Origin of the sequence: Curtobacterium sp. PhB78, assembly GCF_003751685.1 — a bacterium.
GTDB lineage: Bacteria > Actinomycetota > Actinomycetes > Actinomycetales > Microbacteriaceae > Curtobacterium.
Window position 1 is genome coordinate 229,738 of record NZ_RKIA01000002.1, and the last position, 227,257, is coordinate 456,994.

The window sequence follows — 227,257 nt, forward strand, 5'->3', positions numbered from 1 at the left end:
ACGCTGCAACCGCCCCGAGGACGTACGTCATCAGCGGCGATAAGTACGGGGACTTTGAGGACAAGCCGGCGGTACGCGACGGACGCGTTCTACGGCCGGAGATCCTTGGTAACAGGGTTACCATCCGCGATCTTGGAATGGTGAACATTGCATTCCGCCGCTGAAAGGTTCGGAGCCTCTTCGGGTGGGCGCGCCTGTCCAGGTCTCGCCTCCCTTGAGCTTGGGCGTAGCCGGATGAGGTCTTCCGCGAAGGCGCTGCTGGTCGAGTCGAGAGCGTCGCCCCCGCAAGCGGAGGGAGGGCTTAATTTGCCTTCGCGTCGCAACCGTGCCTGAAGTAGATCCGTGGCCTCCAGGTTGCGGTAACTATCGTCGATCCAGCGAGCTAGTCGACACCCGTGCCCCAGGTGTTTCCCGTTGGTAGTTGTTGAGGAGGGCAGTCAGACTGTTGAAGCCGACTTCTTCGGCGAAGCATCGATAATCACAACTTCCATCGTATCCGGCTTATTTAGTCCGAGGTCGAGGACCGCCTCTTTCGTCCTCTCGATCTCTCCGGACGTGTATGCAATGACGACGAAGACGGCTGAATCGGTGTCATTCGCCTTCTTGTAGACCTCGACCTGATTCGCCATATTGCGCTTGAGTGAACTGCTTTTTGCAAGTTTGAATTCTATCAGGCTGCTGTCGAGTCCTGCTGAGACTTTGAAATCGACCGGTCCTCGACCATTGTTGACCTCGCGGTTGACGTCGAATCTGGATTTCTGCAGCAAGAGCCCGAAGAACAGCTGAACATCCTGCTCGCTCGATAGGCCCTTGTTGTCGCCTTTGTTTAGTAGGCGCCACCCGTCCTTGTCCTCGATGTAGCGCTTAAACGTTTCGACCGCCTGCCGTGCCTCCTGGGTGGACGTCCAACGCTTCTCGTAAAGATCCGTTTTCTGCGCAATGTCGCGAGCAGCTCTCTGCACCTGATCGCGCAGCAGCATTTGCGTGGAGTCTACCTTCTCGCGGCTCTTGGAGACGGCATCATCGCCGGTGTCTTCCTTGAGCTTGATGTAGCAATCGACCAGTTCGGGGAAGTAGCGCAACGCGAGCAGTCGCGCCTCACGCTGTTCCTTGTCCGACGACGTACTGGTCAGCCGCTGCCCGAGGTAGTTGTTGACGTCGGCCCTGAGTTGGGCGTTCTCCACCGCGTCAAGCACGGTGTCGAACGAGCGCTCCATGTCCGGTCTGTTGATCCACGTGTCGTCCTTGGTGAGGAGATCCACCGGAGTCAGAATGACGAAGTCGCCGTCGGTGAATGGAAGGTCGTAGACTTGAGAGGCCCACGTCTGGGTGATGTAGTTGAACTTGGCCCGCGCGACCGGCACCTTCCGCCGGTCGCCTTCGGCAAGGTGCTTTACCGCGAAATTGCTCGTATAACGCAGCAGGAAATGCTTGATCAGGTTCGTCGTCAAATCCGAGATAGTGTCCCGGCCAACTCCACCGCTGACTAGCGCGAGCTTCTCAACGTGGCTGGAATCGGTAATCGGCTCATTGCCGATGTTACGGAGAAGACCGCCGAGCGCACCATGGAGGGCGACAGCAAACTTCTTGCCGAGGCCGTGACCGGCGTTACCTCCGACGGTGAAACCGAGCCAATTTTGCCGCACCTCGCTGAACGTGTACCAGCTCCTGATGCGGCCGGGGCTCAATGGTTCATGCGCATGGTCCCGCAGGAATCGGAGGTAGTCCACAATCTGCTCGTGCAGCGCGCGGTACTCATCCCTGTCGCTGTTGAATAGTAGGAACGGGTCGATGAACACAGGAAGGTCTGTGACAACGGAGATGTCGAAGGCGCCCCACTCCTCGAGCACCCGCGGGTCGACCCTGAAGCGGTCGCTGAAGTAAATCCCGGCGGGATCAGCTGTCCAAGCCACGCGCTGCTCAGCCACGCTCGACCAATCTTCGTTTCGCCTTGTCGTAAACGTGGTCGACGATTTCGCCTGACATGATCATGGCGACGGCTTGATTGATGACGTTGCGGGGCACGACGAACCACTCGGACGGGTCGTAGTCGCGCCCCTTCCGGTCGATTTGAGTGAGATCGAGGCGAGCGTCGGCGAACACCCGGTGCAGCAAAGCCTCCAACGCCGACGCCTTGACGTTGTACACCCGGTAATCTGCGACGATTTTGACCGGAGCCATCAGATACGTCGGCGACGTCGACGCGCCCTTCAGGCGCTGCTCGACTGTAGTGGTCGAAAAGCCGATCTTGTGCAAGTTCTCGGTGTTCGCGATCAGCGGATCGGCGCTCATCGACTGCAGCACGTAGATGTGTCCGCTCTCGATGTCTGCTTCGAGAATGTCGCTCGCGTCATGCCCTGTGCGTGCAAGCACCTGCCCCTGGGCTTCGTACATACGAGTCTGGAGACTCTTGTCGTACATGGCGGACTCGGTGCCGTTTTCGAACACCAGCCGCAGGCGCTGCTTCTTGCGCGATTCGCCGCCGATCACCAGATCGACCTTCTCGCCGACCTCGGCGACAAAGCACATGACGCCGTTGAGTACGAAGAACACGCCCTCGCGGATCAGGTCCATGCCCGTGAACGGCTTGAGCACGAAGATGCCGTCCCGCAGTTCGGCGTGCTTCGCCTTGAACAGAGGCTCGAACTGCTCGAAATCCTTCGACTTCACGCGCTGGGCCACGGACTCGGCCGACTCGGGGCGCTTGATCACCGGCAGGCCGGACACGTCGAGGATCCCGGAGTCATCGCCCAGCAGCTCGTCGAGATCGTCGCTTTCCAGCAGGTCGTCGATGGATGCCGGCGCTTCAGGTGCTTCCAACAGCCCGAACTCATCGAGGTGCTTGACCGCCTCTGCCTTCGCCTCGTTGGCCAGGAACCCGTCCAGGCGCGCGCCGAGCTTGCGCTCGGCGATGTCGCGCGTCTGCGAGCTGGGAAGCCGTCCCTCGGTCCGCCGGAACTCGACGATCTCCAGGAACGCCCGCTCGAGGCGGTCTGACGAGGTGAGCTTCTTCGGCTTCTCGGGAGCGGTCAGCAGCTCGTCGTCGAGGATGTCGTCGAGGCTCAGCGGCGCTTCGGGCTCGACGGTCTCGTTCTCGTTCATTCGACCACCGTTTCCGTCGCGGCCTTCTCCGCCTCGCGCTGCTGCTTCAGCTTCTGCAGGAACAGCAGCGCTGCCGCCATGCGCTTCTCCGTCGGGTCGTCCGAGCGCAGATCAGGGCGCTTGCCGTTGACCTGCACCCAGGTCTTGATCTTCGGGTACAGCGCCAGTGCTTCCTCCTCGGAGAACTCGATCTTCGTCGACGTGATCGTGTCCTGGATCAGGCGCAGCACCGAGGGCGTGACCGACTTCGACAGCACCTCGAACGCCCGCTGGAACGGGTTCACCGAGTCGATGAGGTTAATGTTCAGCTCATCGATGTTCACGAACTTCTCGGCCATCTTGATGAAGCGCTTGTCGCCGACCTCGCGGACCTCGCCGTTCTTGACCACCGAGTCCACGATGACCTGCTGGCGCACCTCCTCGACCTGCTCCTCGGTCAGGTCCGGGTACTTCTCCCGGATGATCTTCGGGATCAGCACCTTGTTCGTCGTCTCGGCGTCGACGGAGCCCGCGGCGGCCCTGGCGAACGTGTCGTCCTGCAATATCGTCGCCTTCAGGTCGTTCAGGTCAGTCGTGACGATCTGCTTCACGCGGTCGCTCGAGGGCTCCTTGAATCCCTTGATCTTCAGCTCGCCCTTCTTCGCAGGCTCGTCGTCGTCGAACTTCTTCGTCTTGAAGTTGAAGTTCGGAGCGAGTACCTGCTCCATGAGCAGCGAGGCCGTAATCGCCTTCAGCATGTTGTTCACAGACACCTTCACCTCGCCCTGCGAGGCGTCCGGCTCGGCGATCAGGTTCGTGAACTGAGCGTGCGACTTGCCGGGGCTGTCACGAGTCACGCGCCCGATGATCTGGATCACCTCTGTGAGTGACGCCCGGTAGCCGACCGTCAGTGCGTGCTCGGCGAAGGGCCAGTCGAAGCCTTCCTTCGCCATGCCCAGCGCGAGGATGATGTCGACGCCGTCACGCTCCTTCGACGCGGTGTGGGACAGGTAGTGCAGTGTGTCGCCGCGCTTCCGTAGGTCGGTGTCGTCGACGAGGTCCGCGACTCTTAGGAGCTCCCCGGTGTCCGCGCGGCGCACGCTGATGATCCCTGTATCTGGATCCGTCGACTCGACGTGTCCGATCGCGTCGAAAATTCGGCCGACTTCATCGATCTTGTCCTTCGTGGACTCGCCCGAGTTCACGCTCGGGATGTGCACGATGGTCTTCTTGTCGAGTTCGAGTACTTGATCGATCGCGTCCGTGTATCGGCCCTGGTAGAAGTGGTGCCCGATGCCCAGCGAGTGCAAGAACTCGTAGCCGTTGAGCTGATCGTAGTAGTTGAAGGTCACCGGCGTGAACTTCGCCTCGTCTTCGGCGGAGAGCACCGGCACCGAGTCGCCGCGGAAGTACGAACCCGTCATCGCAACGATGTGCGCGTCCGAGGCGTTCATCACGTCGCGCAGTAGCGCACCCAGCCGCGACGTTTCCGTGTCTGCCGACACGTGGTGGAACTCGTCGATGGCCAGTACCGTACCGTTGAACGACCCCGGGGCCAGCTTCTCGAAGGCGAAGCGCAGCGTCGCGTGCGTGCACACGAGCACCGCGTCCGGGCCCTCGAGAAAGTCGATGAATGCGTCGACCTTCCCCGCCGACGAGCCCGCGTCGCACAGGTTGTGCTCGTCCTTGATTTCCCAGTCCGCCCAGAAGCCGTGCTTCGTCAGGGCCGTCGAAGCGAATGATGCGCCGATGGACCGCTCCGGTACCGCGACGATGACCTTCCTGCGGCCCTGGTTGTAGAGCTTGTCGAGTGCCACGAACATCAAGGCGCGCGACTTGCCCGACGCCGGCGGGGCCTTGACGAGCAAGTGCTGGGCATCGCGGTGCTGGAAGACGCGCTGCTGCATCTCGCGCATGCCCAGCGAGTCGGTGTTCACCGACGCCTTCGTCTGCGCGTACGTGACGTCAACGACGTTCACAGGCTTGTTGATCGCTTTCACTTCGCAGTCCTCCGGGACCTCTTCGCCGGGGCCTTCGCGGCCTCCTCAGCAGTCATGCGCTCGTACAGCGCGAACAGATCGGACAGACGTTGCTCGTCCGTCTCATACAGCTTCTTCGAGTAGATCGAGTCGACGAGCGAGTCGATCTCCGCGTGAGCCTCACGCAGGTCCTGCGGCATCTTGTCCGGGTCGTAAAGCTCGGCCAGAGTCTGCTCGCAGTGATACTCGCGGACATCCAGCACGCGCATCGCGGCGATATTGAGCTTCTCCCTGGACTCCTCCGGAAGTAGAGGGACTGGAAAGTTGTTGTAAACAATTGTGTTGGAGTATTGGTAGTCTTCGCGCATACGTCCTGAGACTGCGTTTGTCCACGCCATGTGCATCTTCGAGGTCAAGAGAGCGAACACCCAAGGATCGGCGTCAAGGATCTGAAACGCCTTATTCGAAATGATTTCCTGAGAGCTGATAATTCCCATCGGAATATAATCCCTCCTCTCCGAAGAAATGCTAGGCACTATGATTGACGAGTTGCGGGACGTTCGCTGCTCTCGAAAGCTCCATGCAGTTGCAGCCTTCTTCTGCGTTCCCGCATCCCTGCTATCATGACGAAACTGCGCCGAACGCAGGATGCGCGCATTGACAGCAGGGATGGAGCGAGCAAGGTCGACATCCTTCGGAGTGATCCACAAACACCATCGTTCGGTGTTGGAGATGTACTCACTGCTCCCATATAGCCGGCGGAGAAACGATGTGGCCTCTGGCGCTTCGTCGACCAGTTGCTGTCGTTCGGAAGCATTCATCGTCAGCGCGCCTCCGTCCAGAGGCATGTTGCCGAACATCATGATCGGCATGCCTGCCGCTAGGGGCGATGAGCGACGCAATATGTCGACGGCGGGGGCGTCCGTAAGATAGCCATTGATGTTACCCGCGCGCATTTGCAGGTCATCAGCGTAGATATACCTTGTATCAGCGGACCGATTACGCAGGGAGATCACGACCACCGTCACCCCGGCATTCCGACGAGCGTTGTTCTCCCACTTGAAGGAAGTGTAGGCATACCCGATCTCAAGACCTTGCGCAAAGAGCATGGGGAACAACAGGCCGACATGTTCACCCTGTGCCACGGAGTTCGTGGCAACTAGCGACATCTTCGCGCCGGTATCACGAATATAATCTGCCCCCTTAACGAACCAAAGGGCGATATAGTCCAAGTTCCGAGAGAACGGTCGCTGGCCGAAAACCGCGGTGAAGTCGGACTTTTGCTCTCTCGTTTGTTTACGCGCGCCCGCATACGGCGGGTTGCCAATCACGTAGATCTCCGCCTCTCCGTCGTTCCGGCAGACGTCATTCCAGTCTACCCGCGTCGCGTTGCCCGCCTTTACCTGTCCTGTTTCCTTCAGTGGAATGAGGGGGATCTCGACTCGGAATTTCTCGCGAAATTCCCGATTCATCTGATGCTTTGCGATCCAGAGCGAAAGTATCGCAACCTCGACCGCGAAATCGTCGATCTCGATCCCGTGGAAGTTCTCAATGTTGATCTTTGAGTCGGCCCAGAGGACCTGATGCGACGCGCTCAGCTGAGCGAGCCGTTCGAGGATCGCGTGCTCGAGCTTGCGGAGCTCCTTGTAGGCGATAACGAGGAAGTTGCCCGACCCACAAGCGGGATCGAACACTCTTATCTCCGCGATGCGGTCTAGCAGGCGGACGAGCCGTCGCTCGCTGTCCTGCGCATCGTTGATCTCATCCTTCAGGTGGTCGAGGAACAGCGGCTCGATGGTCTTCAGAATGTTCGGCACCGACGTGTAGTGCTGGCCCAGGTCGCTACGTTTGCCCGGCGTCACGATCGCCTGGAACATGGAGCCGAAGATGTCCGGGTTGATGTCGCGCCAAATCAGGGTTCCCGATGCGATCAGTTCATCGCGGGCCTGCTTTGTGAAACGCGGCACCAGTTGATCGTCCTTCATGGTGAACAGTCGGCCGTTAACGTACGGGAAGTCGACGAGGTGGCTTGGCTTGTCTGCGGGATCCTCGGTGTCCAGGGCTGCGAACAGGTCGGTCAGGAACTCAGCGAGATCCGAGCCGTCGGACTGTGTCTGTGATCCGACCGCGTTCGTGAACTGGTTGTCCGCGAAGATGCCCGTGTCCTCGGCGAAGAAGCAGAACAGCAGGCGGGTGAAGAACACGTTGAGTGAGTGACGCCCGCGCTCGTCGTCGAAGATCCCGGGGTTGGCGTGCAGCAACTCGTCAAACAGCTTGCCCATGCGCCCGGCCGCCTTGACGTCGGCGTGAGACTCGGCAACGTACTGTGCCTTTTCCATGCCGGCCCACGGCAAGAAGAAGGTGAAGTGCTTATCGATCTCCCGAATTGGGAACCCGATCGTTTCGTTCGTCTTAGTGTCGTGGGCGACGACGTCGACGTAGTCGGTTGCGATGACGAAGCGCGTACTGAAACGGACGGCCGCGGGGGACGTCTTCAGTTCCTCGACGACTTGCAGGGGATCGGTGTCGGTCGCCTTAAAATAGACGATGCTCTTCTGAGCCACTTCGGTCGTGGGATCGACGGCCACGTTCAACGAGCCATTGCGTAGTCGAGTGACGTTCCCCTGCGGTTTCCCGTAAGCAAGCAGCAGATCGAAGATGAAATCCCGGTCGTACGTCTCCCGGTTGGCTAGGGGAGCAACACGCTCCTCGACCGCCTTGAGGCTGAGTCTTGCCATGTCTTTGTCCTAATCTGGCGCAGGTGAGACCTCGCCTTACCGCTACATCAATGGTTGCTTCGAGGAAGCGGCGGGTCGGATACATCATAGCGATGGAGACAGCGGTCCAAGGAGGACGGGTCCGAAGAGCCCGCGTGGCCGTAGGACTGAGTCGGTCAGGCGGAGCCTCAGTCCGACCGTGGCGCGCCTCGGACCACTCAGGATCACCCTTCTTTCGGCAGAGGAGGCAACAGGTCCCGCAGGACGTCGTCAAGGAGACGCCGTTTTGTGTACCTCGCCATCAAGTCTATCTGCTTATGCCCGTCGCGACGATACGCGAATCCCGACTCGGAGAGAACGATCACCCCCTCGTTACCTCCGCGGAACAGAACCCACAGGGGTGGAACTTGGGGCCGACCCGACGGCGTTAGTACTGACTGAACGCCCTGGAAATTAAATAGCCAGGACGAATCATGTGGAGTTGAACCCAGCATGCTGTTCCAGGAGATGGCGTGAATTTCATGTCGCTGGTTCACGGTGCTGGTGAGAATCTGGGCGATCAATCGATATGTTAGTGAGCGGGTCGTTGTCGCAGGAGTGGGGCCAACTGCCCACCCGAACTTTGACTCGATTCGATTGACCCAGGCGTGCGGGTTGTCCTCGCCAAAGACCATCGGCCAGGTAGTCCACTGTGCCGGACCGAGACCTTCGACGCCACGGGCGGGATGGAGCGTGACGTGCGCCATACCGCCCGAGTCACGGGGAAGGTCACGACTGACCCGCAATCGCCGAGCATCGTCAGCGTAATCTTGGTCGATCCGCAAGGTTGAGTCCCGTCGGCAGAGTTCGCTGGCGATCCACCATGACTGAGCAACGGTCCAGCGCTTGGCGAGGCGCTGTCGGTTTTCTGGGCTTCCCATCCTCGGACTCTACGACCGCGGACCGCCCTCATGTTGGCACCGCTCCGGCCCATCGAATCGTTCCCGCCGTCGACGCGAATGGCGGACCGCTGGCCGTGGAGCTCAGGTTCGGATGTTCCGCCTCAGCCCGCCACTAAGGGATACCCGGACGAGACTCCTGGTCCTAAATCGAGGCGTATTCCTTCTCGACCGCGTGCCAGAGTTCAGCACGCGCGCTCTCGCAGTCGGAGAGGCGAAGGTGGTCGGGGGCGAGCACGACGAACTCGTGGGGGATGACCCGGCCGGCGCGGTCTTTCCGCTGTTCCGGATCGGGGAATCGCACCGCGAGGGTCTCGGCCCGCTGGGTGAACACGAAGGGCGCTCCATCCGAACCGACGAACGCCGCCTCGTACACCTCGAGCGGATTCGTCAGCCCGCCAGTGCGAAGGAATCGGAATCCCCAAGTTCTCCCTCGGGTGGCCCAGATGAGATTCACTTCGGACTCTCGATGAGGACGTCGTTCTCTACAGCACGGTTGAGATCGAGGCGGAAGCCAAGCAGCACGGCGGTGAGGAAGTCGAGGCGGTCTGCTGCCTTGTCATACGCGTCCTGCAGCTTCTCCGTGCCCTGCTCGATGAGCGGGTCGACGATGAACGGCGCGAGGGCAGGGAGGAGCTTGAGCTTGCCCGGAAGCTTCACGGCGAACGCACTGAGGAACGAGATCGCGGTTCCGGCGTTCTTCATGAGCTCGATTGCGACCTTTCCGCCGCGGTGGAGCGCCTTCGCCCAGCGCAGCTGACGCGAAAGCGGCAGCATCGCCGCGATTGGTAGCATCAGCGGCACCCCGATCTGCTGCCCGAAGTCGATCTTGTTCGGTTCGAACTTCCCGGAGGAGAGCAGAACGAAGTCTTCACCAAGGGAGAACGCTTCCGACTCTTCAGCGAAAGCGGCGAGCTCCTCCCGCAGGAGCGTCATCTCCTGCCCAACCTTCTCCACGAGCAGGTCCCGGAACGCTGTCACATCCAGGCTCGGCAAGAGGTCCGCCTTCGACAGTCCGAAGATCCAGACCCTGGGGAACCGGACGAGTCGCTGCCCATCGGGCAGGAGCTCGTTGCGGACTCGAGACACGTGGGCGATGTAGTTGGTCAGCAGGGCTTTGAGATAACGCTCTTCCTCGCCGGCGTTGTCAACGAGTCGCTGCCCGTCGACGAGCAGCACAGCCACGTCGGACGCGACCAGCCCCCTGAAGGTCTCTGCACGTCGATCGAGTTCTTCCTCGGTCGACGGTTCCTCCTCGAACCATTCACCGGGGTAATCGTGCCACACCAGCCGCAGCTCCTCGGCTGCTGGCTTCTTGCCCTTCGACACAGAATTCGGGCGCTGCTTGACCGAGAACACGTAATTCGCGGCCTAAAACCGGTTCGTGGCCGGGGTTGCGCCGGAGTTTTTCATCCCGAGGTAGTTCTGATGCAGCCGCAGGCCCTGCGTGGTCGTGTCCGCGGTGATCTTGTACAGACTCTTCTTGATGAAGGCTGGCTCTTGTGCAGCGCCGTAGAAAGACGATAGCAACACGGTCTTGCCGCTGCCGGACTCGCCGAACACTGCGATCTGCTGTTCCCGGGCAACCTTCGATGGCTTCATGATGCCAAGCTAGAGGACCATGGGGGAGGCCGCCGCTTGCGATCACCTTGGCTCGACTCGACTAGGTCGTCAGCGAGGCGGGCGCCTGCGCCAGGCCAACGCACCGGCCACGTCAAGAAGCTTCAGCATCGTAAGGAATGCGTCATCCAGGTACTCCTTCGACTGTGCCACCGTGCAACCGTCTTGACCACCTCGGCTGCGCCGAACACCGCGATCGGTCCTGAAGGGCAAGCCAAGGAGTCGACTGATCCTGCAGCAGTCCCCTGGCTCATGGAAGCGCATGGCTCCGACGCTGGGAGCGACATGCTCCGTCCAGCGCAGGCGGAGTGAACCCCGGAGGGCTCCGGTGATTGTCGGGCCGCTTCGTCACGCGTAGTGGGTCTTTCTCTTGTCGGAGGGCAGTCGCTAGCATCCGAGCATGCCAATCCCGACAGTTCCTCACAGCAAGCGCGTAGTTCTCATCTCGTATGACATGCCCTCCGCCGAACACCAGGGCATACGGCAGTTCTTCCGCGGCTACGGCGAGGAAGGGAGCGCTTGGGTGAGCATTCAGGCGTCCACTCGCCTACTGCTGACGCTGGACACCCCGGAGGGCATCAGGAAAGAGATTGAGCACTGGGCGGACGGGCAAACCTTCATCGTTGATGTGACCCACGCTGACTTCTCGGGTATGGGCAAGAAGGCCGTCTGGGAGTGGCTAGACAAGGCGAGAAGCGAGTGCAAGGCCATTGAGCGCCTGCGCGAGCGTGCGAGGCTCGAAAGTGGTCGGCAGCGCCAGGGAGAGATGATCGCGAAGCGCTATGGCTACGACTCGAAGCAGTATGAGGAATGGATAACTCGTGACGAAGAGATCAGCAGTCTCGATCGTCTCCTTGATGACGAGGGAAAGGCGTGACACCGTCGCCAGATACGGCTCCGGGCTCGAGTCACATTCCGACCCTCATCGTCGACAACATCGTCCCGGGCATCATCGTCACCGTGGTCGGAGGCCTAATTCTCACGGCGATCCTGAGCAAGCGTTTCCGCTCGTGGCTGTGGCGCGTCGTCAAGTGGCCCTTCACGATTCGTCTGACGACGACTGAGCGTCTGCGGGCTCGTGAAGAGAAGGGATGGCATCGACGTCAGGGAGAGCTTGACGCGGAGCGCGCCGTTTCGATCGCGCAGCCGCGCTGGAGCATCAGGAAGGTACGCAGCGCCGAGCGCCCCAATGTGTTCGCCATCCTCAACGCAGCAGAGGACGCCGTCGCTAGGAATGTTGAGGTCCTGGCGGACTCCGAGGAGTTTGTCTTCTACGACAGTGCCCGTTTCGAAGACCTCTCTGCAGGCCGTGGGACAGGGTTCGACGGCATGGTCCAGCCGGGTGGTCGCCTCTTGGGCGTGACGTTCAGGATCGTGTGGACTGACGGCAATGATGATCGTCGGCAGCAGGATGTGTTTATGAGCCGAGGGTCAGCGAGAGCCGGCGGCTTCTAGGCGCGATAGAGCCGCCTTGATCGTGCTGGGGTAGTACCTGCCGCTTCCGGTCGAAGTGGGCGTCCGTTCGTCGTGGAGCCCGTTCGCTATGGACGCTAGGACCGGCCGTCGCTGCGCTCGGCCAGGATCCGTTGTCAGCGATGGGATCCATATGAACGGTAAGTCGAGACGTACGCCCTTTTTACGCGCCTCGGCTAGTCCGTCCTTGGTGCGCTGGCCGATCATCTGCCGCTCCCGTTGGCTGACGGACGCCAGGAAGTGACGACCACCCGACCTGTCGGAGTCGCCGTGTCGGTACCAAGGTCGCTCTGACGCCCGAGCCCTGGTTCGAGGCTCTCTCCATCAGCCGAGCGAAGTCGGCCAGGCTCCGGCTGAGACGATCCAGCTTCGAGGCGACCAGTGCGTCGGCCTCACCTGTGAGAGCAGATCGAGGAATCGCATGATGTCAGGTCAGTTGATGTCTTCGCCTGACCGTCCGCCGTCCTCGAGGTACTCAACATCCCAGCCCTGGTGCTGGGCGCGGGAAGCAATTGCTGAGCGTTGCGCCTCGATTCCGTACTCTTGGCTCTGCGTCGAGACGGGCATCCGGCTGGCCAATCCAGGTCTGTCTGGTCTTCATCTAAGTAGGGGTCGGAGGCAGTCCTCGGCGAGGTGCGACTGGCTATTCGCCACCAGTCGTCCCTGGCCATCCTTTATCCAGGGGTTATGCGTGTGGGTCGTAGCGAATGACCCGCTTCGTCTCGTGACGAACTTCGCCCGTCGGTGTCGTGTACGTCAGGAATACTTCGGGGGGTGCCCCGTCGTGACTTGCTTGCTCGAACGAAGGGAACAACCCGATGTACGCCTGCAGGAGCATGTTCCTGCCGGGAGAGAGTTGCGGAATCGTCTGCGCCCCGTGTATCGATCCCGAAGGATCGAAGTCCATTGCCACCGTCAGACGAATCGCCTCCGCCTTGCCGATGTTGCGGACGCGCCACGTGGACGTTTCAGCCGGCACCGGAGGGTCGACCGTGTAGTCGAGGAGTTCTTCGCGAGGTCCGGCTATGACTTCTAACTGAGGAAGGGTCTCCCATTCAAGGGCAGCAATTGCCGCCGATGCTTGCTTGCGTGCGGACTCCGCAGCCTTCTCGGCGATTGCAGTCTGCTTATGGGCGGACTCCGCGAACGACTTCGCTGACTCGGCTTGGCTCTTGGCTGCGTTTGCCTGCTCATTCGCGGCACGAGCGTCAGTTTTCGCGCTCTTGATCTGCACCCAACCAACCACGGCAACGACGATCGACAGCACGAGGCTGATGAGCGCAACAATGAAACCACCGGTGTCGGTCCAGCTCGTTCCGTCACCGGGGCTGGGGTGGGAGGAGGAAGTCGAGGTAGCGGCCAGCAGAACGGAGTCCATCAGGTTCCTTCGGTTAGGCGACGATCAACTCTCGAACGCTACCGGTTGGGACCGGCGCGGCTCACGTGATGATGCGCACTCGGCGTGTCAGCACGTCGTGAGTGTGTTCGGCTCGGCGCTGGCAGCGCCAGCGGGCGGTCGTGTGGCATGCCGCGGTGAAGCACCTGGGGCCTCGATCGTTCCAGGTGAATGCGCTCGCGCGGCCCCGTAGATGGCGCTATCGTCGCGTCGTGATGAACCGCTACGATCAGAGCGATCTGAACATCTATGGTGCCGAGGACGACTTCGAGATGGACGCCATCATGGATGCCAAAGAAAGAGCGGATTTGTCGGCACCGTACAACGCCGCTGAGCCTGTAGGCGATGACTGGACCCGACTCCTTGCAGCAACGAGGACTGCGGCTCGCAGTCTCGCGCGCCCGGATCTGCCGGATGGGCCGGGGGTGTACCTCTGGTCCCGCCGCGGCGCACCGCAGTACGTCGGTACGGCGTCGAGTGTGCAGAAGCGAATCTTCAAGCATCTAGGTGGAGGTGTCAGTCTTGCAAGCTCGTCGTTGCGTCGGAACGTATGTGAACTGCTGTTCCAGATCCCCCCTCACGTCACGGGCAATCCGACTCGGCAGAAGGTGACGGCTGAGCAAGCAACAGCGATTCGAAGCTGGCTGCTCGGCTGCGACGTGTCCTGGCTGCGGACGCGAACCGAGCAGGACGCTGCCGCAATGGAGGGCCGGCTCCGGCGAGCGTTCCGCCCGCCGTTCAACCGGGTGTGAACCTCGTACAGCGGACCGTAAGCAGCTGCGTCGAAGGTCAGCGGGCGACAACCGAATCAACTGATCGCAAGGTAGCGACGCGGTAGCGCCCCTGCGCGACGAGTTCGTGTGGGCGCGGTTCCATGCCCAGGCTACGGCGACCTCGACGCGGTTGGCGGGAGTCCTCGATCGGGCGCTCGCGCTGATCCCAGCCGCGACCGATCTCGCTGAGCGGCGTCAGCGATTCCCAGAGCTCTTCGCCGGTGGCGAGCCGGAGCGTCGCCCACATCGACGCCGAGTGCGAACGCTGATCACCGCACCTCGCGACAACGCCCCGCTGCTCACTGAGCAGCGGGGCCTTGTTCTTCCCGGCTCGCAGGCGACGTTGACTGGTTGACCGGGTAGGGATCCGGCGAGGCGGGCGGTTCGGGTCCGCGCACCGTGTTCGGATCGGAAGGGTGTGAGCCCCCCCAGATCAGCGCCGGCCGGGTGAGCCGGTGCTGTCGAGGATCACGCTACGGAGCAGCACCGCGCCGGCGGAAGAGGCCGCGGCCGCGAATGCGTGAAACCGCACCGATGGGCGGTTGTGGGGCGATGAGGAGCCGGTCGGCGCCGCTTCGTCGTCACTGCCAAACATCCTGTCCACCTCGGTATTTCGGACACGTTGGGTGGCAGTTGGACAAGTTAGCTGGCGGACGACGGGGCCGCGAAGATACACACGCGCCTGATCTGCTCAGCCTCTCGTCACTTCACCCCGCGCCAAGACGTTCCGATAATCACTATTATCGGAACTGAGCCGATTAGGGTCACACTGCTCGGCCGGGGTCGAACTTTGGGTGCCGGAGACTGCCGCTCCCGCTCTCCCGTCTGCCGGGTCCGAGCTTCATGCGAGATTGGCGGGCAGAGTGATGTCAAGCTGCTGAGCCGACCAGCGGAGACAGCCCATTCCACTCACGCGCATCTCGTCCCGGTCTCGGACGACAGATCGACTGATCGAGAGTGCGTACGGTTCGCATGGGCTCTCCTGGGGTCGATGTTGTGTACCGATGCGCACAGATCGTGCGCTCGGAGGCGGATGTACCGCCGATGCTGGAAAATGCGGTCCGCAGGTACCTCTGAAACCCCTGTTCAACCCGGGGATGCTCAGGGGGCGTACCGGCGATGGGTCTTCAGGATTTTCAACTACGGTCCGCAGCCGATGAGCGTGGAAGCCTGTACTTCTCTACCTTGACCTCAAATCAAGAGAGAGATGTACGGGATGTACCGCCTGATCTCAGGAGTCCACACACGCGCATGCGCGCGCACACACGCTTAGGAGTTCTCCGGAAATGGCGGCACCCGCGGTGCATCGGCTCTACTTCCGCGGACTGGTGCGGATCCAGGCGTACCGCCGTCGATTTCAGGCGCGGTGCTCCGACTTCGATCACCGCCCGTCGCACGAGTCGACCTCGCCTCTGAACTGGGCTTTTCGTCACACGTGCCGCGTACCGCATCGGCGGTACGCGTTCGCGGCCCGAACGCATGAGCGCGCCGTGCCACGACCAAACCCCCGAGGAGCAGTGGCTCCCCGGGGGCATCTCGGTAGGTGACGCCGGCACACGCCGGCACTGCGGTCATCCGACCAGGCTGGTGCCCTTCCACTCCTCGAGCAGGTTCGCCACGCGCGGCATGCCGTGCCCTTCGTGCAGCTCGGCGGGCTCGGGCTGCCAGTACTTGATGTCCGGCAGGTCGTTCTTCATCGGCAGCGAGCGGGATGGGCCGTCCTCCAGGCCCAGGTAGTAGTCGTGCGGAGGACGGACGCCTTCGTGCCACACGGGGACCCGGTCGGGCTCACCGATGGGGTCGAAGCCGAACAGTGCCGTGCGACGCTCGATGCCCGCCGCGTGTGCGTCGGTGTTCGACTGCTGCCATGCAGTGTCGTTGAAGATCACGCTCAGGATGAACGAGGCGACGCCGAGGCTCGCGGCAACGATGATGACCGGAAGCATCGTCTTGAAGTGGGGCGGGAACCACGAGATGACCCACCAGACGACTACGAACAGCGCGTCCGCTGCGATCAGCGAGAGGGCGAGGGCATTGAAGACATGGCTCTTCTTTTCGCGGCTGGTCTTGGGGGAGTACTGCTTCGAGGCAAACTGCGCGCGGTCGGTCTCCGTGACGTGCTCCGCGACGTCGTCGCGGAACGCAGCGGCGATGTCGTGCTCACGAGCAGCGAAGCGCTCGGCGAACGCTGCGGCGCCAATCTTCCAGTCGCGGAAGGCGTGACCGTCCGGACCGAACCGCCAGGCGCTGACGGCATTCTGCTCGTCGGACTCGGCCTGCATTCGGGCCGCGCGCGCGTCAGCCTGTTCCTGCATCCATGCCGCTCGCTGTTCGGCGGCTATCTGCTCGTTGTACGCGCGCTGCTGAGCTGCCTGCTGAGCTGCCTGCACATCCCACTGGGCCTGCGCTTCGCGGAACGGGCGGTCGAACTCCTCCCGCTTGCGCCGCTTCTCCGCCTGGTTGGCGAGTTCGGTCTGGCGAGCGATGTTCTTCGCCATGCTGTCGTTCATCGGATCATCGAAAAAGCCCAAGGTGGTGTGTCCTTCCGTGGATGGGGTTCAAGAAACGAATGCCCTGCACACCGCAGAGACTGCGATGCACGGGCCATTCGACGGGGTGGGTCATGTGGTGGCCGCAACGTGGCCATCGGCCTGTCAGCAGTGCGTGGAGCCACCGGAGCCGTTGCCGGTCCAGCAGCCGCCACCGCCGGAGCCGAGGCTGCCGCCGCCCCCGGCCGGCGGGTCCGGGGCAGCAGGTGCGGCCGGCTTCGGAACGGTGTAGGTCGATCCGCCACCGGAGCTGCTCGAACTCGAGCCGCCCGAGTAGCTGGACCCACCGGAGTAGCTGGCGCCGCCGGAGTAGATGGAGCTGGAGCCGCTGCTGTTCGTCCGCGCGGGCGTCTTCGCAGCGGCTGCGGCCGCAGCCTGCGCGGCCGCCGCCTGGCGGGCGGCCTCGGCGGCTGCCTTCGCGGCGGCAGCCTCCTCCTCGGCCTTCTTCTTCGCAGCGGCTGCGGCAGCCTCAGCGGCCTTCTGCGCCTCGATTCGGGCGTTCTCGTCCTTCTGGAAGGTCGCGAAGTCCGTCGTGAGCGCCGTCACCGTTCGGTCGAGGCCGGTCGAGTCGGAAGCGACTTTCTTGGCCTGCTTCGTGATCTTCGTGGCGGTGTCGCGGTCGGTGCACTTGGTCGGGACCTTGATCGCGGAGAGGGTGTTCTTCGCGTAGGTCACGTCCTTGATGAACTCCTTGCCGCCTGGACGTGCAGGCACGGCCTTCACGGCAGGCTTGCCGTCCTTCGCGGCGACCTCCTCGACGGCCTCGGTGGCCGCGAGCATTTGCTCGCCAAAGTCCTCGTTCGCGCGGTTCGCAAGGTCACCGTGGTGGACGCCCTTGGCGTCGATGAAGACGCTGTCGGTCGTCGTGCCGTAGTCGATGAACCAGACGCTCTTCGGCGCGACGAGCGACTTCGCGGTCGCCTGGTCGTAGCCGCAGGCGCCCTTCGAGGGGGCGGCGAAGGCGTTCACGTCGACCGTGAAGCTCTTCCCGTACGGCTCGTCGCTGGAGCTGAAGTTCTTCACGAGGATCGTGTTCGCGTCGACGACCCGGACCACCTGCACGTGACGTGCCTGGGGCTGGGTGGTGACGACGACCGTCGGGACGGTGTCGCTCGTACCGTTGCCCGCGTGCGACGGAGCGGTCCCGGACGTCGAGCAGCCGGTGAGCAGAGCGGTCGTGAGACCTGCGATGGTGGCGATGGTCCCCAGGCGCGCTGAAAGCATGGTGGTTGTTCTCCCCAATATGTTCATCGGGGCCGAAACGACGTAGTCATTCGATGCAGACGTTGCTGTCGTGTTCCCTCGAACCCCCGGGATCACCGTTCCATGGCGGCAGACCCGCAACCAATTCGAACGCGCCCCCAATCCGAGGGGTGGTCGACTTAGCCAACACCCCAGCGTGACGCTCGGTGACTTGTCTTGAACGTCCCGGACAGGCTCTGCTTCTGGGCCGTGCCGCTGCATCGGCGGGGTGCGTAGGGGTGGGCGCGTGCCTTGCCACGTTTGACACGCGGTTCGAACCTGAACTTGTGGCTCCGCAGCCTGCAATTATGGGCGCAATTCTGAATGCCGAGATGATGGGCACGTGCTTACGATGAGACGTGACCACCAAGCGGACACCAGCGTCTAGACAGCGCCCGGGCATGCTGGCGTACGAAGCGTCAGTTGCACTCTCGTCGCCGACATCGTCACTCGGCTCCGCGAACGCCTCGGCGTGAAGCTCATCGCATACATCGGCAACGTGTCAGTTCGACGCGTCCAGTTTCGGCTTGGGCTGACGGCACCCGTTCTTCCAGGGCAGGGAGACGAGCAGCGGCTCCGCACGGCCTACCAGATCGCTGGCACGCTCGGGGAACGCTATTCGAGTGCAACGACCCAGACGTGGTTCCGCGGACGGAACCCGGATCTTCAGTACATCGCGCCAGCGCGGATGCTTCGTGAGCAGGACCCCGACGAGATCGGCGCGCAGCTGCTCGTTGCAGCGTCCTCTTTCGCGTACGCCGGATGAGATCAGCGGTATTCGACGCCACGACCTGCTCGGTGCGGGCTGCGCGGCGGTTGGCCCTGAACACCTGAATGCCGTGCGGACCTCCTGCTGGCTCGAGGAGCCGTTTCCGACAGCCGACTCTGCGCGGCACGTGCACGAGCCCCTAGTGCGTCTGCGGCCGTGAGCGGGCGCTTGGTGGCGGACTCTGTCTCCTTGATGTGGAGCAGCGGGATCCCGAGTTTGTCGCCGAGCTGGCGCAACTTCGTCAGGACGCGCCGAGGGTCCATCTCGTCCCAGCGAGCCGTCTCCGAGTAGCCAGTCTGCGGGAGCTGGTCCGACTCGTACGCCGGCTCGATCCCGAGCTCGTCCCGCCACCAGGACAGAATCGCCTGCTCGAGGTTGTAGGCGTCGTCACCCGTCGCGACGTCGACGGTCCACGCGGTCACCCACCCGAAGCGTCGGTGATCGCTGAGGCGTCGTAGGTTCGGGCTCGCGCAGCCGATCTTCACAGCATGCAGGTCTGCGATGAGGTACAACACCGCGGGGCCGTCGTAGGGGAAGTCGCTGAAGCAGTACCGGCAAATGCCCTTCCCCTGCGCGACGTTCCCCAGCGTTGGCGTCACGACCCTGCCGCAGACGTGCCGCGACGCCCAAGGGCGTCCACTACCCGGGTACGGCTCGACCGGATCCAGGCCTTTCTTGGCCATCATGGCTCGGGCATCGACCTCAGGCATCCGGAGCTGGTCCGCGAGGTCGCTCCGGAAGCACGCTCTGCATCCACGACTCCCGGCCTTGACGTTGGAGTACGTCGGCGACGTCTCTCGTCCACATCGCAGATGTCGGCTGCGCCACGGGGTGTCCACACCGCGGTACGGCTCGAGTGGCTCGAGCCCGGCCGCCCGGAAGAACGCGACCGCTGCATCCTCGCTCAGTCGCTGGGCGACGTGCGCGGCTTCCTGGCCGCACTCCCGGCAGGGCCCCTGACCTGCCGCCACGTTGCCGAGTCTGGGCGTCACGACCCTGCCGCAGACGACGTGCCGCGCGCGCCACGCCTTCGCGGACGACCCTGGCCACGGCTCCAGCGGCTCAAGGCCCCGAGCACGGAACTCGGTCTCTGCACGAGCCGCTGTCCACACCGCCCGGCCAGCCGCTCGTGCGGAGCAGTCACGGCAGGCCGTCCCGTTGGCACGCACCGTGTTCAACGATGGAGTGAGCTCGTCACCGCACTGAGCATGGCGGCTTCGCCATGGCTTGTCGGCGCCCGGGTAGGGCTCCAGCGGCTCGAATCCGGCTGCGCGCATCTCGTCGACCGCAGCGTCTGCCAGCCCCGCTCGCCGCTTGACGCCGCCGGCGAGCGACGCGCAATGCTTGCAGGCGGCGCCCCGCTTCCGAACGTTGCTGTAGTTAGGCGCGATCTCTCGCCCGCACGGCTCATGAACGCACGGCCACGGGACGGCGCTGCCCGGGTACGGGCCGAGCGGGACGCAGCCCGCATCTCGCATGACCCGTTCTGCTTCCGCCGGATCCACTCTTATCCCCACGTCGCGGATGTTAGGGGACGCCGCCGACAAGGCAACGCCGGGAGGAGCTACCAGCCGAGGGAGTCGTGGAGGGCGACCGAGTCGAGCACCATGCCGTCGTCGATCCGAACCTGACGGGCCTGCTGCACCTCGTCGAAGCCCTCAACTGCGTTCCCGGTAACCCGGACCTTGGTCCCCGCGGGGGCGAATCCGAACTTCGGATCTGTGTTGGCAAACGCGAGGATCGCATCGGCGTAGTCGTCCGGGTCGACGACGTACATGAGGCGTGATGGTGTGACCTGCCGCATCATCCGGACGACTCCAGAGACGCTGGTGAACGTGGCAGGTGTCGATGGTTTGAACGGGGAAGCGGTCAGCTCCAGGCCACGCTGCTGCTGCCAGAGCAGGAACAGTGGCGCGAGGATCAGGTCGTTGATCTCGTGCTCGCCAACCCAGAAGCCCTCGCGGGACAGGATCTCGCGGTAGAGCACGCTGTCGGCGTTGCCCAGCTCGTTGGTGAGCGCATGCGGACCTGGGACTTCTACCTGCCTGACGAGGAGGTCGTGACGACCTCTTGGGGACAGCACCTCACGGGCAACCCGCTTAACGGCGCGATGCTCGAGGACCTGGCGCGACGGCCCCAGCCCGGACGGACAGACCTCGAAGTGGCGGTCGCGCTAGCTCGCCTCGCGCATGACGAGTACGAAGCCAACGGCACAAGTGGGACCGCACTACCGAACGAGGACTCGCGACTTCTTCTTCGCACCCTCCGCGCGGTCCTGACGCGGCGAAGCGGAGGCAGCCACCGTCGCCCGGGTGACGGCGTTCACCGTGCGCGCGCCAGACGAGGTCGACGAGATCGTCGAGGCGCTGCAGACCTCCGACGCCCAGGGCTCGTACTCGTCTGTGGTGACGGGCACCGACCCGAACGGCGGGCCGTTCGTCAGCCTCTTCGCCGGCGCCGCCGAAGTCCTCGAGCGCGACGACCTCCTGATCATCGATCGCATCGAGATAGAGACCGGCTTCGATCATCTGCCGCACCTGGTCCCCGCGATCATGACCGCTGTGCAGAACGGGCCCGCAGGGCGGACCGCGGCCTTCGTGCTCGCTGACCCAGCGCAGTGGAACTTCGTGCTGTCCAACGACGAATGCGAGGCCATCAACCTCGCTCCGTGGGCAGAGACCGGCGTGCTCGTCGGCGTCAACGCGGATCGGCATGAGGCGCACGAGCGCGCCACGGACCTGATCGCTTCGCGTACGGCCGAGGACGCACCGACGCCCGGATCCCGCGCGGGCGAGATGTGGGTCAGCGAGATCCTCGACCGCGCAGCTGAAGAGCCGGCCCTCGCCGTGCCGTTCGCGTTGCCGCCGGCGATCCCGGCGAACATCTGGGCTGGCGCACCGGCGGGCCTCCTGCACGTCGACGCCGACCCGGACACCGGCACGCTCACCATCCAGACCGACGATGGAGAGTTCGAGGTCGTCGGTCTCCCCGGCAACGCGCCTCAGCTCGTCGGCGCTGCAGTCGGCAACTCGATCCAGACGCAGGCCTGGCTCCGCGCAGTGCACGAGCGCTGGTGGACGTACCAGCACGCGCTCCAGACCGGGTGCACGAAGTGATCGACCAGTTCCTCGACGGCACGCTCGAGTTCGCGACAGACGACGGCGAACCGCACCTGCACATGTCGAACCTCGAGCTGCAGCGTTCTGCGTCGTCGCTGCCCGGTGAGCTGACCGTCGAGCTGGTACGCGAGGACGCCGAGCCCCTCGTGCTCGGCGTGCGCCTCGACGAGGACGGGATCAAGGAGAACGTCGGCGCGATCATCGTGCACGAGAACGGGCACGTCGAGGCGTTCCTCCACGACGAGTGGCAGCCGTGGCTGCCCGACTACGAGCCGGTGCTGCAGCACCTACTCAGCCTCGGCGTCGAGGAGTTCGTCGTGGGCGTGCTCCACGATGAACTCGATGCTGGTGTGACCGGCGCGATCCTGACCGGCGACGTCGACGGCCACTGACCCGGTCGTCTGCGAAGAGCGACCCCCGCAGCCATCCGGCTGCGGGGGTTCTGTCTTGCTGGTGGTCGCGTGCGGATTGTCAGTAGGCGATGAAGTAGGTCACGTTCGGCGAACCGTTCGTCCCACCCACCGAGCACTCGACATTGGCCTTGCGCTCCGCGCCGAAACCATTAGTGATGTCGGCTTCGAACTTCAGGTAGATCTCGTCCCCCCGTACTTCCTGGGCGAGAAGGCCGATCAGCGTGTGCCCCTTGAACCCGTAAGGGAACTCCTGCTCGCCGTACTGCTGGCAGGCCGTTGAAGCCCATCCGAAGTCGAGCCCCGAGGGCGTCGTGTTCGCGGCCTGAGCCGGCGCTGCTGGTTCTGCGCTCTCGGTCTGCTCGGGTGGCGCGGTCGAGGTCGGCGTCGCTGTCTCCTCGGCCTTCGGTTCGACCTTGAGGGTGACCGTGGCGTCTTTGGCCGCGCGCGTCCCGGCCTTCGGGCTCTGCTCAAGGACCATCCAGTTCGACGCCACCCACACGGACTCGTCGCCAGCATCCCACTTGACCGCGAGACCGGCGTCGGTGATGTTCTTCTTCGCCTTGTCACCCGCCAAGCCGCTGACGTCGGGGACGCTGATCGAAGCAGCCGTGGCAGTTGCGGTGGGTGCAGACGCGTCTGCCTTCGTGTCGCCGTCTCCAAAGACAGAGCCGAGCACGATCGCGACGACCGCCAGTGCAGCGACTGAGCCACCCGCGATCCACACCCAACGCGGCGTGAGCTTCTTTGGCCGACGGAACTGCAGCGTCGTCCGAAGCATGCCCTCGTCCTGGCTGACGAACTCCCATCCTGCGGACTCCCACTTGCTTCGCGACCGGGCCTCCAGGCCGCGAACAGTAGTCACGGACTTTGTCTCATAGCGCGGAGCTGACTCGTCAGGTGTTGTGTTCTCGTCGACCATCGACTGACCCTTCTGCCTCGTCCGCTTCGGGTGCGTGAGGCCCGCTGAGCATAGCGGGAGGTGAAGGGATGCTCAGATCCCCCCCTTCGCGCGCCAGGCACGAGACGTGTGACGCTCAGGATCAGTCGCTGAGGCCGTGGAACTTTTCGCGGTTGAGGATGTCGACCACGTCGACGCGCGTTGTCGACGCAAGTTCCTGGGCGGCGTCTGGCGGCGGTTCACCGCATGTCTCGCTCTCGAGCTACTGAGCATCGGTCATGACCAGCGACCATGAACTCACTATGAAGAAGCTCATCGCACCCCTCGCCGTCGCGACCATCTTGGCGCTGACCGGCTGCAGCGCCGCCGAACAGGCTGGGCCTGCGGTTGACAGCACGGATTCGGCCGTCGCCCAGAGCGCGCCGGCTCCCATCCCGACGCCAGAAGCCGCTCCGGACCTCACCGGCAACTGGAAGCAGAACAACACCAAGAGCTCCGACGGCTGGACGGCCGCCACGATCACGGGCGACACGATCACCGTGAACTTCGTCACCGACAACGGCGACACCACGTCCCTCTTCTGGGTCGGCACGTTCACGCCGCCGAATGACGCGAAAAGCCCCTACACATGGACGTCGACCCGGGACAAGGCCGCGACCGACAGTGCGCTCCTGGGCTCGACGGACGACACGAAGGACTTCGTCCTCGACCAGGGCGAGATCAGCTTCCCAGTCTCCATCAGTGGGACCACGGCGACGGTGCGGATGTCGAAGGTCTGAGCTCCCTTCTCGGAGACCTGAGCCGGGCGGCCGGCCAAGAACAGAACCCCGCAGCCTGCTGGCTGCGGGGATCGGTTCTTCTCGCCCCAGTGTCCGCGGAACTCGTCACCATTTCTTCGCGTCGGTCGCGGCTCTCGGCGTGTGCGAGCAGCAGAGGTCCGTCATCGCATCGATCAGCGACCCCAGGAGTTCACGCGTGCCGCGAAGATCCGAGCCTGGGTCTCGAGCACCGGCGGGAACGTGACGACGACCGTTCCGTCCGTCGTCACGATGGTGAGATACCGATTCGAGGTGTCCTTCGTCGCCCCCGATCCGACGACCGCACCGACCACGGCGCCAGCGCCGCCGGCGAGCAGACCACCGACGAGCGCGCCGCCCACAGTCCGACCGGCTGACGAGCGCTCCGACGACGTGCCGTCGACGGTCGCTGTTGCGCCAGCCATCGCCCACCGCGACGCCCCGTGCGCGAGGTTGCGGCCTTCGAAGTAGTAGCCCTGGGAGTTCCCGGCCGGCGCGACGAGTCGCCGTTGCGGACGGTCTCGACGCATCTGCGCCTTCCGCTCCTCCCGCCACTGAGTATCGCCGGTGGTCAGGTCGGTGAACGGCACGCCCGTGGTCTCGGACAACGTCGCAGCGAGCTCGTCACCGGACCCGTCCTGGTTGAAGCGGAAGGTCAGGCCGTCTGCCTTCGGCTCCGGCGTGAACGACCAGCCCTTCGCTCGAACGCGGAGTTGGTCGCCCTCGTACTCGAGGCGCTCGATCTTCGCCAGAGGGACCCGAACGCTCTTGGTGAGCTTCGTCCCGCGGACGCCGAACCCGAACCGGAACTCGAGGTACTCGTCGGTGAGTGCTGCGACGCCGTCTCGGCCCTTGATGTCCATGCCCCCATCGTGTCGTCGGTTGGTGAGGTGGTCCAGCCCCCGAACACGGCGTCGGCTGGTTCAGCCTTCGGGAGTGCCCGTGCCAGTCATCTCCTGCAGCCGCTGCGCGGCCGCGACCCGAGCGCGGGCGCTCTCGTCGATGTCCACTCGAACCACCTCGACGGCGCTGTCGCGCATCGCCGCAGTCAGCCACGCCTTCGGGCGGAGCAGGTACTGCTCGACCTCCTCATCGATCACGGCGATGATCAACCGCGTCGATCCGAGCTTCCGCCCGGCCCAGGTCAACTTGAACGCGTCGGTCGCGAGCTTCTTCGGTTGGCCACCTCGAAGCACGCCCGTGTGCGCGTACGCCTCCACCATGACTGCACGGTCCTCGGAGGCTCCATCGATCTCGACCCGCACGCCGTCCTCGAACGTGATGCGGGCGGGCGCGAGCGGGACGCCGACGTACGCGGCAACAGCCGCGATGATCAGCGGCTCGGCGTTGCGCTGTGCCAGCGAGTCGGAGACGTGCGGGGCGGTCATCGTTGCAGCGTAGTTCCGGCGCCCCGCCGGGGCTTGGCGGCTGACCGAACGCGGGCGGCGGGTTCCCGCGCTTCGGCTACGTGAAGAACACCAGCGTGCCGACACCGACCCAGGCGAAGAAGATGCCGGCCAGTGCCGCGATGCTCGCGAGGCTGGTCGCGATGATCGCGGAGACCTGTTCCTTCCAGATCCGGAGAGAGCTCGTCGCGATGACGAGGGCGAGCACGGCCGCGGGCAGGGTTCCGATCAGCGCGAGAGCCTGCACCGTCGCCGTGACCCGATCGCCTGCGGTGGGTGGCGTGCTCCCTCCGTCGTAGTCGAACTGGGACGGCGGGGTCTGGGCGGCGGGATCGAACGCCCCGGTCGCCCAAACCGCGATCCCTGTGGCGACGACCAGCGCGATAGCGACGAGCGCTCGGACGTTGAGCGGAGCGCGCTGCGTCTGCCCCCAGAACCCCATGCGACGACACTAGTGTGGCGCGATGATTGGGCACGAGGAGGGGTGATGATGCAGCCGTCAGGACCGCCGGCGGCCGCGGACGGGCATCCGCAGCTCGGCTCGACGCACAAGAACGGCGATCGCCGGTTCGGCATCACCGGGCCCTACTCGAGCGTCCTCGCCGGTCGAGGCACGCCGTTGCTGTCGAGCCTGTACCACTCGACGGTCACCGAGCACATCGGATCAGTCCGCGTTGGCGACGAGCTCCACGTCGAGTGGCGAGGCACCCACTGGTGGGCGACGTCGGACGAAGGCACGGTCGGCCGGCTCTCCTGGTCGAAGGGGCTTCGCGAGCGGACGGCGTACGCACCGGACGGGCCCAGTCCCTACGACTTCGACGACGGGACGCTGTACGTGCAGCACGTCACGGTGAACGCCGCCGGTGAGGTCGTCGACTGCGGCGGGTACGTCGTGCCCGACGACTACGAACCGTCGGACTGGCCGATGACGCCGATGCCGGACCCGGCGGAGCGCGAGCTGAGCATCACGATCGGCGTGCCGGCGCCCATGACTGGGTCCGTGCCGCCTGCGGGGGAGCCACCGGCATCCCAGGCAAGTAGCGAGACCACGACGCGCAGTGGCTGACTTCGGCGGCTGCTCGGGCGCGGCTGAGAGGGAGAGCAATCGACGATGACGTACACACCGCGAGAGCTGGCAGCCGAACTCGGCTACACGAACGAATCCCGGCCGGGACTGGTCGTGCGGAAATACCTGCGCGTGAAGTACCCGACGCACACCGGGCTCTGGGAGCTCGACGAGGCGCAGGCCGACGACGTGCGCGCGAACGTGCCCCGCGCGTCGTGACAGGCAGCAATCGAGCTTGAGACCACGATCGCGGCGATTCGAGCGAGCGCCGCACGCCGTCGGCACGGCATGGCAGTTCACCCCGGGCACGACCGTCGGTACGTACACGTCCCCGGCGGGGCTGCACGGCGACAGGGTGACAACCGCTACAACTTTCCCAAGTGCCGACCTGGGGATTCCCGTATAGGTGTCCCGCGAAAATGCCCGGTGAAGGGGCGCTAAACGCTACACGGCGGCGTCGTCCCCAGCGGCTGCATCTGTGGCAGCGGGGGAGAGAGGTGTCGCGAGCATCCGGTAAAGGGTGGTGCGGTCGATGCCGAGCCCGCGGGCGACGGTGGTCTTGGGGACGCCGGTACCGATGAGTCGGCGTGCTTGAGTGATCTGGTCGTCGGTGAGTTTGCGGTTGCGGCCCTTGTACTTGCCGGCGGCTTTGGCGATGCGGATGCCCTCGCGTTGGCGTTCACGGATCAGGGTGCGTTCGAACTCGGCGAACGCGCCGAGGAGGTTGAGCATGAGCCGGCCGACCGCGTCGTCCGTGTCGCGGCTGTAGGTCTGCTGCTCCTTCACGAACTCGACCGAGGCGCCCTTCGCGGTGATTTCGTCGACGATGTCGCGCAAGTCGCCGAGGGAGCGGGCGAGCCGGTCCATGGATGCGACCCGGACGGTGTCGCCGTCGCGGACGTATCCGATGCAGTCGAGCAGCGCGGTCCGGTCGGTGCGGGAGCCGCCGGAAACCTTCTCTTCGAACACCCGGTCGACGTCGCCGATGGCCTCGAGCTGTCGGTCGAGGTTCTGGTCGCTCGAGCTCACCCGAACGTACGCGACGGTCTGCGCCTTGTGTTGCACCACCTCTGGACCCTCGCACACTCCTGTAGCAAAAGGACGAATCGGCACCCTGGAACCACGCGATTCGACCACCGGAGCCATTGTGGCGTTGGGGTATACCCCAACACGGCGCGTCCGACGACGACGCCCGGTTCGACTGGCACGAGTAGGTGACCTGGAGCGCGCGGCGAAGCAACGTCAGCCCTAGGATGCGAATCACTGCTAACCGACCGAATGGATCCAGGTGCCAGCGAAGCTTCTGCCCAACGAAAAGCTCGACCTCGGTCGCTCGGAGCCCTACGCCGAGCCTCCCATGTCAGATGAACAGATTTCCGCACGTTACGTGAGTGGCGAGATTCGGATCGTTACCGATCAGGCCCGAACTCAACTCGCTGAGCTGCCCGCGGTCCTTTCGTCAGGTCGATGGGAGCTTCGCCCGGACTTCCAGCGTCGCAGCCGCTGGAGTGCCCCTAAGCAATCAAGGCTAATCGAATCGTTCCTTATGAATGTTCCTGTGCCTCCGATCTTCCTCTACGAATATGAGTATTCAAAGTTCCAGGTCATGGATGGTCTGCAGCGCCTAACGGCGCTGTCGGCATTCTACAAGAACGAGTTAGTACTCACGGGTCTTGAATACTGGCAAGTGCTGGAAGGCCGCACCTACGAGCAGCTACCTCTGCAATTACGCCAGGGCATTGATCGTCGGTACCTTTCGAGTATCGTCCTTCTGTATGAAACCGCTCAAAACGCAGAGCAGGCGGATCAGCTCAAAGAGCTCGTCTTCGAGCGCATCAATAGCGGTGGGGAGCCGTTGATGCCTCAGGAATCCCGAAACGCACTCAGTAAGGGGTCGCTGAACTCCGTCCTGCCACGCCTTGCTCGAACGCCGAGCTTCTGTCGCGAGTGGGGAATCCCCGAGCCCGACGACCGGGAGCTGGAGAGTGGGGAGGTAGCGGAGGAGGTCTTAGCCAATGAGAAGTATCGGCAGATGGAAGACGTCGAGATGGTCCTCCGATTCTTCGCGCACCGTCAGCGAGGAGGCGTGGCTGCCCCCCGGCGCCTGCGTCCTTTTCTCGACGAATACTGGACAGTAGCGAATCGTGAACTCGACGAAGAGACGGTCGAAGCTGTGGGCAGGATCTTCGTCGCGACGATCGATTTGGCTGAGGCCGTATTGGGGGAGCGTGCATTCTATATTCGGCGCGACCGCAACGGTGTGAGGTCGTGGGTGCCACGGGCGACGCTCCTTGCATACGACTCAATCATGGCCGCATTCAGTAAGTTCATCGACGAAGAGGGCACTCTCCGCGCGCGCAAGGAGGAAGTCCTATCCGGGTTGGAAGCCCTCTATGACGAGCACGCCGCCGCGTTCGATGGTCGTAGGACCGATCCGCAAGACTTGGCGGAACGCGACGCACTCATCGAGGGTCTCTTGCGGCGAGTCGTGGCTCACGGCTGATGAAGCAGATCACCGATCTGATAACGTCGGCTACTCGCCGTATTCACTCGGACTTAGACCTTTATGATGTTCTGTCAGGAGCCCTTGAGGCCCAGTATGCGGAGGACAGAGAATCCTTACGTGAGCTGGATCAGCGTGCTCGACGATCGACTTACGTAACTGTAATCATTGCATGCTACGGTGTCATAGAGCAGACGATTGACGAGATTCTAATCTCAACGACAATAGTGCTAAATTCCGTATACCCGTCCCGATCCGCACTTCCGGAAAAAGTTCAGAAGGACCATCGCGAGCTCCTTCTTCGATGCCTTATCGACGGGGACCGAGCACGCACCCGCATGCCTGTTGAAGAAGCTGCCGCACTCGCCGCGCTAGGGACATCCTCAGAGGCTGAGCCGGGGTTGATCGGCGCTGCTTTCACACTGTCTACAGCGAATTATCGTTGGGACTACGTAGCGCAGTTGTTGAGCCGATTATCTGTGAATCTCTTGCAGCGAATCTCCAACATTACCACGGAAGAAGCGGATCGTACCGGGTTCAACTCCTTCGAGTCCTTTCTGATCGATTTAGTCCAGCGCAGAAACGATGTTGCCCACTCATATGGCGACGACGATACGCTCTCACCGGACCTATTGCGTTCGTATGTCGACACTGTGGGTGCATACCTCCGGTCGGTTAATGCGGCGGTGACCGAAGAGCTACTTAGTCGGGTAATTGACGTGCGACTAACGTCTTTGGGCACGGTAGTGAAGCGCTGGGAAGGTAGGGTTGGCGTCAAGATGGAGAGAGGTAGGCTGAGTGTGGGCGACCGACTCCTTCTGGTAAAGCACGATGCGGCGACGGTTCACACCGTACGTTCTCTTCAAAGTCAGGATCAGGGCGCTGACCATTTTGAAGTAGGCAACGAGGCCTTGAACGTTGCTGCGGGCGTCGACCTGGCACCGACAAACTGCGAAGGTGCAGCGTCGTACGTTGTCGACGATGACTGGGCGGATCTACTACCAACGGCGATGGATGGTAGTTGACATGATTTCGCCGTATCGGCGCGAACGAGAACAGCCGGCCGCCCTTCGGGGCGGCCGGCTGTTCTGTCCGGGGGAGCGTCAGTGCGCGGCGTCGTATGCGTCGCGGACGGCCTGGCTGATGCGGCCGCGCGAGGAGACCTCGTGGCCGTTCGCGTTCGCCCATTCGCGGATCTTCGCGAGCTCTTCCGAGTTTCCGCGCTTGGGGGCGCTGGCACCGGTGGTCCGGCCGGACCGGCCGCTCACCTTGCGGGCGGCCGCCACGTAGTCGGAGAACGCTTCGCGAAGCGCGTCGGCGTTGTCGTTGGTGAGGTCGATTTCGTAGTTACTGCCGTCGAAACCGAAGGTGACGGTACGGCCTCTGCCGTCTTCGATGGTGTCGCCGCTGAGGTCGTCAACGAGGTATGTGGTGACTTTCTGCGCCATGGTGGGTCGCCTTTCGCTCGGGGGTCACATCAACCCTGGCATAGCTCGCCGGATAGATCGACTTGATGTTTCTTCTTCCCGCGGCCGGTCCAGGCAGACGGACCGGTGAGTTTGAACCGTCACCGGCCGTATCCGGGTATGCCGCCACTCTTGCCCAGCTAAAGCGGCAAGTGCTCGCTGCGGGCAACCATTTTGCAGCGCCAAGGCGACGAGGGCTGGGGGAGCGGCGCTCCGCGAAGTCATCGATATCGACCGTGCGTGCGCTGGTGGCATTCAGTGGCGCTTCTCGGGATTCGTTTGTCACACGGCCGAGAATGGAGTTCAATCAACGCGCAAGGCCGCGAATCCGGTCGAGTCCCCGCGAGATGGCGTCATCCTCAGAGCGCGTGCCTCGGATGACGTCGCGGACGAGGTCCGAGAGCTCCGGATCCCTGAAGTCGCGGCTGGCGTCGAGGTCGCGCGGGGTGACTGCTGCCCGAAGCGTTTGGTCGACCCGATAGCCGCTGAGCACGCGACGGGTTGCTTCCGCGCTGGTGATGAGGCCCTCGTCGACATCGGGTTGCAGATCGATTGGATACGAGCGGTATGGCGGTGTAGCCGGGATCCGACGGGGAACCGGAATCTGAGACGTTATTGCCGTCGTCGACTAGCGCGATCACGAAGGGCAGCGCCTCGTCGGCGGTCATGCGGCCGTCTGCGACGCGAAGCAACAGTTCACGGGCGTTCGAATCGACCACGGCGCCGCCTTCGGCGCCACTCGCGCCGCCGCTGAACGCGACACGACGGTCGGTCTCGGCTGGTGTCGTTGTGGGCGATCGGTGGTGATCGACGTAGTCGAGAGCGTGCGCGATCGCATCGGTGGCGGATACTTCGCCTGCTGTGACGCCCCGGAGGAGCGCTAGCAGGAATGGGTCGGACACGTGATGGCCGGTACTGACCAGCATCTCGCGGCGATTCGAGTCGTGGTGAGCTGCACCGTCGGTTTGGTCGTTCAATGGTCTCCTTGGCGGGTTGGACAGATGGTCCACTGGCACGTCATCGATGACGGCTTCAGGCATCGATAGATGGGAGTGCGGACATGATTGCAGCCACGGCATCGCTGTCCTTGCCGGACCTGAGCCAGGCGTTGGGGGACCAAGCCTCATGGACGATGAGCTCATGGTGAGGGTCGCTGAAGAACTCGTCGGCATCGCGAATTCGCCAGCCCTCCGGAATCCTTCGAAGGAGCTCTGGCACTCCATCAACGACGCACGCTTCCTCGACGTCGAACTGCCAGCGAGGGAACCGAAGCACCCCGAGCATCCTGACTGCGACCAGCTGGCCGACAGACAACGCGTGGTCCAGCTCCTCGGGAGTCCAGCGAAGGAGCTCGAGTACCCATCGGCGGGACATGGTGAGGTCGACCGTTATCTGATCGTCAGGGTCGAGCACGAGATACAAGCGAGTTGCCAAGTTCTCCGCATCGAACTGCTCGGCCTCGCCGTAGGCGCTCCTCTCGATGAGTTCCTCAGCGACCTCGGCGACGCGATCTCGCCACGGCGACTTTCGAGGCTTGACGATTTCGAGGGCGGAAGCGATGGCGTCGACACTCAGGTCAACATCGTCGACCAGCGGTCGGAGCGCCTCGCTGAGACGATAGACGGTATCGCCACTGATTGAGGGGCCCAGGGAGTCGCCGTCGCTCATTCGGAGCCTCGATCACAGCGAGGACTCCAACGATGCGGCGAACCGAAGCGGTGAGCCGAGACGCGTCGCGGTTCGTCATGGCTGCCCACTACCAACGTCCGCTGCCTTCCACGATGTCACGCACAGCTTCTGGGTCTCCGCCGTCCTCGAGCCATGCGGCGGGCGTTTTGCGGCCCTCGCCGTAGAGATCTTCTTGGCGGGTCGTGAAGAAACCGCCCATGGAGATCCAGTCCCAGCGCTGTTCGAGTGCGGGGATCAGGTCCGGGAGGTGCGGCAGGACCCGCCCGACGGGACGAGTGTTGAGCTGCCAGGTCGGGAAACGAAGTTCGCCGCCGATGTCGACGGCGACAAGCCGATGCTTCGCGACTTCCGCGCGGACCTCGTCCTCGGAGAGGTGGAGGAACCGCGCAATGCTTCGGAGCGACCTCGTGTCTCGTGCTGCGGTGAGCCATGTCTTGATCTCCTGCAGGCGGAGTTCCCCTCGGTCAACCTCGCGCTGTGTCTCGGCGAAGGACTGCTCGGTGAACACGCCGAGCTCAATGAGCGCCGCCCGCTGATCGTCGACGTTTGGATCGTGGGGTCGGATAGGCTCAAGTGTCTCAATCAGAGTCGACAGGCCGCGCAGCAGGTATGCGCGCTCACCGCCAAGACCCCGAAGCGCTTCGATGAGGCGCTGGACCTCGTCGTCGTCTGGATCTGTAGGCGATGATTCTCGTGTCGTCATGCTGGGATGCTCGCAGGGTCGAAGATGCGGCAGCCTGGTTCCCCGTCGCGCGGTACGAATCTGCTCGAATACGAGCATCCCGGATATCGGCTATTCTTGCGCCTCGGGAGTGTCAGCGGTCTTGTGGGTCAGCAATGCGGGCCGTGTCCCGCGCGAATGCTTGCCATAGCGTGCGTACCGCAGCGGTGGAGCAGGCGCAACTCAGTACACCGGCGACGTCATGATCAGGCTACGCATCCCGCATAGCCGTGCGGGGGACCAGCGAGGGTCGACAGCCGCATGTGGAGCACCGTGCCGTGAGCGACGATGCACCGCAGCTGGCCAGCGGCGTCCTTCAGTTTCACGCGAGACCCCGTTGAGCGGTAGCTCCCCAGGGGTTCACGTTGGCACAAGCGCGCCCCTACGCGATGAGTTCGGCCGTCTTCGCCAGCGTCTGTGTGAACCGCTCCTTCGCGCCGGCCTGCGCGAAGGACTGGCCCGCCGGATGCACCGTCCGGAGCACGCGGTACCGGTCGCCGATCGTCAAATCCAGGTGCGCGTCCCACCCGTCCTGCGCCTTCTGGCCCGAGAGCACGATGACGCGGAGGTCAGGCAGCAGCTCGAGGAGCGCACGGAGCTCCAGCGACCCCTGCGTGAGCTCGACTTTCGACGGCTTCACCGACGCACGTCCCAGCACCCACGGCACGATGTTCCAGGCGAGCATGCGCTCGTGCAGGCCTACCTCGTTGCGGGTCCGCCAGATGTTCTGCGCCGTCGGGTCGTCGTTGTCAGCGGAGATGAAGCCCGAGCCGCCCCACTGCGGAACCGTCTTCGGGCCGGGCGCTTCGAGCAGCAGCAGCGCACGGGCACCGACGCCGGCTTCGGCCGGGTCGAAGTGCGGGAGCACGATGTCCCGCTGTCGCGCACGGCGCTTCGCCTCGACGCTGCGCGCCCAGGCCTCTAGCGGCAGCGTCGCCTCGGCCGACTCGAGCAGCTCGTTCCGAGCCGCAACGAGCGCCGGCTCACGGAAGCCGCGAGGTGCATCGAGGTACATGACGCGAGCGTACCGAGGGCGAGTAACGACCCTGCGGGCTTTCGAGACAGACGGTCGAGATCTGGAAATGTTTGGGCGTCATTTGGCCGGAATCTGACCACTGAATGGCCACGTCACGCCCTCAAACGTCACTGTCCAGAGTTGGTCCAGCGAGTGGCCGCCCGGTGACCAGCAAACGGTCCTGATCTGCACAAAAAGGCCGCGAGGTGGCCATTTGACGGCCACTGATACTGAACCGCGTGTCAGTGGCCGTCATCTGGTCTACGTGTGACCGTCAGATGGTCACTTGCTGGCTTCCCAGCCCGAATGCCGAACTCGCGGCGTGCTCCCCTCGACTAGTCGCTGCGCATCGACGCGCGCTGCGTGTTCCCGGGCCAGGTCCGCCTCGTAGACCTCACGTAGCGGCTTTCCGTTGCTCTGCCGCTTGTCCAGCCAGCGTTCGATGTACGGCGGCAGGCGATCCAGCTTCTCGTTGAATCCACGCAGCCGCTCGCGCTCCGCCTCTGCCTCATCTCGAGCCCGCCGGGCGGCTGCCTGAACAGCGGCGGCCTCGCGCCCCATCTCGTCCGCTTCTTCTCGAGCCTTCAGTGCCTTCTCCTGGGCGGACGCGAGTGACTCCTCTCGACTTTGCAGCGTCGCTTCTCGTTGGTCGAGGTTCTTCGCTCGGTTACCGAGGCTATGTTGCAGCGTCTCGTACGTCGCCCGCTCGGCTTCCGCATCCGCTGTCGCGTCGTGAAGCCGATCGGCCTTCGACTGAAACTCGCTGCTACTGAGGTGCTGGCGTGAGCGCTCGGTGACGCGATCCTCCACGTCGTACCCGGCAGCCGCCATGTGTTCGCGGAGGTCCTTGTGCTGGCGACGGAGGTCGCCCGGGCCCTTGAAGTAGTCCTTCTGGGACAGGCGCCCATCAGGCGTTACGGGCGTGATGAGGACCTGGAGCTGAGGGTTGTACTCGTCGAGGTGCAGCGAGAAGCCGAGAACGTTCTCCTGCCCGAACTCCTTGGTTGCCCATTCGAACGAGGCGCCCATGTAGTCGACGGCCTCTTTGTTGGGGCCATGGGTGCGCCAGTCGGGATTGAACTCGTCGAACCACTTCGGATCGAGCTGCAGGATGAGGCCCCGAACCAGGACGGCATCCTTTCGCAGGGGGCGCTTGACTATCGCGAGACGGCTCTCCAAGTAGGTCTGGAACTCGGCCGACGGCGGCTTGCCATCGACCGAGACGAGCTGGCGGAAGTCCCCGGCCCCGTCGTTGATCAGCGTGCGGTTGTTGTGTGTCCGCTCCGGAACGATGTTCTTGTTCGTCTGCACGAAGTGGAAGCCGGCCTCCTGATCAGCCTCCCGCGCGATGTGGCGAAAGAAGCGCTGCGCGTGCCCTCCGCGTCCCACTTTGTGTGAGGCGTCGAACGTCATCGTGTAGCTCATGCTTCGCCACCCTCGACGCTGATCGAGCGCTGCACCGACTTCGTCGTCGCACCCCTCGATGCCTTCGGCGACTCTCCCGAGGGGCTTCTTCTGCCGCGACTCCGACCACCACCCCAGTGCACCTTCGGGAGGGTGGTCGTCTCCTTCGCGGCAGAAGAAGGTGTAGCCCCATACACTTCGCGGCCGCTTCGCTCTTCGAAGTTCCTGGTGCCCTGCGGGGCGCCGACGTGCTGCGCGCATCGAGGGCCGCGCTTCGGCGGCCCGAGGGGCCCAACTCGCTGGTCGCTCGTCGGGCCGGCCAGAGTCGCCCAAGGCATCGTTCGCGCGTCGCGGTCGTCGAACGTTGTTCGTACGATCGCGCGCGCACGTGGGCAGCTGAGTGCGTCGCACGTCACAACGGCGTGTCCCCATGGGGCGCTCCCAGCAAGCGCGCACCAGGCCGAGCTCGATGGATTGAAGGTGATCATCACGCTTCACGCTGCCGTCGGGTCGACGAGCAGTCCGACGCGCACAGCGCCCTTCTTCATCCGAGTTGCCGGGATGCCGAGCTTGTCGAGCGCCTCCCCGAACTTCGACCGGCCGAGCTGATGCGCGGTATGGATTCCCTCGTCCGAAGCCCATGCCTGATACGCGCCAAGGAGGACGGTGGTCGTGTCTCCATCCTGCTGATGCATGAGGCAGCGGGCTTCGATGAACCGGCGAACATCGTCCTGCGAGTTGGCGTAGTCCTTGGTCGCCAGGACGACCGACGCGGGCTCGTTCAAGCCGTTGGCGAGGTAGTCCCGCAAGCCTTCGATTGCCCACGCCAGGACGGCGTCGCGGTCCAGCTTGAGCTTCGAACTGAGTTCAGGATCCTGCTGGGCCTTCTGGATCACCACGTTGAATGGCACCACGCGAACTCGCGCCCACGTCGCTGGGTCGTTCGCCGGGAGCTTCGGCAGGAAGTTCGTGATCATCAGGATGAGGAAGGCGGGAGTGAACTGGAACGGGGCGCCGTACAGTTCGCGTGCAGTGATCTCGTCGTTGCCCGTCATGCGCTTCATGAAGGCTGCCGAGATCCGAGCGTTCTCCTCAAGCTCTGATGCGACCAGCAGCCGGACGCCGCGCAGCTTCGCAAGCCCGGGCGTTGCGTTCTGGGCGTTACCGCCGCGCTGCACCTCGAAGAGCCCAGCCTCCGCCACCGCCGCGTAGTCGCCCAGCGCGTCCATGCAGGCGGTGTACGCGACTCCCTTCCCGTTTCGCCCCTCACCGGTGACGATCGGAAAGATGTGCTCGCGAACCTCGCCGAGAAGGCTCAATCCGATGAGTCTCTGGAAGAACCGCTGCACTTCCATGTCCGGGAGAACCTGATTCAAGAATCCCTGCCAGGGGCCCGACTGTGCCAGGTTCGTCGGGTCCGCCGAAGCGCGGGTCAGCTTGGTGATCAGGTCGCTCGGATCGTGAGCACGAAGCCGCATCGTTCGAAGATCGAGCGTGCCGTTCGGCATGTTCAGCAGGTCGGGGCCCGCATCGAGCTGATCGATCGTCGCCGTCATCCCCTGAAGACTCGATGCGATCTTGAGGACGCCGGCGAGGCCGCCAGCGCTCTCGCAAGACTGCACGAGGGTGAAGAGATTCTTGCCGCGGCGGGCCAAGACCTCGTCGTGTTCGAACTCGCCCTTGGCGAGCTCGTTTGACGCTCGCAGGCGCAGACGGCGAAGCGTGCGAAGGAGCGCGTCCTGCGTGAGTCCCGTGTCGGCGACCCACCGGGTGTCGTCGAAGGCCATCCAGCCCATGTTGCGGACGAAGAGGAAACGACCGAAGTTGTCGAGCGCGAACTCGAAGGCGATCTGGGCCTGATTCCGGTGCGACTCCGCTCCATCCTGAAGCTCGGCGAGCAGGGTCGACTGAGATACGATGGTGTTGTTCAAGATCATCTTTCTGATGGTTGGTCGGCCTCGGCGTCTTCAGCGCCGGGGCCTTCTTGTTTGACTGATCGCTGCGCGATCGTGCGCTCGTGCGCTGGGGAGGCGATGAGGCGAGCGCCGTTGGCCTTGTCGAGTCGCAGAGTCGCGGGTCGCTGGGCTCGCTGACGCAGCGCGGGTAGGCGCAGAGAGACGCAATCGCTCGATGGGGTTGGGCATCGCTGTGCAGCAGCGAGGGGTGACGTTGGTGACGTTCTGGAACAGAAGCTCACTGGCCGTGCGCGACCGTGAGATGACTCAGGAGTTCGCTGGTCGAGTGCCCATCGGGACACTCGTCGTACGAACGGATCTCGACTGCTTGCAGGTCCGTTCGGTGACGTCACCAACGTCACCGCCTTGATCGAGCTCTCTCAAGGGGAGGCTTCGGGCGCAACCCGAGCAAGCAGTGAAGCCGAGCCGTCGCGGCTCCTAACGAGACCGTAATTGTTCGGGTCTTCTTGGGGGCAGGCGGGACTGGTTCGCGTCCACTCAGCGTCCGCTGACGTCGAACGACGGATGTGGACAATCGAGTGATCAGCTGCATCAGTCGCGAAGGGTCGTCGCGAACGCGCTCAGGATGATCGCACGCTGCTCGGCGCTGAAAGGCGGCGCTTTCGCAGCCACGCGCTTGGCCCACTCCTGCAGGCTCTCTTCCGTCGAGTTCATCTCAACGGGTTCGGCGAACTCGTCGAGGTCGTCAGGTCGGATGTATACGCGACCCTTCGCCTTGACTGCCCGGAGTCCGCCATCCTTGATGTGTCGCCGCAGGGTCGAAACGCCGTATCCGCTCCGTTCAGCGGCTTCCGCGAGCGTCAGGCCGAAGGCGCTGCGGGAATCGGGCAGGCGAGTGTCAGTGATGAGGTCGGTCAATTGATGCTCCGATGTATCTAGAGCACAACGAATGATCAGGAGAAGGAGAGATCAATCAGGCAGTCTGTGGCTGATATCGCGCCCGGCACACGTCAGAGCCGGGATTTAGATCTTTTGGAGTTGTGCGTCCGGCGTCTGCCGAACAGGTAACAGTCAAACAGCATTCGTGAGCAATGGAGAGTACGTTTGCGGGCCAGGTGTCCCCACTTCGGGGGGTACTCGTCGCTGTGGGTGATGCCCGCACCATTCACCTGACATGACCACCAGCTCGGCAAAGTACCGCGGCACAGAGCCGATGTCGCCATCGCTCCGCGACCGTGACCCCGGCGGGCCGGGACGCCCGCTTAGGGGGAACCGAGAGGGCCTGAGTAAGAAGCCCCGCAGCCATCTCGGCCGCGGGGCTTCTGCTCGCTTCGCTACCTCGACCGCCGTCGCTGCAAGAATCCCACCAAGGTAGAAGCCTCGATGCGGATCGCCTCTCGGACGCGATTGCGCAGGGTGGTCATCGTTGCATCGACCTCCTTGAAGTCCTGCCAGACCTTCATCGGAGCGCCCGCGAACTCGTCATCCTCGCCGCCTCTCAAGCGAGCCTCGAAGCCCCGCTCCCAGCGTCGTGCCAGGATCTCTAAGACATCGTTCGCGGCGTCACTCACTGCAACCGGCGCGATCAGCTGCAGCAGCTCGACCTGTTCCTGGACGACACGCATCGCTTCTTCGGTCTGCTCGAGCACGGCGTCAAGGCGCTGTCGCGGGTTGGATGGCCCTAGGCGCGCCAGTTCGAGCTGTGCTCGGGACACCGCTGACGCGATAGCAACGTAGGCCTTCTTCAGGTCGTTGTCCCACTGCCGCTGATCCTCACGTCGGAGTTTCCGACGGTCGCTGAACCACAGCGAAAACAGCGCCCCTCCGGTGGTGATCGAGGCGGCCGCAAGAACGAACGCACCGGTGAGCAGGGGCGTCACCCATCCAGGAGCGCTGTCAGTGATGACGTGTACGTCAAGCGGCGACGGGCTCGGCGTCGGCACCAGCGTCGCAGCCGTGCCCATCACACGCACAGGTACTGCAGGTCCGCGTCGTACTGGAAGCGGAGCTCCTCGTGGCTGTCGAAGTCGACGTTGCCCGAGACGCGGACGGCGTCGTCCTCACCGTTCTCGCGCATCAGGTCGGGCATCGCTTCGGCGCTCGAGGCACCCATGATGAGGGACTGGATGAAGGCCTCAGCCTGCGCCGGCTCGACCTCGCCGAACGACACCTTGCGCCCAGTGCCCTTCTCGCGGAGCCGCAGCCCCTGACGTCCACCCTCGCCCTTGTACGCGTCGATGTAGCACCGCACGCTCGTCGTCTCGGCCATGTCCACCCTCTCCGTGCTCGTCTCCCCGATCCTCGCAGAGAGGTGACGCTCACCACTCGTCGGGGTTAAGACCCTTCGCGCTGAGCGTCTGGGCCGCCGACGATACGGCGACCGCGCGGTCAGTGTCGGTGGCCAACACGAAGAGGGCGACACCCGCCTCCTCAGCGAACGAGAGCCCTGCCGCCGTGTAGCGCCCCGTCGTGAAGAACATCGACTGCTTCTGCTTCACGGTGGCCGCACCGAACAGGTCGCGGATCTCCTTCACGGCGACCGCGCCGGCGTACCGCTTGCACTGAGCGACGAAGTGGTCGCTCGTGATGTCGATGCCGCCGTCGCGCGATCGCTGGGTCACGCGCACGCCAGAAGCGCCCTTGTGCTGCATCCACACGGCGCAGAAGTACTCGTACGCGGACGGCTCGACACGCTCGGCCGTCGGAACAGGGGCGTCGCCGTATCGTGGCCGGCGTGCGAGCCGCTCCATCGTCGACACGAAGGTGCTCTCATCTCCCGAACGGACGAGGCCCTCGATCTCGGAGCGAAACCGTTCCGGGACACCCATGGCGCTGCAGAACGCCGCGGCAGCCGCCTCGTACGCGATCTTGGTCGTCGCATGAGCGCGCTCACGGATGTCGCTCTCGAGTCGGTGCTGGGCACGCTCGGCCGCTTGCTTGGCTGCGGCCCCCTTCGTCGTGTACATCACGGCGCTGATGATCCCGAACCAGACGGCGGCGATCAGCGCGATGATGCCGAAGATCCACGACATCGACAGTCCGATGTAGACGCCGCCTCCGGCCATCACCGCAGCGAGGACCATCCCTGCATACGAACCGCCGTTGTCCGGCGGTTCAATCCACGAGGGGCCGATCTGAGGCGGGTCGATCCTCTGCCCAGCGGCAGCGATGTTATCCAGCTCAGCTCGGACGAAGTGCAGCTGATCGCTTCCAGTCCGAAGACCATCGATCCGACGAACGGCGACGTCTGTGGCTCGCTGCCGAACGGTGTCCTCCCAGCGCACCGGCTGGTTTCTCGGCGGGTGCACACTGTCGATGCTCACGTCGCGAGTATGCCTCAGCGGTCGGACATCGGGATGACGATGACCCGACGATCCCACCACCGATGCGCCTTGTTCCGAACCAGGAAGGACCCCGTGACGATCACCGACCAGCTCACGCCGACCGAGTACGGCTTCCGGGTCCGCGCGACCGACCAGTACGTCATCGACGTCCGCAAGATGCTGTTCAACTGGCGGCTCATCGGCAGCCTCGCCCCCGCGTACGGCATCACCGACCAGCACGGGTTCTGCTACTTCGGCCGGACCGAGGAAGCGCTTCACCGTGCCGTCGCCGCCGGCCTCACATGGGAGGACCCGCTCAACACAGAGCCCGAGGGGTTCGACAAGCAGGCGTTCTGACGGAGGCTACGTGACCTGCTCAGCTTGCCCCGTGACCTCGTCGACCAGGAAGAGCCGCACACCCACACGACGCGCGAAGGCGACCGCGTCTCGGCTGTACGACCCAGTCGTGTAGAACTCCCCGGTCTTGCCCTCACCCTGAGCAGCGCCGTGGAGCTGTTGCACAACCGGTGCGCCGACGGGTCTCCGCTGGCGCTTCACTTGCGCCACAGCATGCCCCGACTCGACGTCGATGCCCCCGTCGTGACTCCCCGAGCGGACGGTGCCATGCATGATCCGGGCGACAGCGTGCTCGAGGTGTCGCCACGCTCGGTCACCCGACGAGGCCGACATCCGGCCTCGTGCGGTCCGATCCGCGCGGGCGTCTGGCGGAAGCGGCTGTCCCGACCAGTTCCACGCCGAGCGCGGCACTGTGAAGCCGCCTGGCGGGGTCGGCAGGAAATGATCATCGAGTTCGTCGTCTTCGGGCTCGACCAGAGCAGCCTGTCGCACGGCGATTCGAGCGACCGCGTTCTTCTGCTCGGGTGACAGGGATGAGGCTCGCGAGCGATTGAGCGCGTCGACGCGTTGCTGCGCGATCGTGAGGGCCTCCACGCCGCTCGCGCCACTGACCTTGACCGCGGCGATGACCTCGTCGACGAACGAACCCAGGTCGACGCCCGCGATCACCAACTGCACCATGGTGCGACAGTAGCGACCCTCAGCGACACGGTCAGCGTTGCGTCTCCCTCAGGAGGCGTCCGGGTCAGCGCCGTCCTGATCGGCGGGCGGCTCCTTGGACGCGTCCATGGCGGACCGAGCCTCGGCGATGGCCTCTCCTGGGAGGACCCGCTTAACCTCGATCCCGAGAGCTCCGACGAGCGGGCGTTCTGACTCATTTGACCCGTCGCCAGATCTCCACGTCCCACTTTCGAGACCGGGGAGGACGCAGCGCTGACTCAGTCGTCAGGTGAAGCTCCACGCTTGTGTCGCCTAGGAGACCCCACGTCCGCCGGCTCCAAGAACGGTCGACGTACTCCGCGCCACCGATTCCCGACAGTTCATCCTCGGCTTCCTTCAGATGCGACAGCAGACCCGTCAACGCCCACATCGCGGCCGTCGGTGCCGTCAATTGCAGTTGGATTGCGTGGCTGCGCACCGTCCTGATCACAGCTTGCAAGTGACCGCGCATCGTCTCGACATCGAGGTCGTGGGAACCGGCGTGTTGCAGCAGTACGAGCAGCGGACCCATCTCCGCGGCGACACCGATGTAGTTGTCCTTCAACTCTCGGTCCCACTGTCGCCGGTCTTCCCGGCATAGCTTTCGGCGATCGCTCAACCACAGGGAGCCCAGAGTGATGAAGGCTGCCGCTAGAACGAAAGCTCCCGTGAGCAGCGGTGGTAGCCACCATGGTGGTGTGTAGGCGGCCGCTGCCGCGATCGTCTGGATCATGGCGTTCCTCGGTCTCGGGTGAGCGCATGTTCGCTGACGACTGGGCCTGAAGCAACAGATCGAGACTCCTGAACCACAGAAGCTTCGCAGTCAGACGGCTGCGGGGCTTCTGCTCTTCGCCCAAGAGGTGGCCGGGGCTGACCTCCCTCCCGCCGGATCTACCCGCGATCCCAGCGCATCCCGCCGGACCACTGGATCAGCGCCACGCAACGACCACGCGATCCCGGTTCGGGCCCTGCTTGCCGCGCCAACCCCGGCCGATTGGCTTCACCATCGGCGTCAGTACAGCGCGGATCAGTCGTCGCTTGTCCTGGAGCTCCATGTCTGGCCAGCGATCTCGAAGGCCCCCCTCCGAGACAAGCCTGGTCACGAGCGGGTCCAGCGTTGACAACTTCCCGAGCCGTGCCCGTGCTGCCTCGATCTGCGGCAGTACTCGTGCTTCCTGATCAGTGATCAGATCGAAACGCATCTGTACGGCGCCCTGGGCACGGACATTCTCGAGGTACTCCTCGTACCCCCTGATCTCGGCCATGAGCGCTTCGCGTTCAACGTCTGCCTTGTCGTCTTCGTCTTCACTGAGAGCGAGGAAGTCTGGCCGCTCGAGCCGTTCGAGAAGAAGCTCGACCACAATCTCGTCGAGCAGCTCCTCCCGCATGCTCACGTGAAATCCCGCTGGTCCAGACGCTCCCGGTGCTTTCGAAGCACCGTCGCAGACGTACGTCTTGTAGGTCACCCGAGGCAGCGGATGCCCATCTGCGTCGAACTTCCGCTTCCCGGCGCTCTGGCGGCCCACGTGGAGCCGACCTCCACATACCGCGCAGATCGCGATGCCTGCGAGCAGATGTTTCGCGGGCCAGTCGTTCGTACGGCGGCGCGACGCCGGATACATCACAGCCTGGAGCTTCTGCCACTCGCCGAAGCCCACGAGTGCCGGCCAGACGGCATCCCCAACAATCTCCCCCTTATGTTCACGTTTACCGGCGTAGGAGGCGGTTGACAGCATCTGCTTGATTGCCGGCGCGGTCCATCCGATCTCGCTGCGATGCTCCGTGCGGCTCGGCCGCCGCGCGGGCACGCCGCGGGTGTTGAGATCTCGGGCAACGGCGCGGAACGAGTCGCCGCCGAGGATTCGGCGAGCGGCCTCTCGCACCACGGCTGCCTGCTCCGGATGCTCCTCGATCCGGAGGAGGCGACGCGTCTGCGGGTCGTAGACGCGGACGTACCCATAAAGGTTCTTACCGTGAGGCGCGCCGCGCTCGGCCGCCGCACGAACGCTCCGCAGCAGCCGCTCGGACGTCTTGTCCGACTCGTACTCGGCGTCGACTGCGTCCTCGAGGAGGCTGCGCCGGTCTCGGGCATTCTTCGGGTCGTACAGCCGGCCGTGCGTGGTGACCCAGATCTGCACCTTCCGCTCTTTGCAGAGGTCGACCAGGTCTACCCACTCGCCGACGCGTCGCGACCCCCGGCTGGACTCCCAGATGGCGAGAACGTCTGCGCCGAAGTCACCAGATTCGAGGTCGTCGATGAGACGCTTGAAGTCCTCGCGCTGCTTCTTGGCGTACCGACTGGCGCTTCGATCGGTGTCCCGATACGGCTCCCCGAGGGCCAGAACCCAGCCCTGCCGCATGATCGCCGCAAGGTTCTCATCGTGTTGCTGATCGGGGCTTTTGCCCTCTCCCGACCGGTCCCGAGACACACGCAGATACTCGCGGACGCTCAGTGTTCCCATATGACCCTCCCTTAACAACTGTATCCGGGGCGAACTGCGCGGTGATCGTCGGCCTCGTCGTGGTGGTCGGGCGACTCTGCGGGATGCCTCGGGGGCTCCGGGCGGCGTCGGCCGTCGCCGTGCTGCTCGCGTTCGTGGTGCTCGTGCGGCCAGACCCGTCGATCGTTCGGGCCACGGTGATGGCGGTCGTCGTGCTGGTCGTGCACCTGTCCGGCCGCCCCGTGCGCGGCGTGCCCCTCATCGCCCTGGCCGCGATCGGCATGCTGGTGGTCGACCCCTGGTTCGCGCGGTCGTTCGGGTTCGCGCTGTCGGTGCTCGCCACGACCGGCATCGTGGTGCTCGGGCCACCGCTCACCAGGCTCCTCGCCCGACGGCTGTGGACCCCGGCGGCCGCCGCCCTCGCCGTGCCGGTGGCAGCACAGGTCGCCTGCTGGCCCGTGACGATCCCGCTGTCCGCGGCGCTGCCGACCTACGCGGTGCCGGCGAACCTGCTGGCCGAGCCCCTGGTACCGATCGTCACCGTCGTCGGCCTCGGTGCGTGTCTGCTCGCGCCGGTCTGGCCGTGGGGTGGGTCGGTGCTGGCAGCCGTCGCCTGGGCCCCCGCGTCGGCGGTCGGGGGCATCGCCCACGGTGCAGCGCTGCTGCCGTACGCGTCGGCGCCGTGGCCGGGTGGGACCGTCGGAGTGGTCGGCGCCGTGGTCGTCAGCGGGTGCCTCGCGGTCGCCGTGCTGAGCACTCCGACGGCGCGGAGCCGCCTGCTGCTCGTCGCGGGAGTCGTCGTCGTGGTCGGTGTCGCCGCCGTCGCGGTTCCTGTGCTGGTCGTGCGCGGTACCGTCCCGCGCGACTGGGCGGTCGCGGCGTGCGACGTCGGACAGGGTGACGCCGTGCTGGTCCGTGGCGGCGACAGCACGGCCCTGATTGACACCGGGGACGACCCGGACCGCCTCCGGGCGTGCCTCGACCTGCTGCGGGTCCGCCGGATCGACCTGCTCGTCCTCACGCACTTCGACCGCGACCACGTCGGGGCGGTCGACGAGGTCGCGGGCATCGTCGACACGGCGCTCGTCGGACCGGTCGGCCGTGCGTCGGACAGCCGCGTCGTGCAGGACCTGCAGCGCGGTGGCGCCGACGTCCGGCAGGCCGACGACCGGGTGTCCGGCGTGCTCGGGCCGCTCGGTTGGCGTGTGGTGTGGCCGCGCGCGGGCAGCCCGGACGCCGGCAACGACGCGAGCATCGTGCTCGTCACCGAGCCGCCGCCAGGTGCCGACTGCCCGACGTGCCTGTCCGGGGTGTTCCTCGGTGACCTGGGGGAGACCGCGCAGCGTCGGGTCCGCTCCGGCGGTGCGCTGCCAACAGACCCCGTCGACATCGTGAAGGTCTCGCACCACGGTTCGGCCGACCAGGACCCGCTGCTGTACCGGCAGCTCGCGGCCCGTGTCGGACTCGTCGGCGTCGGCGCGGACAACACCTACGGCCACCCGACTCGGTCGGCGCTGTCGATGCTCGCATCGTCGGGGACCGCCGCGTACCGGACCGACGAACTCGGCACCGTCGTGGTGGGTCGGGCGGCGGCCGACGACCTGCGGGTGTGGACGGAGCGCACGCCATCGGTGGCCGCCCGTAGGATCGTCGGAGCACTCGTCGCACCGGCACCGTCCGGGTCGGCACCACCGGAAGGACCGCATGCCCGCCAAGAAGCCCGCGCGCGCCGCAGCGAAGATCGACCAAGTCCCCTGGTCGGGGATCCGGCCGGCCCCGGTCGTGCTCGTCACCGGGCCCGAGGCGTTCCTGGCCGACCGGGCCAGCAGTGTGCTCAAGGACCTGCTCGTGGGCGAGGACCCGGCGCTCGAGGTGCACGACCTCGAGGCCGACCAGTACGCTCCCGGGCTGCTCGCGACCCTCGCCAGCCCGTCGTTGTTCGGCGAGCCGCGGCTCGTGCGGGTCACCAACGTCGAGAAGTGCACCGACGCCTTCATCACCGAGACCATCTCGTACCTGCAGGCCCCGGCCGACGACGTCACCCTGGTGCTCCGGCACGGCGGCGGGGTGCGTGGCAAGAAGCTGCTCGACACGATCCGCAGCGGGGTCGGCGGCGGGGTCGAGGTCCTGTGCGACGAACTCAAGCGCGAGACCGACCGCATCGACTTCGTGAACGCCGAGTTCCGCGCCGCCCGACGCAAGATCGCGCCGTCGGCGGTCCGCACCCTCGTGGTCGCCTTCGCGGACGACCTGGCCGAGCTCGCCGCCGCGTGCCGGCAGCTCCTGGCGGACGAAGCGCAGGAGATCACCGACAAGGTCGTCGACAAGTACTACGGCGGCCGCGTCGAGACGAACGCGTTCAAGGTGGCCGACATCGCCCTGGCCGGACGGTCCGCTCCGGCGATCGTCGAGTTGCGGCACGCGCTGGCGACGGGCGAAGCACCGGTGCCGATCGTCGCGGCGTTCGCGAGCAAGATCCGCACGATGGCGAAGGTCAGCGCGTTCCGCGGGCCGAGCGGTCAGGCGGCGTCGGCGCTCGGCATGGCCCCGTGGCAGGTGCAGCGCGCGCAGCGTGACGTCGCCTCGTGGAGCGAGACGGGTCTCGCGAACGCGATCACGAGCATCGCCGAGGCGGACACCGCGGTGAAGGGCGGCTCGCGCGACGCGCACTACGCACTCGAGGTCATGGTCCGCACCATCGCCCGACGCGGCGAGGCGCGCTGAGGCGACCCGCGCCTCCCGGTCGTCGCGCGCTCGTCGCGCGCCCACACCCGCGCACTTGGTGAGCAGAAATGGTCGAGTGCCGACCGGCCACTCGACCATTTCTGCTCACGAAGCGTGCGGCCCGCCGCCGCGCCCACGCCGCCCACGCCCAACACCCCCGCACACGACGAAGGCCCCACACCGTTCGGTGCGGGGCCTTCGTGCAGCGCTCAGGAGATCAGAGCGACGCAACCTTCTTCGCGATGGCCGACTTGCGGTTCGCGGCCTGGTTGCGGTGGATGACACCCTTGCTCACGGCCTTGTCGAGCTTCTTCGACGCGGTGGCCAGGGCAGCAACGGCCTTGTCCTTGTCGCCAGCGGCAACGGCGTCGTTGGTGTGACGGATGAACGTCTTCAGCTCCGACTTGTAGGCCTTGTTGCGCTCGGTGGCCTTGAGGTTGGTCTTGATGCGCTTGATCTGCGACTTGATGTTCGCCATGTGTAGCTCCTGCTTCGTCTCGTACGGGTGGGCGCGACCGCGGGGTAGAGGGGCCCTCGGTCGCATCGCGTTCCACCCGTGGGCGGGGAACGCGCAAGCCAGCCACCAACATTACCAGGCGAACGGCCCGCCACCAAAGCACGAAACACCGCTGGATCGGCGTGATCTCGCGGCAACACGCACCGGATACGGTGTCGGGCATGCCATCCCTCGCTCCTCGGATCGACACCGTGCCCGCCTCCGGCATCCGGAGGGTCTTCGAGCAGGCAGCGCTGCTGCAGTCCGCCGGCACCCCGGTCACGATGCTCGTGATCGGCGAACCGGACGTGCCCGTGGCGCCGCACATCGGTGACGCGGCCCGTCGCGCGTGGACCGAGGACCGCACCGACTACACGCCGAACGGCGGCATCGCACCCCTGCGCGAGGCGATCCGCGACAAGCTCCGCCGCGAGAACCGCATCGAGGCCGACCTCGAACAGATCTGGATGACGATCGGTGCGACGCAGGCCCTGTTCCAGGCGATGACGCTGACGCTGAGCCCCGGCGACGAGGTCCTGGTGCCGGACCCCGGCTACACGACCTTCACGATGAACGCGCACATCCTCGGGGCCACGCCGGTGCCGTACCGGCTCGAACCGCAGCACGGGTTCGAACCCGACCTCGAGGCACTCGAGGCGAGCGTCACCGAGCGCACCCGCGTGCTCGTGGTGAACTCGCCGTCGAACCCGCTCGGCTCGGTGTTCGGCGAGGACACCCTGCGCGCGCTGCTCTCCTTCGCGAAGCGGCACGACCTGTGGGTGATCAGCGACGAGGTCTACGAGTACTTCACCTACGGCACCCGCCACGTCAGCCTGGCTGCGCTCGACGAGGACGACCGGGTGTTCTCCGCGTTCTCGCTGAGCAAGACCTACGCGATGACGGGCGTCCGGGTGGGGTACCTCGTCACGCCGAAGGGCCTCGGGCCGACGATGCGCACCACGCAGGAGGCGATGATCAGCTGCGTCGCCGAGCCCGACCAGTACGCGGCGCTGGCGGCGATCGTGGGGGACCACTCCGCGGTCCGCGACGCCCGCGAGCACTACCGGGCGAACCTCGAGGTCGCGAAGGAGGTCCTCGACGCCGCCGGGATCCGGTACCTCGACCCGCGCGGCGCCTTCTACCTCTGGGTCGACGTGTCGCACGCCTCGGACGGCGACGTCGCGGCGTGGGCGCTCGGCCTCCTGCAGCGCGAGGCCGTCGCGGTCGCGCCCGGCAGCGCGTTCGGCCGCACCGGCGAGGGCTGGATCCGCGTCTGCCTGGCCGCCACCCCCGACGACCTGCGGCGCGGCCTGGGCGCGTTGCCGGCGCCGGCGCACGCTTCCGTCTGACGGCGGCGACCGTCCGGACCGGGGCGGGTGACGCACGGGAGGCCCGCCCCGCGTTCCGCATCGCACGTCGCGCAGCCGCGCCGTGCCTCCAGAGCGGGTGAAGCATGGGAGACTGGGCCGACCGTCCGACCCACCTGAGGAACCGTGAGCCCACAAGCATCCGCTCCGCTCGAGCCCGCCGCGACCCCGGCCGGCGCGATCCGCAACTTCTGCATCATCGCGCACATCGACCACGGCAAGTCCACGCTGGCCGACCGCATGCTGCAGATGACCGGCGTCGTCGAGGAGCGCGCGATGCGCGCGCAGTACCTCGACCGCATGGACATCGAGCGCGAGCGCGGCATCACGATCAAGTCGCAGGCCGTCCGCATGCCGTGGGAGCTCGACGGTGAGACCTTCGCGCTCAACATGATCGACACCCCCGGGCACGTCGACTTCTCGTACGAGGTCTCGCGGTCCCTGGCAGCGTGCGAGGGCGCGATCCTGCTCGTCGACGCCGCCCAGGGCATCGAGGCGCAGACGCTGGCGAACCTGTACCTGGCGCTCGAGAACGACCTCGAGATCATCCCGGTCCTCAACAAGATCGACCTGCCGGCAGCCGAACCCGAGAAGTACGCGGCCGAGCTCGCGCAGCTGATCGGCGGCAAGCCGGAGGACGTCCTGCGCGTCTCGGGCAAGACGGGCGTCGGCGTCCCCGAGCTCCTCGACCTGGTGGTCCGGCGTGTGCCGGCACCGGTCGGCGACGTCGAGGCCGCGCCCCGCGCGATGATCTTCGACTCGGTCTACGACAGCTACCGCGGCGTCGTCACGTACATCCGGATGATCGACGGCTCGATCAAGCCGCGCGAGAAGGTCCAGATGATGTCGACCAAGTCGACGCACGAGATCCTCGAGATCGGGGTGTCGAGCCCCGAGCCGATCCCGACGAAGGGGCTCTCCGTCGGCGAGGTCGGCTACCTGATCACCGGCGTGAAGGACGTCCGCCAGTCCAAGGTCGGCGACACCGTCACGAGCGCGCAGAAGCCCGCGACCGAGGCCCTGCCTGGCTACACGGACCCGAAGCCGATGGTGTTCTCGGGCCTGTACCCGATCGACGGGTCGGACTACCCGGACCTCCGCGACGCGCTCGACAAGCTCAAGCTCTCCGACGCGGCGCTGGTCTACGAGCCCGAGACGTCCGTGGCGCTCGGCTTCGGCTTCCGCTGCGGGTTCCTCGGCCTGCTGCACCTCGAGATCATCACCGAGCGGCTCTCGCGCGAGTTCGGCCTCGACCTCATCACGACCGCGCCCAGCGTGATCTACGAGGTCACGAACGAGGACAACTCCGTGACCGAGGTCACGAACCCGTCCGAGTTCCCCGGCGGCCGCATCGTCGAGGTCCGCGAGCCCATGGTCCGCGCGGCGATCCTCGCCCCGAAGGACTACGTCGGCGCGATCATGGAGCTGTGCCAGTCGCGCCGCGGCTCGCTGCTCGGCATGGAGTACCTCGGCGAGGACCGCGTCGAGATCCGCTACGAGATGCCCCTCGGCGAGATCGTGTTCGACTTCTTCGACCAGCTGAAGAGCAAGACGCAGGGCTACGCGTCGCTCGACTACGAGCCCATCGGCGACCAGGCGGCCGACCTCGTCAAGGTCGACATCCTGCTGCAGGGCGACCAGGTCGACGCGTTCAGTGCGATCGTGCACCGCGACAAGGCCTACGCCTACGGCACGCTGATGACCGAGCGGCTGCGCAAGCTCATCCCGCGCCAGCAGTTCGAGGTTCCGATCCAGGCGGCCATCGGCGCGCGGATCATCGCCCGCGAGAGCATCCGAGCGATGCGCAAGGACGTCCTGGCGAAGTGCTACGGCGGTGACATCACCCGAAAGCGCAAGCTCCTCGAGAAGCAGAAGGAGGGCAAGAAGCGCATGAAGACCATCGGCCGGGTCGAGGTCCCGCAGGAAGCCTTCATCGCCGCGCTCTCCGGCGACGTGGAAGAGAAGAAGAAGTAGCGACGGGTCAGCGGGTCCGAGCGGCCCGCGCCCGCAGCACGGCCAGGCAGAGGGCCGGGAGGCTCGCGGCGGCCAGTCCCGCCAGTGCGGTCCGCAGGATGACCAGCCCGGCGGCCGCACCGAAGTCCGTCTGCTGGGTCGCGGCGATCCCGGATACGACGGCGCCGAGGGCCAGGGCGATCGTCACGGCGCCGAGCCACTGCGGCATCCGCGTGGCCCGGTGCCGCCGCACGGCGGACACGAGGCTGGCGCCGAACAGCAGGACCCCGGCTCCGGCGCAGCACGCACCGACCGCGGCGATCGCGTTCGCGGTGTCGAAGGTGTCCCACTGCGCGGCCGGCACGGTGACGTACCGCGTCGACGAGCCGATGCTCGCCGTCGTCGCGTCGACGAGGACACGCGCGAGTGCGGCGGCGCCGAAGGCGACGAGCGTGAGCGCGGCGAGCGTCGCGGTCCGACGGTCGACGGACCGCCAGGGCGCGGGGGTGGAGCGGGGCACGCTGCAACGATAGGGGCGGGGCGGGCGGGTGTCGGGCCTCCAGTTCGGGGTGCACGCGAACCCGACGACGCGACCCGGCCGACGCGACCTGGCCGACGCGACCTGAGCGGTGATCGGTTCGATCCGACGGGGCAGGCGCAAGTAGGCTGACGGCATGAGCATCCGCGGGAGCTACCGGACCGCCCTGACCTACGGCGCGGTGGGGGCGACCCAGGCGTCGGACCTCATGACGTACCCGCCCGAGGGGTTCACCCCCACCGAGTCGCGTGCCCGGATCGGGCACGGCGACCAGCGGTTCGAGACTGCGGTGACGCAGGCCCTGACGTGGCAGATCCAGGAGCGCAGCGGCATCCGCGTGCGCGTCGAGGAACAGCCCGACGACGACGAGGTCCGGTACAACCCGGTGACGTTCGACGACGACGGTGTCCCGATCGCCCCGGCCTCGATCGGCACGCCCCGGGTCGAGAAGTTCGCGCCGGACGGCACCCCGCTGGTGACCGCCGGCACGTCGGCGACGCTCACGATGCACGCCTTCGGGCGGACGGTGCAGGCGCCCGTGCGGGTCGTGTCGATCATCGACGAGCACGACCGCAAGGGCTTCGCGTACGGCACGCTCGAGGGGCACCCGCTCTCCGGCGAGGAGTCGTTCGTCGTCGAGCGCACGTCGGACGGTTCCGTGTGGCTGCAGATCCGGCAGTTCTCGCAGCCGTCGAGCCGGAAGTGGCAGTTCGTCGCGCCGCTGCTGCGACGGCAGCAGAAGGTGATGGCGGAGCAGTACCTGGCGGCGCTGCGGGGCGACTAGCGGGGAGCGCGTGCTTGCGAGCGCTTGCGTGCGTGTGCATGCGTGCGTGCTTGCGTGCGTGTGCTTTGTGCGCGTGCGCGCCGGGTCAGCGCAGTGGCGGCAGCGCCGCGATGGCGTCCTCGATCAGCGCGGCGTCGACCCGGCAGTCCCGCGCGACCGTGACCGCGTTGGTGACCCGCAGCGCCTCGACGTCGAACACCCCGGTGGCGACCGCCAGGAAGGGGATGCCGGCGGCGTCCGCGGCCTCGCCGTCACGCGGGGTGTCGCCGACGATCACCGCACGGGTGCCGGCGAGCTCCGCCGCCGCACGGGTGGTGACGTCCGCACGCTCCACCTCGGTGTCGCCGAAGTAGGAGTGGTCCCAGTCGAACAGGCCCTCGTCGAACCCGGCACCGGCCAGCTTGACGCGTGCGCGGTACTCGGAGTTGCCGGTGAGCAGGCCGTTCCGCCACCCGAGCTCCGCGAAGCGGGTGAGCAGCGCGGTGGCACCGGGGACGGGGGACCGGTGGTCGCCCGAGGCGTGCCGCTCGGCGGTGAGGTCGCGCAGGTGGCCGCTGACCGTCGGGATGATCGTGTCCTCGAACGCGTGGGCACGGACGTGCTCGGCGATGAGTCCGGCATCGGTCCGACCGTGCTGGTGCCCGACGCGCAGGGTGAGGTCGCGGCCGACCGCACGCTCGAGCGCGAGGTGGTAGAGGTTGCCCGGGGACGACGCGTTCATCACGAGGGTGCCGTCGATGTCCCACAGGACCGTGGTGGGGACGGGGTGGTGCTCCATGCGTCCATCATGACGGACAATGGACTCCATGCCGAGTGCTCTCCCGATCGCCGATCCGGCACCCGCTGACGGACTGATCGTGCCGAGAGCCGCGGCGGGCTCCGCCGCCGGTTCCGACCCGGCGGCCGTACCGTTCGGGGTCTACGTCCACGTGCCGTTCTGCCGGGTGCGCTGCGGCTACTGCGACTTCAACACGTACACGGCGTCCGAGCTCCGCGGCGTGCGCCGCGACGACTACGCCGGCCACGCCGTGCGGGAGATCGAGTGGGCCGCGACCGTGCTCGACCGCTCCGGCGTCCCGCGCCGGCCCGTGTCGACCGTGTTCTTCGGTGGCGGGACCCCGACGATGCTGCCGGCGTCCGACCTGGCGATGATCCTGCGGGCCATCGACGACACGTGGGGGATCCTGCCCGGCGCCGAGGTCACGACCGAGGCGAACCCGGACTCGGTCGACGCGTCCTCGTTGCAGACGCTGCGCGAGGGTGGGTTCAACCGGATCAGCTACGGCATGCAGTCCGCGGTCCCGCACGTCCTCGCGACCCTCGACCGCACGCACGACCCGTTGCGCGTGCCGGTCGTCGTCGACCTCGCGAAGCAGCAGGGGCTCGACGTCTCCCTCGACCTCATCTACTCGACACCGGGGGAGTCCCTCGACGACTGGCGCACCTCGCTCGACGCCGCGCTGGCCTGCGAGCCCGACCACGTGTCGGCGTACTCGCTCATCGTCGAGGACGGCACCGCCATGGGCCGCATGGTGGCGCGCGGGGAGCTCCCCGCCCCCGACGACGACCTGGCCGCCGACATGTACGAGCTCGCCGACCAGGTGCTCGGCGACGCCGGGTACTCCTGGTACGAGGTGTCGAACTGGGCCCGCGGCGACGCGCACGCGAGTCGCCACAACCTGTCCTACTGGAAGGGCCACGACTGGTGGGGTGTCGGCCCCGGCGCGCACTCCGCGGTCGCCGGCACGCGCTGGTGGAACGTGAAGCACCCGGCCGCGTACGCGAACCGGGTGCTGTCCGGCGAGTCGCCGGCCGCCGGGCGCGAGGTCATCGACGATGAGACCCGCTACGTCGAGCGTCTGCTCCTCGCCGCGCGGGTCCGCGGGGAGCTCGCGACGAGCGAGATCCGCCAGGAGGCCCGTGGCCGGGTCGCCGGCCTCATCGCACGCGGTCTCGTGGACGGGTCGGCCGCGGTGCGGGGACGCATCGACCTGACCCTGCAGGGTCGCCTGCTGGCCGACGCGGTGGTGCGGGAGCTGCTGGACTGACCGGCGTCCCTACTGCTTGATGAACTCGATCGACAGGGGGTAGCGGTAGAACTGGCCCTGGTTCGCGGCGACCGCCGCCATGATGCCGAAGACGATCGTCAGGATCGCGATGATCGGGAGCAACAGTGCCCCGATCAGTGCGAGCGTGAGGATCCCCGATACCACGTAGGCGATGCCCATCGTGATGTGGAAGTTCAGTGCGACCCGGGTGTGCTCGCGGATGAAGCCGCCGCGGTCGCGCAGCACCAGGTACGCCACGAGCGGGGCGACGAAGTTGAAGAAGATCCCGCCGATGTGGGTCAGCGTGGCCCAGAGGCGCTGGTCCTCCGGGCTCATCGGCTGCGGCGGGGTGTACCCGCCCGGGTACTGGGGCCCGTTGGGGTTCTGCGGGCCACCGGGCTGCTGTCCGTAGGTCATGCCGGAAGCGTATCGGGGGTGCAGTCGTGCGGGCGTAGGATCAGCAGTCGACACGTCCGAGTGCCAGGTCGACCAGGAAGGAGCGCTCGTGGTCAGTGAACGCAGCCTCGAGGTCCTGAAGGCCATCGTGCGCGACTACGTGGCGTCCCGTGAACCGGTCGGCTCCAAGACGATCGTCGAGCGGCACGCCTTCGGCGTCAGTGCCGCCACGATCCGCAACGACATGGCCCTGCTCGAGGACGAGCAGCTCATCGTCGCGCCGCACACCTCGTCCGGCCGGGTGCCGACCGACAAGGGCTACCGGCTGTTCGTCGACCACCTCGCCGCAGCCCGGCCGCTGACGAGCGCCCAGCGGCACGCCATCGAGACCTTCCTCGGGGCCCCGAACGACCTCGACGAGGTCCTCGGCCGCACCGTGCGCCTGCTCAGCCAGCTCACGAACCAGGTCGCCCTGGTGCAGTACCCCTCGATGGTGCGCGCCCGGGTGCAGCACGTCGAGCTGGTGCGCCTCGGCGACGCCCGGCTCATGGTCGTGCTCATCACCGACACCGCCCGGGTCGAACAACGCGTCGTCGAGACCGACGTCGCGCTCGACGAGCCGCTGCTGACCGAACTCCGCTCCGTGCTGAACGGCGCGGCCGTGGGGCTCCTGCTGCAGGACGTGCCCACCGCGCTCCGTGCGGTCCCGCAACAGCTCCGGCCCGACGCCCAGGCGCTCGGCGGGGTCGTCGTGGCGACCCTCATCGAGCAGGTCGCGGCGAACCGTCAGGACCGCCTGGTGATGGCCGGTGCCGCCAACCTGGCGAAGAGCGAGCAGGACTTCTCCGGCGGCCTCTTCCCGGTGCTCGAAGCGATCGAGGAACAAGTCACCCTGCTCCGGTTGTTCGGGGAGATGCAGGTGGACGACATCGCGGTGGCGGCGAGCATCGGCGTCGAGAACGCCGAGTACGGGCTCGACGCCACGAGCATCGTCGCCGGCGGGTACCTCGCCGGTGGCGGCGAGGTGGCACGCCTGGGTGTCCTGGGACCGACCCGGATGGACTACGGCACGAACATGGCTGCCGTCCGGGCCGTCGCACGGTACCTGTCCAAGCTGCTGGGCGAACACTGATCGACTGCAACACCGACCGACCGACCGAACACAACCGACTGAGGGATACGTGGCAGACCACTACGACGTCCTCGGCGTCCAGCGAGACGCCTCCGATGCCGACATCAAGAAGGCCTACCGCCGCCTGGCGCGTGAGCTCCACCCGGACGTGAACCCTGCTCCAGAGGCAGCCGAGCGGTTCAAGGACGTCACGCACGCGTACGACGTCCTGAGCGACCCGGAGCAGCGGCGCCGGTACGACGCCGGGCCCCAGGCCGACAGCCCCTTCGGTGGCGGCGCCGGCGGGTTCAGCGACATCTTCGACGCCTTCTTCGGCGGCGGTGGCGGTGGCGGCCGGGGCAGTGGTCCCCGCAGCCGTGCCGAGCGCGGGCAGGACGCCCTGCTCCGCATCGACGTCGACCTCGACGAGGTCGTCTTCGGCACCCACAAGGACGTCGAGGTCGACACCGCCGTCCTGTGCGAGACCTGTCACGGGTCGTGCTGCGCACCCGGCACCAGCCCGCGCACCTGCGACATCTGCGGCGGGTCCGGCAACATCCAGCGCCAGGTCCGCTCGCTGCTGGGCAACGTCGTGACGAGCGCCCCGTGCGGCACCTGCCGCGGCTACGGCACCGTCATCCCGAGCCCCTGCCCGACCTGCCAGGGTCAGGGCCGCGTCCGCGCCCGTCGCACCGTGCCGGTCGACGTCCCCGCCGGCGTCGACTCGGGCCTGCGCCTGCAGATGCCCGGCCAGGGCGAGGTCGGCCCCGCCGGTGGCCCCTCCGGCGACCTGTACCTGGAGATCCGGGTGCGGCACGACGACGTCTTCAGCCGCGACGGTGACGACCTGCTCGCCACCCTCGAGGTCGCGATGACCGACGCCGTGCTCGGCACCACCACGACGATCGACGGACTCGACGGGCCCGTCGAGCTCGAGATCCGTCCCGGGGTGCAGAGCGCGGACGTCCTGGTGATCAAGGACCGCGGCATCACGAAGCTGCGCGGGAGCGGCCGCGGCGACCTCCGGGTCGGCGTGCAGGTCGTCACCCCGACGAAGCTGTCGCACAAGGAACGCCAGCTCGTCGAGCAGCTCGCGAAGTCGCACAAGGCGTCGGCGCCGCAGCTCGCCCGGTTCCAGCAGGGCATGTTCGGCAAGCTCCGCGACCGCTTCTTCAACTTCTGATGGCATCGCTCTACGTCGTGGAGTCGCTCGACGGGGTCGCCGTCGGTGGCTCCGTGACGCTCGACGGGGCAGAGGGGCGGCACGCCGTGACCGTCTCGCGCGTGCGGGTCGGTGAGACGCTGCGGCTCTCGGACGGACGGGGGACCGTCGTGTCCGGTGCGGTGGAGTCCGTCCTTCGCGACTCGCTGGTGCTGTCCGTGGCATCGCTGTCCGTCGACCCGCTGCCGGTCCCGTCGCTGACGCTCGTGCAGGCCCTCGCCAAGGGCGGCCGCGACGAGATGGCGGTGCAGGCGTCGACGGAGATCGGCGTCGACCGGATCGTTCCGTGGTCAGCCGCGCGCAGTGTCTCCCGGTGGGAGGGCCCGAAGGTCGAGAAGGGTCGATCGCGGTGGACGGCCATCGCGCACGAGGCCGCGAAGCAGGCGATCCGGTCGCGGGTGCCCGAGGTCGGGCCGCTCGTCACGACGGCGCAGCTCGTCGCCGCGCTCGGTGCCGGTGCTGCGGTGCTCGTGCTCGACCCCACCGCGACCGTGCGGCTCGCGACCTGGGAACCGACGGCGGACCTCGACGAGATCGCCCTCGTGGTGGGGCCGGAGGGCGGCATCGACGCCTCCGAGCTCGAGCGGCTCGAAGCCGCGGGAGCGATCAGGGTCCGGCTCGGCGACAGCGTGCTGCGGACCTCGACCGCCGGTCCCGCGGCACTCGCGATCCTGCAGGCCGGACTCGGGCGCTGGTGAGGGAAGGCCCGAGGTCGGTCCTGCGTTCTACGATGGAGTCATGAGCACCAGCACGCCCAGCGTCTTCAGCAAGATCATCGCGCGCGAGATCCCGGCGACCGTCGTCGCCGAGGACGACCGCGTGATCGCGATCGAGGACATCGCCCCGAAGGCACCCGTCCACGTGCTGGTCATCCCCAAGACCGAGCAGTACGCGAACGTCGCCGAACTCGCGGCCGGTGACCCCGACCTCCTCGCCCACCTGGTCGCCACCGCGCAGCGCATCGCCGACGAGCGCGCCGGCGGCCAGTTCCGTCTCGTCTTCAACACCGGCGAAGCCGCCGGTCAGACCGTGTTCCACGTGCACGCGCACGTACTCGCAGGTGAACTGCAGGAAGGCACCCTTGCCGGCTAACGAACCAGCACAGCCCACCACCGACGACGACCAGGTCGTCTCCGTCGCCCTCCAGGTCGACGGCATCGCCATGGTCCAGCTCCTCGGTCCCCAGGACCGCCTGCTGAAGACCGTCGAACGGCAGTACCCGGGCGTCAAGGTCGTCGTCCGCGGCAACGAGGTCACGCTCACCGGGCCCGAGCGCGAGGTCGCGCGGGCGAAGGCGCTCGTCGACGAACTCGTCGGCATGGTCAAGCGCGGGCAGGACATCGGCCCGTCGGACATCCCGATGTCGGCACGGATCCTCGACGACGACCGCAAGCCGTCCGACACCTTCGGCACGCCGATCGTGTCGAGCCGCGGCAAGTCCGTGCGGCCGAAGACCGACGGGCAGCGCGCCTACGTCGACGCCATCGACGAGCACACCATCACGTTCGGCATCGGCCCCGCCGGCACCGGCAAGACGTACCTGGCGATGGCGAAGGCCGTGCAGGCCCTGCAGCGGCGCGAGGTCACCCGGATCATCCTGACCCGTCCCGCGGTCGAGGCCGGCGAGCGGCTCGGGTTCCTGCCGGGCACGCTCACCGACAAGATCGACCCGTACCTGCGGCCGCTGTACGACGCCCTGAACGAGATGATGGACCCCGAGTTGGTCCCGAAGCTGCTGGCTGCGGGCACGGTCGAGGTCGCGCCGCTCGCGTACATGCGCGGCCGGACGCTCAACGACTCGTTCGTCGTCCTCGACGAGGCGCAGAACACGACGCCCGAGCAGATGAAGATGTTCCTGACGCGTCTCGGGTTCGGCTCGAAGATGGTCGTCACGGGTGACATCACCCAGGTCGACCTGCCGGGCAACGTGTCCGGACTCCGACTCGTGACGCGGATCCTCGAGACGGTCGAGGACATCCACTTCGCCCGCCTCGGCAGCGAGGACGTCGTGCGGCACACGCTCGTCGGTCGCATCGTCGACGCCTACACCGTCTACGACGAGGAACGCCTCGCCGAGCAGGCCGGTCACCGTCCCGGTGGCCGTGGCAGCGCGCCGGTCGGCAACCCCGACGGCGCCAACCGCGCCGAACGCCGTGGTCGGCCGCCGCAGGACCGCCAGCGACCCCCGTACCCCCAGAACGACGCCCGAGGAGGCAACCGGTGAGCATCGAGCTCAACAACGAGTCCGGGGTCGAGGTGGACGAGCCAGCCATCCAGCGCCTCGCCGCGTTCGCCCTCGACGCGATGCACGTGCACGCGGACGCCGAACTCGCGATCGTCCTGGTCGACGAGGGCGCGATGGAGCAGCTGCACGTGCGGTGGATGGACGAGCCCGGCCCCACCGACGTCCTGAGCTTCCCGATGGACGAGCTCCGACCGGGCACCGAAGAGGACCCAACGCCCGCCGGCCTGCTCGGCGACATCGTGCTCTGCCCGCAGGTCGCCGAGGAACAGGCGAAGACCGCCGGGCACTCCAGCACCGACGAGATGCTGCTGCTCACCTGCCACGGCATCCTGCACCTGCTCGGGTTCGACCACGCCGAGCCGGACGAGAAGGCCGAGATGTTCGGGCTGCAGGGTGAGATCCTGACGGCCTTCGCGGCCCAGCGCCGGGGTCGGTAGCCGATGCTCGTCGTCGTCGGTCTGCTCGCGGTCGCGCTCGGGCTCGTCGTGCTCGGCGGGCTCCTCGCCGCGAGCGACGCCGCGCTCTCCGTGGTGTCCCGTGCCGACCTCGACGAGATCGCCCGCGGCAACGAGCGTCGTCGTGCGCTCGAGGCGATCGCGGACGACGTCGGCGCGCACGTCAACGCCCTGAACTTCTTCCGCGTGCTCGCCGAGACCGCCGCAGCCGTGCTCGTCACGATCGCCCTGGTGCGGGCGTTCGACAGCTGGTGGGTGGCGCTCATCGTCTCCGCCGCGATCATGACGGCCGTGTCGTTCGTGCTCGTCGGGTCGAGTCCGCGCAGCGTCGGACGGGCGCACGCCGAACGGCTGCTGGCGTCCACCGGCGGCCTGGTCCGTGCCGTCCGGATCGTGCTCGGTCCGCTCGCCGGTCTGCTCGTCCGGATCGGTGACCGCGTGACCCCGGGCCGCGGCCGCAGCGCCTCGACGGTGTCGAGCGAAGAACAACTGCTGTCCCTCGTCGACGAGGCCACCGAGAGCAACGTGCTCGAGGACGAGGACCGCGAACTCATCCACTCGGTCTTCGAGTTCAGCGACACCCTCGTGCGCGAGGTGATGGTGCCGCGCACCGACATGCTGACGGTCGACGGCTCGGACACGCTCGCCGCGGGCATGGAGCAGTTCCTCGCCGCCGGGGTGTCCCGCATGCCCGTCACCGGCAAGGACAGCGACGACGTCCTCGGCGTCCTGTACCTGCGTGACGTGTCGCGGGCGCTGTACGAGCGACCGGGGTCCGGCAGTGAGCGGGTCACCCGGCTGCTGCGTCCGGCCGAGTTCGTGCCGGAGTCGAAGGCCGCCGACGACACCCTGCGGCACATGCAGGTTGCGAAGAACCACCTGGTCCTGGTCGTCGACGAGTACGGCGGCGTCGCCGGTCTCGTCACGATGGAGGACCTCATCGAAGAGCTCGTCGGGGACATCTCCGACGAGTACGACCGCGCCGTGGTCGACCGGGTCGAGGTCGAGCCCGGCCTCTGGCGCATCTCGGCCCGACTGCCCGTCGACGAGCTCGGCGACCTGTTCGGCATCGAGCTCGACGACGACGACGTCGACACCGCCGGCGGTCTGCTCACCAAGGAGCTCGGCCACCTGGCGGTCTCCGGCGACACGGTCACGGTGTCCGGCGTCGTCCTGACGGCCGACCGGGTCGAGGGCAAGCGCCGCCACCTCATCACCGTGCTCGCCGAACGCACTCACGCCCTCGCGGGTGTCGAGGACGCCTTCGACGACGCCACCACCACGACGGGAACCACGCACGCATGACCGACTCCGACTCCACCCCAACCGCCTCGGGCAAGCCCTACCGCGCGGGCTTCGTCTCGTTCGTCGGGCGTCCGAACGTGGGCAAGTCCACGCTGACGAACGCGCTGGTGGGCCAGAAGGTCGCGATCACCTCGTCGAAGCCGCAGACCACCCGTCGCGCGATCCGCGGCATCGTGCACCGGCCCGACGGCCAGGTCATCATCGTCGACACCCCGGGTGTGCACCGTCCCCGCACCCTGCTCGGCGAGCGGCTCAACGACCTGGTGCAGTCCACGCTCGGTGACGTCGACGTCATCGGGTTCTGCGTCCCCGCCAACGAGCCGATCGGCCCGGGTGACCGCTTCATCAACGACACCCTCGACCAGTACCCGCGGGCCAAGAAGGTCGCGATCGTCACCAAGATCGACCGCACCTCGAAGGACAAGGTCGGCGAGCAGCTGCTGGCCGTCTCCCGGCTCCGCGACTGGGACTCGATCATCCCGACGTCGGGCACGAAGGGCCTGCAGCTCGAGGACCTCCTCGGCGAGATCACCTCGTTGCTGCCGGAGTCGCCCCAGCTGTACGACTCGTCGGCAGTGACCGAGGAGACCGACGAGGAGCGCATCAGCGAACTCATCCGCGAAGCCGCGCTCGAGGGTGTCCGCGACGAACTGCCGCACTCGCTCGCCGTCGTGATCGAGGACATCGTCGAGCCGGACGAGGACGACGACGCCGACGGGCCGCTGCGCATCTTCGCGAACCTGTTCGTCGAGCGCGACAGCCAGAAGGCGATCGTCATCGGCCACAAGGGGGAGCGCCTGAAGGACGTCGGCTCCCGCGCCCGCGTCGAGATCGAGTCGCTGCTCGGCGGTCGGCACGTGTACCTCAACATCCGTGTGAAGGTCGCCAAGGAGTGGCAGCGTGACCCCAAGCAGCTCGGACGCCTCGGCTTCTGAGCGTCCGGCGCCAGGAGTCATCCACACGAGGGACGCGCCCGTGAGCCGAGCGCCGTACCGTGGACGCGTGTTCCGTCCCATGCTGCGCGCGCAGGTCATCACCGACGTCGTCATCGCCGTGGTGCTCGGCTCGCTCGTGCTGATCACCTCGGCGCGGGGCATGGACTCCCCGCTCGCGATCGTCACGGTCGTCGGCATGACCGCTGCCCTCGCGCTCCGACGGCTGTCGCCCGGACTCGCACTGGCCGTCGCCTGGGTGTTCGCGGTCTTCGAGATGGTCACGGGCCAGATGCCCGACCTTTCGAACGCCTTCATCGCCGCGGTGCTCTACACGACGAGCGCCTACGGCAGTCGGCGGGTGCGGCTGGCCGGACTCGTCTCGGCCATCGTCGGGTCCGTCACCGCGGCCCTGTACATCGGCGTCGACGACTACCGCAACCGGTTGACGATCGAGACCGCGTCGACCCCGTTCCAGGAGTCGGTGCAGGTCACGGTCTCGTACTTCGCCGTCGTCCTGCTCCTGCTGCTCCTGCCGTGGTTGGCGGGCCTCGTGGTCCGCACCCGCCGGTCGGCGAGCATGAGCCGCGAGGCCCAGCTGCTCGCCGAACGCGACGCCGCCCGTGCCGACCGAGCGGTCGCGGTCGAACAGGAGCGCGTGCGCATCGCCCGCGACATGCACGACATCGTCGCGCACTCGCTCGCGGTCGTCATCGCCCAGGCGGACGGAGCCCGCTACGCGCTGAAGGCCGACCCCGCCGTCGCCGACCAGGCCCTCGGCACCATCTCGACCACCGCCCGCCGGGCCCTCGGCGACGTCCGCGAGCTCCTCGGCGCGCTCCGGCACGAGCAGGGGACCGTCCCGACGCCGGAGATCGACGACATCGACCGGCTCGTCGGCGAGATGCGCCAGGTCGGCCTCGACGTCCGGGTCGAGCGCGAGGGCGACCCGACCGGCCTCCCCACCACGACGCAGCTCGCGGTGTACCGGATCGTGCAGGAGAGCCTGACGAACGCCTACAAGCACGGTGAGCCCGGCACGCCGGTGCACGCATCACTGACCTACCGCCCGGACACCGTCGAGATCGCGGTGGTGAACCGCCGCGCCGACGACGGCACCCGGGGTCCCGGCACCGGGCACGGCCTGGTCGGCATGCGCGAGCGTGCCACCATGACCGGGGGCACGATGACCGCCGGGGTCCGCGGCCCTGACTTCGAGGTCGCCGTGCGCATGCCCGCCGTCCCCGCGAGCGGGCAGATGCCCCGCGGGCGCATCAGCCCGACCACGAGCCCGACCGCGAGCCCGGCTGCGGGCCCGACCGCCGAGTCGGCCCCCGCCCCGACCATCAGTCCGACCGAGCAGGAGCGCACCGCCCGATGACCACCACCCCGCCGGCCGACGGCCGCATCCGCGTCGCCCTCGTCGACGACCAGGCACTCTTCCGCACCGGCATCCGGATGCTCATCGGCTCCCAACCCGACCTGCACTTCGTGGGCGAGGCGGGCGACGGTGCCGAGGGCGTCGAACTCGTCCGGCGCACCCGTCCGGACGTCGTGCTCATGGACGTCCGGATGCCCGTGATGGACGGCATCACGGCGACCGCGCACATCGTCGAACAGGCCGGCACCGACGGCGCGAAGGTGCTCGTCCTGACCACGTTCGACTTCGACGAGGCCGCGGCGAAGGCCATCCGGGCCGGGGCGAGCGGCTTCGTGCTGAAGGACGCCGACCCCGAGTTCCTGCTCGCCGCCGTGCGGACCGTGCACGCCGGCACCGCGGTCTTCGCGGCCTCGGCGACGCGGGAACTCCTGCGGCGCTACGACGACTCGGTCGAGCAGGCCGCGACCGTGCCGGCGACGTTCGACGACCTCACCCCGCGTGAGCGCGAGATCTTCGACCTGGCGGCCCGCGGCTTCAGCAACAGCGAGATCGCGCAACACGAGTACGTCAGCGAGGCGACCGTGAAGACCCACATCTCGCGGGTCCTGACGAAGCTCGGACTCCGCGACCGCGTGCGCCTCGTCGTGTTCGCGCACGAGCACGGGCTGGTGAGCAAGGCCGACTGACGGACGTCATCCGATCGGATGACCCGTCCACAGGAAGTCGAGCCGAGCGGCTCATCCACAGGAGCCGCCCGACGTACGCGGGGCGGGCCTCCCGGACGCCATCGTTGGTGCATGACCACCAGCCACGCTCCGATCATCCGACTCGACCACGTGTCCAAGCACTACGGCGACGCCGCACGCCGGGTGACGGCGCTCGACGACGTCAGCGTCGACATCGGCGCGGGGGAGTTCACCGCCGTGATGGGGCCGTCCGGGTCCGGCAAGTCGACGCTCATGCACGTCGCCGCGGGCCTCGACGCGGTGTCCGCGGGCCGCATCGAGATCGACGGGGTCGACATCACGGGGCTCGGTGACAAGGACCTGACCGAGCTGCGTCGCCGCCGGCTCGGGTTCGTGTTCCAGTCGTTCAACCTGGTGCCGACGCTCGACGTCAGCGAGAACATCCGGCTGCCGTTCCTGCTCGGCGGGCACAAGCCGTCGAAGGACGAGAGCGCGTGGATCGACCGCCTGGTCGACCAGCTCGGACTCGGCAACCGGCTGTCGCACCGGCCGCACCAGCTGTCGGGTGGGCAGCAGCAGCGCGTCGCCATCGCCCGGGCACTCGCCTCGCGGCCGGCGGTCGTCGTCGCCGACGAGCCGACCGGAGCCCTCGACTCGCGCACCGGCCGTGACGTGCTCGCGGTCCTGCGCGGGGCCGTGCAGGAGTGGGGCCAGAGCGTCGTCATGGTGACGCACGACCCCGTCGCCGCCGCCAACGCCGACCGGATCCTGTTCCTCGCCGACGGCCGGGTCGTCGCCGACCGCCCGGCGATGGACGCCGGCGCGATCTCCACCACGATGCTGGGGATGGAGGCGGCAGCGTGAACGGCGTCCGCTCCTTCGCCCCCACCGTGCTGGTCGCGGCGCTCGGCACCACGTTCGGCTCGGCACTCGTCATCGCCCCGGGCATCGTGACCGAGGCGCTCGGCGCTGCCGGGCTCGCCGACCTCGGGCCGGTCAGGGCGATCCTGTCCGTCGTCGGGTGGCTGTTCCTCGGCATCGCGCTGTACGTCGGCGCGATCGTCACCGCCAACACCTGCGCGACCCTCATCGCCGGGCAGACCCGCATCATCGCGTTGCAGCGGCTCGTCGGTGCCACCGGCGCGACGCTCCGGGCCCGGATCACCCGGACCGGACTGGTCGTCGGGGTGCTCGGCGGACTGATCGGCGCCGTCGTGGGAACCGGGCTGTCCGCGGTGTTCGTGGTCGTCCTGCGCGGCAACGGGTTCCTGCCCGACACCGACTACACGCTCCTGCCGTGGGAACTCGTGCTCCCGGTCGTGGCTGTGGTCCTGGCGACCTGGGGAGCGTTCGCAGCGGGTTCCCGCCGGGTGCTGACCGTCACCCCGCTCGAGGCGCTGTCCTCGAGCGTCGAACCGAGCCACGACGACGTCCGCTCGGGCACCGCCCGCAAGGTCTGGGCCATCGTGCTCATGGCCGGCGGCGCGGCGCTCATGCTCATCGGGCTCGCGGTCAGTGCGAGCTCGCCGATCGCGGTGCTGCCGGCTGCGCTCGGCGGGTTCGTGTCGTTCGCCGGCGTCGCCGTCGGAGCGACCATCGTGATGCCGCCGGTGCTGCAGCTCATCGGTCGGATCGGCTCACACGACCCCGTCGTCCTGCTCGCCGGCCGCAACGCCATGCGTGCGCCGGGTCGGTCCTCGCGGGCGACGATCGGGCTCGTCATCGGCGTCACCCTGCTCGTCACCTTCGCCGTCGCACTGGGGATCATGCAGCACGTGCTCGAGGCCCAGCTCGAGCAGATGGGACAGGGCCAGATGACGACCGAGATGGTGCAGGCACAGCGCGACTTCTTCGTGCAGCTCAACGCCGTCGTCAGCGTCATCGTCGGGTTCTCGGCCGTGATCGCCGCCGTCGGGGTCGTCAACGCGCTGGCACTCGGGGTCCTGCAGCGCCGACGCGAGCTCGGGTTGCTGCGGGTGCTCGGTCTCACCGGGGCGCAGGTCCGCCGGATGATCGTGACGGAGGCCGTGCAGATGGTCGTCGCGGCCGTCGTCTCGGGGCTCGTGCTCGGCACCTTCTACGGCTGGGTCGGCGGGCAGACGCTGCTCGGGTCGCTCGGGCACCCGGTCACGCCCGTGCTGCCGCCGCTCACCATCGGGATCGTCGTCGTCGGGGCGCTCGTGCTCGCGGTCGTCGCGACGATCGCGCCGGTGCGGCGTGCGATGCGCGTGCCCCCGACCGAGGCGCTCGCGGTCGACTGACGCCGCGCTCTGGTCGCACCACGCGGCGGACGGGAGGCACGGTGCCAGCTGGCACCGTGCCTCCCGGCCGTCGCGTGGTCGCGTGGACGTGTGCCGCACCGCAGTGCCACGCCGCTCACGTCCGTTGAATGGTCACGAACTGTCGCCTGGACGCGGCTCAGGTGACAGAACGTGACCGCTCGGCGGCCGACCCGCGGCATGTCGTGACCGCTCGCCCCCGTCCGGTGTCCGGCTCGGACCGTGCCTGGCCGCCCCCGCGTCACGCGCTTGTCACACAGCAGCCCGCCGGTGCTACCGTGGACTCGATGTACTCGGCACTCCTCCTCCTTCGCTGCCGCGACGAGGCCTGACACACCGGCCCACCTCGTCGCGGAGTCCGTCGTGGCCGCACTCACCAGAGCACACGAACACGCGACGAAAGCGACGAACGATGCAGAACACGCAGCAGCCCTCCGGGATGCCGATCCACAAGTACGTCCCCTTCCACGAACAGATCTCGGTCGAACTGCCCGACCGCACCTGGCCGACGAAGCGCATCGAGCGGGCGCCGCGCTGGTGTGCGGTCGACTTGCGTGACGGCAACCAGGCCCTCATCGACCCGATGGACGCCGAGCGCAAGCGCGCCATGTTCGACCTGCTCGTCGGCATGGGCTACAAGGAGATCGAGGTCGGGTTCCCGAGCGCCTCGCAGACCGACTTCGACTTCGTCCGCAGCCTGATCGACGAGGGCGCGATCCCCGACGACGTCACCATCCAGGTGCTGACCCAGGCGCGCGAGCACCTCATCCAGCGCACGTACGAGGCGATCGACGGCGCGAAGCAGGCCATCGTCCACCTGTACAACTCGACGTCGATCGTGCAGCGCGAGGTCGTCTTCCGCACCGACGTGCAGGGTGTCGTCGACATCGCGGTGGCCGGCGCGAAGCTCTGCAAGGCGGCTGAGGCGACGCTGCAGCACGACACGACGGTCTACTACGAGTACTCGCCGGAGTCCTACACGGGCACCGAGCTCGAGGTCGCGCTGCAGATCTGCAACGCCGTGCTCGAGGTCTTCGAGCCCACCCCCGACCGCAAGGTCATCATCAACCTGCCGGCCACCGTCGAGATGGCGACGCCGAACGTCTACGCCGACTCGATCGAGTGGATGTCGCGCAACCTCGCGCACCGCCAGGACGTCATCCTGTCGCTGCACCCGCACAACGACCGCGGCACCGCCGTCGCCGCCGCCGAGCTGGGCTACATGGCCGGCGCGGACCGCATCGAAGGCTGCCTGTTCGGCAACGGTGAGCGCACCGGCAACGTCGACCTCGTCGCGCTGGGCATGAACCTGTTCACGCAGGGCATCGACCCGGAGATCTCGTTCGCGGACATCGACCAGGTGAAGCGCACCGTCGAGTACTGCAACCAGCTGCCGGTGCCGGAGCGTCAGCCGTGGGCGGGCGACCTCGTCTACACGGCGTTCAGCGGCTCGCACCAGGACGCCATCAACAAGGGCTTCGAGGCGATGAAGGCCAAGGCCGCCGCCGCAGGCAAGGACATCGACGAGATCGAGTGGGCGGTGCCGTACCTGCCCGTCGACCCGAAGGACATCGGCCGCTCGTACGAGGCCGTCATCCGCGTGAACTCGCAGTCCGGCAAGGGCGGCGTCGCGTACCTGCTCAAGACCGACCACGCCCTCGACCTGCCCCGCAAGCTGCAGATCGAGTTCTCCGGCGTCGTGCAGCGGCACACCGACACCGAGGGCGGCGAGTTCTCGTCGCAGCGCATCTGGGACGTGTTCCAGGACGAGTACCTGCCCGCCTCGACCGACGACGACAAGTGGGGCCGGTACGAGCTCACCAAGACGGCGACCTCGAGCGACTTCGACGGCACGACCTCGCTGTCGGTCGCACTCCGCGTCGACGAGGGCTCCGTCACCGCCGACGCCGTGGGCACCGGTCCGATCGACGCGTTCCTCAAGGTCCTCGCCGAGCAGGGCGTCCAGGTCACGCTGTACGACTACTCGGAGCACACGATGAGCGCCTCCGGTGACGCCAAGGCGGCGTCGTACGTCGAGCTCGACGTCGACGGCGTGCGCCTGTGGGGCGTCGGCATCGACGCCGACATCTCGACGGCCTCGCTCAAGGCGATCGTGTCCGCGGTGAACCGCGCGGTGCGAGCCGGTGCTGCAGCCGGCGCCGACTCGCCGGAGCTCGTCTCCGCCTGAGACGCGACCAGGCCGGGAGGCGCGGTGCAGGTCCGTCCTGCACCTGGGCCCACGCCGGCCGGTTCCGGGCCGACGCGCCAGCGGCGGACCGGCCGTGCCCGGTGGGGAGCCTCCCGTCTGTGCCCGGTCTTTCCCCCGTCACGCGCGATGGCAAGTCGAATCGGGCGTACCTGATCGTTTCTTTCGACCAGGTACGCCCGATTCCGCTCGGTACCCCTGCGCGCGGCGCGCGCTGCGCGCTGCGCGCTGCGCGCTGCGCGCCCACGCGGTGTCGGCGGGGCGGGGGATACTGGGGGCATGCCGCTGTACCGGGACGAGTGCGTCGTGTTGCGCACCCACAAGCTCGGGGAAGCCGACCGCATCGTCACCATGCTCAGCCGGCAGCACGGCAAGATCCGTGCGGTGGCCAAGGGCGTGCGGCGGACCGCGTCGAAGTTCGGCAGCCGGCTCGAGCCGTTCATGGTCGTCGACGCCCAGTTCTACGAGGGCCGGTCGCTCGACATCGTCACGCAGGCCGAGTCGCTCGGGGCCTACGGGGCGCAGATCGTCGCCGACTACGGCGCGTACACGGCTGCGAGCGCGATGGTCGAGACCGCCGACCGCCTGAGCGAGGCCGACGCCGGGCTGCAGCAGTACCTGTTGCTCGTCGGCGCGCTGCGGTCGCTGTCGCGCGGTGAGCACCACTCCAGCGCGACGCTCGACTCCTACCTGCTCCGTGCGATGAGCATCGCGGGGTGGGCGCCCTCGTTCAGCGACTGTGCGGTCACGGGGGAGCCCGGGCCGCACTCCGCGTTCGTGGTGCAGCTCGGCGGGGTCGTCGCCGACCGGGCTGCGCCTCCCGGCACGCCGCGGCTCGACCCGGCGACCCTCGGCGTGCTCGGTTCGCTGCTCGCCGGCGACTGGGTGAGCGTCGACGCCACCGACGAACGGACGCGGTCGCGGGCCTCCGGCGTGGTCGCGGCCTACGCCCAGTGGCACCTGGAACGATCGCTCCGGTCCCTGCCGCACGTCGACCGCTCGGAGCACCCGCTGCCCGTGCCGCTGACCCACGACGGACCCGAGGCGACGGCACGCGCGGTGGCCTCCACCCCCGCACCCGCACTCCCTGACCCCGATCCCGCCGCGGAAGGAACCCGCACCGTGGAAGGAACCCCCACCGCATGAGCCCCCGCCGCCCTGACGACGCCGAGCCGTTCCGCCCGATCGACTGGACCGGTGAGACGCCTCCGGCGATCCCGGCCCGGTTCGTGCCGGACCACGTCGCGATCGTGATGGACGGCAACGGTCGGTGGGCCAACGGCCGCGGGCTCACCCGGATCGAGGGACACAAGGCGGGCGAGGCCTCGCTGCTCGACGTCGTCGCCGGCGGGATCCAGATCGGCGTCAAGCACATCTCGGCGTACGCGTTCTCCACCGAGAACTGGAAGCGTTCGCCGGAAGAGGTCCGGTTCCTGATGGGCTTCAACCGCGATGTGATCCGTCGTCGGCGCGACCAACTGAACGAGTGGGGCGTCAAGGTGCGGTGGGCCGGACGGCGTCCGCGGTTGTGGCGGAGCGTCATCGACGAACTCGACCGTGCCGAGCAGATGACCGCGGGCAACGACGTGCTGACCCTGACGATGTGCGTCAACTACGGCGGCCGGAACGAGATCGTCGACGCCGTGCGGGGGATGGCCGAAGAGGTCGCCGCCGGACGCCTCAAGCCGAGCCAGGTCACCGAGAAGGCCCTTGCGAAGCGGCTCTACGTGCCTGAGATGCCCGACGTCGACCTGTTCCTGCGCAGTTCGGGGGAGCAGCGCACGAGCAACTTCCTGCTGTGGCAGTCGGCGTACGCCGAGATGGTGTTCCTGGACCGCCTGTGGCCGGACTTCCGGCGCACGGACCTGTGGGGCGCGATCGAGGAGTACGCCCGCCGCGACCGTCGCTACGGCGGTGCGGTCGACGCCCCGACGGCCTGACGCACCCGTCAGCCGGGCAGCGGCCCGTCGAGCAGGTGCGCCGCCGACCGCACCGCGTCCAGGGCCGCACGGACGCTCGGGACGCGCTCGGCCCCTCGGGCGATGACGACCTCGACCCGGCGGGCCAGGTCGTCGTCCACGGGGTCGACCCGGACCTCGGCGGGGATGACCGTCGTCGCGAGCGCCAGCCGGGGGAGCAGGGCCACGCCGAGTCCGGCGGCGACGAGTCCCACCACCGCAGCCGCGTTGTCGGTCTCGAGCACGATGTCCGGGGTGAACCCGGCCGTCGCACACGAGGCGAGCAGGTGGCCGCGGCACCGCGGGCAGCCGCCGATCCAGCGGGCGTCGCGGTGCGACGCGAGGTCGACAGCACCGGAATCCGCGGCACCAGAGTCCGCAGCATCGGACCCCACGGACACGGAGGGCGTCACCAGGGCGAGCGGATCCCGCCCGAGTGCCCGCGTGACGAGCCCGGGGTCCGGGACGGACCCGACCTCGTCGCCGACGTAGGTGAAGGTCAGGGCGACGTCGACCTCCCCGCTCCGGAGCAGGTCGAGCGCCTCGGGCGGTTCGACCTCGACGTACGAGGTCGTCACGCCCGGAGCCGTCGCCGCCATCCGGGCGAGCACGGCGGGCACGAGGGCCGACGAGGCGCTCGGGAACCCGGCGAGGCGCACTCGACCGCGGGTCAGGCCCCCGACGGCGTCGAGGTCCTCGCGCGCGGCGGTCAGTGCGGCCTGCACGTGCAGGGCGTGGTCCGCGAGCACCCGACCGGCGTCCGTGAGGGTGGCACCGCGCCCGCCGCGACCGTCCTGCCCGGACCGCAGCACCAGGGTGTGCCCGAGTCGCCGCTCGGCCCGGGCGAGCAACTGGCTGACCGCGGGTTGGCTCGACCCGAGCGCTGCGGCGGCGCGGGTGATCGACCCACCGTCGGCCACGGCGCGGAGGACCCGGAGCAGCTGGGGATCGATGTCGTCCATCACGCGATGTTATCGGCTGCACAACGAACCCGGCCTGGTGTGATGGAGCACGAGCCGGGACGCTGTCCGCATGGACTCCTTCCCCGCCGGTCGTGGCTACCTCGCGGCGTGCACCGCCGGTCTGCCGACCCGGGCCACGCTCGCCGCCCAGCGGGCCGACCTCGACGCGTGGTCCCGCGCCGAGACCTCGCCGGCCCGCTACGGGGCGTTGGTCGAGGAGGGCCGCGCGCTGTTCGCCGCCCTCGTCGGGGTGCCGGTGTCCCACGTGGCGACCGGCTCGCAGACCTCGGTGATGGCCGCGGTCGTCGCCGACGCCCTGTCGGACGGTGCTGAGGTGGTCGTCCCCGACGGCGACTTCAGCTCGGTCGTCTTCCCGTTCCTCGCCCAGGCGCACCGAGGCGTCCGCGTCCGGCACGTCCCGCTCAACCGGCTCGCCGCGTCCGTCGGGCCCGACACCGCCCTCGTCGCGTGGTCCGCGGTGCAGTCCGCCACCGGCGCCGTCACGGATCCTCACCCGGTCGTCGCCGCGGCCCGGCGGGTCGGTGCCCTCACTCTCTGCGACCTCACGCAAGCAGCCGGCGTCCTGCCCGTCGACGCGGCACTGTTCGACGTGACGCTCACGCACGCCTACAAGTGGCTCTGCGCACCGCGCGGCGTCGCCTTCATGACACTCTCCGACACCGCCCTCGGTCGGCTCCGCCCGGTCCAGGCCGGCTGGTACGCCGGCGCGGACGTGTGGTCGTCCTGCTACGGCCCCGACATGCGCCTGGCCGACGACGCCCGTCGCTTCGACGTCTCGCCTGCCTGGCAGGCGTGGCCCGGTGCCGTGGCCGCGCTCGAACACGCGGTCGCGCTCGACCAGCAGGCGGTCTGGAGGCACGCCACCGGTCTCGCAGACCGGCTGTGCGACGCCCTCGGGTCGCCTCGGCAGGGCGACGGGCAGGCGATCGTGACGTTCGCGGACGCCGACGGGTCGGCCCTCCGGGCCCTCACCGCCGCCGGGCTCACCGCGTCGGGGCGTGCCGGGCGACTCCGGATCGCGTTCCACCTGTGGAACGACGAGTCCGACGTGACCGACGTGGCGGCCGCACTGCGCGGGGTGAGGGCGACCACGTCGGCGAGGTGAGCGCTGCGGGCGGACGCGGGGCGGGCCTCCCGGCCGACGATCGCCGGTAGTCTTGCCCGGACCGTTTCCGCACCGAGCACCCAGCTCGGCGACCTCTGGAGCACTCTTTGGCACAGCCCACCCGTCTCGACAGCGTCATCGCCCTGGCCAAGCGCCGCGGCTTCGTCTTCCAGTCGGGTGAGATCTACGGAGGCTCCCGCTCCGCGTGGGACTACGGGCCCCTCGGTGTGGAGCTCAAGGAGAACATCAAGCGTCAGTGGTGGCAGCGGTTCGTCCGCGGCCGTGGCGACATGGTCGGCCTCGACTCCGCCGTCATCCTGCCCCGCAAGGTGTGGGAGGCCTCCGGCCACGTCGCGACCTTCACCGACCCGCTCGTGGAGTGCCTGCACTGCCACCACCGGTTCCGCGAGGACCACCTGATCGAGGCGTTCGTCGCCAAGAAGGGCCGCGACCCCGAGGGCCGCATGGCCGAGATCGCCTGCCCGAACTGCGGCACCCGCGGCGAGTGGACCGAGCCCCGCGAGTTCTCCGGCATGCTCAAGACGTACCTCGGCCCGGTCGAGTCCGAAGAGGGCCTGAACTTCCTGCGCCCCGAGACCGCGCAGGGCATCTTCGTCGACTTCGCGCAGGTCGTCACGACCAGCCGCATGAAGCCCCCGTTCGGCATCGGGCAGGTCGGCAAGGCGTTCCGCAACGAGATCACGCCCGGCAACTTCATCTTCCGCACCCGCGAGTTCGAGCAGATGGAGATCGAGTACTTCGTGCCGCCGGCCGAGGCGGGCGAGCACTACGAGCAGTGGATCGCCGACTCGGTCGCGTTCTACACCGACCTCGGCATCGACCCGGAGAACCTGCGTCGCTTCGACGTGCCGGACGGCGAGCGGGCGCACTACTCCGACGCCACCGCGGACATCGAGTACCGCTTCGGGTTCACCGGATCGGAGTGGGGCGAGCTCATGGGCGTCGCGAACCGCACCGACTTCGACCTCAACAACCACATCGAGTCGTCCGGCCAGGACCTGCGTTTCTTCGACCAGGCCGCCAACGAGAAGTACGTGCCGTACGTCATCGAGCCGTCCTTCGGCCTGACCCGTGCGCTCATGGCGTTCCTGCTCGACTCGTACCACGAAGACGAAGCACCGAACGCGAAGGGCGGCGTCGACAAGCGCACCGTGCTGCGACTCGACCCGCGCCTGGCGCCCGTCAAGGCCGCGGTACTGCCGCTGTCGCGCAACGAGCAGCTCTCGCCGGTCGCCCGCGGCCTGGCCGACGACCTGCGCAAGAACTGGAACGTGGACTTCGACGACGCCGGGGCGATCGGCCGTCGCTACCGTCGCCACGACGAGATCGGTACGCCGTTCTGCATCACGGTCGACTTCGACACGCTCGAGGACAAGGCCGTCACGGTGCGCGAGCGCGACACGATGGCGCAGGAGCGGGTCGCCCTCGACCAGCTGCAGGGCTACCTGGCGCAGCGCCTGCTCGGCGCGTAGGGGTCTCGCGGGCGGCCGGCCGGACCCGGCACGGCGCGGATGCGTCCAGCACAACCAAAATCACCTCGAACCGCGCGATCCCGCGGCGCGAGGTGATTTTGGTTGTGCGGCGGGAATGCGCGCGCAACGTCCGCGTTGGGATCAGCATGAACGACTCCGTGAAGGTCGATGTCTGGTCGGACATCGCCTGCCCCTGGTGCTACATCGGCAAGCGCAAGTTCGAGGCCGGCGTCGCCGCGTTCGGCGCCTCGGCGGACGGCCGCCCGGTCGAGGTCGAGTACCACTCCTTCGAGCTCAGCCCGGACACCCCCGTCGACTTCGAGGGCACCGAGGCCGAGTTCCTGTCGAGCCACAAGGGCATGCCCGTCGAGCAGGCGCAGCAGATGCTCGACCAGGTCACCGGCATCGCGGCGTCGGTCGGGCTGGACTACGACTTCGATGCCATGCACCACACGAACACCGTGAAGGCGCACCAGGTCATCCACCTCGCCAAGCAGCACGGCAAGCAGCTCGACATGGTCGAGCGCCTGTTCACCGCCTACTTCGAGCGCGGCGAGCACGTCGGCGACGACGCGACGCTGGCCGACCTGGCCGCCGAGATCGGGCTCGACCGCGACGAGGTCCTCGCCACGCTCCGCGACGACTCGCAGCTCGCAGCCGTCCGCGCCGACCAGGCCCAGGCGCAGGCCTTCGGCATCAACGGCGTCCCCTTCTTCGTCATCGACGGCAAGTACGGCGTCTCGGGCGCGCAGGACCCGGCAGCGTTCGAGCAGGTGCTGACGCAGGTCGTCGCGCTGCGCGGGACGACTCCGGACGAGGTCGCCTCGGCGACCGAACGCGCTGCGGACGACGCGAGCGCCGACGTGGCGGCGACCCGATGACGGGCGCGACGGTCACCGTCGGGGGTGGGGCGGGCCTCCCGTCCGCCCCGTCGGTCCCGGATGCGATCTCCGGTCTGGAGGCGCGCCCCGGCCTGCTCACGCTGGTCACGCCCGGCGGTGCGCCGGTCTGCGACCGTGATTCGTGCCTGATCGACGCCGGATCGTTCGCCGGCGCCGAGGGCGACTGGACCGAGGTGCCAGACTGACGGATCCGTCGGTCGCGCTTCGCGCGCTGCTGGTCCCGCGCCGCGCGCTGCTGGTCTCGCGCCCCCGTGCGGTCGTTGCGCCCCGACTCAGCGGGGCGCGACGGCTGCGCGGGGGCGCGATCCGTCGGTCGCAGGACTGGTCAGGCGCGCTGCGGTTCCTCGTCGGTGATGTCGGCGACCGTCGCGCCGTACGCGGCGACGAGGTCGTCGGCGTCGACGAAGGCGCTCGCGCCGTGTCGGCCCGCACCGAGGGCGACCCGTCGACCGACGATGCGTTCGTCGGCGTAGACGGGCAGGTCGCCGGTCGCGCCGATGGGCGTGATGGTGCCGCGCTCGTAGCCCGACGCCTGGAGCGCGGTCGCCGCGTCGGGCATCGAGAGCTTGTTCACCCCGACGACGGTGCGGAGCTTCTTCCACGCGATGCTCCGGCCGCCCGGCACGAGCGCGAGCAGGAAGCCGCCGTCGTGCCGCTTGACGACGAGTGTCTTGACGATGTCGCCGGGGTCGATGCCGAGCAGCTCGGCGGCCTGCTGCAGGGAGTCCGCGGCGGGGCGTTCGACGACCTCGACCGTCAGGCCGCGGGCTGCTGCGTCGGTGTCGAACCGGGTGCTGGCGTCGATCGTCATGTGGAGAACGCTACCGGCGAGCACCGACGTGGGAAGATGGGACAGGTATGACGATCACACAAGCCCCAGCACGGCCTCTGCGCATCGGCCCGATCGAGGTCGACGTGCCGGTCGTGCTCGCGCCCATGGCGGGCATCACGAACATGGCGTACCGCCGGCTCTGCCGCGAGTACGGCGCCGGTCTCTACGTCTGCGAGATGATCACGTCGCGCGCACTGGTCGAACGCACCCCCGTGTCGATGCAGCTCATCCAGCACCACGAGTCCGAGACCCCGCGGTCGATCCAGCTGTACGGCGTCGAGCCGAACACCGTGGCCGAGGCAGCGTCGATCCTGGTGGGCGAGGACCGTGCCGACCACATCGACCTGAACTTCGGCTGCCCGGTGCCCAAGGTCACCCGCAAGGGCGGCGGCGCGGCACTGCCCTGGAAGCTCGAGCTGTTCCGCGAACTCGTCACGAAGACCGTCCGCGCCGCAGGGAACGTGCCGGTCACCGTGAAGATGCGCAAGGGCATCGACGAAGACCACCTGACCTACCTCGACGCCGCCCGCATCGCGCGGGACGCCGGCGTCGCCGCGGTGTCGCTGCACGCCCGCACGGCGAACGAGCACTACTCCGGTCACGCCGACTGGTCGGCGATCGCGACGCTGAAGGAGACCGTCACCGACATCCCGATCCTCGGCAACGGGGACATCTGGTCGGCTGCCGACGCCCTCCGCATGGTGGACGAGACCGGCGTCGACGGCGTCGTCGTCGGACGCGGGTGCCTCGGGCGTCCGTGGCTGTTCGGCGACCTGGCGGCGGCGTTCCGCGGCGAAGGGCTGCGGTACATGCCCACCCTGGGCGAGGTCGCCGACGGGTTCCGTCGGCACGCCGAACTGCTCGTCGAGTTCTTCGGGTCCGAAGACCACGGCTGCCGCGACGCCCGCAAGCACGTGGCCTGGTACTTCAAGGGGTACCCGATCGGCAGCGACGTGCGGTCCGGTCTCGCGCTGTCGTCGAGCCTGCAGGAGATCGACGACCTGCTCGGGCAGCTCGACCGCGACGCACCGTACCCGGGCGAGGGCGCCGAGGGCCCCCGTGGTCGCTCCGGCAACCCGAAGCGCACCGCACTGCCCGACCGCTGGCTCGAGTCCCGCGACGTCGACAGCGAGTTCCGCAAGGTCCTCGCCGCCGCCGAGCTGCACCACAGCGGCGGATGAGCGCCACCGCCTCGTACGGCCCGGCCGACGCCGAGCGCTGGCTCCCGGAGGAGCACGGCAACCGCCGATCGGACTTCGCCCGCGACCGCGCACGCCTGCTGCACTCCAGCGCGCTGCGCCGCCTCGCCGCCAAGACCCAGGTGCTCAGCCCGACGACCGGGCTCGACTTCGCCCGCAACCGCCTGACCCACTCGCTCGAGGTGGCGCAGGTCGGTCGCGAGCTCGCGGACTCGTTGGGCCTCGACCCCGACGTGGTGGACACCGCGTGCCTGGCGCACGACATCGGCCACCCGCCCTTCGGCCACAACGGTGAGACCGCCGTCAACGCCTGGGCCGCCGGCATCGGCGGGTTCGAGGGCAACGCGCAGACGCTGCGGCTGCTCACCCGGCTCGAGCCGAAGGTGTACGGCGTCCGGCTCGGCGCCGACGTCGACCGTCCGTTCGGACTCAACCTGACCCGTGCGTCGTTGGACGCCAGCTGCAAGTACCCGTGGCCCGCGGCGCAGGGCGTCTCCGAGTCGTCATCGGGTCGGACCAAGTTCGGCTTCTACGACGACGACCACGACGCTTTCGAGTGGCTCCGTGCCGGGGCGCCCCGTCGGCAGCGGTGCATCGAGGCGCAGGTCATGGACCTGTCCGACGACATCGCGTACTCGGTGCACGACTTCGAGGACGCCGTCGTCGCCGGGTTCATCGACGTCGCAGCGCTCGGCGACCGCGTCGGCGAGAACGACATCGTCACCGCGATGCACGCATGGGTTGGCGACGACCTGAGTCGTGACGAACTGCTCGAGGCGTTCGACCGCCTCCGGGCACTTCCGCTCTGGATGACCTCGTACGACGGGTCCCGGCGTGACGCAGCGCACCTGAAGAACCTGACCTCGCAGCTGATCGGACGCTTCGCGCGGACGGCGACGGCCGCGACCCGCGAGTCCTATGCCTCCGGGTCCCTGGTCCGGTTCGCGGCGTCCGTCGTGACGCCGCCGGAGATCATCGGCGAGATCGCGGTCCTCAAGGGGATCGTGGCGGCGTTCGTGATGACGCAGGGCGACCGGCAGCCCGTGTACGAAGACCAGCGCCGGATCCTGACCGAGCTGCTCGACGCCCTGGCGGCGTCGGGTGCATCGGACCTCGAGCCCGGCTTCGCCGCCGACTGGCGTGCGGCGTCCGACGACGACGGCCGGCTCCGCGCCGTGGTCGACCAGGTCGCGAGCCTGACGGACCAAGGGGCGATCGCCTGGCACCGTCGGTTGGTCGTCGGTGAGCGGGAAGCGGTCCACATCCCGGTGTGAGCGGTCGGCCGAGGTCGGTCCCACGAACTAGGATCAGAGGGTGGCTGGCAGGATCGCGCGGAACGACATCGACGAGGTCCGCTCGCGTGTCAACATCGCCGACGTCGTCGGCGACTACGTCACGCTGAAGAACGCGGGCGTCGGGTCGATGAAGGGGCTCTGCCCCTTCCACGACGAACGTTCCCCGTCGTTCCACGTCCGGCCCCAGGTCGGGCGTTACCACTGCTTCGGCTGCGGCGAGGACGGCGACGTCTTCAGCTTCATCATGGCGCAGGACCACACCACCTTCGCCGAGGCCGTCGAGCGCATGGCCGCGAAGATCGGCTTCACCCTGCACTACGAAGAGGGCGACGGGCCGCGCACCGACTACAACACCCGCGCCCGGCTGATCGCCGCCAACGAAGCCGCGCTCGAGTTCTACACGGCGCAGCTCACCACCGCCGCGGCCGACCCCGCACGGCGGTTCCTGGGGGAGCGCGGGTTCGATCCCTCGGCGGCGCAGCACTTCGGTGTCGGCTTCGCCCCGAAGTCCTTCGACATGCTCAAGGACCACCTGCGCGGTCGGGGCTTCACGCTCGAGGAACTCACCTCGGCCGGGCTCGTCAGCCAGGGCGACCGGTCGCCGTACGATCGGTTCCGTGGTCGCCTGATGTGGCCGATCCGCGACGTCACCGGGGCGACGATCGGGTTCGGTGCCCGTCGCCTGCTCGACGACGACAAGGGCCCGAAGTACCTCAACACGCCCGAGACCCCGATCTACCACAAGAGCCAGGTGCTCTACGGGCTCGACCTGGCCCGCCGCGACATCTCGAAGCAGAAGCAGGTCGTGATCGTCGAGGGCTACACCGACGTCATGGCCTGCCACGTCGCCGGCATCACCACCGCGGTCGCCACGTGCGGCACCTCGTTCGGCGTCGACCACATCAAGGTGCTGCGCCCGATGCTCGGCGACCTGGCCGGCGCCGACCCGAACGCCAACGGCGAGGTGGTCTTCACCTTCGACCCGGACGAGGCCGGACAGCGTGCCGCCTCCCGCGCCTTCGCCGAGGAACAGCGGTTCGCCGCGCAGACGTTCGTCGCCGTGGCGCCCGGTGGCCTCGACCCGTGCGACCTCCGGCTCGCCCGCGGCGACGACGCCATCCGCCGCCTGATCACGAACAAGCGCCCGATGTTCGAGTTCATGATCCGCCGCACGTTGGAGGGCCACGACCTCGAGACGGTCGAGGGCCGCGTCAGTGCCCTCCGCGCCGCCGCGCCCGTGCTCGCCGGCATCCGCGACCGCTCGCTCACGCAGGGCTACGTCCGCGAGCTCGCCGGCTGGCTCGGCATGGACATGCCCGAGGTCCGTCGATCGGTCGAGACCGCGCGTCGGCGTGCGGGATCGACGGACGATCGGTCAGGAGGCCCGGGGCGCGACGGTCGCGCCGGTCACGCCACCGACGGGGCCGGTGTGGTCGAGGAGCCCGTCGCCGGGATCCGCTCGCTGCCGAACGACCCGATCAGCCGCATGGAGCGCGACGCCGTCATGGCGATGGTGCAGCAGCCGACCTCGGTCGGAGCGCCGCTGCTCGGGCTCGCCGCATCGGCCACGTTCTCGGCGCCGATGCTCGCCGTCGTGCGGGACGCCGTGGTCGCCAACGTCGACGTCATCGGGGCGGGGGACTGGCTCGACCGGTTGCTCGCCGACGTGCCGACCCCCTTGCGCACCCTGACGCACGAGCTGGCCCTCGCGCCGATCCCCGCCCGCAACGCCGAGGACCTCGCCGCGTACTGCCGGAGCATCGTCGTCGCCCTGGTCGAGCGGGACCTGCTCGCCCGCAAGGCCTCGTTGCTCGGACAACTGCAGCGTGCGGACCCGCACGAGCAGGCCGAGCGGCGCGCCGAGATCCAGCGGCAGCTCGTGGACATCGACGCGCAGCGCATGCGGCTCCGCGCCGACGCCGACGCGTCCTAGCCCCCTGGCAGTCCGGGCGCCTGGCGCGCGGCCGTGTCGGACGTCGAGTGGTCGCAAGGCGTCGGCTGGCCGGGGTCCGGCCGACGGGACGTGACCGCTCGGGGTGGGACGGGCGGTGTGTCGTGACCGGTCGGCGGGGGCGACCACCCAGGTTGCAGCGCGCAACTTTCGTGTGCGGCGCGCCGGGTCGATGCGCATGAATGATGCATCACGCGACGGGTGCTTGCATTACAGCGGTGTAAACAAATCGCTCCCGGTTCGATCTGTTCCGTGACAGGGTGATACCAATGAGCGTTCCTGGCCGGGCACACAGACGTACCACCCGCCGGTCCGGACACTTGCACCCAACTTCAAGAGAGGCATCGAACATGGCATCCGTGTTCAAGAAGCACACAGCCACGTGGGGCAGGCGCGGCATCGCGCTCGGCGCCGGAGCAGCAGCGACGGCGCTGGTGCTGACCGGCTGCGCGAGCAGCAGCGTGAGCGACACCGAGCTGAACGGCCTGAGCATCGGGACGACGGACAAGATCACGTCCCTCGACCCGGCCGGTTCCTACGACAACGGCTCGTTCGCCGTGCAGAACCAGGTCTTCCCGTTCCTGATGAACACGCCCGTGGGCAGCCCGGACGTCGAGCCGGACATCGCCACGAAGGCGGAGTTCACGAGCCCGACCACGTACGAGGTCACCCTCAAGGACGGCCTCGAGTTCGCGAACGGCAACAAGCTCACCTCGAGCGACGTGAAGTTCTCGTTCGACCGTGAACTCAAGATCAACAACGAGAACGGCCCGCAGTCGCTGCTCGCCAACCTCAAGAGCATCGACACCCCGGACGACACGACCGTGGTGTTCAACCTCGACCACGCCGACCAGACCTGGCCGCAGGTGCTCTCGAGCCCCGCCGGCCCGATCGTCGACGAGGACGTCTTCAGCGCGACGAAGCTCACCAGCGCCGACGACATCGTCAAGGGCAAGGCGTTCGCCGGGCAGTACCAGATTAGCTCCTACAAGGAGAACCAGCTGATCCAGTACAAGACGAACCCGAAGTACGACGGCCTGCTCGGCAAGGCGAAGACCTCCGAGGTGACGGCCAACTACTACACCAAGGAGACCGACCTCAAGCTCGCCGTGCAGCAGGGCGACGTCGACGTTGCGTACCGCTCCCTGACGCCGACCGACATCTCGGACCTGCGCAAGGACGACAAGCTCAAGGTCACCGACGGCCCCGGCGGCGAGATCCGCTACGTGGTCTTCAACTTCAAGACGCAGCCGTTCGGTACCGGTCAGGACGACGCCGACGAGGCGAAGGCCCTCGCCGTGCGACAGGCCGCCGCCGACGTGGTCGACCGCGCCGCCCTGGCGAAGGAGGTCTACAACGACACCTTCACGCCGCTGTACTCGATGGTGCCGGACGGCCTCACCGGTGCGGTCCAGCCGTTCAAGGACATGTACGGCGACGGCGACGGTGGCCCCGACGTCGACAAGGCGAAGAAGACCCTCGCCGACGCCGGTGTCTCCGGCAAGGTGCAGCTCGACATCCAGTACGCGCCCGACCACTACGGTTCGGCGTCGGACGACGAGTACGCGCTGCTGAAGACGCAGCTCGAGGACTCGGGCCTGTTCACCGTCAACATCCAGTCGACGGTCTACACGACCTACGCCCAGGAGCGCACCAAGGACGCGTACCCGGAGTACCAGCTCGGTTGGTTCCCGGACTTCTCCGACGCCGACAACTACCTGTCGCCGTTCTTCACCAAGGAGAACTTCGTCCAGAACCACTACGACGACTCGGTCATCCAGGACCTCATCGCGAAGGAGCAGGCGGAGTCCGACCCGGACAAGCGTGCCGACCTGATCGAGCAGGCCCAGGAGCGCGAGGCATCGCAGATCTCGACGCTGCCCCTGCTGCAGGGCAAGTCCGTCGCCGTCGCCGGCAAGGACGTCAAGGGTCTGACCCTCGACGCCTCGTTCAAGTTCCGGTACGCCACCCTCAGCAAGTAGCACCACGCCCCTCGCGCAGGCCGCGGGCGTTCCCACGAGGAACGCCCGCGTGCCTGCGCACCGGCATGAAAGGCACCCCTCCCCGTGACCCTGAGCACCCCAGAGGCGACCCAGGACGTGAACGGCACCGATCCGACCAAGCCACAGGCACAACGTCGTGCCAAGAGCAGTGGCGGCGGACTCGGCCGGTACGTCCTCGTCAGGTTCCTCCTCATCATCCCGACCGTCTTCATCCTGGTGACGCTCGTGTTCTTCCTGATGCGCGTCATCGGGAACCCGATCACCGCGTCGGTCGGCGGCCGACTCACCCCGACGCAGCTGCAGGAACGCCTGCACGCCGCCGGGTACGACCGTCCCGTGCTCGTGCAGTACTTCGAGTACCTCGGCGGCATCCTGCGCGGTGACTTCGGCAACGCGTCGACCGACAACCGGCCGATCACCGAGATCATCCTGCAGTACGGCGGCGCGACCGCCGAGCTCGTCTTCTACGCCCTCGTCGTCGCGCTCGTGCTCGGCATCCCGCTCGGCATGCTGGCCGCGTACACGCGCGACAAGTGGCCCGACGTGCTGCTCCGTGCCCTCGCGATCCTGACGTACGCGACCCCGGTGTTCTTCGGCGGTCTGCTGCTCAAGCTCGTCTTCTCGGTGTGGCTCGGCTGGCTGCCGCTCGGCGACCGCGCGTCGACCCGGGTGGAGCTCATCCTCGACGGCATCCCCGGCGCGAGCGGCATCTACATCATCGACGCGCTCCGGACCGGCAACGCGGCGGTCATCGGCGACGTGCTGCAGCACGCCGTCCTGCCCGCACTGACCCTCGGACTGCTGACCGCCGGCATCTTCCTGCGCCTGGTGCGCGCGAACATGATCGGGTCGCTCGGCTCCGAGTACGTCGACGCGGCCCGCTCCCGCGGTGTCCGCGAGTCGCGGCTCGTCCGGACGCACGCGTTCCGCCCCGCCCTCGTGCCGATCATCACGGTCATGGGCCTGCAGATCGCGATGCTGCTGGGCGGTTCGGTCCTGACCGAGACCACCTTCGGGTGGCGCGGCCTGGGCTTCGAGCTCAACCAGTACTTGTCGGCCCGTGACTTCGTCGCGGTCCAGGGCATCGTCGCGATGCTGGCGGTGATCGTCGCGGTGACCAACTTCATCGTCGACGTCGTCGCCGCCCTGATCGACCCGAGAGTGAGGTTCTGACGATGGCCGACACCACCCTCGTCGACCGCCACGAGCCGCTCTGGAAGCGGCTGCCCGTGGTGGTCCAGCTCCGCAAGAGCACCGGCTGGCAGCGCGCCATGCTCATCGTCGGCGTGGTCATCTGCGCCCTGTACCTGCTCGTCGCGGTCTTCGCGCCGCTGCTGGCCCCGTACGGCTTCGGCCAGCTGCAGGGCGCGGACGGCGAGAGCTTCCCGCGCACGGGCGCACCGAGCGCCGAGCACATCTGGGGCACCACCGTCGGCGGGTTCGACGTCTTCAGCCGGGTGGTCTACGGCGCCCGGACGGCGGTCCTCGTCGTGATCGTCGCGGTCGTCGTGTCGATCATCGTCGGCGTGCTGCTCGGGCTGGTCTCCGGCTACCTGGGCGGTTGGCTCGACCGGGTCCTCGTCGTGGTCGCTGACGCGATCTACGCGTTCCCCTCGCTGCTGCTCGCGATCGTCGTGTCGATCGTGATCTCCGGCGGCAACTCGAGCTACTCGGGCGGCATCATCGCGGCGGCGATCTCGATCACCGTCGTCTACGTGCCGCAGTACTTCCGGGTGGTCCGTGCCGAGGCCGTGCGTCTGAAGAACGACGCGTTCGTCGAGTCGGCGCGCGTGATGGGCACGAACCCGTGGCGCATCATGACCCGCCACGTGCTGCGCAACTCGACCAGGTCCCTGCCGCTCATCCTGACGCTCAACGCCAGCGACGCGATCCTGACCCTGGCCGGCCTCGGCTTCCTCGGGTTCGGCATCGGTCCGACGTCCGGCGCCGAGTGGGGCTACGACCTCAGCCGTGCGCTGTCCGACGTCGCGAGCGGCGTCTGGTGGACCGGTGTCTACCCGGGTGTCGCGATCGTGGTGCTGGTGCTCGGTGTGACGTTCATCGGCGAGAGCCTCAACGACATCTCCGACCCCCGTCTGCGTGCGCGCCGACGGCTGAAGCAGCTGGTGTCCACGCGCGACGCGCGCAACACGGCCACCGCGGAAGGATCGGGCGCATGACGACCGACACCGAGAACGCACCCGTGGTCGTCGTCGACGACCTCACGGTCACCTTCGCCACCGACGGCGGCGCCGTCGACGCGGTCAAGGGCGTCAGCCTCGACGTCCGCCCTGGCGAGGTCCTCGCCCTGGTGGGCGAGTCCGGCTCCGGCAAGTCCGTCACGGCTCGCGCCATGCTCCGGCTCATGCCCGAGACGGCGACGCTCGGCGGCGCGGTGCTGCTCGACGGCACCGACGTCGTCACCGTCGGCGCGCAGAAGCTCCGCAGCCTGCGGGGGACCGCCGGTGCGATGGTCTTCCAGGAGCCGTCGACCGCCCTCAACCCGGTCTTCACGGTCGGGTGGCAGATCGCCGAGGGGCTCCGCGCCCACGGCGGCATGTCCAAGAAGGAGGCGCGGGCGAAGGCCATCGACTACCTCGGCCGCGTCGGCATCCCCGACCCCGAGACCCGCGTCGACCACTACCCACACCAGTTCTCCGGCGGCCAGAAGCAGCGTGTCGTCATCGCGAGTGCCCTGGCCCTCGAGCCGTCGGTGATCATCGCCGACGAGCCGACCACGGCGCTCGACGTCACGGTGCAGGCCGAGATCCTCGACCTGCTCCGCCGCTGCCGCGACGAGTTCGGCACGGCGATCGTGATCATCACGCACAACATGGGTGTGGTGGCCGACCTGGCCGACCGCGTCGCCGTGATGTACCAGGGCGAGATCGTCGAAGAGGCATCGGCGACGGACCTGTTCGCGCGTCCGCAGGCCGACTACACGAAGCGGCTGCTCGCCGCCGTGCCCCGGCTCGAGGCGTCGACGGGCACCGCCCGCCGTGCCGCGATCACCGAGGACGTCACCCCGCTGGTCGAGGCGAAGGGGCTCGAGATCGAGTACCCCGGCCGCCTCGGTTCGCCCGCGTTCCGCGCCGTGAAGGGCGTCGACCTGGCGATCCGTCCCGGCGAGGTCCTCGGCTTGGTGGGGGAGTCCGGCTCCGGCAAGACCACGATCGGTCGCGCCATGGCCGGGCTGACGAAGGTCACCGGCGGCTCGCTGAAGGTCCTCGGCGCCGAGATGCTCGGCTACCGGGAGCGCGACTTCAAGCACCTGCGCAAGGACATCGGGTTCGTGTTCCAGGACCCGGCGACGTCGTTCAACCCGCTGCTCACGATCGCCGAGTGCGTCGCCGAGCCGCTGGTCGTCCACAAGGAGGTGTCGAGCCCGCGTGCGGCCCGTAAGCGCGTCGACGAACTCCTCGAGGCGGTCCAGCTGCCGAAGGCGTACGGGGACCGCTACCCGCACGAGCTCTCCGGTGGGCAGCGCCAGCGCGCGTCGCTCGCCCGGTCGCTCGCGCTCCGGCCGAAGCTGCTCATCGCCGACGAGCCGACGAGCGCGCTCGACGTGTCGGTGCAGGCCCGCGTGCTCGAGCTCTTCCTCGAGCTCCAGCAGGACCTGGGCTTCGCGTCGCTGTTCATCAGCCACGACCTGGCGGTCGTGGGCGCGCTGTCCGACCGGATCGCGGTGCTGTACCGCGGCGACCTGGTCGAGGTGGGCACGACTGCGCAGGTCCTCGGCGCTCCGCAGCACCCGTACACGCAGCGCCTGCTGGCGTCGCTCCCGGTGCCGGACCCTGCGGAGCAGGCCGAGCGACGGCGTACGCTGGAGCAACTGGAGAACGTCGGGTCCTGACCCGATGCGACCCGCGTCTGGTCCCGACCCGGCGCGACCCGCCCAGGAGGCCCGTCCAGCGTCGTCGACGCACGCCGGGCCTCCTGGACGGTCGCCTCCACAGCTGTACGCACGACGGTCCTGCCAGCGCGGTCCGTCGCGAACCGCCGCCAGGGGGCGGCGTGGAAGGGGACCCATGATCGCGGTCAACGGACCGGCGGTCGTCGCGGACGACGTGTCGATCGAGTACCGGGGCGGACGGGGGTCCGAGTCGATCCGAGCGGTCGACGGGGTCAGCCTGACGGTGCGGCAGGGCGAGATCCTCGCGCTGCTCGGAGAGTCGGGGTCGGGCAAGTCGACCTTCGCCGCCGCGATCGCGGGGCAGCTCGGGTCACACGGCGAGGGTGACGGTGCGCTGCGCCGGCACATCGTCGGGGGCGAACTGACCGTCCTCGGCCAGAAGACCCGCGGCCTGCGCGGTTCGTCCCGCAAGCTCGAGCGCCTGAGCGGCCGGATCGGCTACCTGCCGCAGGACGGCGCCGACCGGCTCAGCCCGGACCTCACCGTCGGCGAGGCCATCGCCGAACCGATCTACCAGCGCGACCGTCGCTTCGACCGGAAGGAAGCGGGCCTGATCGTCGCCCGACTGGTCGACGCCGTGCACCTGCCGCTCGGTGTGATGCGCCTGAACACGTGGGAGCTGTCCAGCGGGCAGCGGCAGCGCGTCGCCCTGGCGCGGGCCCTCGTGCTGGAACCGCAGCTCCTGGTCGCCGACGAACCCGCCCGCGGCGTCGACGTGCTCGTGCGCCAGTCGGTGCTCGAGGCCCTGGCGACCCTGCAACGCAACCGGCAGTTCTCCGCCGTCGTGGTGTCCAGCGACCTGCGCGAAGCCGGCGCCCTGGCCGACCGCGTTGCCGTGATGGCCGATGCCCGGCTGGTCGGCCTCGGCACCTTCGACGAGGTCCTCGACAACCCCGTCGACCCCTACGTCAAGACCCTGGCCGCGACCGCGGCCCGCGGCGTGAAGCGTCGCCCGGCACCCACCGCCCCGCGCCGCTCGACGGCGCCACGCCGACCGGTCGCCGCCGGCACCGGCCCCCGCACGGACCGACAGGAGAACCCGTGAGCACCGCCACCCGAGGCCACCGCGCCGTCGTCCCCACCTCCGGCGCCCCGCTGCCGATCGACGCACCGCAGTCCGGCCCCGTCGCCGTGCTGCCGGAGCCGACCGACCTGCACGTCACCGCCGTGACCGAGGCCGGCGGGACCGTCGCGCCGCTCGACGCGGACACCCGCGGGCTCGTCTGGCTCGACCCCCGCGACCCGTCCGGCCTGGCGGACGCGCTCGACGCCGCACCGGGGATCGGCTGGGTGCAGCTGCCGTTCGCCGGAGTCGACGCCTTCGCACACCTCATCCAGGAGCACGGGGACCGTGTGCTCTTCACCTCGGCGAAGGGCGCGTACGCGGAGCCCGTCGCCGAGCACGCCCTGGCACTGACGCTCGGGACGCTGCGGGTCCTGCAGAAGCGTGCCCGTGCACACTCGTGGGCCACCGAGCCCGAGGGTGTGTCGCTCTACGGCCGGAACGTCGTCGTGATCGGCGCCGGCGGGATCGCGCTCGAGTACATCCGCCTGCTCGCCCCGTTCGACGTCGACGTGACCGTGGTGCGTCGCTCGGCCGACCCGGTGGAGGGCGCATCGCGCACCGTCACCACCGACCAGCTCGACGAGGTCCTGCCCGACGCCGACGTCGTGATGATCGCAGCAGCCATGACCTCGGGCACCGCGAAGCTCTTCGGCGAGCGGCAGTTCACGATCATGAAGCCGTCCGCCCGGCTCGTCAACATCGCCCGCGGGGGACTCGTCGACACCGACGCCCTGGTCGAGGCCCTGCACACCGGTGCGATCGCCGCCGCAGGGCTCGACGTCACCGATCCCGAGCCGTTGCCGGACGGCCACCCGCTCTGGTCCGAGCCCGGCGCGGTCATCACGCCGCACCAGGCCGACACCCCGGAGATGGTCGCGCCGCTGCTCGCCGAGCGGGTGCGACTCAACACCACGGCGTTCCTCGACGGCAGCGGCGAGGGCTTCGTCGGCGTCGTCGACCCGGTCGCCGGGTACTGAGGAGCAGTGCTGCACCGGGGGCCACAGCGCGGCGCGCCCGGGCGGCGTGTCCGATGCGGTGAGGGGCGCTGCGGTGCTGCTATGCTGTTACCCGTTGTTCGCACGACATTCGCCAGCGGACAGTGATCCTCGATAGCTCAATTGGCAGAGCAGCCGGCTGTTAACCGGCAGGTTGTTGGTTCGAGTCCAACTCGGGGAGCGTCTGGCCCGGATCCTCACGGATCCGGGCCTTTTGCGTTCCTGGCGCGCTGCTAACCTGGCGCAGCGCACCCAGATCCACGGAAGGCCACTGTTCGATGTCGTTGACCCACGAGCCCCTCGCCGGGTACGAGGTCCGGGGACGGGGAGCTCGTCTGCTTGACCGTGCGAACAGCCTGTTGTCCTCGCGAGCGGCGTTCGGCGCCGTTCTCGTGGTCTTCCTGCTCACGGGGTTCTTCTTCGCCGTCACGCTCCACGTCCCGTCCTCGGCAGCGCCCGACGAGATCCGGCACATCGGGAACGTCCTGTTCTACGCGGCACGACCGTGGACCGCTGGGCCGTTCCTCCACGACGTCGACGCCTCGACGCTCAAGCTCGGCGAGGTCACGCGGTTCCCCGCGTACCTCTACTACTACCTGATGTCCTTCCCGGCGAGGGCTGCGTCGGGGATCGGGCTGAGCGAGGAGCACGTCGTGATGGTGCTCAGGTGCATCGACGTGCTCGCGGCCGGAGCAGGACTGTGTGCGCTCCGCGCCGTCTTCCGCAACGCCGGCATCCCGGCGTCGATCGGCCTCGTCGCGACGATCGTCACGGCGTTCACCGGTCGCTCGGTGTGGATGGCCGCGACCGTCAGCTACGACGCGCCGTCGATGGCGTCGTTCTTCCTCTTCGCGGCCGTCGCCGTCTCGGTGGCGCGCGGCGGCGGCCTCCGCGCGCTCGGATGGCTCGTGGTCACGGCGATGCTCGTCCTCATGCTCAAGTACTCGAACGCACCGCTCGTCCTGGCTGGGGCGTTCTTCGCGCTGCTGTTCCGGTACCGCACCGACGGGTTCAGCTGGATCCGGCACCCGATCCGGCGTGCCGTGAACGGCTTCCGTGAGCGTCCAGCGCGCTCGACCGCGCTCGTCGTGATCGGAGCGGTCCTGTTCGCCCTCGTGCTCGAGCGGTTCGGCGTGAACCTGCTCGTGTACCGAGCGTTGAACCCGGACTGCACCGAGCTCCACAGCCGTGCCTCGTGCATGCAGTTCGACATCTTCCGACGGAACTACAACGCCACTCGGATCCACGACCTGGCCGCCGCCGACGGGTCGCTCGAACCGTTCCACCCGCTGGGGTTCCTGGTCACGTGGGCCACGACGTACTTCCGGTCGTTGTTCTTCTTCTGGGGGCCGACGCTCCCGTGGCGTCCGAACCTCGGCGTCGTTCTGTTCGGCGCGACCGCTGTGATCGCAGCCGTCGTCGTCGCTGCCACGCAACTGCGTCGGGTCCTCCGTTCAGCCGGTACGTGGTGGCTGGCGATCGTGCCCCTGGCGTACACCGTCGCGGTCCTGTGCTTCAACGCCGCCACCGCCGTCAACCTGCGCCAGGAGTACGCGTTCTCGGGTCGGTACCTGTTGCCGGTGCTCCCGATGGCCGCGGCGGTGATCCTGCTCGGGGTGCGGTCGTGGCTCCGGCAACTGCACGGACGGGTCGCGGCGATCGCGTGGACGGTCGTGATCGTCGTCGGCGTGGCCCTGTTCGTGCTCTACAACCCGATCAGCGCGTTCTTCCCGTACGCCGACTCCTCGGCCTGGTACTCCGGGTGGGCGCGCGCGACGTTGCCGCGTTGGTTGACAGGGGTCGAAGGGTGACCGGGGCCTCGCACACGCGCACCGTGGTGGTCGTCGTGCTGACCGTGCTCTTCTTCGTCGTCATCGGCGTGGCCGCGTTCGCGCGGACCGGCGGTACGAGCGCCGGTGCACACCGGGTCGGTTCGTGTACGGTCCGCACTGCGCCTCAGCCCGGCTCCGCGACGACATGTCCGGGCCAGGACCTCGCGGGTGCCGGCTTCGCCACGGCGGACCTCCGCCTCGCAGATCTGCACGACGCGGACCTCCGAGCGGCCGACCTCGGTGATGCCGTGCTGTTCGGAGCCGACCTGCGCGGCGCGGACCTGCGCGGCGCGGACCTCGGCGGCGCCGACCTGTACGGTGCGGACCTGTCCGGTGCCGATCTCCGCGACGCGGACCTGCACGGAGCGGTCCTCACCAAGGCGGACGTCAGCGACGCACGCATCGACGGCATCGACCTCACCGCTGCGAAGATCAGCGGCCTGACGGTCCGCGGGACACCGCTCGAGCTCGCCGACCGGACGCTCCGCAGCGCCGACGGGCAGCCCGTCGCGGTGCGGATCCGTCTCGACCTGCCACGCGGCGTGACATCGACGAGCTGCGTCCGACAGGTGGTCGAGGCGCCGGTCGGCACGACCGAGGTGCGCTGTCGCATGAGCACCGATGCGCGCGGTGGCCGGCTCGACCAGCGGGCGACCGTCACCGTCACCGGTCCGACGCGTTAGGGACGGCCGGACGAGCAGCCGACTCGCGGAACTGATCCCGGGCAGTTGCTGTTAGCGTTCACAGGTGCACCGATCCCGTCCGCCCCGCGCCGTGTTCCTCGGCGTGCTGCTCGCGGCGGTCATCGCGCCCGTGCTCGTCGGGTGCAGCGGTGCCGGACCGGACACCGACTCGTCAGAGGAACCCACGAGCTCGGAGACCGGGCTCGGGTCGAGTGCCTCGCCGGTGGTGTTCGCCTTCGTGTGCGACGACGGCGACCGCGAGACCTACACGACGTACTCCGCAGTGTGGGAGGACGAGCGGACCTCGTGCACCGCGAAGCGGCTCACGGGCTCGGTGCCGTCGACGCAGCAGCAGGCCGCCGTCGACGCGGCCCGGGGCGACGCCACCCTCGTCGAGCTCGCGAGCACGTGTGCCGTGACCGGCACGGACCCGTGGACGTCGGCCGTGGCCGACGACGGCGCAGCGCACGTCGCCGCCGGCCTCCTGCAGTACTGCCCGGGACACCCGGAGACCGACCACCTGCGCGACGCGCTGTCGACGTACCGGAGCTGAGCCGGGCCTCCCGGCCGTCAGCCGACCACGGCAGGCGACGCGCGGGCCGGACCGACCCGTCAGCCCTCGGGGTGGTCGCGACCCGGTAGCCACGACTGGCCGGGGCCGCCCCAGCTGTTCTTGCGGATGGCCTTGGTGACCTGCTTGGCGTAGGGGTGCACCAGGCGGTCGGCGTAGAGCCAGCCGTCCAGGTGGTCGTACTCGTGCTGGAAGATGCGCGCGAGCCAGCCGTCGGCCCGGACCTCGAACGGTTCGCCGTGCTCGTCGAACGCCCGGAGCAGCGCGCTGCCGGAGCGTCGGAGCGGGAAGCGCTCACCCGGCACGGACAGGCAGCCCTCGGACTCGTCGTCCTCGTCGAGCTCGTCGACCGACTCGGGGACCGGCGGGCTGATCCAGAGCACCGGGTTCACGGCGGCGGCGCGGTGCAGTACTTCGTCGTCGTCGGTGTACGAGTACACGAACAGGCGCTTGCCGACGCCGACCTGGGGTCCGGCCAGCCCGACGCCGGGGGCGAGGTCCATGGTCTCGAACATGTCGGCGACGAGGGAACGGAGGTCGTCATCGAACTCGGTGACCTCGGCTGCACGCTCGTGCAGGACGGGTTCGCCGGTGATGCGGATCGGGAGAACGGCCATTCACCCAGGTTATCCGGCGGTGGACGGTAGCCTCGACGCGTGACGACGGACCTCCAGCTGCCCGACGCAGTGAACCTGACGCCGTTCCAGGCCCTCATGATCCCCGTCGCGCTCATCGGTGCGGTGTTCCTGTCGCTGGGAGCGCAGTTCCAGAGTCGTGGTGTGCAGCGGGTCGAGGCGCGGCTGGGGCGGCAGTCGAAGGGGCTGAGCGTCCGGCACGTCGTCGGGCTGGTCTCGAGCGGCTACTGGGTGCTCGGCACGCTCATGCTCGGCATCGCCGTCGTGCTGCAGCTCATCAGCATCACGTACGCGCCGCTGATCGTCGTGCAGCCGCTCGGGGCGGTCGCGCTCGTGATCACCACGTGGTTCTCCTCCCGGTCGTCGGGCGTGCCGCTGGGCCGTCGGGCGAAGCGTGCGGTGTGGACCTGCATCATCGGTGTCGCGATCTTCGTCGGCATCGCGGCGTTCGTCGGGCACGAGAGCGCGATCACCCGGCAGCAGCTGGTGACCGTCCTGATCATCCTGGCCGTGGTGCTCGTGCTGGTGCTGGTGTCGTTCCGACTCGTGGCCAAGCACAAGAGCGCGCTCTACTACATCGTCGGCGCGGGCATCCTCTACGGGTTCGTCGCGACGCTCGCCAAGGTCGTGCTGAACCGGTTCGTGAACGGCACGTTCGACTGGTTGACGGTCCTGGCGATCATCGGGGTGGTCGTCGCGGCGTCGCTCGGCGGGTACTTCGTGCAGAACGCGTACTCGGCCGGTTCGGCGGACCTCGTCATCGCGGGGCTGACCGTGATCGACCCGATCGTCGCCGTCGGGATCGGCGTGGTCGTGCTCGACGAGGCGTCCGGGGCGCCGTGGGGTGCGGTCGCCGGGTTCGTGGTCGCGGCCGGCATCGCCATCACCGGGGTGTTCCTGCTCGCCAAGCACCACCCGCAGACCCGCGCCTGACCGCGGACGGGCGCGGCGCAGCGCCGTCGTCCCGTCACCCTGCGGTAGCACGGGGTCCTCCGCGCGGCTGACGCGGCCGCTGAACCAGGTGCGGTACCGTCGGCAGTCCGACCAGCAATCGCCCACGAGAGGACGACGCCAGCCGTGTCAGGAGACGTCACCACCGCCACCGCCGAACCGACGGGTGCGACGGGCGGACACCGACCCTTGCGCATCCTGATCGCCGCGGACACCTTCCCGCCGGACGTCAACGGCGCCGCCACCTTCGCCGAGCAGCTCGCCGTCGGCCTGGCCGAGCGCGGGCACGAGGTCCACGTCGTCGCCCCGGCCTCGAGCCGCAACTACGGCACCTTCGACGAGGAGCACCAGGGCGTGACCCTCGTCGTGCACCGCCTGAAGTCGTACAAGTGGCCGCTGCACGCCTGGCTCCGGTTCGTGTGGCCGTGGAGCGTCAAGAAGTGGACCGGCCCGATCCTCAACGCCGTGAAGCCCGACGTCCTGCACATCCAGTCGCACGTCGTCATCGGTCGCGGGATCGTCCCCGAGGCGAACGCGCGCGGCATCCGGGTCATCGCGACGAACCACTTCATGCCCGAGAACCTGCTCGAGTACACGCCGTTCGGCAAGTGGACGCTGCCCATCGCGCTGAAGATCGCGTGGAGCGACGCCGCGAAGACCTACCGGCTCGCCGACACCATCACGACGCCGACGAACCTGGCCGCCGACTACCTGCGCAAGGCCATCGCCGGGCAGCGGGTGCTCGCGATCTCGTGCGGGATCGACGCGTCGCGGTACGTCGCGCGCGAGGGCCGTCCGGTCAACAACGACATCGTGTTCGTCGGCCGCGTGGCGCCGGAGAAGAACCTCGACGTGCTGGTGCGGGCCGTGGCGCTGCTGCCCGGTTCGCTCGCGGCGACCCTGACGATCGTCGGCGACGGCGAGATGATCCCGAAGCTGACCGCCCTGGCGAAGGAGCTCGGGCTCGAGGACCGCGTCCGGTTCCTCGGGTTCGTCTCGGACGAGGCCAAGCGCACCGCCCTGACGAACGGCACCGTGTTCGCGATGCCCTCCACCGCCGAGCTGCAGAGCATCTCCTCGCTCGAGGCCATGGCGTCCGGGCTGCCGGTCGTCGCGGCCGACTCGATGGCGCTGCCCCACCTCATCGACGGCAACGGGTACCTGTTCGCCCCCGGCGACGAACACGACCTCGCCGCCAAGCTCGAGGCGGTGCTCACGGCGTCGGGAGCGGAGTACACGGCCATGCGGGAGCGCAGTTCGGCCATGATCGAGGCACACGACATCAACCGCACGCTCACGACGTTCGAGGCGCTGTATCGTGGGGAACCGGTGGCCTGACGGCCGTCGAGGGGCGGTAGCCAAGCTGGTCAAGGCAGTCGGCTCATAACCGAACGATTCGCGGGTTCAAGTCCCGCCCGCCCTACGTGCAGATGAAACGCAAGCGCGAGGACGACCACGACGGCGCTGGTCCGACGCCGAACGTCACGTTCCAGGTGACGCGCGGTGGCACCGGCGTGCGCGTCAACGCCTTCCGCATCGGGTTCATGGGTGCCATCGGGGTGCTCGTCGCGCTGCTCGCCGGCACCATCATCGGCGAGCTCAGCACCGTCCTCGTCTACATCGGGGTCGCACTCTTCCTCGCGCTCGGCATCGACCCGCTCGTCTCGTTCCTCGAGCGGTTCATCCCGCGGTGGGCGGCGATCACCGTCGTCGTCGTGGGGGTCCTGGCGGCCTTCGCCGGGGTCGTCTTCGCGGTCGTCCCGATCCTGGTCGAGCAGGCGACGAACCTGATCCAGAACTTCCCCGAGGTCGTCGACGACATCTCGAAGCAGCAGTGGGTGCAGGACCTGTCGAAGCAGTTCGCCGGGTCGTTCGACATCGACCACGCGCTCGAGTCGGTGCAGTCGTTCGTCGAGAACCCGGGCAACCTGCTCAGCGTCGGCGGCGGCATCCTGGCGGTCGGCAGCGGCATCTTGTCGGGGCTCACCGGCGTGCTCATCGTCCTCATCCTGATGCTCTACTTCCTCGCGTCGATGCGGGGGATGAAGCGTGCGGCGTACCGGTTCGTGCCGGCGTCCCGCCGCGAGAACTTCATCGACGTCAGTGAGCAGATCACCCAGGCGGTCGGTCGGTACGTCGTCGGCCAGGTGTCGCAGGCGCTCATCAACGGCATCCTGAGCCTGGTGTTCCTGCTCATCATCGGTGCGCCGCTGCCCGTGCTGCTGGCCTCGTTCGCGTTCCTCGGCTCGCTCATCCCGCTCGTCGGCACCCTCGGCGCCGCGATCGTCATCTCGTTGCTCTGCCTCTTCGCGTCGCCCGCCACAGCACTCGCCGCGGCGATCTACTACCTCGTCTACATGCAGGTCGAGGCGTACCTCATCTCGCCGCGCATCATGTCGCGTGCCGTGCAGGTGCCCGGGGCCCTCGTGGTCATCGCCGCGGTGGCCGGTGGCACGATCGGCGGCGTGCTCGGTGCCCTGGTCGCCCTGCCCGTCGCCGCGTCGATCATCATCATCGTGCAGAAGGTCATCTACCCGCGGCAGGAGCTGGCGTGACGGACGCCGCCGCCGACTTCGCCGACCACGTCGCCGAACGCGATCGCTGGGCAAGCAGTCCCCGTGGCCCCTTGGCTCTCGTGAACGCCCAGCACGTCGACCACCCGCAGCCGGTGTGGCCGGTCCCCGGCACCTGGGCACCCACGGTCGGCGGCCTCACGGTGACGGCCGCCGCGACCGACGGCGTGGTCGTGGACGGCGTCCCGGTCGACGGCACGGTGCTCGTCGCCGGTGACACCGCCGTGGTCCCGTCCGCCGTCGCGTTCCCCGACGGCTTCGCGGGCACGGTGTCCGGCTCGACGCTGCGGGTGTGGGACCCCGCGGCGGAGCCGATCCACCGCTTCGCGCGCATCGCCCGGTTCGACCGGTCCGACGACTGGGTGGGCTCCGGCACGTACGTCCCGCTGGACCCCGGTGCGGGCGACGACCGGGAGGCCCGTGGCAGCGTCCTCGACGCCGCCGGCGACGCCCTGCCGGTCGCCGGGCACATCGAGACGGCCGTCGGCAGCACGACCATGCGGTTCGTCGCGGTCCGGTCCGCGGCGTTCCGGGGTGCGCCGCGGCTGCAGCTCATCGTGCAGGACGCCACGAGCGCCCTCGCCGAGGACGACCCTGGCAGCACCTACTCGATGGGCCGCTTCCTGTACCTCGACGACCCCGGCACCGCGGGCCCGGTCGAGCTCGACTGGAACCTGCTCGTGCTGCCGCCCTGCGCGTTCTCGTACCAGTTCGCCTGCCCGATCCCGCCGGCCGAGAACCGCGTGCCCGCGCCGATCACGGCGGGGGAGCGGCACCCCGTCGACGCTGCGGGCACCGTCCTGCACTGAACCGGACCGCGCTCGGCGGGGTCCTTGCCGTTCCCAGCCGGAACGCTGCATAATGGGCGTGTCCTGTCGGGACATCACAATCGCATACCGAATGGTTCCGTGGCTCGCAGCCGCTCGGATCCTCCGCACCAGGTCGATGGGGAAGTCGCACCTGACGTATCGGAGGAACCGTGAACGGAACGACGACAGGAGTGCTCTACGTGCACTCCTCACCCCGCGCGCTCTGCCCGCACGTCGAATGGGCAGCAGGTCGCGCGATGAACCGCGCCGTGAACTTCTCGTGGCTCGACCAGCCGGCACAGGACGGTGCCCGGCGGACCGAGTTCACCTGGACCGGTGCGGTCGGTGCCGGTGCCGCGATCGCGTCCGCGCTGCGCGGCTGGGAGCACCTGCGCTACGAGGTGACCGAGGAACCGACGACCGAGTCCGACGGTGGCCGCTGGATGCACACGCCTGACCTCGGGGTCTTCTACGCGCAGACCGACGTGACCGGGAACATGGTCATCCCCGAGGACCGCGTCCGCTACGCGATGGAGGTCGCCGGCAGCAACGCGCTCGAACTCCACCGTGAGCTCCGGCTCGCGCTCGGACAGGCCTGGGACGACGAGCTCGAGCCCTTCCGCCACGCGGCCGAGGGCAACCCCGTCGTCTGGCTGCACCGCGTCGGCTGAGACTCGGGCCGCGCCGGCGTCTCGGGTGCGCCAGACGCCGGCGTCTCCGCCGTTTCGCGAAAGCGACACTGTGCCGCCAACATTCGGCCGCAGACTGTCGCTTTGGCGGTGCGGTCGTGAACGTGTGGCCGCGAACTGTCGCCTTCGCGGCACTGAAGCCGGCAACACACACGACGGAAGCCCGCCCCGACGACGCGGGACGGGCCTCCTGGCAGGGTGCGACGGATCAGACGCTGCGGAACGCGACTACGGCGTTGTGGCCGCCGAAGCCGAACGAGTTGCTGACCGCGAGCAGGTCGCCGTCGGGCAGCGCACGCGGCTCGCGCGCGACGTCCATGACGATCTCCGGGTCCTGGTCGTTGAGGTTGATCGTCGGCGGCGCGACACGGTTGTGCAGCGCGAGGACCGTGAACGCGGCCTCGATCGCACCGGCGCCACCGAGCAGGTGCCCCGTGGACGCCTTGGTCGCCGACACGACGATGTCGTCGAGGTGGTCCCCGAAGACGCGACGCATGGCGTGGTACTCGGCGACGTCGCCGACCGGGGTCGAGGTGGCGTGCGCGTTGACGTGCACGACGTCCTCGCGGCTGGCACCGGCGTGGTCGAGGGCCTGCAGGACCGCACGGGCGGCAGCGCTGCCCTCGGGGTCGGGCGCCGTGATGTGGAACGCGTCCGAGGTGATGCCGGCGCCGGCGACCTCGGCGTAGATGGTCGCACCGCGGGCCTCGGCGTGCTCCTTCGACTCGAGGATGAGCGCCGCGGCGCCGTCACCGAGGACGAAGCCGTCACGGGTGACGTCGTACGGACGCGACGCGGTCTCGGGGGAGTCGTTGCGGCGCGACAGGGCCTGCATCGCCGCGAACGCCGCCAGGGGCAGCGGGTGCAGTGCGGCCTCGGCGCCACCGGTGATGACGATGTCGGCGTCCCCGTCGGCGACGTGGCGGTACGCCTCGGCCAGGGACTCGGTCGACGAGGCACAGGCCGACAGGTAGGTGCGGGCGCCGCCACGGGCGCCGAACTCCATCTCGATGGCAGCGGCCGGACCGTTCGCCATGAGCATCGGGACCGTCATCGGCAGGACCCGACGCGGGCCCTTCTCGCGCAGGGTGTCCCAGGCGTCGAGCAGGGTGTTCACGCCGCCGATGCCGGTCGCCCAGTCGACGATCAGGCGCTCGGGGACGACGGACTCGGCGTCGATGCCGGCGTCGGCCCACGCCTCACGCGCCGCGACGAGCGACAGCTGCGACGAGGGGTCCAGGCGCTTCGACTCGGGGCGGGTGAGCTGGTCGGTGAGGAACCGACGTGCCTGGCCGGCGAACTCCACGGGGAGTTCGAGCTCGGCGTAGCGCGGGTCCTCGATGCGGGTGATGCCGGACTTGCCGGCGAGCAGCGCGTCCCACGTTTCCGGGGCAGTCGCGGCGAGGGGTGAGATCGCACCGATCCCGGTGACGACGACGGTCTTCTTGGTCATGGAACGACGGTTCTTTCGTTGGGGAACAAGATGAGCGCCGCGGCCGACGGTGACCGCTGGCCGCGGCGCTCAGGAAGCTCGTGTCAGGCCTGGGCCTTGACGATGTAGTCGACCGCGTTGCCCACGGTCTTGAGGTTCTTGACCTCTTCGTCCGGGATCTTCACGTCGAACTTCTCCTCGGCGTTGACCACGATGGTCATCATCGAGATGGAGTCGATGTCGAGGTCGTCCGTGAAGGACTTGTCGGCGGCGACGGTGTCGGTGGCGATACCGGTCTCGTCGTTGATCAGCTCGGCCAGGCCGGCGAGGACTTCTTCGTTGGACAGGGCCATGAGTTTCTCCTTGAGGGGGGTGTCGTTTGACCGTGGACCAGCCTAGGGCACGCAGCGTGCTCGCGCCCGGAGACTCGTCGGGGTGGTCGCTGGTCGCGCGGGATGCGCGGCCGGGTGGGATCAGGGCAGGACGACGACCTGGGCGCCGAACACGAGCCCGGCACCGAAGCCGATCTGCAGGGCGAGCCCGCCGGACAGCTCGGGGTGTTCCTCGAGCAGGCGGTGGGTGGCGAGCGGGATGCTCGCGGCGGAGGTGTTGCCGGTGGTGGTGATGTCACGGGCGATCGTGACCGACCCGGGCAGGCCGAGCTGCTTCGCGAACTCGTCGATGATGCGGATGTTCGCCTGGTGCGGCACGAACGCCGCGAGGTCCTCCGGTCGGACACCGGCGGTCTCGAGCGCTTCGCGGGCGACCTTCACCATCTCCCACACGGCCCAGCGGAAGACCGTCTGGCCCGCCTGGCGCATGGTCGGGCGGGGCGCGCCGGCTTCCCACTCGTTGTAGGTCGCCGTCATGCCGATGGCATCCCACTTCGAGCCGTCCGAGCCCCAGATGGTCGGGGCGATGCCGGGGAAGTCGCTCGGGCCGACGACGGCCGCGCCGGCACCGTCACCGAGCAGGAACGAGATCGATCGGTCGGTCGGGTCGACGACGTCGCTGAGCTTCTCGGCACCGACGACCAGGACGTGGTCGGCGAGGCCGGACTTGATGAACGAGTCGGCCTGGGCGATGCCGTAGGCGTACCCGGCGCACGCGGCGCTGATGTCGTACGCGGCGGCGGGCGTCGCGCCGATCCGCTCGGCGAGCAGCGACGCCATCGACGGGGTCGCGACGGTGTGCGTCACGGTGCTGACCAGCACGACACCGATCTGGTCGGGGGACAGGCCGGCCTTCTCGATCGCCTCGCGCGCGGCGGCCTCGGCGAGGTCGACGGCCTCGACGTCCTTGCCGGCACGCTTGCGCGTGATGATCCCGGTGCGCTGGCGGATCCACTCGTCGGACGAGTCGATCGGGCCGACCAGGTCGTCGTTCGGTACGACGTTCTCGCCGCGGGCGGCGCCGAAGGCCAGGATCCGGGTGAACTCGTGGCCGCGGCGCTGGGAGAGTGCGGGACGTTCGGTCATGCGGTGGCGTCTGCTTCCTGGTCCGCGCGCTGCAGCAGGTCGATCGCTGCGGGCAGGTCCTCGGGGGTCTTGATGGCGACGGACGGCGTGCCGCGCAGGCCGCGCTTGGCGAGCCCGACCAGGGCGCCGGCCGGTGCGAGCTCGATGATGCCGGTGACGCCGGCGGCCGCGAACGACTCCATCACGGCGTCCCAGTGCACGGGGCTCGCGATCTGCTGGACCATCAGGTCGACGAACCGGCGACCGTCGTCGACCCGTGAACCGTCGGCGTTGGTCCAGATCGGCAGGGTCGGGTCGTGCACCGTGGCGGCCGCGGCGACCGGGGCCACGCGCTCGACCGCGGGGGCCATGAAGTGGGTGTGGAACGCACCGGCGACCGCGAGCGGGATCACGCGGGCCTTGGCGGGCGGGTCCGCCACGAGCGCGGCGATGCCGGCGGCCGTGCCGGCGACGACGGTCTGGCCGCCGCCGTTGTGGTTCGCGGGGACGAGCCCGTGGGACTCCAGTGCTGCGGCGACCGCGTCCGCGTCGCCACCGAGCACGGCGGCCATCGAGGTCGCTTCGAGGGCAGCGGCGTCCGCCATGGCCCGGCCGCGCTCGGCGACGAGCGACACGGCGTCGGTCGGCTCGAGGACCCCGGCGACCGCAGCGGCGGTGAACTCGCCGACCGAGTGCCCGGCGACCCCGCCGACGAGCGCACGGCGGCCGTCGGCCAGCAGCGCGTCGGCGGTCACGAGACCGGCGGCGACGATGAGGGGCTGCGCGAGTGCGGTGTCCTTGATGGTGTCGGCGTCCGACGTGGTGCCGTGTGCGGCGAGGTCCACCCCGATCGACTCGGACCACTGCCCGACACGTTCACGAACGGCGGCGTCCTCGAGCCAGGGGGCGAGGAAGCCGGGGGTCTGGGAGCCCTGTCCGGGCGCGACGACGACGATCACCGGACAATCCTGTCGCTCATGCACCGCGGGGCCCGTGTGGGCTTCCCACACGAAACCCCGCGTGACATTGTCGGTTCCCTACCGGCGAGGGGTGATCCGGCGACGACCCGTGGCCGATTCGGACATCGCGCCGAGGATCAGGGCCGACTGCACGATCAGGGCGTCCCGAGCGTGCGTGGCGTCCCACCCGATGATGTCCGCGACGCGGCGCAGGCGGTAGCGGACGGTGTTCGGGTGCACGAAGAGTTCGCGCGCCGTCGCCTCGAGCGACCGACCGGTGTCCAGGTAGCACCACAGGGTCTGCAGGAGCTCGGTGGACTGGTCCTTGAGCGGCACGTAGATCCGCTGCACCAGGGCGGACCGGGCGAGCGGGTCGCCGGCCAGGGCGCGTTCGGGCAGCAGGTCGTCGGCCAGCGCCGGACGGGGGACCCCGCGCCATGCCCGCGCGACGGCGAATCCGGCGAGGGCTGCCTTCGCGCTGGTCGAGGCGTCGACGACCCCGGGGACCTCGTTGCCGAGCACCAGGTGGCCCTCGCCGAACAGCGGCTCGAGCGCCTGCGCGATCGCCGTGAACGAGACCGGGTCCTCGCCCTCGGGCACGTCGTCCCGCGGGGTCGAGCGCCCGATCACCACGACGAGCCGCGAGCCCTGCACGCCGACGAGCACGTCGGCGTCCATGTGGCGGGCGGTGCGGCGGACCTGGTCGACCTCGAGCTGCTTCGGTGCCGTGCCGACGAGCACCGCGACCTCGCCGTGCCCGTGCCACCCGAGGGCGGCGATGCGGGACGGCAGCTCGTCGTCGTACTCGCCCGACAGGATTGAGTCGACCACGAGCGCTTCGAGTCGGGCGTCCCACAGCCCGCGGGCCTCGGCAGCACGGGCGTAGACGTCCGCCGCCGCGAAGGCGATGTCCCGCGAGTACTTCAGGATCGCTTCCTGCAGCATCTCGTCGTCGGCGGCGCGTTCCTCGACCACCGTGACGACCACTCGGATGAGCTGCAGGGTCTGCTGCAGGCTCACCGAGCGCAGCAGCTCACGCGGGGCCGAACCGAAGACGTCGGCCGCGGCGATCCACGGCGTCGACGCGGTGCCCTCGAGCCAGCTGATGAACGAGGTGATGCCTGCCTGGGCGACGAGGCCCACGGCGGAGCGGCGCCCCGGCGGCATCTCGCTGTACCAGGGGAGGGTGTCCTCGAGCCGCTTGATCGTGGCGGTGGAGAGTTCTCCGGACACCTGACGGAGCCAGGAGAGCGCCCGCTCGCGCGCGCTCTCCTGGCTCTGGGCCTTCGACAGGCCCTCGGTGTCCGGCTGGACGGGCGTCACCTGCTGATCAGCTCTCGCCGCCCGCGCTGCCCGTGGTGCCGGCGGTCACGTCGTGCAGGCGGTACTTGTCGATCGCCTGCTGGACGAGTGCGCCGTCGACCTTGCCCTGGCGGGCGAGCTGCTGCAGCGTCCGCACGACGACCGAGGGGCCGTCGATGTGGAAGAAGCGGCGAGCGGCCGGACGGGTGTCCGAGAAGCCGAAGCCGTCGGCGCCGAGCGTGGCGTAGTCGGTCGGCACGAACGGGCGGATCTGCTCCTGCACCTGGTGCATGAAGTCGCTGACGGCGACGACCGGCCCCTCGGTGGCGAGCAGGCGCTCGGTGACGTACGGCGTGCGCGGCGACTCGTTCGGGTTGAGGAAGGCGTGCTGCTCCGCGTCGAGACCGTCGCGGTACAGCTCACCCCAGCTCGTGACGCTCCAGACGTCGGCGGAGACGCCCCAGTCCTCGGCGAGCAGCTGCTGCGCCTCGAGGATCCACGGCACGGCCACACCGGAAGCGAGCAGCTGGGCCTTCGGGCCGTCGTGCTCGCTCGGCTTGAGCAGGTACATGCCCTTGACGATGCCGTCGACGTCGATGCCCTCGGGCTCGGCCGGCTGGACGATCGGCTCGTTGTAGACCGTCAGGTAGTACATGACGTTCGGGTCGCTGTGCTTCGGCGAGCCGTCCTCGTTCGTGCCGTACATCCGGTCGAGGCCGGCCTGCACGATGTGCCCGATCTCGTACCCGTACGCGGGGTCGTACGACACCACGGCCGGGTTCGTCGTCGCGAGGAGCAGCGAGTGGCCGTCGGCGTGCTGCAGCCCCTCGCCCGTCAGCGTCGTGCGACCGGCGGTGGCGCCGATCATGAAGCCACGGGTCATCTGGTCGCCGGCGGCCCAGATGGCGTCACCCGTGCGCTGGAACCCGAACATCGAGTAGAAGACGTAGACCGGGATGAGCGGCTCGCCCTGCGTCGAGTACGAGGTGCCCACCGCGGTGAACGCGGCCATGGCCCCGGCCTCGTTGATGCCGACGTGGATGATCTGGCCCTGCGGGCTCTCCTTGTACGCCAGGAGCAGCTCGCGGTCGACCGAGGTGTAGTGCTGGCCGTTCGGGTTGTAGATCTTCGCCGTCGGGAAGTACGCGTCCATGCCGAACGTGCGCGCTTCGTCCGGGATGATCGGCACCACGCGGTTGCCGAAGTCGGGGGAGCGGAGCAGGTCCTTTAGCAGTCGGGCGAACGCCATGGTGGTGGCGATCTCCTGCTTGCCGGAGCCCTTCTTGACGACCTGGTACTTCGCGTCCTCGGGCAGGGTGATCGAGGTGTACTTGGTCCGACGCTCCGGAACGTAGCCGCCGAGCGCCTGACGACGCTCGTGCATGTACTGGATCGCCTCGTCGTCGTTGCCCGGGTGGTAGTACGGCGGCGTGTAGGGGTTCTCCTCCAGCTGCGCGTCGGAGATCGGGATGCGCATCTCGTCGCGGAACTGCTTGAGGTTGTCGAGCGTGAGCTTCTTCATCTGGTGGGTCGCGTTGCGGCCCTCGAAGCTCGGGCCGAGGCCGTAGCCCTTGACCGTCTTCGCCAGGATGACCGTCGGCTGGCCCTTGTGCTCGGTCGCGGCCTTGAACGCGGCGTAGACCTTGCGGTAGTCGTGGCCACCGCGCTTGAGGTTCCAGACCTGGTCGTCGCTGTAGCCCTCGATGAGCTCGAGCGCCTTCGGGTCGCGCCCGAAGAAGTTCTCGCGGACGTACGCGCCGTTCTCGGCCTTGTACGTCTGGTAGTCGCCGTCCGGCGTCTGGTTCATCAGGTTGAGCAGCGCGCCCTCGGTGTCGCGGGCGAGCAGGTCGTCCCACTCACGCCCCCAGACCACCTTGATGACGTTCCAGCCCGCACCGCGGAAGAACGCCTCGAGCTCCTGGATGATCTTGCCGTTGCCGCGCACCGGACCGTCGAGTCGCTGCAGGTTGCAGTTGATCACGAAGTTCAGGTTGTCGAGGCCGTCGTTCGCCGCGACCTGGAGCTGTCCGCGCGACTCGACCTCGTCCATCTCGCCGTCGCCGAGGAACGCCCAGACCTGCTGGTCGGAGGCGTCCTTGATGCCGCGGTTGGTCAGGTACTTGGCCTGCTGCGCCTGGTAGATCGCGTTGATCGGGCCGATGCCCATCGACACGGTCGGGAACTGCCAGAAGTGCGGCATGAGCCGCGGGTGCGGGTACGACGACAGGCCGCCGCCGGCGTGGGACTTCTCCTGACGGAACCCGTCGAGCTGGTCCTCGCCGAGACGCCCTTCCATGTAGGCGCGGGCGTACATCCCGGGGGAGGCGTGGCCCTGGAAGAACACCTGGTCGCCGCCGGACGCGTGGTCCTGCGCGCGGAAGAAGTGGTTGTAGCCGACCTCGTACAGCGCGGCGCTCGACGCGTACGTCGAGATGTGGCCGCCGACGCTGATGCCCGGACGCTGCGCGCGGTGCACCGTGATGGCCGCGTTCCAGCGGATCCACCGGCGGTACCGGCGCTCCAGTTCCTCGTCGCCGGGGAACTCGGGTTCGTTCTCCGGCGCGATGGTGTTCACGTAGTCCGTCGTCGGGACCATCGGCACACCGAGGTGCAGTTCCTTGGACCGCTTGAGCAGGCTCAGCATGATCTCGCGACCGCGCTGGTGTCCGTGGGTCTGGACCAATCCGTCGAGGGACTCACGCCATTCGGCGGTCTCCTGCGGGTCCTGGTCGTTCGCCCCGGTGCTGTACGGGTCCTGGTCGTTCACCGTCACCCTTGACCTCGTTCGTTCTCGTGGTGGTGGACATGGTGGCTCCGGTGGTCGGGTCACGACCGGATGGGGCCCCGTCCACTCTAGGCCCCAGCACCGACGGTGATGCTGATGGTGCGGTGCACGTGGCGGGTGCTTGCATTCGGGTGCGGTCGGCGTAGCATGGCCGATCGTGCACACGCGACCCGCGTGCGCACGGACCCGACGGGTACACCCCACACCCGAGGAAGAAGCACACGTCCCGATGGCTCTCGAGATCGGCTCTCTCGCGCCGGACTTCGAGCTCCCGAACCAGTTCGGTGAGCACGTCCGACTCAGCGACTTCCGCGGCAACCGCCCGGTCGCACTCGTCTTCTTCCCGCTCGCGTTCTCGTCGAACTGCACGAACGAGCTCTGCGCCCTGCAGGACAACGTCGCGATGTTCCAGGACCAGCGCGTCGAGCTGATCGGCATCTCGGTCGACTCCAAGGCGACGCTCCGCTCCTTCGCCGAGCTCAACGGCTACGACTTCGAGCTCCTCGCCGACTTCTGGCCGCACGGCGCGGTCTCGAAGGAGTACGGCGTCTTCCTCGAGCACAAGGGCTTCGCCACCCGCGCGACCTTCGTCATCGACGTGCAGGGCCGCATCAAGGCCTCGATCATCACCGAGCCCGGACTGCAGCGCGACGTCGCCGAGTACAAGGCCGCGCTCGACCGCCTCGCTGCCTGCACCGCACCCGTCCCGGTCGGCTAGCGTTCCGAATCCCTCCTGCGACGCATCCGCGTCGACAGCGGACAGGAGGCCCGGTGCACGCCATCGACACGGACGCACGTGACCGTGTGGTCACCACCGAGGCCTACGCCCCCTACCCGGTGTCGCCCACGCCCGCCGCGTGGCACCTCCGGCGGACCGAGGTCCTGACGCCTGCCGGACCCGTCGTGGTGCACCACCGCCCGGGTCCCGACCCGCTCCTGCTGCTGCACGGCGTCGCGGGCTCCTGGTCGACGTGGACCCCGCTGCTGACCGCGGCGCACGGCGTCGGTGACCGTGGCCTGGTGCTCGTCGACCTGCCGGGATGGGGATCGTCGCCGGCGCCGAGCGGTGCGTTCGACCTCGACGACGTGACCGTGTCGCTGGTCACGGCGCTGGATGCACTCGGGATCACGACGGTGGAGGTCGTCGGGCACTCGATGGGGGCCTTCGTCGGCATGCACCTGGCGGTCGTCGCGCCCCGGCTCGTGCGCTCGGTGGCCCTCGTGTCCGGCACGACCGTCGCGACCGCGAACGCCGCACGGCACCCGCTCCGAGGGCTCCGGACGTTGCCGTCGTTCACCCTGCTGCGTGCGGGCCTGTCGATCACCGGCGAGGCCGCGCGGCCGATGCTCCGGACGCTGTCCCGCGTCGGGCTGCTGCCGCTGCTCGCCGCGCCGGTGTTCACCCACGTGCGACGCCTCGACCGCAGCGTGCTCGACGCCTTCGTCCAGGAACTCCGGCCGACCCGGTTCACCGACGCGGCGCGGACCGCTGCGGGCTACGACCTCGGCCGCTGGCGGGGGATCACCTGCCCGGTCACCGCGATCGCCGGGCGCGACGACGTGTTCGCGCGCGTCGCGGACCTCGAGGCCTTGCGGGAGCTCGTGCCGCAGGTCCGCACGGTGCTGCTCGACGACTGCGGGCACTTCGCGCACGTCGAGCACGCGGACGCCGTGGCCCGGGAGCTCGGGCTCGCCTGACGCTCGCGCGCGCCGTCGTTGCGCGCGTATGTTCCGACGAAGCACGGGTCGATCGACCGGTGGATCGTCGGAACATGCACACACACCTGATGCGTGCGCACACTGCGACAGACCACGAGTCGATCCGCTCGTGGAACGTCGCTCGATGCACACGCACCGGAGCGGGTCGACGGGTCAGGCGGGGACGGGGAACGTCGCCGCGACGCGGGAACGCACCTCGGCGCGCACGGCGCGACGCATCACGGGGGAGAACAGCGAGTGGTCGCCGTCCTCGACCCGCACGATCGACACCGAACCGCGCCGACCGACACCGCCGTAGCGGCGCAGGGCCTTCTGTCCGCCGAGCCGGTCGAACAGCGCGGCGTCGTCCGGGGCGGCGATCACGACGACGTCGGTGCCGTGCTCCACGAGCGGTCGGACGTGCTCGACGACGCCGCCGACCCGGTCCCGCCGAGCGATCCACTCGCGCAGGGCCTTCGGCACGACGGCGTTGTACCGCCGACGGACCCACAGCCGACGTGCCGAGGGAGCGTCGACCGCGCGGACGGCGTCCTCGTAGCTGCCGGGGGCCGCCGGCTGCCGGCGGTAGTCGTTCGGGCTGATCTCGACGACCAAGCGCGGGGCCTCGTCCGCCGACCGACCGGCGAGCCACGCGCCGGCGCACATGCCGACGAGCACCAGGCGGTCCGAAGGGGTGCCGAGGTCGGCGACGACGGCGGACTGGTCCTCCACCCACTCCTGGGCGAAGAGGAAGCTGCGTTCGTCCTCGCGCACGCTGGTGCTCTCGCCGGTGGCACGGCGGTCGACCCGGACGACGCGGGCGCCGTCTCGCGCGAGCGCACGGGCGAGGTCGACCTGGTAGTCGGTGGCACCGACCCGGTGTTCGGCGGCGCCGTTGTGCAGGACGACGAGCGGGGCGTCGTGGTGCTGGGCGGACGACACGGTCTCGACGGCGAACAGCGCGTCGGGGCCGAGGTGGACGATGCGCTCCGACACGCGGCCGTCGACGTCCAGGACCTCGTCGAGCACGGGCGGCACCACCTGCGCCGCAGCGGTCGGCGCCCAGGCGTCGAGCCAGGCGACGGCTCGGTCGACCGCGGCTCCGGGGATCCGGGCGTGGATGCTCGTGCCGTCGAGCAACTCGGCGCTGCCGGGCACCTCGACGGTCTCGACGGGTCCGAGGGCCTTCGGCGCGCGGGTCTCGGGCCGCACCAGCGCCACGGTCGGACCGGTGCGCGGCGCGAAGGCGAGGGCGGAGAGCGCCGTCGCCTCGTCGGGTTCGACCTCGATGCCGATCAGGCTCTCGACGCCGTCCACGATCCGCTCGCTGCCGATCGTGATCGTCGCGAGGGCACGTTGCCGACGGAGCCAGCCCCGACCGGACGCCGGGGCGTCCCAGACGAGCAGGGCGTCGGTGTCCTCCGCGGCGGCCGCGGCGACGAGGGCTGCGGAGGCGAGTCCGACGAACGCGACGTGCTGCACTCCCGACGTGCGGAGCACGGCGGCCGTGTGGCGTGCGGACCGGACCTGCGCGTCGGGGTCGGTGTCGGGTGCGCCGTCACCACGTCCGGACGGGTCGTAGCGCACCGAGGCGATGCCACGGGCCTCCAGGCGGTCTGCGAGCAGGCGGAGCGTGCGGTACGCGATCACGCCTTCCTGACCCAGTGGCGGGCAGATGACGACGCCGGCCCGCGCCGCGGGCGGCAGCTGCACGGCGGCGCGGACGGCCGGCGAACCGGACCATCCGTGCAGCGTCGTCACAGCTCGAGTGCCGCGCGGACCGACGCCGGCCAGGCGTCGACGTCCGTGCCGTGTGCGGCGAACAGGGCGATGGTGATGCGCTCCAGGCCGAAGGCGATGCAGGCGCTGTGGGCGACCTCGCCGTCGGCGGTGCGGAGGCCGAACGAGGTGCCGAAGTGGTCCTCGTGCAGGTTCGCCGAGCTGATCGCCGTGGTCGGGTGGTCGTCACCGTAGACCGGCGTGACGAACTCGAACTTGAGCGCCTGCTCGACCTGGTTGCGGGCGAGCATCTGCCCGACGCGGCCGAAGAACGGGTCGTTGGCGGGGACGACGTCGATCTCGAGGCCGAACGACTCGAGCAACTCGCGCATCACCGGGATCCGGCCGTCGCGGTGCTGCTGGGCCGACGCCGGCGTGCCGATGTGCACGAACTCGTGCATGTGGAAGGCCTGCAGGCGCATCGGGTCGAGCGACGGCTCGCGGCGGAAGGAGTCGCCGACGATGTCGAAGAAGCGGCCCTCCTGCGGGATCGTGTCGCCGACCAGGCCGTACACCGGGTGGCAGACCGCGGGGGTGAGCATGAGGTCGGCGGGCTCGAGGAAGCCCTCCCAGCGCTCACCGCGCTCGCGGGCGGCGAGCAGTGCCCGGTGCGTGCGGTCGTCGCCGGTGAAGCCGGAGATCGACGCGGCGAGGTCCGGGAACGACGCGATGTAGTCGGTGCGCTCGAACGCGGCGAGCGGCTCGACCGGCGGGAACCGCAGCACCTCGGCGTCGAGGTCATGCTGGCTGCGCACGGCTGCGGCGTCGACCGCCGTGTACACGCGCTCGAACACGCCGGTGCGGCCGTACAGCCCGGGGGAGCCGAGGTCGATGAGCACGCGGTCGGCGAGCAGGCGGGCACGGAGTGCGGCGCGGGCGGCGTCGAGGTCCGGAGCGGTGGTGGTGGTGGTGGGGTCCGTGAGGGTCACAGGATCACTCCCGTCATGAGGGCCAGGTCGGCGTCGTTCTTGAGGAGACGGTCGTTGCTCACCATGACGGCGGCGCCGTGGGCGTCTCGGAGGTGTCGGGCGATGCTCATCGGGCCGGAGGCCGCGTAGCCCGCGATCCCGACGATCCGCATCGCCTTCGTGACGATGTCGGTGACGCGCTCGGACGCCCCGATCTTCAGGGCGTTCGCGGCGAGGGCGTAGGCGCTCGAGGCGAGCACCTCGGGGTCGTCGGCCGCGGCGTCGAACCGCTCGGCGGCGTGCCGGACGGAGTCGGCGAGGGCCTGCAGGTCGACCAGGAGTTCGGCGAGCCGGAGTGCTCCGGGCGGGGTCGTCCCGATCGCGGCGCGGGCCTGCTTGCGGACGGCGGTCCGGGCGCGCTCGCTCGCCGAGGCGGCGATGCCGAGCCACACCGAGGCCCAGAGCACGTGCGAGACCGGCAGGACCGTCTGCGCCGAGATGGCGGCGTAGTCGTCGCGGAACACCCGGTCGACGGTGGTCTCGGTGTCGAGGATCCAGCCGTTGCTGCAGGTCCCGCGCAGCCCCATGGTGTCCCAGGTGGAGGTCTGCGACAGCACCATCGAGTCGGTCCGGCAGATGAGCAGCCGCTGGTCGGAGGCCGGAGCGTCCGGGTCGCGGCGGGCGGTGACGAACACCGCGTCGGCCTCGGTGGCGTACGAGATCACCGGCGCGTCCTTGCGCAGGCGGATCCGGCCGTCGTCGGTTGCCTCGATCGAGCACGTGGAACGACGGGCGTCACCACCGACCCCGCGCTCCGTCGTGGCCGAGGCGACGAGTGCGCCGTCGCGGACCGCGGCGATGGTCTCGAGCACGCCGGCACCGTCGCCGCCGTGCCGCCAGAGCGCCATGACCTGGCCCTGGTGCATCGCGAACACCATGCCGGTCGCGGCGCAGGCCCGACCGAGTTCGGTGGCGATCGCGGAGAGCTCGGACACCGAGGCGCCCTCGCCACCGTGCTCGGCGGGGACGGCAGCGGCGAGCAGACCGTACTCGCGCATCGCAGCGATGGCCTCGCGCGGCGGACGGGCGTCGCGGTCGACCTCGTCCGCGAACTGCGCGGCGACCGCGGCGACGGCGGCGGCACGCTCGGCGAACCGGTCGACGACCGCGGTCGCCGCCATGGTCAGGGTCACGAGGCGAGCTCCGCAGCGGCCACGATCGACTCGACGGTGGCGAAGGTGGACCGGTTCAGGACCGAGTCGGGGAACTCGACGTCGAGCTCGGACTCGACGGCGAGCATGACGTTCACCGTGGCGTGCGACGACAGCCCGAGCGCGTACAGGTCGGCGATCGAGGCGACGTCCTGCGCGTCCACGGTCAGGCGCCCGTGGTCGGCGAGGGCACGGCGGACAGCCTGCTCGATCGCCGGGTCGGCGAGCGTCGCGGTCGTGGTCGCCGTCGGTGCGGTCGTACTGGAGAGCTGTGGTTCCTGGTCCATGACGGCAACGATAAGGAAGACCGGGCCTCGGGAAACCGCCGTGCGGGTGCGCGAAACCGCACGGCGTCCGACGCCCCTGTGCGGTGGTACAGGGTGGCGCGGGCGGTGGTGCCGGTGCGCCCGTCAGCGGTCGGACAGCGCGACCGCCGTCGCCACGGCCAGCCCCCGCTCGTGCGCGAGTGACACCGCGATCGGGCCGCACCCGACCGAGTCGGCCAGCGCGGCGGCGGCCCCGGTCAGCTCGACCGTCGGCGCCCCGCGGTCGTCGAGCACGATCGCCACGTCGCGCAGCGGGATCGCCTGGTCCGGAGCGGGACGGAGGAGCTTCACCACCGCTTCCTTGCCCGCGAACCGTGCCGCCAGACGCTCCGGGTCGTCGCCCGCGTCGGTACGCTCCCGCACGGTGAAGAGCCGGTCCAGGTACCGCTCACCGTGGGCGGAGATGCCCGCGGCGACGTCCTCGACCGCGGCGAGGTCGGTGCCGGTCCGGATCGTGCCCATGGCAGCAGGCTACGCAGGTCGCGGCGACCCCGCATGCCGGCAGCGGCATGGGCGTCGGAGGGGGTTCGTATGATCGGTGCCAGAGACCACCGAGGGGGAACCGATGGCATCACCGTGGACCGGCATCATCGAGGACGCGCGACACTACCCGTCGCCGCACAACTCGCAACCGATCGTCGTGCGCGTCGAGGACGACCGCACCGCGACCGTGTTCTACGACCTGCGACGGGGGCTGCCGGCGGAGTCCTTCGGCATCCCGTTCGGGCACGTCTGCGCGGGGGTGTTCCTGGCCGGGCTCGAGGTCGTCGCCCGCGCGCACGGTTTCTCCGTGCAGGAGCGGCTCGACCACGCCGAGATGGACTTCGGCCGGCTGGACGGCGCGGCCGATGACCGTCTGCACCGCTTGGGCAGCGTGACCTTGCGTCCGCGGGCGGTCACGGCGGACGACCGGGAGGCCCTGGCCCGCTTCCTCGCGCGGCGCACCTCACGCAGGCCCTACGACGCCACCCTGGTGGACGACTCAGCGATCGAGGCCGCGTCCGCCATCGCGTCGGCAGCCGGGCAGCGCTTCCGCACCACGTCTGACCGGCCGACCGTCGACGAGATCGTGCGCGTCAACCAGGAGACGCTGTTCGACGACCTGCAGCACGACGCCGTGCACGACGAGATCCTGCACTGGCTGCGGTTCTCGAAGCGGCAGGCGGCGACGACCGGTGACGGCTTGTCGGCCGAGACGATGCTCATGCCCGGACCGGTGCTCCGGTTCGCGATGGAGCACCGCGGGCTGTGGGAAGCACCCGGAGTCGGCGGGGTCTTCAAGCGCGTGTACCTGTCGACGATGCGCGGGGTCCGGCAGCTCGGCTGGCTCGAAGGGCCGTTCCGCACGCCGGCCGAGTACGTCGAGGCCGGCCGCGTGTTCATGCGGATCTGGCTCGAGTTCACCGCGCGGGGGATCGCCCTGCACCCGTTCGGAACCGTGATCACGAACCCGCGCTCGCACGCCGCCTTCGTCGAACAGGCCGGCGTCGACGAGTCCGACGGCCGGATGGCGTGGATGCTGTTCCGCTTCGGGCACAGCGCGCCACCACCCCTGGCGCACCGCAGACCCGCGGCCGCCATGACGCTCGGGGGTGCACGGTGAAGCGCGCCGCGGTGTTCTCGGTCGTCTGGGTCGTCGAGACCTTCGTGGCGCTGTTCATGCCGCGCGTCGGCACCCACAAGCTCCTGCTCACGCCGGGCATCGAGCCGCTCCGCTGGACCCTCGGACGCTGGCGTGCCTGGCGGACCGTGGAGCGGGCTGCGAAGCGGGTGCCTGCGTACGGGGCGTTCCTGGCGGAGGCGGGGCGGGCCTCCCGTCCGTTCCGTCTCGACACGCGTGGCGGGATCGCCGCAGCCATCTCGGGGCTGCCCGAGATGGACAAGGAGTCGTACGTCAAGCGGTGGAGCATCCCCGAGCGCTGCGTCGACGGACGGCTGCCACGGCGCGGGGTCGTCGTCGACGAGTCGAGTGGGTCGAGCGGCACGCCGACCAGCTGGGTGCGCGGTCCCGACGAACGCCAGGCCACACGGCAACTGCTGCAGCTCGGGTTCTCGCGCACCGCGAAGGACCTGCCGAAGCAGCCGTTCGTGCTCAACGCGTTCTCGCTCGGGGCGTGGGCCACCGGCATGAACGTGACGGCGTCGCTCACCGAGTCGTCGATGATCAAGTCGATCGGGCCCGACCGCGACAAGATCGTGCAGACGATGCGCGAGTTCGGCACCGACTTCACGTACATCATCTGCAGCTACCCGCCGTTCCTGAAGGCGCTGTTCGAGGACGACCGGCTCGACTGGAGCGAGTACACGATCGTCGCGGCGTTCGGTGGCGAGGGCATCAGCGAGAACATGCGAGCCCACATCGAGCAGTACGCGCAGGCCGTCCTCGGGTCGTACGGGGCGAGCGACCTCGAGATCAACCTCGGCATCGAGACGCCGTTCAGCGTGCAGCTGCGTCGGGCGATCGCGGCGTCGCCCGAGCTGTCCGCCGCGCTGACGAAGCAGGCCGAGTACGGCGTGCTGCCGATGGTGTTCCAGTTCAACCCGTTCGGGTACCTGATCGAGACGAACGAACTCGGCGAACTCGTCGTCACGATCACCCGGTCCGAGAACATCAGCCCGCGGATCCGGTACAACATCCACGACCGCGGGCACGTCGTGCGGATGCGTCCACTGCGGCAGACGCTCCGCGCACACGGCTTCGACGAACTCGCCGACGCCGCCGAGCTCGACCTGCCGCTGCTGTTCCACTACGGCCGGTCCGACCTGTCCGTCGACTACAACGGCGCGGTCGTCGCACCCGACGTCGTGCGTGACGTGGTCTACGGCGACCCGGAGCTGCTCGAGGCCGTCGAGAACCACCGGCTCATCAGCTACGAGGACGACCGGGGCGACCGCCAGCTGCACATCGCGTTCCAGCTCGCGGCGGGCGCCGGGTCCTTCGACTCGGACGCGGCGCGCCCCGCGGTCATCGCCGAACTGCGGCAGCTGAACAAGGACTTCTCGAACGCGATCCGGACGGCGCCGCCGGGCACGCTGCCGACGGTGGCGTTCTACCCGTACCGGACGGGGCCGTTCCGCGAGGACGGCAAGAAGCTCAAGAACGAGTACGTGTGGCAGTTGCCGGCCGGCTCGGTGGAGCAGTGGGAGCTCGACCTGGCGTGGGTCGCGCCGAAGGAGGCGTGAGCGGGCGGTGCGGTTCCGTGCGAGGTTCCGTCTTCGGTGCGGGTCCCGTCGGGGCGCACCGGGTACGGAACCTCGCACCCTTCGAGCTAGCCGTACTGCGGCGGCCAGTCGAAGGGAGCTGGCAGGCGCGGGACCTCGCCGATCGTCGTGACGATCAGGACGACCTCGCGCCGGTTCGTCAGCTCGATGGAGCGTGGGTTGCCGATCGTCCGGCGCCCGTCCACCCACACCGTGAGCTCGCCGCGCAGGCCGCCGACGTGTTCCGGACCGAGCGAGACACCCCACTCGTCGAAGAACTGACCGAGCGTGAACGTCTGCTCGGTGGGGGACTCGACGTGCACGATGCCCGAGGTGTCGTGCGTGTGGATCTCGGCGGCGAACTTCCCCCGGTCCGAGTGCCCGATGTTCGCCGGGACCGTCACCGGGGTGTCGCCGTCGAGGATCGTCAGGTGGGTGTGGACGTGCTCGGCGAGCCGCTCGCCCCACACGTTCCGGAGGCCCGCAGCGTCGGCACGGGCGGACAGGTCGGTTGGCCGCGGCCAGGGCGGAGCGTCGCGCGACGCCCCCGCCCCCGGCGCTGCGCAGCCCGACAGCAGCAGGAGTGCGGCCACCGCGACCGCGACGACGCGGGTCCTCACCAGCGGTCGTGGACCGTGGCGCGGAACCACGTGTCGTAGAGGTCGCGCACCGTGGCGTCCAGGCCGTCGATCTCCGGCAGGTCGCCGGCCGCCGCGTTCGACCGGGCCTGCTCCGGGTTGCGGGCTCCGGGGATCGCCGCGGTCACGCCGTCCTGCGCGATGACCCAGGCGAGCGCCGCCTGCGGCACCGAGACGGCGTCCGGCAGCGACGCTGCGAAGGTCTGTGCCGCGCGCACGCCGTCGTCGTAGTCCACACCGCTGAACGTCTCGCCCTGGTCGAAGGCCTCGCCGTGGCGGTTGTAGTTGCGGTGGTCGCCCTCGGCGAACGACGTCTCCGTCGTGTACTTGCCGGACAGCAACCCCGAGGCCAACGGGACGCGCGCGAGGATGCCGACCCCTGCCTCCAGGGCTGCCGGCAGCACGCGGTCGAGCGGCTTGAGCCGGAACGCGTTGAGGATGATCTGGACGCTCGCGACGCCGGGCCGGGCGATCGCGGCCAACGCCTGGTCGGCCGTCTCGACGCTGACGCCGTAGGCGGCGACCGAGCCGTCCGCGACCAGCGCGTCGAGCGCGTCGTACACCGCGTCGTCGCCGATGACCTCGGACGGCGGGCAGTGCAGCTGCACCAGGTCGAGCGTGTCCTGCCGCAGGTTCGTACGGGAGCGGTCGACCCACTCGCGGAAGTTCGCCGCGACGTAGTTCGCCGGGACCTGCTCGGCACGCCGACCCATCTTCGTCGTGACCGTCAACGGAACGTCGGGGTTCGATGCGCGCCACGAACCGATGAGCTGCTCGCTGCGACCGTCGCCGTACACGTCGGCGGTGTCGAAGAGCGTGACACCGGACGCGACCGAGGCGTCCATCACGGCGTTCGCGTCCGCTTCGCTCACCGGACCCCAGTCACCGCCGAACTGCCACGTACCGAGACCGATGGGGGAGACTTCGCGGCCGGTGCGACCGAGGGTGCGACTCTGCATGCCGCCGAGCGTAGTCAGCGGGCTCCGGCGGTCGCTCAGCCGATGGTCCCGCGCGGTCGCTCAGCCGATCGTGGAGACGCCGCGGCGGAGCAGCGCACGGGCCGCTCGAGCACGGGGGATGACCCACACCGCCGCCCACAGGACCATGCCGGCCCAGAGCAGGATCAACATCGTCGTGATGAGGGCGTCGTGCTGGTCACGCATCGACCACGTCATCGCGATCCACAGCGTGCCGAGGACGACCTTGCCCCAGCCGGCTCCTTCGCGGTCGGCCTGCGCCTGCACGAGCGGGATCCACAGCTCGGCGGGTACTCCGACCGGGATCTGGCCCTCCGCGACCCAGTCGCGGACCAGGACCGAGTTCTCGTACCCGCCCTCGGCGCGCCAGGACCGGAGCTGCAGGTACACGGCGATCGCAGCACCTGCCGCCGCGGACGGGATGCCGACGGAGACCAGGACGGTGGTGGTCGCCTCCGTCCACGACGACAACACGAGCATGACGAGGACGACCGCGAACGCGGCACCCGTCACCCCGGAGCCGAGGAGCCGCAGCCGCCCGGATTCGTCGAGGACACCGGCACCGTTCACGAGGGAGAGGGTACCCGCCACCCCCGGGGTTCTCGGGTGCGGGTGCGCCCGAGGTTCCGGCTGTGCCCCGCCGAGGTTCCGAAATCTCGGCATCTCGTGGCCCTGTTCGCTCGGGATCGGCACCTCGGCGATCGTCGCGCGGCACGTCCTGGAACCTCACCGCGTCCTTTTTGGTTCGGACTGGAGGCCCGTCCCACGTCGTTCTCCACAGATCCGTCCGACCGCGGTCGGGCCCGACACCTCGTGCGCGATGCTCTCGTCATGGGGAGCCGAGCGCGAGACGAGCACCTGCCGAGGCCGTTCCCGGTGCGAGAGGCGCTGGCGGCCGGAGCGAGCCCATCGCGGCTGACCCGTCGTGACCTCAGGGCTCCGGTCCACGGCGTCCGCGTCGGAGCGGACGTGCCCGTGACGGTCGTCGAAGCGATCGCCGTCGTCCTCCGGAGCGACCAGTTCGTCAGCCACACCACGGCCGCTCGGCTCTGGGGAGCGCCTCGCCTGGCCGACGCTCCAGATCACGCTCGAGTACGACGGTGACCACCACCGTGACCGCCGGACCTTCCAGCACGATCAGCGACGGTCGAGCGGGTTCGCGGTGAACGGCTGGATCGTCATCCACGCGACAGCTGCCGACACCGGGCGTCCGGCCGTGCTGTTCGAGCGACTCCGACAGGCGTTCGTCCAACGCCAGGTCGAGGGTCGGGCCCGTCGCGCGGCCTGACGAGGCTCCGAAGCACCCCGATGCCGGGCGGACCTACTGCGCCGAGGTTCCACGACTCGCCGCCCGTTCATCGCCGAGGTTCCACGGCGGCGCGCTCGGGGCTGCGAGGTGCCGAGATTTCGGAACCTCGGGGGACGGGGACGGGGACGGGGACGGGGACGGGGGACGCGACGGGCTCCGCGCGCGTCAGCTGTGCGCCAGGAGCCAGCACATGCCGGCGGCGGCGAAGGCCATCGCCCAGCTCACCAGGCTGCCGATCAGGAAGTACTCCGCCTGGTAGCCGGTCGTCTCGCGCCGGATCTCGGGGAACCGGACGATGCCCTTGGCCGCGATCAGTGCGGCGACCACCGGGAAGGCCCCTGCCATCGCGAACCCGGCCAGCAGCAGTCGTTCGATCGGGCCGATCAGTCGTCCACCCTTGAGGCTCACCGTGCTGTCCCCGGACTGTTCGGCGTCGGCGTCGGCGCGTCGGCGTCGCCCGAACCGGCGGCGGAGGTCATCGGCCTCGGCGCCCGTGGTGGCTCCGCGCTGCAGTCCCGGCGGGAGTGCCTGGGCGACGACCACGTTCGCGGAGTCGACGAGGAACAGCGCCGAGCCGACACCGCCCACGACGGCGGCGAGTGGAACGGCGTCGACGAACGCCAGGCCCGAGCCGTCGTGCCAGTCGACCACGAAGCCCGTGCCGTCGGGCAGCGGCCCCCAGAGCAGCAGCACGGCGACGGCGACGGCGAGCAGGACCGCGGGCCAGGACCCGGACCGCCGCAGCAGCCCCCGGGTCGTCGGCGCGTCACGGTCGTCGTCGGCGGTCCCGGCACCGGCTCGGACCGGCGCGGTCGTGGCGATCCACGCCGCCGCGAGCACCACCGTGACGAGGACACCCCACACGGGGACACCGAGACCGAGCCACGCCACGGCGGACACCCCGGCCCACAGCACGACGACCGCGATGGTGGCCAGCGTGCGCTGCCGGTGTGCATCGGCACCGGTGCGGGCCCGGACGACGTCGCCCAGACCGATGAGTGCGAGGAGGATCCCGGCGAGCATCAGCGTTCCTGTCCCACGAGGACCCGGAGGCCCTCGACGATCGCGGCCACACCCGACTTCTGCACCGACTGGGACACCGCTGACGGGGTGATCCCCTCGGTCGCGGCGATCTGCGCCTGGGTCCGGCCCTGGACGAGGCCGAGCGCGATGCGTCTTGCCCGGGGCGTCAGGCGGGCCATGACGTGGTCGCGGCTGAGGAAGTAGGCGTTCACGAGTCGCTCCTCGGTGCCGTGGCGATCGTCGGACGCGTGGAACCACGACCGGAGGAAGGACGTCCTGCCGTCTTCACGGCGGTGCGTCTCGTTGATGGCGTCGCGGGCGGACCACCACGCCGGGCCGTCCTGGAGCGGACCGCTCGTACCGGACCCCACCGTCCGCACCGTCCCGCGACCCATCCCGAGCCGGACCTGCACCGTCGGTGGCAGGGCGAGCATGGCGGCGGTGCTGGCGACGAGCGCGTCGGTGAGCGTGGCGTAGATCACCTGGAATTCGTCGCCGACGGTCGCGTGCACCGGGTCCACCGGGGTGACGTCCGTCGTCTCGCGGAACGCCTGCTCGACCTCGCGCTGTGCGGCGGGGCGGTCGTCGAGCGTTCGTGAGTCGACGAGGTCGAGGATCACGGCGTAGACGGGGTCGTCGGACATGGGTTAAGTGTACGGCTTACTATCGGCGAAATGAAGCCGAGCGCTGAACTGGCCAACGGACGGGATGTCCAGCGCAACGATACGGGGAATCGACCTCTAGGATCGTGTCGCGGGCTCTTAGCTCAGTTGGTAGAGCACTTCGTTTACACCGAAGTGGTCGGCGGTTCGAGCCCGCCAGAGCCCACCGCAGACGCGATCACGGGGGTCCGATGCACAGCCGACGACACGAACCGGTCCGACAGCACTCTGTCGACTTCCTGCCGGGAACGAGTGGGAACCCGGTCGCGCCGTTCCAGCGCGACCACCAGCCCGGACAGGGTCCGATCCGTCACGACTGGGTGTACCTCGTCCCGATCGGTGCGGTCCTGATGGGCGGGGTCATCGCGTTCTTCGTGTGGGGGAACTGACCGCACCGCCTGACGACCGCACCGGTCCGCGCGACCGACGCGGGGCAGGTCACGCGCGCCGACGGCGGACGGGAGGCACGGTGCGGGCCTGCACCGCGCCTCCCGTCCGTCCCTCGGTCGCGCCCAGGGCGCGACGTCAGCGCTCGACGTCAGCGCTCGACGTGTTCCAGGTCTGCCAGCAGTGATTCGTGGGCCGGCTCCCAACCGAGCGTGCGACGCGTGTGCTCACTCGACGCCGGCTGGTCCATCACGAAGATCGGGGCGAACGCCCCGAACGTCTCATCCGCGACGCGCTCGACCGGCAGTCCGAGCCGTCGGCCGATCACCTCGGCGACGTCGCGCACCCGGTCGCCCTCGTCGGCCACGGCGTGCCAGACCGTGCCGGCCGGTGCGACCTCCAGAGCCAGTCGGAAGAGGACGGCAGCGTCCCGCGCGTGCACGGCGGGCCAGCGCTGTTCGCCGTCTCCGGGGTACCCGGCCACACCGCTGCCTCGGGCCGTCTCGGTGAGGATGCCCGCGAAGCCGCCCGTGCCGTCGGCGTGCACGGTCCGCGGCAGGCGGATCGCCGACACCCGGACGCCGCGCTCCGCGAGCTCGAGCGCGGCGAGCGTCGACCGAGCGCGGCCGGCGACCGGTCCCTCGAGGGGCAGAGGGTCGGCCTCGGTCGACGCCCTGCCCGGGACCCACGGGGTGCCGGACACGACGACGAACGGGCGGTCGGAGCCGACGAGTTCCTCGCCGAGTGCGGCCATCGCGTCCGCCTCCTCGGCGATGCCCCGGGTCAGGGCGTCCGGCGAGCTGAAGTCGCTCGAGAACGCGAGGCTGACGACGCCGTCGGCGGCGCGAGCACCGGCACGCAGGACGTCGAGGTCGCCGAGACCGCCCCGGATCGGTTCTGCGCCCGCCGCGGTGAGGGCTGCGGCCGAGCGTTCCGAGCGGGCGAGCGCAGTGACGCTGTGGCCTGCGGCGATGAGTTCGGCGACGACGGCCGTTCCGATGGTGCCGGTGCCGCCGGTGATGAAGACGCGCATGAGATCCTCCAGTGATGGGACAAGTGTCTCGTCACCGTACACCTGTGATGAGACAATTGTCCCGTCCCGTAGGATGCTTCCATGGCGCGATGGGAACCGGGAGCTCGGGAACGGCTGGTCCTGGCCGCCGTCGACCTGTTCTCCGAGCAGGGGTACGACGAGACGACCGTGACGCAGATCGCCGAGCGAGCGGGGGTCACGAAGAGCACCTTCTTCCGACACTTCCCGGACAAGCGCGAACTGCTCGTCGCCGGGCAGGAGACGCTGAGCCGCTTGTTGTCCGAGGGGATCACCGACGCAGCGCCCGAACGTTCACCGCTCGACGCCGTCGCCGCTGGGCTCGAACGTGCATCGGGCGAGATGGGTCCGATGAACCGCGAGCTGGGACCGCGACTCAAGGCCGCGGTCGCCGCGAGCGCCGAACTGCAGGAGCGCGACGCCCTGAAGAGCGTCGGGATGGCCGCCGCGATGACCGATGCGCTCATCGAGCGCGGGGTCGCGGAACCGACGGCCCGGCTCGCGAGCGAGATGGGCGTGCTCGCCTTCAAGCAGGGGTTCGACCGGTGGGCCGGTGCGGCACGCGCTGATGACGACGGACTCGCGGGTCATGCGCTCGCAGCGTTCGCCGAGCTGCGGGAGGCTGCTGCGGCGCTCCGGTGAGCACCGCCGACGCGGTACGACGAGGCCGTTGTCGCACGACGTCGACCTCGTCGTTCCGCATCGGGTCAGCGCCGACCAGCGCCCCCAGCGCCCGCGTCAGCCGCCCACCACGTGCGGGTACTCGTCCGAGCGCCCCTGGAACGCGAGGATCGCCGGGTTGCGCACGTGGCCGTCCTCGATCTCGACGGCGCGTCGGATCGTGTCCGAGTCGGCCCACGACGACGGGCCCTCCATGACCGGTCGGAGGAACGGCATGAGCGCCTCGCTGATCTCCCACGTCGTCGAGTTCCAGAGCAGCGACGGGCTGTGGTCGACGGCGTAGTAGTTCGTGCTCTCGCCGACGGTGGTCATCGGTTCCGCGAAGGTCGTCGCCTGCGCCCACTCGAACCCCATCCCCACGTCGATCGAGACGTCGACGATGAGGCTGCCCGGACGGAACGCGCCCAGGTCCTCGGTGCGCAGGTACGTGAGCGGCGCGTTCGGGTCCTGGAGCGTGCAGTTCACGACGATGTCGTTCTCGGCCAGGTACGGCGCCAGCGGCACCGGACCGTCCTCGGTCTTGACCGTGTTGCCGCTGGGGTCGTGGTCGTCCTGGCTGATCTGCAGCATGTCGACGGAGGGGATCGGCGATCCCACGGCGGCGATGTCGCGGTTGGTCAGGACGCGGACGTCGTGGATCCCGTGGGCGTTCAGCGCGGTGACGGCACCGCGGGCGGTGGCCCCGAAGCCGATCACGACCGCGGTGAGACGGCGGCCGTAGTCCCCGGTGGAACCACAGAGCTGCAGGGCGTGGATGACGGAGCAGTAGCCCGCGAGCTCGTTGTTCTTGTGGAACACGTGCAGGCTGAACCCGCCGTCCGACCGCCAGTGGTTCATCGACTCCCACGCGATGAGGGTCAGGCGCTTGTCGATCGCGACCTGGGTGAGGGCGGGGTCCTGCACGCAGTGCGGCCAGCCCCACAGGACCTGCCCGTCCCGCAGGTCCTCGAGGTCGGACACCTGGGGCTTGGGCAGCAGGACGACGTCCGACGCGGCGATGAGCTCGTCTCGGTCCGCCATGGCGCCGACGAGGGGTTCGAGCTGGTCGTCCGTGACGCCGAAGCGGCGACCGTACCCGCGTTCCAGGATGATGTTCGCGCGCAGGTCGGGGTCGATGCGTTCGAAGTGGGCGGGATGGATCGGGAGGCGGCGTTCGTCGGGTTTCCGCGACTCGGCCAGCACCCCGAGGTGCAGCAGCGGCGATGCTGCCGGTGTTTGGGTCATGGTGCACTCTACGGCCGCTTGCCGCCGCCGAGCGGCCGAGCCGTCGAGCGGCCGAGCGACCACGTCACCCGCGGCGGTCGGCGAGCGCCGTGAGCACCATGGTCTCCATGTCGGGGCCGTCCGTGGCCTCGTGGTCGATCAACAGCCCGTGCATCCCGGCGGCCCAGGCCGCCTCCACGTCGTGCGCGACACTGTCCCCGACGAACAAGCAGCCGCTCGGCTCGACGCCGAGTTCGGCGGACAGGGTCTCGAACGCGCGACGGTCTGGCTTCTGCACCCCGATCCGCTCCGAGGTGCACACGACGTCGACCGCGTCGAGCAAGCCGGTGCGGCGCAGCTTGTCGACCTGCTGCGTCTCGGTGCCGTTCGTCAGCACGCCGATGCGGTACCCCTGCACACGGAGCGTCCGCAGCAGCGGCAGGCTCCCCGGGTACGCACGCCACGATGCCTCGTACTGGTGCCGGTACGCGTCGAAGAGCTCGTCCAGCCCGCCGTCGTCGGCGGGGATCGGCACGCCGAGCGCGGGCAGGACGGCCCGCAGCCGTTCGCGCCGCTGCTCGGGGAAGCTGATCTGCCTGGCTCGCCACCGCTCGAACTGCTCGGTCTCGGCGGCGAACCAGCGGCCGATGGCGGACAGCGAGACCGGGATGCCGAGTGACTCGAGGAACCGGGCGGCACCGGTGGTCGCTGCGCCACGGTGGTCGAACAGCGTCCCGTCGAGGTCGAACCCGACCGCTCGCCGCTGCGCCATGTCCTCAGCGTAGGGACGGCCGCCTCGACGACCTGACGTGATGCGGTTCTCCGCACGAAGTGGGCCGGCCCGTCGGAGCTCGGCCAGGATGCACTGGGAGGCGTCGTCCTGCCGGAAGAGGAGTCACCCCATGCGGGTCCTGAGCTACGTCCTGCTCATCGTGCTGATCACAGCGCTCACCCTCGGGGGCACCCTGCTGGCGGTGTTCGAACTCAGCGACGTTTCGGACGTCCTGATCATCGCGGTGAGCGTCAGCATCCCGATGTTCGTCGTCGGACCTGCGGTGGTCGGGTCGTTGGCGGGCTACTGGGACCACCGGTCGTCCACGGACAGTTCCCGGTACCTGCGGTGGTGGCTGCTGGGCGTGGTCGCCGTGGACGTTGCGGGTGCGGTGGTCGTCGTGCTCGCGTCGGTCTCGGCCGGTGCGCCGGTCTGGGTGCCGGTCGTGCTGATCGGGGGAGCGGCGGTGCTGCTGGTGATCGCGCGACCACTCGGTGCGCTGTTCCGGCGCACGGAGCCGTCGCCGGCGGCGTACCCGGTCGGCTACCGGTTCGGACCGGCCGAACTCCGCCACGCGATCGTGGTGATCGCGGTGACCTTCGGCGTGTCCATCGTCGTCGTGACGATCGGCGTGGTGGTCCTGGCCGCCTTCACCGGGGACGACTCCGCTGGACTCACCCAGGCGGCCTTCCTCGCCGGCCAGCTGGTCTTCACTGCGACCGCGTTCGCGGCCCTGCTCCAGTCGCTGCCGTTGAGCGGGCTCTTGCGGGCGTCCGCCGGCCACGACCTCGGTCGGCTCCGTCGCTTCGGGAAGATCGTGGCCCGCGGCGCGGACCTGCCGCTCGACCCGGCTGAGCAGGTCGGCGCCGTCCGGTACGCCACGGTGCTCCCACTCGCGCTGCGGTTCCAGCTCGCGTACATCGGGCTGCTCTACACAGCGCTCGCGTTCCAGATGGTGTCGACGTGGATCCGCGGCGACCTCGGGATCCTGCCGCCGGTGTTCCTCGTGCTCATGGTGGCGGTGCTCGTCTGGATCGTCCCGCTGACGCTCCGACGGATCCGCCGTGCGACGGCCTACGCCGCGCGGCACGCGGACCTGGTCGACATCGACCAGACTTGATCCGTGTCCCAGACGATCCACTTCCACCAGAAGCACCACGACGCCGTCCACCGCGGCGAGAAGGTCACGACGGTGCGCTGGCAGGAGGACGTCCGCACCGGCCCCGCGGTGTTCGTCTTCGACGAGCACCCCTCGGCGACGCCGTTGGCCGGCCAGGTCACCGAGGTGACCGACCACCGCCTGGCGGAGCTCACCCCTTGGGCAGCGCACCAGCCGGCCGACACCGACATGGTCGACTTCGCCCGGCAGCTGCGCGCCAACTACTACCCGGACATGCCGGACGACGCAGTGGTCCAGGTCGCGGTCATCGCGCTCGACGCGACGCCGTCTGCGTGACGTCCGTCAGGGCGGTGGACGGGACGACCTGACGGACGGGAGGCGCGGTCCGGGCCCGCCCCGCGCCTCCCGTCCGCCCGTCGGCCCTGCCCAGGGCGCGTGGCGCGCGCTCGACCGGTTACCGGTGCAGCGTGGCCTTCGGGTACTCGCCGTAGCGGCTCGTGTACTCCGCCGAGAACCGGCCGAGGTGGGCGAACCCCCAGCTGCGGGCGACCTCGCTCACCGAGGTGGTCGCGGTGTCGAGTCGCAGCAAGTCGCCCCGGACGCGCTGGAGCCGGACGGACCGGACGTAGGCCGACGGCGGCATCCCGAACAGCCGCTGGAACGACTCCTGCACGGCACGGACGCTCAAGCCGGACACCGCGGCGAGGTCCGACACGGCGATGGGCTCCGCCGCGTGCTCGTGCACGTGGTCGACCGCTCGCCGGATCCGGGCGTTCCGCGGTGCCCACAGGGCGCTCGACGGTTCGGCGGCCTTCGGTGGGTACAGGGCGAGGAAGGCGACGGCGACGGCCCGGGTGGCGTCCGACCAGGCGGTGGAGGCCACACCCTGCGCCGCGAGGACCCGACGAGCGGACTCGAGGACCTGCCGCCAGCGCACGACGGCGTCCGCTGCGGGGACGGCACGCTCGTCGAGGTGCAGGCCGCCGGAGGGCAGGCCGTGGCGCTCCTCGGCGACGGACCGCACGAACGCGCGGGTGAGGTGCACCATGACGGCGTCGTGGTTGCTGGCCTCGACGACGGCGCGTCGTTCGGTGGGCATCAGCGCCGGCACGCCGTTGTCGACCGGCCCGCCGCCGCGCAGGAGGTCGAGCGTGACGACGCCGCCGAGCACCAAGACGACGATGTACGCGTCGTCGGGGGCCACGGTGCCGCGGACGTAGCCGCGCATCTGCGATCGGCGCAGCGTCACGTTGCCGTCACCGACGGCCAGGTACCGGAACGAGTACGCCCCGGTGGTCGGACGGGTCTGCCAGGAGGTGCCCGTGACGAGGCCCGGCAACTGCTCGAGGGCCTGCTCGGGCGAGGACGCCGAGGCCTCCAGGCGGACCGGTGCGGCGGCGGTGGCGGTGCTCAGTTCGGTGGTGGTGGTCGCGGATGACGTCTCGTCGACGGATTCTTGCGGCACGGTGACACTCCCTGATCGTCTCGAGGAACACAGGAGTTCCGGCGACCGGGGTCCGGGGCAGCTGCCGCCAAGCTACGTCGGTCCTGCTCCGGGCACAAGGGCGGCGATGATGCTCCTGTTCCGCGCGGTGCGCGCTCTCCTACGTTCCGTGACGAATCACTGCGTCCCGTTACGTCGACGCTCGTGCGCGTCGCTCGCTCGTGTTTGCATCGCTCCACTGACGAGGGAGTGTTGCATGACGCACGTCGAACGCACCGCCCGCGCGGCCACGGTGCCGTTGCGGATCGCGGTGTTCTCGCACGGCACCGAGGCGCCGCCGGCGACCCGGGCCTACCGCGAGGAGCTCGAGCTCTTCACCGCGGCGGAACGCCTCGGGTACGACGGGGCCTGGGTCCGCCAGTTCCACTTCCGACACGACGACGCACCGGCGCGCGGCGGACTGCCGTCACCGTTCGTGTTCTTCGCGGCCCTCGCCGAGCGGACGTCCACCCTGCGGCTCGGGCTCGGAGCGGTCACGCTGCCGCACGAGGACCCGGTTCGGGTCGCCGAGGACGCCGCCGTCCTCGACGCGATCAGCGACGGACGCGTGGAACTCGGCGTCGCCAACGGTGGCGGCCCGGAGACCCTCGACGTCTTCGCACCCGGTCTGGTCGGGGCCGACCACGACACCCGTCGTGCCGCGTTCGACGAGCAGCTCGCACGGCTGCTCGACGCGCTGCGTGGTGCGTCACTCGGCACGGGGACCGCACGCCTGAACCCGGACGGCAGCGGGCTGCTCGACCGGATCTGGGACGCCACGCTCAGCGCCGAGAGCGCCGCCATCGCCGCCCGTCGGGGGCACGGGGTGCTGATCGGCACCACGCAGACCGTGCCGGCCGAGGTCACCGCGGACGCCTACCACGCCGCACTGCCGGACGGCGCTGTTCCCCGCGTCGCGCTCTCGACGGCGATCTACCCGGCCCCGGACCGCGAGACCGCGCTGCGCGAGGCGCGTGCGGGCATCGAGGCGAAGTACGCGTGGGGCGAGTCGTTCCTGCCGCCGGCGACGACCCTGGCCGAGAAGGCCGCGTCGCTCAACCTGCACTACGGCACGGCCGACGACATCGCGGAGTCGATCGCGTCGAAGCCGTACTCCCGGTACGCGACGCAGCTCAACGTGCAGGTCGACGACGGCTACTCCGACGTCGGTGCACGGACGGACGCCCTCGCGCTGTTCGCCGAGCAGGTGGCCCCGCAGCTCGGCGCCGTCCTGGCCCACGAGGCGGTGACGGCATGACCCGCGACGGCGGCCTGGTGCTCGGCGGGATGGTGTTCTACCCCGGCGGCGAGCACGTCACGAGCTGGCGCCTGCCGGGCAGCGAACCGAACGCCTACCTGGACGTCGAGTACTACGTCCGGTTCGCGCAGACGCTCGAGCGCGGTGGGTTCGCGACGCTGTTCATCGCCGACGAGCTGTACGTGTGGGACCGCTTCGCATCGGGCATCGACCACGCCGTGAACATCCGCACCGAGCCCTTCACCCTGCTCGGTGCCCTGTCGCAGCGGACCGAGCACATCGGGCTCGCCGCGACGGTCTCGACCACCTACAACGAGCCGTACCACGTGGCCCGGAAGCTGGCGTCGATCGACCACCTCAGCGAGGGCCGGGCCGCCTGGAACCTCGTCACGAGCGCCTCGGACGAAGAGGCCTGGAACTTCGGTCGCGACGCGAACCTCGACCACGCCGTCCGCTACCGCCGGGGTGCCGAGTTCGTCGACGTTGTGCAGGGCCTCTGGGACAGCTGGGACGACGACGCGTTCCTGTACGACCAGGAGTCCGGGTACTTCGCGAAGCGCGACGGACTGCACGTGCTCGACCACGAGGGCGAGTTCTTCCGCGTGCGCGGGCCGCTCAACATCGCCCGGCCGCCGCAGGCCCACCCGGTGCTGTTCCAGGCCGGGGCGTCCGAGGCCGGCCGCGCGCTGGCCGGGGCGAAGGCCGAGGGCGTCTTCACCCTCTGGCAGGACGACCTCGCCGACGCGCAGGCCCTGTACGCCGACTACAAGCGCCGCGCCGTCGAGCACGGACGTGACGCGTCGTCGATGCTGATCCTGCCGGCGGTGTCGCCGGTGATCGGCGACACCGAGGCCGACGCGCTGCGGCAGCTCGACGAGATCGAGGAACTGACACCGGACCGCGTCTCGCTCGACCTGCTGTCCCACTACCTGCAGACCGACCTGTCCGACCGGCCGCTCGACGCACCGTTCGAGCACGTCTTCGACGAGACGGCGATCAACCAGTCGAAGTCCGTCTACGAGTCGATCCGCCGCATCGCCGCCGAGGCCACCACGCTGCGCGAGGTCTACCGGACGATCCTGCGCCGTCGGTTCCTGCCGGGCACGCCCGAGCAGATCGCCGACTGGCTGACCGAGCGCTACCAGCAGGACGCCGCCGACGGCTACATGCTCGCGTTCTCGTCGATCCCGGTGAGCGTCGACCGGTTCGTCGACCAGGTCGTGCCGGAGCTCGAACGTCGTGGCGTGTACGACCGCACGTACCGCGGCGACACCCTGCGGGAGCACCTCGGGCTGGCGCGACCGGCGAGCCGGTACGACGGTTCGGCAGCCGCGCCCGCGCCCGCGGCTGTCGACCAGGAGGCGTCCGCATGAGCGACCGCATCCTGCTGGGCGCCTTCGCCTTCCACCCGGGCGGCGCGCACGTCACCGGGTGGCGGCACCCGTCCTCGCGCCCCGCCGAGCACCTGAGCATCCGGCACCACCGCCACATCGCGCAGACCGCCGAGCGCGGGGTCTTCGACACGCTCTTCCTCGCCGACGGCCTGTACTTCTGGGACCGGTACCCGTCGGGCGTCGACCACTACGGTGCGCTGCGGCCCGAACCGTTCACGCTGCTCGCCGCGCTGTCCCAGGTGACGTCGCGGATCGGCCTCGCCGCGACCGTGTCGACGACCTACAACGAGCCGTACCACGTGGCCAGGACCCTCGCCTCGCTCGACCACCTCAGCCGTGGGCGAGCCGCGTGGAACCTCGTCACGAGCCGCTACGACGAAGAGGCTCGCAACTTCGGTGGTGACGCCCACATCGACCACTCCCGGCGGTACGAGCGCGGTCGCGAGTTCGTCGACGTCGTGAACGGGCTGCTGGACAGCTGGGACGACGACGCGATCGTGGCCGACCCGTCGTCCGGGGTCTTCGCGCGCCGCGACGGCCTGCACCGTCTCGACCACGAGGGCGAGTTCTTCCGGGTGCGCGGGCCGCTCAACATCGCCCGGCCGCCGCAGGGCCACCCGCTGCTGTTCCAGGCCGGCGGGTCCGAGTCCGGGCTGGAACTCGCCGCCGACACGGCCGACGCGGTGTTCACCCGTGGTGGCTCCACCGCGGACGTCCGACGCTTCGTCGACGACCTGCGCGCCCGCGCCGTCCGGCACGGCCGCTCCGCCGACGCGGTGAAGATCATGCCGTCGGTGATGCCGGTCGTGGGGGAGACCGCCGCCGACGCCCGAGCCGAGGCGGACGCGATCCTCGCCCTGACGCCGGACGCTCTCATCCTCGAGGACGTGTCGCACCAGATCGGGCAGGACCTGTCCGGCCGCGACGTCGACGTGCCGTTCGACTACGCCGAGGAGTTCGACACCTCGAACGAGACCCGCTCGCCGAAGCCCGCGGTCGACCGGCTGCTCGCCGACGGCCCCGCGACGCCCCGCGACGTCTACGCGTGGTCGTACCGCCGCAGCCTGCTGACGGGCACCGGACCGGAGATCGCCGACCGGTTCGAGGAGCTCGCCGACGACGGTGGCGCCGACGGCTTCATCGTGCAGTTCCCGTACCTGCCCGGCGGGATCGACCGGTTCGTCGACCACGTCGTGCCGGAACTGCAGCGCCGCGGCCGGACCGCCACGGCGTACGACGACCTCACCCTGCGCGAGCGCTTCGGACACCCCCGGGTGCCGGACCGCGCGCACCGCTGACCGCACCACCCCTCCCAGCACCGCACCCCTGCAACCCGAACCCCTAGGAGTCATCCGTGACCGTCGACCTCACGTCGCGGCGGCGTCGCCTCAAGCGCCTCGCCCTCGCGGCCACCGCGTCCGCCCTCGCCCTCACGCTCGCCGCGTGCTCGTCCGGCGGCGACGCCTCGCCCGGATCGTCCTCGGACACCGGCACCTACACGCTCGGACTCCAGGAGCCCGACAGCACGATCAACCCGCTCACCACCTCGGACTACAACGCGATGTTCATCGTGGGGTTGGCGTCCGAGGGCCTGCTCAGCCAGGACGCGAAGGGCAAGCTCGAGGGCCGTCTGGCCGACTCGTGGAAGGCGTCGTCCGACGGACGCACCTGGACGGTGCAGCTCCGCGACGACCTGCAGTTCTCCGACGGTGCCGCGCTCACGAGCAAGGACGTCGTCGCGACGTTCGACTCGATCATCGGCAAGGACAGCCAGTCGCCCGGCAAGTCGAGCTTCGACGGCATCCTGCAGTCGGTCGCCGCCGACGGTGCCTCGACCATCGACTTCACGCTCGCCAAACCGTACGCCGACTTCCCCTACCTGCTCACGGGCTCGAACACGACCATCCAGCCGGCCGGCTTCGACGCCGGCGCGAACTGGGCCAAGCAGCCCGTCGGCGCCGGACAGTTCGTGCTGACGAAGTACTCGGCCGGCCAGGGCGCCACGTTCACGAAGAACCCGGACTACTGGGACGCGAAGGACGTGGAGCTGCAGCAGGTCGACGTGAAGTTCTACGCCGACGACCAGGCCCAGCTGCTCGCGTTCCAGAGCGGGGAGATCGACCAGATCGCCGCCAGCCCCACCGCGACGTCGACACTGCAGGCCTCGGACTACACCGAGACCGAACCGTACTTCAACAAGTTCGACGGCATCTTCCTCGACGTCACCAAGGCGCCCTTCGACGACCCGAAGGTCCGTGAGGCCTTCGCCCTCGCGCTCGACCGCGAGGAGATCGTCAAGACGGTCTACGGCGGAGCAGCCGAGGTCGGCAACGACACCACGTTCTTCCCGAGTTCGGCGATCCAGCCGAAGGGACTCGAGCAGCGCGAGCAGGACAAGGCGAAGGTCGCGGACCTGCTCGGCGGCAGGACGGTCTCGTTCGAGATCACGACGCTCGACGCCGAGAAGGCCCTCGCCCAGGTGGTGCAGCAGCAGCTCGAGGCGGTCGGCGGGTTCGACGTCACCCTCAAGGTGCTGACGAGCGCGCAGTACTACGCCGACGGCGACGACACCCCGTGGCTGAACGCCCCGGTGACGATCACCAACTGGGCGCAGCGCCTGCCCGCGCAGTACGTCGACCTGATCTACCGCGACGGCGCCGTCTGGAACGCCTCGAAGTACTCGAGCCCGGAGCTCGAGCAGCTGACCGACCGGTACGAGTCGACGACCGACGAGTCGGAGCGGCAGGACCTGGCGAACCAGATCGCCGAGATCGAGTGGACCGACCTGCCCGTGATCGTCCCCGCGTTCGCGTCGAGCAGCATCCTGCTGCAGAAGCGCGTCACGGGCACCTTCCGGTCGGGGCAGGACTTCCCGGGCGGGTTCGACTTCCGGGGCATCGGGGTCACCGCGTCATGAGCACCGCGCGCCGCCGTCGTCTGCTGACCCTGGTCGGGCAACGGGTCGTCCAGATCCCGCTCGTCCTGGTCGTGGTCTCCGTCCTGACGTTCTGGCTCGTCCAGGTCGTGCCGGGGGACCCGGGCCGGAACGCCCTCGGGCAGTACGCGACGGCGGCGCAGGTGCGCGCGTGGAACGTCGACCACGGGCTCGACGGGTCCCTCGTCAGCCGGTACCTGCACTGGATCGGCGGGTTCGTCACGGGGGACTGGGGCACGAGCTTCGTCTACTCCGAGCCGGTCCGCGACCTGGTGCTCGGCCGCCTCGGCAACTCCCTGCTGCTCGGCGCGTACGCGTTCGTCATCATGGTGCCGGTCGCGATCACGCTCGGCGCCGTGCAGGCGTACCGGCAGGGTCGCCGCTCCGACCGTGCCGTCACGGTCGGGCTGCTGACGATCTCGGCGGTGCCGGAGTTCGTCGTCGGGATCGTGCTGCTGCTCGTCTTCGCGGTCTGGCTGCGGGTGGTGCCCGTGCAGGCGTCCGGTGCGCTCGACGCCGGGTTCGGCGAGCGGCTCCGGGTGCTCACGCTGCCCGCCGTGGTGCTCGCCCTGGCGTACCTCGCCGTCCTGACCCGGATGGTGCGTGCGGGGACGATCGAGACGATCCGGTCGCAGTTCCACCGCACCGCCGTGCTCAAGGGCCTGACCACCGGCCAGGTCGTCCGCCGGCACGTCGTCCGCAACGCGCTCATCCCGACGTTCTCGGTGCTCGGCATCTACCTCGGCACCCTGCTCGGCGGCAGCGTCATCGTCGAGACCCTGTTCTCCTACCCGGGCCTCGGCGCGCTGCTCGTGTCGGCCGCCGAGCGCAAGGACGCCTTGCTGCTCGAGAGCGGGGTGATGCTCGCCGGGGCGCTCTCGCTCGGCGCGCTCCTGCTCACCGACCTGTTCGTGGTGGTCGATCCCCGGATCCGCTTCGAACGGGTGGCCACCGCATGACCGCCGTCGTCCCCGGCGCCGTCGAGACCGACGCCCTCGCCGGTCGTCCGTCGGCGTCGACCACCACGGGCACCGTACGGGTCACCCGCCGCGGGTGGCGCGGACTCCTCCGGCGTCCCACGTTCCTGGTCTCCGTGGCGATCCTGCTCTGGTGGGTCGTCCTGGCCGTGGGCTGGCACCTGCTCGGCCTGCAGCCCTTCGCCCGCACCGGCGAGCTCCTGCAGGCGCCGAGCGCTGCGCACTGGTTCGGCACCGACTCGCTCGGCCGTGACGTCTTCGCCCGCGTCGCCGCCGGGGCCCGGCCGGCGCTCGTCATCGGCCCGTTCGGCGCGGCGCTGGCGACCGTCGTCGGCGGCACCCTGGGCCTGCTCGCCGGCTACCACCGCGGCTGGGTCGACACCGCCCTGATGCGGTTCTTCGACGTGCTGCTCGCGTTGCCCAGCCTGATCTTCCTGGTCGTGCTCGTCGGTGCGTTCGGGGTGTCGACGCCCGCGCTCGTGCTCATCGTCGGCGTGCTCTTCGCGCCGGGCATCGCGCGGATCGTCCGGGCCGCGGTGCTCGTCGAGATGGGCAAGTCCTACGTCCAGGCCGCACGGCTGCAGGGCGAGAGCGCCGTCCGGGCGATGGTCACCGAGTTGCTGCCGAACGTGATCGGGGTCTTCGTGATCCAGGCGGTCCTGAGCCTCGGTGCCGCGATCTTCATCACCGCGTCGCTGTCGTTCCTCGGGCTCGGTTCGCAACCACCGGCCGCCGACTGGGGGCTCGACATCAACGCGAACCGCGCCTACCTGCAGGCCGCGTGGTGGACGGTCGTGTTCCCGGGTGTCGCCGTGGCGTCGATCGTCGTGTCCGCGAACCTGATCGCCGACAACCTCAAGGAGGTCTCCGAGTGACCGAGCAGACCGGCACGAGCGAGCAGCCCCGGACCACCACCGGCACGACCGACGCACTGGTCCGCGTCGAGGGGCTCACCGTGTCGTACCGCGGCACCCGGGTGGTCGACGACGTCGCGTTCGTGATCGAGCCCGGTGGCTCGTACGGGCTCGTGGGCGAGTCCGGCTCCGGCAAGAGCACCGTGGCCGGCACGCTGACGGCGTCGCTCGGCCCGGACGCCGCCGTCGGGTCGTCGGCGCTGGTCGTCGACGGCGTCGACGTCGCGTCCCTGGGCGGTGAGCGCCTCCGGCGGTTCCGGCGCGACGTCGTGGCGGTCGTCCACCAGGAACCCGGCCTCGCCCTCAACCCGACGATGACGGTCGGACGCCAGGTCGCCGAGGTCCTGCGCGCCACGGGCTCCGGCCGCGCGGCTGCGGACACCGCGACGATCGAGGCGTTCACGCGGGTCGGGCTGCCCTCGCCGACGACGATCGGGGTCCGGTACCCGCACGAGCTGTCCGGCGGTCAGCAGCAGCGCGTCGCGATCGCGATGGCCCTGGTGGCCCGTCCGCGCCTGCTCGTGCTCGACGAACCGACGACCGGCCTGGACAGCACGGTCGAGGCGGGCATCATGGCGCTCATCGACGAGCTCCGGACCGAGATCGGCTTCGCGACTCTGCTCATCAGCCACAACCTGCCGCTGGTCGCGGCGCACTGCGGCCGGGTAGGGGTGCTCCGCCACGGGGTGCTCGTCGAGGAGGGCCCCGCGACCCAGGTGCTGCTCCACCCCACGGAGCCGTACACGAAGCAGCTCGTCGACGCCCTTCCCGACATCACGACGGGCAAGGCGGGAACGGCAGGCAAGGCGGGAACGACGGGGACGACCGCCGAGACCGCGCAGCACGACGTGTTGGCGACGATCAGGGGCCTCCGCAAGGAGTACGACGGCGCCGTCGCCCTCGACGGCATCGACCTCGAGCTGCGCCGCGGTGAGGTGCTGGGCGTCGTTGGGGAGTCCGGTTCCGGCAAGACGACCTTCGGCCGAGCACTCGCCGGACTGGTCCGACACGACGGCACGATCGCGCTGGACGCCGGCGACCGGACGCCGACCGGCACCCCACCCGTGCAGGTCGTGTTCCAGAACGCGGACGCCTCGCTCAACCCGCGACGGACGGTCCGACAGGTGCTGGGACGGGCGATCCGGCTGCTGCACGGCGACGGCACCGCCGAGCAGCTCGCGGCGCGGGTCGGGCTGCCCGCCGACGTCCTCGACCGCCGGCCGGCCCAGCTGTCCGGCGGGCAGAAGCAGCGCGTGGCCATCGCCCGGGCGTTCGCCGGACCGGTGCCGCTGGTGGTGTGCGACGAACCCACGTCGGCTCTCGACGTCTCGGTGCAGGCGCGGATCCTCGACCTGGTGCTGGACCTGCAGCGCACCACCGGCACGACCTGCGTGTTCATCTCGCACGACCTCGCCGTCGTGCGCCGGGTCGCCGACCGCATCGCGGTCTTCGACGGCGGTCGTGTCGTCGACGTGGGCCCCGCGGAGCGGCTGTTCGACGCGGACGCGCACCCGCGTACCCGCGAGCTCGTCGCGGCCGCGCTCGACCTGCGCCGGCGCGCCGGTCTGGTGGCTCCCGCGGCCTGAGTGGGGCCCTGGACCTGCGCACAGGGCGGACGGCAGGCCCGTGGCGGACCCGCCACGGGCCTCCCGTCCGACCTGTCTCCGCGCTACTTCGCGAGGAACGCCAGCACCACGCGGTTCCACTCGTCCGGGTGGCTGACGTTGACGCCGTGCGGGCCGCCGGACACGACGTGCAGCTCGGAGCCGGCGATCGCGGCGTGCGTGCGGGCACCCGAGCCGTCGAACGGCACGGTCGCGTCGCCGTCACCGTGGATGACGAGCGTCGGCACGGTGACCTTCGGCAGGTCGTCACGGAAGTCGGTGTTCGCGAAGGACGCCATCGCCTCGAGCGCGGCGGTCTTCGACGCCTGCTTCGCGAGCGTGAGGGCCTGCTGCCGGTCCTCCTCGGAGACGACCAGGGTGCCGTCCACCGAGAAGAAATCGGTCGTGAACTGGTCGTAGAACGCGTCCTCGTCCTTCGTCAGGCCCGCGGTCATCTCGGCCGCCTGCTCCTTCGGCAGCGGGCCGTCCGGGTTGTCCGACGTCTGCAGCAGGTACGGCGGCACGGCCGAGGCGAAGACGACGCTGTGCAGCCGCTCGGTGCCGTACTTCGAGAAGTAGCGGGCGACCTCGCCGCCGCCCATCGAGAAGCCGACGAGGGTGACGTCCTGCAGGTCGAGCTCGGTGAGGATCGTGTGCAGGTCCTCGGTGAGGTGGTCGTAGTCGTAGCCGGTCTTCGGCTTGTCGCTGCGACCGAAGCCGCGACGGTCGTAGGTGACGACGCGGTGTCCGGCGTCGACGAACGCCGGGACCTGCTTGCTCCAGGACTCGCCGGACAGCGGCCAGCCGTGGATCAGGACGACGGTGCGGCCGGAGCCGCCGGTGTCGTCGACGTGCAGGTTCGTGTCCTTGAAGAGCCCGTGGTGGGCGGTGATCTCGGTCAAGAGTCGCTTCCTTCCCGCGCCGCACGGGAGGCGGCGCGCACCTCGTTGCTACCAGCGGGATCCCGAGCGACAGCGCGGAGTGGACAGACCCCTCGGCGTCGGCGTCGGCCTCGGTGTCTGTGACGCGCGCGGCGACCACGGCCTACTGTCCAGCAGGATCAGGGAACCGTCACCGCGGCGGATGCCCCTCGTCACGAGGGAGCACCGATGAAGTACGTCAACTACGCGGGGACCGTCCGGGTCCTGACCGGTGACACGGTCGCCGACGCGGTGATCCGGTACGCGGCCGCCCTGCACCAGAGCCGGTTGAGCGACGTCGTGTCGGTCCCGACGACCGACGACTTCGGTGCGGCCAGCACGGTGGAGCTGCTCCTCGCACCAGCGGTGGCAGTCGCCCTGGAGCCGGCGCCGGACGACGACCTGGAACCCGAGGGTGGGGCATTCCTGGCCGAGATGCGCCGGCGGACCGAGGCGGTCCTGGCGGTCGACGCCAGCAGGTTCCCGACCGACCTCGGGCGGTGAGCGCGGTGCGCGCGGTGAGCGCGGTGCGCGCGGTGCGTGTCGCTCCGACTGCGCTGCGGTCAGGCGACCGGTCCGTCGCCCGTCAGGTCCGAGCGGGTGTCGGCGTGGATCGTCTCAGGGTGGTCGAACGTCCGCGCTGCAGCACGCAGGCGTTCCACGAACTCACCGTTCTCGACCTCGAGCTCGTCCTCGTCCGCGTCGGCGACGACGATCTCGCTCGACGGGCCGATGAGGATCTTCGTGGTCGTCATCGTGCCGTCCTCCGCCACCGTCGGGACCGCGATCGCGTCGGCGCGACTGCCGCCGGCGAGCGCCGCGGCGTACTCGATCACGGCGTCGGCGACGTCGTCGCTCGTCAGGAACGTGGAGCGGTCGTACTGGATGTACTTCATGTCGCATCAGTCAAACGCGCGGATGCTGGTCGTCGTCCAGGAAACCCGGCGCGTCGTGCGTTGCGCGGATGCCGACATGTCGCGAGGATCATCACGTGCCCGAGATGATGCACCGCACGCAGCGGGAGATCAGGACAGACGAGCCGTCGGTCGCGGCCGAGGCGCTGTCGGTGACCCACGTGACCCACGGACTCACCGTGGAGGCGACCGGAGAGGGCTTCGTCTTCGAGGAGCGAGTGCGGGGCACCGCCCTGCTCTCCCTCGAGTCGACGCGGTGCACGGGTGCCCTGAGCGGCGCGGTCGAGCCCGGGCGGGCGATGATGATCGTCTGGGTGAAGGCCGGTTCGGCGCAGGTCGACGACAACCCGGTGCAGATCGGCCGCCCCGTGCTCTACCGACAGGACCCGCAGCGGTTCCGGTGGGTGGACTTCCAGCACGACGTGCTGCGCATCGACCGGTCGATCGTCGAGCAGGTCGCCGCCGAGCGCGGTGACTGGGCGCCGGGTCCGCTGGAGTTCCGTCCCCGACACGTGCCAGAGGGGGCGCCGCTCGCCGCCTGGTGGCTCATGGTCCGGTCGGTCGCGCAGGAGGTCCTGCAGGGTCCGACGGACGTGCCGCTCGAGCGGGAGCGGGAGCTCGCCCGGTTCGCGGCCGGCGGCTTGCTGACCGCGATCCCGCACTGGCCGGTGGGGCAGCACGAGGCGGTGATGGCGTCGACCGCGCGTTTCGCCCGTGCCGAGACGTTCCTGCTCGACCACGCGACCGAGCAGATCACCGTCAACGACGTCGCCGAGGCCGCGGGTCTGAGCGTCCGCGGCGTGCAGGCGGCGTTCCAGCGGCACCACGGCATCACGCCGACGATGTACCTGCGTCGGATCCGGCTCCTGCTCGCCCGGGAGCAGCTCGAGGCCGGCGACGACCGCAGCGTCGCCGAGATCGCCCGGGCGACGGGGTTCGCGCACCTGGGCCGGTTCGCGGGGAGCTACCGGCAGGAGTTCGGGGAGCTGCCGCGGCAGACGGCGCTGGCGGCGCGGGAGTAGCGAGTCGGCGGTCGGTCGTCGGTCGGTCGTCGTCGGTCGTCGGTCGGCGGTCGGTCGTCGTCGTCGGTCGCCCGACGGCTCGTGCGTGGGGCGTCAGAGCCGTCCGAGGCCGTCGCCGACCAGGACCGCGCCGACGAGCACGAGGACGACGACGGTCACGGCGCGCGAGTTGTGCCGCAGCCAGGTGCGGAACCGCTCCAGGTCCGCGCGGGCCGGTTCCCCGCCGACCAGCGCGAAGACGATCGGCCCCGTCACCGTGGCCGTCATCAGCAGGGTGCTCGCCCCGACGAGGACGGTCGACGGCACCGCCGGCAGCTCAGCCGGGGCGAGCACGATGCCGACGCCGGACGCCAGCAGCAGGGCCTTCGGGCGCAGCGCGAGCGCCGCCCCCACTGCGAGCGCGACGGCGGGTCGGACGGTGCCGACTGCCGCCGTCAGGAGTGCGCTCGTCCGGCTCGGTCCCGCTGCGGCGGGGCGCCGGAACACGACCCCCGCGGCGAGGACCGCGACGACCCCGAGCAGGCATTCGCCCAGGCCGAGGCCCGGTGACGCCGTCGCCGGCAGGTCCACCACGAGGACACGGCCGAGCAGCGCGGTCGCGGCGACCGTGACGACGAAGACCCCGGTCACCGAGCCGACGGCGAACAGGACGGCCGGACCGAGGCCGCGACCACCGAGCAGCAGGGTGAGCACCGCGGCGATGGGGACGGAGCTCAGCGCACCGGCGATGGCGAGGGGCAGCAGCTGGCCGATCACGGCGAGCACGGTGCCGGTCAGACCCCTCGGTCGTCCTCGTCGACCCGGCGGACGACACGCTGTCCGGTCACGGGGTCGATCTCGGCGACGACGCTCGTCGTGGCACGGCGCGGCCGGAGCCGGAGGACGATCCCCAGCACGAGGACCAGGAAGCCGGCGACCATCAGGATGTAGCCGATGAGCTGGATGTCGATGCCGACGACCGTGAAGTCGAACGCGAACGCCATGATCGCGCCGACGACGAGCAGGAAGATCCCACCGCCGATGCTCACGGTGTCACCGCGGGTCGTGCTGTCACGGGGTTCATGGACGCAACGATCGACGACCGGTGCCGGCGGTGCATCACCCGCCCCGGGTGATCTGCGGAGGCGTGCCAGATCACCCGCTCAGGGTGGTGCCCGACCGGTTCCGCCGCGGCTACACCTGGTGCCATGACCACAGGGGAGGCACCGTGACCACCTTCACGTACGGCCCGGCCGAGGTGTTCGTCGTCTCGTTCCGGGGCGAGCTGCCCGACGACGCCGTGCTCGGCGCGCTCGTCGACCTGACGGACGCCGAGACGGTCCGGGTCCTCGACCTGCTGCTCATCAGCCGGGCCGAGGACGGCACCGTCCACGTCCGCGAGCTCGACGACGTGACCAGGACCGGCACATCGGGCTCGGTCGCCCTCGAAGCCCGCGGCCTGGCCGCCAACGACGACGTCGACCAGGTCGCGGACACGCTCGCGCCCGGGACCTCGGCCGCGATCGTCGTGATCGAGCAGCTCTGGGCCAAGGACCTGGCGGAGCGGTTCGCCGACAGCGGGGGCCAGCTGCTCTGGAGCGCACGCGTCCCCGCACCGGAACTCAACGACCTCGCCGCCTCGGCGCACATCGGTTAGGAGACACCATGCCGTTCCGACGATTCGGCCGACCCGGACTGCTCGGGCTCGCTGCACGGACCGCGGTCGTGGCCGGGACCGCGTCGGCGGTCGGCGGTGCGGTGCGCGGGCACGAGGAGCGTGCGGCGGAGGACCGCGCCGCAGAGGAGCGGGTGGCAGCGGAACGCGCCGCAGCGGAACGCGCCGCGGCGGAACGCGCCGCGGCGGAACGCTCCGTGGCGGACGTCCCCGTCGCTCCCGACCTGCTGAGCGAGCTCGAGCGACTCGGCCGGCTCCGGCAGCAGGGCCTCCTGTCCGACGACGAGTTCGCCGCCGCCAAGCAGCGCCTCATCGGCGGGTGACGGACACCGACCACCTGCAGCACGACCGTTCGACAACCACGAGGAAAGGGAACCCCATGGCCACCACGACCACCGCCACCGACTCGACCGTCGGTGTCTTCGCCACGAGTGACGAGGCCCTCGGTGCCGCCAAGGCGCTCAAGGACGCCGGGTACGGCGACGACGTCGTCTCGATCGTCGGCAAGGGCGTCAGGGACGACAAGAAGGTGCACGGCTGGATCCCGGTCGGCAACGAGGCCGGCACGTTCGGCGGGTGGGGCGCCCTGTGGGGCGCCCTGTGGGGCGCGCTCACCGGTTGGCTGCTGCTCGGGTTCGTCTGGCTCCCCGGCATCGGGTGGGTCGCTGCCGCCGGGTGGCTGGCCAGCACGCTCGTCGGTGCCGGCATCGGTGCGGGTCTCGGCGCACTCATCGGCCTGGCCGTCCCCGAGGACGAGATCCCGCAGTACGAGGACGACTTGAAGGCCGACCGGTACCTCGTCATCGTGCACGGTGACGGCGCGACAGTCGACGCCGCCCACCGCATCCTCGACGGCGCCGGGCCGGTCCGGGTCAACCGCTACTCCGAGTGACGACCACCACCAACGGAAGGAAACGATCATGGCAGACCTCATCGTGATCTCGTTCGACGACGACGCCAGTGCCGTCGCCGCCTACGAGGAAGTCCAGCAGCTGCAGAGCGACCTCGTCGTCGAGCTGTCCGGCCTCGCGCTCGTCCGCGTCGACGACAAGGGCAAGACGCACGTCGAGACCCCCGGTCCGGCGGGGAACGTCGGGGCCGGTGCCGCCGGAGGTGCCCTGTTCGGCACCCTCCTCGGGCTCCTGTTCTTCGTGCCGTTCTTCGGACTGGTGATCGGCGGTGCGCTCGGCGCGCTGTTCGCCGGCCTCGACAAGACCGGGCTGAACGCCGAGTTCCGCGACCGGGTGAAGAGCGCCGTCGCGGACGGTCGTTCCGCGGTCGTCATCTACGCCACGAAGATCACCGAGGACAAGTTCGGTGCGGCGCTCTCCCGCTTCGGCGGGACCATCGTGCAGACCTCGTTGTCGGCGGACGACGAACACGAGCTCGCGCACGACATGACGGGCGCGCGCTGAGCGTGCGCTCCCGGCGACGCGCCGCCGACACCTGACGTCGGCGGCGCGTCGCCACCCACCACAGCGGAAGGACCGGGCTCATGGGTGCGCTCATCGTCGGCCTCATCGCGCCGGCGCTCGGGATCCTGCTCAGCCCGCTGGCCATCATGGCCCTGGTGGCCGAGCTGCTCTCGCGGCGGTACCGCGCCAACGGCCTCGCGTTCTTCGTCGGCTGGCTGCTCGCCACCGTGGTCGTCGTGGGGGTCTCCGTCGCGGTGTTCACCGCGATCGACTTCCACCCTCGGACCGACACCCCGCTCTGGACGGCCGTGGTCCGGCTGGTCATCGCACTCGGGCTGATCGCCGCCGCGGTCTGGGTGTTCCGACGCGGCGGCCGTGACCTGCGGAAGATGTCCGAGGCGTCGACGCCAGAGCAGGTCGCGGCAGCCGCACCACAGCTCCCCGGCTGGCTGCAGAAGGTCAGCGAGTTCACGCCGGCGCGTTCCCTCGCACTCGGGTTCGGCATCTTCGCCGTCAACCCCGTCGACGCCTCGTGCGCGATCATCGCCGGCATCGACATCGCGGGCGCCCCGGTGACCGCCGGGCAGGGCGCCGCCGTGGCGATCGCCTTCGTGGCCGTCGGGGTCGCACCGATCGCCGTCCCGGTGTTCTTCGTGCTCGCGCGTGGGGACGCCGCGGCACCGATCCTCGAGCGCCTGCGCACCTGGATCGCCGGCCACACCAACGTGCTGAACGCGGCGCTCATCCTGGTCATCGGTGTGCTGCAGCTGCAGAAGGCCGTCTCCGCCCTGATCTCCTGACGTTCGCCGCTCCCGGGAAGGACCGCAGCCCATGACCACCACCGAGGACGAACTCGCCGCACTCCGCGCCGAGAACGAGCGTCTGCGCATCCGGCTCGCCGGGCAGGACTCCGACGACACGACGGTCCGCCGCCGCGGGTGGGGCTGGGCGATCCCGTCCGCCGCACTGATCGTCGTCGGGGCGCTGCTCGCACCGGTGGTGGTGATCACCACCTGGGCACAGCGCGAGGTCACCTCGACCGAGGCCTTCGTGGCGACGTTCGCGCCGCTCGCCCGCGACCGGGCAGTCCAGACGCTGGTCGCAGACCGCACGGTCGGCGCGATCGAGGACCAACTGGACGTCGCCGGGCTGACGGGAGCGCTCTTCGACGGCATCCGCGGGCTGGACCTGCCACCCCGGGCCAAGACCGCGCTCTCGGCGCTCGAGGCACCGGCGACCGCCGGCATCCAGGACCTGGTCTCCGGCACCGTGGACCGGTTCGTGGCTTCCGATCAGTTCGCCGAGCTGTGGAAGCAGCTGCTCCGCACCGGGCACACCCAGATGGTGGCGTCGCTCAGCGGCGACCGACGGGCAGCGGTCGCGATCGGGGCGGACGGGTCGATCGGCATCCAGCTCGGGCCGGTGGTCGCCGAGGTCAAGGAGCGGCTCGTCGACCGGGGGCTCACCTTCGCCGAACGGATCCCCGCGGTCGATCGGACCATCGTGATCGCGACGTCCGACGCAGCGGTCCGGGCGCAGACCGGGTACACCCTGCTGCAGGTGTCCGCTGTGTGGCTGCCGTGGCTCCTGGTCGCCTGCATCGCCGTCGGCGTCGTCATGGCCAGACGCCGGGCCCGGGCGCTCACCCTCGCCGCGGTCGGCGTCGCCCTCGCCATGCTCGCCACGCTCGCCGGGATCGGGATCGGACGGGTGTTCGCGGTGCGGGCGCTGGCGCCGGACCTCATGCCACGCAACGCAGCTCGAGCCGTCTACGACACCGTGGTGGCCTTCGCCGCGCACGCCGCCGTGGCCGGCGCGGTCCTCGCGGCGTGCGTGGCCCTCGTCGCGTGGTTCGCCGGCTCGTCCGACACGGCCCGACGCCTGCGGAGCCTCGCCGTCCGCGGTGCCGGGGCACTCCGCCGCCGCGGCGACGCCCTCGGCATCGGCACCGGACGGGTCGGGGTGCAGCTGTACCGGGGCAGGGTCGTCATCCGCGCCCTGATCGCGCTCGGTGCGGCCACCGTCATCGTGCTCGGCCGCCCGCTCGAACCGGCGCTCGTCGTGTGGACGCTGGTCGGCGCGCTCGTCCTCGTCGCCGTGCTCGAGGTCCTCCAGCGTCCGGACGGGGCTCGCGGCGACGCCGGGGTCTCACCCGGAACTGACGATCCCGTCGGTTCCGCAGCGCACTAGCGTCCGAGCACGGCATCCGGGGACCGGGGGCCGCGAGGGAGACGAGGCCCCGATGTCACTCTGGAAGCGCCGACCGCACCGACCGCACCGACCCGCCGACCCGGCGATGCCGAGCGACGCCGCGCCCGCAGCCGCGCCGACAGCCGCGGTCGGGTCCGGTCGCGGGCTGCGCATCATGCTCGGTCTCGCCGCAGCGGTCGTCGTCGCCGTCGGCTGCTCCCGGTTCGCCGGCATCATCGCTCCCACGGCGCTCGCCCTCGTCGTCACCATCTGCGTCCAGCCGGCCCGGGTGTTCCTCGAACGACTCGGCTTCGCCCGGAGCCTCGCCTCGGCGGTCGTCATCGTGGTGATCCTGGTCCTGCTGGTGGGGTTCTCGCTGGCGCTCGTGGTCTCGGTCGCCCAGTTCGCCACGCTGTTCCCGCAGTACGCCGACCAGATGCACGCGGTGGAGGACCAACTCGGGCAGTGGTTGACGTCGCTCGGCATCGGGCAGCAGGAGGTGCAGAAACTGCTGGCGGGTCTCAATCCCGGTACCGTCATCGGCGCGGTGTCGGACCTGGTCGGCAGCGTCTTCGGCCTCGGCGTCGGCCTGTTCGTCGTCCTCGCGCTGATCGTCTTCATGACCCTCGACGCCGGGTGGGGGCGACTCATCGCCGACCGGCTCCGGCCGGTCCGTCCCCAGCTCGTCGAAGCACTCACCGGGTTCACCGTCAGTGTCCGCCGGTACATGGTCGTCACGGCCGTCCTCGGCGCCGCGGTCTCCGCGCTCGACGCCCTCGCGCTGGTCCTGCTCGGGGTCCCCGGTGCGGCGCTCTGGGGTCTGCTGGCCTTCATCACCGGCTTCATCCCGAACATCGGGTACTGGATCGGCATCATCCCGCCGGTGATCCTCGCCCTGCTCGCGAACGGCTGGCAGAACGCGATCGTCGTCATCGTCGTCTACGCCGTGATCAACGGGGTCATCCAGTCCGGCCTGCAGCCGCACATCGTCGGGTCGGCGGTCTCCCTCAACCAGACCATCGCGTTCCTGTCCGTCGTCTTCTGGTCGGCCGTGCTCGGGCCGATGGGTGCCGTCCTCGCCATCCCGCTGACCCTGCTGGTCCGCGCGGTCCTGGTCGACGCGAACCAGGACGCGCGGTGGATGCGCCCGGTCCTCGGCGACGTGACCGGCCTCGGGCCACCCACTCGGCGGACGGAACGCCGCGCACCGACCGCTCCCGGCGGCACCACGACAACGAAGGGCACCCCGTGAACACCGCTCCGCTCATCGGCGAGCTCCTGCCGCAGGCCGTGACCATCGCGATCAGCCCGATCCCGATCATCGCCGCGATCCTGATGCTGCTCACACCGCGCGCCAGGTCGGTCGCGACGGCGTTCCTGGTCGGCTGGGTCGTCGGCATCGCGGTGGCCGTCGTGGTCGTCACCCTGCTGTCGTCCCTGATCCCGGCCGATGACCCCGACGCATCGCAACCCGTCGCCGGTGCCGTGAAGCTGGTGCTCGGCGCGCTGCTCGTGCTGCTCGCTGTCCGGCAGTGGCGCGCCCGGCCGGCCCCTGGGGCCACCGCGACGCCCCCGAAGTGGATGTCCGCGATCGACTCGATGACACCGGTGCGCGCCGCCGGACTGGCCTTCCTGCTCGCCGCCGTCAACCCGAAGAACCTCATGATGGCCGTGGCAGCCGGCGTCACCGTCGGCACCAGCGGCGCAGACACCGGGTCGGTCGTCTGGGCGCTCGTCGTGTTCGTCGTCCTCGCCTCGCTGAGCATCGCCGTCCCCGTCGTCGGCTACCTGGTCGCCCGCACCCGGGTGCAGGGAGCACTCGGGGCGCTGCGCGACTGGCTCACCGCCAACAACGCCACGATCATGGCCGTCCTGCTGCTCGTCATCGGTGTGACGACCATCGGCAAGGGCATCGGTGCGTTCTGATGCGCATCCTGGCCGGGCTCGACCGTCACTCGTGGCGCACGGAGGCACTCTCCGGCGTGACCCTCGCAGCGATCGCCATCCCGCTGAACATCGGGTACGCGCAGATCGCCGGTCTGCCACCGACCGCCGGGCTGTACTCCCTGATCGTGCCGGCGGTGCTGTTCGCCCTGCTCGCGTCGAGTCGGCAGCTGGTGGCGTCGCCGGACGCCGCAGCGGCCGCGCTCGTCGGATCCTCGCTCGCCGGGCTCGCGGCGACGGGCAGCGCGTCGTACGTCCAGCTCGCACTGGCGCAGGCACTCGTCGGCGCCGTCGTGTTCGCCCTGTGCGCCGTCCTGAAGCTGGGGTTCCTGGCGAACTTCCTGTCCGCGCCCATCCTGGTCGGGTTCGTCGGCGGGCTCGCGCTCGACATCCTGCTCAGCCAGGTGGCGAAGATGCTCGGGGTCAAGGTGAACAGCGGTGACGAGTTCCTCCCACGGTTCGGGGAACTCGTCACCGGCCTCGGACACCTCAACGTGTGGTCGGTGTGCCTGTCCGTCGGGTCCGTGACCGTGCTGGTCATCGGCCGTCGGTTCCGAGCGATCCCGTGGGCACTCGTCGTGCTCGTCCTGACGACCGTCGTCCTGGTCGTGTTCCGGCTGGACGACGCCGGCGTGGCCGTGCTCGGCGACGTGCCCGCCGGACCACCGACCCTGACGTGGCCGCAGATCTCGTGGCACCAGTGGCTCCAGGTCATCCCGAGCGCCGTCGCACTGACCCTCGTCGCGATGGCCGAGGGGCTGCTCGTGGCCCGCCGGTACGCCGAGGCGCACGACTACACGGACCGGGCGAACCGCGACCTCTGGGCGTTCGGTGCAGCGAACCTCGGCTCCGGCCTCACCGGCGGGTTCACGGTCGGTTCGTCGGCGTCGCGGACGGCGGCCATGGACCAGAGCGGGTCCAGGACCCAGTTGCCGTCGCTGATCGCCGCGGTGCTGACCCTGCTCGTCGTCTGCTTCGGCACTGCGCTGCTCCAGGACATCCCGTCGCCGGCGATCGGCGCGATCGTCGCCGTCGCGGTCGTGCCGCTCCTGGGCCTCCGCGACTTCGCCCGGCTCTGGCGGCTCCGACGGTTCGAGTTCGCCGTCGCCGCGGTCTGCTTCCTCGGGGTGCTGCTGCTCGGCCCGATCATCGGCGTCGCGATCGCCTTCGTCCTGTCGCTCGTCAACGTCATCCGGTCCGCCGCGAACCCGCCCGCCGACGTCCTGGTGCCGAGCGGCGAGCCGGTCGACGTGTTCCGGGCCGCCCGAGACGGCAGCGTCTCGTCGGCACCCGGCGTCGTGGTCCTCCGGTTCTCCGGACCGCTCTTCTTCGGCAACGCCCAGCGCTTCGCATCGGCGGTCCGCTCCGTGCTCGCGCCCGGCGACCAGGCCGTCCCGGTGCACGCACTGGTGCTCGACTGCAGCGCGGTCACCGGGATCGACACGACCGCGGCGGACGTCGCGGGCGAGGCGCTCGACTGGGCCCGCGCCAACGGGGTCGAGGTCGGCTTCTCGCGGGCGCGGGCGGCGACGCGGGCCGACCTCGAGCACTTCGACCTGGTCGGGAGCAGCCGCTTCTTCCCGAGCAACCGGGCGGCCGTCGCCGAACTCGGCCGCTGAGGCCACCGAGGCCACCGAGGCCTCCGAGGCCGCGCGTGCCCGCCGGTGGTCAGCGCAGCTGCCGGAGCTCGGCGATGTCGAGCCCGAGGTCGGCGATCCGGGCCAGCAGCCCGTGCAGCTGGGTCTGGTCGGACAGGTCGCCGACGAGCAGCGTCTCGCCGGGGCCGATCTGCACCAGCGAGAACTCCGGGAACGCGGCGACGAGGGTCTCCGACATCGCGTAGGGAAGACGGACCTCGTAGCGGCTCATCGTCGGCCTCCTGCTCGTCGTGGAGCCACGATCATCCCGCGCGGGGGCCGGTGCGGGGTTCCCCTGATCCGGGTGAGGTCTCCGTCGTGTCCGCAGCGCTTCGGAGGTCCGGCCCGAGCGCGCCGGGTCCCCGGCCGGACCGCCTCAGAGCAGGCCGCGCCGACGAGCGGCCTGCACCGCCTCGGTGCGCCCCGCGGCGGACAGCTTGCCGTAGATGCTCCGCAGGTGGGTCTTGATCGTGTTCACGCTGAGGTGGTGCTTCGCCGCGATCTCGGCGACGGTCTGGTGCGCCGGGAGCTCGAGCAACAGCTCCTGCTCCTTGGGGGTCAGCGGGACCGTGGCCTCCGGACGTTCCAGCCCGACGCCGATCCGCTCGTGCTCCGCCAGCGCGAGGACGTGGTCGGCGTACGGCTCGAGCGCCCCGTACGACCCGTGGTGCCGGAACACCAGCTGCGCGCCCGCACCCCGGCAGGCGAGGAACTCGCGGGCGTACCCGAACTCCTCGCTGACGGCGAGCGCGCGGCGGACCCGCTCGGCTGCCTCGACGGGTCGGCCCTGCGTGCACGCGTGCTCGGCGAGGGCGAGGTGGGCGTTCACGATGCTCGTCCCGGACCACGCCGCGTCGTCGCCGTCGACCGCCGCGGCCAGGTCGCGTTCGACGAGGTGGTCGGTCCGCCCGCCGGCCAGCAGCCGGAGCGTGTTCACCTCGAGCGATTCGGTGCCGAGGACGTCGGCGACGATGCGGCGGACCTCGGCCGCTGCGGGTGCGCCGTGGAGCGTGCTCGACCAGGCGTGCAGGCGCGTCGCGGCCCCGGCGACCACCCGCGGGTGGTCTCGGCCGTCGAAGCGGACGAGCTGCACGAGGCGGGCGAGGGCCTCCCGCGGGGCGGGCGAGGCGTCGATGGCCGCGACGAGGAGCAGTGCGCGCACCTGGAAGAGCAGCCCGAGCTCGCTGCCGGTCGGGTCGGCCTGGTCGATGCGGTGCAGCGAGGTGAACGACACCGGTTCGCAGCGCAGGTAGGCGCGGGACGTCGCGAGCAGCAGGGCGCGGGCGGTCGCGCGGTTGTAGGGCGGCGCGGTGTCGAAGGGCAGTGCGCCCATCCGCGCCTCGTACTCACAGGCCGTCCGCCAGTCGCCGGTGCGGACGGCGAGCGTCGCGGCGGTGTCGCAGGCGATGAGGAAGACCCACGAGAACTCGGCGTGTGCGGCGGCGGCCTGGATCGAGCGGAGCAGTTGGTCGGCGTCGCGTCGACGGCCGGCGACGACGAGGCACCAGGCGACCGCAGCCCGGAGCAGCAGCGCGACGTCGAGCGACTCGACGGGCGTCTGCCGCAGGTACGCGCCGAGTTCCTGCAACCGCGCCGAGGCGTCGTCGGGGTCCTCGACCGTGAACGACCGGAGCGCCTCGACCACCGGCCGCCAGGCCCGTGCTTCGTCGGGTGTCGCGGCAGCGAGCTGCACGGCCGCCTGGGCGAACCGTTCCTCGGTGCCGATGCGGTCCGGGAACGACGGGGCGTCCATGCCGATGCGGATCGTGAGCGTGGCCAGTGAGTCCTGGCTCGTCGGGAGTGCGCGCAGTGCCGTCGCCACGATGGCCGCGCGGCCCTGCATGAGCAGGACACCGCCGGATCGCTCCAGCTGCCCGCGCACCGCCGACTGGTCGCGCGTGAGCAGTGCCTGTTCGAGGGCGAGGACGTGCAGACCCCTGGACTCGTACCACCCGGCCGCCGCGACGTGGTTGCGCACCGCGCCGCACTCGTCGCGGCGACGGAACTCGGCGCGCATGAAGCCGGCGAGGATCGGGTGGAACCGGAAGCCGTCCTGGTCGGCACTCGTGGTCACGAGCACGTTCCGGGCGCTCAGCCGCTGCAGCACCGTGCCGACATCGGCACGCCCGGTGAGCTCGACGGCGAGGGCGAGCGGGACCTCGGACCCGACGGCCGTTCGCATCAGGACGTCGCGGTGGTCGTCGTCCAGCGTGTCGAGGACCCGCGCCACCAGGTAGTCGGCGACCTGGTGCTGGTCGCCGCCGAAGTGGCGGACCGCTGCGCCGCGGTCGGGCTGTTCGAGCAGGTACGGCATCGCCAGCGCGAGCCCAGCAGCCCACCCCGCCGTCCGGTGGGTGAGCGTCTCGGCATCCTGGACCGGCAGCACCAGGTCGAATCGGAGCGCGAGGGCCAGCGTGTCCTCGACGCTGAACGCGAGGTCCTGCGTCGGGACGACGAGCCGCCCGCCGGCCGCCTGCGTGACGGCGGCGAACCCGCTCGGCTCGAAGCGTCCGGCGACGACGACGCGGGTCCGGGGACCGCACGCGCGCATGAGTCGGATGAGCGGCGGGACACCGAGCCCGCCGAGCAGACGGTCGACGTCGTCGAGGAACAGCCACTGCTCGGTCTCGTCGTGCACGGCCGGCGGCGGGTCCTCCTGCAGCAGCGTGTCCGCGTCGAGCCACCGCACGACGACGTCGTCCGCCTCGAGGACCTCGGCCCACGCGGCGAGCGCGGTGGACTTGCCGGCGCCACCCGGCGCCCACATGGTGAGCAGCCGTCGGTCGGAGCATCGGAACCGTCGGAGGTGGTCGAGCAGCCGCGGTCGCTCCAGCGCATCGGTTGGTGAGACCGTCGTGGTCGGATCCGACCCGACCGGCGTCCCCGTGCCGGTGCGCTGTCCGCTGCTCCTGGTCTGTTGGATGGTGTACATGTGAGGCCTTTCCCTGAAAAGGCTTGCAGTGCTCACGATAGGTGCGGCGGACGGCTGAGGCGAGGGATCGTCGTGCGCGTGCAGGACATTCACCCCATCCGGGTGAGGGCCTGCGGCCTCAATCCGGGTCGCCCCGCTCCGCCCGTGCGGCCCGTGCCGTCATCGCGGCGTCGACCGTCGGCAGCACCCTGTCGTCGTCGACGAGTCCGCGGAACCACGTGGTCCGTGCCGCGGTCTCCCAGGCCGATCCGGGGAGGCCCACGAGCAGGAGTGTGACGCCGCGCCGCGCGAGCTCGTGATCGAGCTCGGCGAGGCCGTCGAGGACGGTGACGGTCGCTTCGTACATCCGGGAGAGGTCGAGGACGACGCCGTCGACGCGATCGGCGCTGGCGGCGCCGGCGAGCCGGAGGACGGCGTCCTCGTACGCCAGGACGTTCGCGGTGTACACGGCGCCCTCGATCCGTGCGCTGATCGTCCTGCCGACGACGGGACCCGGGGCCAGCCGGACGCGCTGCAGCTCGCGGAGGACCAGGAAGTACGTCCCGGCGACCCCGGCGACGACGGCTGCCAGCAGCCCGGCGGTCAGTCCGACCGCCGCGGTCACCACGGCGAGCCAGAAGTCGCGTCGGCTGATGCGGGCCAACCTCCGGAGCGCGGCGACGTCGATGAGTCCTACGACGGCGGTGACGACGAGGGCGGCGAGGGTCGCCGTCGGCATCAGGGCCAGGACCGGTCCGAGGACGAGCGCGACCAGCACCGCGAGCGCGACGGTCACCAGTGTCGACACCTGCGTGCGTGCGCCGGCCCGCTGGTTGACCGCGCTCTGCGAGAACCCGCCGGCGGCCGGCAGCGTCTGGGTCAGGGAGCCGGCGAGGTTCGCCGCGGCGGTCGCGAGCAGCTCGCGGTCACTGTCGATCGGCGGCTCGCTCGGCTGCCGGATCCCACGCGCCACCGCCGCGGACTCGAGGAACGCCATCATCGCGATGCCGAGTGCACCGGGGAGCATCGCGGGCACGAGGGTCGGGTCGGGCAGCACGGGCAGCGGGAGACCGGTCGGGACGGGGTCGATGACCTCGACGCCGAGGTCGGTCAGATGCAGGACGGCCGAGGCAGCGATGCCGCCGGCGACCACGACGAGCGGCCCCGGCACCGCGGGTACGAACCGGCGCAGCAGCAGGAGCACGGCGATCGAGGCGACCGACAGCACGACCGTCGGGCCGTGTGCACGGGGAAGCGCCTCGATGACCGCAACGGCGGAGCGGATGAACCCGGCTCCGGTCGGGTCGTCGGTGAGTCCGAGCAGCTTCGGCAGCTGCCCGACCGCGACGGTCGCGCCGACCCCGATCTGGACACCGATCAGCGTCGACTTGTTGATGTTCTCGACGAGCGACCCCAGGGTGAGCAGCCGGGCGACGACGAGGACGACCCCGACGAGCAGGGTGAGGGTCGACAGCGCCCGGAGCGCGTCGTCGGACGAGACCGCGACGCCCGCGGAGACGAACGTCGTGGCGCTGAGCGTCGCGATCGTCGACGTCGTCGACACGCTCATCGCACGCGACCCGCCCAGCAGGGCGTAGACGGCCATCGGCGCCATGCAGGTGTAGAGCCCGACCTGTGCCGGCAGCTCCGCGATGCTCGCGTAGGCCATCGCCTGGGGGACGACGACCGCACCGGCGCTCAGGCCGGCGAGGACGTCGGACCCGAGCCAGCTGCGGTCGTACCCGCGGATGGTGGGTGCGAACCAGGTCCGGCTGCGCGCCGGCACCGGTGCCGGTCGGGGCGCCATCTCAGTCGCGGGAGTGCGAGGCGGCGAGGTGCGCTTCGAGGACGGCGCGGTCGCGCACGTCGTGCACGTTCTTGCCGGAGTGCTGCTCGGCCATGGTCCGCTCCTGTTCGTTGGTCTGCGCGACGAGCCTCACCGCCCGGCGCGTCGACGTGCACGCCCGGAACGGGTGAGATCGCACGACCCCGCACGACCCCGCACGATCCCGCACAACCCCGCACAACCCCGCAGAACCGTCAGTCCACGGCGTCGACGAGCGCGGTCAGGAACCGCGGTCCGTCCGACGACACCGAGCAGGTCAGGCCGGCCCCGCCGAGCGCCACCGCGACCGCGCGCACCACCGACGACCGGGCGGCCTCGCGGTCGTCGTACGCGGACCAGAACCGGATGGTGATGTCCGCCCAGGCCGGCGTGATCGTGTGCAGGAAGACCTCGGGATCCGTCGACGACACCGAGGACACCGAGGACACCGAGGACACCGAGGCCACCGCGTCCAGCAGCACCGGGCAGATCCGGTCGAGGTCCGGTGACCCGTGCAGCCGCGCCCGGACCTCGCTCCGGACCGACCCCGACTCGCTGGCGTTCCAGAGCGGGTTCTCGAGCAGCATGGTGTTCGGGATCCGGATCGTCCTGCCGTCCGAGGTGGCCAGCAGGACGGAACGCCCCGTCAACTCGACGATGCGGCCGGCCACGCCCTCGACCTCGATCGAGTCGCCGATCCGCACCGGTCGTCGGGCCTGGATGACCAGCCCCGCGCCGAAGTTCGCCGCGATCCCGCGCAGGGCCAGGAACGCGACGGCACTGATGATGATCACCGCGGCGAGCACCGGCTGCAACGGCGCTCCGAGCACGGTGAGGACGATGCCGATCGTGAGCAGGAGGATCGAGTAGCGCACGAGACGCGCCACGAGGTTCGTCCCGCTCGGCCCGAGTCCGCTCCACTTCGCCAGCGCCACGACGACGCCCCGCCGGGCCCACACGGACACGAACCACCCGACGACCAGGACGACGACGGCGAGGACCACGTCCCAGGCGCCGAAGGACGAGTTCTGCACCAGACCGCTCACGAACTCCTGCATGTCGCCTCCCAGCCGCAGCACGGTAGGCGTGCACGGGCGCTGCGCGGATCGCACCGACCGGGTGAGATCGCCGTCGTGCCGGCCGGCGGGCGATACCGCAAGGATCGCGCAACCACCAGTGCGTCCGTTGTCGAGCGGCCCTGCAGCGCCTACGTTTCGGCTGTGCGACCCCGCACCGTCCCCCGAACCCAGGAGGCCGCATGGCCACGCCAGCCGTCCCCGTCCACGTCCCCTCCACGTTCTCCCGACGCCTCCGCGAGGACGTCGCGCACGCCCGGGAGCACGTCCTGCTCACAGCCCTGCTCGGCTCGCCGTTCCTGCCGCGGGTCGTGCGACGGCTGCTGCTGAACGCCGCGGGCGCGCACGCCGAGTCGGCCCCCGGCGTCGGCTTCTCGCTCACGGGCGACCCGCGCAACCTGTCGGTCGCGCGAGGCGTCTACTTCAACCGCGCGACGACCATCGAGGCCATCGCGCCCGTCAGCATCGGTGCGAACGCCGCGATCGGCATGCAGGTCCTCATCATGACGAGCCACCACGCGATCGACGCCGACGGCCGGTGGAGCGACACCGCGACCGGCCGTCCGGTCGTCATCGAGGACCGCGTGTGGATCGGCGGCCGGGCGACGATCCTGCCCGGCGCGCACATCGAGCACGACGTGGTCGTCGCGGCCGGCGCGGTCGTCACCGGGCGCCTGCTGGCGCACGGCGTCTACGCCGGCGTGCCGGCGAAGCGCATCCGTGACCTGGCCGGGGCGGACCCGGCCGCGGACCGCAGAGCGACCGCCTGACGGCCTGGAGGCGCGGGGCGGCGCCGCCACGTGCCTCCAGTCCGCTTCGCACGCCCGTCCGAGGCGCCGTGCCCTTCCGCGGGCACGTCGCGTCTGCGACGATGGGCGCGCAGCGGGCGACGACGCCCGCCCGTCGTGAGGAGTCCACCATGTCCGTGCGTCTCAACCCGTACCTCGGCTTCCGCTCGGGGGCCCGCGAAGCCCTCGACTTCTACCACTCGGTGTTCCACGGCGAGCTCACGATCGGCACCTTCGGCGAAGCCGGCATGAGCCAGGACCCCGCCGACGCCGACAAGGTCATGCACGGGCAGCTCGAGGGCGAGAACGGCCTGCTGCTGATGGCCTCGGACGCGCCGACGGGCATGGAGACGCCGTCGGAGAGCGCGATCTCGTTGTCGCTCAGCGGCGACGACCACGAGGCCCTGACCCACTACTGGAACGGGCTCGCCCAGGGCGCGTCGATCATCGAACCGCTCACGACGGCCCCGTGGGGCGACACCTTCGGGATGCTCACCGACCGGTTCCGGGTCACGTGGCTCGTGAACATCACCGGCGCGGCGAGCTGAGGGGGACCGGGACCCCGCCGACGCTCGCCGCGATCGGCCACCGCGGCACCCAGCACCGGACCCGGGCGGCGTAGCGGCGGAAGTCGTCGCCGAAGCGGGCCTCGAGGTCGGCTTCCTCGAGCGGCCGGACGACGCAGTTCCACACGATCGACCCGGCGAGTGCGTAGACGACGACCATCCACGAGCCGAGCAGCAGCCCGACCGCGACGCCCTGCGTGATGCCGGCGAGCGCCATCGGGTTGCGCACCGAGCGGTACGGTCCGGCGACGACCAACCGGTTCGCACTGGCGGACGGCAGCGGGGTGCCAGCGCCCTTGGTCGACATCGCCGCGGCCGACGCGATGCCGAGCGCGCTGGCGAGCGCGAGGACGACGAGCCCGACCACCAGCAGCGCGGTCACGACCGGTCCGGGCAGTGCGGGGTGCAGCCGCCAGCGGTGCTCGGCCGCGGCGATGGCCACGGGGAACACCCCGAGGAACAGCCCCCAGAAGACGACGATCTGCACGGTCGTCGCGACCACGTGCCGTGACGTCGCGGCACCCGGGTCGGCGGTGCGGAACCGCAGTGGACCGGACGTCAACCACTCGGTCGGTACCCGGCCGAGCAGGACGAGGGCGAGGGCCAGCACGGAGCCGACGGTCGCCGCGGTCATGACGATGACGCCCCAGCCGGCCTCGCCGGTGCCGGTCGCCCAGACGGCGAGCCCGGCGAGGACGAGCGCGGTCCACACGGTGGCGACGGTCGCCGCGATCCGTCCGACCGTGCCCGCGGAGACCGCCGCGAGCGCCGAGGCCACGACGAAGAGCGGGACGTCGAGGGCCGCGACGACCACAGGGTCCAGCGAGCCGAGCGTGAGCATCCGGACGGCGGGGACGGTCGCGACGGTGATCCACCAGGCGGTGCCGCCGAGGGCCTGCAGTGCGAAGTAGAGCCGGCCCCAGGACACGTCTGCACGCTAGCAGTGCGCGTCGACCGCGGCGGCGGGCGCCGGGGGCGCTTCGTGAGCAGAAATGGTCGGCTGCTGCAAGCGAACCCGACCATTTCTGCTCACGAAGTACCGCGGATCAGTCCTCGCGGTTGATCTGCCCGTCGGCGCGCGGCGCAGGTCAGGGCGTGACCATGCCGCCGTTCACGTTGAGCGTCTCGCCGACGACGTAGCTCGACTCGTCCGACGCCAGGAAGACGTAGGCCGGTGCGAGTTCGGCTGGCTGTCCGGCGCGGCCCATCGGCGACTCGCTGCTGCCGAACTCGGGCAGCGTCGACGGGTCGACGCCGCCGCTCGGCTGCAGGACCGTCCACGTCGGCCCGGGAGCGACGACGTTGACGCGGATGCCGCGCTCGACGAGCAGCTGCGACAGCCCCTTCGACAGGTTGTTGATCGCGCCCTTCGACGCCGCGTAGTCGAGGCGATCGGGTGCCGGCTTGTACGCCTCCATGGACGCCGTCGTGGTGATCGTCGCACCGGGCTCCAGGTGCGGGAGCGCCGCCTTGACGAGGCGGAACAGCCCGAAGACGTTCACGTCGAAGGTCGCCTCGAACTGGTCGTCGGTGATGTCGAGCACGTCCGGCTGCCAGCGCTGCTTGCCGGCGACGCTCACCAGGGCGTCGAGTCCGCCGAGTCCGGCGACGGCCTGGTCGACGAGCTCCTGCGCGTACGCCTTGTCACGCAAGTCGCCCGGGATCGCCACGGCGGTGCGTCCGGCGGCACGGATCTGTTCGAGCACGTGGTCGGCGTCGGACTGCTCCTCCGGCAGGTAGGCGATCGCGACGTCGGCGCCCTCGCGGGCGAACGCGATCGCGACGGCGCCGCCGATGCCGGAGTCGCCGCCGGTGATCAGGGCCTTGCGGCCGGCGAGCCGGCCGGTGCCCCGGTAGCTCGTCTCGCCCAGGTCGGGGACCGGGTCCATGGCGGACTGGAGGCCCGGCTCGTCCTGCGTCTGCGGCTCCGGCTCGACGTCGGGGTAGCGGGTGCGCGGGTCGCCGTGTTCGTACTGGTCGGTGGGCATGCGAGTTCCTTCCTGCTCGTGCCTCCACGGAACCCGTCCCGGCTGGACGGCGGCGGAGCGCCATCCGCCCTGCGCACCCGTCCAGGACCGCGGGGTTGCCTCGGGACCATGAGTGACGACGACGACGACCAGCAGACCGAGCGCGACTTCGCCGACGCGGTGAACATGACCCCGTCGGAGCTCCGCGAGTGGCTCGACACCGACGAGTCGAAGCACGTCGGGCAGAAGCCCCCGGGCGGCGGTGAGTCGACCGGGCACGAGAGCGGGCGGCACGTCATCCGGATCCTCGAGAAGCACGAGGCGGACCGGACCGACGACGACCACGCCCACATGCGGAAGGTGGTCGGCTACGTCGCCCGGCACTCGGAGCAGCGGCCGGACGGTGACGTGCACGACACCCCGTGGCGGTACTCGTTGATGAACTGGGGCCACGACCCCGAGAAGCGCTGAGCCGCCGCCGCCGGCTCGGAACGACGCCGGGCCGCCGCCGGCGCGGAACGACGCCGGGCCGCCGCCGGCGCGGAACGACGCCGGGCCGCCGCGCGTACCGTGACGCACCATGCCGAACCAACTCAAGAAGCCGGACATGTACGAGGAGCTCCGCAAGGAGGGCAACTCGAAGGAGAAGGCTGCGCGGATCAGCAACGCCGCAGCGGCCCGCGGCGAGGAGGCCGTCGGGAAGAAGGGCGGCGAATCCGGCTCCTACGACGACTGGACGGTCGCGGACCTCCGGAAGCGGGCGAAGGAGATCGGCCTGACCGGGTACTCGTCGAAGCGCAAGGCCGAGCTCGTCGAGGCGCTCCGGGATCACTGACCGAGGTCGGCGACCGCGTCGATCCCCTCGGCGATCTCCGCCGCGTGCGTGTGGTGCAGGTAGTGCCCGCCGTCGAGCAGGACGACCTGGCCGTCGGTCACCGACGCCGCCTGCTCACGGTGCAGGCGCTCCCACCCCGGCACCTCCGGGTCGTCGCCCACGACGAACAGGCGGACCGGCAGATCGGCGGGGAACGCGAGGCTGCGGGCGTGCCGGAAGTTCGCGCCGAGGTGCTCGTACTCGTCCAGGTACGTCGCGCGCATGCTGGTGCGGTGTGACAGCAGGGTCATCTGCTCCTTCTGCGCATCGGTGTAGGGCAACCCGGCGTACGCGTCGCCGGACACGGCCGTGAGCACACGGGCGAGCCCGGTGGCCTTCACGAAGCGGAACAGGCCGGACCCGACGGCTTCGTCGATGCCGGGCTGTGTCGGCACACTGCTGTCGATGCCGACGAACGCCTGCACCTCGTCCGGGTACGCGTTCGTGTACTCGAGCGCGTAGATCCCGGCGACCGAGTGCCCCGCGAGCACGTAGCGGTCGATGCCGAGGGTCGACAGTGCCTGGTGCACCTCGTCGACGATGTTCGCGCTGGTCCGGGGCCGGTCGGTGCCGTCGCTCAGGCCGTACCCGAGCGGCTCGACGACCACCACCCGGTGCGTGTCCTGCAGCCGGTCGACGAGCGGGGCGAAGTCGATCACGGGGGATGCCGTGCCGAAGCCTGGCAGCAGCACGACGGTCGACGCCCCGGACCCGGTGACGGCGACGTTGACCCGGCCGCCGGTGACGGGGACGAGTTCGCCGTACGGGCGGATGTCGTCCCGTTCCGCCGCCGTCGCGATCGCGTCGTAGGTGGCCGTGCCGCCGAGCGTGAGGGCGCCGAGGCCGACGAGCCCGACGAGCGAGAAGCCGATGATCCGGAGCGGGCGACGGCGTCGGCGTGCAGGGCGGGCCGGAGTGCTGGTGGGGGTGGCCGTGGGGTGGTGCGTGTCCATGCCTGCACGCTAGGTCCGGCCTGCGGGGCAGCACATCGGAGCACGGTACCGACGTGCCTCGCCCGCGTCGTACCGCGGGCTGACGTCGGGCGACCGCACGGCGGGCGCGGCATGGGGGAGAATGGCCGGGTGAACGAGACGGGCATGCCGCGCTTCCGACGGATCTGGTCGACCGTGCAGGTCGGCGTGCTGGCGATCGCCGTGGCGTTCTGCATCGTGATGCTCGTCATCGGGCAGGGGAAGCTCGACCGCGTCTACGCCGTCGCCGCGATCTTCTTCGGCCTGGCGCTCGTCGGGCACAGCACGTACCTCTGGCTCCTCGCCCGGAACGCCCGCACCGGCCGCTGAACCGAGGGGGGCCGACGCTTCGTCTCCGGTCTCGGCTCGGCTCCGGCTACACGCCGAAGCGCAGCGCCAGCGGCACGAGCAGTCCGGCCACCCAGACGAGGACCATCACGAGCGCACCGATCGCGATGAACCGACGGCGACGACGCAGCTTCGGACTCCGCTCCTCGCCCCACATCTGTGCACGGACCAGCACCCGGTTCGCCTGCTCGACGACCTTGCGGACCTCGGGGTCGTCCAGCTCGAGGGCACCGGACCGGGCGTGTTCGGCGATGACCGTGGCTTCGTCGACGGTCAGGTCGTCCTTGCGCATGCTCCATCCTCGCACCGGGGCGAGGGGTACGGCCCGTCTGTGCGGGAACGGACCAGCAGGCGCGTACCAAGGACGCATGGGACATCGGTACCGCGGGAAGATCGTCGTCGTCACCGGAGCATCGAGCGGCATCGGGAGGGCCGCGGCGCACGAGTTCGCCCGACAGGGTGCCACGCTCGTGCTCGCCGCACGCGGCCACGACTCCCTGGAGGCCGCCGCCGCCGAGTGCCGTGCACTCGGGGCCGATGCGGTCGCGATCCCGACGGACGTCGCCGACGAGCACCAGGTCGAGGACCTCATCGGCACGGTGACGAGTCGGCACGGGCGGATCGACGTCTTCGTCGGCAACGCGGCCCTGTTCGTCTACGGCCTGTTCGAGCAGACCCCCACCGAGGCGTTCAAGCGGGTCGTCGACACGAACCTCTACGGCCACCTCAACGCGATCACGCACCTGCTCCCGCACTGGAAGCAGCGCGGCACGGGCACCTACGTGCTCGTCGGCTCGATCCAGTCGCTGCTGTCGGCGCCCTACCAGTCGGCCTACGTCACGAGCAAGCACGCGGCGCTCGGCCTGGTCGACGTCCTCGGTGACGAGTTCGCGCACACCGGCATCCGCTTCACCACGCTGCTGCCGTCGACGATCGACACGCCGATCTACCAGAACGGCGCCAACTACACCGGCAAGAACTCGCACCCGCTGCCGCCGACGGTCTCGGTCGAGCGCGCGGGTCGTGCCGTTGTGACCGCCGCCACGCACCCGAAGCGGTACCGCTACGTCGGCCGCATCCAGGCGTCGCTCGTCCCGCTGCAGTACGTGTTCCCGGGCCTGTTCCACAAGATCACGAAGCCGATGGTCGAGACCTTCGCGCTGCGCGGGAAGGGCGACCCGACCGACGGCAACCTCTACGCCCCGGCGGACGCCGGCAACGCCACGAACGGCGGCTGGGTCGCGAAGCGACGGCGCGTCACGCGTCCGCTCGTGTGGCTCGGTGGCGCTGCCGCGGTCGGCGCGATCGTCCTCGGCCGCGCACGGCGGTAGCCCCTGAGGCCTGCCGAAACCGGGCGTACCGCTCCGAAACGGGCGTACCTGCCGTGATCTTCGTGGCAGGTACGCCCGTTCTCGCTTGCTACCGCAGCCGTTTTGGGAAGGAACGTGCGGCTCAGAAGAGCTTCGCGCTCGCGCGCCGTGCTCCCTCGCCGAGCGACTCGAGCTTCGCCGCGGCGATCTGCGGGTGGATGCGGCCGCCCAGGCCGCAGTCGGTGCCGGCGATGACGCGCTCGCGCCCGACGACCGAGGCGAACCGCTCGATGCGCTGCGCGACCAGGTCGGGGTGCTCGACGACGTTCGTGGCGTGGCCGACGACGCCGGGGACGATCACCTTGCCGTCGGGAAGCGTGACGTCCTGCCACACGGTCCACTCGTGCTCGTGCCGGGCGTTCGCGGCCTCGAACGAGTACGCGCCGGCATCGATGTCGAGCATCAGGTCGACGATGTGGCGGAGCTCGATGTCGGTGGTGTGCGGACCGTGCCACGAGCCCCAGCACAGGTGGAAGCGGACGCGGCTGGTGTCGAGCCCCTCGAGCGCGTGGTTGAGCGCCTCGACGCGGATGCGGGTGAAGGCGCGGTAGTCCTCGAGGCTCGGCTCCGGGTTGATCTGGTCCCAGTTCTCGGCGATCGAGGGGTCGTCGATCTGCAGCACGAGGCCCGCGTCGAGGATGATCCGGTACTCCTCGCGCAGGGCGTCGGCCCAGGCCCAGATGTGCTCTTCGTCGGTGGCGTAGTACTCGTTCGCGACCCGGGCCGCGGAGCCGGGGGAGAGTGCCGTGATGAAGCCGTTCTCGGCACCGGCGGCCTCGACGGCGTGCCCGAGGTTGGCGGCGTCGGTGCGTGCGGCCTCGTGCCCGGTGTAGGCGATCGGGCCGGTCGTGGTGGGGAAGGCGGTGGCGTTCTTGCCGGTGCCGATGCCCGACGCCGGGTCGGTGTAGGCCTCGCGGAAGATCGTCCAGTCGCGACGGTCCGGGAAGCTGGTCAGCTGGACGTTGCCCGGGCTCGAGCGGACCGGCTCCTGCGTGAAGATGTCGGCGTCCGTGAGCGAGAGTCCGCTGACGCGCTGGAACGAGTAGCCCCACCACGCGCCGTAGTCGACGCTGTTCGACATCGCCTTGCCGAACTCGCCGTCACCCGGCTGCGTGATGCCGAGGGCGGTCTGGCGGGCGACGACGTCGTCGACGGCCGCGCTCGTCATCGCGCGGACCTCGTCGGTGGTCTCGAGCGTGAAGCCGTCGGCGCCCACGGGGCGGGCGGCGTTCGCGGCGATGAGCTCCGGCGTGCGCGGGAGCGACCCGGCGGTGGTGGCCTGGACGTGGTCGCTGTTCTCGAAGGGCATCGGCCCAATGTGCCACGGGCCGCCTGCGAGCCGGGCTCCGTTACGCGGCACGACGCGAGCCGGGGACAATGGGACCCCTATGCCCAGCGCACGCCCGACCTCCCGCATCCCGCTCAACACCCTCGCCGCACCGTTCGGCCTGGCCGGGTTCGCGGAGACGTGGTCGTACGCGGCACCCGTTCTCGGGGTGCCAACCGTCGTCCCGCAGGTGTTCTGGGTGGTCGCGGCGGTGGCGTGGTCGTGGCTGCTCGGCGCGCACGTCCTGCGGGGCGTCCGGGTCGACGAACGCCTGGTCGACCAGCTCCGCCACCCGGCGCAGGGCCCGATCGCCGCCCTGGTCCCCGCGACGGCGATGCTCCTCGGCGTCGACCTCGCGCGGTTCTGGGAGATCGGGGGACAGGTCCTCGTGGTGCTCGCGGTGGCGGTCGCTGCCGGGTTCGCGGCGTGGTTGCTGAGCACGTGGTTCGAGGGGCGCCTGACCCTGGAGGCCGTGCACGGCGGTTACCTGCTGCCGACGGTCGCCGCGGCCCTCGTCGCTTCCGTCGCCACGCACGAGGTCGGTGTGGGCTGGCTGTCCTGGGCGTGCTTCGGCGTCGGCGTGTTCTTCTGGGGCGTGATGACCGGACTGCTCCTCATCCGGTTGTCGTTCCGCCCCGCACTGCCCGACCCGCTCGTCCCCACGATGGCGATCCTCGTGGCTCCGCCCGCGGTGGCGACGGTGTCCCTGTTCGCGCTCACCGACGACGCCCGAACCCTGCCCGTGCAGGCCATCGCGGGCCTCGGGGTCCTCATGCTCCTCGTGCAGCTCGCGCTGCTGCCCCGGTACGTCCGGCTCGGGTTCTCGCTCGGGTTCTGGTCGTTCGTGTTCCCGGCTGCGGCGGTCGCGACGGCGGCGATCGAGTGGTTCCGGGTGCTCGACCTGCCGGTGGCGTGGGTGCCCACGACCGTGCTGCTCGTGCTGCTCACCCTGCTCGTCGTCATGGTCGGGGTGCGGTCGCTGAGCCTGGCCGCGCGGCACCTGATCGGGCAGGCCGAGTCGGTGCTGCACGCCGCCGACGACGAGAACGCGGCACCCGCGACGCACTGACGTGGTGCCGACGGTGGCGCGGTGCGTCAGCACCCGTTCTGCGACGAACCACGCGTCGAACGACTCGTGGTTCGTCGCAAAACGGGTGCGCGATCCGCGCGGATCAGGCGCTGACGGTCTCGTCCGCCGTCAGCACCGGGGCGATCGTCCCCGTCCGGGCGCCCTCGTACGCCGCCAGGATCATGCCGAGCACCGCGATGCCCTCGCGCTCCGTGTGGATCGGCCGCGTGCCGTCGCGCAGGCACGCCCCGAACGCGCCGATCTCGGCCGCGAAGGTGTCGACCTCGTCGAAGGTGACCGACTCGCTCGTGCCGTCCCGCAGGTCCCACCGCAGCGTGGTGCCGTCGCTCGTCAGGGCGCCGTGTTCGCCGACGACGCTGAACCGCTCGGTGCCGGCGGCCGGGTCGTACGCCCAGCTCGTCACGAGCTGGCCCACGGCGCCGTTGTCGAAGCGGAACAGGGCCTGCGCCGAGTCCTCGCCCTCCATGAACGCCAACCGGTGCGTGGACAGCATCGCGGTGGCCTGCACCGGGACGCCCCCGGCCAGGTGCATGAGCAGGTAGCTCGGGTGGTAGCCGGTGTCGATGAGCTCGCCGCCGCCGCTCGTCGACGCGTGGGCACGCCACCCCATGTTCGACGGGTCGAACTCGTTGCGGAACGAGTCGGTGGTGCGGACCTCGTAGACGGTGCCGAGTGCCCCGCCGTCGATGAGTTCCTTGGCCTTGGCGACCGCGGGCATGAACAGCTGGTTGTGCGCGCACATCAGGGTGATGCCGGACTCGGACACCGCGCGCTGCACGTCGGCGGCCTCGTCGGGGCTCAGGCACAGCGGCTTCTCGCACAGCACGTGCTTGCCCGCCTTCGCCGCCGCGACGATCGCGTCGCAGTGCAGGTGGTGCGGCAGGCAGATGTCGACGGCGTCGATGTCGGCCTGCTCGAGCATGGCGAGGTAGTCGGTGAAGAACGGGACGCCGAGCTCCGCCCCGCGTTCCTCGGCCGTGGCCGCGAACGCGTCGGCGACCGCGGCGACGCTGATCGTGTCGGGGTGCTCGGCGTAGCCGGCGATGTGCGCGGACGCGATGCCGCCCCCGCCGATGAGGCCGACGCGGATGATGTCGCTGGACATGGTGACTCCTGTTGTTGGTTCGAGGTGCTGGACTGCTGGGACGGTCAGGCGGGTGCGCCGACGAGGGCGTCGCTGGTCGCGGGCTGACCCGCGGCGTCGTTCGCGGCGACCACCAGGCGGGTGAGCTCGACGGCGCGGGCGAGGTTGTCGTCGGCACGCGTGTCGGCGGCGATGTGGTCCACCCACTGACCGAAGGCGTCCTGGGCGTCGGCGGGGACGTCGAGGGTGACCGGCTCGTCGCCGTAGGCCGGTCCGCCGGCGGTGAGCCGGGCCTCCTGGTCGGAGTACGCGAGCCAGCCCCGGGTGCCGGCCACGTCGATCGTGAACGGTGTGCCCGCGACGAAGCCGGCCTCGATGACGCCGATCGCCTGCGAGGCGTAGCCGACGGTGACCACGGCGTGGTCCTCGACCGCGCGGCCGGTGTAGGAGCGGTAGACGGCCTCGACGGTGTCGGGGCGGGCGCCGAGGAACAGCTGCGTCAGGTAGACGGGGTGGCAGCCGAGGTCGGTGAGGGCGCCGCCGATCGCCGTCGCCGGGTCGAAGAAGCGCTCCGGCAGCCACGGTGCGACGGCACCGTCGTGCGAGAGCCGGACGCGGGAGTACGTGACGTCGCCGAGGCGGCCCGCGTCGAGCTCGCGCCGGATCGCGGCCGTGTAGCCGTGGTAGAGCCGCGGGAGCGAGACCACGAGCGTGACCCCGGCGGCATCGCAGGCGGCGATGACCGCGTCGCACTCCTCGACGGTGGGGGCGAGGAGCTTCTCGGTGAAGACGTGCTTGCCGGCCGCTGCCGCGCGCTCGATCACGTCGCGGTGGACGTCGGTCGAGGTCGTGATCGTGACGGCGTCGACGTCGGTGCGGGCGAGCAACGCATCGAGGTCGTCGGTGTACTCGACGCCGAACCGTTCGGCGCCGGCTCGGCCGCGCTCGGTGTCGTCGTCCCAGACGGCCACGAGCTCGGTGCCGGGGTGGTCGACGGTCTGCTGTGCGTAGTCGCCGGCGTGGACGTGCCAGAAGCCGAGGACGGCGACGCGCAAGGGGGTGGAGGGCATGTGTCGGTGGTTCCTTTCGTGGGGGACGACCAGAGCGGTCCCGCTCAGATCCGGACCTTGTCGTAGTCCTTCGGCAACTTGAACGGCGAGTAGGTCTGCATCATCGGGTCGACGCGGTTCTGCGCCCGCTCGACGGCTTCCTGCGGACTCGCGGTGCCGAGCAGGACGCTCGACCGCGCGTCGGCGAGGGAGTCCCACCACGCGCCGCCGACGGGCAGCGGTGGGCGGCAGGTCGACGCGCCGATCGACTCGGTGAAGAAGCGGATCGACTTCGCGGAGCCCTTCGGGTCCTTGAGCGCCGCGATGTTCGACGGCACGCTGGTGGCCGGCACCATGTAGGTCTCCTGGCCCTGCTTGCTCGTGAAGTACTTCATGAGCTCCCACACGGCCTTGTTCTTCTTCGAGCCCTTCGGCACGCACAGCGCGAAGCCACCGGACCACGTGTACTTGTCGCCGCCGTCCTGCTGTGTCGGCAGGTACGCGGTGCCCCAGTCGAGGTCCTTCGGGCCGTAGTTGTCGAAGGTCTGGATGGTGGAGGGGACGCTGACCATGAACGCCATCCGGTCCGCCATGAACGCGGTCTGTCCCGGCGGGTGCCCGGTCGGCTCGTAGGTCGCGATGAAGGTGTCGGCGTCCTTGTAGCCGTACCGCTTCGCCCAGTCCTCGTAGAACTCGAAGATGCTGCGGACGCTCTTCGAGTCCATCGTCATCTTCGAGTCCTGCTGGTCGAAGTACGACGCACCGAGGCCGAGCCCCCACGTGAACGGCCAACCTTCGCCGTACCAGGGGAGCAGTCCCATGTGGGTGTAGTTGCCACCGGACTTCTTCGTGATGCGTTCGCTGACGTCCCACATCCGGTCCATGCTCACCGGGCCGTTGTGCTCCCAGTCGAACTCGTCCGGGTCGATGCCGGCGCCGGTGAGCATCTTCCGGTTCACGAACATGCCGCGGGCGTCGGTGTCGTGGGGGAGGCCGTAGGTCTTGCCCTGGTAGCTGACCTCGCCGATCGTGAACCCGAGCCACTGCGCCAGGAACTCGTCCTTCGGCTGGTCCTCGAACTCCTCGATCATGTCGTCGATCGGTTCGATGAGCCCGATCGCCGCGTACTGCGCCGCGCTGAACCGGTCGAGGAGCCACAGGTCGGGGGCGGTGCCGCCGCGCACGGCGGTGATGATGCTCGTGGCGTCGCCGGTGCCCTGCGACGGGACGACGTTCACCTTGACGTCGACCTCGGGGTGGATCTTGTTGAAGTCCTTGATCACCTTCGTCTGGAACGGCACGAACGTGCCGGTGACACCCCAGATCGTGACCTGGTTCGGGTTGCTCCGGCCGCTCGAGCCGGAGGCGCACGATGCGGCGAGGAGCGCGAGCGCCCCCGCACCGCCGGTCGCGGCCGCACCGCGCAGGAACGTTCGTCGGTCGAATGCGCTGCTCACTTGAAGCTCCCGATCTGGACGCCCTTGATGAACGTCCGCTGGAACACGAAGAACAGGACCACGAGCGGCAGGATGATGAGCACCGATGCCGCCATCAGCTGGTTGAACTGGAAGTCCTGCGAGTTGTTGAGGCGGAAGATCTGCAGGCCGATGGACAGCGTCTGCACGTTCTCGTCCTGCAGGTAGATGAGCGGCCCGAGGAAGTCGTTCCAGGCACCCACCGCCGCGAAGATCCCGACCGTGACGAGCGCCGCCTTGGCCTGCGGGAAGACGATCCGCCAGAGGATGCCCCACTCGGAGGCGCCGTCCATCCGCGCCGCGTTGAGCAGGTCCTTCGGGATCTGCAGTAGGAACTGCCGCAGCAGGAACACGTAGAACGCGGACCCGAACAGACTCGGCACGATCAGGGGCAGGAAGGTGTTGATCCAGCCGAGTCGGGCGTACAGGTCGAACATCGGGATGAGCGTGACGGGGAACGGGATGAACAGCGTGGCGAGCACGACGTAGAACACCTTGTCGCGGCCGCGCCACTCGAGGCACGAGAACCCGTACGCGATCACGAGGTTCGAGACCATCGAGAAGAGCGTCACGCAGACCGTGATGATGAGCGTGTTCCGGAAGAACGTGAAGAACGGCATCGCGTCGATCGCCTTGCCGAAGTTCGACCAGTCGAGCCACTGCGGGAACCAGGTGGGCGGGAAGGCGCCGAGTTCGGAGTTGCCCTTCAGCGCCGAGATGACCATCCAGTAGATGGGGATGAGGAACAGCAGGCTCATCGCGATGAGGAGCACGCGGGCGAGGACGGACGACCACGGTGAGCGGATCGAGCCGTCGGCGTTCCGGGAGCGGTCGTCGGCCCCCTTGCGACCGCGGGGCCGGACGGACTCGATCGACGAGGTGACGGTGTCGCGGTCCGGGTGTCGTTCAGTGCGCAGTGTCATCGGTCACTCCCCGGTCACGTCGTAGTTGACGAAGCGCTTGGACAGCCAGTACACGAGCCCGGACAGGATCATGCCGGCCAGGAACAGCAGCACGGCCATGGCGCTGGCGAACCCGAGCTGCGCGTAGCTGAACGCGTTCTTGTAGAGGTAGAGCATGTAGAACAACGTCCCGTTGTCCGGGCTGCCGAGTCCTCCGGTGCCGGACGAGATCACGTACGCCTCGGTGAAGACCTGCAGGCCGTTGCTGATGCCGGTGATCAGGTTGAACAGGATCACGGGGGAGAGCAGCGGCAGCGTCAGTGCGAAGAACTGCCGGAGCGGTCCAGCCCCGTCCACGCGAGCGGCTTCGTACAGGGTCTTCGGGATCCCGCGCAGCCCGGCGAGGAAGATCAGTGCCGCGTTGCCGGCACCCATCTGCGCGAGTGCGACGATGACGAGCTTCGCCGTGGTCGGGTCGCCGAGCAGGTTCGTCGCCGGGATCCCGACGAGCTTCATGACCTGGTTGACGAGGCCGGTCTGCGGGTTGACGAGCACCACGAAGATGAACGCCAGCGCGAAGGTCGGGATGAGCGACGGGATGTAGAGGGCCGTCCGGTACCAGCCGATCTCGCGGACGTCCTGGTTCATCGCGATGGCGATCACGATGGCGATGACGATCCCGACGGGCACCGCGATGACGGCGTAGAACAGGGTGTTGCCGACCGCGGTGTGCACGAGCGGGTCGATGAACGCGGCGACGTAGTTGGCGAACCCGACCCAGGTGATGTCGGCCATGCCCGAGTACCGGGTCAGGCTGATCGCGAACGAGTAGATCAGGGGGTAGGCGATGAACACCAGCACGCCGAGGATCCACGGCGAGATGAACGCGATGCCGACGCGCAGCCGACGCTTCTCGGCCGGGGTCCACGGATGCTTCTCGCGTGGTCGCCGACGGACCGCGACGTCACCGCCCGTGCGCGTCCGTGGTGGTGCAGTGGTTCCGGATCGTGCGGTCGTCGTCACGAGCGTCCCTTCCGACCCCGTGCCACGCCGGTGTGGCACGGGCGAATCCGTCGTCGGACGGGCGAACCGATCGCACCGTCGCGGTTTCAATCCAATTGATTGACAAATTCGTATGACCAGAGATGCTAGGGACCATGTCCGAGCCGCGTCAACCCCTTCCTGACACCGTGGTGCAGGGCAGAACGGGCGGCACGAACCTCGTGCGCGTCGGGGTCCAGAACCGTGCGCTGGTGCTCGATCTCGTCCGTCGCCGGGGACCGTTCGCCCGCGCCGAGCTGATGCGTGCGACCGGGCTCAGCGCGCAGACGGTGTCGAACATCGCGGCCGGACTCGTGGCAGCGGGACTCGTGCGCGAAGCACCGGGCGGCGGGCGACGACTCGAGGTCGTCGCGGGGTCGCGGTCGGCGATCGGGGTCCACCTCGACCCGGCGCACCTCGTCGTCGTGCGCACCGACCTGACCGGCGCCGTGCTGGCCGTCGAGCACGTCGACCTGGACGCGACGGACGACCCGGCGCGGACGCTCGACACGATGGCGGCGGCGGTGCACCGGGTCCGTGGCGACGGCAGTCGGGCCCGCTCGCGCACGGGCGTGCCCGCCCCTGCCGGCATCGGCCTCGCCGTCCCCGGCTCGATCGACCCCGACGGCGTCCGGATGGGCACCCCGGCGCAGTTGCCCGCCTGGTGGTCGCTGCCGGTCACCGACGAGCTCGCCGCCCGGACGGGGCTGCCCGTGCGGCTCGAGAAGGACGGCGTCGCGAGCGCCCTCGGCGAGGTCTGGTCCGCTGCCGGCGCCGACGACCTGGTCTCCGTGTTCCTCGGCCACGGCATCAGCGCCGCGACGGTCGCCGCGGGCGAGGTGGTCCGCGGCGCGACCGGCAACGCCGGCGAGTTCGGTGGCATGCCCGTCGAAGCCCACGGGCGCTGGACCGAGGTCTGGGAAGCCTGCCAGCCCCTGCAGCAAGTCCGGCGCGGGATCGATGCCGGGCTGCTCCGCAGGGGCATCCCGCTCGGCCGCGCCAGCGACGTCCGGCACGCGTTCGAGCGGCTCTGCGCGACGCCGTCCGCAGCGCCGCTGGTCGCCGAGGCCGGCGCCGCCCTCGGATCCGCGCTCGCCCACGTCGTCGAGTTGCTCGACGTGCCACGCGTCGTGATCGGTGGCAGCGCGGCCCTCGCCGGCGGCGACGTCTTCATCGCTGCCGTCCGCGAGCGGCTCGCGGTCCGGCTGCCGAACGGGCCGTTCCCGACGGTCGCGGCGACCGCCTTCGGCGAGGCCTCGGTGGCCCGTGGCGCCGCCTGCGCGGTGCTGCAGGCCGACCTCGCCGTGCCTGCCCCCGTCGGCCGCGGCGCCGGCGTCGGTACGGGGCGTCGACCGGGAGGCCCGGTGCACGTCCGCAGCATCGCCCACCCCTGGTGAGCGGGACCGTCCAGGGCCTCGGGTCGGCCGTGCACGTGACGTCGCGCGACGGGGACGTCGCGTTCGCGGCCCGGGCGTCGTAGCGTCGGGGGCATGAGCACGACGACGCCGACCGCACTCGAATCCGCCACCGAGTGGGCGGCCTGGCACGACGACCACGAACGAGCCCGGGCGAGCGAACACGGCTTCCTCGCCATCACGAGCATCCGGTGGCTGACGAGCACGCCCGAGCGGTTCGACGACGCCCCGGGCACGTGGTCGACGGGCGAGGACGGCCCCGTCGTCGAGCTCGCGGACGGCGAGACCATCACGGTCGACGGGCAGCCGGTCACCGGCACCCACCGCTTCGGACCACTGCCCGAGCGCTCGAGCACGAACGTCGTGTGGCAGGACGGCGACGAGACCGTCGTGATCGAGGTCGCCCGTCGTGGCGGCAGTGACGTCATCCGGCCCCGGCACCCGGGCAACCCGACCCGGACCAAGTACCCCGGCACCCCGACGTACGAGCCGTCGGACCGGTTCGTCGTCGACGCGCACTTCGAACCGTTCGACGAACCGCGCGAGGTCACCGTCGGCTCGGTCGTCGACGGGCTGCAGCACGTGTACTCGGCCCCGGGCGTCCTCACCTTCGACCTCGACGGGCCGCGGTCGCTCCTCGCGTTCAACGGGCACGGCGACGGTCTGCACGTCCTGTTCACCGACCGCACCAGTGGCGTCACGACCTACGCCGCGAACCGGAGCCTGGACATCGCCGCCCCGGATGCCGCCGGCGCGACCCGGATCGACTTCAACCGCGCCACGAACCTGCCGTGCGCGTACACCGCGCACGCCACGTGCCCGCTGCCGCCGGCCGAGAACCGGCTCGACGTCGCGGTCGAGGCGGGGGAGCGGCTGCCCGTCTGAGCGGTGTCGCGGTCGCGGTGAGCGGTACGACGTCCTCGATGTCGTTCGCTGCGCGTGCATCGTCCGACATTCCACGAGGTGATCGACTCGTGGTTGGTCGGAACATGCACGCGCACTCGATGCGTGCGCATGAGACGACGATCCACCCGTTGATCAACGAGTGGATCGTCGGAACATGCACGCGCACCGGCCGCGGGCGCACCGGTCGGCGTGCGCGTCAGCCTGAGGGCACGCGCTGCCAGGTGATCGTCGCCCGCCACGCCCGCGCATCGAACGCGAACACGCTGCCCATGCCGGGTTGGTCGAGCGCGCGTGACACCGGCGCTCCCGTCAGGTCGGCGAGGAGCAGCGCCCCGACGGCACCGTGGGACACGATGGTGGCGTCGCCCGCCGCAGTGAGCCGCCGGACCGCTCCGACGATGCGGGCCTGGGCGTCGACGGCCCGCTCCCATCCGCGGACCGATCGGGTCGGCTCCGCGAAGAACCGGTCGACGACACCCTCGAACTCCTGCGGCGGCAGGTAGCCCGTCGCGCTGCGGTCGATCTCGCCGAGCAGGGGATCCTGCGCGGGCACGAGCCCGACCGCGGCCCCGAGCAGCTCGGCGGTCTCGACGGCCTTGCGCTCCGTGCTCGACACGAGTGTCCGGACGCCCGGCTCCCAGGCCAGCAGACCCGACCGCGCTGCGCGTGCGCGTCCCGCTGCGGAGAGCCCCCACGACTCGATCGGCTCGGCGGGTTCCACGACGACCTCGGCGTGGCTCAGGAAGTACGAGACCATCCGGCGATCCTGGCACGGACCGGGGTGGTGCGCGCGTCGGGGGCCAGCCGTAGGGTGAGCGCGTGGAGTTCCCGGGGGAGGCGGCCGGCGCGCGTGACGCGTCGACCTCTCCGGGGTCACCCCGGGGCACGCAGGACCAGCAGGACGACACGCCCCGAGCAGGCGAGCGCGCTCCGCGCGCGCCGCTGCACGGAGGCACCGACAGGTCCTCCGGGAACCCCACGCCCCGCTCCGTCGTCACCGCGGCGCTGGCCGACGCGTTCCTCACCGCCGAGCGGTGGGAGGCGGACGAGCTGACGGCCGTCGGGTACGTGGTCGTCGGCGTCGAGCGCGCGTACGTCGGGCTCGCGGTCGCCGCCGCGCTCGAGGCGTACCCCCGGCCACCGGTGGACGCTCCGCGCCAGCTCGCCGCCGTGCTGGCCGTCGCGCCCCGGCTCGTGGCGCTGCACCGGTCGCGCGAGGACCGCCGGCCGGTCCGCGTGCTCGTGCGCCGGGCCACCGCGGTGCGTGCCCGTCCGGAGACCGCGAGTCCGTTGCTCGTCGACACCCTGCCCGAGCTCGCCCGGGCACTCGACCTCACCGTCGGCCGGTTGCTCTGGCTCGCCGACACCCGCGCGTGGAACCGTCGCTCCGGGCCCTCGAGCCCGCTCCACCACTACCGACACGAGTGGATCACCCGACCCGGTCGCGCACCGCGCCTGCTCGAGAAGCCGATGGACATGCTCCGCCGCACGCAACGGACGATCCTCGACGAACTCCTGACGATGCTGCCCGTGCACGACGCCGCGCACGGGTTCGTGGCCGGGCGGAGCGTCGTCACGGGAGCGGCCGTGCACACCGGCCAGCAGGTCGTGGTCACCGCCGACCTCACGACGTTCTTCGCGAGTGTCAGCGCCCCGACGGTCTACGGCGTCTTCCGGCAGGCCGGGTTCGCTGAACCGCTCGCGCACGTGCTGACCGGGCTGTGCACACACCGTGTTCCGGTGCACGTGCTCAGCACGATGCCCGTCGGCGGCTCGCCGGAGGAACGCCACGCGCTCCGCCAGGCGCTGGCGACGGCGCACCTGCCCCAGGGCGCACCGACGTCGCCCGCGCTGGCGAACACCTCGCTCCGGCACCTCGACGCCCGGCTGGCCGGGTGGGCCGGCGCCGTCGACGCGGTGTACACCCGCTACGCCGACGACCTGACGTTCAGCGGGGGCGACCAGCTCGCCGCACGGCCGGACGCATTCCTGCGGGGCGTCGACCGGATCGTGACCGAGCAGGGGCACCGCCTCAACCCGTCGAAGACCCGGGTGCGGCGCCGTGGGGTCCGGCAGTCGGTCACGGGCGTCGTCGTCAACGAGCGGACCTCGCCCGGGCGCCGCGAGGTCGACCGGCTGCACGCCGTCCTGCACAACGCCGCGGTGCACGGGCCGGCCTCGCAGAACCGTGCGGGACACCCGGAGTTCCGGGCGCACCTGCTCGGGCGCATCGGGTGGGTCGAGCAGGTCAACCCGGGCCGGGCCCGACGGCTCCGCGAGGAGTTCGCCCGCATCGTGTGGTGAGGCCGTCCGCGCATCGTGTGACGTCCGGTTGCGCTCGGTTGCCCCGCGTTGCGGCGCCCTGCCGCTCGCCGCGCGCACCTGGGTAGCGTGCCGCCATGTGTCCGAGTGAGCTCCCGGCCGACGACCGCTACGACGCGCTGATCGCGCCGCTCCGGCCCGTCATCGAGCGGATCGGTCTCGACGCCCGCCAACGGGAACGTGAGGAGCGTCTCGCCACGGAGCAGCTCGGCTGGCTCGTCGACGCCGGCTTCGCACGGTGGCGGACGCCGGTCGCGTGGGGCGGGGTCGGTGCCCGTCTGTCCGACGTCTTCCGGGCGATCGCCGAGATCGCCGAGGTCGACCCGAACCTGGCGCACGTGTGGCGGAACCACTTCTCGTTCGTCGAGGACCGCGTGCACGCCGAGGGCACCGCGTTCGACCGTGCGATCGTCACGCGGCTCGGCGACGGCGAGTTCGTCGGCGGCGGGTGGAGCGAGTCGCCGAACACGACCGGGGTCGACCTCACCACGCGGATCGTCCGTGACCCGGACGGGTCCTGGCGGTTGACCGGTCGGAAGTTCTACTCGACGGGCAGCGTGTACGCCCGGTGGATCACGGTGCTGGCGGTCGACGACACCGGCGCGAAGTCCGTCGCGCTCGTCGACGCCTCCGACCCCGGTGTGCTGATCGGCGACGACTGGGACGGCTTCGGCCAGCGGATCACCGGCAGCGGGAGCGTGACCTACACCGACGTGCCGGTGCCCGACGAGCGGGTGCTGCCGTACGCGACCCGGTACCCGTACCAGGAGCAGTACTACCAGACGGTGATGCACGCGATCCTGGTCGGCATCGGCCGAGCTGCCCTGCGCGAGGGCGTCGAGGCGCTGCGGTCCCGGGCGCGCGGACACCACAACGGCACCGCGGCGGATCCGACCCACGATCCGGAGCTGCTGGGCGTGATCGGCACCGTCGACGCCCGGGTGCACGCCGCCGACGCCGCGTTCGCCGCGAGCCTCGGCCCGGTGGACGCGGCTGTCGACCGGCACACAGCCCTGCGTGCGGCCGGTGCGGACCCGTCGACGGACCCGATGCTGCGTGCGGCGCTCGAGCGCAGCTGGGTCGCGGTGGCGCGCGCCCAGACCATCGTCACGGACGCCGTGCTCGACGCGACGACGCTCGTGTTCGACGCGCTCGGGTCCTCGGGGACGTTCCGCTCGCTCGGCCTCGACCGGCACTGGCGGAACGCCCGCACCCTGGCGTCGCACAACCCGCGCGTGCACAAGCGCCGCATCGTCGCCGACCTGCTCGTCAACGGTGCGAGTCCACTCGACCGCTGACGGCAGACCGCTGAGCGCTCCGCCGTAACGGACCGTCACGGGGCGCAACCCGCCGACACCTGCGTGCAGCGTGCCGAGGTGAGCACCTACGGTCGGTGCACCGGCTCGCCACGGACGCTGGGGAGGTGACCGTGGCGGGCCGTTCTGCGCACCTCGAACGGGAGGACCACCGTGACCACCGCGCCCAGCGCCCCCGCACCACTCGTCGTCGCCGTCCCGGACGCGGACCTCGCCGCGGCGGCCGCCACACCCGGCGGCATCGCCCGACTCGCGGTCCGCATCGTCGGTTCCGGAGCCGCCGTCGTGGCGATCGGCACCGACCGCCTCGACGCGGCGACGAGCACCGGCCACCGGCTGGACCCGACGACCGCGGCGCTCACCCTCGGCCGTGCCCTGCCGGAGCACGGGTTCCTCGTCGCCGTGGCACCGACCCGCGAGCACCCGTACAACGTCGCCCGTCGGGTGCTCTCGCTCGACCACGTCCTGGACTGCCGGGTGGGCATCGTCGTCGGCGCCCGGGACCACGGCGCACCGGTCACCGGAGCCCCGAGCACCGGCGCACCGCACGACCCTGCCGAGTTCGCCCGGGTGCTCCGCGGGCTGTGGCGCACCTGGCCGCTCGACAGCATCGTCGGGGACCGCGCATCGGGTGTCTTCGCGCACACCGACCGGATCCGACCGCTCGACCACGACGGCGGACCGGACGGCTACCGCGTCCGGGGACCGCTCACGACACCGTCGAGCCGGCAGGGCGAACCCGTCCTCGCGGTCTGGCACGACGTCGACGTGCCAGGAGCGGACCTGGTGCTCGGCGGTGCGGCGCACCCGCTCGCACCGCTGCCGGGGGCGACGGACGGGGCGGAGTCGCACCGGGCCTCCCGGTCGACCGTGACGCGACCTCCACGACCGACGCGACCAACGCGACCGACACGTCCGACGCTCCGCGCCCTGCTCGGGCTGGCCGTGCCGGACGCCGCGGCGGTGACCGCGTGACGGGCGCTGGCGGCGACGCCGGCCTGATCCTCGGCGTGAACCTGCAGGGCTTCGGGCAGCGTCCGGCGGCCTGGCGCACCCAGGACGTCGACCCGACCGACCTGCTCACGGCCGAGTTCTGGGGCGACCTCGGGCGCACCGCCGAACGCGGGCTGCTCGACATGGTCTTCTTCGCCGACCACCCGGCGTTCGGCGACCCGAACGTCCGCGCCTACGGACTGCTCGAGCCGTTCGTGGCGCTCGGGGCGATCGCCGACGCGACGAGCCACCTCGGGTTGGTCGGCACCGCATCGACGACGTACAACGACCCGTTCGACGTCGCCGAGCGGCTGCTGTCGCTGGACACGGTGTCCGGCGGGCGCGTCGCCTGGAACGCCGTCACCACCTACGACCGCTCGGTCTCCGCCAACTTCGGTGTCGCGACGAACCCCGACCGGCCCGAGCGGTACGCCCGCGCGGGGGAGTTCGTGGACCTCGTGACGGCGCTCTGGCGGTCCGCCGCGACGGGGGAGCCGGTCGTCCACCACGGCGAGTTCCTCGACCTCGAAGGCGTGCTCCGGGTCCCACCGTCGGCGCAGGGGCACCCGGTCGTGTTCCAGGCCGGGGGATCGCCGCACGGTCGTGACCTGGCGGCGCGGGTCGCCGAGGGCGTCTTCGCCGTCGAGCTGACGCCGGAACCCGCCCGCGAGCACCGGCGCGCGGTCAAGGTCGCCGCCGAGACGTACGGCCGGAGCGCAGCCGACGTCGCCGTCGTGCCCGGACTGTCGCTCGTGCTCGGCAGCACCGAGGCCGAGGCGCAGCGTCGGTTCGACGAGCTCGAGGCCCTCGCGCCGGACGGCTACTCGCTCCGGGCGCTCGGGACGCACCTCGACGCCGACCTGTCGGGGCTCGACCCGGACGCGCCGATCCCGTCGGCGGTCCTGGACCGCGAGGTCGACCCGGTCACCTACGGGCCCTCGCTCGGCTACCACGAGACGGTCGTGCGGTGGGTGCGCGCCAACAACACCTCGTTGCGGGACGTGCTGCGGGGCTTCGGCGGGTACGGCGCCCGCATCGTGGTCGGCACGCCCGAACAGGCTGCCGACACCATCGAGGACTGGTACCGCACCGGTGCCGCCGACGGCTTCAACCTGATGATCGACGAGTTCCCGCGGGGCCTCGAGACCGTCGTGGACGAGCTCGTGCCGATCCTGCAGCGCCGCGGGGTGTTCCACCGGTCGTACGAGGACGTGACGTTGCGCGGGCGGTTCGCGGCGCGCGCCCGGGGGCTCTGACGCCGCACGGTGCGCGGTCCGCGGTACGGCCGCGCTGCCGCACGGTGCGAGGTTGGTCACCCCGTGCGGGCTTGCAGCCCCGCACCAGGTGATCAACCTCGCACCGCCGGCCGACCCCGCCGCCGCCGGCCGACCGCCGCCGCCGCCGCGCGGCCGCGCCCGCGCCGCGCGTGACGCCGTGTGACGGCCGGCCGGCGGCACCGCGTCACACGACGACACCGCCGGTCACGGTCCGCAACACCCGTCGCCTCGGTGCCCCGACCGCCCTAGCGTCGCCGACATGACCGACTACCTCGACCGCGAACAGGACAAGACCTTCACGAAGGTCTACAAGCAGCAGACCCCGGACATCCTCAAGGCCTTCGTCCAGTTCGACGAGTCGGTGTTCCAGGCCGAGGGCCGCGCGATCCCGCTCAAGTACCGGGAGCTCATCGCCCTCGCCGTCGGCATCACCACGCAGTGCGTCTACTGCATCGACGGCCACAGTCAGCGCGCGGTGACGGCCGGCGCGACCGAGGCCGAGCTCGCCGAGGCCGCCTGGGTCGCCACCGCGATCCGCGCCGGCGGCGGGTTCGCGCACGGCCGACTCGGCTTCAAGTTCGGCGCCGGCGCGGCCCTCGCCCACGCGAACCCGGCCGACGCGGCCCCCGCACCGGCCGCGGCCGACCACGCCGCGCACACCCACTAGGAGGACTGCCATGCCCGACCGCATCACCCTCGTCACCGCACTGCAGGGCGCCGGCTGGCACCCCGCCGCCTGGCGCGTCGCCGGCCCGGCCACGCAGCGCCTGTCGAGCCTCCGGCACTGGCGCGACGTCGTCGTCGAGCAGGACCGCCTCGGCATCGACGCCGTCACCATCGAGGACTCGTTCACCGCGGGCCCGACGGCTGCCGACCACGACCTCGACACCACGACCGTCGTCGGACGGCTCGACGCCCTCCTCGTCGCGAACGCGGTCGCCCCCGCGACCCGCGCCGTCGGTCTGGTGCCGACCGTCTCGGTGACGCACACCGAACCGTTCCACGTCGCCACGGGCCTCCAGACCCTCGACCACGTCTCGCTCGGGCGAGCCGGGTGGCGGATCCAGGTGAGCCCGACGACCCGCGAGGCGGCCCTGTTCGGCCGCCGCCCCGGCGGCGACACCGCCGCGGACCTGTTCGACGAGGCCCGCGAGGCGGCGGAGGTCGTGTCGCGCCTCTGGGACAGCTGGGACGACGACGCGATCATCCGCGACGTCACGACCGGCCGGTTCATCGACCGCAACCGGATCCACAACGCGGCGTTCGAGGGCGCGTCCTTCTCCGTCCACGGCGCGTCGATCGTCCCGCGGTCGCCGCAGGGGCGCCCGCCGGTCTTCGCGCTGGCCCACCGCGCCGACGCTGCCGCGTTCGCCGTGGACGCTGCGGACGTCGTGCTGGTCACGCCCGGCTACGACGGACGGGAGGCGCGGGACACCCTGGCACTCGTCCGTGACGCCGAGCAGGTGACCGGGTCGGACGTCCGTCGCCCGGTCCTCGCCGACCTCGCGGTGCTGATCGGGTCCTCGACCGCTGCCGCGGCCGACGAGCTCGCCGCGCTCGACGCCGCTGCCGGTGCCCCGTACACCGTCGGCTCCGGCTCGGACACGTCCGTGCTCGCGACGACAGTGCCCGAACTCGTGTCGCTGATCGGGGACCTGCGGGGCCTCGGTTTCGCCGGCGTCCGGCTCCGCCCCCTGCGCATCCCGATCGACAGCACCGCCATCGCCAGGCAGCTCGTCCCCGCCCTCGTCACCGCCGGGCTCCGCGCCGACGTGACGTCCCGTCCCACCGCCGACCTGCGCACGCGGCTCGGCATCGCCCCGGCCGTCAGCCGGTACGCGTCCGCACCCGCCGGTTCCGTCTCCGTGGAGGTCTCAGCATGAGCGCCAAGCGTCAGGTCCACCTCGCCGCACACTTCCCCGGCGTGAACAACACCACGATCTGGAGCGACGACCGCGCCGAGAGCCAGATCGCGTTCTCGTCGTTCGAGCACTTCGCCCGCAACGCCGAGCGCGGGTTCTTCGACTTCCTGTTCCTCGCCGAGGGCCTGCGGCTCCGCGAGCAGAAGGGGCGCATCCACGACCTCGACGTCGTCGGACGCCCGAACACCCTCGCGGTCCTGGCCGCCCTGGCCGGGGTCACCGACCACATCGGTCTGGTCGGCACCCTGCAGACGACGTTCAACGAGCCCGTGGAACTCGCGAAGCAGCTCGCCACGCTCGACCACCTGACCGACGGCCGTGCCGGGTGGAACGTCGTGACGAGCTCGGACGCGTTCCACGGCGCGAACTTCCGCCGCGGCGGGTTCCTCGACCACGCCGACCGGTACACGCGGGCCGCCGAGTTCATCGCGCTGTCCCGCGAACTCTGGGACTCGTGGCAGGCCGACGCCGTCGTCGCCGGCACCGCCGCGGGCGGCGCGCTGGCGGACGGCGTGTTCGCCGACCGGTCGCGCATCCGCGACGTCGACCACCACGGCGCGCAGTTCGACGTCACCGGCACGTTCCCGGTGCCCCGCAGTCCGCAGCGGCACCCGGTGATCGTGCAGGCCGGTGACTCCGACGAAGGGCGCGACCTCGCCGCCACGAACGCCGAGGTGATCTTCTCGCTGCACACCGAGTTCGACGACGCGCAGGCGTTCTACCGCGACGTGACCGAGCGGCTCGAACGGGTCGGACGATCGAAGGACGAGCTGCAGATCCTGCCCGGCGCGACGTTCGTGATCGGGTCGTCGGCGGAGGACGCCGAAGAACGGTCGAACGCCATCCGTCGCGCCCAGGTCAGTCCGGCCACGGCGATCGCGTTCCTCGAGCAGGTCTGGAACCGCGACCTGTCGTCGTACGACGTCGACGGCCCGCTGCCGACGATCGAACCCGACTACGAGGGCACCGCGATCACCCGCGGGCGCGCACGGCACACCCGCGACGTCCCCGCCCTGGTGCAGTCCTGGCGGGACCTGGCCGAGGCCGAGCACCTGTCCATCCGCGACCTCGTCATCCGCGCCTCGACCCGCGGCGGGTTCGTCGGGACGGCGTCGCACATCGCCGCCGAGATCGACCGGTACGTGCAGGAGCGCGCCACCGACGGGTTCGTCGTCGTGCCGCACACCAACCCGTACGGCCTCGACGAGTTCGTCGACACGGTCGTCCCGCTGCTGCAGGAGCGCGGTGTCTACCGGCAGTCCTACGACGAGGGGGCGACCCTCCGGCAGACGCTCGACCTGCCCGGCACGATCCGCGACCGTTCGGCCGCCGCACGCACGGCCGCTGCGGCGGGTCCGGCGCGTGCGGCAGCGTCCGCCGGGGTGCTCGCGTGACGATCTCGAGCCTCGCCATCCTCGTCCCCGGCAACTTCGAGGACGACGCCCCCGTCGACGGTCTCGAGGCCACCCTCGACCTGTTCGCCACGGCCGAGCGGCTCGGCGTCGACGGCGCCTGGGTCCGGCACCGGCACCTCGAGCACGGCATCGGCTCGGCCGCGGTCTTCCTGGCGGCAGCGGCGCAGCGCACCACGTCCATCGAGCTCGGCGTCGCCGTCGTGCCGATCGGGTGGGAGAGTCCCTTCCGCCTGGCCGAGGACTTCTCGCTCGCCGACGTCCTGGCGCACGGTCGGCTGCAGGTCGGCCTGTCCACCGGCTCGCCACACGCCGAGATCCTCGGCGACCTGGTGTTCGACGGCGACTGGCGCGCGTTCGACCGTGGGTACGGGCGGGTCTCCCGGTTCGTGGAGAACCTGCGCGGCGCGTTCCTCGGCGCGGACGACACCGTCATCCAGAGCCCCGGGAACGTCCAGCGCCCCCGGTTGCAGCCCTACGCGCCGGGTCTGGTCGACCGGGTCTGGTACGGCGGCGGGTCGCTCCGGTCGGCCTCCTTCGCCGGCAGTTCCGGGCTCAACCTGCTGCTCGGCAACCTCACCTCGGGCGAGGGCACCGACGACTACGGCACCGCCCAGCGGAACCAGCTCGCGGCGTACCGCGCCGCGCTGCCGACCGGGCGAACGCCCCGCGTCGCCTGGGGCCGGTGCGTCGTGCCGACCGACTCGGCCGACCGGGTCTCGCGCGAGCGGTACCGCACCTGGTACGAGTCCCGTCTCGCACGGCAGACCGCGCCCCAGGGACCGCGGCGGACCCTGTTCTCCGCCGACCTGGTGGGGCCCGCCGAGCAGATCGTCGAGCAGCTCGTGCACGACGCCACGCTCGCCGAGGTCGACGAGTTCCGGATCGAGTTGCCCTACGAGTTCGCCGGTGACGAGTACGAGCAGATCGTCTCGGACGTCGTGGCGAAGGTGGCACCGGCGCTCGGGTGGACGCGTGCCCGGACGGCGGTGGCCGCATGACCCGCTACGTGCTCTCCCGCATCGGCCAGGCCGTGCTCGTCCTCTGGGCGGCGTGGACGATCTCGTTCTTCGTCCTCTACGTGCTGCCGAGCGACCCGGCCCGCATCATGGTCGGCCCGGACGCCACCGACGTCACGGCGGCGCAGCTCGACGCGCTCCGGCACCAGTACGGCCTCGACCAGCCGGTGCTCGTGCAGTACGTCCAGCACCTCGGCGCCCTGCTCACCGGCGACCTCGGCCGCTCGATCGGCGTCGGTCGACCGGTCGCCGACGTCATCGGCGAAGCGATCGCGCCGACCGCCCAGATCGCGGTCGCCGGCCTCGTGCTCGCGATCGTGTTCGGCGGCGGGATCGCGGTCCTCGCGACGTGGACCCGGAACCGGGCCCTCGGCCAGTTCCTGCTCCAGCTGCCCCCGATCGGCGTCGCCGTCCCCGGGTTCTGGTTCGCGCTGCTGCTGGTGCAGTGGTTCTCGTTCGGGCTGCACGTGTTCCCGGCGTTCGGTGGCGAGGGCCCAGCGTCGGTCGTCCTGCCGGCGATCACCCTGGCGCTGCCGACCGGTGCCACGATCGCCCAGCTGCTGTCGAAGTCCCTCGTCCAGACGCTCCGCGAGCCGTACGTCGACACCGCGTACGCCAAGGGTGCCGGGCGGTGGCGGGTACAGCTCCGGCACGCGCTCAAGAACGCTGCGCTGCCCGCACTCACCGTGACGGGACTCATCGTCGGGCAGCTGTTCTCCGGCACCGTCGTCACCGAGACGGTGTTCTCCCGCCCGGGCCTCGGCCGGGTCACCGCCACCGCCGTGCAGCAGCAGGACATCCCCGTCGTGCAGGGCATCGTGCTGCTCGCCGCCGCGGTCTTCGTCGTCGTGAACCTGGTCGTCGACCTCGTGTACCCGCTGCTCGACCCGCGCGTCGTCGTCGCCGGCAGCCGTCGGAAGCTCCGCGACCAGGACGGCGGGACACCGGGAGCGACGCCCGGCGCCACCCCGTCCAGCGCCACCGAACCGAAGGCGGTCCCCGCATGACCGAGACCACGCAGCTCGCCATCGGCCGCCCCGCGTCGCTCGTCAGCGACCGCGTCCCCGGCGGCACGACGACAGCGCTCCGCGCGCTCGTCGCCCGTCCGACGCTCACCATCGCCATCGTCTGGCTCGCCCTCGTCGTGCTCGCCGCGCTCCTGCCCGGAGCGCTCACCCACCACGACCCGCTCGCCGCCGATCCGGCCGCCAAGCTCACCGCTCCCGACGCCGCGCACTGGTTCGGCACCGACCAGCTCGGCCGCGACCTGTACGCCCGCGTCGTGCACGGCACCGCGCTCACGCTGCAGGCCGCGGTCCTCGCGATCGTCATCGGCCTGGTCGGCGGCTCGCTCATCGGGCTCGTCGCCGGCTTCGTCGGCGGGGTCGTCGACGCCGTGCTCATGCGCGTTGCCGACGTCCTGCTCGCGATCCCGAGCCTGCTGCTCTCGCTGACGATCGTCACCGTGCTCGGCTTCGGTACCGTGAACGTCGCGGTGGCGGTCGGCGTCGCGAGCATCGCCACGATCGCGCGCATCATGCGTTCCGAGGTCGTCCGGGTCCGCACCGCGCCGTACGTCGAGGCCGCGAGCGCGAACGGCAACCGCTGGTGGCGCGTCCTGCTCGTGCACGTGCTGCCGAACGCGGCCGGTCCCGTCCTGGTGCTCGCCGCCCTCGAGTTCGGCACCGCGATCCTCGCCGTCTCCAGCCTGAGCTTCCTCGGCTACGGCGCGCAGCCACCGCAGCCCGAGTGGGGTTCCCTCGTCGCCACCGGGCGCGACTACATCGCGTCCTCGTGGTGGCTCACGACCATCCCCGGCCTGGTGATCGCCGTCACGGTGCTCGCCGGCAACCGCGTCGCCCGCGCGCTCGACACCGAACGGAGGGCCGTCCGATGAGCCTGCTCAGCATCCAGGACCTGACCGTCACCTACGGCCGCGGCAGCAGTGCGCGCACCGCCCTCCACGGCGTCTCGCTCGAGGTCGGCCGCGGCGAGCGCGTCGCCATCGTCGGCGAGTCCGGTTCGGGCAAGTCGACGACGGCGCACGCGGTCCTCCGGCTCCTGCCCGCAGCGGCGGACCTGACGGGAGGCACGGTGCGGCTCTCCGGGGCGGCCGACGGCTCCGGGGACCTCGACCTGGTCACCGCGACCGACCGCCAGGTGCGGTCCGTGCGCGGCGTCCGGATCGGCTTCGTGCCGCAGGACCCGACGGTGTCGCTCAACCCCGTGACGCGGATCGGCACCCAAGTGGCCGAGGTGCTCCGGATCCACGGACTCGCCACCGGCGCCGAGGCCCGGGAACGCGCCGTCGAGGAGCTCCGCCGTGCCGGCATCGACCGACCCGAACTCCGCGCGCGGCAGTACCCGCACGAGCTGTCCGGCGGCATGCGGCAGCGGGTGCTCATCGCGATCGCCCTGATCGGCGACCCCGAGCTGCTGGTCGCGGACGAACCGACGAGCGCGCTCGACGTCACGGTCCAGCGGACGATCCTCGACCACCTGGACCGGCTCGTCGCCGAACGGGGCACGAGCGTGCTGTTCATCACGCACGACCTCGGGGTCGCCGCCGACCGGGCCGACCGCATCGTCGTGATGTCCGAGGGGCGGATCGTCGAGCAGGGCACCCCGGCCGAGGTGCTCGGCGCACCCCGTGAGGCGTACACGCGCGCGCTGATCGCAGCGGCGCCCAGTCTCGACGACGTGACCGCGTCCGTGGGACTTGCCACGGGCCTCCCGTCCGGACGCCCCGACCCACTCGTCGTCGCGACCGGACTGCGGAAGTCCTTCGACCGCGTGACCGCCGTCGACGGGGTGGACGTGACCGTCCCGCGGGGCCGCACCCTGGCGCTGGTGGGGGAGTCCGGGTCGGGCAAGTCGACCACCGCGCGCCTCGTGCTCGGACTCGAACGCCCGGACGCCGGCAGCGTGCGGTTCGACGGCGCCGACGTGGGCGGAGCCCGCGGTGCGGCGCTGCGGGCGTACCGGCGGCAGGCGCAGATCGTGCAGCAGAACCCGTACGCGGCGCTGCACCCGCGGCTGTCGGTGGGGGCGGTGATCGCGGACCCGCTCGCGGCCTTCGGCATCGGCACCCGGCGGTCCCGTACGGCTCGGGCGGCGGAGCTGCTCGACCTCGTCGCGCTGCCGTCGTCCGTGCTCGGTCGTCGACCGGCGGAGCTGTCCGGCGGACAGCGGCAGCGTGTGGCGATCGCCCGCGCGCTCGCACTCGACCCGTCGTTCATCGTCCTCGACGAACCCGTCTCCGCACTCGACGTGTCCGTCCAGGCGCAGATCCTCGACCTGCTCGCGGAGCTGCAGTCGACGCTCGGCGTCTCCTACCTGTTCATCTCGCACGACCTCGCCGTCGTCCGTCGCATCGCGCACGAGGTGTCCGTCCTGCGGGGCGGCCGCATCGTGGAGCACGGCGACGTGGCGCAGGTGCTGCACGACCCGCAGCACGAGTACACGCGCGCACTGCTCGACGCGATCCCGGGACGATCCCGGCGCGTCCCCACCACTGAAGGAGTCTCATGACCACCCACCGCACCCCGTTCCGTCTGGTGGCCGCGATCGCGGCCGGCACCGCGGCGGCCCTGGTCATGGCGGGCTGCTCGTCGGGCGGTACCGCGTCGACGTCCTCGTCGTCTTCGTCGTCGAAGCCCGTCGACGGCGGCTCGCTCACCTACGCCATCGCGAACGACCCGATCACGCTCAACCCGACGGGTACCGGCGCGGGCAACGACACGCTCGCGATCACCCGGCAGCTCGTCGACTCGCTGCTCTGGCAGGACCCGTCCGACGGCTCGCTCAAGCCCTGGCTCGCGACGAAGTACTCGGCGAACGCCGACGCCACCGCGTTCACGTTCGACCTGCGCTCCGGTGTCACGTTCTCGGACGGCACCGCGTTCGACGCGACGGCCGTCAAGGACACCTTCGACGACATCGCCTCGGCCGGCGCATCGAGCACGGCCGCCGCGTACTTCTCCGGCTACGAGGGGACGAAGGTCGTCGACGACGACACGGTCGAGGTCGACTTCGGGGCGCCGAACGCCGCGTTCCCGAACGCCACGTCGTCGGTCGCCCTCGGCATCGTCGCCCCGACGACCACCGAGACCCCGTTCGAGGACCGCGCCGACGGGAAGGCCGTGATCGGGACCGGACCGTTCACGCTGCAGTCGTACACGAAGAACACGTCCACGATCCTGACGAAGCGAAAGGACTACGACTGGGGTCCCGCAGCCCGCGGCGGCTCCGGGGCAGCGCACCTGTCGAAGGTCACGTTCCAGGTCGTGCCCGAGGCGAGCGTCCGCACCGGCAGCCTGCAGTCCGGGCAGCTCGACGCGATCAGCAGCGTGCAGCCGAGCGACGTCGACACCCTGCAGGCGCAGTACGACCTCGTCACCCGCGCCAACCCGGGCCAGGTGTTCGGGCTGACGTTCAACCAGAAGCGGCCGATCGTGTCGGACCTCGCAGTCCGGAAGGCGATCGCACAGGCCGTCGACCCGAAGGCGGTCCGGGACACCTCGCTGAACGACTTGTTCAAGGTCGCGAACTCGGTCCTCGGGTCGACGACGCCCGGGTACGCGGACACGTCGTCGGGTTCGGCCGCGTACGACCCCGCCGCAGCGAAGAAGGCGCTCGACGCCGCTGGCTGGGAGAAGGGCTCCGACGGCATCCGCTCGAAGGACGGTACGAAGCTGCAGCTCAAGCTCGTCTGGATCACGAACTTCGGACCGAACCAGACGTCCCTCGAGCTGATCCAGCAGGAGCTCGGGAAGGTCGGTGTCGGCGTCACGCTCGAGAGCGGGACCGTGCCGCAGTACCTCGCCAACCTGACGAGCGGCGACTGGGACCTGTCGTGGGACAACAGCTCGCGCGCCGACGGCGACGTCCTGCGGTCGAAGTTCTCCAGCTCGGGTGCCCAGTCGATCGGTGCATCGGACAAGACGCTCGACGCGCTCTTCACGAAGGAGCTGTCGCAGTCGTCGGCGTCCGACCGGTCGGCCACCTTCGGGGAGATCCAGCAGCGCATCGCGTCCCAGGTCGACTTCGTCCCGGTGCACGAACTCACCAGCATCATCGCGCCGGCGACGGACGTGCACGGCATCGTCTTCGGGGCCGACACCCGGCTCGACCAGCTGACCGGCGCGTGGAAGGACGCCTCGTGAGCGCCGCTCGCTCCGTCCCGCTCTCGGTGCTCGACCTGGTGCCGGTCACCGCCGGGTCGTCCGCAACCACGGCGCTGCACCGCACCGTCGACCTGGCCGTCGCCGCGGAACGTGCCGGGTACGCCCGGTACTGGCTCGCGGAGCACCACCTCAACCCCGGTGTCGCGGGCAGCGCGCCGACCATCGTGATCGGGGCGGTCGCCGCGGCCACGTCGACGATCCGGGTCGGCAGTGCGGCGACGCTCGTCGGCAACGTCCGCGGGCTGCAGATCGCCGAGACCTTCGGCACGCTCGCGGCGCTGTACGGGCCGCGGATCGACCTCGGGCTCGGCCGCTCCGGGGCGCCGGCACCCGGCACCCCCAAGCCGCCGTCGCTCGCGCCCCGTTCGGACGAGGTCGTCGACGGACTGCTCGTGCCCGCACCGTTCGACTTCCACATTGCACCGGGCAGCCGGTTCGCCCTGCAAGGGGAGCTGCTCGGACGCGTCCCCGGTGACGTCGACCGGTTCGAGGGCGAACTGTCGCTCATCCGGGGGCTGTTCGCCGGCACCTGGTCGCGGGACGGCACCGTGGTCGAGGCGCCGCCGGCAGCAGGAGCGTCCGTCGAACTGTGGATCCACGGGTCGACCGGCGGTGAGAGCGCCCGGGTCGCCGGAGCACTCGGACTGCCGTACGGCGCGAACTACCACACGTCGCCCGGCACGGTCCTGGCGTCGGTGCAGGCCTACCGCGACGCGTTCCGCCCGGGGGTGCTCGAGGCACCGCACGTCATCGTGTCGGCGGACGTCGTCGTCGGGCGCACGGAGGCCGAGGCCGCGGAGCTGTCGCTCGGGTACGCGGAGTGGGTGCACTCGATCCGCTCCGGCGTCGGGGCGATCGAGTACCCGACGCCGACCTCGGCACGGGCTGCGCCGCTCGATGCGGCGGAGGCAGCGTCGGTCGCCGATCGGCTCGCCACCCGGTTCGTCGGCGACGCTGCGGCCGTCGCGGACCGCCTCGAGGTCCTGCAGCGGGCGACCGGCGCGGACGAGCTCCTGGTGACGACGATCACGCACGACCACGACGCCCGGGTGCGTTCGTACGAGCTGCTCGCGGCGGAGTGGGCGGCGCGGGGTGCGCGTGGTGGTGCTGCGGGTGCGGGTGCTCGTGCTGGTGCCGGTGCTGGTGCTGCGCGTGCCGGGGCTGGCGTGGGTGCCGGGGTGCGCTGACCGAACTGGTCCGTGTCGACCCGGAACGACGAGCTCGATGTCGCACGACATCGGGCTCGTCGTTCGTGCGCGCGTGCAACCGGCGGCGCGTGCAACGAGCGACACCGTGGTCGTCGTGCGACGTCGACGATGTCGTTCGGGGTCGGTGCGCGTGCGGCCGGTGCGCGTGCATGTTCCGACGATCCACCTGTTGATCGTCAGGTGGATCGTCGTCTCTTGCGCATGCATCGAGTGCGCGTGCATGTTCCGACGATGCACGCGTCGATCACCTCGTGGAATGTCGGACGATGCACGCGCAACGAGCGACATCGTGGTCGTCGTGCGACGTCGACGATGTCGTTCCGCATCGGCGCCGACCACCCGCGCGCGCACAGAACGACTCCCTCGACGTCGTGCGACATCGAGGGAGTCGTTCCGAGTCGTTCGGACCCGCCCGAACCCGGCTCAGCTCGCGTCGAGCGGCAGCCCCTCGGGGTTGACCTCGGAGTGCTCCACGGCCTCGTTCGACAGGTTGTACGACCCCAGCCACTTCGCGTACGTGCCGTCGTCGATCAGCTCGTCGATGGCGTCCGCGATGGGCTCGGCGAGCCCGCTGTCCTTCTTCGTCGTCGCCGCGATGAGCCCCTGCAGGTCCCCGCCCGCGCCGGAGAACGTGCCAGCCGTCTTCGTGGGGTTCGCGCCGTCCGCGCTCAACGTGTTCTGGTACGCGACCGTCGGGTTCGGCCCGAAGTAGGCGTCGATCTTGCCGGAGTCGAGCGCCAGCTTCACGGCGTTGCCGTCCGGGTAGTACTTGATCGTGATCGTCTTGCCCTGCTTCGCGAGGTCGGCCTTCCAGCCGAGCAGGATGAGCTCCTGGTTGGTGCCGGAACTGACGGCGACGGTCTTGCCGGCGAGCACGGACGGGTCGCCGTCGAACGTCAACGAGGAGTCCTCCGGCACCTGCAGCGCGAGGTTGTCCTGGCGGTACGAGGCGAAGTCGTACTTCTCCTTGCGCTGCTCGGTCACCGTGATGTTCGAGAACCCGGCGTCGTACTTGCCGCCGTCGATCCCGACGAACAGGTTGTCCCACGTGGCGTTCTGCACCTGGGCCTGGAGGCCGAGCTTCGCGGCGACGAGCCTGCCGAGGTCCGGCTCGGAGCCGGTCAGCGTCTTCTGGTCGTCGCCGGTGAACGCGAGCGGCGGGAACCCGGCGGGCAGCGCACCGATGCCGACGACGAGCTTGCCGGACTTCTTGATCGACGCGGGGAGTTCGTCGTGCAGCTTCTCGTCCGCGTCGACGGTGACCTTCGTCTCGGTGGCGGCACCGTTCGACGCGGCGCCGATCGTGACCGTGCCGTCCGACGCGCCGGAGCCCGAGTCGGAGCCGGCCGTCGCCGACGTGGCGCACCCGGCGAGGGCGACGACGACTCCGGTGGCGAGGACGAGGGCGCCGGCGCGGTTCCGCCAGCGTGCGGGGGTGGTGGGGGACATGGTTCTCCTGGGATCGGGTGGAAGGGGAAGGCGGAAGGGGAAGAAGGAACGTCGAGGGGACGGCGTCAGCGGACGCGGGACAGGAAGTCCCGCGTGCGAGCGTGCTGCGGATCGTCGAGCACCTGGGCGGGGGAGCCCTGCTCGACGATGCGGCCGTGGTCGAGGAACACGACGTGGTCGGCGACCTCGCGGGCGAAGGCGATCTCGTGCGTGACGATGACGAGCGTGGTGCCCGTGTCCGCCAACCCCCGGATGACCCCGAGCACCTCGCCGACGAGCTCCGGGTCGAGTGCCGAGGTCGGTTCGTCGAGCAGCACGACCGACGGTTCGAGCGCCAGCGCCCGCGCGATGGCCACGCGCTGCTGCTGCCCGCCGGAGAGCTGCCGCGGCCGGGTGTCGCCACGGTCACCGAGTCCGACGCGCTCGAGCAGAGCCGCCGCACGGTCGCGCGCCACGGCACGGGGGACCCCGGCGGCGATGGGCCCCTCGGCCACGTTCTCGAGTGCGGTCAGGTGCGGGAACAGGTTGAAGTGCTGGAACACGAAACCGATCCGCGACCGCTGCCGCAGGATCAGGCGCTCGGGCAGCTCCTTGTAGCGGGGGACCCCATCGCGCCCGGTCCGGAGCCGGACGCCGATCGTCTCGCCGCCGACCGTGACGACGCCGCGGTCGAGCGGTTCGAGGTGGTTGATCGCACGCAGCAGCGTGGACTTGCCGGACCCCGACGGGCCGAGCACCACGGTGACGCTCCCGGACGGCAACGACAGGTCGACGCCGTCGACGACGACCGTGTCACCGAACGCCTTGACGGCTCCGTGGATGCTGATCGCTGCGCTCATCAGATGGTCCTGTCGTCGATGGTGGAAGCGGGGCCGGACGCGACCACGCGCGCGGCGGAGGTGGCCTGCCGGGGGCGATCCGGGCCTCCAGGCCGTCCCGACCCACGTCCGGAACCGCGACGCACGGCGGCCCGCACCCGCTGGAACGGCGTGGGCGGCAACGCCCGGACCGAGCCGCGGGCGGTCCACCGCTCGACGTAGTACTGCACGACCGACACCGCGCTGGTGAGCGCGAGGTACCAGAGCGTCGCGACCACGAGCAGCGGGATGATGTCGGTCGGGTAGGTGCTCGACAGGTTCTGCACCACCCCGAACAGGTCGAGCAGCGACACGTAGAACAGCAGCGACGACGCCTTGAGCAGCCCGACGACCTGGTTCACGAACGCCGGCACGATCGACCGCAGTGCCTGCGGCAGGATCACCCGCACGAACTGGCGACGCCGGGGGAGCCCGAGGGCCTGCGCGGCCTCGTGCTGGCCGTGGTCGACGGCGAGCACGCCGGCGCGGACGATCTCGGAGGCGTGGGCGATCTCACTCAGGCTCAGGCCGATCACCCCGATGGCCAGGTCGCCAAGGACGTTGGCCGTGGTGACCTCGACCTGCGGCCCGAACGGGATCCCGATGCCGATCGTCGGGTACAGCGACCCGAGGTTGTACAGGAAGACGAGCACGAGGATGAGCGGCACGGAGCGGAACAGCCAGACGTAGCCCCACGCCAACCCGGACAGCACCGGGTTGCGCGACAGCCGGGCGATCGCGACGACGATGCCGCCGGTGAAGCTGATGACCGCACTGAGCGCCGTCGCGACGAGCGTGAGCTGCAGGCCGGTCAGGATCGCCGGGCTGAACAGCCACTTCCCGACGGCCGGCCAGCCCCACGACTCGTTCGTGAACAGCGTCTCGACGAAGTTCAGGAGCACCACCAGCACGACGGCCGCGGCGATCCAGCGCAGCGGGTGCCGCAACGGGAGGACGGGCCGGTCGAGCGCGGCGCGTCCGGCAGCATCCACGGACGCGTCGGTCGCGTCGGCCGGGTCGCTCGCGTCGGTCGCGTCGGTCGCGTCGGTCGCGTCGCTCGCGACGGTCGGCCGGGAGGCCCGTGGTGCGTCCGGCGCTCCGGCCGAGTGGTCGACGCCGGTCGCGTCGACCCCGTCGGTGCCGGCGACGGCGCTGGTCGCGTCGCGGGGCAGTCCCGTTCTGGTGTCGGTCATGTCGCGACCGTAGAAGGGTCGCGGTGCCTGGACAACGCACCGCGAAACACACCGCTACGGGGCGGAACGCTGCGTCACAGTCGCCGCGCGCATGACGTTCCGTGACGCCGGGTGCGCAGTACTGTTCTGCCATGACAGCGCACCGCGTGACCGCTCCAGCGCCCCCGGCGGACGGCAGCACGGCGAAGGGGCCGGCGTCGTACTTCCCGAGCATCGAGAAGACCTACGGCCGCCCGGTCCAGGAGTGGCTCGACCTGGTCGCCGAGCAGCTCGACGAGCACCCGCACATGCAGGTCGTCGCTTGGCTGAAGACCGAGCACGGGCTCGGCCACGGCCACGCGAACGCGCTCGTCGCGTACGCCAAGCAGGCCCTCGCGGGCTGAGTGCACCCCGGATTCCCGCAGTGTCGGTGGCGGTGCCTAGCGTGTGGACGTGGCCGAACCCGTCGACGCGTGGTGGCGCCGCCGACAGTGGTCGCGCGGCGAGGCGGTGCCCTACGCCGTCGGACAGTTCCGCGCCGACTGGGCGCCGTACCCGGTGCTCATCCGGCAGTACCACCCGGACTGGAACCACGGCGTCGTCCTGACCCAGGTCCCGCCGGCGGCCGAGGTCCTGCTGACGTGGGAGTGCGACGTCGGCCACGTCTTCGTCGCCACGCCGTCCGAACAGCGGTCCCGACCGGGTCGTGAACGCCGACGCTCGGTGTGGTGCCCGGAGTGCGCGGTGCAGGCGCAGCCCCAGCGCTGGCCGGTCCTGCCGTCTGACTGGCCGTCGCAGGTACCGGTCCCGCAGCGTGTCGTCCGGGCCACCGGTCGCCAGACCCTGCCGGCCGCGCCCTCCCGCGGCACCCCGGCGGGTGCCGTCGCCTCGAGCCGCACCCGCGCACGTCGACCGGCACCGGGCACGCCGCGACGTCCGAGTCAGCCGGTGCCCCGCACGATCTGCCCGAAGACCCCGCGGCTGCCCTCGGGCGAGTCCTTCACGAGCGTCTGCGCCCCGGCGACGGCGTCCGCGGTCGAGGCCGAGCTGCGCGCGGCGCTGTCCGACCGGTTCGCGTTCACCTACGACCACTCCGCGATCCGCCTCGACCGGCCGTTCTTCGACCACGTCGAGGTCTGGCCGGACATCATCTTGCCCGAGCTGCGCGTCGCGATCGAGTACGACTCGACCGGCCGCCACGGCCTCGAGCACGTCGGCCCGCGGCAGGACACCGACCGCCGGAAGGACCGCGCCGTCCGTGCCGTCGGCTGGGAGGTCGTTCGCATCCGCACCGGACGCCTGCCGGCGCTCGGGCCGTACGACCTGCAGGTGTCCGGCATCTCCGGCCGGACCGTCGATCGGCTCGCCGACACCCTGCGGGAGATCCGCGGCGACCTCTTCGTGGACGCATACGCACGGTGACCGATCGGGGTACAGGATTCGCCGACGGGGTACACCCCGCCTGGGTCCACCGCGGAGCGACCGGTAGGCAAGAGGGGTGACCCCTGCGTTCTGCCTCCACGCGTTGGGGGCGAGCTCCGAGGAGTTCGCCCTGCTCCGCCGCGCCCTGATCCGCGACGACCTCGAACTCATCGGGATCGACCTGCCCGGCTTCGGCCGCAGCCCGGCGTCGTCCGGCACCACCGTCGAGGAGATGGCCGTCCTCGTCGAGCGCGCGATCGGCGCCAGTGGCGCGAGCGAGTGGGTACTGGTCGGTCACTCCATGGGCGGCAAGGTCGCCACGGTCGTCGCAGACCGCACGATGTCCGGCGCGAACAGCCTGTTCGGGTTGCGCGCCGTGGTGCTGCTCGCGGCCTCGCCGCTGGCGCCCGAACCGATGGACGACGACCGCCGCGCCGCGATGCTGTCCTGGGCGGCGGACGGCCCGATCAGCGCGGCGCACGCCGCCGAGTTCGTCGACGCGAACACCGCGTCTACCCTGGCGCCCGAGCGGCACACGACGGCCGTGCAGGACGTCGAGCGCGCCGATCCCGGTGCGTGGACGGCGTGGCTCACACGCGGTAGCCGCGAGGACTGGTCCGACGCGGCCACGAACCCCGTGCCGGCACTCGTGCTCGCCGGTGCCGAGGACGGTGATCTGGACGCCGAGGCACAGCGGCGCCTGACGCTGCCGCACTGGCCCGACTCGGAACTCCACGTCGTCGAGGGTGCTGCCCACCTGCTGCCGTGGGAGCAGCCCGAGGCGGTGGCGGACCGCATCCGCGACTTCTGGACCCGCCGGTTCACCGGGGCGCCCGTCGTGCCCGTCGAGCAGGCACGGGTGATCGCCTCGCCGCGGGTCAGCGCGCGCATGCGCTCCCTGTTGGCGGCCCGGGCGCTGCCCGATGACCCGTCCGCCGAACCGCGAGCACTCACTGCTCGGCAGCTCGACACCCTCCGTGCGATCGCGCGCATCGTCGTGCCGCAGCCGGGCGACGGTCAGGTGGACCTCGCCCTGCGCGTCGACGACCAGCTCGCCGCGGGGCTCGGTGACGGATGGCGCGTCGACGGCATGCCCACCGACCTCGAGGCGTACCGGGCAGCGCTCGACGTGCTCGCCGAACCGGCACAGGACGGCGCGCTCGACAGTGCCCTGCAGGACGTGGCCGCCGGTCGGTACGGCGCCGACGGTGTGCCCGATGCCGTGATGGATGCAGCACAGCTGCGCGCTTGGTACGAGGACGCCAGCGTCGACCTCGTGAAGCACTGGCTCGCGCACCCCGCGACGATGGCGGCCATCGATTTCGACGGCTTCGCGAACGGCGGCGACGGCGTCCGCAAGCAGGGCTTCGAGTTGCTCGCCGCCGACCAGCGCGAGGCCTGGGAGCCAGCGGCACCCGACCGCCGCGAGCGCACCGGCGACGACACGCACGACGACACGCGCAACATGCACGACGACACCACGACGACGGAAGCAGCACGATGAGACTCGACCGACAGCGCACCTACGGCACGGACGACGTCGTCGACGTGGTGGTCGTCGGCACCGGAGCCGGCGGAGCGCCCCTGCTGGCCTCCCTGGCCCGACGTGGCCTACGGGTCGTCGCCCTCGAGGCCGGTCGCAACACCGAGCCGGGCGACCACGTGCCCGACGAAGTCGCCGCCCCCGGGGACATCAACTGGATGGACGAGCGGCTGAGCGGCGGCGGCGCACCGACGGCGTTCGGTCCGAACAACAGCGGCACCGGGGTCGGTGGTTCGACGCTGCACTGGGGCGCGTTCACCCCGCGTCCGAGCACGCACGACCTGTCGCTCCGCTCCTCGTCCGGTGTCGGCGAGGACTGGCCGATCAGCCACGCCGAGCTCACCGGCTGGATCGAGCAGGTCGAACACGACGTCGGGGTCGCCGGACCCGAGCACTACCCGTGGGACCCGTCGCGCCGCTACCGGATGCGTCCGCCGGCGCGCAACGCCTCGTCGGACATGATGATGCGCGGGGCGGCGGCCGCCGGCATCACCGCGACCGATGCCCCCGTCGGGCTGACCACCGAGGACCGCCACCAGGAGCACCACGGCCTGCGGCACGCCTGCGTCTCCTGCGGCTCGTGCCACCAGGGCTGCCGCAACGGCGCGAAGGTCTCGATGGACACCACCTACCTGCCCGCCGCGGTGGCGTTCGGCGCCGAGATCCGGCCGGACTCGTTCGTGCACGGCATCGAGCTCGATGCTTCCGGCGAGGTCAGCGCCGTGCTGTACACCCACGACGGCCGCGAGCACCGGCAGCGCTGCCGGGCCCTCGTGCTCGCCGCCGGCGGCATCGAGACCCCGCGCCTGCTGCTGCACACCGGGCTCGCGAACAGCAACGGCCAGGTCGGCCGGAACTTCACCGCGCACGGCGCCACCCAGGTCTGGGCACGGTTCGACGAGTCGATGCGCTCCTACCGCGGCTACCCGTCGTCGATCATCACCGAGGACTTCGTCCGCCCCGCCGACGCGGACTTCGCCGGCGGGTACCTGATCCAGAGCCTCGGCGTGCAGCCGCAGACCTTCGCCAACACGCTCATCCGGGGCGGCGGCCTGCGCGGCGCGGAGCTCGTGCGGGCGCTGCAGGACTACCCGCACTCCGCGGGCGTCGGCATCAACGCCGAGTGCCTGCCGTACGACGACAACCGGCTGGTCCTCGCGGACGAGGTCGACGAGCACGGCGTGCCACGAGCCCGGGTCTCGTTCACCCCGGGCGCGAACGAGGACGCGATCCGCCGCCACGCCGTCCGCACCATGACGACCATCGTCGAGGCCGCCGGCGGCAAGGACGTCCGGGTCCTCGAGCGCACCGCACACACCATCGGCACGGCACGCATGGGCGCGGACCGCGAGACCTCGGTCGTCGACCCGGACGGCCGCTCGTGGGACGTCCCGAACCTGTGGATCGCCGACAATTCGGTGTTCCCGAGCGCCGTCATCGCGAACCCGGCGCTGACGATCATGGCGCTGTCCCTGCGCACCGCCGACCGGATGCTCCGCGCGGCCTGACCGGACTGGGCCGGCCGCCGACGTGGGCGGGCTGCCGACGTGGGCTGCCCGCCGGCGCGGACGCGCTCCGGCCCGCTCGGTCAGCCGCGCAGGGCGAGTGCCTCGCTCGTCCACCGGGCGTGCAGGTCCCACGGGTCGTCCACCCCGGCGGCGACGGCGTCGACGTGCGCGAGCAGGTCCGGTGTCGCCCGGAACCACTCGGTGCCGGGGTACCGGGTGGCCGCGAACTGCGCGTGCCGCCGACGTTCGAGTGACCGGTCGCCCCGCTCGAACGCCAGGAGGTCCTGGTGCGGGATCGCGGCCAGCCGCTGCCTCGGGTTCATCGTCGTGCCGATCTTCACCCGGTCGCCGAAGTCGTCGCGCATCCGCAGGTAGTACACGACGTCGACCCGCGGGGGAGCGAGGTCGCCATCGGGCACGTCGCCCCACCGCCACTCGCACCGTGCGCAGACGAACGCCGTCGGGAACCGCACCCCGACACGGGATCCGCACACCGGGCACGGCCCCGGCAGGGTGTCCTCGACGCCGACGTGCTCGGCCGCGAACTCGGTCACCAGCGTGACGTGCGTTGCGCACAGGGGCACGCCCGCGAGCGCGTCCGCAGCGGGGCCCGCGCAACCCGGCACGCAGCACGACGAGGTGACCATGCCCGGAACGCTAGCTGGACCCACCGACGCGCCCCGGGCCTCCCGGCCGCCCTGCGCACCCGCGCCGGACCGTTGCGTACCTGGTCGGTTGGAACGACCAGGTACGCCCGTTCCCGCTTCCCACCGCACCCGCTCTGGGAAGAACCGGGCGTACCTGCCGAAACCGGGCGCACCCGCGCCGGACCGGTGCATACCTGCCGAAACCGGGCGTACCTGGTCGGTTGGAACGACCAGGTACGCCCGTTCCCGCTTCCCACCGCAACCGCTCTGGGAAGAACTGGGCGTACCTGGTCGAAATAGGCGTACCTGCCGAACCGGTGCGTACCCGCCCGAACCGGGGGTACCTGCCGGACCGGCGCGTACCTGCCGGGAACGGGCGTAGCGTACCTACCGAAACCGGGCACACCCGTGCCGGACCGGTGCGTACCTGCCGGGGACGGGCGTACCTGGTCGGTTGGAACGACCAGGTACGCCCGTTTCCGCTTCCCACCGCAACCGCACTGGGAAGAACCGGGCAGGCCGAGACCCGTCAGTCGGTGAAGATCACGCCGACCGGCTCGCGCTTCTCCTCCTGGAACTGGTCCTCGCCGCGGCCGAGCGCCCAGTAGGCCGACAGCGACATCTCGCGCTTCTCCAGCCCCCAGTCGTCCTGCAGCAGCCGACGGATCGCCTTCATCGCGGTCCGCTCGCCGTGTGCGAACACCTGGACCGGCCGGGAGGCACGGGGCAGCGCCCGGGCCGCGTCCAGCAGGAGCGTGCCCGGCTGGGCGCCGGTGGCGTCGCGGTGCAGCCACCGCAGGTCGACCCCGGCCGGGTGCGCGATCTCCTGCTCGTCGGCAGGGCCGGCGACCTCGACCAGGGCGACGCCCGTGGCCGTGTCGGACATCGACTCCAGCGCGGCGCCGATGGCCGGCAGGGCGCTGTCGTCGCCGAGCAGGACGTGGGTGACGTCCGGGTCGTCGACGGGCGTGTAGCCACCGCCGGGACCGGACAAGGCGAGCTTGTCGCCGGGCTGCGCCGCTGCGGCCCAGGGCCCGGCGAGCCCGTCGTCGCCGTGCACGACGAAGTCGACGGCGATCGTCTTCGCGGAGTGGTCGACAGCCCGCACCGTGTAGGTCCGGCGGGCCGGTCGGTCCAGCTTCGGCAGCGTCTCGCGCAGTTCCTCGAGGTCGTACGGGGGCTCGAGGCCGAGCGACGGCTTGGCGAGCAGGAGCTTGACGTACTTGTCGGTGGCGGCCAGCTTGTCCGGGTCGGCCGTGCCCACGAAGTCGTCGAAGGCCGGGCCACCGAGGTGGACGCGCACCATGTGGGGCGACAGTCGCTCGGTCCGGTCGACGACGAAGACGTGCTGGGGGCGTTTGGGCTTGGAGCTCATCGGTACGAGCGTCCTCTCTCCTGCTTGACGTTTGTCGAACTAAGGTTAGCCTTACCTCATGGACACGACCGTCACCCCGTTCTCCGAGCTGCTGCGCAAGCGCACGCGTCGCTCGCACGGTTCCTCGGCCGGGAACGGCTTCATGCACGACCTGCTCGGCGGGAAGTGCGACGTCGCCGACTACGCGGCGTTGCTCGGACAGTACTCGTTCGTCTACGACGCCCTCGAACGTGCGGCCGAGCGGATGGCGGACCACCCGGTGGCGGCGCCGTTCGTCACCTCGCAGCTGACCCGGATGCCGGCGATCCGCGCCGACCTCGAGTACCTGATCGGCCCGGACTGGTCCGAGCTGGTCTGCCCGCTCCCCGCCACGACGGCGTACGTGCGGCGGCTCAACGAGGTCGCGGCCGAGTGGCCGGGCGGCTTCGTCGCGCACCACTACACGCGGTACCTCGGCGATCTGTCCGGCGGGCAGATGATCGGGCGGATGCTCTCCGACCAGTTCGGCTTCGACACGAACGGCGTCCTGTTCTACATCTTCGACCAGGTCGCGGACCCGAGTGCCTTCAAGGACACCTACCGTGCGCAGCTCGACGCGGCGCCGTGGACGGCCGACGAGCAGGAGCGGGTCATCGCCGAGGTCGAACTGGCGTACTCGCTCAACAACGGCCTGCTCGAGGGGCTCGACGCCCGGCGTCGCCCGGTGACCGACGGGGCTGGCGACGTGGCGGTGACCGCGTGACCGAGCCGTTCGACGACGAGGCGCGCCGAGCGATCCTCCGACACATGAACGCCGACCACGCGGTCGACAACCTGGCGATCGTCCGCGCGAACGGGGCCGCGACCGCCGTGGCCGCGACGATGACCGAGATCGACGCGATCGCCGGTGTCTGGCTCGCCCGGCTCGACGACGGCGACGAGGAACAGGTCATCGTGCCCTGGACGTCGCCGCTGACCGACCGCCGCTCGGCGCGGGTGCAGATCGTCGAGGTCCACTCCGCCGCGCAGGCCCAGCTCGCCGAACCGAGCTGAACCGAGCCGATCCGCGCTGATCCGAGCTGATCTGAGCCGATCCGCGCCGACCACAGACCCGCCGGGATCGCGGACCGCGTCGCAACTGCAGGGGTGCTCCCGCCACGCGTCGCGATCCCGGCGTCCCCCCTGCATGCCCGCGCTGCGCGCGCGTCCGCGTTCCGGGCGCCCTGCCCGCTGGTCCGTCCGGACGGTCGACGTCACGGGTGGCCGCGGGCCGATACGCTGCTCGGAGCCGGGACGGTGTTCCCGGACGACCCCGAAAGGACCCCATGACGGCGATCGACGGATCGGCGCGCCATGAGCGCGCTCGGGACGACGTCAGCGGCGCGGTCGACAGTGACCTGCGCGCCGACGTGCGCTACCTCGGCAACCTGCTCGGCCGGGTGCTGCGCGAGAACGGTGGCGACGAACTGCTGCGTGACGTGGAGTCGCTGCGTGCGGCCGTGATCGACGCCTACGAGGGCGACCACGCCGAGGGTGCTGCCCGCGCGCAGACCCTCGTGTCCGCGATGTCGGCCGAGCGCGCCGAAGCGGTGGCGCAGGCCTTCACGACGTACTTCCACCTCACGAACCTGGCCGAGGAGCACCACCGCGTGCGGGTGCTCCGGCAGCGCGGCGACGACGGCGGCCTGGCCGGCGACTCGTTCCCGGCGACCTACGCGGAACTCGTGGCCGAGGTCGGCGAGGCCGAGGCGGCCGAGCGACTCCGGACGCTGCGGTTCCACCCGGTGCTGACCGCACACCCGACCGAGGCCCGCCGTCGTGCGGTCACCACGGGCGTGCGGCGCATCACGGACCTCATCGACGAGCGCGACCGCTCGAAGAACGCCACGGCACGTGCCGAGAACGAGCGACGGCTGCTCGAGGAGATCACGACGCTCCTGCGCACGTCGCCGCTCCGCACGACCCGTCCGACCCCGCTCGACGAAGTCCGCACCGCCATGAGCGTCTTCGACCAGACGCTGTTCGAGATCGTCCCGCAGGTCTACCGCCTGCTCGACGACCGGCTGCAGGGCGACGACGCCGGTCGCGCACCGGTGACGGCGCCCGCGTTCGTGCGGTTCGGCACCTGGATCGGTGGCGACCGCGACGGCAACCCGCACGTGACCGCCGACATCACGCGCCAGGCTGCGGAGATCGCGGCCGAGCACATCCTGATCGGGCTCACCCGTGCCACCACCCGCATCGGCAGCGCCCTGACCCTCGACGCGAGCGACACCCCGGCCGACGCCGGGCTCACCGCGCTCGTGGCGGCGCAGGAGTCACTCGACCCGGGCATCGCCGAGCGCATCGGCGTCCGCGCCCCGAACGAGACCCACCGCCGCGCGCTCCTGTTCACGGCCGCGCGCATCGACGCCACCCGCCAGGGCACGACGCCGCTCGCGTACGACGGCCCGGACGCCCTGCTCGCCGACCTCCGGACGATCCAGGCGTCGCTCGTCGCCGCCGGCGCGATCCGGCCGGCGAACGGTGAGCTGCAGAACCTCATCTGGCAGGTCGAGACCTTCGGGTTCCACCTGGCCGAGCTCGAGGTCCGGCAGCACTCGCAGGTGCACCGCACGGCCCTGGCGGAGATCCGGGCCGGCGGCGCGCTGAGCGAGACCACCGAAGAGGTCCTCGCGGTCTTCCGGACCATCGCCGACCTGCAGGACCGCTACGGCGTCCGCGCCGCCAGCCGGTACATCGTGTCCTTCACGCAGTCGGCGGCGGACCTGGCGAACGTGCACGAGCTCGCCGTCGCCGCACTCGGCTCGCCCGAGGCCGCGCCGGTGCTCGACGTCATCCCGCTGTTCGAGACCTTCGCCGACCTGCACGCCAGCGTCGACATCCTCGACGAGGCCGTCCGCACCGAGACGTTCCAGCGTCGCCTGGCCGCGACCGGCCGTCGGCTCGAGGTCATGCTCGGCTACTCGGACTCGTCGAAGGACGTCGGTCCGGTCTCCGCGAACCTGGCGCTCTACGACGCCCAGGCCCGCATCGCCGACTGGGCGCGGGACAACGAGGTCGAGCTCACCCTGTTCCACGGTCGCGGCGGTTCGCTCGGCCGCGGCGGCGGGCCGGCCAACGAGGCCGTCCTCGCGCAGCCGCCGGGATCGATCGACGGTCGCCTGAAGCTCACCGAACAGGGCGAGGTCATCTTCGCGCAGTACGGCGACCAGGACATCGCGGCCCGTCACCTCGAGCAGATGGCCTCGGCCACCCTGTTCGCGTCGTCGCCGTCCAACGAGGCGCGCACGGCCGCTGCGGCCACCCGGTTCGCCGACCTCGCGCAGCAGCTGGACGACGTCTCGCGCGTCGCGTTCTACGACCTGGTCAAGGCGGACGGGTTCGCTCCGTGGTTCGCGCGGGTCACCCCGATGGAGGAGATCGGTCTGCTCCCGCTCGGCTCCCGCCCGGCCCGCCGCGGGCTGTCGGTCGAGTCGCTCGAGGACCTCCGAGCGATCCCGTGGGTGTTCTCGTGGACCCAGGCGCGGATCAACCTGGCCGGTTGGTACGGGCTCGGTTCCGCGCTCGAGGCGGTCGGTGACGTCGACGTCCTGCGTGCCGCCTACGCCGAGTGGCCGCTGTTCGGCGCGATGATCAAGAACGTCGAGATGTCGCTCGCGAAGACCGACGAGCACATCGCCCGCCGGTACCTCGAGCTCGCCGACCGCGACGACCTCGCCGCCAAGGTCCTCGACGAGATGACGCGGACCCGTGACTGGGTGCTCCGGATCTCGGGTGGCAGCGACGTGCTCGAGGACCGTCCGGTCCTGGCCCGGGCCGTGCGCCTGCGCAGCCCGTACGTCGACGCCCTGTCGCACCTGCAGCTCCGCGCGCTCCGGTCCATCCGGACGACGGGCAGCACCGATCCGACGGACGCCGACCACCGTCTGCTCCTGCTCACCGTGAACGGGATCGCCGCCGGCCTTCAGAACACCGGCTGACGCCGGCCGGTCCGCCCCGGCCGGCCCGGCCCCGCACCGCCGAGTGGTCACCAACCGTCGGCTCCGTCGTCGCCGCGCGACCGTTCGCGACCACTCGGCGGACGTGAGCGGCGCGCCGTGACCGCTCGCCGTGGCGGACGGGAGGCCCGTGGCGGCGCTGTCCCGGGCCTCCCGTCCGGCGCCGCGCACGTCCAGGGCTGCACCGTCGAGCGTTCACGCGACGTCGGCTGCCCGGTCGCCGCGCGACGGTCCGCGACCACTCGGCGGACGTGAGCTGCACGCCGTACCCCCGTCGAATCGATTCGGGTGCGCGTAGCGTGTCGGTCGTGACGACGGAGCGCACCCGGAAGCCGACCACGACCACCCTGCCGCCGATCGTGCCGCTGGCCCTGATCGTCGGGGTGTCGCCGTTCGCCACCGACATGTACATCCCGGCGCTCCCGCAGATCGCCCACGACCTCGGCACGACCCCCGGTGCCGTGCAGTTGTCGCTCACGGCGTTCCTCGTCGCCTTCGCGGTCGGGCAGTTGCTCGTCGGACCCGTCAGCGACGGGGTCGGTCGGCGGCCGATGCTCGTCGTCGGCACCGCGGTGTTCGCGCTCGCCTCGGTCGGGTGCGCCCTCGCGCCGGACGTCGTCACGCTCGTCCTCGCCCGGATCGCCCAGGGGCTCGGCGGAGCAGCCGGAGCGGTCGCAGGCCGGGCGATGGTGTCGGACGTGGCGAGTGGGACCCGGATGGCGAAGGTCTTCGGCACGCTCGCCGCGATCAACGCGATCGGCCCCGTCGTGGCACCGCTGGCCGGAGGCGCCGTGCTGACGTTCGGCACGTGGCGGATCATGTTCGTCGTGCTGGCGGTGCTCGGCGCACTGTTCTTCGCGATGGTGGTGCTGCGGTTCCGCGAGACCCTGCCGCCGGAGCGACGCGGGGGCGTGGGCTTCGCCGCGAACGGTCGACGCATCCGCGAGCTGCTGGCGATCCCGCGGTTCCGGGCCTACGTGCTGAGCGGGGTGCTGTCCACCGTGGGGTTCTTCGCGTACATCGCGACCAGCTCGTTCGTGTTCCAGACCCAGTTCGGCTTCTCCGAGGGCATGTACACGCTGGTCTTCGCCACGAACGCCTCGATGATGATCGTCACCACGCTGGTGTTCGGCCGGGTCGTCGGACGGTTCTCCGAGGACTCCCTGCTCACCGTCGGACTGCTCGTCGGCACCGCGGGCGCGGCGGCGGTCCTCGTCTCGGCGCTGCTCGACCTCGGTCCGGTGCCGGTCTGGTGCGCCCTCGCGGTCGTCACGGGTGCGTGGGGCTTCGTGCTGCCCGCGGCGATGACCCGGACGCAGCACGTCGGGGCTGCGCACCCGGGGACGGCCGCGGCCCTGCAGGGCGGCCTGACGTTCGGGATCGGCGGCCTCGGGACACCGCTCGCCGGCGCGCTCGGCGGGACCGCGCTGGCGATGGGCGGGGTCATGGCAGCGCTCATGGCCGCAGCCGTCGTGGTGCAGGTCACCGCGACGCGTCGGGACCGCAGCGGGACCTGACGCGGCGGAGCCGGTAGGTTGCTGGTTGCAAGGCGCACCGATCAGAGGAGACCACCCGGCATGGACATCGTCGTACACGAAGCGCAGCCCGACACCGCGGTACTCGAGTGCAGCGGGCGCCTCAACATGGTGTCCGCCCCCGAGTTCCGCGAGGCGGTCGCGAAGGTTGTCGACAACGGACGTGCCCGCGTCGTGGTCGAGCTCTCCGGTGTCGAGTTCATGGACTCGTCCGGGCTCGGCGCGCTGGTCGGCAGCCTGAAGACCGCGCGGCAGGCGGGCGGCGACCTCCGCATCGCAGCGCCGTCCGAGCAGGTGCAGATGGTCCTGCAGCTCTCCAACATCGACAAGATCCTCCGCACGTACCCCGACGGGGACGCTGCGGTCACCGACTGGTGATGACCGCCCCGGCTGCCGAGCACACGCTCGCGTTGTCGTGCCCGCCGGACGACGTGTCCGCCGTGCACGAGTTCCTGGCGGGCGTGTGGCAGCACGAGCCCACGGTCTCCGTCGAGGACCGGATGGCCCTCGAACTCGCGATCGTCGAACTGACCTCGAACGTGATCGAGCACGGGACACGCCCGGAGGGCGTCTCCTGCCGCCTGCGCCTCGAGATCGGAGCGGACCGGTTCGCCGCACTGCTCTCCGACGACGGCGTCGCCGCCGCCGTGGACACCGAGTCGGCCGAGTTGCCCGACGGACTCGCCGAGAGCGGCCGCGGACTCGCCCTGGTCCGGATGGTCGTGGACGACCTGCGGTACGAGCGGATCGCCGACGAGAACCGGTGGACGGTCCTGCGCGCCCGTCACTGACCGCCACCACGCGACCGGTCGCTTCATCCGTCTCGCGCACTCCGTGGGCCACAATCCGCAAGGTGCCGCGGGGGATTCCCGGGGTTCCTGGCCGCCGTGTCACGATTCGCGCGATGACAGCCGAACCGGATCCCAGGATCAGCTTCGAGACGTCGGGGGCCGATCTCGACGCTGCCGTGCACATGTACGAGGACGCCTACGCCAGTGTGGGCTTCACCGCGACCCGCACGGAGCGTCCGTTCGCGTACCGTTTCCGCGTCGTCGGCGACGACGTGATGTCGTTCCGCTCGACCCGGTTCGACGCCCGCATGCAGGGTGAGCTGGACGTCCGCGACGAGTACGTCGTCATGTGGATCACGGACGGCGGCGGGCGCGTCGACATCGGCCGGCAAGAGGTCGCGTTCACGCCCGCCACCCCGATGATGTTCCCGACCGGCCGTCCCTTCGCCTTCGACCTGCAGGACGTCCGGCAGAGCCTGGTGCAGTTCGACCGCACCGCCCTGGAGCGCGTCGCGGCCGAGGTCCACGGTGCGCAGCCGGGTCCGCTCGTCTTCGACCACACGGCGACGCCGCGCACGGCCGACCTGCGGGGCTGGAACGTGCAGGTCCAGCGTGCCGCGGCGGTCGTGCTCGGTCGGGCGTCGGTCAGTTCGCTCGCCCTGGCCGAGGTCGCACGGGACACCGCCCAGTCCCTGCTCCGGACCTTCCCGCACAAGCTGCTGGCCCCGGACGTCCCCCTGCCGCAGGGCGCCACGGGCCGTGTCCGCGAGGCCGTCGAGTACATGCACGCCTTCGCGCACACGCCGATCTCGACCACCGACGTCGCCGAGCACGTCGGGCTGAGCGTCCGCGGCCTGCAGCAGGCGTTCCAGCGGCAGGTCGGCACGGCCCCGAACGCGATGCTGCGCGGGATCCGTCTCGACCGGGTGCGCGAGGAGCTCCGCCGTGCGTCGACGGGCGACCTGACCGTGGCGAGCGTGGCGATGCGGTGGGGCTTCGCGCACCTCGGTCGGTTCTCGGCGGCGTACGCAGCGCGCTTCTCCGAGTACCCGCGCGACACACTGCAGCGCTAGGTCCGTCCGGGGTTCGCTACGCTGCCCGGGTGAGCAGACCTCGACCGTGGGTGATCGTGCCCGGGATCTGGAACTCCGACGCGGAGCACTGGCAGTCCGTCTGGCAGCGGGAGCGTGGCGACGACGCCGTCCGCATCGCACCGGCGTCCTGGGGTGAGCCGGACCCGGGGGACTGGCGAGACGCCATCTCCCGCGCGGTCGCGTCGTGCGCCGAACCGCCGGTGCTCGTCGCGCACAGCCTGGGGGTCCTCGCCGTCGCCGATTGGCTCGCAGCAGCTGCCGCCGCGGGCGCCGCCGGTCCCGCCGTCGCCGGCGCCTTCCTCGTCGCGCCGCCGGACCCCGCGGCACCGGGCTTCCCCGCGGCCGCCTCCGGGTTCCCCGCGCCCCGCCCGATCCCGGCCGGCACCGCAGCGGCCCGCGTTCCGACCCGCCTGGTGGTGAGCGACGACGACCCGTACTGCACCGCCGACCGTGCTCTGGCGTTCGCGGAGACGATGGGGGCCGCGGTACTCCGGGTCGGCCCGCTCGGCCACGTCAACGTCGCCAGCGGTGTCGGCGCCTGGCCCGCCGGTCGGGAGCTCCTCGGCGCGTTCGAGCGGACGCTCTGACCCGACCCCCGGGGCGACGGGCGACACGCCGTTCACGTTCGGGGCGATATGGCAGGGATTGCTGCGACACACCGCGGATGTCCCGAGTTTCGGCGCGCGCGATATTTATCCTTCGGACATGGAGACCCAGTCCGGTGCACGCACCCCCCTCGTCGACCCGTTCGGTCGCGAGGTCGAGGAGTGGCTCCGCGACGCCCCGGCGACGCGCACGCCGTACGTGGCGGACCTCGTGGTCCCGCCCGTCACCGGCCCGGTGCAGCGCCCCGGCGCCGTGGCCGACGCCACCGCCGTCCAGACGCCGGACCCCAGCAGCGCGGCTGCAGCAGTCGCCGCGCCCGAAGCCAGCACCGCGCCCGAAGCCAGCACCGCGCCCGAAGCCAGCACCGCGCCCGCAGCCCCCGCGTTCCGCCGCGACCGTGCCCGGCACGCCGCCGTCTGCGCCCCGTCGTTCCCCGAACCGCCGGAGCGCCTCGCCCTGCGCATCGAGGACCTCGCGATCGAGGTCTCGTCGTCCACCGGTCGCAGCACCATCGAGCGGATCGTCCTGCTCGAGGACGAGGTCCGCCGCCGCGACGAGGACCTCGCCCGCCTCGCCGCCTGGGAGGCCACCGTCGACGGCGCGGACGACCCCGAGGTCACCGCAGCCCGGGCCTTCGCCCAGACCGTCTTCGCGGACCTGCTCGAGGACGCCGCCGCCGAGTCGGACCGTCGCGACCGCGCAGCCGCCCGCCGTGCCGCGACCGCTCCGGTCGCCGTCGTGACCGGCGTCGCCCCCGCTCCCACGGTGGCCGTGGTCCGCCCCGCACCGGCGGCAGCAGCCGCACCGGGAGCCGACGTCGTCAGGGCGACACCGGCCGTGGCGCTGGTCGCCCCGGAACGCGACGAGCCCGTGCGACCGGTGCTGGGCCTCCCGGCCGTGTCGCCGGTGTCCGCGAACACGCGACCCACCCCGCTCGTCCAGCCCGCCACCGGGCCGACGGTCATCGACCGTGCCGCGTTCGCAGCCGCCCTCACCGCCCACCAGGGCACGACCGCGAGCACGCCCGTCGTGCTGCCGGACGCGATCGCCGTGCCCGTCGTCGATACGGCCGCACCGGCGAGCGTCGACACCGAAACCGAAACCGGCACCGACGAGCCGGCCCGGCCCGGCTGGTGGTCGCGACTCGTCGCCGGCCTGCTCCGTGCGCTCGGTCGCCGCTGACCGGGAGGCCCGGATCACCCCGCGCGGACCGGCTGCCGGTGCCGACGCGGTCGCCTCGGTAGACTGACCGGATGCCGACGCTCCGCGAACTCCAGGCCGTGATCGAAGACCTGTGGCCCGCCGCAGGAGCCGAGTCGTGGGACGCCGTCGGACTGGTCGCCGGCGACCCGGACGCCACCGTCGAGCACGTCCACCTGGCCGTCGACGCCGTCCCCGCGACCGCACGTGAAGCGGTCGAGCTCGGTGCCGGGCTCCTCCTCACGCACCACCCGTTGCTCCTGCGCGGCGTCACGACGATCGCCGAGTCGACCTACAAGGGCAGCGTCCTCGCGACCCTCGTACGCGGCGGCAGTGCACTGATCGCGGCCCACACCAACGCCGATGTCGTCACCACGGGGACCTCGGCCGTGCTCGCCGACCGGATCGGCCTGACCGACCAGCGACCGCTCGACGCCGGAGCCGACCCCGCGACGGGCATCGGCCGCGCCGGGGTCCTCGCCGAGGGCATGACCCTCGGCGCCCTGGCACGGAAGCTCGTCGACCTGCTGCCGCCCACCGCGACCGGGGTCCGGGTGTCCGGCGACTTCGACCAGCCCGTGCGCACCGTGGCACTGTGCGCCGGAGCGGGGGACTCGCTGCTCGGCCACCCTGCCGTCCTCGCTGCCGACGTGTACATCACGAGCGACCTCCGCCACCACCCGGCGTCCGAGTTCCGCGAGCAGGCACTGCTCGGCGGCGGTCCCGCCCTCATCGACACCTCGCACTGGGCCACCGAGTGGCTCTGGCTCGACGTCGCGGCCGCGCAACTGCGCCAGGCTGCCGGCGTCCGGGTCACCGTGAGCGACCTCCGCACCGACCCGTGGGACTTCGCGGTCCTGCCGGCGGCAGAACCCACCACCCCCACTGAAGGAGTCTGACCATGAAGGCAGCACCCGAGGACCAGGTCATCCTCCTCGACGTCCAACGACTCGACAACGACGTCACCCGCATCGCGCACCGCATCACGTCGCTGCAGAAGGGCGACCAGCTCACCGGACTCGGCACCAAGGCCGCCGGGCTGCGCAGCGAACTCGTCGCCGCGACCGGCCTGGTCGAGGACGCCGAACGCGAACTCGCCCGCCTCGAGTCCGACACCGCCACCGCGCAGGCCCGCGTCGAACGCGACACCACGATGCTGCAGAACGTGTCGAACTCGAAGGACGCGGCCGGGCTGCAGAACGAGCTCGAGTCGCTCCAGCGCCGCATCGGTGGGCTCGAGACCGCCGAGCTCGAGGTCATGGAGAACCTCGACGGCCTCCGCGCCCGGGTCGGCGACATCGAGGCGCAGCTCGCCGACGTCGAGGCCGCCCGCTCCGGCCTGGTCGCCGAGCGTGACGCCGAGATCGCGCGGCTGTCGTCCGACCGTGCCTCTGCCGAGCAGGCCCGGGCCGACGTCGCCGCGAAGGTGCCGGCCGAGCTGCTCGCGCTCTACGACCGGCAGCGTGCCCGCTACGGCTTCGGTGCGTCGCTGCTGCAGGGTGGGGTGTCGACGGCGTCGGGCGTGGCGCTGAACAACTCCGACCTGCAGGACATCCGCCGGGCCGCCCCGGACGACGTGGTGCTGTGCCCGGACAGCGACGCGATCCTGGTGCGGACGGCCGAGTCCGGGCTGTAGCGCGCCGCGGCGTTCGCACGGCGCGAACCCCGCACGGTGCGAGGGGCCCGTCCGGTGCGAGCCCCGCACGGTGCGAGGGGCCCGTCCGGTGCGAGGTTCCGTACTCGGTGAGAGGCGCCCGGCGCCGCACGGAGTACGGAACCCCGCACGGAATCGTCCGCTCCTCGCACGGTGCGAGGGAGCGGACGACGAGCAGTGGGGCGAATGGGCCGGCCGTACGCCGGGTTCTGTCCCGCCGCTTGCACGGCGGTGACGGCCATCTCTCTCGGACCGACGTTGCCGTCGGCCTCCAGCGGTCTACCCGAGGACTCGGCGAGCAGCCTCAGCGTCCTCTGTCTGACCTTGCTCCGGGCGAGGTTTACCGAGCGGATCCGGTCACCCGGACCCCTGGTGGTCTCTTACACCACCGTTTCACCCTTACCGACGTTGCCGCCGGCGGTCTGCTTTCTGTGGCACTGTCTCGCGGATTGCTCCGGGTGGGTGTTACCCACCGCCCTGCTCTGTGGAGCCCGGACGTTCCTCGGCACTCCCGGGGGAGTGACGCGACCGTCTCACCGACCCATTCGCAGGTTCGAGTGTACCGGCCCCGTGCCCGTGCCCGTGCCGGCCCGCGCCCCCGCCCGTGCCCCGAGGTTCCGAGATCTCGGCATGTCGGCGCGCACGAGGGGGCTCCGTGGAACCTCGGCGCACCGCAGGCGGCGAGTCGTGGAACCTCGGCGCCAGCGGACGGGCGCGTCGAACCGCACCGAACGACTCCCACGCCGCACGGTGCGGGCCGGTGTGAGCGGGCTCGACCGTCCGACCGATCGCCGGGTCAGGCGCTCCGGGCAGCCAGGGTCGCGGCGCCGATGATGCCGGCGTTGTTGCGCAGCGTCGCGGGGATGATCTCCGCCTGCAGGTCGAGCAGCGGCAGGAACTCCTCGTACTGCTTCGACACGCCGCCGCCGACGACGAAGAGCTCGGGGGAGAGCAGGGCCTCGAGCGTCGAGTAGTAGGTCTGCAGGCGCTTCGCCCAGTGCTTCCACGACAGGTCGTCGCGCTCCTTGGCAGCGAAGGACGCGCGCGACTCGGCGTCGTGCCCGTCGATCTCCAGGTGTCCGAGCTCCGAGTTCACGATGAGCACACCGTCGTTGATGAGTGCGCTGCCGATCCCGGTGCCGAGCGTCGTGACGATCACCAGGCCGTCCTTGCCCTTCGCCGCGCCGAACTGCTGCTCGGCGAACCCGGCGGCGTCGGCGTCGTTGACGAAGTGGATCGCGCGGCCGAGCTCCTTCTCGAACAGCGCTTCGGCCTCGAAGCCGATCCACTTCTTCGAGACGTTCGCAGCAGACATGGTCTTGCCGTCCCGCACGATCGCGGGGAAGCACACGCCGACGGGGACGTCGGCCGCGGGGGCGAGCTCGTCGAGGATCGAGGCGACGACGGCGGTGATGTCGTGGGGCTTCCCGCCCTCCGGGGTGGCCTTCTTGATGCGGTCCGTGGTCAGTTCACCGGACGCGACGTCGACGATCGCGCCCTTGATGCCCGTACCACCGATGTCGACGCCGACTGCGAGGGAGGTCATGAGGTTGTCGTGCCTTTCGGTTGCCTGCCGGAGTGCCCGGTCAGGAAGAGGGTCCCGTCAGGGAGACGGATCCGGTCAGGAGACGGTGAGGAGCTCCGCGCCGCGTTCGGTGACGACGAGGGTGTGCTCGAACTGCGCGGTCCACGACTTGTCGCGCGTCGAGACCGTCCAGTCGTCGGACCAGATGTCGGCCTCGATCCCGCCGAGGGTCAACATGGGCTCGATGGTGAACACCATGCCCTGCTCGATGACGTCGTCGTACTGCGGCGCGTCGTAGTGCGGGATGATCAGGCCGGAGTGGAAAGCACGACCGACACCGTGGCCGGTGTAGTCGCGGACGACGCCGTAGCCGAACCGCTTCGCGTACGCCTCGATGGCGCGGCCGATGACGTTCACCTGCCGGCCGGGGGCGACGGCCTTGATGCCGCGTCGGAGCGCCTCTTCGGTCCGCGTCACCAGGTCCGACACCTCCTGCGATGCCTGCCCGACGATGAACGTGCGGTTCGTGTCGCCGTGCATCCCGTCCTTGTAGGCGGTGATGTCGATGTTGACGAGGTCGCCCTCCTGCAGGACGGTGTCGTCCGGGATGCCGTGGCAGATCACCTCGTTGAGGCTCGAGCACAGCGACTTCGGGTACCCGCGGTACCCGAGCGTCGACGGGTAGGCGCCGTGTGCGACGACGAAGTCGTGGCCGATGCGGTCGAGTTCGTCGGTGGTCACGCCCGGACGGATCGCCGCGCCGACGGCGTCGATGGCCTGGGACGCGATGCGGCCGGCGGTGCGGATGCGCTCGACCTCGTCGGGGGAGTACGTGTCACCGAGGCCGTGCTCGTGCGGTTCGACCTTGCCGACGTACTCCGGGCGTTCGATGTCCTTCGGGACGGTCCGGAGCGGGGAGACGCGGCCGGCGGTCAGGTGTCCGTGTTCGTCCCGGGGCATGCCGACCACTCTAGCCGCGGCGCGACGCGCCGAGCGCAACCGCCCTCCGGTGCGGCCCGACGGGGTGGGCGTGACCGCCCTCGGGTGCGGCCCGACGGGGTGAGCGCGACTGCCTGGAGGCCCGGTGCCGGTCCGCCGGGCCGGCACCGGGCCTCCAGGCCGTCACCTGGGTACGGTGGGCGGCATGAGCGACGAACGCATCGAGTCCCAGTGGTGGTTCAACGACAAGACCGGTCAGGTCGAGCAGGGTCCGCAGTCCCCGCAGCGCGACCGCATCGGCCCGTTCGACACGCGCGAGGAAGCGCAGCACGCGCTCGACCGGATCGCGGCGAACAACGAGAAGTGGGACGCCGACGACCGGTGACGCACCGGCGACGGCACGGTGACGGACCACTGACGCGTCGCACGGCCCCGCGCACGCCGCGGGACCACTAGCCTGGGACGAGGCCCGCCCGCGGCCACCCGATACACGGAAAGGTCGTGCATGGACAAGCAGACGGACTTCGTGCTCCGCACCATCGAGGAGCGCGGCATCAAGTTCATCCGACTCTGGTTCACGGACGTCATCGGGACGCTGAAGTCGGTGGCGATCGCCCCGGCCGAGGTCGAGGGTGCCTTCGCCGAGGGCATCGGGTTCGACGGCTCCGCGATCGAGGGCCTGTCCCGCTCGTACGAGGCCGACGTGCTCGCGCACCCGGACCCCTCGACGTTCCAGATCCTGCCGTGGCGCGGCGAGGTCGACCCGACCGCGCGGATGTTCTGCGACATCACGACGCCGGACGGCCAGCCCGCCGTCGCCGACCCGCGCAACGTGCTGAAGCGCACGCTGGCCCGGGCGAGCGAGCGTGGCTTCACGTTCTACACGCACCCCGAGATCGAGTTCTACCTGCTCAAGAGCCGCGAGTGGAAGGACGGCGGGCCGCAACCCGTCGACCAGGCCGGCTACTTCGACAACGTCCCCGGTGGCAGCGCGCACGACTTCCGTCGCCGCTCGGTCCGGATGCTCGAGGACCTCGGCATCTCGGTGGAGTTCAGCCACCACGAGGCCGGGCCTGGCCAGAACGAGATCGACCTCCGCTACGCCGACGCACTGACGATGGCGGACAACATCATGACCTTCCGCACGGTCGTGAAAGAGGTCGCGATCGAGCAGGGCGTCTACGCGACGTTCATGCCGAAGCCGATCTCCGGCCAGCCGGGTTCGGGCATGCACACGCACGTCTCGCTCTTCGAGGGCGACCAGAACGCGTTCTACGAGGCCGGCGGCGAGTACCAGCTGTCCCGGACCGCCAAGCACTTCATCGCTGGTGTGCTCAAGCACGCACCCGAGATCACCGCGGTGACGAACCAGTTCGTGAACTCGTACAAGCGCCTCTGGGGTGGCGACGAGGCCCCGTCCTTCGTGACGTGGGGCCACAACAACCGTTCGGCGCTCGTGCGCGTGCCGCTGTACAAGCCCAACAAGGGGCAGTCCTCGCGCATCGAGTACCGCGGCATCGACTCGGCGGCGAACCCGTACCTGGCGTACTCGCTGCTGCTCGCTGCGGGGCTCAAGGGCATCGAGGAAGAGTACGAGCTGCCGGCCGAGGCGGAGCACGACGTCTGGAGCCTGACCGACGCCGAGCGTCGTGCCCTCGGGTACAGCCAGCTGCCGTCGAGCCTCGACCACGCCCTCAGCCTGATGGAGGACTCCGAGCTCGTCGCCGAGACGCTGGGCGAGCACGTGTTCAACTTCGTGCTCCTCAACAAGCGCCAGGAGTGGAAGCGCTACCGCGATCAGGTCACGCCGTTCGAGCTCGACACCAACCTCGGCGCCCTCTGAGCGAGCGCACCACATGACCGGTCGGACGACGTCGTCGCGTTCCGAGTTGGCCCGCCTGGGCTTCGCCGAGCTGTCGGAGAGCCTGGAGCGGATCGCTGACCTGGAGGCGCGGTTCGGCTCCGTCGTGCCGCTGCCGGTCAGCGGCACCCCGGCGCTCTGGGGCATCACCGCGGATCCCGACGGCGCGCTGCGGCTGCTGGAACGGCTGCTCGAGCGTGCTCCGGACGAGCTCCGCCCCGTCCTGACGGACGAGGCGGCGACGGAGCGGCTGATCCGCCTGCTCGGCGCCTCGGTCGGCCTCGGCGAGTTCCTGCACCGTCGTCCTGCCGAACTCGCACTGCTGCTCGAGCCCGTCGTCGCGCCGTGGTCGCAGGAGCGGTACACGGCGTCCCTGCTCGAGGCGATCGACGGCGCCACCGGCGAGGACGCACGGATGTGCCTGCGGGTGCGGTACCGCCGGCACCTCGCGCAGATCGCCCTGTACGACGTGCTGCACTCGTCGCCGACCGAGGCGTTCCCGGCCGTCGCTGCCGGACTGGCCGACCTGGCCGGGGCAGCGCTCGACGCCGCGGTCGACGTCGCCCGGCGCGAGGTGCCGTTCCCGGCCGCCGACGTCGCTGCGACCCCGCTCGCGGTGATCGCGATGGGCAAGGCCGGTGCACGCGAGCTCAACTACGTCAGCGACGTCGACGTCATCTTCGTCACCGAGGCCACCGACGACATCGGCACCGACCGTGCCGTCCGCATCGCGACGCGGATCGCGATCGCCGCGACCCACGCGATCACCGACCTGGCCGCCGAACCCGGTCTGTGGGAGGTCGACGCGAACCTGCGACCGGAGGGCAAGGACGGCGCCCTCGTCCGCACGCTCGACTCGCACGTCGCGTACTACGAGCGCTGGGCGAAGTCGTGGGAGTTCCAGGCGCTCCTCAAGGCCCGGCCGATCGCCGGCTCGGCCGACCTCGGCGCGCGCTACGCCGAGGCCGTCGCACCGTTCGTCTGGAGCTCGTCGGCGCGCCCCGGGTTCGTCGAGTCGGTGCAGCGGATGCGCGAGCGCGTCACCGACCACATCCCCGACGGCGAGGTCGACCGGCAGCTGAAGCTCGGTCCGGGCGGTCTGCGCGACGTCGAGTTCACCGTGCAGCTCCTGCAGCTCGTGCACGGTCGTGACGACGAGTCCGTGCGCGTCCGTTCCACCCTCGAGGCGATGGACGCCCTGACCGCCGCCGGGTACGTCGGACGCGCCGAGGCCGCCCACTTCGGTCCGGACTACGCGCTGCTCCGGGTGCTCGAGCACCGCATCCAGCTCCGTCGACTGCAGCGGACGCACCTGATGCCGACCGACGAGGAAGAACTCCGCGTCCTCGCCCGGTCGAGCGGTCTGGCCACCTCGGCCGCAGCCCTCGAGACCCGGTGGCGCGCGGTCAAGCTCGAGGTCCGCGGCCTGCACGAGCGGCTGTTCTACCGTCCGCTGCTGTCCGCCGTCGCCACGACCGAGGGCGAGATCGTGCTGACCGACGACCAGGTCGTCGACCGGCTCGCAGGCGTCGGGTTCGTCGACCCGCCCGGTGCGCTGCGGCACATCCGGGCGCTCACACAGGGCACGAGTCGACGTGCGGCGATCCAGCGGAACCTGCTGCCGGTGCTCCTGCGGTGGATGGCCGAGGGGCCGGCGCCAGACCGGGCCCTGCTGGCGTTCCGACGGCTCAGCGACACCCTGGGGGAGTCCAGCTGGTTCCTCCGGATGCTCCGCGACTCGTCCGGGGCTGCGCACTCACTGACCACCGTGCTGTCGGAGTCGGCGTTCCTGTCCGGTCTGCTCGAGCGGTTTCCGGAGGCCGTCGCCTGGCTCGACGAGCCCGAGTCGCTCCTGCGTGCCCGCCCGATGGACTCGTTGCTCGCCGAGATGACCGCGACGACCGCGCGGCACGGCAACGACGTCGACGGTGCGGCCAGTCTGCTGCGCTCGGCGCGCCGCCGCGAGACCCTCCGCCTCGGCATGGCCGCGGTGCTCGGCCACCTCGACGTGGACGCCCTGGGTGCTGCACTCAGCGACGTGACCGAGGCGACGCTCGCCGGTGCCCTCGCGCTCGCCCGACGGGACGCCCCCGCGGACTTCGAGTTCGGGATCGTCGCGATGGGCCGCTACGGCGGACGTGAGCTCGGCTTCGGCTCCGACGCCGACGTCCTCTACGTGTACCGCGCGCCGGACCTGGCGACCGAGGTGGCCTCCCGGACGGCACAGACCATCGTGCGCGAGCTGAACCGGCTCACTGAGGACACCGTCCACCCGCTCGACCTCGACATCGACCTGCGCCCCGAGGGGAAGAACGGGCCGGTGGCGCGCACGCTCGAGTCCTACGGCGCCTACTACGCCCGGTGGTCGCTGACGTGGGAGGCGCAAGCGCTGCTCCGTGCCCGCGGGGCAGTCGGCGACGACCAGCTGCTCCGGGACTTCGAGCACCTGGCCGACCGCACGCGCTACCCGGAACGGATCGACGAGAACGAGGTGCGCGAGGTCCGGCGCATCAAGGCCCGCGTCGAGTCCGAGCGGCTGCCACGTGGGGCCGATCCGGCTCGCCACCTGAAGCTCGGGCGCGGATCGCTCAGCGACGTCGAGTGGTTCGTCCAGCTCCTGCAGCTGCAGCACGCCCTCGAGTTCCCCGCGCTCCGCACGACCTCGACGCTCGAGGCACTCGACGGTGCCGTAGCTGCCGGGTTCGTCAGTGCCGACGACGGCGAGCGGCTCGGTGCGGCCTGGCGCTTCGCCTCGCGGACGCGCAGTGCGCTGGTGCTCTGGTCGGGGAAGACCACCGACGTCCTGCCCGTCGACCGAGTCCAGCTCGAGGGCGTCGCGCGGCTGATGGAGTACCCGCCCGGCTCGGCGAGCGAGCTCGAAGAGGACTACCTCGGCGTCACCCGACGTGCACGGCAGGTCTTCGAGCGCGAGTTCTACGGCGCCTAACGCGGCACCGACACGCCCGGGCGTGCTCCCCGGACGCGAAGGTGACGAGTCGTCGCAGGTTAATTCCCCGTGTCGCGCACCGTCCCCCGTTCGTTTCGGACTGTACCCCGATTCGGACAGACGGGTCCGTCGTTACTTCGCCGTGACCACCACGCCCCGGGCCGCCGGCAGACGTGCCAGAGGTCCGCGCCGACTCGCCCGGTGACCCTGTCGTGAACAGGGGTTTCCCGGTGCGGTGATCCGCGCCTCCCGGCAGTGTTCGCCGCCCACCAGGGTGAGTGACAGGGTGAACGCGGTCCGCAGGAGTGCTGTCAGCACGAGGGGGGACCACCGGTCCCGGTGGAGATGGGGACAAGTGTGTACCCCGTAACGCGCTCGAAACGCCCCCGGACGGGGGTCGCGTTGCGCTGGGGTTCAGGTTTCTGCGTCAATTGGGACACCCGAACCGACCCTGATTCCCCAACGTCGCGGAATCTCCACCTCGAACGTTGAAGCAGGGATCAGTGTTCACCTTCATTCTGCAGATCAGGCAGATGGTCGAAGGCCACCCCGAGTTCTACCTGTTCGCCGTGTACTCCGCGGTGATCTGGTTGCTCTGGTTGGTCAAGGTCGTCATCTCCGCCCGTTACCGCCCGTTCACCGGCACCTTCGTCGGTACCACCAGCGTCGTCGTCCCCGTCGTGGACGAACCGCTCGACCTGTTCCGCGACGTCATCGGTCGCATGGTTGAGCAGCGACCCGGCGAGATCATCGTCGTCATCAACGGCGCCCGCAACGAGGCGCTCGAAGCCGTCTGCGACGAGTTCGCCCCGCTCGTCCGCTGGACCCACACGCCCATCCCGGGCAAGCGCAACGCCGTCAAGGTCGGCACCGAGATGTCCAACGGCGACATCACGGTGCTCGTCGACTCGGACACCGTCTGGACCCCCGGCGCGCTCGAGGAACTCCTCAAGCCGTTCGCCGACGAGTCCGTCGGCGGTGTCACGACCCGGCAGCGCATCCTCGAACCCGAGCGCAGCTGGATCACCCGCTGGGCCGACTGGCTCGAGAACTCGCGAGCGCTCTACTCGATGCCCGCGCAGAGCGTCCTCGGGCAGATCGGCTGCCTGCCCGGGCGCACGATCGCCTTCCGGCGGAGCATCCTGATGCGCGTCATGGACAAGTTCATGCACGAGAAGTTCATGGGTGTGTTCCTCGAGGTCTCCGACGACCGCACGCTCACGAACCTCACGCTCAAGGAGGGGTACCGGACCGTCTACCAGTACACCTCGCTGGTCTACACGGACGCTCCGCTGCAGGTGAAGAAGCTGTTCAAGCAGCAGCTCCGCTGGGCCCGTGGCTCGCAGTACAACACGTTGCGCATGCTGCCGTGGATGCTCGGTCACGCCCCGGTGCTCGCGGCGTTCTTCATCACCGACATCATCCTGCCGTTCATGCTCTTCGGTGTGATCGCCGGCTGGATCTACCGGGCCTTCACCGGGCAGGGCGAGAACCTGTACCAGGGCATCCTGTCGCAGTACGGCTTCTCGACGGGCTTCGTCTACGTCGCCGCCCTGATGGTCGTCTCGTCGGTGCTCAGCATGGCCATCCGGCAGATGCGCCACCTGGCCGAGAAGCCGAGTGACTTCTTCCGCCTGCCGATGTTCATCATCGTGTCGACGTTCTTCCTCATGCCGATCCGGCTCATCGGCTTCTTCCGCCTGGCGCACGCGTCCGGCTGGGGGACCCGCGCCGGTGCCTACGCCGGCGGTCCGATGCAGGAGGACCCGTCCGACGCCGCGCAGCCGTCGTCCTTCGGCACCCAGACCCCGGTCAGCCCGATCGACGCCGCGGACCGTGCCCGGGCCGTCGACGGACGCGTGCCGCTCGGGAGCGACCAGGTGGCCGTGGACCGCGCGTTCGACGAGCTCTTCGGGGCCGACGCCACCACCAGCTCCACCACGACCGTGCTCGCGACCCGGCGCGAGGCCGCTGCCGTAGCAGCAGTGCAGCCCGCAGCCCCACGGACCGCCCCCGTGAAGGCCCGCCGGTACAACCCGTACGCCGCGATCCCGTACTGCATCGGCATCGCGATCTTCGTCCTGGAGGCCTTCCTCATTGTCTGACATCATCCGCTCCTCCAGTACCTGGTGGGCGCAGTCGAGCAAGCACGCCCGCTGGACGGCCGTCGGCACGACCGCCATCGTCCTCGCCCTCGCGCTCATCACCTGGTCGGTCTGGGTCTCCCCGGCCGGCCCCGTCTCCACCGCCGTGCACCAGGCCCTCGGGGTCACCGCCCCGAAGGCCAAGAAGGTGTCGGCCGCCGAACTGCAGAAGCAGCTCGACGCTGCCCAGGACCGCATCTGGGCGCTCGAGGGCAAGCTCGACTCCCGCACCGCCCAGGCCGGGTCTCGTGGCGACCAGATCACGGAGCTCAAGGCGCAGGTCGCGTCGCTCCAGTCCCAGCTCGGTTCCGCGAAGGGCTCGGGAGGCTCGTCCTCCGTCAACGCGTCGGGTTCCGGTGCGAACGGGGCCGGCACCTCGGGCTCCGGCTCGGGTTCCGGGACCGGCGGGTCCGCCGTCTCGGACAACGGGTCCGGGTCGGGTTCCGGCTCCGGTTCCGGCGGTAGCTCGGCCGGTGGGTCGGGTTCGAGTGGCGGCTCCGGCGGCTCGGGTGGTGGCTCCGGTGGGGTCACGAACCCGAACCCCGGCCCGTCGACCGACCCGGGCACCACGCCCGTGGCGGTCCCGACCAAGGCGGACATCCTCGGGCAGCAGTCCCGCTGGTACGGCCTGTACACGGCGCAGTCCCCGTTCAACTGGTCCGAGTACGACCAGGTCTCGCAAGAGGTGGGGAAGGCGACGAACATGGTCGGCTTCTTCCAGGGCTTCGACCAGGACTTCAACCAGAACGCGGTCCAGCGCTCGTGGGCGAACGGTCGTCTGCCGATGATGACGTGGGAGTCGGTGCCCGCGAAGACGGGCAACGACGAGCCGTACGTCGAGGGCTACACCAACGAGGACGTCATCTCCGGCAAGTTCGACGCCTACCTGACGCAGTACGCCAAGTCCCTGGCGGCGAACGGCCAGCCGCTCGTCATCCGGTTCGACCACGAGATGAACGGCCAGTGGTACAACTGGTCCGAATCCGCGAAGCAGCAGAACGCCGCCGGCTCGTACACCGCGATGTGGCAGCACGTCTGGAACGTCTTCCAGGCCAACGGCGCGAACCAGTACGCCATCTGGGACTGGTCGCCGTCGCGCATCGACAAGCTCGGCAACGCGAAGTACCAGACGCTCGAGTACATGCAGAACTACTACCCGGGCGCCGAGTACGTCGACTGGGTCGGCATGAGCGGCTACTACCGTGACGCCACCGAGCAGCCGACCTTCGAGAACACCTTCGGTGCGACGCTCGCCCAGATCCGGCAGGTCGCGCCGGGCAAGGGCATCGTGCTCAACGAGATCGGGGCCACCGAGACCGGGGGCAGCGTCTCGAACCCCCAGAAGACCCAGTGGATCAACTCGCTCTTCGACGCCCTGGCCGACCCCGCCAACTCGGACATCATCGGCTTCGCGTACTTCAGCGAGACCGCGACCACGATCGTCGACGGCACACGCACCACGAACGACTGGCGACTCAACTCGCGAGCCGACTCCCTGGCGGCCTTCGCCGAGGGCATCAAGCGCAACGACATCGACTACGACCTGCAGGAGGTCACGCCATGACCGCGTCCAAGAAGTCGCCCGACCAGGCCGACACCCGTCCCGCACCCGTCATCAGCGTCATCGGCACCGGCTACCTCGGTGCCACCCACGCGGCCGCAATGGCCGAGATGGGCTTCGAGACCATCGGCGTGGACGTCGACCCGGCGAAGCTCGCCGCGTTGTCCGCCGGCGAGGTCCCGTTCTTCGAACCCGGCCTGCCCGAGCTCATCACGAAGCACGTCGCGAGCGGCAAGCTCCGGTTCACGGCGGACATCGCCTCGGCCGTCGCCGCCGCGGACGTCCACTTCGTCTGCGTCGGCACCCCGCAGAAGGCGGGCTCGCACGCCGCCAACCTGGCCTACGTCGAGAGCGCCACCCGCGGCGTCGCCGAGAACCTCACCCACCCGGGACTCATCGTCGGCAAGTCGACGGTCCCGGTCGGCACTGCGGCGCGACTGCGCGGCATCGTCCGCGAGTTCACCCCCTCGGGGATCGACGCCGAGCTCATCTGGAACCCGGAGTTCCTCCGCGAGGGCAAGGCCGTCGAGGACACCCTGCACCCGGACCGCCTGGTCTGGGGCGGCGCGTCCGAGGCTGCCGACGCCGTCATCCGCGAGGTCTACGCCGCGCCGATCAGCGAGGGCACCCCGGTCATCACCACCGACCTCGCCACCGCGGAGCTCGTCAAGGTGAGCGCCAACGCGTTCCTCGCCACGAAGATCTCGTTCATCAACGCGATCTCCGAGATGTGCGCGATCACGGGCGCCGACGTGTCGACGCTCGCCGATGCCCTCGGGCACGACGCCCGCATCGGCCGGAAGTTCCTGAACGCCGGCCTCGGGTTCGGCGGCGGGTGCCTGCCGAAGGACATCCGGGCGCTCATGTACCGCGCGAACGAGATCGGGGCGGGCCAGGTCGTCGGCCTCATGCAGCAGGTCGACGAGATCAACATGGGCCAGCGACAGCGGGTCATCGACATGGCGATCGACTCGGCCGGGGGATCGGTGCTCAACCGTCGCGTGGCCGTCATCGGCGCCGCGTTCAAGCCCCTGACCGACGACGTGCGGGACTCCCCGGCGCTCAACGTGGCCGCTGCGCTCCACCTGCGCGGCGCCCAGGTCACCCTCTGGGACCCCGAGGCGATGGAGCCGGCGAAGCGCTCGTTCCCGACGCTGAGCTACGCCGCGTCGATGGCGGACGCGATCGAGGGCGCCGACGTCGTCCTGGTGCTCACCGAGTGGGACGAGATCATCACCGCCGACCCGGTCGCCCTCGGTGACCTCGTCGGTCGCCGCGTCGTGATCGATGCGCGCAACTGCCTCCCGGTCCACGACTGGGTCAAAGCGGGGTGGACCGTCCGTTCCCTGGGGCGGCCCACGCCGGTCACGGGTGCACCCGTGAGCGTCGCAGCGGGGACGAACGACTCGTTGGCCACGGCTCGCTAGTCACCGTTCGCGAAGCGGGGTCCGTGCCGGGCGGCACGGGCCCCGTTCCCGTGTGTGCGGTGCCGGGTCGGATCGAGCACAGGTGGTCGAAACGGGCGTACCTGGTCGAAACTTTCGACCAGGTACGCCCCATTCGGCTTCCCAGTCCGGGTGCGATGGGAAGGAACGTGCGTCGCGACCAGCCGGGAGGCCCGGTGCCGGCCCGCCGGACCGGCACCGGGGCCTCCAGGCGGTCGCGTCCGTACCCCCCCCCCGCCAAAGCGACACATTCCTGCGGATGGTTCGCGGCACACTGTCGCTGTCGCGACACACACGAAGGCCCCGCACCTGACGGTGCGGGGCCTTCGTGTGTCAGCGGAGATCAGACGCCGAAGTACAGCTCGTACTCGAACGGGTGCGGGCGCTGGGCCAGCGGGAGGATCTCGTTCTCACGCTTGTAGTCGATCCAGGTCTGGATGAGGTCCTCGGTGAAGACGTTGCCCTTCGTGAGGAACTCGTGGTCCGCCTCGAGGAAGTCGAGCGCCTCGTCGAGGGAGCCGGGGACCTGCGGGATGCCCTTTGCTTCCTCGGGCGGGAGCTCGTAGAGGTCCTTGTCGACGGGCTCGTGCGGCTCGATGCGGTTCTGGATGCCGTCGAGGCCCGCCATCAGCTGCGCGGCGAAGGCGAGGTACGGGTTGCCCGAGGCGTCCGGCGCGCGGAACTCGATGCGCTTGGCCTTCGGGTTGGTGCCCGTGATCGGGATGCGGATCGCAGCCGAACGGTTACCGGCCGAGTAGACCAGGTTGACCGGAGCCTCGAAGCCCTTGACCAGGCGGTGGTACGAGTTGATCGACGGGTTGGTGAAGGCGAGCAGCGCCGGAGCGTGCTTCAGCAGACCGCCGATGTACCAACGGGCCAGGTCGGACAGGCCGCCGTAGCCGTTCTCGTCGTAGAAGAGCGGCTTGCCGTCCGACCAGAGCGACTGGTGGGTGTGCATGCCCGAGCCGTTGTCGCCGAAGAGCGGCTTCGGCATGAACGTGGCGACCTTGCCCCACTGATCCGCCGTGTTCTTGACGATGTACTTGAACTTCAGGATGTCGTCCGCGGCGTGGACCATCGTGTCGAACTTGTAGTTGATCTCCTGCTGGCCGCCGGTACCCACCTCGTGGTGCGAGCGCTCGAGCTCGAAGCCCGCGTCGATCAGCTTGAGGGTGATGTCGTCGCGCAGGTCGGCGGTCTTGTCGACCGGCGACACGGGGAAGTAGCCGCCCTTGTACGGGGTCTTGTTGGCGAGGTTGCCGCCCTCTTCGTCACGACCGGTGTTCCAGGCGCCCTCTTCGGAGTCGACCGCGTAGAACGACTCGTTCTGGGTGACGGAGTAGCGGACGTCGTCGAAGATGTAGAACTCGGCCTCGGGGGCGAAGAACGCGGTGTCCGCGATGCCCGTCGACGCGAGGTACTTCTCGGCCTTCTTCGCCACCTGGCGCGGGTCGCGGCCGTAGATCTCGCCGTTCCGCGGGTTGTAGATGTCGAAGATCATGATGAGCGTGCGCTCGGCGCGGAACTGGTCCACGTAGGCGGTGGTCACATCGGGGATCAGCTGCATGTCGGACTCGTGGATCGACGCGAACCCGCGGATCGAGGAGCCGTCGAAGAGCTGGCCGACCGAGAAGAAGTCCTCGTCGACGGTCGAGGCGGGGATGTTGAAGTGCTGCTGCACACCCGGCAGGTCCGTGAATCGGATGTCGAGGAACTTGACGTCGGTGTCCTTGATGAAGGCCAGGACCTCGGAGGAATCGCTGAACATGGGGGCCGATCTCCAATGGGTTGGGTGATGTCGGAGGTACCGATCAAGGCACCTCCGACGAGGCTATTGACACGGGGTTTCCCGGACGTGACTGAATTGTTTCGGGCGTGTTACGGGCGGCAGGTCGCCTACGCTTGGGGGCATGGCCCGCAGCTCCTCCAGTCCGTCCGCGCCCTCCGAGCACCCCGACGGCTGGCCGGGCAAGGACCTCGGTCTGCCGGAGGAAGGACCCCGCAGCGTCGGGCGGATCGGACGGCGGATCGTCGCCCTGCTCATCGACGGCGCCCTCGCTGACCTCATCGCCTACGTGACCGGGGTCTGGTCGCCGGTGAACGGTTCCGGGGACATCGCGCACTCGTGGGTGCAGTTGGCGATCTTCGCCGCGCTCCAGGTGCTCTTCATCTGCCTGTTGTCCGGCTCGTTCGGGCACATCTGCGTCGGGCTGCGCGTCGTGCCGATGCGCGGGGGCTACGTGGGGGTGTGGCGTCCGGTCGTCCGGACCGTCCTGCTCTGCCTGGTGGTGCCGGCGCTCATCATCGACCGGGACAGCCGCGGTGCGCACGACCGCATCGCCGGCACGGTGCTCGTCCGCCGCTGACCCGGGGCCGCGCCCGCGCCCGCGCCGCGCCGGCGACCGACCGCACGGTGCGAGGTTCGTCGCCGGAGCGCGCCGCGGCGCTGCTGCGCACCGTGCGAGGTTCGTCGGCACGTGCGAGGTTGCCCGCTCGGTGCAGCGCGACAGGCTCGCACCGAGCGGGCAACCTCGCACCAAGCGGCCGAGGCCGCACGGTGCGCTCGGCTTGCGCCACCGACCGCACCGACCGCACCGACCGCACCGCACCGCACCGCACGCAGAACGCCCCCGACCTGGCACGGTCGGGGGCGTTCTGCGTGGTGGTTCGTGGACGGGTCAGCGCGGCCGTCCGGCACGGGCACGCATCGGGTCCATGCCCTTCGGGATCGCCGCGGCGGGGCTCTGCGTGAGCGAGTCGAGGCGGTTCGCGACGGCCAGGACCTCGTTGCGGTTGAGCGACTTCTTGAACTTGTTCATGGCACGGGGGAGCTTGTGCAGCGTGAGGGTGTCGTCGCCGTCACCGACGCTGACCACGTGGACCGCGACGTTCGGGACGATGCGCTGCACCTTGCGACGCTCTTCGTCGACCTGACGCTTCAGGTTGCCGCGCTGGCCCTCGGTGATGAGGACGACGCCGGGACGCCCCACCGCGCGGTAGACCGCGGACTGCGAGCGACCGTGCACGGCGACGGGCATCTCGCTGGAGCGCCACTGCCGACGCAGCGAGTTGGAGAGCACCGCACCGACGGCGCCGGGCTGGCCCTCGATCTGCGAGTACGCCGCCCGCTCGGCCAGCCGGCCGAGGACGATGAGGAAGAGCAGCACGCCCATCAGGACACCGGCGACGATCCACAGGATCATCGCGAGCCAGTTCTGGCCCGGGAGCACCAGCGCCAGCACGATGCCGAGGACGACGGGGCCGACGAATGCGAGGGCGAACCACCAGACGGACGACGGGTCGGCCCGTCGGGTCATCTGGAAGACCTGGAACATCTGCTTGAGACGCCCCGGCTCCTTCGCCTTCGTGTCTGTGGAAGTGCTGCGTGCCATGCTGACAGGATACGGCCTCCGCGGTCCGGGGGAGACCGCAGTCGGTCCGGCTGTGCGCGAACACGCGTTGTCCACAGACCGGGCAGGACGGACAGGAGGCCCGGCTCGCCTCCGCCACGCTCGTCACCATGGACCCGAGCACCGACCAGAGCGTCGACGACGCCCGCAGCGACCGTTGGGTCGCGCCGGCCGACGACGCTGCCGTGGCGGCCTGGATCGCGGACCGGTGCGCCACCGGACACCGGCACCTGGTGCCCGTCGAGGCGGTGGGCCGGACCGGGGCCGGCGGGCTCGTGACCCTGCTCGACCGCCCACATGGGACGCCGCTCCCGGTGGCGCTGGACCGCCTCGGCACGCCGACGACCGGGGTAGCAGTGACCCTCAGCGTGCCGCTGCTCGAGCTCCTCGTCGCGGCCGTGGACGGCGCGGTGCGGCTCGGCGTCGCCGGGATCGACGACGTCCTGGTGGACGACGCGGGCGCCGTGGTGCTGTGCGACCACCCGGCTGGAGCCGTCCGCGACCGCACGGAGCTGCCCGGTGACGATGCTGCACGGGTCCTCGTGCTCGCCGCCCGGATCGTCTGGGACCGCGTCGACCCGCGCGATCCGAGTCGCGACGTGGTGGACGCTGCGCTCCTCGCGGCGCTCGACGGCGACCGCAGCACCGTGTGCACGGCGCTCGACGCGGTCCGGGGTGCGGCGCCTCCGCGGCCGTTCCGGTGGGCCCCACCGCCGGCCGACCTGGTGTTCGTCGAGGCAGACCCACCGCTCGACACGACGGGCCCGGCAGCTCGACTGCGCGAGGTCGTCGAGCGCGGCATCCCGCTCGGTGCTGGTCGGCGGTTGCCGCTCCGCCGCGCCGTGGTCGGTGTCGTCGTCGCGATCGGTACGGTCGTCGCCGCGGTGTCCGTGCTCGGTGCCGGAACGGACACCGGGACCGGTGCGGGTGGTGGCTGACGCGCCCGGACACCCCGGACGCCCCCGGACGCCGACGAACCGGAGCGGGAACGGGAACGGCCCCGGCTCCCCACGAGGGGGAACCGGGGCCGTCGGCCGTGGTGCTGGGGTGCTGGGGTCAGTACCCCAGGTTGGGGGCGAAGTTGCCCTCTTCCAGGCGGTTCTTGACCGCGACCAGGTAGCGCGAGGCGTCCGCACCGTCGATGATCCGGTGGTCGTACGACAGCGCGAGGTACACGAACGAACGGATCGCGATCGCTTCCTGGCCGTCGACCTTCACGACCGCGGGACGCTTCGTGACGATGCCGGTCCCGAGGATCGCCGACTGCGGCAGGAACACCACGGGGGTGTCGAACAACGCGCCACGCGAACCGGTGTTCGTCAGCGTGAACGTCCCGCCGGCGAGCTCGTCGGGCTTGAGCTGGTTGTTCCGGGTGCGCTCCGCCAGGTCCGCGATGGAATTCGAGAACTGCGCCAGGTCGAGCGAGGCTGCGTCCTTGATGACCGGGGTCAGCAGGCCGCGCTCGGTGTCCACCGCGATGGAGACGTTCTCGGACTCCGGGTAGACGATCTCGTCGCCCTCCACGGTCGAGTTGATCTTCGGGTGGGCCTTGAGCGCCTCGGACGCCGCCAGGGCGAAGAACGGCATGAAGGAGAGCTTCGAACCGGTCTTCTCGAGGAACTCCGCCTTGTGGGCGTCGCGGAACTGCGCCACCTTCGTGACGTCCACCTCGACGACGCTCGTGAGCTGTGCGGTCGAGGTCATCGACTGCACGGCGCGCTCGGCCACGACCTTGCGCAGGCGGGTCATCTTCTCGCGGGTGCCGCGCAGCGGCGAGACCTCGGCGACGAACGGACCGGACGCGGCGGCGGGTGCAGCTGCACCACCGGCGGCCGGGGCCTTCGCGACGGCCGCGAGCACGTCCTCCTTGCGGATGCGCCCGCCGACACCGGAACCGGTGACGGTGGACAGGTCGACGCCCTGCTCGTTCGCGAGCTTGCGGACGAGCGGCGTGACGTAGCCGGAGGCTGCGCCGTCCTGCGTCGGGTTCGGCACCGCGGCGGCGGTGGTCGCGCTCGGCGCGGCCGGTGCGGGTGCGGCAGCGGCCGGCGCCGGGACGGCGGCCGGGGGTGCGGCGGCGGGCGGCGGGACCGGAGCGGCCTGCGGGACCGGAGCGGCTGCGGGCGGTGCCGACGGGGCCTGCGGGGCCGCGGGCTGCGTCTGTCCGGCGGGGGCCGGCTCGGGCTCGGTGGGCTCCGGGGCAGGGGTCTCGGACTCCTGCTCGGTGCTCGGCTCGGCCTCGGGGGCCTCTGCCTCGGCAGCGGCTTCGTTCGAGGACTCGTCGGAAGAACCGGAGTCGGAGGAACCGGAGTCGGACGAGCCGTCGCCGATCTTCACCAGCGCGGTGCCGACCTCGACGGTCTCGTCCTCCTGCACGAGGATCTCCTCGATGACGCCGGCGACGGGCGACGGGATCTCGGTGTCGACCTTGTCGGTCGAGACCTCGAGCAGCGGCTCGTCGACCTCGACCCGGTCACCGACGTTCTTCAGCCATCGGGTCACCGTGCCCTCGGTGACGCTCTCGCCGAGCGCCGGGAGGCTGACGGATTCGCTCATCGGGTGGACTCCTCTTCGCGGGGGGTTGCAGTTGTTGTGGATGTCATTGTCACAGGGCGCGGACTCGTGCGGGTCACAGCGCGTGCAGCGGCTTGCCCGCGAGGTGCATGAACGCCTCGCCCAGGGCCTCGTTCTGCGTCGGGTGCGCGTGCACGAGCGGAGCGATGTCCTCCGGGTACGCCTCCCAGTTCACGGCGAGCTGGGCTTCACCGATGAGCTCGCCGACGCGGGCGCCGATCATGCTCACGCCGACGACGGGGCCGTCGACGACGCGGACGACCTTGACCGAACCGGACGTGCCGATGATGTGGCTCTTGCCGTTGCCGGCCAGGTTGTACTCGTACGAGTCCACCTTGTCGGCGCCGTACTCGGCCTCGGCCTTGGCCTGCGACAGGCCGACGGAGGCGACCTCGGGGTCGGAGTACGTGATCTTCGGGATGTTCTTGTCCTCGATGATCACCGGGTTCAGGCCGGCGATCTCCTCGGCGACGAAGATGCCCTGCTGGAAGCCGCGGTGCGCGAGCTGCAGGCCGGGGACGATGTCGCCGACCGCGTAGACGTTCGGCAGGTTGGTGGCGAGGCGCTCGTTCGTGGTGACGAAGCCGCGGTCCATGGCGACGCCGACCTCGTCGAAGCCGACGTTCTGCGTGACCGGGCCACGACCGACGGCGACCAGCAGGACGTCTCCGTCGAAGGTCTTGCCGTCCTCCAGCGTCACGACGACGCCGTTCTCGTGCTGCTCGACGCCCTGGAACCGGACACCGAGCGAGAACTCGATGCCGCGCTTGCGGAAGGCGCGCTCGAGCTGCTTCGACATCGACTCGTCCTCAGCGGGGACGAGGTGGGGGAGCGCCTCGACGATCGTGACCTCGGCGCCGAAGGACTTCCAGACGCTGGCGAACTCGACGCCGATGACGCCGCCGCCCAGGATGACCACCTTGTTCGGCACGTAGTCCATGCGCAGTGCGGTCTCGGAGGTGATGACGCGGCCGCCGATCTCGAGCCCGGGCAGGGACTTCGAGTAGGAGCCGGTCGCGAGCACGACGTTCTTGCCGACGATGTTCTGGTCGCCGACCTGCACGGTGTTCTGCGAGGTCAGTCGACCCCAGCCCTCGACGACGGTGATGCCGCGGGCCTTGATGAGGCCCTGCAGGCCCTTGTACTTCGAGGTGATGACGCCCTGCTGGTACTCGATGACCTTCGGGACCTCGACACCGGCGAACTCCGCGATCACGCCGTACTTCTCGGCGTCACGCGTCGCGTCGGCGACCTCGGCCGCGTGCAGCAGCGCCTTGGTGGGGATGCAGCCACGGTGCAGGCACGTCCCTCCGAGCTTGTCGCCCTCGATGAGCGCGACGCTCATGCCGAGTTCGGCGGCCCGGAGCGCAGCGGCGTAGCCACCGCTCCCGCCACCGAGGACCACGACGTCGTAAGTCTGTTCCGTCACCTGGTGCAACTCCCTCGTGCGTGTCGGGCCGATCGGGCCCTACGTGGACACCGCGGGGGCGGCGTCCGACGGTCGGACCGCGTGGTTCCGGTCCCGTCCCGTGCAGTACCGGTGGGAGGCGCGTCGATGCCCCGTCCCACCGGTACCAAACCTACTACTCGGACTGGAGGTCTTCTGCGAGCGCGATGAGCGTCCGGACCATCACACCCGTCGCGCCCTTGCCGAGCCACCCGTAGCCGCCGCCCTTGTGCTCGGACGGACCGGCGATGTCGAGGTGCGCCCACGGGATGCCCTCGCCGACGAAGCGCTCCAGGAACTTGCCCGCGAGCAGCATGCCGCCGGCCGGGTTGCCGACCGTGGCGTTGACCATGTCGGCGACGTCGCTGGCGAGCCGGGCGTCGAGTTCCTCGGGCAGGGGCATCGGCCAGATCGGCTCCGACACGCCCTCGGCCACGGCGCGGAGCTTCGCGACGAGGTCGTCGCTGCCCATCAGGCCGGTGGTGCGGTCGCCGAGCGCGACGACCTGCGCGCCGGTCAGGGTGGCCACGTCGACGATGGCGTCGGGCGTCTCGAGCGAGGCGGCGGCCATGCCGTCGCCGAGCACCAGGCGGCCCTCGGCGTCGGTGTTCGTGACCTCGACGGTCTTGCCGTTCTTCAGGGTGAGGACGTCACCCGGGCGGGTCGCCGTGCCCGACGGCATGTTCTCGGCGAGTGCGAGCCAGGCGGTGACGCGCACGTCGAGGCCCAGGCGTGCGGCGGCGACGGTCGCGGCGAGCACCGTTGCGGCGCCGGTCATGTCGGTCTTCATGCCGAGCATCGACGCCGCCGGCTTGAGCGAGAGCCCGCCCGAGTCGAACGTGATGCCCTTGCCGACGAGGGCGAGGTGCTTCGTGGCGGACTCCGGTGCGTAGCGGACGACGACCAGGCGCGGGGGACGCGCCGAACCACGGCCGACCCCGAGGATGCCGCCGAAGCCCTGCTCCTCGAGTGCCTGCTCGTCGAGGACCTCGACGGTGAGCGGGAGGTCCGAGGCGAGCCCGGTCGCCACGTCGGCGACGTCCTGTGGTCCCAGGTCGCCGGCGGCGGTGTTCACGAGGTCGCGCACCAGCGACGCGGCGTCGGCCACGATCGCCGGACGGACCGCGGCGTCCGTCGCGGCGGCCGGCGCGAGGACCGTCACGCGCTGGTCGCCACGCGCCGGCCCAGTCGTGCCGGCGCCCTTGTGCCGCGTGAAGGCGTAGGCGCCGAGCGCGGCGCCCTCGAGCGCTGCTTCGACGAGTGCGTCGGTGTCGGTCGGCAGCGCGAGGGCGATCGACGCGGCGTGCGGCAGCTGGCGGACGGCACTGCCGGCGGCCGAGCGGTACGCGGCGGCGTCGGTCCCGGTGCCGAGCCCGATGAGCGCGATGCTCGCGGCGTCGACGCCGACGGCCGGGATGCGCACGAGCTGGTCCTTGGCGCCCGTCGCGCCGAT

General features: G+C 70.2%; 216 protein-coding genes, 3 tRNA genes, 1 other RNA gene and 1 pseudogene (2 of these 221 running past the window's edge). 130 read left to right on the plus strand and 91 right to left on the minus strand.

Annotation, left to right across the window (positions count from 1 at the left end):
• Nucleotides 1-164: the 3' end of a hypothetical protein gene (locus tag EDF53_RS04800; protein ID WP_185020947.1), read on the plus strand. 1,120 nt of this gene lie to the left of the window's left edge; 164 of the gene's 1,284 nt are visible here — the last part of the coding sequence; its start codon lies beyond the left edge, outside the window; it ends in the stop codon at nt 162-164.
• 273 nt (nt 165-437) lie between these two features.
• Here the strand turns inward: EDF53_RS04800 and EDF53_RS04805 are convergent, their stop codons facing one another.
• From EDF53_RS04805 to EDF53_RS19530, 8 genes are all read right to left on the minus strand, one after another.
• Entirely contained in the window at nt 438-1,928 is a 1,491-nt protein-coding gene (locus EDF53_RS04805; protein WP_260215212.1) for a hypothetical protein, read from the minus strand.
• The gene (locus EDF53_RS04810; RefSeq protein ID WP_123292505.1) at nt 1,921-3,102 is read right to left on the minus strand and encodes a GIY-YIG nuclease family protein; all 1,182 of its coding nucleotides are present in this window, start codon (nt 3,100-3,102) and stop codon (nt 1,921-1,923) included. The genes EDF53_RS04805 and EDF53_RS04810 overlap by 8 nt, the downstream gene beginning before the upstream one ends.
• Nucleotides 3,099-5,060 carry a DEAD/DEAH box helicase gene (locus EDF53_RS04815; protein WP_260215213.1) on the minus strand — a complete coding sequence of 654 codons (1,962 nt, stop codon included), beginning with the start codon at nt 5,058-5,060 and terminating at the stop codon, nt 3,099-3,101. Before EDF53_RS04815 ends, EDF53_RS04810 begins: the two co-directional genes overlap by 4 nt.
• A gap of 17 nt (nt 5,061-5,077) precedes the next feature.
• On the minus strand, nt 5,078-7,798 hold the full coding sequence (locus EDF53_RS04820; protein ID WP_123292507.1) for a DNA methyltransferase: 2,721 nt from the start codon (nt 7,796-7,798) through the stop codon (nt 5,078-5,080).
• Nucleotides 7,799-8,001: 203 nt separating this feature from the next.
• Nucleotides 8,002-8,697, minus strand: coding sequence for a hypothetical protein (locus EDF53_RS19805; protein WP_395873178.1), 696 nt, complete (start codon nt 8,695-8,697; stop codon nt 8,002-8,004).
• 163 nt (nt 8,698-8,860) lie between these two features.
• Entirely contained in the window at nt 8,861-9,172 is a 312-nt protein-coding gene (locus EDF53_RS04825) for a hypothetical protein (RefSeq protein WP_148058272.1), read from the minus strand.
• Complete coding sequence (locus tag EDF53_RS04830) at nt 9,169-10,074, minus strand: ATP/GTP-binding protein (protein WP_221181187.1); 906 nt, start codon at nt 10,072-10,074, stop codon at nt 9,169-9,171. Before EDF53_RS04830 ends, EDF53_RS04825 begins: the two co-directional genes overlap by 4 nt.
• Before the next feature lie 12 nt (nt 10,075-10,086).
• Nucleotides 10,087-10,317: a hypothetical protein gene (locus EDF53_RS19530; RefSeq protein ID WP_221181188.1), complete on the minus strand. Its 231-nt coding sequence runs from the start codon at nt 10,315-10,317 to the stop codon at nt 10,087-10,089.
• Between the two features lie 418 nt (nt 10,318-10,735).
• Between EDF53_RS19530 and EDF53_RS04835 the strand changes: the two genes are divergently transcribed.
• Both EDF53_RS04835 and EDF53_RS04840 read left to right on the plus strand, forming a co-directional pair.
• Nucleotides 10,736-11,212 (plus strand): hypothetical protein, encoded by a 477-nt coding sequence (locus EDF53_RS04835; protein ID WP_148058273.1) that lies wholly within the window; start codon nt 10,736-10,738, stop codon nt 11,210-11,212.
• On the plus strand, nt 11,209-11,790 hold the full coding sequence (locus tag EDF53_RS04840) for a hypothetical protein (protein WP_123292510.1): 582 nt from the start codon (nt 11,209-11,211) through the stop codon (nt 11,788-11,790). Before EDF53_RS04835 ends, EDF53_RS04840 begins: the two co-directional genes overlap by 4 nt.
• 181 nt (nt 11,791-11,971) lie before the next feature.
• Here the strand turns inward: EDF53_RS04840 and EDF53_RS19810 are convergent, their stop codons facing one another.
• Nucleotides 11,972-12,226: a recombinase family protein gene (locus tag EDF53_RS19810; RefSeq protein WP_123292511.1), complete on the minus strand. Its 255-nt coding sequence runs from the start codon at nt 12,224-12,226 to the stop codon at nt 11,972-11,974.
• 267 nt (nt 12,227-12,493) lie between these two features.
• On the minus strand, nt 12,494-13,186 hold the full coding sequence (locus EDF53_RS04850) for a hypothetical protein (protein WP_123292512.1): 693 nt from the start codon (nt 13,184-13,186) through the stop codon (nt 12,494-12,496).
• A gap of 233 nt (nt 13,187-13,419) precedes the next feature.
• Between EDF53_RS04850 and EDF53_RS18935 the strand changes: the two genes are divergently transcribed.
• On the plus strand, nt 13,420-13,956 hold the full coding sequence (locus EDF53_RS18935) for a GIY-YIG nuclease family protein (RefSeq protein ID WP_395873277.1): 537 nt from the start codon (nt 13,420-13,422) through the stop codon (nt 13,954-13,956).
• Nucleotides 13,957-15,548: 1,592 nt separating this feature from the next.
• Here EDF53_RS18935 and EDF53_RS04855 read toward each other — a convergent pair.
• Together EDF53_RS04855 and EDF53_RS04860 are read right to left on the minus strand one after the other, a co-directional pair.
• Entirely contained in the window at nt 15,549-16,487 is a 939-nt protein-coding gene (locus EDF53_RS04855) for a hypothetical protein (protein WP_123292513.1), read from the minus strand.
• Between the two features lie 144 nt (nt 16,488-16,631).
• Nucleotides 16,632-17,750 carry a hypothetical protein gene (locus EDF53_RS04860; protein WP_123292514.1) on the minus strand — a complete coding sequence of 373 codons (1,119 nt, stop codon included), beginning with the start codon at nt 17,748-17,750 and terminating at the stop codon, nt 16,632-16,634.
• A gap of 490 nt (nt 17,751-18,240) precedes the next feature.
• Here EDF53_RS04860 and EDF53_RS04865 point away from each other — a divergent pair, with 490 nt between their 5' ends.
• The gene (locus EDF53_RS04865; protein ID WP_123292515.1) at nt 18,241-18,534 is read left to right on the plus strand and encodes a hypothetical protein; all 294 of its coding nucleotides are present in this window, start codon (nt 18,241-18,243) and stop codon (nt 18,532-18,534) included.
• Between the two features lie 2 nt (nt 18,535-18,536).
• Here EDF53_RS04865 and EDF53_RS04870 read toward each other — a convergent pair whose 3' ends face one another.
• Nucleotides 18,537-19,247: a hypothetical protein gene (locus tag EDF53_RS04870; RefSeq protein ID WP_148058275.1), complete on the minus strand. Its 711-nt coding sequence runs from the start codon at nt 19,245-19,247 to the stop codon at nt 18,537-18,539.
• Nucleotides 19,248-20,101: 854 nt separating this feature from the next.
• Nucleotides 20,102-20,524, minus strand: coding sequence for a hypothetical protein (locus EDF53_RS04875; RefSeq protein ID WP_123292517.1), 423 nt, complete (start codon nt 20,522-20,524; stop codon nt 20,102-20,104).
• 325 nt (nt 20,525-20,849) lie between these two features.
• Between EDF53_RS04875 and EDF53_RS04880 the strand changes: the two genes are divergently transcribed.
• Both EDF53_RS04880 and EDF53_RS04885 read left to right on the plus strand, forming a co-directional pair.
• Entirely contained in the window at nt 20,850-21,653 is an 804-nt protein-coding gene (locus EDF53_RS04880) for a hypothetical protein (RefSeq protein WP_123292518.1), read from the plus strand.
• Complete coding sequence (locus tag EDF53_RS04885; protein WP_123292519.1) at nt 21,650-22,048, plus strand: hypothetical protein; 399 nt, start codon at nt 21,650-21,652, stop codon at nt 22,046-22,048. Before EDF53_RS04880 ends, EDF53_RS04885 begins: the two co-directional genes overlap by 4 nt.
• 79 nt (nt 22,049-22,127) lie before the next feature.
• Here the strand turns inward: EDF53_RS04885 and EDF53_RS04890 are convergent, their stop codons facing one another.
• Nucleotides 22,128-22,988: a PASTA domain-containing protein gene (locus EDF53_RS04890; protein WP_123292520.1), complete on the minus strand. Its 861-nt coding sequence runs from the start codon at nt 22,986-22,988 to the stop codon at nt 22,128-22,130.
• A gap of 257 nt (nt 22,989-23,245) precedes the next feature.
• On the opposite strand from EDF53_RS04890, the gene EDF53_RS04895 reads away from it, so the two are divergent.
• Nucleotides 23,246-23,746, plus strand: coding sequence for a hypothetical protein (locus tag EDF53_RS04895; RefSeq protein ID WP_123292521.1), 501 nt, complete (start codon nt 23,246-23,248; stop codon nt 23,744-23,746).
• A gap of 173 nt (nt 23,747-23,919) precedes the next feature.
• On the opposite strand, the gene EDF53_RS04900 is transcribed toward EDF53_RS04895, so the two are convergent.
• The 3 genes from EDF53_RS04900 to EDF53_RS04910 form a co-directional block, all read right to left on the minus strand.
• Nucleotides 23,920-24,627, minus strand: a complete 708-nt coding sequence (locus EDF53_RS04900; protein ID WP_123292522.1) for a hypothetical protein — start codon at nt 24,625-24,627, stop codon at nt 23,920-23,922.
• A gap of 60 nt (nt 24,628-24,687) precedes the next feature.
• Nucleotides 24,688-25,152 (minus strand): hypothetical protein, encoded by a 465-nt coding sequence (locus tag EDF53_RS04905; protein ID WP_123292523.1) that lies wholly within the window; start codon nt 25,150-25,152, stop codon nt 24,688-24,690.
• Nucleotides 25,153-25,228: 76 nt separating this feature from the next.
• Entirely contained in the window at nt 25,229-25,612 is a 384-nt protein-coding gene (locus EDF53_RS04910; protein ID WP_123292524.1) for a hypothetical protein, read from the minus strand.
• A gap of 48 nt (nt 25,613-25,660) precedes the next feature.
• On the opposite strand from EDF53_RS04910, the gene EDF53_RS04915 reads away from it, so the two are divergent.
• A complete protein-coding gene (locus EDF53_RS04915; RefSeq protein ID WP_185020948.1) occupies nt 25,661-26,236 on the plus strand; it encodes a hypothetical protein in 576 nt (191 codons plus the stop codon).
• Between the two features lie 45 nt (nt 26,237-26,281).
• Nucleotides 26,282-26,455, plus strand: coding sequence for a hypothetical protein (locus EDF53_RS19245; RefSeq protein WP_185020949.1), 174 nt, complete (start codon nt 26,282-26,284; stop codon nt 26,453-26,455).
• 225 nt (nt 26,456-26,680) lie between these two features.
• Here EDF53_RS19245 and EDF53_RS04920 read toward each other — a convergent pair whose 3' ends face one another.
• Complete coding sequence (locus EDF53_RS04920) at nt 26,681-27,382, minus strand: recombinase family protein (protein WP_123292526.1); 702 nt, start codon at nt 27,380-27,382, stop codon at nt 26,681-26,683.
• Nucleotides 27,383-27,524: 142 nt separating this feature from the next.
• Here EDF53_RS04920 and EDF53_RS04925 point away from each other — a divergent pair, with 142 nt between their 5' ends.
• Entirely contained in the window at nt 27,525-28,739 is a 1,215-nt protein-coding gene (locus tag EDF53_RS04925) for a DUF262 domain-containing protein (protein ID WP_123292527.1), read from the plus strand.
• Entirely contained in the window at nt 28,739-29,764 is a 1,026-nt protein-coding gene (locus EDF53_RS18940) for a HEPN domain-containing protein (RefSeq protein WP_148058276.1), read from the plus strand. Before EDF53_RS04925 ends, EDF53_RS18940 begins: the two co-directional genes overlap by 1 nt.
• Before the next feature lie 78 nt (nt 29,765-29,842).
• Here the strand turns inward: EDF53_RS18940 and EDF53_RS04930 are convergent, their stop codons facing one another.
• The 10 genes from EDF53_RS04930 to EDF53_RS04980 all read right to left on the minus strand — a co-directional run bounded on the left by EDF53_RS04930 (nt 29,843) and on the right by EDF53_RS04980 (nt 40,333).
• Complete coding sequence (locus EDF53_RS04930) at nt 29,843-30,187, minus strand: Lsr2 family protein (protein WP_123292528.1); 345 nt, start codon at nt 30,185-30,187, stop codon at nt 29,843-29,845.
• Between the two features lie 1,050 nt (nt 30,188-31,237).
• Nucleotides 31,238-31,873, minus strand: coding sequence for a hypothetical protein (locus tag EDF53_RS04940; protein WP_123292530.1), 636 nt, complete (start codon nt 31,871-31,873; stop codon nt 31,238-31,240).
• A gap of 88 nt (nt 31,874-31,961) precedes the next feature.
• Complete coding sequence (locus EDF53_RS04945; protein ID WP_123292531.1) at nt 31,962-32,597, minus strand: hypothetical protein; 636 nt, start codon at nt 32,595-32,597, stop codon at nt 31,962-31,964.
• 400 nt (nt 32,598-32,997) lie between these two features.
• Nucleotides 32,998-33,630 carry a uracil-DNA glycosylase gene (locus EDF53_RS04950; RefSeq protein WP_123292532.1) on the minus strand — a complete coding sequence of 211 codons (633 nt, stop codon included), beginning with the start codon at nt 33,628-33,630 and terminating at the stop codon, nt 32,998-33,000.
• Between the two features lie 282 nt (nt 33,631-33,912).
• On the minus strand, nt 33,913-35,055 hold the full coding sequence (locus EDF53_RS19250) for a plasmid recombination protein (protein WP_185020950.1): 1,143 nt from the start codon (nt 35,053-35,055) through the stop codon (nt 33,913-33,915).
• Nucleotides 35,056-35,528: 473 nt separating this feature from the next.
• Nucleotides 35,529-36,971, minus strand: coding sequence for a phage/plasmid primase, P4 family (locus EDF53_RS04960; protein ID WP_123292534.1), 1,443 nt, complete (start codon nt 36,969-36,971; stop codon nt 35,529-35,531).
• 570 nt (nt 36,972-37,541) lie between these two features.
• Nucleotides 37,542-37,868 (minus strand): helix-turn-helix domain-containing protein, encoded by a 327-nt coding sequence (locus EDF53_RS04965; RefSeq protein WP_221181189.1) that lies wholly within the window; start codon nt 37,866-37,868, stop codon nt 37,542-37,544.
• 416 nt (nt 37,869-38,284) lie between these two features.
• Nucleotides 38,285-38,914 carry a hypothetical protein gene (locus EDF53_RS04970; protein ID WP_123292535.1) on the minus strand — a complete coding sequence of 210 codons (630 nt, stop codon included), beginning with the start codon at nt 38,912-38,914 and terminating at the stop codon, nt 38,285-38,287.
• Nucleotides 38,914-39,219, minus strand: a complete 306-nt coding sequence (locus tag EDF53_RS04975; RefSeq protein ID WP_123292536.1) for a hypothetical protein — start codon at nt 39,217-39,219, stop codon at nt 38,914-38,916. The genes EDF53_RS04970 and EDF53_RS04975 overlap by 1 nt, the downstream gene beginning before the upstream one ends.
• Before the next feature lie 49 nt (nt 39,220-39,268).
• Complete coding sequence (locus tag EDF53_RS04980; protein WP_148058278.1) at nt 39,269-40,333, minus strand: restriction endonuclease; 1,065 nt, start codon at nt 40,331-40,333, stop codon at nt 39,269-39,271.
• Nucleotides 40,334-40,366: 33 nt separating this feature from the next.
• Here EDF53_RS04980 and EDF53_RS04985 point away from each other — a divergent pair, with 33 nt between their 5' ends.
• Complete coding sequence (locus tag EDF53_RS04985) at nt 40,367-40,630, plus strand: hypothetical protein (RefSeq protein ID WP_123292538.1); 264 nt, start codon at nt 40,367-40,369, stop codon at nt 40,628-40,630.
• Between the two features lie 6 nt (nt 40,631-40,636).
• Here the strand turns inward: EDF53_RS04985 and EDF53_RS04990 are convergent, their stop codons facing one another.
• The 3 genes from EDF53_RS04990 to EDF53_RS05000 form a co-directional block, all read right to left on the minus strand.
• On the minus strand, nt 40,637-41,311 hold the full coding sequence (locus EDF53_RS04990) for a restriction endonuclease (RefSeq protein WP_123292539.1): 675 nt from the start codon (nt 41,309-41,311) through the stop codon (nt 40,637-40,639).
• 193 nt (nt 41,312-41,504) lie between these two features.
• Nucleotides 41,505-42,062, minus strand: a complete 558-nt coding sequence (locus EDF53_RS04995) for a hypothetical protein (RefSeq protein ID WP_148058279.1) — start codon at nt 42,060-42,062, stop codon at nt 41,505-41,507.
• 196 nt (nt 42,063-42,258) lie between these two features.
• Complete coding sequence (locus tag EDF53_RS05000; RefSeq protein WP_123292541.1) at nt 42,259-43,791, minus strand: recombinase family protein; 1,533 nt, start codon at nt 43,789-43,791, stop codon at nt 42,259-42,261.
• A gap of 62 nt (nt 43,792-43,853) precedes the next feature.
• On the opposite strand from EDF53_RS05000, the pseudogene EDF53_RS19815 reads away from it, so the two are divergent.
• Nucleotides 43,854-44,810, plus strand: a pseudogene (locus EDF53_RS19815) (ComEC/Rec2 family competence protein); the annotation flags it as partial.
• Between the two features lie 664 nt (nt 44,811-45,474).
• Entirely contained in the window at nt 45,475-46,494 is a 1,020-nt protein-coding gene (gene holA, locus EDF53_RS05010) for a DNA polymerase III subunit delta (RefSeq protein ID WP_123292542.1), read from the plus strand.
• A gap of 217 nt (nt 46,495-46,711) precedes the next feature.
• Here holA and rpsT read toward each other — a convergent pair whose 3' ends face one another.
• On the minus strand, nt 46,712-46,972 hold the full coding sequence (gene rpsT / locus EDF53_RS05015) for a 30S ribosomal protein S20 (RefSeq protein WP_111085752.1): 261 nt from the start codon (nt 46,970-46,972) through the stop codon (nt 46,712-46,714).
• Nucleotides 46,973-47,172: 200 nt separating this feature from the next.
• Between rpsT and EDF53_RS05020 the strand changes: the two genes are divergently transcribed.
• Together EDF53_RS05020 and lepA are read left to right on the plus strand one after the other, a co-directional pair.
• Nucleotides 47,173-48,339, plus strand: a complete 1,167-nt coding sequence (locus tag EDF53_RS05020; RefSeq protein ID WP_123292543.1) for a pyridoxal phosphate-dependent aminotransferase — start codon at nt 47,173-47,175, stop codon at nt 48,337-48,339.
• A 144-nt stretch (nt 48,340-48,483) separates the two neighbouring features.
• Entirely contained in the window at nt 48,484-50,331 is a 1,848-nt protein-coding gene (gene lepA, locus EDF53_RS05025) for a translation elongation factor 4 (protein ID WP_123292544.1), read from the plus strand.
• 7 nt (nt 50,332-50,338) lie between these two features.
• Here lepA and EDF53_RS05030 read toward each other — a convergent pair whose 3' ends face one another.
• The gene (locus EDF53_RS05030; RefSeq protein ID WP_123292545.1) at nt 50,339-50,830 is read right to left on the minus strand and encodes a hypothetical protein; all 492 of its coding nucleotides are present in this window, start codon (nt 50,828-50,830) and stop codon (nt 50,339-50,341) included.
• A gap of 154 nt (nt 50,831-50,984) precedes the next feature.
• Here EDF53_RS05030 and EDF53_RS05035 point away from each other — a divergent pair, with 154 nt between their 5' ends.
• Nucleotides 50,985-51,632 (plus strand): DUF1990 family protein, encoded by a 648-nt coding sequence (locus tag EDF53_RS05035; protein ID WP_111085748.1) that lies wholly within the window; start codon nt 50,985-50,987, stop codon nt 51,630-51,632.
• 85 nt (nt 51,633-51,717) lie between these two features.
• On the opposite strand, the gene EDF53_RS05040 is transcribed toward EDF53_RS05035, so the two are convergent.
• Nucleotides 51,718-52,410 (minus strand): HAD family hydrolase, encoded by a 693-nt coding sequence (locus tag EDF53_RS05040; RefSeq protein ID WP_185003103.1) that lies wholly within the window; start codon nt 52,408-52,410, stop codon nt 51,718-51,720.
• 28 nt (nt 52,411-52,438) lie between these two features.
• Between EDF53_RS05040 and hemW the strand changes: the two genes are divergently transcribed.
• Nucleotides 52,439-53,680 carry a radical SAM family heme chaperone HemW gene (gene hemW / locus EDF53_RS05045; RefSeq protein ID WP_123292547.1) on the plus strand — a complete coding sequence of 414 codons (1,242 nt, stop codon included), beginning with the start codon at nt 52,439-52,441 and terminating at the stop codon, nt 53,678-53,680.
• Between the two features lie 9 nt (nt 53,681-53,689).
• On the opposite strand, the gene EDF53_RS05050 is transcribed toward hemW, so the two are convergent.
• Complete coding sequence (locus EDF53_RS05050) at nt 53,690-54,097, minus strand: DUF4870 domain-containing protein (RefSeq protein WP_248703468.1); 408 nt, start codon at nt 54,095-54,097, stop codon at nt 53,690-53,692.
• An 88-nt stretch (nt 54,098-54,185) separates the two neighbouring features.
• On the opposite strand from EDF53_RS05050, the gene hrcA reads away from it, so the two are divergent.
• The 15 genes from hrcA (at nt 54,186) to EDF53_RS05125 (ending at nt 69,838) form a co-directional block, all read left to right on the plus strand.
• Complete coding sequence (hrcA, locus tag EDF53_RS05055; RefSeq protein WP_123292548.1) at nt 54,186-55,208, plus strand: heat-inducible transcriptional repressor HrcA; 1,023 nt, start codon at nt 54,186-54,188, stop codon at nt 55,206-55,208.
• Between the two features lie 49 nt (nt 55,209-55,257).
• Nucleotides 55,258-56,370: a molecular chaperone DnaJ gene (gene dnaJ / locus EDF53_RS05060; protein WP_111085744.1), complete on the plus strand. Its 1,113-nt coding sequence runs from the start codon at nt 55,258-55,260 to the stop codon at nt 56,368-56,370.
• Complete coding sequence (locus EDF53_RS05065) at nt 56,370-57,107, plus strand: 16S rRNA (uracil(1498)-N(3))-methyltransferase (protein ID WP_123292549.1); 738 nt, start codon at nt 56,370-56,372, stop codon at nt 57,105-57,107. Before dnaJ ends, EDF53_RS05065 begins: the two co-directional genes overlap by 1 nt.
• A gap of 40 nt (nt 57,108-57,147) precedes the next feature.
• Entirely contained in the window at nt 57,148-57,501 is a 354-nt protein-coding gene (locus EDF53_RS05070; protein ID WP_123292550.1) for a histidine triad nucleotide-binding protein, read from the plus strand.
• 70 nt (nt 57,502-57,571) lie between these two features.
• A complete protein-coding gene (locus EDF53_RS05075; RefSeq protein ID WP_228505182.1) occupies nt 57,572-58,633 on the plus strand; it encodes a PhoH family protein in 1,062 nt (353 codons plus the stop codon).
• Nucleotides 58,630-59,091: an rRNA maturation RNase YbeY gene (gene ybeY / locus EDF53_RS05080; RefSeq protein WP_123292552.1), complete on the plus strand. Its 462-nt coding sequence runs from the start codon at nt 58,630-58,632 to the stop codon at nt 59,089-59,091. Before EDF53_RS05075 ends, ybeY begins: the two co-directional genes overlap by 4 nt.
• Before the next feature lie 3 nt (nt 59,092-59,094).
• Entirely contained in the window at nt 59,095-60,414 is a 1,320-nt protein-coding gene (locus EDF53_RS05085; protein WP_123292553.1) for a hemolysin family protein, read from the plus strand.
• Nucleotides 60,411-61,349, plus strand: coding sequence for a GTPase Era (era, locus tag EDF53_RS05090; protein ID WP_123292554.1), 939 nt, complete (start codon nt 60,411-60,413; stop codon nt 61,347-61,349). Before EDF53_RS05085 ends, era begins: the two co-directional genes overlap by 4 nt.
• A 67-nt stretch (nt 61,350-61,416) precedes the next feature.
• Complete coding sequence (locus tag EDF53_RS05095) at nt 61,417-62,727, plus strand: histidine kinase (RefSeq protein ID WP_260215215.1); 1,311 nt, start codon at nt 61,417-61,419, stop codon at nt 62,725-62,727.
• On the plus strand, nt 62,724-63,413 hold the full coding sequence (locus EDF53_RS05100; RefSeq protein ID WP_111085737.1) for a response regulator transcription factor: 690 nt from the start codon (nt 62,724-62,726) through the stop codon (nt 63,411-63,413). Before EDF53_RS05095 ends, EDF53_RS05100 begins: the two co-directional genes overlap by 4 nt.
• Before the next feature lie 111 nt (nt 63,414-63,524).
• On the plus strand, nt 63,525-64,277 hold the full coding sequence (locus EDF53_RS05105; protein ID WP_123292555.1) for an ABC transporter ATP-binding protein: 753 nt from the start codon (nt 63,525-63,527) through the stop codon (nt 64,275-64,277).
• Nucleotides 64,274-65,674 carry an ABC transporter permease gene (locus EDF53_RS05110; protein WP_123292556.1) on the plus strand — a complete coding sequence of 467 codons (1,401 nt, stop codon included), beginning with the start codon at nt 64,274-64,276 and terminating at the stop codon, nt 65,672-65,674. Before EDF53_RS05105 ends, EDF53_RS05110 begins: the two co-directional genes overlap by 4 nt.
• A gap of 430 nt (nt 65,675-66,104) precedes the next feature.
• Nucleotides 66,105-67,880: a 2-isopropylmalate synthase gene (gene leuA / locus EDF53_RS05115; protein WP_123292557.1), complete on the plus strand. Its 1,776-nt coding sequence runs from the start codon at nt 66,105-66,107 to the stop codon at nt 67,878-67,880.
• Nucleotides 67,881-68,177: 297 nt separating this feature from the next.
• Nucleotides 68,178-69,044 carry a DNA repair protein RecO gene (gene recO, locus EDF53_RS05120; protein WP_123292558.1) on the plus strand — a complete coding sequence of 289 codons (867 nt, stop codon included), beginning with the start codon at nt 68,178-68,180 and terminating at the stop codon, nt 69,042-69,044.
• Complete coding sequence (locus EDF53_RS05125; protein WP_123292559.1) at nt 69,041-69,838, plus strand: isoprenyl transferase; 798 nt, start codon at nt 69,041-69,043, stop codon at nt 69,836-69,838. The genes recO and EDF53_RS05125 overlap by 4 nt, the downstream gene beginning before the upstream one ends.
• An 8-nt stretch (nt 69,839-69,846) precedes the next feature.
• On the opposite strand, the gene EDF53_RS05130 is transcribed toward EDF53_RS05125, so the two are convergent.
• Nucleotides 69,847-70,818 carry a LysR family transcriptional regulator gene (locus tag EDF53_RS05130; protein WP_123292560.1) on the minus strand — a complete coding sequence of 324 codons (972 nt, stop codon included), beginning with the start codon at nt 70,816-70,818 and terminating at the stop codon, nt 69,847-69,849.
• A 70-nt stretch (nt 70,819-70,888) separates the two neighbouring features.
• On the opposite strand from EDF53_RS05130, the gene EDF53_RS05135 reads away from it, so the two are divergent.
• The 4 genes from EDF53_RS05135 to EDF53_RS05150 all read left to right on the plus strand — a co-directional run bounded on the left by EDF53_RS05135 (nt 70,889) and on the right by EDF53_RS05150 (nt 74,524).
• The gene (locus EDF53_RS05135) at nt 70,889-71,944 is read left to right on the plus strand and encodes an aminotransferase class V-fold PLP-dependent enzyme (RefSeq protein ID WP_123292561.1); all 1,056 of its coding nucleotides are present in this window, start codon (nt 70,889-70,891) and stop codon (nt 71,942-71,944) included.
• 107 nt (nt 71,945-72,051) lie between these two features.
• Nucleotides 72,052-73,437 (plus strand): glycine--tRNA ligase, encoded by a 1,386-nt coding sequence (locus EDF53_RS05140; protein WP_123292562.1) that lies wholly within the window; start codon nt 72,052-72,054, stop codon nt 73,435-73,437.
• A gap of 146 nt (nt 73,438-73,583) precedes the next feature.
• Nucleotides 73,584-74,318 carry a DsbA family protein gene (locus EDF53_RS05145; protein WP_123292563.1) on the plus strand — a complete coding sequence of 245 codons (735 nt, stop codon included), beginning with the start codon at nt 73,584-73,586 and terminating at the stop codon, nt 74,316-74,318.
• Nucleotides 74,315-74,524 carry a hypothetical protein gene (locus EDF53_RS05150; RefSeq protein WP_123292564.1) on the plus strand — a complete coding sequence of 70 codons (210 nt, stop codon included), beginning with the start codon at nt 74,315-74,317 and terminating at the stop codon, nt 74,522-74,524. Before EDF53_RS05145 ends, EDF53_RS05150 begins: the two co-directional genes overlap by 4 nt.
• 140 nt (nt 74,525-74,664) lie before the next feature.
• Here EDF53_RS05150 and EDF53_RS05155 read toward each other — a convergent pair whose 3' ends face one another.
• A complete protein-coding gene (locus EDF53_RS05155; protein ID WP_123292565.1) occupies nt 74,665-75,150 on the minus strand; it encodes an aminoacyl-tRNA deacylase in 486 nt (161 codons plus the stop codon).
• Between the two features lie 47 nt (nt 75,151-75,197).
• On the opposite strand from EDF53_RS05155, the gene dusB reads away from it, so the two are divergent.
• The 13 genes from dusB (at nt 75,198) to EDF53_RS05220 (ending at nt 90,661) form a co-directional block, all read left to right on the plus strand.
• On the plus strand, nt 75,198-76,352 hold the full coding sequence (gene dusB, locus EDF53_RS05160) for a tRNA dihydrouridine synthase DusB (RefSeq protein ID WP_123292566.1): 1,155 nt from the start codon (nt 75,198-75,200) through the stop codon (nt 76,350-76,352).
• Entirely contained in the window at nt 76,349-77,644 is a 1,296-nt protein-coding gene (locus EDF53_RS05165) for a deoxyguanosinetriphosphate triphosphohydrolase (RefSeq protein WP_123292567.1), read from the plus strand. Before dusB ends, EDF53_RS05165 begins: the two co-directional genes overlap by 4 nt.
• A gap of 40 nt (nt 77,645-77,684) precedes the next feature.
• Nucleotides 77,685-79,598 (plus strand): DNA primase, encoded by a 1,914-nt coding sequence (gene dnaG / locus EDF53_RS05170; RefSeq protein WP_123292568.1) that lies wholly within the window; start codon nt 77,685-77,687, stop codon nt 79,596-79,598.
• Nucleotides 79,599-79,966: 368 nt separating this feature from the next.
• Nucleotides 79,967-81,598 (plus strand): ABC transporter substrate-binding protein, encoded by a 1,632-nt coding sequence (locus EDF53_RS05175; RefSeq protein ID WP_123292569.1) that lies wholly within the window; start codon nt 79,967-79,969, stop codon nt 81,596-81,598.
• A gap of 117 nt (nt 81,599-81,715) precedes the next feature.
• The gene (locus EDF53_RS05180) at nt 81,716-82,792 is read left to right on the plus strand and encodes an ABC transporter permease (protein ID WP_123292841.1); all 1,077 of its coding nucleotides are present in this window, start codon (nt 81,716-81,718) and stop codon (nt 82,790-82,792) included.
• Between the two features lie 2 nt (nt 82,793-82,794).
• Nucleotides 82,795-83,799 (plus strand): ABC transporter permease, encoded by a 1,005-nt coding sequence (locus EDF53_RS05185; protein ID WP_123292570.1) that lies wholly within the window; start codon nt 82,795-82,797, stop codon nt 83,797-83,799.
• Nucleotides 83,796-85,472 (plus strand): ABC transporter ATP-binding protein, encoded by a 1,677-nt coding sequence (locus tag EDF53_RS05190; RefSeq protein ID WP_123292571.1) that lies wholly within the window; start codon nt 83,796-83,798, stop codon nt 85,470-85,472. The genes EDF53_RS05185 and EDF53_RS05190 overlap by 4 nt, the downstream gene beginning before the upstream one ends.
• A gap of 175 nt (nt 85,473-85,647) precedes the next feature.
• Complete coding sequence (locus tag EDF53_RS05195) at nt 85,648-86,577, plus strand: ATP-binding cassette domain-containing protein (RefSeq protein WP_123292572.1); 930 nt, start codon at nt 85,648-85,650, stop codon at nt 86,575-86,577.
• Nucleotides 86,574-87,575: a D-isomer specific 2-hydroxyacid dehydrogenase family protein gene (locus EDF53_RS05200; protein WP_260215216.1), complete on the plus strand. Its 1,002-nt coding sequence runs from the start codon at nt 86,574-86,576 to the stop codon at nt 87,573-87,575. Before EDF53_RS05195 ends, EDF53_RS05200 begins: the two co-directional genes overlap by 4 nt.
• A 126-nt stretch (nt 87,576-87,701) precedes the next feature.
• Nucleotides 87,702-87,774, plus strand: a tRNA-Asn gene (locus tag EDF53_RS05205).
• 97 nt (nt 87,775-87,871) lie between these two features.
• The gene (locus tag EDF53_RS19620) at nt 87,872-89,404 is read left to right on the plus strand and encodes a hypothetical protein (protein ID WP_123292573.1); all 1,533 of its coding nucleotides are present in this window, start codon (nt 87,872-87,874) and stop codon (nt 89,402-89,404) included.
• Nucleotides 89,401-90,108, plus strand: a complete 708-nt coding sequence (locus EDF53_RS19535) for a pentapeptide repeat-containing protein (protein ID WP_260215217.1) — start codon at nt 89,401-89,403, stop codon at nt 90,106-90,108. The genes EDF53_RS19620 and EDF53_RS19535 overlap by 4 nt, the downstream gene beginning before the upstream one ends.
• Before the next feature lie 64 nt (nt 90,109-90,172).
• A complete protein-coding gene (locus EDF53_RS05220) occupies nt 90,173-90,661 on the plus strand; it encodes a hypothetical protein (RefSeq protein ID WP_148058280.1) in 489 nt (162 codons plus the stop codon).
• Nucleotides 90,662-90,720: 59 nt separating this feature from the next.
• On the opposite strand, the gene def is transcribed toward EDF53_RS05220, so the two are convergent.
• Nucleotides 90,721-91,296 (minus strand): peptide deformylase, encoded by a 576-nt coding sequence (def, locus tag EDF53_RS05225; RefSeq protein WP_123292575.1) that lies wholly within the window; start codon nt 91,294-91,296, stop codon nt 90,721-90,723.
• Nucleotides 91,297-91,335: 39 nt separating this feature from the next.
• On the opposite strand from def, the gene EDF53_RS05230 reads away from it, so the two are divergent.
• From EDF53_RS05230 to EDF53_RS05255, 6 genes are all read left to right on the plus strand, one after another.
• Nucleotides 91,336-92,247 (plus strand): DMT family transporter, encoded by a 912-nt coding sequence (locus EDF53_RS05230; protein ID WP_181437562.1) that lies wholly within the window; start codon nt 91,336-91,338, stop codon nt 92,245-92,247.
• 144 nt (nt 92,248-92,391) lie between these two features.
• Nucleotides 92,392-93,603 (plus strand): glycosyltransferase, encoded by a 1,212-nt coding sequence (locus EDF53_RS05235; RefSeq protein ID WP_123292576.1) that lies wholly within the window; start codon nt 92,392-92,394, stop codon nt 93,601-93,603.
• Between the two features lie 10 nt (nt 93,604-93,613).
• Nucleotides 93,614-93,688 (plus strand) — tRNA-Ile (locus tag EDF53_RS05240).
• Nucleotides 93,689-93,695: 7 nt separating this feature from the next.
• Nucleotides 93,696-94,820: an AI-2E family transporter gene (locus EDF53_RS05245; RefSeq protein ID WP_185020951.1), complete on the plus strand. Its 1,125-nt coding sequence runs from the start codon at nt 93,696-93,698 to the stop codon at nt 94,818-94,820.
• Entirely contained in the window at nt 94,817-95,647 is an 831-nt protein-coding gene (locus EDF53_RS05250) for a DUF1684 domain-containing protein (RefSeq protein WP_123292577.1), read from the plus strand. Before EDF53_RS05245 ends, EDF53_RS05250 begins: the two co-directional genes overlap by 4 nt.
• A gap of 170 nt (nt 95,648-95,817) precedes the next feature.
• Entirely contained in the window at nt 95,818-96,318 is a 501-nt protein-coding gene (locus tag EDF53_RS05255; protein WP_235035923.1) for a DUF3145 domain-containing protein, read from the plus strand.
• A gap of 226 nt (nt 96,319-96,544) precedes the next feature.
• On the opposite strand, the gene EDF53_RS05260 is transcribed toward EDF53_RS05255, so the two are convergent.
• The 6 genes from EDF53_RS05260 to aceE all read right to left on the minus strand — a co-directional run bounded on the left by EDF53_RS05260 (nt 96,545) and on the right by aceE (nt 104,259).
• Nucleotides 96,545-97,789: a beta-ketoacyl synthase gene (locus EDF53_RS05260; protein ID WP_123292578.1), complete on the minus strand. Its 1,245-nt coding sequence runs from the start codon at nt 97,787-97,789 to the stop codon at nt 96,545-96,547.
• A gap of 83 nt (nt 97,790-97,872) precedes the next feature.
• Nucleotides 97,873-98,121, minus strand: coding sequence for an acyl carrier protein (locus tag EDF53_RS05265; protein ID WP_017886710.1), 249 nt, complete (start codon nt 98,119-98,121; stop codon nt 97,873-97,875).
• Between the two features lie 120 nt (nt 98,122-98,241).
• On the minus strand, nt 98,242-99,246 hold the full coding sequence (locus tag EDF53_RS05270; protein WP_123292579.1) for a beta-ketoacyl-ACP synthase III: 1,005 nt from the start codon (nt 99,244-99,246) through the stop codon (nt 98,242-98,244).
• On the minus strand, nt 99,243-100,184 hold the full coding sequence (locus EDF53_RS05275) for an ACP S-malonyltransferase (protein ID WP_123292580.1): 942 nt from the start codon (nt 100,182-100,184) through the stop codon (nt 99,243-99,245). Before EDF53_RS05275 ends, EDF53_RS05270 begins: the two co-directional genes overlap by 4 nt.
• Before the next feature lie 78 nt (nt 100,185-100,262).
• Complete coding sequence (locus EDF53_RS05280) at nt 100,263-101,477, minus strand: CdaR family transcriptional regulator (protein WP_111085717.1); 1,215 nt, start codon at nt 101,475-101,477, stop codon at nt 100,263-100,265.
• 37 nt (nt 101,478-101,514) lie between these two features.
• The gene (gene aceE / locus EDF53_RS05285; RefSeq protein ID WP_123292581.1) at nt 101,515-104,259 is read right to left on the minus strand and encodes a pyruvate dehydrogenase (acetyl-transferring), homodimeric type; all 2,745 of its coding nucleotides are present in this window, start codon (nt 104,257-104,259) and stop codon (nt 101,515-101,517) included.
• 241 nt (nt 104,260-104,500) lie between these two features.
• Here aceE and EDF53_RS05290 point away from each other — a divergent pair, with 241 nt between their 5' ends.
• Nucleotides 104,501-104,989, plus strand: a complete 489-nt coding sequence (locus EDF53_RS05290) for a peroxiredoxin (RefSeq protein ID WP_111085695.1) — start codon at nt 104,501-104,503, stop codon at nt 104,987-104,989.
• Nucleotides 104,990-105,042: 53 nt separating this feature from the next.
• On the plus strand, nt 105,043-105,969 hold the full coding sequence (locus tag EDF53_RS05295; RefSeq protein WP_185020952.1) for an alpha/beta fold hydrolase: 927 nt from the start codon (nt 105,043-105,045) through the stop codon (nt 105,967-105,969).
• Nucleotides 105,970-106,143: 174 nt separating this feature from the next.
• On the opposite strand, the gene EDF53_RS05300 is transcribed toward EDF53_RS05295, so the two are convergent.
• The 5 genes from EDF53_RS05300 to EDF53_RS05320 all read right to left on the minus strand — a co-directional run bounded on the left by EDF53_RS05300 (nt 106,144) and on the right by EDF53_RS05320 (nt 110,655).
• Nucleotides 106,144-107,730, minus strand: a complete 1,587-nt coding sequence (locus EDF53_RS05300; protein WP_123292583.1) for an alpha/beta fold hydrolase — start codon at nt 107,728-107,730, stop codon at nt 106,144-106,146.
• A complete protein-coding gene (locus EDF53_RS05305; RefSeq protein ID WP_123292584.1) occupies nt 107,727-108,677 on the minus strand; it encodes an amino acid--[acyl-carrier-protein] ligase in 951 nt (316 codons plus the stop codon). The genes EDF53_RS05300 and EDF53_RS05305 overlap by 4 nt, the downstream gene beginning before the upstream one ends.
• Nucleotides 108,674-109,849, minus strand: coding sequence for an acyl-CoA dehydrogenase family protein (locus tag EDF53_RS05310; RefSeq protein WP_207895428.1), 1,176 nt, complete (start codon nt 109,847-109,849; stop codon nt 108,674-108,676). Before EDF53_RS05310 ends, EDF53_RS05305 begins: the two co-directional genes overlap by 4 nt.
• Nucleotides 109,846-110,154: an acyl carrier protein gene (locus EDF53_RS05315; protein ID WP_123292585.1), complete on the minus strand. Its 309-nt coding sequence runs from the start codon at nt 110,152-110,154 to the stop codon at nt 109,846-109,848. Before EDF53_RS05315 ends, EDF53_RS05310 begins: the two co-directional genes overlap by 4 nt.
• A gap of 123 nt (nt 110,155-110,277) precedes the next feature.
• Nucleotides 110,278-110,655: a holo-ACP synthase gene (locus EDF53_RS05320; RefSeq protein WP_123292586.1), complete on the minus strand. Its 378-nt coding sequence runs from the start codon at nt 110,653-110,655 to the stop codon at nt 110,278-110,280.
• A gap of 103 nt (nt 110,656-110,758) precedes the next feature.
• Here EDF53_RS05320 and EDF53_RS05325 point away from each other — a divergent pair, with 103 nt between their 5' ends.
• Nucleotides 110,759-111,796, plus strand: coding sequence for a hypothetical protein (locus EDF53_RS05325; protein ID WP_123292587.1), 1,038 nt, complete (start codon nt 110,759-110,761; stop codon nt 111,794-111,796).
• The gene (locus EDF53_RS05330) at nt 111,793-113,376 is read left to right on the plus strand and encodes a phenylacetate--CoA ligase family protein (RefSeq protein ID WP_260215218.1); all 1,584 of its coding nucleotides are present in this window, start codon (nt 111,793-111,795) and stop codon (nt 113,374-113,376) included. Before EDF53_RS05325 ends, EDF53_RS05330 begins: the two co-directional genes overlap by 4 nt.
• An 86-nt stretch (nt 113,377-113,462) precedes the next feature.
• On the opposite strand, the gene EDF53_RS05335 is transcribed toward EDF53_RS05330, so the two are convergent.
• The 3 genes from EDF53_RS05335 to EDF53_RS05345 are packed head-to-tail and all read right to left on the minus strand — an operon-like array spanning nt 113,463 to nt 115,579.
• Nucleotides 113,463-114,014 (minus strand): hypothetical protein, encoded by a 552-nt coding sequence (locus EDF53_RS05335; RefSeq protein WP_123292588.1) that lies wholly within the window; start codon nt 114,012-114,014, stop codon nt 113,463-113,465.
• A complete protein-coding gene (locus tag EDF53_RS05340) occupies nt 114,011-114,991 on the minus strand; it encodes an aldo/keto reductase (protein ID WP_123292589.1) in 981 nt (326 codons plus the stop codon). Before EDF53_RS05340 ends, EDF53_RS05335 begins: the two co-directional genes overlap by 4 nt.
• 60 nt (nt 114,992-115,051) lie before the next feature.
• On the minus strand, nt 115,052-115,579 hold the full coding sequence (locus EDF53_RS05345; RefSeq protein WP_111085686.1) for a hypothetical protein: 528 nt from the start codon (nt 115,577-115,579) through the stop codon (nt 115,052-115,054).
• Between the two features lie 592 nt (nt 115,580-116,171).
• Here EDF53_RS05345 and EDF53_RS19625 point away from each other — a divergent pair.
• Nucleotides 116,172-116,297: a hypothetical protein gene (locus EDF53_RS19625; protein ID WP_260215219.1), complete on the plus strand. Its 126-nt coding sequence runs from the start codon at nt 116,172-116,174 to the stop codon at nt 116,295-116,297.
• Nucleotides 116,298-116,483: 186 nt separating this feature from the next.
• Here EDF53_RS19625 and EDF53_RS05355 read toward each other — a convergent pair whose 3' ends face one another.
• A complete protein-coding gene (locus EDF53_RS05355; RefSeq protein ID WP_123292592.1) occupies nt 116,484-117,341 on the minus strand; it encodes a hypothetical protein in 858 nt (285 codons plus the stop codon).
• Nucleotides 117,341-117,985 carry a SatD family protein gene (locus EDF53_RS05360; RefSeq protein WP_123292593.1) on the minus strand — a complete coding sequence of 215 codons (645 nt, stop codon included), beginning with the start codon at nt 117,983-117,985 and terminating at the stop codon, nt 117,341-117,343. Before EDF53_RS05360 ends, EDF53_RS05355 begins: the two co-directional genes overlap by 1 nt.
• Before the next feature lie 111 nt (nt 117,986-118,096).
• On the opposite strand from EDF53_RS05360, the gene EDF53_RS05365 reads away from it, so the two are divergent.
• Together EDF53_RS05365 and EDF53_RS05370 are read left to right on the plus strand one after the other, a co-directional pair.
• Nucleotides 118,097-118,169: transfer RNA gene (locus tag EDF53_RS05365), tRNA-Val, on the plus strand.
• A gap of 25 nt (nt 118,170-118,194) precedes the next feature.
• On the plus strand, nt 118,195-118,392 hold the full coding sequence (locus tag EDF53_RS05370; protein WP_123292594.1) for a hypothetical protein: 198 nt from the start codon (nt 118,195-118,197) through the stop codon (nt 118,390-118,392).
• Between the two features lie 149 nt (nt 118,393-118,541).
• On the opposite strand, the gene EDF53_RS05375 is transcribed toward EDF53_RS05370, so the two are convergent.
• Entirely contained in the window at nt 118,542-119,423 is an 882-nt protein-coding gene (locus EDF53_RS05375; RefSeq protein WP_123292595.1) for an NAD-dependent epimerase/dehydratase family protein, read from the minus strand.
• An 81-nt stretch (nt 119,424-119,504) separates the two neighbouring features.
• Here EDF53_RS05375 and EDF53_RS05380 point away from each other — a divergent pair, with 81 nt between their 5' ends.
• On the plus strand, nt 119,505-120,083 hold the full coding sequence (locus EDF53_RS05380) for a TetR/AcrR family transcriptional regulator (RefSeq protein WP_123292596.1): 579 nt from the start codon (nt 119,505-119,507) through the stop codon (nt 120,081-120,083).
• A gap of 96 nt (nt 120,084-120,179) precedes the next feature.
• Here the strand turns inward: EDF53_RS05380 and EDF53_RS05385 are convergent, their stop codons facing one another.
• Together EDF53_RS05385 and EDF53_RS05390 are read right to left on the minus strand one after the other, a co-directional pair.
• Complete coding sequence (locus tag EDF53_RS05385) at nt 120,180-121,346, minus strand: N(5)-(carboxyethyl)ornithine synthase (protein ID WP_123292597.1); 1,167 nt, start codon at nt 121,344-121,346, stop codon at nt 120,180-120,182.
• A 64-nt stretch (nt 121,347-121,410) separates the two neighbouring features.
• Nucleotides 121,411-122,097 (minus strand): HAD family hydrolase, encoded by a 687-nt coding sequence (locus tag EDF53_RS05390; protein ID WP_123292598.1) that lies wholly within the window; start codon nt 122,095-122,097, stop codon nt 121,411-121,413.
• A 130-nt stretch (nt 122,098-122,227) separates the two neighbouring features.
• Between EDF53_RS05390 and EDF53_RS05395 the strand changes: the two genes are divergently transcribed.
• Both EDF53_RS05395 and EDF53_RS05400 read left to right on the plus strand, forming a co-directional pair.
• On the plus strand, nt 122,228-123,217 hold the full coding sequence (locus tag EDF53_RS05395) for a hypothetical protein (protein WP_123292599.1): 990 nt from the start codon (nt 122,228-122,230) through the stop codon (nt 123,215-123,217).
• A gap of 3 nt (nt 123,218-123,220) precedes the next feature.
• Entirely contained in the window at nt 123,221-123,553 is a 333-nt protein-coding gene (locus EDF53_RS05400; protein ID WP_123292600.1) for an ASCH domain-containing protein, read from the plus strand.
• A 118-nt stretch (nt 123,554-123,671) separates the two neighbouring features.
• Here EDF53_RS05400 and EDF53_RS05405 read toward each other — a convergent pair whose 3' ends face one another.
• Complete coding sequence (locus tag EDF53_RS05405) at nt 123,672-124,682, minus strand: AraC family transcriptional regulator (protein WP_123292601.1); 1,011 nt, start codon at nt 124,680-124,682, stop codon at nt 123,672-123,674.
• Between the two features lie 235 nt (nt 124,683-124,917).
• On the opposite strand from EDF53_RS05405, the gene EDF53_RS05410 reads away from it, so the two are divergent.
• The 7 genes from EDF53_RS05410 to EDF53_RS05440 are packed head-to-tail and all read left to right on the plus strand — an operon-like array spanning nt 124,918 to nt 133,764.
• On the plus strand, nt 124,918-125,958 hold the full coding sequence (locus tag EDF53_RS05410) for an LLM class flavin-dependent oxidoreductase (protein WP_159573002.1): 1,041 nt from the start codon (nt 124,918-124,920) through the stop codon (nt 125,956-125,958).
• Nucleotides 125,955-127,331 (plus strand): LLM class flavin-dependent oxidoreductase, encoded by a 1,377-nt coding sequence (locus tag EDF53_RS05415; RefSeq protein ID WP_123292603.1) that lies wholly within the window; start codon nt 125,955-125,957, stop codon nt 127,329-127,331. The genes EDF53_RS05410 and EDF53_RS05415 overlap by 4 nt, the downstream gene beginning before the upstream one ends.
• The gene (locus EDF53_RS05420) at nt 127,328-128,650 is read left to right on the plus strand and encodes an NtaA/DmoA family FMN-dependent monooxygenase (protein WP_123292604.1); all 1,323 of its coding nucleotides are present in this window, start codon (nt 127,328-127,330) and stop codon (nt 128,648-128,650) included. Before EDF53_RS05415 ends, EDF53_RS05420 begins: the two co-directional genes overlap by 4 nt.
• A 56-nt stretch (nt 128,651-128,706) precedes the next feature.
• Nucleotides 128,707-130,269: an ABC transporter substrate-binding protein gene (locus tag EDF53_RS05425; protein WP_123292605.1), complete on the plus strand. Its 1,563-nt coding sequence runs from the start codon at nt 128,707-128,709 to the stop codon at nt 130,267-130,269.
• On the plus strand, nt 130,266-131,246 hold the full coding sequence (locus tag EDF53_RS05430; protein ID WP_123292606.1) for an ABC transporter permease: 981 nt from the start codon (nt 130,266-130,268) through the stop codon (nt 131,244-131,246). Before EDF53_RS05425 ends, EDF53_RS05430 begins: the two co-directional genes overlap by 4 nt.
• Nucleotides 131,243-132,139 carry an ABC transporter permease gene (locus EDF53_RS05435; protein ID WP_123292847.1) on the plus strand — a complete coding sequence of 299 codons (897 nt, stop codon included), beginning with the start codon at nt 131,243-131,245 and terminating at the stop codon, nt 132,137-132,139. Before EDF53_RS05430 ends, EDF53_RS05435 begins: the two co-directional genes overlap by 4 nt.
• Nucleotides 132,136-133,764: an ABC transporter ATP-binding protein gene (locus EDF53_RS05440; protein WP_185020953.1), complete on the plus strand. Its 1,629-nt coding sequence runs from the start codon at nt 132,136-132,138 to the stop codon at nt 133,762-133,764. The genes EDF53_RS05435 and EDF53_RS05440 overlap by 4 nt, the downstream gene beginning before the upstream one ends.
• Nucleotides 133,765-133,847: 83 nt before the next feature.
• Here EDF53_RS05440 and EDF53_RS05445 read toward each other — a convergent pair whose 3' ends face one another.
• A complete protein-coding gene (locus EDF53_RS05445) occupies nt 133,848-134,684 on the minus strand; it encodes an alpha/beta fold hydrolase (RefSeq protein ID WP_123292608.1) in 837 nt (278 codons plus the stop codon).
• Between the two features lie 207 nt (nt 134,685-134,891).
• Between EDF53_RS05445 and EDF53_RS05450 the strand changes: the two genes are divergently transcribed.
• Nucleotides 134,892-135,206, plus strand: a complete 315-nt coding sequence (locus tag EDF53_RS05450; protein WP_123292609.1) for a hypothetical protein — start codon at nt 134,892-134,894, stop codon at nt 135,204-135,206.
• Nucleotides 135,207-135,265: 59 nt separating this feature from the next.
• Here EDF53_RS05450 and EDF53_RS05455 read toward each other — a convergent pair whose 3' ends face one another.
• The gene (locus EDF53_RS05455) at nt 135,266-135,598 is read right to left on the minus strand and encodes a hypothetical protein (protein ID WP_123292610.1); all 333 of its coding nucleotides are present in this window, start codon (nt 135,596-135,598) and stop codon (nt 135,266-135,268) included.
• A gap of 104 nt (nt 135,599-135,702) precedes the next feature.
• On the opposite strand from EDF53_RS05455, the gene EDF53_RS05460 reads away from it, so the two are divergent.
• Nucleotides 135,703-136,638, plus strand: coding sequence for an AraC family transcriptional regulator (locus tag EDF53_RS05460; protein WP_260215232.1), 936 nt, complete (start codon nt 135,703-135,705; stop codon nt 136,636-136,638).
• Nucleotides 136,639-136,731: 93 nt separating this feature from the next.
• On the opposite strand, the gene EDF53_RS05465 is transcribed toward EDF53_RS05460, so the two are convergent.
• Both EDF53_RS05465 and EDF53_RS05470 read right to left on the minus strand, forming a co-directional pair.
• Nucleotides 136,732-137,394 carry a GAP family protein gene (locus EDF53_RS05465; RefSeq protein ID WP_185020954.1) on the minus strand — a complete coding sequence of 221 codons (663 nt, stop codon included), beginning with the start codon at nt 137,392-137,394 and terminating at the stop codon, nt 136,732-136,734.
• A 17-nt stretch (nt 137,395-137,411) separates the two neighbouring features.
• The gene (locus tag EDF53_RS05470) at nt 137,412-137,666 is read right to left on the minus strand and encodes a DUF6458 family protein (protein WP_123292613.1); all 255 of its coding nucleotides are present in this window, start codon (nt 137,664-137,666) and stop codon (nt 137,412-137,414) included.
• A 179-nt stretch (nt 137,667-137,845) separates the two neighbouring features.
• On the opposite strand from EDF53_RS05470, the gene EDF53_RS05475 reads away from it, so the two are divergent.
• From EDF53_RS05475 to EDF53_RS05515, 9 genes are all read left to right on the plus strand, one after another.
• Nucleotides 137,846-138,274, plus strand: a complete 429-nt coding sequence (locus tag EDF53_RS05475; RefSeq protein WP_123292614.1) for a DUF6325 family protein — start codon at nt 137,846-137,848, stop codon at nt 138,272-138,274.
• An 8-nt stretch (nt 138,275-138,282) separates the two neighbouring features.
• Nucleotides 138,283-138,615, plus strand: coding sequence for an SHOCT domain-containing protein (locus tag EDF53_RS05480; RefSeq protein ID WP_123292615.1), 333 nt, complete (start codon nt 138,283-138,285; stop codon nt 138,613-138,615).
• Between the two features lie 56 nt (nt 138,616-138,671).
• A complete protein-coding gene (locus EDF53_RS05485; RefSeq protein ID WP_123292616.1) occupies nt 138,672-139,184 on the plus strand; it encodes a general stress protein in 513 nt (170 codons plus the stop codon).
• Between the two features lie 28 nt (nt 139,185-139,212).
• Nucleotides 139,213-139,707, plus strand: coding sequence for a DUF1269 domain-containing protein (locus EDF53_RS05490; protein WP_123292617.1), 495 nt, complete (start codon nt 139,213-139,215; stop codon nt 139,705-139,707).
• 80 nt (nt 139,708-139,787) lie between these two features.
• Nucleotides 139,788-140,507, plus strand: a complete 720-nt coding sequence (locus tag EDF53_RS05495; RefSeq protein ID WP_123292618.1) for a GAP family protein — start codon at nt 139,788-139,790, stop codon at nt 140,505-140,507.
• A 31-nt stretch (nt 140,508-140,538) separates the two neighbouring features.
• Nucleotides 140,539-141,897 carry a hypothetical protein gene (locus tag EDF53_RS05500; protein WP_123292619.1) on the plus strand — a complete coding sequence of 453 codons (1,359 nt, stop codon included), beginning with the start codon at nt 140,539-140,541 and terminating at the stop codon, nt 141,895-141,897.
• Nucleotides 141,898-141,949: 52 nt separating this feature from the next.
• Complete coding sequence (locus tag EDF53_RS05505) at nt 141,950-143,149, plus strand: AI-2E family transporter (protein WP_123292620.1); 1,200 nt, start codon at nt 141,950-141,952, stop codon at nt 143,147-143,149.
• Complete coding sequence (locus EDF53_RS05510; RefSeq protein WP_123292621.1) at nt 143,146-143,823, plus strand: GAP family protein; 678 nt, start codon at nt 143,146-143,148, stop codon at nt 143,821-143,823. The genes EDF53_RS05505 and EDF53_RS05510 overlap by 4 nt, the downstream gene beginning before the upstream one ends.
• Nucleotides 143,823-145,460: a SulP family inorganic anion transporter gene (locus EDF53_RS05515; protein WP_260215220.1), complete on the plus strand. Its 1,638-nt coding sequence runs from the start codon at nt 143,823-143,825 to the stop codon at nt 145,458-145,460. Before EDF53_RS05510 ends, EDF53_RS05515 begins: the two co-directional genes overlap by 1 nt.
• Nucleotides 145,461-145,509: 49 nt before the next feature.
• Here EDF53_RS05515 and EDF53_RS05520 read toward each other — a convergent pair whose 3' ends face one another.
• The 4 genes from EDF53_RS05520 to EDF53_RS05535 all read right to left on the minus strand — a co-directional run bounded on the left by EDF53_RS05520 (nt 145,510) and on the right by EDF53_RS05535 (nt 151,272).
• Nucleotides 145,510-145,710 carry a hypothetical protein gene (locus EDF53_RS05520; protein WP_123292622.1) on the minus strand — a complete coding sequence of 67 codons (201 nt, stop codon included), beginning with the start codon at nt 145,708-145,710 and terminating at the stop codon, nt 145,510-145,512.
• 144 nt (nt 145,711-145,854) lie between these two features.
• Nucleotides 145,855-148,410 (minus strand): LuxR C-terminal-related transcriptional regulator, encoded by a 2,556-nt coding sequence (locus EDF53_RS05525; protein WP_123292623.1) that lies wholly within the window; start codon nt 148,408-148,410, stop codon nt 145,855-145,857.
• A gap of 118 nt (nt 148,411-148,528) precedes the next feature.
• A complete protein-coding gene (locus tag EDF53_RS05530) occupies nt 148,529-150,196 on the minus strand; it encodes a SulP family inorganic anion transporter (protein WP_123292624.1) in 1,668 nt (555 codons plus the stop codon).
• A 233-nt stretch (nt 150,197-150,429) separates the two neighbouring features.
• Nucleotides 150,430-151,272, minus strand: a complete 843-nt coding sequence (locus tag EDF53_RS05535; RefSeq protein WP_123292625.1) for a mechanosensitive ion channel family protein — start codon at nt 151,270-151,272, stop codon at nt 150,430-150,432.
• 200 nt (nt 151,273-151,472) lie between these two features.
• Here EDF53_RS05535 and EDF53_RS05540 point away from each other — a divergent pair, with 200 nt between their 5' ends.
• Nucleotides 151,473-152,060 carry a DapH/DapD/GlmU-related protein gene (locus EDF53_RS05540; RefSeq protein WP_123292626.1) on the plus strand — a complete coding sequence of 196 codons (588 nt, stop codon included), beginning with the start codon at nt 151,473-151,475 and terminating at the stop codon, nt 152,058-152,060.
• Nucleotides 152,061-152,209: 149 nt separating this feature from the next.
• Nucleotides 152,210-152,626 (plus strand): VOC family protein, encoded by a 417-nt coding sequence (locus tag EDF53_RS05545; RefSeq protein ID WP_123292849.1) that lies wholly within the window; start codon nt 152,210-152,212, stop codon nt 152,624-152,626.
• Here EDF53_RS05545 and EDF53_RS05550 read toward each other — a convergent pair.
• Together EDF53_RS05550 and EDF53_RS05555 are read right to left on the minus strand one after the other, a co-directional pair.
• Nucleotides 152,607-153,572: an isoprenylcysteine carboxylmethyltransferase family protein gene (locus EDF53_RS05550; RefSeq protein ID WP_260215221.1), complete on the minus strand. Its 966-nt coding sequence runs from the start codon at nt 153,570-153,572 to the stop codon at nt 152,607-152,609. The two genes, EDF53_RS05545 and EDF53_RS05550, sit on opposite strands and share 20 nt — an antisense overlap.
• 160 nt (nt 153,573-153,732) lie before the next feature.
• Nucleotides 153,733-154,632 carry an SDR family oxidoreductase gene (locus EDF53_RS05555; protein ID WP_123292627.1) on the minus strand — a complete coding sequence of 300 codons (900 nt, stop codon included), beginning with the start codon at nt 154,630-154,632 and terminating at the stop codon, nt 153,733-153,735.
• 108 nt (nt 154,633-154,740) lie between these two features.
• Here EDF53_RS05555 and EDF53_RS05560 point away from each other — a divergent pair, with 108 nt between their 5' ends.
• Both EDF53_RS05560 and EDF53_RS05565 read left to right on the plus strand, forming a co-directional pair.
• Nucleotides 154,741-155,082 carry a DUF3140 domain-containing protein gene (locus EDF53_RS05560; RefSeq protein ID WP_123292628.1) on the plus strand — a complete coding sequence of 114 codons (342 nt, stop codon included), beginning with the start codon at nt 154,741-154,743 and terminating at the stop codon, nt 155,080-155,082.
• Nucleotides 155,083-155,191: 109 nt separating this feature from the next.
• Nucleotides 155,192-155,446: a Rho termination factor N-terminal domain-containing protein gene (locus tag EDF53_RS05565; protein ID WP_123292629.1), complete on the plus strand. Its 255-nt coding sequence runs from the start codon at nt 155,192-155,194 to the stop codon at nt 155,444-155,446.
• Here EDF53_RS05565 and EDF53_RS05570 read toward each other — a convergent pair.
• Nucleotides 155,440-156,438 carry an alpha/beta fold hydrolase gene (locus EDF53_RS05570; RefSeq protein ID WP_123292630.1) on the minus strand — a complete coding sequence of 333 codons (999 nt, stop codon included), beginning with the start codon at nt 156,436-156,438 and terminating at the stop codon, nt 155,440-155,442. The genes EDF53_RS05565 and EDF53_RS05570 overlap by 7 nt on opposite strands.
• A gap of 144 nt (nt 156,439-156,582) precedes the next feature.
• Between EDF53_RS05570 and EDF53_RS05575 the strand changes: the two genes are divergently transcribed.
• Nucleotides 156,583-156,786, plus strand: coding sequence for a hypothetical protein (locus EDF53_RS05575; RefSeq protein ID WP_111085656.1), 204 nt, complete (start codon nt 156,583-156,585; stop codon nt 156,784-156,786).
• A gap of 46 nt (nt 156,787-156,832) precedes the next feature.
• Here EDF53_RS05575 and EDF53_RS19255 read toward each other — a convergent pair whose 3' ends face one another.
• Complete coding sequence (locus EDF53_RS19255) at nt 156,833-157,096, minus strand: hypothetical protein (RefSeq protein WP_123672725.1); 264 nt, start codon at nt 157,094-157,096, stop codon at nt 156,833-156,835.
• A gap of 76 nt (nt 157,097-157,172) precedes the next feature.
• Here EDF53_RS19255 and EDF53_RS05580 point away from each other — a divergent pair, with 76 nt between their 5' ends.
• On the plus strand, nt 157,173-158,135 hold the full coding sequence (locus EDF53_RS05580; RefSeq protein ID WP_165900986.1) for an SDR family oxidoreductase: 963 nt from the start codon (nt 157,173-157,175) through the stop codon (nt 158,133-158,135).
• A gap of 121 nt (nt 158,136-158,256) precedes the next feature.
• Here EDF53_RS05580 and EDF53_RS05585 read toward each other — a convergent pair whose 3' ends face one another.
• Nucleotides 158,257-159,483 (minus strand): cobalamin-independent methionine synthase II family protein, encoded by a 1,227-nt coding sequence (locus EDF53_RS05585; protein ID WP_123292632.1) that lies wholly within the window; start codon nt 159,481-159,483, stop codon nt 158,257-158,259.
• A gap of 79 nt (nt 159,484-159,562) precedes the next feature.
• Here EDF53_RS05585 and EDF53_RS05590 point away from each other — a divergent pair, with 79 nt between their 5' ends.
• Nucleotides 159,563-160,570 (plus strand): transporter, encoded by a 1,008-nt coding sequence (locus tag EDF53_RS05590; protein WP_123292633.1) that lies wholly within the window; start codon nt 159,563-159,565, stop codon nt 160,568-160,570.
• A gap of 103 nt (nt 160,571-160,673) precedes the next feature.
• Here EDF53_RS05590 and EDF53_RS05595 read toward each other — a convergent pair whose 3' ends face one another.
• From EDF53_RS05595 to EDF53_RS05615, 5 genes are read right to left on the minus strand one after another with little or no spacing between them, the layout of a single operon-like run.
• On the minus strand, nt 160,674-161,696 hold the full coding sequence (locus tag EDF53_RS05595; protein WP_123292634.1) for a Gfo/Idh/MocA family protein: 1,023 nt from the start codon (nt 161,694-161,696) through the stop codon (nt 160,674-160,676).
• 44 nt (nt 161,697-161,740) lie between these two features.
• The gene (locus tag EDF53_RS05600; RefSeq protein WP_123292635.1) at nt 161,741-162,745 is read right to left on the minus strand and encodes a Gfo/Idh/MocA family protein; all 1,005 of its coding nucleotides are present in this window, start codon (nt 162,743-162,745) and stop codon (nt 161,741-161,743) included.
• Between the two features lie 44 nt (nt 162,746-162,789).
• Nucleotides 162,790-164,181 carry an ABC transporter substrate-binding protein gene (locus EDF53_RS05605; protein WP_185020955.1) on the minus strand — a complete coding sequence of 464 codons (1,392 nt, stop codon included), beginning with the start codon at nt 164,179-164,181 and terminating at the stop codon, nt 162,790-162,792.
• On the minus strand, nt 164,178-165,122 hold the full coding sequence (locus EDF53_RS05610; protein WP_111085649.1) for a carbohydrate ABC transporter permease: 945 nt from the start codon (nt 165,120-165,122) through the stop codon (nt 164,178-164,180). The genes EDF53_RS05605 and EDF53_RS05610 overlap by 4 nt, the downstream gene beginning before the upstream one ends.
• A gap of 3 nt (nt 165,123-165,125) precedes the next feature.
• The gene (locus tag EDF53_RS05615; protein ID WP_111085648.1) at nt 165,126-166,124 is read right to left on the minus strand and encodes a carbohydrate ABC transporter permease; all 999 of its coding nucleotides are present in this window, start codon (nt 166,122-166,124) and stop codon (nt 165,126-165,128) included.
• A gap of 134 nt (nt 166,125-166,258) precedes the next feature.
• Between EDF53_RS05615 and EDF53_RS05620 the strand changes: the two genes are divergently transcribed.
• Both EDF53_RS05620 and EDF53_RS05625 read left to right on the plus strand, forming a co-directional pair.
• A complete protein-coding gene (locus EDF53_RS05620; protein WP_185020956.1) occupies nt 166,259-167,539 on the plus strand; it encodes an ROK family transcriptional regulator in 1,281 nt (426 codons plus the stop codon).
• A gap of 93 nt (nt 167,540-167,632) precedes the next feature.
• Nucleotides 167,633-168,442: a DUF1684 domain-containing protein gene (locus EDF53_RS05625; protein WP_123292638.1), complete on the plus strand. Its 810-nt coding sequence runs from the start codon at nt 167,633-167,635 to the stop codon at nt 168,440-168,442.
• Between the two features lie 217 nt (nt 168,443-168,659).
• Here EDF53_RS05625 and EDF53_RS05630 read toward each other — a convergent pair whose 3' ends face one another.
• On the minus strand, nt 168,660-169,220 hold the full coding sequence (locus EDF53_RS05630; protein WP_123292639.1) for a histidine phosphatase family protein: 561 nt from the start codon (nt 169,218-169,220) through the stop codon (nt 168,660-168,662).
• Nucleotides 169,221-169,282: 62 nt separating this feature from the next.
• Here EDF53_RS05630 and EDF53_RS05635 point away from each other — a divergent pair, with 62 nt between their 5' ends.
• From EDF53_RS05635 to EDF53_RS05695, 13 genes are all read left to right on the plus strand, one after another.
• Nucleotides 169,283-170,767: a reverse transcriptase family protein gene (locus EDF53_RS05635; RefSeq protein ID WP_123292640.1), complete on the plus strand. Its 1,485-nt coding sequence runs from the start codon at nt 169,283-169,285 to the stop codon at nt 170,765-170,767.
• 95 nt (nt 170,768-170,862) lie between these two features.
• Entirely contained in the window at nt 170,863-172,083 is a 1,221-nt protein-coding gene (locus EDF53_RS05640; RefSeq protein WP_123292641.1) for an acyl-CoA dehydrogenase family protein, read from the plus strand.
• 171 nt (nt 172,084-172,254) lie between these two features.
• On the plus strand, nt 172,255-173,076 hold the full coding sequence (locus EDF53_RS05645; protein ID WP_123292642.1) for an LLM class flavin-dependent oxidoreductase: 822 nt from the start codon (nt 172,255-172,257) through the stop codon (nt 173,074-173,076).
• Nucleotides 173,073-174,350: an NtaA/DmoA family FMN-dependent monooxygenase gene (locus tag EDF53_RS05650; RefSeq protein WP_221181191.1), complete on the plus strand. Its 1,278-nt coding sequence runs from the start codon at nt 173,073-173,075 to the stop codon at nt 174,348-174,350. The genes EDF53_RS05645 and EDF53_RS05650 overlap by 4 nt, the downstream gene beginning before the upstream one ends.
• A 280-nt stretch (nt 174,351-174,630) precedes the next feature.
• Nucleotides 174,631-175,038, plus strand: a complete 408-nt coding sequence (locus EDF53_RS05655; RefSeq protein WP_123292643.1) for a carboxymuconolactone decarboxylase family protein — start codon at nt 174,631-174,633, stop codon at nt 175,036-175,038.
• A gap of 10 nt (nt 175,039-175,048) precedes the next feature.
• Entirely contained in the window at nt 175,049-176,254 is a 1,206-nt protein-coding gene (locus EDF53_RS05660) for an LLM class flavin-dependent oxidoreductase (RefSeq protein WP_123292644.1), read from the plus strand.
• Nucleotides 176,251-177,687, plus strand: a complete 1,437-nt coding sequence (locus tag EDF53_RS05665) for an NtaA/DmoA family FMN-dependent monooxygenase (protein WP_123292645.1) — start codon at nt 176,251-176,253, stop codon at nt 177,685-177,687. The genes EDF53_RS05660 and EDF53_RS05665 overlap by 4 nt, the downstream gene beginning before the upstream one ends.
• The gene (locus EDF53_RS05670; RefSeq protein ID WP_123292646.1) at nt 177,684-178,706 is read left to right on the plus strand and encodes an LLM class flavin-dependent oxidoreductase; all 1,023 of its coding nucleotides are present in this window, start codon (nt 177,684-177,686) and stop codon (nt 178,704-178,706) included. Before EDF53_RS05665 ends, EDF53_RS05670 begins: the two co-directional genes overlap by 4 nt.
• Nucleotides 178,703-179,731 (plus strand): ABC transporter permease, encoded by a 1,029-nt coding sequence (locus EDF53_RS05675; RefSeq protein WP_123292852.1) that lies wholly within the window; start codon nt 178,703-178,705, stop codon nt 179,729-179,731. The genes EDF53_RS05670 and EDF53_RS05675 overlap by 4 nt, the downstream gene beginning before the upstream one ends.
• Entirely contained in the window at nt 179,728-180,621 is an 894-nt protein-coding gene (locus tag EDF53_RS05680) for an ABC transporter permease (RefSeq protein WP_123292647.1), read from the plus strand. Before EDF53_RS05675 ends, EDF53_RS05680 begins: the two co-directional genes overlap by 4 nt.
• On the plus strand, nt 180,618-182,255 hold the full coding sequence (locus EDF53_RS05685; protein ID WP_123292648.1) for an ABC transporter ATP-binding protein: 1,638 nt from the start codon (nt 180,618-180,620) through the stop codon (nt 182,253-182,255). The genes EDF53_RS05680 and EDF53_RS05685 overlap by 4 nt, the downstream gene beginning before the upstream one ends.
• A complete protein-coding gene (locus EDF53_RS05690; protein WP_123292649.1) occupies nt 182,252-183,889 on the plus strand; it encodes an ABC transporter substrate-binding protein in 1,638 nt (545 codons plus the stop codon). The genes EDF53_RS05685 and EDF53_RS05690 overlap by 4 nt, the downstream gene beginning before the upstream one ends.
• Nucleotides 183,886-185,097, plus strand: coding sequence for an LLM class flavin-dependent oxidoreductase (locus EDF53_RS05695; RefSeq protein WP_123292650.1), 1,212 nt, complete (start codon nt 183,886-183,888; stop codon nt 185,095-185,097). Before EDF53_RS05690 ends, EDF53_RS05695 begins: the two co-directional genes overlap by 4 nt.
• Nucleotides 185,098-185,541: 444 nt before the next feature.
• Here the strand turns inward: EDF53_RS05695 and EDF53_RS05700 are convergent, their stop codons facing one another.
• The 3 genes from EDF53_RS05700 to EDF53_RS05710 all read right to left on the minus strand — a co-directional run bounded on the left by EDF53_RS05700 (nt 185,542) and on the right by EDF53_RS05710 (nt 188,617).
• Nucleotides 185,542-186,567: a transporter substrate-binding domain-containing protein gene (locus EDF53_RS05700; protein ID WP_123292651.1), complete on the minus strand. Its 1,026-nt coding sequence runs from the start codon at nt 186,565-186,567 to the stop codon at nt 185,542-185,544.
• Between the two features lie 65 nt (nt 186,568-186,632).
• On the minus strand, nt 186,633-187,406 hold the full coding sequence (locus tag EDF53_RS05705) for an amino acid ABC transporter ATP-binding protein (RefSeq protein ID WP_123292652.1): 774 nt from the start codon (nt 187,404-187,406) through the stop codon (nt 186,633-186,635).
• Entirely contained in the window at nt 187,406-188,617 is a 1,212-nt protein-coding gene (locus EDF53_RS05710; protein ID WP_260215222.1) for an amino acid ABC transporter permease, read from the minus strand. Before EDF53_RS05710 ends, EDF53_RS05705 begins: the two co-directional genes overlap by 1 nt.
• Nucleotides 188,618-188,748: 131 nt before the next feature.
• Here EDF53_RS05710 and EDF53_RS05715 point away from each other — a divergent pair, with 131 nt between their 5' ends.
• From EDF53_RS05715 to EDF53_RS05730, 4 genes are all read left to right on the plus strand, one after another.
• On the plus strand, nt 188,749-189,000 hold the full coding sequence (locus EDF53_RS05715; RefSeq protein ID WP_123292653.1) for a DUF4287 domain-containing protein: 252 nt from the start codon (nt 188,749-188,751) through the stop codon (nt 188,998-189,000).
• Between the two features lie 49 nt (nt 189,001-189,049).
• Nucleotides 189,050-190,018: a hypothetical protein gene (locus EDF53_RS05720; RefSeq protein ID WP_123292853.1), complete on the plus strand. Its 969-nt coding sequence runs from the start codon at nt 189,050-189,052 to the stop codon at nt 190,016-190,018.
• Between the two features lie 76 nt (nt 190,019-190,094).
• Nucleotides 190,095-191,522 (plus strand): alpha/beta fold hydrolase, encoded by a 1,428-nt coding sequence (locus EDF53_RS05725; protein WP_123292654.1) that lies wholly within the window; start codon nt 190,095-190,097, stop codon nt 191,520-191,522.
• Nucleotides 191,519-193,069 (plus strand): GMC family oxidoreductase, encoded by a 1,551-nt coding sequence (locus tag EDF53_RS05730; RefSeq protein WP_123292655.1) that lies wholly within the window; start codon nt 191,519-191,521, stop codon nt 193,067-193,069. The genes EDF53_RS05725 and EDF53_RS05730 overlap by 4 nt, the downstream gene beginning before the upstream one ends.
• A gap of 80 nt (nt 193,070-193,149) precedes the next feature.
• Here the strand turns inward: EDF53_RS05730 and EDF53_RS05735 are convergent, their stop codons facing one another.
• Both EDF53_RS05735 and EDF53_RS05740 read right to left on the minus strand, forming a co-directional pair.
• Complete coding sequence (locus EDF53_RS05735; RefSeq protein WP_123292656.1) at nt 193,150-193,716, minus strand: GIY-YIG nuclease family protein; 567 nt, start codon at nt 193,714-193,716, stop codon at nt 193,150-193,152.
• A gap of 529 nt (nt 193,717-194,245) precedes the next feature.
• The gene (locus tag EDF53_RS05740; protein ID WP_123292657.1) at nt 194,246-195,091 is read right to left on the minus strand and encodes a siderophore-interacting protein; all 846 of its coding nucleotides are present in this window, start codon (nt 195,089-195,091) and stop codon (nt 194,246-194,248) included.
• A 58-nt stretch (nt 195,092-195,149) separates the two neighbouring features.
• Between EDF53_RS05740 and EDF53_RS05745 the strand changes: the two genes are divergently transcribed.
• From EDF53_RS05745 to EDF53_RS05795, 11 genes are all read left to right on the plus strand, one after another.
• Nucleotides 195,150-195,833, plus strand: a complete 684-nt coding sequence (locus EDF53_RS05745) for a heme oxygenase (biliverdin-producing) (protein WP_123292658.1) — start codon at nt 195,150-195,152, stop codon at nt 195,831-195,833.
• Nucleotides 195,830-196,123, plus strand: a complete 294-nt coding sequence (locus EDF53_RS05750; RefSeq protein ID WP_200849248.1) for a DUF2470 domain-containing protein — start codon at nt 195,830-195,832, stop codon at nt 196,121-196,123. Before EDF53_RS05745 ends, EDF53_RS05750 begins: the two co-directional genes overlap by 4 nt.
• Nucleotides 196,124-196,395: 272 nt before the next feature.
• Nucleotides 196,396-199,053, plus strand: coding sequence for a phosphoenolpyruvate carboxylase (locus tag EDF53_RS05755; protein ID WP_123292659.1), 2,658 nt, complete (start codon nt 196,396-196,398; stop codon nt 199,051-199,053).
• Nucleotides 199,054-199,379: 326 nt separating this feature from the next.
• Nucleotides 199,380-200,588, plus strand: a complete 1,209-nt coding sequence (locus tag EDF53_RS05760; protein ID WP_235036022.1) for a multidrug effflux MFS transporter — start codon at nt 199,380-199,382, stop codon at nt 200,586-200,588.
• A gap of 60 nt (nt 200,589-200,648) precedes the next feature.
• Entirely contained in the window at nt 200,649-200,984 is a 336-nt protein-coding gene (locus EDF53_RS05765; protein ID WP_123292661.1) for an STAS domain-containing protein, read from the plus strand.
• Nucleotides 200,984-201,397, plus strand: coding sequence for an ATP-binding protein (locus EDF53_RS05770; RefSeq protein WP_123292662.1), 414 nt, complete (start codon nt 200,984-200,986; stop codon nt 201,395-201,397). Before EDF53_RS05765 ends, EDF53_RS05770 begins: the two co-directional genes overlap by 1 nt.
• Nucleotides 201,398-201,510: 113 nt before the next feature.
• Nucleotides 201,511-202,470: an AraC family transcriptional regulator gene (locus EDF53_RS05775; protein ID WP_123292663.1), complete on the plus strand. Its 960-nt coding sequence runs from the start codon at nt 201,511-201,513 to the stop codon at nt 202,468-202,470.
• A gap of 29 nt (nt 202,471-202,499) precedes the next feature.
• The gene (locus EDF53_RS05780; protein ID WP_123292664.1) at nt 202,500-203,078 is read left to right on the plus strand and encodes an alpha/beta hydrolase; all 579 of its coding nucleotides are present in this window, start codon (nt 202,500-202,502) and stop codon (nt 203,076-203,078) included.
• Between the two features lie 118 nt (nt 203,079-203,196).
• Nucleotides 203,197-204,279 (plus strand): hypothetical protein, encoded by a 1,083-nt coding sequence (locus EDF53_RS05785; RefSeq protein WP_123292665.1) that lies wholly within the window; start codon nt 203,197-203,199, stop codon nt 204,277-204,279.
• Nucleotides 204,280-204,350: 71 nt separating this feature from the next.
• Nucleotides 204,351-205,196: a Nif3-like dinuclear metal center hexameric protein gene (locus EDF53_RS05790; RefSeq protein WP_123292666.1), complete on the plus strand. Its 846-nt coding sequence runs from the start codon at nt 204,351-204,353 to the stop codon at nt 205,194-205,196.
• A 2-nt stretch (nt 205,197-205,198) separates the two neighbouring features.
• Nucleotides 205,199-205,933, plus strand: a complete 735-nt coding sequence (locus EDF53_RS05795) for a zinc ribbon domain-containing protein (protein ID WP_123292667.1) — start codon at nt 205,199-205,201, stop codon at nt 205,931-205,933.
• A 201-nt stretch (nt 205,934-206,134) separates the two neighbouring features.
• Here the strand turns inward: EDF53_RS05795 and rnpB are convergent.
• The 3 genes from rnpB to map all read right to left on the minus strand — a co-directional run bounded on the left by rnpB (nt 206,135) and on the right by map (nt 208,436).
• Nucleotides 206,135-206,495: RNase P RNA component class A (gene rnpB, locus EDF53_RS05800), an RNA gene on the minus strand.
• Nucleotides 206,496-206,747: 252 nt separating this feature from the next.
• A complete protein-coding gene (gene ppgK, locus EDF53_RS05805; protein ID WP_111087008.1) occupies nt 206,748-207,497 on the minus strand; it encodes a polyphosphate--glucose phosphotransferase in 750 nt (249 codons plus the stop codon).
• 75 nt (nt 207,498-207,572) lie between these two features.
• Entirely contained in the window at nt 207,573-208,436 is an 864-nt protein-coding gene (gene map / locus EDF53_RS05810) for a type I methionyl aminopeptidase (protein WP_123292854.1), read from the minus strand.
• Nucleotides 208,437-208,620: 184 nt separating this feature from the next.
• On the opposite strand from map, the gene EDF53_RS05815 reads away from it, so the two are divergent.
• The 6 genes from EDF53_RS05815 to EDF53_RS05840 all read left to right on the plus strand — a co-directional run bounded on the left by EDF53_RS05815 (nt 208,621) and on the right by EDF53_RS05840 (nt 218,355).
• Entirely contained in the window at nt 208,621-208,800 is a 180-nt protein-coding gene (locus tag EDF53_RS05815) for an SPOR domain-containing protein (RefSeq protein WP_123292668.1), read from the plus strand.
• Between the two features lie 120 nt (nt 208,801-208,920).
• A complete protein-coding gene (gene glnA / locus EDF53_RS05820; protein WP_111087010.1) occupies nt 208,921-210,258 on the plus strand; it encodes a type I glutamate--ammonia ligase in 1,338 nt (445 codons plus the stop codon).
• Nucleotides 210,259-210,271: 13 nt separating this feature from the next.
• A complete protein-coding gene (locus tag EDF53_RS05825) occupies nt 210,272-213,223 on the plus strand; it encodes a bifunctional [glutamine synthetase] adenylyltransferase/[glutamine synthetase]-adenylyl-L-tyrosine phosphorylase (RefSeq protein WP_123292669.1) in 2,952 nt (983 codons plus the stop codon).
• A gap of 503 nt (nt 213,224-213,726) precedes the next feature.
• The gene (locus EDF53_RS05830; protein WP_123292670.1) at nt 213,727-215,328 is read left to right on the plus strand and encodes a glycosyltransferase family 2 protein; all 1,602 of its coding nucleotides are present in this window, start codon (nt 213,727-213,729) and stop codon (nt 215,326-215,328) included.
• Entirely contained in the window at nt 215,321-216,931 is a 1,611-nt protein-coding gene (locus EDF53_RS05835) for a glycoside hydrolase family 26 protein (RefSeq protein WP_123292671.1), read from the plus strand. Before EDF53_RS05830 ends, EDF53_RS05835 begins: the two co-directional genes overlap by 8 nt.
• Nucleotides 216,928-218,355: a UDP-glucose/GDP-mannose dehydrogenase family protein gene (locus EDF53_RS05840; protein WP_123292672.1), complete on the plus strand. Its 1,428-nt coding sequence runs from the start codon at nt 216,928-216,930 to the stop codon at nt 218,353-218,355. Before EDF53_RS05835 ends, EDF53_RS05840 begins: the two co-directional genes overlap by 4 nt.
• 361 nt (nt 218,356-218,716) lie before the next feature.
• On the opposite strand, the gene glnA (EDF53_RS05845) is transcribed toward EDF53_RS05840, so the two are convergent.
• The gene (gene glnA, locus EDF53_RS05845) at nt 218,717-220,141 is read right to left on the minus strand and encodes a type I glutamate--ammonia ligase (protein WP_111087015.1); all 1,425 of its coding nucleotides are present in this window, start codon (nt 220,139-220,141) and stop codon (nt 218,717-218,719) included.
• Between the two features lie 142 nt (nt 220,142-220,283).
• Between glnA (EDF53_RS05845) and EDF53_RS05850 the strand changes: the two genes are divergently transcribed.
• On the plus strand, nt 220,284-220,739 hold the full coding sequence (locus EDF53_RS05850; protein WP_123292673.1) for an RDD family protein: 456 nt from the start codon (nt 220,284-220,286) through the stop codon (nt 220,737-220,739).
• 312 nt (nt 220,740-221,051) lie between these two features.
• Here EDF53_RS05850 and EDF53_RS05855 read toward each other — a convergent pair whose 3' ends face one another.
• A complete protein-coding gene (locus EDF53_RS05855; protein ID WP_111087017.1) occupies nt 221,052-221,765 on the minus strand; it encodes a DUF4191 domain-containing protein in 714 nt (237 codons plus the stop codon).
• Between the two features lie 128 nt (nt 221,766-221,893).
• Here EDF53_RS05855 and EDF53_RS05865 point away from each other — a divergent pair, with 128 nt between their 5' ends.
• Nucleotides 221,894-222,721, plus strand: a complete 828-nt coding sequence (locus EDF53_RS05865) for a hypothetical protein (protein ID WP_185020957.1) — start codon at nt 221,894-221,896, stop codon at nt 222,719-222,721.
• 118 nt (nt 222,722-222,839) lie between these two features.
• On the opposite strand, the gene sucB is transcribed toward EDF53_RS05865, so the two are convergent.
• The 3 genes from sucB to EDF53_RS05880 form a co-directional block, all read right to left on the minus strand.
• Nucleotides 222,840-224,339, minus strand: coding sequence for a 2-oxoglutarate dehydrogenase, E2 component, dihydrolipoamide succinyltransferase (gene sucB / locus EDF53_RS05870; protein ID WP_123292676.1), 1,500 nt, complete (start codon nt 224,337-224,339; stop codon nt 222,840-222,842).
• Nucleotides 224,340-224,412: 73 nt separating this feature from the next.
• The gene (gene lpdA, locus EDF53_RS05875; protein ID WP_123292677.1) at nt 224,413-225,786 is read right to left on the minus strand and encodes a dihydrolipoyl dehydrogenase; all 1,374 of its coding nucleotides are present in this window, start codon (nt 225,784-225,786) and stop codon (nt 224,413-224,415) included.
• Between the two features lie 154 nt (nt 225,787-225,940).
• Nucleotides 225,941-227,257, minus strand: partial view of a leucyl aminopeptidase gene (locus EDF53_RS05880; protein ID WP_123292678.1) — the 3' portion only. It continues 162 nt past the right edge of the window; only the last 1,317 of its 1,479 coding nucleotides appear in the window; its start codon lies off the right edge, out of view; the stop codon is at nt 225,941-225,943.

What these genes read in the sequence shown, in the direction of transcription:
- EDF53_RS05455 (WP_123292610.1), bottom strand. Translation starts at nt 135,598, where the DNA reads ATGAAGTACATCCAGTACGACCGCTCCACGTTCCTGACGAGCGACGAC.
- glnA (WP_111087010.1), top strand. Translation starts at nt 208,921, where the DNA reads ATGGACAAGCAGACGGACTTCGTGCTCCGCACCATCGAGGAGCGCGGC.
- EDF53_RS05000 (WP_123292541.1), bottom strand. Translation starts at nt 43,791, where the DNA reads ATGGGAACACTGAGCGTCCGCGAGTATCTGCGTGTGTCTCGGGACCGG.
- EDF53_RS05795 (WP_123292667.1), top strand. Translation starts at nt 205,199, where the DNA reads ATGAAGGCAGCACCCGAGGACCAGGTCATCCTCCTCGACGTCCAACGA.
- def (WP_123292575.1), bottom strand. Translation starts at nt 91,296, where the DNA reads ATGGCCGTTCTCCCGATCCGCATCACCGGCGAACCCGTCCTGCACGAG.
- EDF53_RS04940 (WP_123292530.1), bottom strand. Translation starts at nt 31,873, where the DNA reads ATGAGCGACGGCGACTCCCTGGGCCCCTCAATCAGTGGCGATACCGTC.
- EDF53_RS05815 (WP_123292668.1), top strand. Translation starts at nt 208,621, where the DNA reads ATGAGCGACGAACGCATCGAGTCCCAGTGGTGGTTCAACGACAAGACC.
- EDF53_RS05290 (WP_111085695.1), top strand. Translation starts at nt 104,501, where the DNA reads ATGGCTCTCGAGATCGGCTCTCTCGCGCCGGACTTCGAGCTCCCGAAC.
- EDF53_RS05685 (WP_123292648.1), top strand. Translation starts at nt 180,618, where the DNA reads ATGAGCCTGCTCAGCATCCAGGACCTGACCGTCACCTACGGCCGCGGC.
- EDF53_RS05040 (WP_185003103.1), bottom strand. Translation starts at nt 52,410, where the DNA reads ATGGAGCACCACCCCGTCCCCACCACGGTCCTGTGGGACATCGACGGC.
- EDF53_RS05575 (WP_111085656.1), top strand. Translation starts at nt 156,583, where the DNA reads ATGCCGCGCTTCCGACGGATCTGGTCGACCGTGCAGGTCGGCGTGCTG.
- EDF53_RS04930 (WP_123292528.1), bottom strand. Translation starts at nt 30,187, where the DNA reads ATGGCGCAGAAAGTCACCACATACCTCGTTGACGACCTCAGCGGCGAC.
- EDF53_RS05340 (WP_123292589.1), bottom strand. Translation starts at nt 114,991, where the DNA reads ATGCAGAGTCGCACCCTCGGTCGCACCGGCCGCGAAGTCTCCCCCATC.
- glnA (WP_111087015.1), bottom strand. Translation starts at nt 220,141, where the DNA reads ATGTTCAGCGATTCCTCCGAGGTCCTGGCCTTCATCAAGGACACCGAC.
- EDF53_RS05675 (WP_123292852.1), top strand. Translation starts at nt 178,703, where the DNA reads ATGACCCGCTACGTGCTCTCCCGCATCGGCCAGGCCGTGCTCGTCCTC.
- EDF53_RS05690 (WP_123292649.1), top strand. Translation starts at nt 182,252, where the DNA reads ATGACCACCCACCGCACCCCGTTCCGTCTGGTGGCCGCGATCGCGGCC.
- EDF53_RS05855 (WP_111087017.1), bottom strand. Translation starts at nt 221,765, where the DNA reads ATGGCACGCAGCACTTCCACAGACACGAAGGCGAAGGAGCCGGGGCGT.
- EDF53_RS18935 (WP_395873277.1), top strand. Translation starts at nt 13,420, where the DNA reads ATGAACCGCTACGATCAGAGCGATCTGAACATCTATGGTGCCGAGGAC.
- EDF53_RS05135 (WP_123292561.1), top strand. Translation starts at nt 70,889, where the DNA reads ATGGACTCCTTCCCCGCCGGTCGTGGCTACCTCGCGGCGTGCACCGCC.
- EDF53_RS05850 (WP_123292673.1), top strand. Translation starts at nt 220,284, where the DNA reads ATGGCCCGCAGCTCCTCCAGTCCGTCCGCGCCCTCCGAGCACCCCGAC.
- EDF53_RS04960 (WP_123292534.1), bottom strand. Translation starts at nt 36,971, where the DNA reads ATGATCTTGAACAACACCATCGTATCTCAGTCGACCCTGCTCGCCGAG.
- EDF53_RS05150 (WP_123292564.1), top strand. Translation starts at nt 74,315, where the DNA reads ATGACGGGCGCGACGGTCACCGTCGGGGGTGGGGCGGGCCTCCCGTCC.
- EDF53_RS05460 (WP_260215232.1), top strand. Translation starts at nt 135,703, where the DNA reads ATGATGCACCGCACGCAGCGGGAGATCAGGACAGACGAGCCGTCGGTC.
- EDF53_RS05580 (WP_165900986.1), top strand. Translation starts at nt 157,173, where the DNA reads ATGGGACATCGGTACCGCGGGAAGATCGTCGTCGTCACCGGAGCATCG.
- EDF53_RS05315 (WP_123292585.1), bottom strand. Translation starts at nt 110,154, where the DNA reads ATGGACCAGGAACCACAGCTCTCCAGTACGACCGCACCGACGGCGACC.
- EDF53_RS05505 (WP_123292620.1), top strand. Translation starts at nt 141,950, where the DNA reads ATGTCACTCTGGAAGCGCCGACCGCACCGACCGCACCGACCCGCCGAC.
- EDF53_RS05480 (WP_123292615.1), top strand. Translation starts at nt 138,283, where the DNA reads ATGCCGTTCCGACGATTCGGCCGACCCGGACTGCTCGGGCTCGCTGCA.
- EDF53_RS05020 (WP_123292543.1), top strand. Translation starts at nt 47,173, where the DNA reads ATGCCATCCCTCGCTCCTCGGATCGACACCGTGCCCGCCTCCGGCATC.
- EDF53_RS05540 (WP_123292626.1), top strand. Translation starts at nt 151,473, where the DNA reads ATGGCCACGCCAGCCGTCCCCGTCCACGTCCCCTCCACGTTCTCCCGA.
- EDF53_RS05730 (WP_123292655.1), top strand. Translation starts at nt 191,519, where the DNA reads ATGAGACTCGACCGACAGCGCACCTACGGCACGGACGACGTCGTCGAC.
- EDF53_RS05355 (WP_123292592.1), bottom strand. Translation starts at nt 117,341, where the DNA reads ATGCTCGCCGGGATCCTCCTCGCACTCATCGGTCTGGGCGACGTCGTC.
- EDF53_RS05640 (WP_123292641.1), top strand. Translation starts at nt 170,863, where the DNA reads ATGTGTCCGAGTGAGCTCCCGGCCGACGACCGCTACGACGCGCTGATC.
- EDF53_RS04860 (WP_123292514.1), bottom strand. Translation starts at nt 17,750, where the DNA reads ATGCTTTCAGCGCGCCTGGGGACCATCGCCACCATCGCAGGTCTCACG.
- EDF53_RS05050 (WP_248703468.1), bottom strand. Translation starts at nt 54,097, where the DNA reads ATGACCTACGGACAGCAGCCCGGTGGCCCGCAGAACCCCAACGGGCCC.
- EDF53_RS05035 (WP_111085748.1), top strand. Translation starts at nt 50,985, where the DNA reads ATGAGCATCCGCGGGAGCTACCGGACCGCCCTGACCTACGGCGCGGTG.
- EDF53_RS05595 (WP_123292634.1), bottom strand. Translation starts at nt 161,696, where the DNA reads ATGTCCAGCGACATCATCCGCGTCGGCCTCATCGGCGGGGGCGGCATC.
- EDF53_RS05370 (WP_123292594.1), top strand. Translation starts at nt 118,195, where the DNA reads ATGCACAGCCGACGACACGAACCGGTCCGACAGCACTCTGTCGACTTC.
- EDF53_RS05385 (WP_123292597.1), bottom strand. Translation starts at nt 121,346, where the DNA reads ATGACCCAAACACCGGCAGCATCGCCGCTGCTGCACCTCGGGGTGCTG.
- era (WP_123292554.1), top strand. Translation starts at nt 60,411, where the DNA reads ATGACCGACTCCGACTCCACCCCAACCGCCTCGGGCAAGCCCTACCGC.
- EDF53_RS05590 (WP_123292633.1), top strand. Translation starts at nt 159,563, where the DNA reads ATGCCCAGCGCACGCCCGACCTCCCGCATCCCGCTCAACACCCTCGCC.
- EDF53_RS05190 (WP_123292571.1), top strand. Translation starts at nt 83,796, where the DNA reads ATGACGACCGACACCGAGAACGCACCCGTGGTCGTCGTCGACGACCTC.
- EDF53_RS05630 (WP_123292639.1), bottom strand. Translation starts at nt 169,220, where the DNA reads ATGGTCTCGTACTTCCTGAGCCACGCCGAGGTCGTCGTGGAACCCGCC.
- EDF53_RS05705 (WP_123292652.1), bottom strand. Translation starts at nt 187,406, where the DNA reads ATGAGCGCAGCGATCAGCATCCACGGAGCCGTCAAGGCGTTCGGTGAC.
- EDF53_RS05145 (WP_123292563.1), top strand. Translation starts at nt 73,584, where the DNA reads ATGAACGACTCCGTGAAGGTCGATGTCTGGTCGGACATCGCCTGCCCC.
- EDF53_RS05660 (WP_123292644.1), top strand. Translation starts at nt 175,049, where the DNA reads ATGCCCGACCGCATCACCCTCGTCACCGCACTGCAGGGCGCCGGCTGG.
- EDF53_RS05360 (WP_123292593.1), bottom strand. Translation starts at nt 117,985, where the DNA reads ATGTCCGACGACCCCGTCTACGCCGTGATCCTCGACCTCGTCGACTCA.
- EDF53_RS05585 (WP_123292632.1), bottom strand. Translation starts at nt 159,483, where the DNA reads ATGCCCTTCGAGAACAGCGACCACGTCCAGGCCACCACCGCCGGGTCG.
- EDF53_RS05840 (WP_123292672.1), top strand. Translation starts at nt 216,928, where the DNA reads ATGACCGCGTCCAAGAAGTCGCCCGACCAGGCCGACACCCGTCCCGCA.
- EDF53_RS05175 (WP_123292569.1), top strand. Translation starts at nt 79,967, where the DNA reads ATGGCATCCGTGTTCAAGAAGCACACAGCCACGTGGGGCAGGCGCGGC.
- EDF53_RS05410 (WP_159573002.1), top strand. Translation starts at nt 124,918, where the DNA reads ATGACGCACGTCGAACGCACCGCCCGCGCGGCCACGGTGCCGTTGCGG.
- EDF53_RS05565 (WP_123292629.1), top strand. Translation starts at nt 155,192, where the DNA reads ATGCCGAACCAACTCAAGAAGCCGGACATGTACGAGGAGCTCCGCAAG.
- EDF53_RS05555 (WP_123292627.1), bottom strand. Translation starts at nt 154,632, where the DNA reads ATGCCCACCGACCAGTACGAACACGGCGACCCGCGCACCCGCTACCCC.
- recO (WP_123292558.1), top strand. Translation starts at nt 68,178, where the DNA reads ATGCCGCTGTACCGGGACGAGTGCGTCGTGTTGCGCACCCACAAGCTC.
- EDF53_RS04890 (WP_123292520.1), bottom strand. Translation starts at nt 22,988, where the DNA reads ATGGTCGACGAGAACACAACACCTGACGAGTCAGCTCCGCGCTATGAG.
- EDF53_RS05320 (WP_123292586.1), bottom strand. Translation starts at nt 110,655, where the DNA reads ATGGGCACGATCCGGACCGGCACCGACCTCGCCGCGGTCGAGGACGTC.
- EDF53_RS05375 (WP_123292595.1), bottom strand. Translation starts at nt 119,423, where the DNA reads ATGCGCGTCTTCATCACCGGCGGCACCGGCACCATCGGAACGGCCGTC.
- EDF53_RS05130 (WP_123292560.1), bottom strand. Translation starts at nt 70,818, where the DNA reads ATGGACGACATCGATCCCCAGCTGCTCCGGGTCCTCCGCGCCGTGGCC.
- EDF53_RS05770 (WP_123292662.1), top strand. Translation starts at nt 200,984, where the DNA reads ATGACCGCCCCGGCTGCCGAGCACACGCTCGCGTTGTCGTGCCCGCCG.
- EDF53_RS18940 (WP_148058276.1), top strand. Translation starts at nt 28,739, where the DNA reads ATGAAGCAGATCACCGATCTGATAACGTCGGCTACTCGCCGTATTCAC.
- EDF53_RS05775 (WP_123292663.1), top strand. Translation starts at nt 201,511, where the DNA reads ATGACAGCCGAACCGGATCCCAGGATCAGCTTCGAGACGTCGGGGGCC.
- EDF53_RS04945 (WP_123292531.1), bottom strand. Translation starts at nt 32,597, where the DNA reads ATGACGACACGAGAATCATCGCCTACAGATCCAGACGACGACGAGGTC.
- EDF53_RS04895 (WP_123292521.1), top strand. Translation starts at nt 23,246, where the DNA reads ATGACCAGCGACCATGAACTCACTATGAAGAAGCTCATCGCACCCCTC.
- EDF53_RS05655 (WP_123292643.1), top strand. Translation starts at nt 174,631, where the DNA reads ATGACCGACTACCTCGACCGCGAACAGGACAAGACCTTCACGAAGGTC.
- EDF53_RS19530 (WP_221181188.1), bottom strand. Translation starts at nt 10,317, where the DNA reads ATGAAGCCATCGAAGGTTGCCCGGGAACAGCAGATCGCAGTGTTCGGC.
- EDF53_RS05085 (WP_123292553.1), top strand. Translation starts at nt 59,095, where the DNA reads ATGCTCGTCGTCGTCGGTCTGCTCGCGGTCGCGCTCGGGCTCGTCGTG.
- EDF53_RS05735 (WP_123292656.1), bottom strand. Translation starts at nt 193,716, where the DNA reads ATGGTCACCTCGTCGTGCTGCGTGCCGGGTTGCGCGGGCCCCGCTGCG.
- EDF53_RS19250 (WP_185020950.1), bottom strand. Translation starts at nt 35,055, where the DNA reads ATGAGCTACACGATGACGTTCGACGCCTCACACAAAGTGGGACGCGGA.
- EDF53_RS05535 (WP_123292625.1), bottom strand. Translation starts at nt 151,272, where the DNA reads ATGCAGGAGTTCGTGAGCGGTCTGGTGCAGAACTCGTCCTTCGGCGCC.
- holA (WP_123292542.1), top strand. Translation starts at nt 45,475, where the DNA reads ATGCCCGCCAAGAAGCCCGCGCGCGCCGCAGCGAAGATCGACCAAGTC.
- EDF53_RS05525 (WP_123292623.1), bottom strand. Translation starts at nt 148,410, where the DNA reads ATGTACACCATCCAACAGACCAGGAGCAGCGGACAGCGCACCGGCACG.
- EDF53_RS05515 (WP_260215220.1), top strand. Translation starts at nt 143,823, where the DNA reads ATGCGCATCCTGGCCGGGCTCGACCGTCACTCGTGGCGCACGGAGGCA.
- EDF53_RS05260 (WP_123292578.1), bottom strand. Translation starts at nt 97,789, where the DNA reads ATGACCAAGAAGACCGTCGTCGTCACCGGGATCGGTGCGATCTCACCC.
- EDF53_RS05700 (WP_123292651.1), bottom strand. Translation starts at nt 186,567, where the DNA reads ATGTCCCCCACCACCCCCGCACGCTGGCGGAACCGCGCCGGCGCCCTC.
- EDF53_RS19245 (WP_185020949.1), top strand. Translation starts at nt 26,282, where the DNA reads ATGACGTACACACCGCGAGAGCTGGCAGCCGAACTCGGCTACACGAAC.
- EDF53_RS05715 (WP_123292653.1), top strand. Translation starts at nt 188,749, where the DNA reads ATGACAGCGCACCGCGTGACCGCTCCAGCGCCCCCGGCGGACGGCAGC.
- EDF53_RS05125 (WP_123292559.1), top strand. Translation starts at nt 69,041, where the DNA reads ATGAGCCCCCGCCGCCCTGACGACGCCGAGCCGTTCCGCCCGATCGAC.
- EDF53_RS05560 (WP_123292628.1), top strand. Translation starts at nt 154,741, where the DNA reads ATGAGTGACGACGACGACGACCAGCAGACCGAGCGCGACTTCGCCGAC.
- EDF53_RS05625 (WP_123292638.1), top strand. Translation starts at nt 167,633, where the DNA reads ATGAGCACGACGACGCCGACCGCACTCGAATCCGCCACCGAGTGGGCG.
- EDF53_RS05825 (WP_123292669.1), top strand. Translation starts at nt 210,272, where the DNA reads ATGACCGGTCGGACGACGTCGTCGCGTTCCGAGTTGGCCCGCCTGGGC.
- EDF53_RS05785 (WP_123292665.1), top strand. Translation starts at nt 203,197, where the DNA reads ATGGAGACCCAGTCCGGTGCACGCACCCCCCTCGTCGACCCGTTCGGT.
- EDF53_RS05415 (WP_123292603.1), top strand. Translation starts at nt 125,955, where the DNA reads ATGACCCGCGACGGCGGCCTGGTGCTCGGCGGGATGGTGTTCTACCCC.
- EDF53_RS05790 (WP_123292666.1), top strand. Translation starts at nt 204,351, where the DNA reads ATGCCGACGCTCCGCGAACTCCAGGCCGTGATCGAAGACCTGTGGCCC.
- EDF53_RS04855 (WP_123292513.1), bottom strand. Translation starts at nt 16,487, where the DNA reads ATGAACGACAGCATGGCGAAGAACATCGCTCGCCAGACCGAACTCGCC.
- EDF53_RS05065 (WP_123292549.1), top strand. Translation starts at nt 56,370, where the DNA reads ATGGCATCGCTCTACGTCGTGGAGTCGCTCGACGGGGTCGCCGTCGGT.
- EDF53_RS04810 (WP_123292505.1), bottom strand. Translation starts at nt 3,102, where the DNA reads ATGAACGAGAACGAGACCGTCGAGCCCGAAGCGCCGCTGAGCCTCGAC.
- EDF53_RS05680 (WP_123292647.1), top strand. Translation starts at nt 179,728, where the DNA reads ATGACCGAGACCACGCAGCTCGCCATCGGCCGCCCCGCGTCGCTCGTC.
- EDF53_RS05485 (WP_123292616.1), top strand. Translation starts at nt 138,672, where the DNA reads ATGGCCACCACGACCACCGCCACCGACTCGACCGTCGGTGTCTTCGCC.
- EDF53_RS19620 (WP_123292573.1), top strand. Translation starts at nt 87,872, where the DNA reads ATGTCGTTGACCCACGAGCCCCTCGCCGGGTACGAGGTCCGGGGACGG.
- rpsT (WP_111085752.1), bottom strand. Translation starts at nt 46,972, where the DNA reads ATGGCGAACATCAAGTCGCAGATCAAGCGCATCAAGACCAACCTCAAG.
- EDF53_RS05185 (WP_123292570.1), top strand. Translation starts at nt 82,795, where the DNA reads ATGGCCGACACCACCCTCGTCGACCGCCACGAGCCGCTCTGGAAGCGG.
- ppgK (WP_111087008.1), bottom strand. Translation starts at nt 207,497, where the DNA reads ATGACCTCCCTCGCAGTCGGCGTCGACATCGGTGGTACGGGCATCAAG.
- EDF53_RS05530 (WP_123292624.1), bottom strand. Translation starts at nt 150,196, where the DNA reads ATGGCGCCCCGACCGGCACCGGTGCCGGCGCGCAGCCGGACCTGGTTC.
- EDF53_RS04850 (WP_123292512.1), bottom strand. Translation starts at nt 13,186, where the DNA reads ATGGACTCCGTTCTGCTGGCCGCTACCTCGACTTCCTCCTCCCACCCC.
- EDF53_RS05710 (WP_260215222.1), bottom strand. Translation starts at nt 188,617, where the DNA reads ATGACCGACACCAGAACGGGACTGCCCCGCGACGCGACCAGCGCCGTC.
- EDF53_RS04920 (WP_123292526.1), bottom strand. Translation starts at nt 27,382, where the DNA reads ATGGCTCCGGTGGTCGAATCGCGTGGTTCCAGGGTGCCGATTCGTCCT.
- EDF53_RS05265 (WP_017886710.1), bottom strand. Translation starts at nt 98,121, where the DNA reads ATGGCCCTGTCCAACGAAGAAGTCCTCGCCGGCCTGGCCGAGCTGATC.
- hemW (WP_123292547.1), top strand. Translation starts at nt 52,439, where the DNA reads ATGCCGAGTGCTCTCCCGATCGCCGATCCGGCACCCGCTGACGGACTG.
- EDF53_RS05740 (WP_123292657.1), bottom strand. Translation starts at nt 195,091, where the DNA reads ATGAGCTCCAAGCCCAAACGCCCCCAGCACGTCTTCGTCGTCGACCGG.
- EDF53_RS05490 (WP_123292617.1), top strand. Translation starts at nt 139,213, where the DNA reads ATGGCAGACCTCATCGTGATCTCGTTCGACGACGACGCCAGTGCCGTC.
- EDF53_RS04905 (WP_123292523.1), bottom strand. Translation starts at nt 25,152, where the DNA reads ATGACCGCCCCGCACGTCTCCGACTCGCTGGCACAGCGCAACGCCGAG.
- EDF53_RS05070 (WP_123292550.1), top strand. Translation starts at nt 57,148, where the DNA reads ATGAGCACCAGCACGCCCAGCGTCTTCAGCAAGATCATCGCGCGCGAG.
- EDF53_RS05620 (WP_185020956.1), top strand. Translation starts at nt 166,259, where the DNA reads ATGTCCGAGCCGCGTCAACCCCTTCCTGACACCGTGGTGCAGGGCAGA.
- EDF53_RS05165 (WP_123292567.1), top strand. Translation starts at nt 76,349, where the DNA reads ATGAGCGCCACCGCCTCGTACGGCCCGGCCGACGCCGAGCGCTGGCTC.
- EDF53_RS05600 (WP_123292635.1), bottom strand. Translation starts at nt 162,745, where the DNA reads ATGCCCTCCACCCCCTTGCGCGTCGCCGTCCTCGGCTTCTGGCACGTC.
- EDF53_RS19805 (WP_395873178.1), bottom strand. Translation starts at nt 8,697, where the DNA reads ATGGGAAGCCCAGAAAACCGACAGCGCCTCGCCAAGCGCTGGACCGTT.
- EDF53_RS04835 (WP_148058273.1), top strand. Translation starts at nt 10,736, where the DNA reads ATGCCAATCCCGACAGTTCCTCACAGCAAGCGCGTAGTTCTCATCTCG.
- EDF53_RS05155 (WP_123292565.1), bottom strand. Translation starts at nt 75,150, where the DNA reads ATGACGATCGACGCCAGCACCCGGTTCGACACCGACGCAGCAGCCCGC.
- EDF53_RS05105 (WP_123292555.1), top strand. Translation starts at nt 63,525, where the DNA reads ATGACCACCAGCCACGCTCCGATCATCCGACTCGACCACGTGTCCAAG.
- EDF53_RS04990 (WP_123292539.1), bottom strand. Translation starts at nt 41,311, where the DNA reads ATGGTGCAGTTGGTGATCGCGGGCGTCGACCTGGGTTCGTTCGTCGAC.
- EDF53_RS05665 (WP_123292645.1), top strand. Translation starts at nt 176,251, where the DNA reads ATGAGCGCCAAGCGTCAGGTCCACCTCGCCGCACACTTCCCCGGCGTG.
- EDF53_RS05430 (WP_123292606.1), top strand. Translation starts at nt 130,266, where the DNA reads ATGAGCACCGCGCGCCGCCGTCGTCTGCTGACCCTGGTCGGGCAACGG.
- EDF53_RS05420 (WP_123292604.1), top strand. Translation starts at nt 127,328, where the DNA reads ATGAGCGACCGCATCCTGCTGGGCGCCTTCGCCTTCCACCCGGGCGGC.
- EDF53_RS05435 (WP_123292847.1), top strand. Translation starts at nt 131,243, where the DNA reads ATGACCGCCGTCGTCCCCGGCGCCGTCGAGACCGACGCCCTCGCCGGT.
- EDF53_RS05865 (WP_185020957.1), top strand. Translation starts at nt 221,894, where the DNA reads ATGGACCCGAGCACCGACCAGAGCGTCGACGACGCCCGCAGCGACCGT.
- EDF53_RS05500 (WP_123292619.1), top strand. Translation starts at nt 140,539, where the DNA reads ATGACCACCACCGAGGACGAACTCGCCGCACTCCGCGCCGAGAACGAG.
- EDF53_RS05195 (WP_123292572.1), top strand. Translation starts at nt 85,648, where the DNA reads ATGATCGCGGTCAACGGACCGGCGGTCGTCGCGGACGACGTGTCGATC.
- EDF53_RS05100 (WP_111085737.1), top strand. Translation starts at nt 62,724, where the DNA reads ATGACCACCACCCCGCCGGCCGACGGCCGCATCCGCGTCGCCCTCGTC.
- EDF53_RS04950 (WP_123292532.1), bottom strand. Translation starts at nt 33,630, where the DNA reads ATGTACCTCGATGCACCTCGCGGCTTCCGTGAGCCGGCGCTCGTTGCG.
- EDF53_RS05755 (WP_123292659.1), top strand. Translation starts at nt 196,396, where the DNA reads ATGACGGCGATCGACGGATCGGCGCGCCATGAGCGCGCTCGGGACGAC.
- map (WP_123292854.1), bottom strand. Translation starts at nt 208,436, where the DNA reads ATGCCCCGGGACGAACACGGACACCTGACCGCCGGCCGCGTCTCCCCG.
- dusB (WP_123292566.1), top strand. Translation starts at nt 75,198, where the DNA reads ATGACGATCACACAAGCCCCAGCACGGCCTCTGCGCATCGGCCCGATC.
- EDF53_RS05390 (WP_123292598.1), bottom strand. Translation starts at nt 122,097, where the DNA reads ATGGCGCAGCGGCGAGCGGTCGGGTTCGACCTCGACGGGACGCTGTTC.
- EDF53_RS04975 (WP_123292536.1), bottom strand. Translation starts at nt 39,219, where the DNA reads ATGGCCGAGACGACGAGCGTGCGGTGCTACATCGACGCGTACAAGGGC.
- EDF53_RS05270 (WP_123292579.1), bottom strand. Translation starts at nt 99,246, where the DNA reads ATGACCGAACGTCCCGCACTCTCCCAGCGCCGCGGCCACGAGTTCACC.
- sucB (WP_123292676.1), bottom strand. Translation starts at nt 224,339, where the DNA reads ATGAGCGAATCCGTCAGCCTCCCGGCGCTCGGCGAGAGCGTCACCGAG.
- EDF53_RS04995 (WP_148058279.1), bottom strand. Translation starts at nt 42,062, where the DNA reads ATGATCCAGACGATCGCGGCAGCGGCCGCCTACACACCACCATGGTGG.
- EDF53_RS05520 (WP_123292622.1), bottom strand. Translation starts at nt 145,710, where the DNA reads ATGAGCCGCTACGAGGTCCGTCTTCCCTACGCGATGTCGGAGACCCTC.
- EDF53_RS05380 (WP_123292596.1), top strand. Translation starts at nt 119,505, where the DNA reads ATGGCGCGATGGGAACCGGGAGCTCGGGAACGGCTGGTCCTGGCCGCC.
- EDF53_RS04820 (WP_123292507.1), bottom strand. Translation starts at nt 7,798, where the DNA reads ATGGCAAGACTCAGCCTCAAGGCGGTCGAGGAGCGTGTTGCTCCCCTA.
- EDF53_RS05545 (WP_123292849.1), top strand. Translation starts at nt 152,210, where the DNA reads ATGTCCGTGCGTCTCAACCCGTACCTCGGCTTCCGCTCGGGGGCCCGC.
- EDF53_RS04915 (WP_185020948.1), top strand. Translation starts at nt 25,661, where the DNA reads ATGCAGCCGTCAGGACCGCCGGCGGCCGCGGACGGGCATCCGCAGCTC.
- EDF53_RS05325 (WP_123292587.1), top strand. Translation starts at nt 110,759, where the DNA reads ATGGCATCACCGTGGACCGGCATCATCGAGGACGCGCGACACTACCCG.
- EDF53_RS05245 (WP_185020951.1), top strand. Translation starts at nt 93,696, where the DNA reads ATGAAACGCAAGCGCGAGGACGACCACGACGGCGCTGGTCCGACGCCG.
- EDF53_RS05570 (WP_123292630.1), bottom strand. Translation starts at nt 156,438, where the DNA reads ATGGACACGCACCACCCCACGGCCACCCCCACCAGCACTCCGGCCCGC.
- EDF53_RS04910 (WP_123292524.1), bottom strand. Translation starts at nt 25,612, where the DNA reads ATGGGGTTCTGGGGGCAGACGCAGCGCGCTCCGCTCAACGTCCGAGCG.
- EDF53_RS05075 (WP_228505182.1), top strand. Translation starts at nt 57,572, where the DNA reads ATGGTCCAGCTCCTCGGTCCCCAGGACCGCCTGCTGAAGACCGTCGAA.
- EDF53_RS04900 (WP_123292522.1), bottom strand. Translation starts at nt 24,627, where the DNA reads ATGGACATCAAGGGCCGAGACGGCGTCGCAGCACTCACCGACGAGTAC.
- EDF53_RS05495 (WP_123292618.1), top strand. Translation starts at nt 139,788, where the DNA reads ATGGGTGCGCTCATCGTCGGCCTCATCGCGCCGGCGCTCGGGATCCTG.
- leuA (WP_123292557.1), top strand. Translation starts at nt 66,105, where the DNA reads ATGCAGAACACGCAGCAGCCCTCCGGGATGCCGATCCACAAGTACGTC.
- EDF53_RS04870 (WP_148058275.1), bottom strand. Translation starts at nt 19,247, where the DNA reads ATGCCTGAGGTCGATGCCCGAGCCATGATGGCCAAGAAAGGCCTGGAT.
- EDF53_RS04970 (WP_123292535.1), bottom strand. Translation starts at nt 38,914, where the DNA reads ATGGGCACGGCTGCGACGCTGGTGCCGACGCCGAGCCCGTCGCCGCTT.
- EDF53_RS05765 (WP_123292661.1), top strand. Translation starts at nt 200,649, where the DNA reads ATGGACATCGTCGTACACGAAGCGCAGCCCGACACCGCGGTACTCGAG.
- EDF53_RS05745 (WP_123292658.1), top strand. Translation starts at nt 195,150, where the DNA reads ATGGACACGACCGTCACCCCGTTCTCCGAGCTGCTGCGCAAGCGCACG.
- EDF53_RS05395 (WP_123292599.1), top strand. Translation starts at nt 122,228, where the DNA reads ATGCGGGTCCTGAGCTACGTCCTGCTCATCGTGCTGATCACAGCGCTC.
- EDF53_RS05450 (WP_123292609.1), top strand. Translation starts at nt 134,892, where the DNA reads ATGAAGTACGTCAACTACGCGGGGACCGTCCGGGTCCTGACCGGTGAC.
- EDF53_RS19255 (WP_123672725.1), bottom strand. Translation starts at nt 157,096, where the DNA reads ATGCGCAAGGACGACCTGACCGTCGACGAAGCCACGGTCATCGCCGAA.
- EDF53_RS05610 (WP_111085649.1), bottom strand. Translation starts at nt 165,122, where the DNA reads ATGACACTGCGCACTGAACGACACCCGGACCGCGACACCGTCACCTCG.